General features: G+C 71.2%; 191 protein-coding genes, 2 tRNA genes and 2 pseudogenes (2 of these 195 running past the window's edge). 78 read left to right on the top strand and 117 right to left on the bottom strand.

Annotated features, from left to right (window positions below):
- Positions 1–271, bottom strand: the beginning of a protein-coding gene (locus NDW01_RS03895) for an NADP-dependent oxidoreductase (protein ID WP_252816623.1). Its footprint begins 653 nt before the window's first position; the window shows 271 of its 924 coding nt (coding positions 1–271); the start codon lies at positions 269–271; its stop codon lies beyond the left edge, outside the window.
- Between the two features lie 157 nt (positions 272–428).
- Here NDW01_RS03895 and NDW01_RS03890 point away from each other — a divergent pair, with 157 nt between their 5' ends.
- Positions 429–1,292 (top strand): helix-turn-helix transcriptional regulator, encoded by an 864-nt coding sequence (locus tag NDW01_RS03890; protein WP_252816621.1) that lies wholly within the window; start codon positions 429–431, stop codon positions 1,290–1,292.
- A 65-nt stretch (positions 1,293–1,357) separates the two neighbouring features.
- Here the strand turns inward: NDW01_RS03890 and NDW01_RS03885 are convergent, their stop codons facing one another.
- A complete protein-coding gene (locus NDW01_RS03885; protein ID WP_252816619.1) occupies positions 1,358–1,993 on the bottom strand; it encodes a GNAT family N-acetyltransferase in 636 nt (211 codons plus the stop codon).
- A 229-nt stretch (positions 1,994–2,222) separates the two neighbouring features.
- On the opposite strand from NDW01_RS03885, the gene NDW01_RS03880 reads away from it, so the two are divergent.
- Positions 2,223–3,455 (top strand): cytochrome P450, encoded by a 1,233-nt coding sequence (locus tag NDW01_RS03880; protein WP_252816617.1) that lies wholly within the window; start codon positions 2,223–2,225, stop codon positions 3,453–3,455.
- Between the two features lie 22 nt (positions 3,456–3,477).
- Here NDW01_RS03880 and NDW01_RS03875 read toward each other — a convergent pair whose 3' ends face one another.
- Positions 3,478–4,323, bottom strand: coding sequence for an SAM-dependent methyltransferase (locus NDW01_RS03875; protein ID WP_252816616.1), 846 nt, complete (start codon positions 4,321–4,323; stop codon positions 3,478–3,480).
- 121 nt (positions 4,324–4,444) lie between these two features.
- Between NDW01_RS03875 and NDW01_RS03870 the strand changes: the two genes are divergently transcribed.
- From NDW01_RS03870 to NDW01_RS03860, 3 genes are all read left to right on the top strand, one after another.
- Positions 4,445–5,626: a cytochrome P450 gene (locus NDW01_RS03870; RefSeq protein WP_252816615.1), complete on the top strand. Its 1,182-nt coding sequence runs from the start codon at positions 4,445–4,447 to the stop codon at positions 5,624–5,626.
- Positions 5,623–6,555 (top strand): carbohydrate kinase family protein, encoded by a 933-nt coding sequence (locus NDW01_RS03865; RefSeq protein ID WP_252816613.1) that lies wholly within the window; start codon positions 5,623–5,625, stop codon positions 6,553–6,555. The genes NDW01_RS03870 and NDW01_RS03865 overlap by 4 nt, the downstream gene beginning before the upstream one ends.
- Positions 6,556–6,694: 139 nt before the next feature.
- Positions 6,695–9,070 (top strand): hypothetical protein, encoded by a 2,376-nt coding sequence (locus NDW01_RS03860; RefSeq protein WP_252816611.1) that lies wholly within the window; start codon positions 6,695–6,697, stop codon positions 9,068–9,070.
- Positions 9,071–9,239: 169 nt separating this feature from the next.
- Here the strand turns inward: NDW01_RS03860 and NDW01_RS03855 are convergent, their stop codons facing one another.
- The 4 genes from NDW01_RS03855 to NDW01_RS03840 all read right to left on the bottom strand — a co-directional run bounded on the left by NDW01_RS03855 (position 9,240) and on the right by NDW01_RS03840 (position 13,179).
- Entirely contained in the window at positions 9,240–10,649 is a 1,410-nt protein-coding gene (locus NDW01_RS03855; protein WP_252816610.1) for a hypothetical protein, read from the bottom strand.
- 341 nt (positions 10,650–10,990) lie between these two features.
- On the bottom strand, positions 10,991–11,695 hold the full coding sequence (locus tag NDW01_RS03850; protein ID WP_252816608.1) for a DUF998 domain-containing protein: 705 nt from the start codon (positions 11,693–11,695) through the stop codon (positions 10,991–10,993).
- Positions 11,696–11,706: 11 nt separating this feature from the next.
- Positions 11,707–12,249: a MarR family transcriptional regulator gene (locus NDW01_RS03845; RefSeq protein ID WP_252816606.1), complete on the bottom strand. Its 543-nt coding sequence runs from the start codon at positions 12,247–12,249 to the stop codon at positions 11,707–11,709.
- A gap of 111 nt (positions 12,250–12,360) precedes the next feature.
- On the bottom strand, positions 12,361–13,179 hold the full coding sequence (locus NDW01_RS03840) for a GON domain-containing protein (RefSeq protein WP_252816604.1): 819 nt from the start codon (positions 13,177–13,179) through the stop codon (positions 12,361–12,363).
- Positions 13,180–13,434: 255 nt separating this feature from the next.
- Here NDW01_RS03840 and NDW01_RS03835 point away from each other — a divergent pair, with 255 nt between their 5' ends.
- Positions 13,435–13,866, top strand: coding sequence for a TIGR03667 family PPOX class F420-dependent oxidoreductase (locus tag NDW01_RS03835; RefSeq protein WP_252816602.1), 432 nt, complete (start codon positions 13,435–13,437; stop codon positions 13,864–13,866).
- A gap of 115 nt (positions 13,867–13,981) precedes the next feature.
- Here the strand turns inward: NDW01_RS03835 and NDW01_RS03830 are convergent, their stop codons facing one another.
- Entirely contained in the window at positions 13,982–14,539 is a 558-nt protein-coding gene (locus NDW01_RS03830) for a dihydrofolate reductase family protein (RefSeq protein ID WP_252816601.1), read from the bottom strand.
- Positions 14,540–14,733: 194 nt separating this feature from the next.
- Between NDW01_RS03830 and NDW01_RS03825 the strand changes: the two genes are divergently transcribed.
- On the top strand, positions 14,734–15,081 hold the full coding sequence (locus tag NDW01_RS03825; RefSeq protein WP_252816599.1) for a hypothetical protein: 348 nt from the start codon (positions 14,734–14,736) through the stop codon (positions 15,079–15,081).
- A 139-nt stretch (positions 15,082–15,220) separates the two neighbouring features.
- On the opposite strand, the gene NDW01_RS03820 is transcribed toward NDW01_RS03825, so the two are convergent.
- Together NDW01_RS03820 and NDW01_RS03815 are read right to left on the bottom strand one after the other, a co-directional pair.
- Complete coding sequence (locus NDW01_RS03820; protein ID WP_252816598.1) at positions 15,221–15,622, bottom strand: hypothetical protein; 402 nt, start codon at positions 15,620–15,622, stop codon at positions 15,221–15,223.
- Between the two features lie 2 nt (positions 15,623–15,624).
- Positions 15,625–15,861 (bottom strand): hypothetical protein, encoded by a 237-nt coding sequence (locus NDW01_RS03815; protein WP_252816597.1) that lies wholly within the window; start codon positions 15,859–15,861, stop codon positions 15,625–15,627.
- A 217-nt stretch (positions 15,862–16,078) separates the two neighbouring features.
- On the opposite strand from NDW01_RS03815, the gene NDW01_RS03810 reads away from it, so the two are divergent.
- The 3 genes from NDW01_RS03810 to NDW01_RS03805 are packed head-to-tail and all read left to right on the top strand — an operon-like array spanning position 16,079 to position 17,645.
- Positions 16,079–16,900, top strand: coding sequence for a helix-turn-helix domain-containing protein (locus NDW01_RS03810; protein WP_252816595.1), 822 nt, complete (start codon positions 16,079–16,081; stop codon positions 16,898–16,900).
- Positions 16,897–17,037, top strand: coding sequence for a DUF397 domain-containing protein (locus tag NDW01_RS44215; RefSeq protein ID WP_406567679.1), 141 nt, complete (start codon positions 16,897–16,899; stop codon positions 17,035–17,037). Before NDW01_RS03810 ends, NDW01_RS44215 begins: the two co-directional genes overlap by 4 nt.
- A gap of 23 nt (positions 17,038–17,060) precedes the next feature.
- On the top strand, positions 17,061–17,645 hold the full coding sequence (locus tag NDW01_RS03805; RefSeq protein ID WP_252816593.1) for a DUF6879 family protein: 585 nt from the start codon (positions 17,061–17,063) through the stop codon (positions 17,643–17,645).
- 202 nt (positions 17,646–17,847) lie between these two features.
- Here NDW01_RS03805 and NDW01_RS03800 read toward each other — a convergent pair whose 3' ends face one another.
- From NDW01_RS03800 to NDW01_RS03790, 3 genes are read right to left on the bottom strand one after another with little or no spacing between them, the layout of a single operon-like run.
- Positions 17,848–18,630: a DUF6082 family protein gene (locus NDW01_RS03800; protein WP_252816591.1), complete on the bottom strand. Its 783-nt coding sequence runs from the start codon at positions 18,628–18,630 to the stop codon at positions 17,848–17,850.
- A gap of 18 nt (positions 18,631–18,648) precedes the next feature.
- The gene (locus tag NDW01_RS03795; RefSeq protein ID WP_252816589.1) at positions 18,649–19,248 is read right to left on the bottom strand and encodes a DUF6879 family protein; all 600 of its coding nucleotides are present in this window, start codon (positions 19,246–19,248) and stop codon (positions 18,649–18,651) included.
- Positions 19,241–19,543: a hypothetical protein gene (locus NDW01_RS03790; RefSeq protein WP_308211625.1), complete on the bottom strand. Its 303-nt coding sequence runs from the start codon at positions 19,541–19,543 to the stop codon at positions 19,241–19,243. Before NDW01_RS03790 ends, NDW01_RS03795 begins: the two co-directional genes overlap by 8 nt.
- A 602-nt stretch (positions 19,544–20,145) precedes the next feature.
- Here NDW01_RS03790 and NDW01_RS03785 point away from each other — a divergent pair.
- The 3 genes from NDW01_RS03785 to NDW01_RS03775 all read left to right on the top strand — a co-directional run bounded on the left by NDW01_RS03785 (position 20,146) and on the right by NDW01_RS03775 (position 22,490).
- Complete coding sequence (locus NDW01_RS03785; RefSeq protein WP_252816587.1) at positions 20,146–21,240, top strand: DUF3293 domain-containing protein; 1,095 nt, start codon at positions 20,146–20,148, stop codon at positions 21,238–21,240.
- Between the two features lie 66 nt (positions 21,241–21,306).
- On the top strand, positions 21,307–21,996 hold the full coding sequence (locus NDW01_RS03780) for a hypothetical protein (protein WP_252816585.1): 690 nt from the start codon (positions 21,307–21,309) through the stop codon (positions 21,994–21,996).
- 50 nt (positions 21,997–22,046) lie between these two features.
- Positions 22,047–22,490, top strand: coding sequence for a hypothetical protein (locus tag NDW01_RS03775; RefSeq protein WP_252816584.1), 444 nt, complete (start codon positions 22,047–22,049; stop codon positions 22,488–22,490).
- Positions 22,491–22,504: 14 nt separating this feature from the next.
- Here NDW01_RS03775 and NDW01_RS03770 read toward each other — a convergent pair whose 3' ends face one another.
- From NDW01_RS03770 to NDW01_RS03750, 5 genes are all read right to left on the bottom strand, one after another.
- Positions 22,505–24,067 carry a serine/threonine-protein kinase gene (locus tag NDW01_RS03770; RefSeq protein ID WP_252816582.1) on the bottom strand — a complete coding sequence of 521 codons (1,563 nt, stop codon included), beginning with the start codon at positions 24,065–24,067 and terminating at the stop codon, positions 22,505–22,507.
- Positions 24,068–24,188: 121 nt separating this feature from the next.
- On the bottom strand, positions 24,189–27,305 hold the full coding sequence (locus tag NDW01_RS03765; protein WP_252817368.1) for a type I restriction endonuclease subunit R: 3,117 nt from the start codon (positions 27,303–27,305) through the stop codon (positions 24,189–24,191).
- 47 nt (positions 27,306–27,352) lie between these two features.
- Positions 27,353–28,615 carry a restriction endonuclease subunit S gene (locus NDW01_RS03760; protein WP_252817365.1) on the bottom strand — a complete coding sequence of 421 codons (1,263 nt, stop codon included), beginning with the start codon at positions 28,613–28,615 and terminating at the stop codon, positions 27,353–27,355.
- 5 nt (positions 28,616–28,620) lie between these two features.
- Positions 28,621–30,612 (bottom strand): type I restriction-modification system subunit M, encoded by a 1,992-nt coding sequence (locus NDW01_RS03755; protein WP_252816580.1) that lies wholly within the window; start codon positions 30,610–30,612, stop codon positions 28,621–28,623.
- Positions 30,613–30,691: 79 nt separating this feature from the next.
- The gene (locus NDW01_RS03750) at positions 30,692–32,797 is read right to left on the bottom strand and encodes an N-6 DNA methylase (RefSeq protein ID WP_252816578.1); all 2,106 of its coding nucleotides are present in this window, start codon (positions 32,795–32,797) and stop codon (positions 30,692–30,694) included.
- A 243-nt stretch (positions 32,798–33,040) separates the two neighbouring features.
- Here NDW01_RS03750 and NDW01_RS03745 point away from each other — a divergent pair, with 243 nt between their 5' ends.
- The 4 genes from NDW01_RS03745 to NDW01_RS03730 all read left to right on the top strand — a co-directional run bounded on the left by NDW01_RS03745 (position 33,041) and on the right by NDW01_RS03730 (position 38,016).
- Positions 33,041–33,883 (top strand): RNase H family protein, encoded by an 843-nt coding sequence (locus NDW01_RS03745; RefSeq protein ID WP_252816576.1) that lies wholly within the window; start codon positions 33,041–33,043, stop codon positions 33,881–33,883.
- Between the two features lie 106 nt (positions 33,884–33,989).
- The gene (locus tag NDW01_RS03740) at positions 33,990–34,559 is read left to right on the top strand and encodes a hypothetical protein (protein ID WP_252816574.1); all 570 of its coding nucleotides are present in this window, start codon (positions 33,990–33,992) and stop codon (positions 34,557–34,559) included.
- Between the two features lie 426 nt (positions 34,560–34,985).
- Positions 34,986–37,193 carry a competence protein CoiA family protein gene (locus tag NDW01_RS03735; RefSeq protein ID WP_252816573.1) on the top strand — a complete coding sequence of 736 codons (2,208 nt, stop codon included), beginning with the start codon at positions 34,986–34,988 and terminating at the stop codon, positions 37,191–37,193.
- A 340-nt stretch (positions 37,194–37,533) separates the two neighbouring features.
- Entirely contained in the window at positions 37,534–38,016 is a 483-nt protein-coding gene (locus tag NDW01_RS03730) for a hypothetical protein (RefSeq protein WP_252816571.1), read from the top strand.
- A gap of 185 nt (positions 38,017–38,201) precedes the next feature.
- Here the strand turns inward: NDW01_RS03730 and NDW01_RS03725 are convergent, their stop codons facing one another.
- The 17 genes from NDW01_RS03725 to NDW01_RS03645 form a co-directional block, all read right to left on the bottom strand.
- Entirely contained in the window at positions 38,202–40,865 is a 2,664-nt protein-coding gene (locus tag NDW01_RS03725) for a family 78 glycoside hydrolase catalytic domain (protein ID WP_252816569.1), read from the bottom strand.
- A gap of 99 nt (positions 40,866–40,964) precedes the next feature.
- A complete protein-coding gene (locus NDW01_RS03720) occupies positions 40,965–44,129 on the bottom strand; it encodes a family 78 glycoside hydrolase catalytic domain (RefSeq protein ID WP_252816567.1) in 3,165 nt (1,054 codons plus the stop codon).
- A complete protein-coding gene (locus NDW01_RS03715) occupies positions 44,126–46,660 on the bottom strand; it encodes a glycoside hydrolase family 127 protein (RefSeq protein WP_252816565.1) in 2,535 nt (844 codons plus the stop codon). The genes NDW01_RS03720 and NDW01_RS03715 overlap by 4 nt, the downstream gene beginning before the upstream one ends.
- On the bottom strand, positions 46,657–48,711 hold the full coding sequence (locus tag NDW01_RS03710) for an alpha-L-rhamnosidase-related protein (RefSeq protein WP_252816563.1): 2,055 nt from the start codon (positions 48,709–48,711) through the stop codon (positions 46,657–46,659). Before NDW01_RS03710 ends, NDW01_RS03715 begins: the two co-directional genes overlap by 4 nt.
- Positions 48,712–48,820: 109 nt before the next feature.
- Positions 48,821–51,823, bottom strand: a complete 3,003-nt coding sequence (locus NDW01_RS03705) for a glycosyl hydrolase (protein ID WP_252816561.1) — start codon at positions 51,821–51,823, stop codon at positions 48,821–48,823.
- Positions 51,824–51,866: 43 nt separating this feature from the next.
- On the bottom strand, positions 51,867–55,832 hold the full coding sequence (locus NDW01_RS03700; protein WP_252816559.1) for a family 78 glycoside hydrolase catalytic domain: 3,966 nt from the start codon (positions 55,830–55,832) through the stop codon (positions 51,867–51,869).
- 49 nt (positions 55,833–55,881) lie between these two features.
- Complete coding sequence (locus NDW01_RS03695) at positions 55,882–57,288, bottom strand: L-fucose/L-arabinose isomerase family protein (protein ID WP_252816557.1); 1,407 nt, start codon at positions 57,286–57,288, stop codon at positions 55,882–55,884.
- A gap of 68 nt (positions 57,289–57,356) precedes the next feature.
- Complete coding sequence (locus tag NDW01_RS03690; RefSeq protein ID WP_252816555.1) at positions 57,357–60,542, bottom strand: family 78 glycoside hydrolase catalytic domain; 3,186 nt, start codon at positions 60,540–60,542, stop codon at positions 57,357–57,359.
- 107 nt (positions 60,543–60,649) lie between these two features.
- Entirely contained in the window at positions 60,650–63,241 is a 2,592-nt protein-coding gene (locus NDW01_RS03685) for an alpha-L-rhamnosidase-related protein (RefSeq protein ID WP_252816553.1), read from the bottom strand.
- Positions 63,242–63,423: 182 nt separating this feature from the next.
- Positions 63,424–66,252, bottom strand: coding sequence for an alpha-L-rhamnosidase (locus NDW01_RS03680; protein WP_252816551.1), 2,829 nt, complete (start codon positions 66,250–66,252; stop codon positions 63,424–63,426).
- Positions 66,253–66,686: 434 nt separating this feature from the next.
- Entirely contained in the window at positions 66,687–68,726 is a 2,040-nt protein-coding gene (locus NDW01_RS03675) for a bifunctional aldolase/short-chain dehydrogenase (protein WP_252816549.1), read from the bottom strand.
- 1 nt (position 68,727) lies between these two features.
- Positions 68,728–69,891, bottom strand: a complete 1,164-nt coding sequence (rhaI, locus tag NDW01_RS03670; RefSeq protein WP_252816547.1) for an L-rhamnose isomerase — start codon at positions 69,889–69,891, stop codon at positions 68,728–68,730.
- Positions 69,892–69,910: 19 nt separating this feature from the next.
- Positions 69,911–70,228, bottom strand: a complete 318-nt coding sequence (locus NDW01_RS03665) for an L-rhamnose mutarotase (protein ID WP_252816545.1) — start codon at positions 70,226–70,228, stop codon at positions 69,911–69,913.
- A 57-nt stretch (positions 70,229–70,285) separates the two neighbouring features.
- The gene (rhaS, locus tag NDW01_RS03660) at positions 70,286–71,359 is read right to left on the bottom strand and encodes a rhamnose ABC transporter substrate-binding protein (RefSeq protein ID WP_252816543.1); all 1,074 of its coding nucleotides are present in this window, start codon (positions 71,357–71,359) and stop codon (positions 70,286–70,288) included.
- Positions 71,360–71,423: 64 nt separating this feature from the next.
- A complete protein-coding gene (locus NDW01_RS03655) occupies positions 71,424–72,467 on the bottom strand; it encodes an ABC transporter permease (RefSeq protein ID WP_252783725.1) in 1,044 nt (347 codons plus the stop codon).
- Positions 72,457–73,476 carry an ABC transporter permease gene (locus NDW01_RS03650; RefSeq protein ID WP_252816540.1) on the bottom strand — a complete coding sequence of 340 codons (1,020 nt, stop codon included), beginning with the start codon at positions 73,474–73,476 and terminating at the stop codon, positions 72,457–72,459. Before NDW01_RS03650 ends, NDW01_RS03655 begins: the two co-directional genes overlap by 11 nt.
- Positions 73,476–75,110: a sugar ABC transporter ATP-binding protein gene (locus NDW01_RS03645; RefSeq protein ID WP_252816538.1), complete on the bottom strand. Its 1,635-nt coding sequence runs from the start codon at positions 75,108–75,110 to the stop codon at positions 73,476–73,478. Before NDW01_RS03645 ends, NDW01_RS03650 begins: the two co-directional genes overlap by 1 nt.
- A 348-nt stretch (positions 75,111–75,458) precedes the next feature.
- Between NDW01_RS03645 and NDW01_RS03640 the strand changes: the two genes are divergently transcribed.
- From NDW01_RS03640 to NDW01_RS03610, 7 genes are all read left to right on the top strand, one after another.
- A complete protein-coding gene (locus NDW01_RS03640; protein ID WP_252816537.1) occupies positions 75,459–76,457 on the top strand; it encodes a LacI family DNA-binding transcriptional regulator in 999 nt (332 codons plus the stop codon).
- A gap of 1 nt (position 76,458) precedes the next feature.
- A complete protein-coding gene (locus NDW01_RS03635) occupies positions 76,459–77,187 on the top strand; it encodes a (Fe-S)-binding protein (RefSeq protein WP_252816535.1) in 729 nt (242 codons plus the stop codon).
- A gap of 23 nt (positions 77,188–77,210) precedes the next feature.
- Positions 77,211–78,641: a lactate utilization protein B gene (locus NDW01_RS03630; RefSeq protein ID WP_252816533.1), complete on the top strand. Its 1,431-nt coding sequence runs from the start codon at positions 77,211–77,213 to the stop codon at positions 78,639–78,641.
- On the top strand, positions 78,638–79,231 hold the full coding sequence (locus NDW01_RS03625) for a LutC/YkgG family protein (protein WP_252816532.1): 594 nt from the start codon (positions 78,638–78,640) through the stop codon (positions 79,229–79,231). The genes NDW01_RS03630 and NDW01_RS03625 overlap by 4 nt, the downstream gene beginning before the upstream one ends.
- Before the next feature lie 79 nt (positions 79,232–79,310).
- Complete coding sequence (locus NDW01_RS03620) at positions 79,311–80,735, top strand: rhamnulokinase (protein WP_252816530.1); 1,425 nt, start codon at positions 79,311–79,313, stop codon at positions 80,733–80,735.
- Positions 80,736–80,932: 197 nt separating this feature from the next.
- The gene (locus NDW01_RS03615) at positions 80,933–81,697 is read left to right on the top strand and encodes a S1 family peptidase (protein ID WP_252816528.1); all 765 of its coding nucleotides are present in this window, start codon (positions 80,933–80,935) and stop codon (positions 81,695–81,697) included.
- Positions 81,698–81,818: 121 nt separating this feature from the next.
- A complete protein-coding gene (locus NDW01_RS03610; RefSeq protein ID WP_252816526.1) occupies positions 81,819–82,322 on the top strand; it encodes a hypothetical protein in 504 nt (167 codons plus the stop codon).
- A gap of 6 nt (positions 82,323–82,328) precedes the next feature.
- Here NDW01_RS03610 and NDW01_RS03605 read toward each other — a convergent pair whose 3' ends face one another.
- The 9 genes from NDW01_RS03605 to NDW01_RS03565 form a co-directional block, all read right to left on the bottom strand.
- On the bottom strand, positions 82,329–83,618 hold the full coding sequence (locus NDW01_RS03605; RefSeq protein WP_252816524.1) for a cytochrome P450: 1,290 nt from the start codon (positions 83,616–83,618) through the stop codon (positions 82,329–82,331).
- Positions 83,619–83,820: 202 nt separating this feature from the next.
- A complete protein-coding gene (locus NDW01_RS03600; RefSeq protein ID WP_252816522.1) occupies positions 83,821–84,171 on the bottom strand; it encodes a cupin domain-containing protein in 351 nt (116 codons plus the stop codon).
- 105 nt (positions 84,172–84,276) lie between these two features.
- A complete protein-coding gene (locus NDW01_RS03595; protein WP_252816520.1) occupies positions 84,277–84,888 on the bottom strand; it encodes a TetR/AcrR family transcriptional regulator in 612 nt (203 codons plus the stop codon).
- Entirely contained in the window at positions 84,888–86,105 is a 1,218-nt protein-coding gene (locus NDW01_RS03590) for an acyl-CoA dehydrogenase family protein (protein ID WP_252816518.1), read from the bottom strand. Before NDW01_RS03590 ends, NDW01_RS03595 begins: the two co-directional genes overlap by 1 nt.
- Positions 86,106–86,442: 337 nt before the next feature.
- Complete coding sequence (locus NDW01_RS03585) at positions 86,443–86,823, bottom strand: hypothetical protein (RefSeq protein WP_252816516.1); 381 nt, start codon at positions 86,821–86,823, stop codon at positions 86,443–86,445.
- Between the two features lie 415 nt (positions 86,824–87,238).
- Positions 87,239–87,841 (bottom strand): GTP-binding protein, encoded by a 603-nt coding sequence (locus NDW01_RS03580; protein WP_252816514.1) that lies wholly within the window; start codon positions 87,839–87,841, stop codon positions 87,239–87,241.
- Positions 87,822–88,196, bottom strand: a complete 375-nt coding sequence (locus NDW01_RS03575; protein WP_252816512.1) for a DUF742 domain-containing protein — start codon at positions 88,194–88,196, stop codon at positions 87,822–87,824. The genes NDW01_RS03580 and NDW01_RS03575 overlap by 20 nt, the downstream gene beginning before the upstream one ends.
- Before the next feature lie 6 nt (positions 88,197–88,202).
- Positions 88,203–88,628 carry a roadblock/LC7 domain-containing protein gene (locus tag NDW01_RS03570; RefSeq protein WP_252816510.1) on the bottom strand — a complete coding sequence of 142 codons (426 nt, stop codon included), beginning with the start codon at positions 88,626–88,628 and terminating at the stop codon, positions 88,203–88,205.
- A gap of 19 nt (positions 88,629–88,647) precedes the next feature.
- Entirely contained in the window at positions 88,648–91,050 is a 2,403-nt protein-coding gene (locus NDW01_RS03565) for a sensor histidine kinase (protein WP_252816508.1), read from the bottom strand.
- Between the two features lie 346 nt (positions 91,051–91,396).
- Between NDW01_RS03565 and NDW01_RS03560 the strand changes: the two genes are divergently transcribed.
- Both NDW01_RS03560 and NDW01_RS03555 read left to right on the top strand, forming a co-directional pair.
- Positions 91,397–92,983: a class F sortase gene (locus tag NDW01_RS03560; protein WP_252816506.1), complete on the top strand. Its 1,587-nt coding sequence runs from the start codon at positions 91,397–91,399 to the stop codon at positions 92,981–92,983.
- Positions 92,984–93,080: 97 nt separating this feature from the next.
- Positions 93,081–94,982, top strand: coding sequence for a WD40 repeat domain-containing serine/threonine protein kinase (locus NDW01_RS03555; protein WP_252816504.1), 1,902 nt, complete (start codon positions 93,081–93,083; stop codon positions 94,980–94,982).
- A gap of 110 nt (positions 94,983–95,092) precedes the next feature.
- On the opposite strand, the gene NDW01_RS03550 is transcribed toward NDW01_RS03555, so the two are convergent.
- The 6 genes and pseudogenes from NDW01_RS03550 to NDW01_RS03525 all read right to left on the bottom strand — a co-directional run bounded on the left by NDW01_RS03550 (position 95,093) and on the right by NDW01_RS03525 (position 100,039).
- On the bottom strand, positions 95,093–96,250 hold the full coding sequence (locus tag NDW01_RS03550) for an aldose epimerase family protein (RefSeq protein ID WP_252816502.1): 1,158 nt from the start codon (positions 96,248–96,250) through the stop codon (positions 95,093–95,095).
- Between the two features lie 209 nt (positions 96,251–96,459).
- Positions 96,460–97,005, bottom strand: a complete 546-nt coding sequence (locus NDW01_RS03545) for a PP2C family protein-serine/threonine phosphatase (protein WP_252816500.1) — start codon at positions 97,003–97,005, stop codon at positions 96,460–96,462.
- A 151-nt stretch (positions 97,006–97,156) separates the two neighbouring features.
- A pseudogene (locus NDW01_RS03540) lies at positions 97,157–97,339 on the bottom strand (PAS domain-containing protein); the annotation flags it as partial.
- 346 nt (positions 97,340–97,685) lie between these two features.
- The gene (locus NDW01_RS03535; protein WP_252816498.1) at positions 97,686–98,834 is read right to left on the bottom strand and encodes an oxygenase MpaB family protein; all 1,149 of its coding nucleotides are present in this window, start codon (positions 98,832–98,834) and stop codon (positions 97,686–97,688) included.
- Positions 98,827–99,816, bottom strand: coding sequence for a polyprenyl synthetase family protein (locus NDW01_RS03530; protein WP_252816496.1), 990 nt, complete (start codon positions 99,814–99,816; stop codon positions 98,827–98,829). Before NDW01_RS03530 ends, NDW01_RS03535 begins: the two co-directional genes overlap by 8 nt.
- Positions 99,809–100,039, bottom strand: a complete 231-nt coding sequence (locus tag NDW01_RS03525; RefSeq protein WP_252816494.1) for a hypothetical protein — start codon at positions 100,037–100,039, stop codon at positions 99,809–99,811. The genes NDW01_RS03530 and NDW01_RS03525 overlap by 8 nt, the downstream gene beginning before the upstream one ends.
- A gap of 211 nt (positions 100,040–100,250) precedes the next feature.
- Between NDW01_RS03525 and NDW01_RS03520 the strand changes: the two genes are divergently transcribed.
- Positions 100,251–101,045 carry an IclR family transcriptional regulator gene (locus NDW01_RS03520; RefSeq protein WP_252816492.1) on the top strand — a complete coding sequence of 265 codons (795 nt, stop codon included), beginning with the start codon at positions 100,251–100,253 and terminating at the stop codon, positions 101,043–101,045.
- An 11-nt stretch (positions 101,046–101,056) separates the two neighbouring features.
- Here the strand turns inward: NDW01_RS03520 and NDW01_RS03515 are convergent, their stop codons facing one another.
- The gene (locus tag NDW01_RS03515; RefSeq protein ID WP_252816490.1) at positions 101,057–101,917 is read right to left on the bottom strand and encodes an NAD(P)H-binding protein; all 861 of its coding nucleotides are present in this window, start codon (positions 101,915–101,917) and stop codon (positions 101,057–101,059) included.
- Positions 101,918–102,046: 129 nt separating this feature from the next.
- On the opposite strand from NDW01_RS03515, the gene NDW01_RS03510 reads away from it, so the two are divergent.
- Complete coding sequence (locus tag NDW01_RS03510; RefSeq protein ID WP_252816488.1) at positions 102,047–102,502, top strand: MarR family winged helix-turn-helix transcriptional regulator; 456 nt, start codon at positions 102,047–102,049, stop codon at positions 102,500–102,502.
- Positions 102,503–102,547: 45 nt separating this feature from the next.
- Here the strand turns inward: NDW01_RS03510 and NDW01_RS03505 are convergent, their stop codons facing one another.
- The gene (locus NDW01_RS03505) at positions 102,548–103,624 is read right to left on the bottom strand and encodes a transcriptional regulator (protein WP_252816486.1); all 1,077 of its coding nucleotides are present in this window, start codon (positions 103,622–103,624) and stop codon (positions 102,548–102,550) included.
- Positions 103,625–103,919: 295 nt separating this feature from the next.
- Between NDW01_RS03505 and NDW01_RS03500 the strand changes: the two genes are divergently transcribed.
- Both NDW01_RS03500 and NDW01_RS03495 read left to right on the top strand, forming a co-directional pair.
- Positions 103,920–104,216, top strand: a complete 297-nt coding sequence (locus NDW01_RS03500) for a hypothetical protein (protein WP_252816484.1) — start codon at positions 103,920–103,922, stop codon at positions 104,214–104,216.
- 431 nt (positions 104,217–104,647) lie between these two features.
- Positions 104,648–105,325 (top strand): hypothetical protein, encoded by a 678-nt coding sequence (locus NDW01_RS03495; RefSeq protein WP_252816482.1) that lies wholly within the window; start codon positions 104,648–104,650, stop codon positions 105,323–105,325.
- On the opposite strand, the gene NDW01_RS03490 is transcribed toward NDW01_RS03495, so the two are convergent.
- Genes NDW01_RS03490 through NDW01_RS03460 form a run of 7 tightly spaced genes read right to left on the bottom strand, consistent with a single transcriptional unit; the run spans position 105,311 to position 115,629 of the window.
- Positions 105,311–107,311 (bottom strand): beta-galactosidase, encoded by a 2,001-nt coding sequence (locus tag NDW01_RS03490; protein WP_252816480.1) that lies wholly within the window; start codon positions 107,309–107,311, stop codon positions 105,311–105,313. The genes NDW01_RS03495 and NDW01_RS03490 overlap by 15 nt on opposite strands.
- Entirely contained in the window at positions 107,308–109,125 is a 1,818-nt protein-coding gene (locus NDW01_RS03485; protein WP_252816478.1) for an exo-alpha-sialidase, read from the bottom strand. Before NDW01_RS03485 ends, NDW01_RS03490 begins: the two co-directional genes overlap by 4 nt.
- 17 nt (positions 109,126–109,142) lie before the next feature.
- Complete coding sequence (locus NDW01_RS03480; protein ID WP_252816476.1) at positions 109,143–110,072, bottom strand: dihydrodipicolinate synthase family protein; 930 nt, start codon at positions 110,070–110,072, stop codon at positions 109,143–109,145.
- Complete coding sequence (locus tag NDW01_RS03475) at positions 110,069–111,082, bottom strand: oligopeptide/dipeptide ABC transporter ATP-binding protein (RefSeq protein WP_252816474.1); 1,014 nt, start codon at positions 111,080–111,082, stop codon at positions 110,069–110,071. The genes NDW01_RS03480 and NDW01_RS03475 overlap by 4 nt, the downstream gene beginning before the upstream one ends.
- Complete coding sequence (locus NDW01_RS03470) at positions 111,079–113,055, bottom strand: dipeptide/oligopeptide/nickel ABC transporter permease/ATP-binding protein (protein ID WP_252816473.1); 1,977 nt, start codon at positions 113,053–113,055, stop codon at positions 111,079–111,081. Before NDW01_RS03470 ends, NDW01_RS03475 begins: the two co-directional genes overlap by 4 nt.
- On the bottom strand, positions 113,055–113,978 hold the full coding sequence (locus NDW01_RS03465; RefSeq protein ID WP_252816471.1) for an ABC transporter permease: 924 nt from the start codon (positions 113,976–113,978) through the stop codon (positions 113,055–113,057). Before NDW01_RS03465 ends, NDW01_RS03470 begins: the two co-directional genes overlap by 1 nt.
- Positions 113,979–114,021: 43 nt before the next feature.
- Complete coding sequence (locus tag NDW01_RS03460; protein ID WP_252816468.1) at positions 114,022–115,629, bottom strand: ABC transporter substrate-binding protein; 1,608 nt, start codon at positions 115,627–115,629, stop codon at positions 114,022–114,024.
- 137 nt (positions 115,630–115,766) lie between these two features.
- On the opposite strand from NDW01_RS03460, the gene NDW01_RS03455 reads away from it, so the two are divergent.
- The gene (locus NDW01_RS03455) at positions 115,767–116,531 is read left to right on the top strand and encodes a FadR/GntR family transcriptional regulator (protein WP_252816466.1); all 765 of its coding nucleotides are present in this window, start codon (positions 115,767–115,769) and stop codon (positions 116,529–116,531) included.
- A gap of 30 nt (positions 116,532–116,561) precedes the next feature.
- Here NDW01_RS03455 and NDW01_RS03450 read toward each other — a convergent pair whose 3' ends face one another.
- Both NDW01_RS03450 and NDW01_RS03445 read right to left on the bottom strand, forming a co-directional pair.
- Positions 116,562–117,383, bottom strand: a complete 822-nt coding sequence (locus NDW01_RS03450; RefSeq protein ID WP_252816464.1) for an ABC transporter permease — start codon at positions 117,381–117,383, stop codon at positions 116,562–116,564.
- The gene (locus NDW01_RS03445; protein WP_252816463.1) at positions 117,380–118,324 is read right to left on the bottom strand and encodes an ATP-binding cassette domain-containing protein; all 945 of its coding nucleotides are present in this window, start codon (positions 118,322–118,324) and stop codon (positions 117,380–117,382) included. The genes NDW01_RS03450 and NDW01_RS03445 overlap by 4 nt, the downstream gene beginning before the upstream one ends.
- A gap of 83 nt (positions 118,325–118,407) precedes the next feature.
- On the opposite strand from NDW01_RS03445, the gene NDW01_RS03440 reads away from it, so the two are divergent.
- Positions 118,408–119,160 (top strand): TetR/AcrR family transcriptional regulator, encoded by a 753-nt coding sequence (locus tag NDW01_RS03440; RefSeq protein WP_252816461.1) that lies wholly within the window; start codon positions 118,408–118,410, stop codon positions 119,158–119,160.
- Between the two features lie 245 nt (positions 119,161–119,405).
- On the opposite strand, the gene NDW01_RS03435 is transcribed toward NDW01_RS03440, so the two are convergent.
- Both NDW01_RS03435 and NDW01_RS03430 read right to left on the bottom strand, forming a co-directional pair.
- Positions 119,406–119,479 (bottom strand) — tRNA-Pro (locus NDW01_RS03435).
- A gap of 110 nt (positions 119,480–119,589) precedes the next feature.
- Positions 119,590–120,462, bottom strand: a complete 873-nt coding sequence (locus NDW01_RS03430) for a polysaccharide deacetylase family protein (RefSeq protein WP_252816459.1) — start codon at positions 120,460–120,462, stop codon at positions 119,590–119,592.
- A 159-nt stretch (positions 120,463–120,621) separates the two neighbouring features.
- Between NDW01_RS03430 and NDW01_RS03425 the strand changes: the two genes are divergently transcribed.
- Together NDW01_RS03425 and NDW01_RS03420 are read left to right on the top strand one after the other, a co-directional pair.
- Complete coding sequence (locus NDW01_RS03425) at positions 120,622–122,331, top strand: PHP domain-containing protein (RefSeq protein ID WP_252816457.1); 1,710 nt, start codon at positions 120,622–120,624, stop codon at positions 122,329–122,331.
- Complete coding sequence (locus NDW01_RS03420; protein ID WP_252816455.1) at positions 122,328–122,882, top strand: hypothetical protein; 555 nt, start codon at positions 122,328–122,330, stop codon at positions 122,880–122,882. The genes NDW01_RS03425 and NDW01_RS03420 overlap by 4 nt, the downstream gene beginning before the upstream one ends.
- An 18-nt stretch (positions 122,883–122,900) precedes the next feature.
- Here the strand turns inward: NDW01_RS03420 and NDW01_RS03415 are convergent, their stop codons facing one another.
- From NDW01_RS03415 to iolC, 8 genes are read right to left on the bottom strand one after another with little or no spacing between them, the layout of a single operon-like run.
- Positions 122,901–124,061, bottom strand: coding sequence for a Gfo/Idh/MocA family protein (locus NDW01_RS03415; protein ID WP_252816453.1), 1,161 nt, complete (start codon positions 124,059–124,061; stop codon positions 122,901–122,903).
- 15 nt (positions 124,062–124,076) lie between these two features.
- Positions 124,077–124,967: an ATP-binding cassette domain-containing protein gene (locus NDW01_RS03410; RefSeq protein WP_252816451.1), complete on the bottom strand. Its 891-nt coding sequence runs from the start codon at positions 124,965–124,967 to the stop codon at positions 124,077–124,079.
- Positions 124,964–126,019 carry an ABC transporter permease gene (locus tag NDW01_RS03405; protein ID WP_252816450.1) on the bottom strand — a complete coding sequence of 352 codons (1,056 nt, stop codon included), beginning with the start codon at positions 126,017–126,019 and terminating at the stop codon, positions 124,964–124,966. The genes NDW01_RS03410 and NDW01_RS03405 overlap by 4 nt, the downstream gene beginning before the upstream one ends.
- A gap of 20 nt (positions 126,020–126,039) precedes the next feature.
- Positions 126,040–127,032, bottom strand: a complete 993-nt coding sequence (locus NDW01_RS03400; protein WP_252783771.1) for a sugar ABC transporter substrate-binding protein — start codon at positions 127,030–127,032, stop codon at positions 126,040–126,042.
- A gap of 15 nt (positions 127,033–127,047) precedes the next feature.
- Entirely contained in the window at positions 127,048–128,928 is a 1,881-nt protein-coding gene (gene iolD, locus NDW01_RS03395; RefSeq protein WP_252816447.1) for a 3D-(3,5/4)-trihydroxycyclohexane-1,2-dione acylhydrolase (decyclizing), read from the bottom strand.
- The gene (locus NDW01_RS03390) at positions 128,925–129,887 is read right to left on the bottom strand and encodes a 5-deoxy-glucuronate isomerase (protein WP_252816445.1); all 963 of its coding nucleotides are present in this window, start codon (positions 129,885–129,887) and stop codon (positions 128,925–128,927) included. Before NDW01_RS03390 ends, iolD begins: the two co-directional genes overlap by 4 nt.
- Positions 129,884–130,774: a Cgl0159 family (beta/alpha)8-fold protein gene (locus NDW01_RS03385; RefSeq protein WP_252816443.1), complete on the bottom strand. Its 891-nt coding sequence runs from the start codon at positions 130,772–130,774 to the stop codon at positions 129,884–129,886. The genes NDW01_RS03390 and NDW01_RS03385 overlap by 4 nt, the downstream gene beginning before the upstream one ends.
- Positions 130,771–131,742, bottom strand: coding sequence for a 5-dehydro-2-deoxygluconokinase (iolC, locus tag NDW01_RS03380; RefSeq protein ID WP_308211624.1), 972 nt, complete (start codon positions 131,740–131,742; stop codon positions 130,771–130,773). The genes NDW01_RS03385 and iolC overlap by 4 nt, the downstream gene beginning before the upstream one ends.
- Before the next feature lie 191 nt (positions 131,743–131,933).
- On the opposite strand from iolC, the gene NDW01_RS03375 reads away from it, so the two are divergent.
- On the top strand, positions 131,934–132,686 hold the full coding sequence (locus NDW01_RS03375; protein ID WP_252816441.1) for a GntR family transcriptional regulator: 753 nt from the start codon (positions 131,934–131,936) through the stop codon (positions 132,684–132,686).
- Positions 132,687–132,731: 45 nt separating this feature from the next.
- Here NDW01_RS03375 and NDW01_RS03370 read toward each other — a convergent pair whose 3' ends face one another.
- A complete protein-coding gene (locus NDW01_RS03370) occupies positions 132,732–132,965 on the bottom strand; it encodes a hypothetical protein (protein WP_252816439.1) in 234 nt (77 codons plus the stop codon).
- Between the two features lie 33 nt (positions 132,966–132,998).
- On the opposite strand from NDW01_RS03370, the pseudogene NDW01_RS03365 reads away from it, so the two are divergent.
- Together NDW01_RS03365 and NDW01_RS03360 are read left to right on the top strand one after the other, a co-directional pair.
- Positions 132,999–133,682: pseudogene (locus tag NDW01_RS03365) on the top strand (SDR family oxidoreductase).
- Between the two features lie 131 nt (positions 133,683–133,813).
- Positions 133,814–134,299, top strand: coding sequence for a hypothetical protein (locus NDW01_RS03360; protein ID WP_252816437.1), 486 nt, complete (start codon positions 133,814–133,816; stop codon positions 134,297–134,299).
- Positions 134,300–134,379: 80 nt separating this feature from the next.
- Here NDW01_RS03360 and NDW01_RS03355 read toward each other — a convergent pair whose 3' ends face one another.
- Positions 134,380–136,779 (bottom strand): choice-of-anchor Q domain-containing protein, encoded by a 2,400-nt coding sequence (locus NDW01_RS03355; RefSeq protein ID WP_252816435.1) that lies wholly within the window; start codon positions 136,777–136,779, stop codon positions 134,380–134,382.
- A gap of 383 nt (positions 136,780–137,162) precedes the next feature.
- Between NDW01_RS03355 and NDW01_RS03350 the strand changes: the two genes are divergently transcribed.
- Positions 137,163–139,022 (top strand): serine/threonine-protein kinase, encoded by a 1,860-nt coding sequence (locus tag NDW01_RS03350; RefSeq protein ID WP_252816433.1) that lies wholly within the window; start codon positions 137,163–137,165, stop codon positions 139,020–139,022.
- Positions 139,023–139,100: 78 nt separating this feature from the next.
- Here NDW01_RS03350 and NDW01_RS03345 read toward each other — a convergent pair whose 3' ends face one another.
- On the bottom strand, positions 139,101–139,682 hold the full coding sequence (locus NDW01_RS03345) for a dihydrofolate reductase family protein (RefSeq protein WP_252816432.1): 582 nt from the start codon (positions 139,680–139,682) through the stop codon (positions 139,101–139,103).
- Positions 139,683–139,810: 128 nt separating this feature from the next.
- Between NDW01_RS03345 and NDW01_RS03340 the strand changes: the two genes are divergently transcribed.
- Both NDW01_RS03340 and NDW01_RS03335 read left to right on the top strand, forming a co-directional pair.
- A complete protein-coding gene (locus tag NDW01_RS03340; protein WP_252816430.1) occupies positions 139,811–140,476 on the top strand; it encodes a GntR family transcriptional regulator in 666 nt (221 codons plus the stop codon).
- A 91-nt stretch (positions 140,477–140,567) separates the two neighbouring features.
- Positions 140,568–141,893, top strand: a complete 1,326-nt coding sequence (locus tag NDW01_RS03335) for an MFS transporter (protein WP_252816428.1) — start codon at positions 140,568–140,570, stop codon at positions 141,891–141,893.
- A 175-nt stretch (positions 141,894–142,068) separates the two neighbouring features.
- Here the strand turns inward: NDW01_RS03335 and NDW01_RS03330 are convergent, their stop codons facing one another.
- Positions 142,069–143,973, bottom strand: a complete 1,905-nt coding sequence (locus NDW01_RS03330; RefSeq protein WP_252816425.1) for a translocation/assembly module TamB domain-containing protein — start codon at positions 143,971–143,973, stop codon at positions 142,069–142,071.
- A gap of 450 nt (positions 143,974–144,423) precedes the next feature.
- On the opposite strand from NDW01_RS03330, the gene NDW01_RS03325 reads away from it, so the two are divergent.
- The 3 genes from NDW01_RS03325 (at position 144,424) to NDW01_RS03315 (ending at position 147,213) form a co-directional block, all read left to right on the top strand.
- On the top strand, positions 144,424–144,570 hold the full coding sequence (locus tag NDW01_RS03325) for a hypothetical protein (RefSeq protein WP_252816424.1): 147 nt from the start codon (positions 144,424–144,426) through the stop codon (positions 144,568–144,570).
- A 101-nt stretch (positions 144,571–144,671) separates the two neighbouring features.
- Positions 144,672–146,333, top strand: coding sequence for a DUF4241 domain-containing protein (locus tag NDW01_RS03320; RefSeq protein ID WP_252816421.1), 1,662 nt, complete (start codon positions 144,672–144,674; stop codon positions 146,331–146,333).
- 151 nt (positions 146,334–146,484) lie between these two features.
- Positions 146,485–147,213, top strand: a complete 729-nt coding sequence (locus NDW01_RS03315) for a dienelactone hydrolase family protein (protein ID WP_252816420.1) — start codon at positions 146,485–146,487, stop codon at positions 147,211–147,213.
- 123 nt (positions 147,214–147,336) lie between these two features.
- Here the strand turns inward: NDW01_RS03315 and NDW01_RS03310 are convergent, their stop codons facing one another.
- Both NDW01_RS03310 and NDW01_RS03305 read right to left on the bottom strand, forming a co-directional pair.
- Positions 147,337–147,789 (bottom strand): carboxymuconolactone decarboxylase family protein, encoded by a 453-nt coding sequence (locus tag NDW01_RS03310; RefSeq protein ID WP_252816418.1) that lies wholly within the window; start codon positions 147,787–147,789, stop codon positions 147,337–147,339.
- A gap of 96 nt (positions 147,790–147,885) precedes the next feature.
- Positions 147,886–148,494, bottom strand: a complete 609-nt coding sequence (locus NDW01_RS03305; protein ID WP_252816417.1) for a TetR/AcrR family transcriptional regulator — start codon at positions 148,492–148,494, stop codon at positions 147,886–147,888.
- An 88-nt stretch (positions 148,495–148,582) separates the two neighbouring features.
- Between NDW01_RS03305 and NDW01_RS03300 the strand changes: the two genes are divergently transcribed.
- Both NDW01_RS03300 and NDW01_RS03295 read left to right on the top strand, forming a co-directional pair.
- Positions 148,583–150,280: an FAD-dependent monooxygenase gene (locus NDW01_RS03300; RefSeq protein ID WP_252816415.1), complete on the top strand. Its 1,698-nt coding sequence runs from the start codon at positions 148,583–148,585 to the stop codon at positions 150,278–150,280.
- 145 nt (positions 150,281–150,425) lie between these two features.
- Positions 150,426–151,178: a TetR/AcrR family transcriptional regulator gene (locus NDW01_RS03295; RefSeq protein WP_252816413.1), complete on the top strand. Its 753-nt coding sequence runs from the start codon at positions 150,426–150,428 to the stop codon at positions 151,176–151,178.
- A 112-nt stretch (positions 151,179–151,290) separates the two neighbouring features.
- Here the strand turns inward: NDW01_RS03295 and NDW01_RS03290 are convergent, their stop codons facing one another.
- The gene (locus NDW01_RS03290) at positions 151,291–151,923 is read right to left on the bottom strand and encodes an MBL fold metallo-hydrolase (RefSeq protein ID WP_252816411.1); all 633 of its coding nucleotides are present in this window, start codon (positions 151,921–151,923) and stop codon (positions 151,291–151,293) included.
- Positions 151,920–153,005, bottom strand: a complete 1,086-nt coding sequence (locus NDW01_RS03285) for an S-(hydroxymethyl)mycothiol dehydrogenase (protein ID WP_252816409.1) — start codon at positions 153,003–153,005, stop codon at positions 151,920–151,922. Before NDW01_RS03285 ends, NDW01_RS03290 begins: the two co-directional genes overlap by 4 nt.
- Positions 153,006–153,166: 161 nt before the next feature.
- Here NDW01_RS03285 and NDW01_RS03280 point away from each other — a divergent pair, with 161 nt between their 5' ends.
- The gene (locus NDW01_RS03280; protein WP_252816408.1) at positions 153,167–153,400 is read left to right on the top strand and encodes a hypothetical protein; all 234 of its coding nucleotides are present in this window, start codon (positions 153,167–153,169) and stop codon (positions 153,398–153,400) included.
- Positions 153,401–153,410: 10 nt separating this feature from the next.
- Here NDW01_RS03280 and NDW01_RS03275 read toward each other — a convergent pair whose 3' ends face one another.
- On the bottom strand, positions 153,411–153,992 hold the full coding sequence (locus NDW01_RS03275) for a hypothetical protein (RefSeq protein ID WP_252816406.1): 582 nt from the start codon (positions 153,990–153,992) through the stop codon (positions 153,411–153,413).
- Positions 153,993–154,086: 94 nt separating this feature from the next.
- Between NDW01_RS03275 and NDW01_RS03270 the strand changes: the two genes are divergently transcribed.
- Positions 154,087–154,662 carry a hemerythrin domain-containing protein gene (locus NDW01_RS03270; RefSeq protein ID WP_252816404.1) on the top strand — a complete coding sequence of 192 codons (576 nt, stop codon included), beginning with the start codon at positions 154,087–154,089 and terminating at the stop codon, positions 154,660–154,662.
- A gap of 124 nt (positions 154,663–154,786) precedes the next feature.
- Here NDW01_RS03270 and NDW01_RS03265 read toward each other — a convergent pair whose 3' ends face one another.
- Positions 154,787–156,511 (bottom strand): sialidase family protein, encoded by a 1,725-nt coding sequence (locus NDW01_RS03265; protein ID WP_252816402.1) that lies wholly within the window; start codon positions 156,509–156,511, stop codon positions 154,787–154,789.
- A 79-nt stretch (positions 156,512–156,590) separates the two neighbouring features.
- A complete protein-coding gene (locus tag NDW01_RS03260; RefSeq protein ID WP_252816400.1) occupies positions 156,591–157,337 on the bottom strand; it encodes a FadR/GntR family transcriptional regulator in 747 nt (248 codons plus the stop codon).
- 169 nt (positions 157,338–157,506) lie between these two features.
- Here NDW01_RS03260 and NDW01_RS03255 point away from each other — a divergent pair, with 169 nt between their 5' ends.
- The 7 genes from NDW01_RS03255 to NDW01_RS03225 are packed head-to-tail and all read left to right on the top strand — an operon-like array spanning position 157,507 to position 165,860.
- Positions 157,507–159,111, top strand: a complete 1,605-nt coding sequence (locus tag NDW01_RS03255) for an ABC transporter substrate-binding protein (RefSeq protein WP_252816398.1) — start codon at positions 157,507–157,509, stop codon at positions 159,109–159,111.
- Between the two features lie 34 nt (positions 159,112–159,145).
- Entirely contained in the window at positions 159,146–160,105 is a 960-nt protein-coding gene (locus tag NDW01_RS03250) for an ABC transporter permease (protein ID WP_252816396.1), read from the top strand.
- Positions 160,102–162,141 carry a dipeptide/oligopeptide/nickel ABC transporter permease/ATP-binding protein gene (locus tag NDW01_RS03245; RefSeq protein ID WP_252816394.1) on the top strand — a complete coding sequence of 680 codons (2,040 nt, stop codon included), beginning with the start codon at positions 160,102–160,104 and terminating at the stop codon, positions 162,139–162,141. The genes NDW01_RS03250 and NDW01_RS03245 overlap by 4 nt, the downstream gene beginning before the upstream one ends.
- A complete protein-coding gene (locus tag NDW01_RS03240; protein ID WP_252816392.1) occupies positions 162,138–163,154 on the top strand; it encodes an oligopeptide/dipeptide ABC transporter ATP-binding protein in 1,017 nt (338 codons plus the stop codon). Before NDW01_RS03245 ends, NDW01_RS03240 begins: the two co-directional genes overlap by 4 nt.
- A complete protein-coding gene (locus tag NDW01_RS03235) occupies positions 163,151–164,107 on the top strand; it encodes a dihydrodipicolinate synthase family protein (RefSeq protein WP_252816389.1) in 957 nt (318 codons plus the stop codon). The genes NDW01_RS03240 and NDW01_RS03235 overlap by 4 nt, the downstream gene beginning before the upstream one ends.
- A gap of 8 nt (positions 164,108–164,115) precedes the next feature.
- Positions 164,116–165,171: an ROK family protein gene (locus tag NDW01_RS03230; protein ID WP_252816387.1), complete on the top strand. Its 1,056-nt coding sequence runs from the start codon at positions 164,116–164,118 to the stop codon at positions 165,169–165,171.
- Positions 165,168–165,860: a putative N-acetylmannosamine-6-phosphate 2-epimerase gene (locus tag NDW01_RS03225; RefSeq protein WP_252816386.1), complete on the top strand. Its 693-nt coding sequence runs from the start codon at positions 165,168–165,170 to the stop codon at positions 165,858–165,860. Before NDW01_RS03230 ends, NDW01_RS03225 begins: the two co-directional genes overlap by 4 nt.
- A gap of 156 nt (positions 165,861–166,016) precedes the next feature.
- Here NDW01_RS03225 and NDW01_RS03220 read toward each other — a convergent pair whose 3' ends face one another.
- Entirely contained in the window at positions 166,017–166,982 is a 966-nt protein-coding gene (locus NDW01_RS03220; protein WP_252816385.1) for an alpha/beta hydrolase, read from the bottom strand.
- Positions 166,983–167,206: 224 nt separating this feature from the next.
- Here NDW01_RS03220 and NDW01_RS03215 point away from each other — a divergent pair, with 224 nt between their 5' ends.
- Positions 167,207–167,617, top strand: a complete 411-nt coding sequence (locus NDW01_RS03215) for an STAS domain-containing protein (protein ID WP_252816383.1) — start codon at positions 167,207–167,209, stop codon at positions 167,615–167,617.
- 235 nt (positions 167,618–167,852) lie between these two features.
- Here the strand turns inward: NDW01_RS03215 and der are convergent, their stop codons facing one another.
- Together der and cmk are read right to left on the bottom strand one after the other, a co-directional pair.
- Positions 167,853–169,229, bottom strand: a complete 1,377-nt coding sequence (der, locus tag NDW01_RS03210; protein WP_406567678.1) for a ribosome biogenesis GTPase Der — start codon at positions 169,227–169,229, stop codon at positions 167,853–167,855.
- Complete coding sequence (cmk, locus tag NDW01_RS03205; protein ID WP_252816381.1) at positions 169,226–169,954, bottom strand: (d)CMP kinase; 729 nt, start codon at positions 169,952–169,954, stop codon at positions 169,226–169,228. The genes der and cmk overlap by 4 nt, the downstream gene beginning before the upstream one ends.
- A 120-nt stretch (positions 169,955–170,074) precedes the next feature.
- Here cmk and NDW01_RS03200 point away from each other — a divergent pair, with 120 nt between their 5' ends.
- Together NDW01_RS03200 and NDW01_RS03195 are read left to right on the top strand one after the other, a co-directional pair.
- The gene (locus NDW01_RS03200; RefSeq protein WP_252816379.1) at positions 170,075–170,698 is read left to right on the top strand and encodes a GntR family transcriptional regulator; all 624 of its coding nucleotides are present in this window, start codon (positions 170,075–170,077) and stop codon (positions 170,696–170,698) included.
- Between the two features lie 42 nt (positions 170,699–170,740).
- Positions 170,741–172,048, top strand: coding sequence for an MFS transporter (locus NDW01_RS03195; protein WP_252816377.1), 1,308 nt, complete (start codon positions 170,741–170,743; stop codon positions 172,046–172,048).
- 9 nt (positions 172,049–172,057) lie between these two features.
- On the opposite strand, the gene NDW01_RS03190 is transcribed toward NDW01_RS03195, so the two are convergent.
- The 10 genes from NDW01_RS03190 to NDW01_RS03145 form a co-directional block, all read right to left on the bottom strand.
- Positions 172,058–173,140, bottom strand: a complete 1,083-nt coding sequence (locus NDW01_RS03190; RefSeq protein WP_252816375.1) for a prephenate dehydrogenase — start codon at positions 173,138–173,140, stop codon at positions 172,058–172,060.
- 141 nt (positions 173,141–173,281) lie between these two features.
- Positions 173,282–173,650: a chorismate mutase gene (gene aroH / locus NDW01_RS03185; protein ID WP_252783811.1), complete on the bottom strand. Its 369-nt coding sequence runs from the start codon at positions 173,648–173,650 to the stop codon at positions 173,282–173,284.
- Positions 173,651–173,688: 38 nt separating this feature from the next.
- Entirely contained in the window at positions 173,689–174,426 is a 738-nt protein-coding gene (locus tag NDW01_RS03180) for a pseudouridine synthase (protein WP_252816373.1), read from the bottom strand.
- Positions 174,423–175,151, bottom strand: a complete 729-nt coding sequence (gene scpB, locus NDW01_RS03175) for an SMC-Scp complex subunit ScpB (RefSeq protein ID WP_308211623.1) — start codon at positions 175,149–175,151, stop codon at positions 174,423–174,425. The genes NDW01_RS03180 and scpB overlap by 4 nt, the downstream gene beginning before the upstream one ends.
- A complete protein-coding gene (locus NDW01_RS03170) occupies positions 175,144–175,980 on the bottom strand; it encodes a segregation and condensation protein A (protein WP_252816371.1) in 837 nt (278 codons plus the stop codon). The genes scpB and NDW01_RS03170 overlap by 8 nt, the downstream gene beginning before the upstream one ends.
- Positions 175,981–176,074: 94 nt before the next feature.
- Positions 176,075–176,965 carry a ParA family protein gene (locus NDW01_RS03165; protein ID WP_252817357.1) on the bottom strand — a complete coding sequence of 297 codons (891 nt, stop codon included), beginning with the start codon at positions 176,963–176,965 and terminating at the stop codon, positions 176,075–176,077.
- A 191-nt stretch (positions 176,966–177,156) separates the two neighbouring features.
- Positions 177,157–178,068, bottom strand: coding sequence for a site-specific tyrosine recombinase XerD (gene xerD / locus NDW01_RS03160; protein WP_252783814.1), 912 nt, complete (start codon positions 178,066–178,068; stop codon positions 177,157–177,159).
- A 74-nt stretch (positions 178,069–178,142) separates the two neighbouring features.
- Positions 178,143–178,805 carry an NUDIX domain-containing protein gene (locus NDW01_RS03155; protein WP_252816369.1) on the bottom strand — a complete coding sequence of 221 codons (663 nt, stop codon included), beginning with the start codon at positions 178,803–178,805 and terminating at the stop codon, positions 178,143–178,145.
- Positions 178,802–180,460: a CTP synthase gene (locus NDW01_RS03150; RefSeq protein ID WP_252783816.1), complete on the bottom strand. Its 1,659-nt coding sequence runs from the start codon at positions 180,458–180,460 to the stop codon at positions 178,802–178,804. The genes NDW01_RS03155 and NDW01_RS03150 overlap by 4 nt, the downstream gene beginning before the upstream one ends.
- 174 nt (positions 180,461–180,634) lie before the next feature.
- Positions 180,635–182,881, bottom strand: a complete 2,247-nt coding sequence (locus NDW01_RS03145; protein WP_252816368.1) for a hypothetical protein — start codon at positions 182,879–182,881, stop codon at positions 180,635–180,637.
- A 186-nt stretch (positions 182,882–183,067) separates the two neighbouring features.
- Between NDW01_RS03145 and pip the strand changes: the two genes are divergently transcribed.
- Positions 183,068–184,024 carry a prolyl aminopeptidase gene (gene pip, locus NDW01_RS03140; protein ID WP_252816363.1) on the top strand — a complete coding sequence of 319 codons (957 nt, stop codon included), beginning with the start codon at positions 183,068–183,070 and terminating at the stop codon, positions 184,022–184,024.
- Positions 184,025–184,067: 43 nt separating this feature from the next.
- Here pip and NDW01_RS03135 read toward each other — a convergent pair whose 3' ends face one another.
- Positions 184,068–184,271, bottom strand: coding sequence for a hypothetical protein (locus tag NDW01_RS03135; RefSeq protein ID WP_252816362.1), 204 nt, complete (start codon positions 184,269–184,271; stop codon positions 184,068–184,070).
- On the opposite strand from NDW01_RS03135, the gene NDW01_RS03130 reads away from it, so the two are divergent.
- The 5 genes from NDW01_RS03130 (at position 184,259) to NDW01_RS03110 (ending at position 190,962) form a co-directional block, all read left to right on the top strand.
- Positions 184,259–185,095 (top strand): arginase family protein, encoded by an 837-nt coding sequence (locus NDW01_RS03130; protein ID WP_252816360.1) that lies wholly within the window; start codon positions 184,259–184,261, stop codon positions 185,093–185,095. The genes NDW01_RS03135 and NDW01_RS03130 overlap by 13 nt on opposite strands.
- Positions 185,096–185,172: 77 nt before the next feature.
- On the top strand, positions 185,173–186,336 hold the full coding sequence (locus NDW01_RS03125; protein WP_252816359.1) for a thiolase C-terminal domain-containing protein: 1,164 nt from the start codon (positions 185,173–185,175) through the stop codon (positions 186,334–186,336).
- Between the two features lie 5 nt (positions 186,337–186,341).
- A complete protein-coding gene (locus NDW01_RS03120) occupies positions 186,342–186,737 on the top strand; it encodes a Zn-ribbon domain-containing OB-fold protein (RefSeq protein ID WP_252816358.1) in 396 nt (131 codons plus the stop codon).
- Positions 186,718–187,848 carry an NAD(P)H-dependent flavin oxidoreductase gene (locus tag NDW01_RS03115; RefSeq protein ID WP_252816356.1) on the top strand — a complete coding sequence of 377 codons (1,131 nt, stop codon included), beginning with the start codon at positions 186,718–186,720 and terminating at the stop codon, positions 187,846–187,848. The genes NDW01_RS03120 and NDW01_RS03115 overlap by 20 nt, the downstream gene beginning before the upstream one ends.
- 180 nt (positions 187,849–188,028) lie before the next feature.
- The gene (locus tag NDW01_RS03110) at positions 188,029–190,962 is read left to right on the top strand and encodes a type 1 periplasmic-binding domain-containing protein (protein WP_252816354.1); all 2,934 of its coding nucleotides are present in this window, start codon (positions 188,029–188,031) and stop codon (positions 190,960–190,962) included.
- 67 nt (positions 190,963–191,029) lie between these two features.
- Here NDW01_RS03110 and NDW01_RS03105 read toward each other — a convergent pair whose 3' ends face one another.
- Both NDW01_RS03105 and NDW01_RS03100 read right to left on the bottom strand, forming a co-directional pair.
- A complete protein-coding gene (locus tag NDW01_RS03105; RefSeq protein WP_252816353.1) occupies positions 191,030–191,740 on the bottom strand; it encodes an SGNH/GDSL hydrolase family protein in 711 nt (236 codons plus the stop codon).
- Positions 191,737–192,072 carry a hypothetical protein gene (locus NDW01_RS03100; protein WP_252816351.1) on the bottom strand — a complete coding sequence of 112 codons (336 nt, stop codon included), beginning with the start codon at positions 192,070–192,072 and terminating at the stop codon, positions 191,737–191,739. Before NDW01_RS03100 ends, NDW01_RS03105 begins: the two co-directional genes overlap by 4 nt.
- Positions 192,073–192,600: 528 nt before the next feature.
- Between NDW01_RS03100 and NDW01_RS03095 the strand changes: the two genes are divergently transcribed.
- On the top strand, positions 192,601–192,804 hold the full coding sequence (locus NDW01_RS03095; RefSeq protein WP_252783825.1) for a cold-shock protein: 204 nt from the start codon (positions 192,601–192,603) through the stop codon (positions 192,802–192,804).
- A 742-nt stretch (positions 192,805–193,546) separates the two neighbouring features.
- Here the strand turns inward: NDW01_RS03095 and uvrB are convergent.
- On the bottom strand, positions 193,547–195,661 hold the full coding sequence (gene uvrB / locus NDW01_RS03090) for an excinuclease ABC subunit UvrB (RefSeq protein WP_252816349.1): 2,115 nt from the start codon (positions 195,659–195,661) through the stop codon (positions 193,547–193,549).
- A 373-nt stretch (positions 195,662–196,034) separates the two neighbouring features.
- On the opposite strand from uvrB, the gene NDW01_RS43690 reads away from it, so the two are divergent.
- Both NDW01_RS43690 and NDW01_RS03080 read left to right on the top strand, forming a co-directional pair.
- Positions 196,035–196,703, top strand: a complete 669-nt coding sequence (locus NDW01_RS43690) for a response regulator transcription factor (RefSeq protein ID WP_252783828.1) — start codon at positions 196,035–196,037, stop codon at positions 196,701–196,703.
- A gap of 64 nt (positions 196,704–196,767) precedes the next feature.
- Positions 196,768–197,685: a DMT family transporter gene (locus NDW01_RS03080; protein ID WP_252816347.1), complete on the top strand. Its 918-nt coding sequence runs from the start codon at positions 196,768–196,770 to the stop codon at positions 197,683–197,685.
- Positions 197,686–197,814: 129 nt separating this feature from the next.
- Here the strand turns inward: NDW01_RS03080 and NDW01_RS03075 are convergent, their stop codons facing one another.
- Complete coding sequence (locus tag NDW01_RS03075; RefSeq protein ID WP_252816345.1) at positions 197,815–199,230, bottom strand: amino acid adenylation domain-containing protein; 1,416 nt, start codon at positions 199,228–199,230, stop codon at positions 197,815–197,817.
- Positions 199,227–200,342, bottom strand: coding sequence for an acyl-CoA dehydrogenase family protein (locus tag NDW01_RS03070; protein ID WP_252816343.1), 1,116 nt, complete (start codon positions 200,340–200,342; stop codon positions 199,227–199,229). Before NDW01_RS03070 ends, NDW01_RS03075 begins: the two co-directional genes overlap by 4 nt.
- Positions 200,343–200,537: 195 nt before the next feature.
- On the opposite strand from NDW01_RS03070, the gene NDW01_RS03065 reads away from it, so the two are divergent.
- The 6 genes from NDW01_RS03065 to NDW01_RS03040 are packed head-to-tail and all read left to right on the top strand — an operon-like array spanning position 200,538 to position 205,251.
- On the top strand, positions 200,538–200,798 hold the full coding sequence (locus NDW01_RS03065) for an acyl carrier protein (protein ID WP_252783832.1): 261 nt from the start codon (positions 200,538–200,540) through the stop codon (positions 200,796–200,798).
- Positions 200,785–202,125: an NAD(P)/FAD-dependent oxidoreductase gene (locus tag NDW01_RS03060; protein ID WP_252816341.1), complete on the top strand. Its 1,341-nt coding sequence runs from the start codon at positions 200,785–200,787 to the stop codon at positions 202,123–202,125. Before NDW01_RS03065 ends, NDW01_RS03060 begins: the two co-directional genes overlap by 14 nt.
- An 18-nt stretch (positions 202,126–202,143) precedes the next feature.
- A complete protein-coding gene (locus tag NDW01_RS03055) occupies positions 202,144–203,502 on the top strand; it encodes a TrpB-like pyridoxal phosphate-dependent enzyme (protein WP_252816339.1) in 1,359 nt (452 codons plus the stop codon).
- On the top strand, positions 203,499–204,368 hold the full coding sequence (locus NDW01_RS03050; RefSeq protein WP_252816338.1) for an amidohydrolase family protein: 870 nt from the start codon (positions 203,499–203,501) through the stop codon (positions 204,366–204,368). Before NDW01_RS03055 ends, NDW01_RS03050 begins: the two co-directional genes overlap by 4 nt.
- Positions 204,368–204,790: a hotdog family protein gene (locus tag NDW01_RS03045; protein WP_252816336.1), complete on the top strand. Its 423-nt coding sequence runs from the start codon at positions 204,368–204,370 to the stop codon at positions 204,788–204,790. The genes NDW01_RS03050 and NDW01_RS03045 overlap by 1 nt, the downstream gene beginning before the upstream one ends.
- Entirely contained in the window at positions 204,787–205,251 is a 465-nt protein-coding gene (locus NDW01_RS03040; RefSeq protein ID WP_252816334.1) for a YbaK/EbsC family protein, read from the top strand. The genes NDW01_RS03045 and NDW01_RS03040 overlap by 4 nt, the downstream gene beginning before the upstream one ends.
- A 22-nt stretch (positions 205,252–205,273) precedes the next feature.
- On the opposite strand, the gene NDW01_RS03035 is transcribed toward NDW01_RS03040, so the two are convergent.
- The 3 genes from NDW01_RS03035 to NDW01_RS03025 form a co-directional block, all read right to left on the bottom strand.
- A complete protein-coding gene (locus tag NDW01_RS03035; protein ID WP_252816332.1) occupies positions 205,274–206,758 on the bottom strand; it encodes an aminotransferase-like domain-containing protein in 1,485 nt (494 codons plus the stop codon).
- A gap of 206 nt (positions 206,759–206,964) precedes the next feature.
- Entirely contained in the window at positions 206,965–207,654 is a 690-nt protein-coding gene (locus NDW01_RS03030) for a response regulator (RefSeq protein ID WP_252817355.1), read from the bottom strand.
- 70 nt (positions 207,655–207,724) lie between these two features.
- A complete protein-coding gene (locus tag NDW01_RS03025) occupies positions 207,725–209,029 on the bottom strand; it encodes a sensor histidine kinase (RefSeq protein WP_252816330.1) in 1,305 nt (434 codons plus the stop codon).
- A gap of 204 nt (positions 209,030–209,233) precedes the next feature.
- On the opposite strand from NDW01_RS03025, the gene NDW01_RS43685 reads away from it, so the two are divergent.
- The 3 genes from NDW01_RS43685 (at position 209,234) to NDW01_RS03010 (ending at position 213,341) form a co-directional block, all read left to right on the top strand.
- A complete protein-coding gene (locus tag NDW01_RS43685; protein WP_252816327.1) occupies positions 209,234–209,923 on the top strand; it encodes an ABC transporter ATP-binding protein in 690 nt (229 codons plus the stop codon).
- Positions 209,920–212,319, top strand: a complete 2,400-nt coding sequence (locus tag NDW01_RS03015; RefSeq protein WP_252816325.1) for an ABC transporter permease — start codon at positions 209,920–209,922, stop codon at positions 212,317–212,319. Before NDW01_RS43685 ends, NDW01_RS03015 begins: the two co-directional genes overlap by 4 nt.
- A gap of 185 nt (positions 212,320–212,504) precedes the next feature.
- Positions 212,505–213,341 carry a glycerophosphodiester phosphodiesterase gene (locus tag NDW01_RS03010; RefSeq protein WP_252816323.1) on the top strand — a complete coding sequence of 279 codons (837 nt, stop codon included), beginning with the start codon at positions 212,505–212,507 and terminating at the stop codon, positions 213,339–213,341.
- A 52-nt stretch (positions 213,342–213,393) separates the two neighbouring features.
- On the opposite strand, the gene NDW01_RS03005 is transcribed toward NDW01_RS03010, so the two are convergent.
- From NDW01_RS03005 to polA, 7 genes are all read right to left on the bottom strand, one after another.
- On the bottom strand, positions 213,394–214,095 hold the full coding sequence (locus NDW01_RS03005; RefSeq protein ID WP_252816321.1) for a protein phosphatase 2C domain-containing protein: 702 nt from the start codon (positions 214,093–214,095) through the stop codon (positions 213,394–213,396).
- Positions 214,096–214,252: 157 nt separating this feature from the next.
- The gene (coaE, locus tag NDW01_RS03000) at positions 214,253–214,867 is read right to left on the bottom strand and encodes a dephospho-CoA kinase (protein WP_252816319.1); all 615 of its coding nucleotides are present in this window, start codon (positions 214,865–214,867) and stop codon (positions 214,253–214,255) included.
- Between the two features lie 14 nt (positions 214,868–214,881).
- Positions 214,882–215,367 carry a GNAT family N-acetyltransferase gene (locus NDW01_RS02995; RefSeq protein ID WP_252816317.1) on the bottom strand — a complete coding sequence of 162 codons (486 nt, stop codon included), beginning with the start codon at positions 215,365–215,367 and terminating at the stop codon, positions 214,882–214,884.
- 6 nt (positions 215,368–215,373) lie between these two features.
- Complete coding sequence (locus NDW01_RS02990; RefSeq protein ID WP_252816315.1) at positions 215,374–217,272, bottom strand: endonuclease/exonuclease/phosphatase family protein; 1,899 nt, start codon at positions 217,270–217,272, stop codon at positions 215,374–215,376.
- 152 nt (positions 217,273–217,424) lie between these two features.
- Positions 217,425–218,888: a 30S ribosomal protein S1 gene (rpsA, locus tag NDW01_RS02985; protein ID WP_252783843.1), complete on the bottom strand. Its 1,464-nt coding sequence runs from the start codon at positions 218,886–218,888 to the stop codon at positions 217,425–217,427.
- Positions 218,889–219,095: 207 nt separating this feature from the next.
- A complete protein-coding gene (locus tag NDW01_RS02980) occupies positions 219,096–220,262 on the bottom strand; it encodes a polysaccharide deacetylase family protein (RefSeq protein WP_252816313.1) in 1,167 nt (388 codons plus the stop codon).
- Between the two features lie 364 nt (positions 220,263–220,626).
- Positions 220,627–223,320, bottom strand: coding sequence for a DNA polymerase I (gene polA / locus NDW01_RS02975; RefSeq protein WP_252816310.1), 2,694 nt, complete (start codon positions 223,318–223,320; stop codon positions 220,627–220,629).
- Between the two features lie 53 nt (positions 223,321–223,373).
- On the opposite strand from polA, the gene NDW01_RS02970 reads away from it, so the two are divergent.
- The gene (locus NDW01_RS02970; protein WP_406567147.1) at positions 223,374–223,793 is read left to right on the top strand and encodes a PaaI family thioesterase; all 420 of its coding nucleotides are present in this window, start codon (positions 223,374–223,376) and stop codon (positions 223,791–223,793) included.
- A gap of 278 nt (positions 223,794–224,071) precedes the next feature.
- Positions 224,072–224,671 carry a DUF4352 domain-containing protein gene (locus NDW01_RS02965; protein ID WP_252816308.1) on the top strand — a complete coding sequence of 200 codons (600 nt, stop codon included), beginning with the start codon at positions 224,072–224,074 and terminating at the stop codon, positions 224,669–224,671.
- A 70-nt stretch (positions 224,672–224,741) separates the two neighbouring features.
- Here NDW01_RS02965 and NDW01_RS02960 read toward each other — a convergent pair whose 3' ends face one another.
- From NDW01_RS02960 to NDW01_RS02935, 6 genes are all read right to left on the bottom strand, one after another.
- On the bottom strand, positions 224,742–225,473 hold the full coding sequence (locus NDW01_RS02960) for an ABC transporter ATP-binding protein (protein WP_252816307.1): 732 nt from the start codon (positions 225,471–225,473) through the stop codon (positions 224,742–224,744).
- The gene (locus NDW01_RS02955; RefSeq protein WP_252787126.1) at positions 225,463–226,275 is read right to left on the bottom strand and encodes an ABC transporter ATP-binding protein; all 813 of its coding nucleotides are present in this window, start codon (positions 226,273–226,275) and stop codon (positions 225,463–225,465) included. The genes NDW01_RS02960 and NDW01_RS02955 overlap by 11 nt, the downstream gene beginning before the upstream one ends.
- Positions 226,272–227,459 carry a branched-chain amino acid ABC transporter permease gene (locus NDW01_RS02950; protein ID WP_252816305.1) on the bottom strand — a complete coding sequence of 396 codons (1,188 nt, stop codon included), beginning with the start codon at positions 227,457–227,459 and terminating at the stop codon, positions 226,272–226,274. The genes NDW01_RS02955 and NDW01_RS02950 overlap by 4 nt, the downstream gene beginning before the upstream one ends.
- The gene (locus NDW01_RS02945; RefSeq protein ID WP_252816303.1) at positions 227,456–228,421 is read right to left on the bottom strand and encodes a branched-chain amino acid ABC transporter permease; all 966 of its coding nucleotides are present in this window, start codon (positions 228,419–228,421) and stop codon (positions 227,456–227,458) included. The genes NDW01_RS02950 and NDW01_RS02945 overlap by 4 nt, the downstream gene beginning before the upstream one ends.
- A gap of 85 nt (positions 228,422–228,506) precedes the next feature.
- On the bottom strand, positions 228,507–229,673 hold the full coding sequence (locus tag NDW01_RS02940; protein WP_252816301.1) for a branched-chain amino acid ABC transporter substrate-binding protein: 1,167 nt from the start codon (positions 229,671–229,673) through the stop codon (positions 228,507–228,509).
- A gap of 270 nt (positions 229,674–229,943) precedes the next feature.
- A complete protein-coding gene (locus NDW01_RS02935; protein ID WP_252816299.1) occupies positions 229,944–230,555 on the bottom strand; it encodes an ANTAR domain-containing response regulator in 612 nt (203 codons plus the stop codon).
- A gap of 97 nt (positions 230,556–230,652) precedes the next feature.
- On the opposite strand from NDW01_RS02935, the gene NDW01_RS02930 reads away from it, so the two are divergent.
- Positions 230,653–230,686, top strand: a tRNA-Leu gene (locus NDW01_RS02930) (it continues 49 nt past the right edge of the window).

Raw genomic sequence — 230,686 nt, 5'->3', positions numbered from 1 at the left:
ACCCGAGGACCTCGTCCCCGGCCGCGTACCCCGTGACGCCGGCGCCGGTCTCCTCGACGATCCCGGCGAGGTCGCTGCCCTCGCCGGAGGGGAACGTCGCGGGCCACCGCTCGTGCAGCACGCCCGTGCGGATCGACACCTCCCCCGGGTTGATCGCCGCACGCTTCACCCGGACGAGGACCTGACCGGGTCCGGGGACCGGCCGGTCGACCTCCTCGACCCGCAGCACCTCGATGGGGCCGTACTCGTCGAACCGCACTGCCTTCGGCATCGCGCACTCCCTGCCCTGAGACGCCGGCCGTCTCTCGGCCGGACACCGACCAGGCTGCCAACGGAACCCGGCGGGGAGTAGTGGACCGCTTTCCCTAGGATCGACGATCCTTGGCTGAGCGTCCGGCGCCGGGCGGAACCTCGGCGATGATGACTCCATGCAGATGGACCGCAACCAGCTCGCCGACTTCCTGCGCCGTTCCCGGGAACGACTGCGCCCGCAGGAGGTCGGCCTGCCGGCCGGGCCGCGCCGCCGTACGCCCGGGCTGCGGCGCGAGGAGGTCTCCCAGCTCGCGGGGATGTCCGCCGACTACTACATGCGCCTCGAACAGGCCCGGAGTCCGCAGCCGTCACCGCAGATCCTCGCCTCGCTGGCGCACGCGCTGCGCCTGACCGAGGACGAGCGCGACCACCTCTACCTGCTGGCGGGACACCGGCCGCCCGCGGGGCGACTGGCCGGCGACCACGTCCGGCCCGGCCTGCTCTACCTGCTGGACCAGCTCCACGGGACCCCGGCCCACATCACCAACGACCTCGGGGACCTGCTCGCCCACAACACCATGGCCGAGGCGCTCCTCGGGTGCATCTGCTCGGTCCGCGAGGAGGACCGGAACTTCATCTGGCGCTGGTTCACCGATCCGACGATACGGTCGATCTATCCGCCGGAGGAGCTCGATGAGCTGGGCCGCGCCTACGTCGCCGACCTGCGGGCCTCCATGGTCCGGCGGGGCAACGACGCCGTCTCGACCCGGCTGGTCGCCCGGCTGCGCGAGGCCAGTCCGGAGTTCGCCGCGCTGTGGGAGCTGCACGAGGTCGCGGTGAACCGCAGGAGCCGTGTGCGCGTCGACCACCCCGCCATCGGCCCCATCGAGCTGGAGTGCGAGACGCTGCTGAGCCCGGCGGAGGACCAGCGGCTCACGATCTTCACACCGCCGCCGGGCACCTCCAACATCGACCATCTCAGCCTGCTGCGCGTCCTCGGCCACGACGACTTCACCCCGGCCGCCCCCGAACGCCGCTGACGGCGTGCCGCGCCCAGATCACCGGCGGTCGCCTCCTCACGTGCGGCGGCGGCCGCCAGTGATCATCACTCCAGGCCGAACAGCGGCAGGCACGGAGCGAGGCCCTCGATCGTCACGGGCACCGTCGGCCGGCCGGCGCGGTCGAGGCGCATCCGGCGCACCACCATGGGACGGCCGCGGACGACGCGGCGTTCGATCCCGTCCTCGCGGTAGCCGAGCTTGCGGGAGACCGCGAAGGAGGCCGCGTTGTCGGCGAAGGCGGCGGACACCGCGTACTCCGCGCCCAGCCCATCGAACGCCAGGCCGAGCACGGCGGCGCGCATCTCGGTGCCGATCCCCTGCCCCTGGTAGCGGCGGCCCAGCCAGGATCCCGTCGAGACCTCACGGAGGATCGGGAAGTCCGTCCCCATGAGCCCCTGGGTCCCGACGATCGTGCCGTCGAGATCGACCACCAGGTTCAGCGTCCAGGCCGACGGCCGCCAGGCCGCCCACTCCGACCAGTGGTACTGCAGGAGCCCGCGCGCCCGTTCGGCGGGCGGCGCGTCGGTCCAGGGGACGGCGAACGGCTGCGTATCCGGGTCGTGGACGCCTTCGGCCGCCAGGTCGGCCAGCGCGTCCAGGTCCGCCGGAGTCGGGAGGCGCAGTCGCAGCCGGGGAGTGCGGAGCCGCAGACCGAACAGGGGCCAGTGCGGAGATGTCATGCCGACGATTCTGCAGAGGGCCTCCGCCGGCCGCACCCGTTTTTCCTCGTTGTCACTGAACGCCGTTCGGATAAGCATCCGTTCGGACATTCCGTAAAAACGCCGGTCAAGCTGGGCAGATATGGCCAATGCGGCTGTTTCAGGGCTAGGATCGCCGTCCTACGTGCGGCCGGTCACTCTCGGGTCGATCGGTGTCACAGGTGGAGAAGATGGTCGAAGGGAGCGCATCGTGACCGCGCCGGAGCCGGAGTTCACAGGCACGCATTCCGGGGCGGTGCCACTGTACGGGCGGCGCTTCGTCGAGGACACCGACGAGCTGTACCGGGAGATGCGGCGCGACCACGGGCCGGTCGTGCCGGTCCTTTTCGAGGGCGGCGAGCCGGCGTGGCTGGTCATCGGCTACCGCGAGGCCCACCGGGTGCTGACCGACTCCCAGCTGTTCGCCCGCGACCCGTACCGCTGCCACGGCCCGGAGTACGTGCCGCCGCAGAACCTGGGGTACCTGCCCGGCATCCTGATGTTCCTCGACGGACCCGTTCACGCGCGCCGGGCCGGCGCGGTCAGCGCCGCGCTCGCCGAGGTGGACCAGTTCGAGCTGCGCGCCGACTGCGAGCGGTACTCCGATCGGCTGATCGACGCGTTCGCCGCCGCGGGCGAGGCCGATCTGATCGAGCAGTACGCCTACCACCTGCCGGTGCTCGTCATGGGCAGCCTGCTCGGGCTGCCCGACTCCGAGCTCATCGCCTTCGCCGAGGACATGAAGAAGATGAACGACGGCCGGGAGGAGGCCATCGAGGCGTTCGGCCGGTACGTCGTGAGGATGACGAGCCTTCTCGCGAGCAAGCGCGAGTGGCCCGGAGCGGACGTGACGTCCCACATGATCGCGAACGCGACCGACGTCACCGACGAGGAGCTGATCCAGGACCTCCTGGTCGTGCTCTCCGGCGGCCAGGAGAACACCGCCCACTGGATCGGCAACACGCTCCGCCTCATGCTGACCGACGACCGTTTCTCGCTGACCCTCTCGGGCGGCCGCCGCAGCGTCGGCCAGGCGCTGAACGAGGTGATGTGGGAGGCCTCTCCGGTGAAGACCGCCCCGGCCCGCTGGGCGGTCCGGGAGACCCAGCTCGGCGGCCGGACGATCCGCGCCGGCGACGTGGTCGTCGTCGGGCCGGCGGGCGCCAACACCGACCCGCGGATCCGGCCCGACGCGCACGGCGACGCGGCCGGGAACCACGCCCACCTGGGTTTCGGCACCGGCGAGCACGGCTGTCCGCACCCGGCGCCGGAGCTCGCCCAGGTGATGGCGCAGACCGCCGTCGAAGTGCTCCTCGACCGGCTTCCGGACGTGCGGCTCGCGGTTCCGGAGCACGAGCTGGAGTGGCGGCCCGCCTTCCACATCCGCGGCCTGTCGGCGCTGCCGGTGAGCTTCAGGCCCACGCACGTCGTCGGCGGCGGCTGACCGGAGGACCGGTCCGGTCCGGTCAGGGCACCCGCGCGAGGGCGCACAGCATGGAGACGTCCTCCACGGCCGGACGCCGCCCGGCCGGCTCGTCGGGCCGCCAGTCGACGACGGAGGTGATGCCGGGGTCCAGGACGTCCAGGCCGGTGAAGAACCGGGCGAACTCCTCGGAGGACCGGAGCCGGAAGGGCACCCCACTGCGCCGGTTCGCCTCCTCGGTCTCGGCGAGCTCCTCCGGCGTGAGATGGTCGCTGGTCCCGTGCGTGATCACGACGTGGCTCCCGGACGGCAGCGCCCCGACGAGCGTGCGCACCACACCGTACGGGTCCTCGTCGTCGGTGATGAAGTGCAGGACGGCGACCATCATCAGCGCGACCGGTCGCGACAGGTCCAGCGTGCGGTGCAGGTCCGGGTGCGTGAGGATCTTCTCCGGATCGCGCAGATCGGCGTCGAGGTAGGCGGTGGCACCCTCCGGCGAGCTCGCCAGCAGGGCGCGGGCGTGCGTCAGCACGATCGGATCGTTGTCGACGTACACGATCCGGGCCCGGGGATCGGCGCTCTGCGCGACCTCGTGGACGTTGCCCGCCGACGGCAGCCCGGTGCCGATGTCCAAGAACTGGTCGACACCGACGTCACGCACCAGGTGACTCACGACCCGGCGCAGGAACTTACGGTTCTCCACGGCGGCCAGCCGGACGGTCGGGAATCCCGCGGCCACCGTCTCGGCCGACTCACGGTCGATCGCGAAGTTGTCCTTGCCGCCGAGCCAGTAGTCATACCTTCGCGAGGGGTGCGCCTTGCTCGTGTCGACCCCGCGGGGCGCCCGCTCGGCGTCCCGGAACCCTCGATCCACGTCGTCCGTGTTCACGGCGAGCATCGTATCGAGGTGTGATCACCGTGTCCGTGGCCTTACCGGAGAAACGGTGGCAGCGCGCCGCTTTCCACGGAATGATCATCTCGACGGATTTCCGGCGATGGAGCGGCTGGCGATGGACCTGAGGTACAGCCCGTACGATTTCAACGTTCACGAGGACCCTTATCCGGTCTATGCCAGGCTCCGGGACGAGGCGCCGGTCTTCCGCGACGAGGCGGACGACATCTGGGTGCTGTCCCGGCACGCCGACGTGCTGGCCGCGCTGCGCGACTCGACGGCGTACTCCAGCGTCAACGGCCTGCGCATCGAGCCGGCGTTCTGGGGGCCGGACGCCGAGCGGTTCTTCTCCTTCGTCGCCATGGACCCGCCCAGGCACACGCGCATGCGCGGCCTGGTGTCGCGGGCGTTCACACAACGCCGCGTCCAGGAGCTTGAGCCGCGGCTCCGGGAGATCGCCCGGTCGTACGTCGAGCGGCTCGCGTCCGGGGGGACGTTCGACCTCATGACCGACTTCGCGGGCCCGTTCCCCACCGACGTGATCTCCGAGCTGGTCGGTGTTCCCGAGGCCGACCGCGATGAGGTGCGCCGGCTGGGCGCGGCCATCATGTACCGCGACGACGAGTCGTCCGACCTGCCGCCCGAAGCGCTGCAGGCGATCGGCGCGCTGGTCGGCTACTACACGGAGCTGACGAAGGAGCGAGCCGGGGAGCGCCGCGACGACCTGCTGTCCGGCCTCCTGAACGCCGCCGAGGGGGACGACCGGCTCACCCCCGAGGAGATCGTGGGGGTGCTGATCCTGCTGGTCGGCGCCGGCATCGAGACCTCCATGCTGACGCTCGGCAACGCCTGGTACGCCGCCTGGCGGCACCCGGATGAGCGGGCCCGCGCCTTCGGCGGCCGCGTGGCGGACTGGGTCGAGGAGACCCTGCGTTACGACCCGCCGTCCCAGGCCCTCGCCCGTACGACGACGACCGAGGTACGGCTGCACGGGACGACCGTTCCGGAGGGGGCGCGGGTCCTGCTGCTCGTCGGCTCGGCCAACCGCGACCCGGAGGTCTTCCCCGACCCGGACCGCTTCGACCTGGACCGCGACACCGGCGCGTCACTGGCGTTCGGCAACGGCCGGCACCACTGCCTGGGCGCCAACCTGGGCCGGCTCGAGACCCGCATCGCCCTGGAGGAGATGGTCGAGGTCGTCGCCGACTACGACATCGACGCCGGCGGCCTGCGGCGGATCCACGCCAGCAACAACCGCGGCTTCGCCGCCCTCCCGACCGCGGTCACCGCCCGTCGGTGAGGCAGCACATCGACGAGGAGGAGCGGATGGTCCCGCAGCAGGAGTCGTACGACATCGTCGTGGTCGGCGGCAGCGGGGTGGACACGATCGTGCGCATCCCGACGCTGCTGGCACCGCCCACCGACTCCATCGGTGTCCCCCCGATCGAGGAGTGGCCCGGCCAGACCGGCGGGAACGTCGCCCTCGGCGCCCGCGCGCTCGGCCTGTCGGCCGCGCTGCTCGACTACATCGGGGACGACTGGATCGGCGCGCAGGTACGCGAGCGGCTGGCCGAGGGGGACGTGGAGTTCGCGCCGCTGATCTCCCCCGCCGGCACCCGCCGCGCCGTGAACCTGGTGGACAGGTCCGGCCGCCGGATGTCCTTCTACGACGGCCGCGACCCGGCGGACCTGCGGATGCCCCGTGAGCACTACCTGCCCTGGGTGGGCCGGGCCCGGCACGTCCACCTGTCCATCATGAACTTCGCCCGCTTTCTCTACGACGATCTCGCCGAACTCGGCGTCCCGGTCTCCACGGACCTGCACGACTGGGACGGGCTGAACGACCACCAGCGGGAGTTCGCGCTACGCTCCGACCTGGTCTTCTTCAGCGCCGCGGGCACGGGCCAGGGCTTTCCCGGCGTGATGCGCGAGATCCTGCGCGAGGGCCGCGCGGAGATCGTGGTGGCCACGGCCGGCGCGGACGGCGCGTACCTCCTGACGCGGGACGGCGGCGACACCCCGCGGCACATTCCGGCGACCGTGCCGCCCGCGCCGGTCGTGGACTCCAACGGCGCGGGCGACGCGTTCGTCTGCGGCTTCCTGTACGGGCGGCTCGCCGGCCGGGACGTGGAGGAGTGCGCCCGCCTCGGCGCGGTCGCGGGCGCCTACGCCTGTACGGCCCCGGGCTCGACCGCTCTGATCTCCGCCGAGGCGCTCCAGAGGGCGTGACGGGCCTCCGATCCCCGCAGTAAGAGGCGTCGCACGAGTAACAGGACGGTAATTCCGTCGCAACCGACGGCGCGAAGATCGTTGCCACCCTTGCTCGTCGATGGGGCTTTTGCCCCGTCTCGTACGAGAAAGGGCCTTGATGAGACTTTCGGCGAGATCCTTCGCCTTGGGGGCGGCGTGCGCGCTCGGCGTCGCCCTCGCGCCCACCGCCGCGACCGCGGCGCCCGGCCCCTCCCCCGGCGGATCCTGGTCCGTCACCCCGGTGCACGGCGGCTACCGGGTCACCCTCCACCTGGACCGGCCGCTGGAGGCCAGGGACGCCTTCCCTGAGCTCGCGGTCAACGGCAGGTCGGTCGGGTACGCCCAGCAGTCTCCGGACGGCCGCACGCTGACCGTGACCACCACCGACCGTACGGCCGCCGGGGCGTCCTCGGTGCAGGTCGCCTGGAACGGCGCCGTGCCCGGCTCCACGACCGCCACGGCGTCCCCGACGGCGACGCCGAAGACCTACGCCTCTCGCACGGTGCCGTCGGCGGACCCGGCGTCAGCGGGCCCGTACGGGTTCGACCGCGCCGACTACGACTTCGGCGACACCGCGCTCACGCTGTCCGGCCTCGGTGGCCGCTCGGTCGAGGAGCGCGCCGCCGTCTGGGTGCCGAAGGACGCGCCCGGCCGGCGGCCGGTCGTGGTCTTCCTGCACGGGCGTCACTCCGCCTGTTACGACCCGGTGGCCAAGAAGACGGACAACACCCGCTGGCCGTGCCCAGACGGGTATCAGCCGATCCCGAGCTTCCACGGATATGACAAGTCCGCCGAGGTCCTGGCGAGCCACGGCTATGTCGTCGTCTCCATCAGCGCGAACGGCATCAACGCCCAGGACAACCCGTACAGCGACGACGCCGGCACGCTCGCCCGCGGTCAGCTGGTGCTGGACCACCTCGACCTCCTCGCGAGGGCGGACGACGGCAGGGCGCCGGGCATGAGCCCGCTGCTCAAGGGCCGGCTCGACCTGAAGGACGTCGGGCTCATGGGCCACTCGCGCGGCGGCGAGGGCGTCGTCAAGGCCGCGCTGCTCAACGCGGCGCTCCCGCACCCGTACGGCATCGACGCGGTGCTGCCGCTGGCGCCCATCGACTTCGGCCGCGAGACGCTGCCAGACGTTCCGATGGCGGTGATCCTGCCGTACTGCGACGGCGACGTGTCCAACCTCCAGGGACAGCACTTCTACGACGACACGCGGTACGCGAGCCCCTCGGACACGGTGCTGCGCTCCGCGCTGCTGGTGATGGGCGCCGACCACAACTTCTTCAACACCGAGTGGACGCCGGGCGTCGCCGCGGCCCCCGCCAGTGACGACTGGTCCAACCAGGGCGACGCCACCTGCGGGACGGGCTCACCGACCTCCATCCGCCTCACCGCGGCACAGCAGTACCAGGTGGGCGTCGACTACATCACGGGCTTCTTCCGCATGGTGATGGGCCGCGAGAAGGACCTGGCGCCGATGTTCGACGGCAGCGCGGGCACGCGGATGTCGGTCGGCGCGGCCACCGTTTACGAGGAGAGTCAGGCCCGGACCCGCGACCGGCTCGACCTCGCGCCGCTGGAGGGCCCGGCGCCGAACGTTCGGATCACCCCCGCCGAGTCCGGGCGGTTCTGCGCGAGCATGGGCGGCCGGTCGCCGCAGAGCGGGCTGCCGTCCTGCACGACGTCCACCCTGACGGGCCGGTTCCCGTCGTTCACCCCGGCGAACTACGGCGGCAACGTCACGGCGACGCCGCTGCTGCACCTGAGCTGGACCTCGCCCACGTCGATCAGTGCGGACCTGCCCGAGGGCGCTGACAACATCAAGCGGTACGACGCCCTCACCCTGCGGGCGGCGCTCGACGACGCGAACGCCGCCGCGGACCTGAGACTCACCGTCGTGGACGGCGGCGGCCGGACGCGGTCCACGACGGTGTCCGCCCTCGGCGACGCCCTCACCCCGTTCCCCGGCTCGGGCAGCCTGCTGCCCAAGACCTGGCTGCGCACGGTCCGGTGGCCGCTGGCGGAGATGACCGGCGTCGCGGTGAACGACATCCGGCGCGTGGAGATCTCCAGCGCCTCGGCCACGGGCGGCGTGTTCCTGTCCGACCTGGCGTTCCAGGACTCCGCGGTCGGCAAGGGCGGCCCGACCACGCTCCCGCAGGTCTCCATCGAGGGGACGACGGTGAACGAGGGCGACGGCCCCGGTACGGCGACGGTCACGCTGAAGCTGTCGGAGGCGAGCAGGGTCCCGGTGACCGCGAGCGTGCAGACGCTGGCCGGAACCGGCACCCAGATCGCCAACGCGGCCCGGCAGGTCGTCATCGAGCCGGGCCGTACCGAGGCCGCGGTGGGGGTCCCGGTTCAGGGCGACACCGTTTCCGAGGCGACGACCGACACGGTCTACAAGGTGTTCGTGGTCGCTCCCGTGAACGCGGTGGTCGGCCAGGATTTCGCGCACATCACCGTGCACGACGACGACCCGGCCTTCTGACCGTACGCTTCCCGTCTCCGGCCGCAGGCGCCGACCCACGCCGCGATCCCCGGCCGGGCGCCGGTCGGGCCCGCCGGCCGCACTCGGCCTGCGGGCCCGTCCGCGTACTGCTCCGGCGGGGGCTGCACGATGAGACCGGCCTGGACCTCTTCGGCCGGCTGCTCGACGATCAGTGGTCGAGTGCGTATCCCAACAGGCCCTCTTGAGCGACGTCCGCGTTCCCGGGCGCCTCACAGTCCGGCCGCTCGGAGACGAAGTGATCTCCGAGCCCGGCGATATGGCACCGGTAGAGAGGTACGGACGGACTGGCGGGACGCTTCGCGTAGATCCAGCCTTCGGTCTGGAGAATCGCATACTGCGAGCCACCGCAGTCGGCGCTCTTGTACAGGAACTGATCGTCTCGGCCGTTGCGGCAGCCGTACAGCGGAACGGTGCCTGGTTCCTGCGCAGAACGCAGGTACCAGCGTCCTTCCTCGTGGAAGCCGGCCGGGGCCGGTCCGGTCGTGACCTGATGCCGTGCCCCATTGCTGTAGCGGACCAGGGCGACGTCGGTCGCCTGCGTGCCCTGAGTGCACCGTACGGTGCGCCGCATCAGCCGGGCCGTCGACCAGTCCGGTTCGGCGCTCTGCCACTGGGTGTAGTAGACGAAGAAGGTCTTGCCGGGCGCGTTCGGTGTGCTGCCGCCCGCAACGATGGTCGGGTAGGCGTCGAAGAAGTCGGGGTCACGCCACAGCGGATGCCGCGTGGACCATCCGTTCACACCGTTCGCGGAGGTGGACAGGACCATGTCATGCGGCGACTCACCGGTCACCATGATCGTCCGCCCGGCGCCGCGGACCACATCCGGTGCCCAGGCCATCGGTCGGCCCGCATTGATGTCGGCAGACGCTCCGCCCAGCGCCGGCTGTGCCCACCGGCCGCCTTGATACTTACTCCACGCGCTCACCTTTCCTCGCTTCGCCGCGGCCAGTACGGCGGTGATCGGCGCGCGTGCGACCGAGAGTCCGGTGAAGGCGATGCGCCCTGCTCCGTCGGCCGTGGCATCCGAGAAATAGACGTACAGGTAGGAGATCTTGCCGACTCTCGTCACACTGAACGAGGGCGCACCCAGGTCGATCGTCGTCTGCGTCTTCTGCGCCGTGGTGAAATCGACGTGCGGGCGCACGATCTCGCCGAGCCGCACCACCTTTCCCGTCTTCGGATCGACACGTCCGAGGTGGAGTTCGGTGTAGAACTTCGACGCATCATTCCCGTACGGACGCTCGAGGTGCAGCATCTCCAGCACCTGTCCGCTTCGGGCATCGCGGAAGACCGGGCCACCGCCCGCGTAGTCATAGCCGCTGGGCACGTTGGCCACAGGCTGAGCGCTGCGGACGCCGTCGGCGACCGGGTCACTGAGCGTCCCACTGGTGACGGTGACCTTTTGCGGGGGCCGCAGGCCGGGTGTGCCGGTCGCGAAGAAGCGGTACTTGCCGCCTCCGTCGTTGACGACGCCCAGCGCCGTGTCGGGCCAGGCATCCAGTCCCAGCCGCCGACGGTCGGCGACCGACACGACCTCCTGCGCGGGACCGACGGCCACCCCGTCACACCCCGGTGCGGCGGCCGATCGGGCAGATGCGGCGGGCAGGTCCGCCGCCGTTCGCGTCGGCCGGTCGGACGCGCCGCAGGCCGACGCGCATATCAGGGCCGCCCCGGAGACTGCTACGGGTATCAATGCTCGCATCTACGATATCCATCATTTGTCGTCCACCGGCGATCGCGGTGGGGGTATGGACTTCACGCCGATCTGGGGACTACGCCGCCTGCACCATCACCACGGCCGGGATTCGTCCTTTTAGGCGAGTCGAATCGGCGGGTGCGCTTTCGTTGTCCATAGCGGCTGAGCCAGCGTAATGAGTGATCGTCGACCCGCGGCAGTACCTAAAGGTGGAAATTCGCTCGTCCCAGTCGGGCGACGTGGGTGGCCACGGCGATGCCCCAGACCGCGCCGCCGAGTGCGATCGCTCGCTGGGTCAGACCCTGATACGCGGCTGTGGATGGGGCCAGTATGACGATCAGGCCGGCGACGAAGACGACGCCCAGCAGGACGGTGGGCGCGGCGAAGCGGCGCCACTGTGGCAGACGCCTGAAGCGGCGGGCGAGCACGAACGGCGTGACGATCAGCAGGAGGACGCATGCGAACCCGATCGCGCTGTGCACCTGCGCATGCCAAGAAGTACTCGCCTGGGCCTGGCTGCAGCCGTCGGCGGCACGGCAGTCGAGCCGGAACACCGCGTCGGTCAGGTCCTGGATCCCGGAGAGTGCGGCCAGCCACGGGCCTGATCGGCCGGCTCGCCCGGCGTGGATCAGTGCGGGGCGCAACCCGAACAGTGCGAATGCGATGCTTCCGGCGCCGGCGAGCGCCTGCGGGATGAGGAAAGCCCAGACGTGCGGAGCCGTGAGGGCCCCCATGTCGCTGATGTCGTCGTGAACCGGGCTGTAGGCGGGCCCCTGCCACGCACCGGCCACCAGCCAGGTGCACACGGCGACGATCTCTGAGATCAGGCCGATCAGTCCCCATCGGGCGAGGGACCGGGAAGAGGGCCGTGCGGTCACGGCCCGGGCCGCAGATCGGATGCCGGTCATGTGCTTTCCCTTCACAGGCTGGGAGGGGCCGTCTCGGGCGAGGAGTCCGGGCCGGCGGCCTCTCGGCGAGCCCCCGATCGCCGGGCCGCCGGTGGGATGGAGGCGTAGCGGATGCGCCGGGCGTGGCGGGCTCGGCGCTCGGACCCGTCGGCGAAGAACCGGACCAGGGTCTCCAGCTCGGTTACGGAATAGCGGTCGAGATCGGCGGTGGCTTCGGCCGCGAACGGTTCGAAGATCTCGGCGATGCGGGCGAGAAAAGCGTCCGTGAGCTGCACCTGGATGCGGCGCCGATCGTTCGCATCACGGGCCCTGCAGGCGTATCCGGCAGTCTCCAGGCGGTCGAGTGCGGTCGTCATCGCCGACTGGCTGAGACCGGCGTGCTCGGCCAGCTCGGTCACGCTCATGGGCCGGTCAAGGAGCAGGTCGAGGCACCGCAGATCGGTTCGGTTGACGCCCAGCCGCTCCGCCACGGCCTGGTCAAGGGCGTCGATCTCGCTCTGGTAGCGCCGGATCGCGGCGGTCAACGTCGCGGCCACGATCTCTCGGTCTGACATAGGTCAGACTTTAGGATATTTCGAAAATCGAATCAATCCAATCCGCACAGGGCGATGCCGGGCCGGCATCGACCGGCCCGGCATCGGGAGGGTTCACGCTACGAGCGCAGGTCAGGCCACGGCGTGGATCCGGCCGGTGATGTCCGACGCCGCCACCGGGCGGCCGTTGTGCCGGACGATGACGAGGGCCTGCCCGCGCTCCCGCCGCACCTGCGTGGTCAGCCCGGACGTGCCGCCCAGGTGGAGGCAGAGCTGACGGCGACCGGGAAGCACGCCGTTCTGCGCGCAGCTCAACTTCAGGTGGTAGAGGCCCGGGCTCGGGTTGAAGGGGTTGTACAGCGGCGGGGACGACATCTCCCAGCCGCAGTAGCCGCCGCCGCGCAGGTCGACCACCTGGCCGTTCCCGCTCGGACTCGCCGACCCGGAGGCGTTGAACCCACCGGTGGCGAACGCGTTGTCGACCCGGAACGGCGTGTCCTGCAGGTCGATGTTCCCCGTTCCGTCCGCCTGCGAGGTACACGACATCGCGACCCCGTACGGCATGCTGGTCACGGCCGTCCCGCCGTGCCGCAGCGATCCGGTGGACGCCGCGAAGGTCAGGTCGCCGATGTCGACGGTCAGCGACTTCGGGTCGACGCGGACCCTGGTGAACGCCGTCCGGACGTTCGTACCCGGCGAGGCGCCGCCGGCGGTGTACTGCGAGAAGTTGACGCCCTGCCCGGTCCTGGCGAGGTCGATGTACTCGGTCGGCGTCGTGGACATGTGGTAGCAGTACGCGGTAAAGATGTTGCCGTTGTTGTACAGCAGGTAGGTTCCGTCCCGCGCGATCGGAATCGCCTGGTGAATGTCCTGGCAGCTGTTGAACAGCTGTACGGGAGCCGCGGCGGCGTGAGCCGGTGCCCCGCCCGTCGCCGGGAGAGCGGCGCACACCGCCGCCAGAAGAGTCGATATCCGAATTGACGATCCAGCCATTGAATGTCCCTTGTTCGCGAGCGAGTGGACGACTGCGATCAGGACGTTAACGTCCGCTTAAGAGCCGGCCGTTCAACGCGCGAAGTGTGCGGCTTTCGGAGTGTCGGGCGAGATGCGGGGTCACGTCAGGTTCCCGGCGACGACGAATTCGCGCCATTCCAGGGCGCTTTCGAGCAGCGGGGGACCTGTTCGAACCCCTGGTAGAATCGGCCCGTGGCGAGCTTAACGATCCCTGATCAGACGACCCCCTACGGCGAGCGCGTCCGCCGCAGGCTCACCCACGAGGCGATGATCTGGCTGACGACCGTCGGGCGTGACGGCGCGCCGCAGCCGAACCCGGTCGGGTTCCTCTGGGAGGGCGGCGACAGCTTGCTGATCTACAGCCAGAAGGACGCCAAGCGCCTGGCGAACATCCGGCGACAGCCGCTCGTCTCGCTCAATTTCGACGGCAACGGCGGCGAGGACATCGTCGTGCTCACCGGCACCGCCGAGATCCTGGACAACCACCCGGCGGTGCCTGACAACCCCGCGTGGCTGGAGAAGTACGGCGAGGCCATCGACGCGCGCTTCGGCGGCGCCGCGAAGTTCGCCGAAAGGTTCTCGGTCCCGGTCCGCATCCACCTCACCCGCGTCCGCGGCCTCTGACCCGACCCCGGCCGGCCCACCGCCTATGAGCCGGCCGAGGGGCCGAAGGCACTCGCCGAACTGGAAGCGCGCGCCACCATGGGCAGGCCGGCCCTACTGCCCTGAGACCGGCCGATCAGGAGGTCGCCGCCGGGGCGTAGGTCAGGTGCATGACGCCGTTCTCGAACCTCTCCTGGCCGGTGAGGGCCAATGAGGTGCGCCGGGTCCCGTCGGGGAAGAGCCTGGCCCCCGACCCGAGTACGACCGGGTAGACCAGCAGGTTCAGCTCGTCGACCAGGCCGTCGGCCAGCAGCGCGCGCACCAGGGTGCCGCTGCCGCTGATGTAGATGCCGTCCGCGACCTCCTCCTTCAGCTTGCGGATGGCCTGCGGGTCGTAGGCACCGAGCACGGTGGAGTTCTGCCACTCCTCGGCGGAGGTCAGGGTGGACGACACGACGTACTTGGGGGTGTCGTTGAAGAACGGCGCGCCCGGGTCCTCCGCGGCCGTACGGGTCGACCAGGCCGGGGCGAACATCTGGTAGGTGGTGCGGCCGAGCAAGATGGCGGAACTGGACTCGGTCATACGGGCGATCGCCCGCCCCATCCCCTCGGTGAAGCCGTAGTCCGCCGTCCAGCTCGGATTCTCGAACACGCCGTCGAGGCTGACGAACTCGTGAACGCTGATCGTGCCCATGGTGGTCCCCTCTCCCGATGATGACGCGCGACGTGAGCCGGAACGGAGCAGAGACCTCCCGCCGTCCCGGGAACAATGATCGGTCCCGGTGACCTGGCCCGACCGCGGTCGTCGACTGCACAGATGACACCACGGCCGTCCGACAATTTCGTGAGCCACGCTGTTCGGGGCCGGCCGGCCGTAGGCTCCCGACCATGCACGTCACCCTCACGGAGCACGCTCGCTGCCTGTACGGCGATGAGTACCGGCCCACACCCACGTGCGGCCTCGAGCACCACGAGCACTACTTCGTCGAGGAGCTGACGTTCGCCGACGCCGACGCGATACTGGCCATGCTCCGCGAACTGTCCCCGCATCTGGTCGACGGTCACCTTCCCGTGTGGATCCGCAACCTGGCCTACCGGCTCGTACTGCTGCAACGGCCCGACGAACCGGCCCTGATGCGCGAGGCGGCGGACAGCCTGTACCTGCACGGCCCCGACTGGGACCACATCGCCGCGGACCTCCGGCACCGAGCCGACGCCCTCGAAGCAGGGGCCTGAACCTCCGGACTTCCTGCTCGAATCGCTGACCTTTTGATCCCTCACCAGGCGACGATTCGCTCGTACGCCTCGTCGAAGGCGCCTTAGTAGGGGGCCAGGCACAATTCGATCCTCGGCAAGGCGGCGACCCCGTCGAGCATCATGCATCGCCCCTCCGGACACGGCGCCGGGCCGGGTCCGGTGCGCCGTGAAGGTAGGCGTGGAGCTCTTCGGCGGTCATCTCGTCGAACCGCGCCAGCGCCACCTCCAGGAAGCGGAGCTGGTCCGGGTCCGTGGTCGCGACACAGACCGGCCCGCCCGCCCACCTCCAGAGTGGGAGGCCGCCGGTGTCCGACACCGACGACCACCCCGGCGGCGCCGGCAGCTCGGGGTGCGTCCGCTGCCGACGCTGCAGGCTCATCCGGGCTGCGGCCGGATACTTCCGGACCAGGAAGTCGAGGTGCAGGAGCTCCCGCGCCTCCGACGGCGAACGCGTCGCCAATGAGTCGACGAGGGCGCGCAGCGCGGGAAGCGAGCGCATGAGCCGCTGTTCCGGGGTCATCGTCACATCCCGCTGCGGCGGAGCGGGACGCAGACGACCTTGCTGATCGACCGGACCAACTCCTGGACGTCGTCGACGTCAAGGAGCCGGTCCGAGTCGTCGATGCGGCCGATCGGCACGCCCCACGACCAGTGCCACCTGAGGTCGCCCTGCGTGTCCGGCCGGCAGGCGATCCGCTCGCTGAGGTGATTGCTTGCACCGTGGATGAGGATTTCTGCCCCGTATTGCTCGGCCCTCAACCCGGCCGCCTGGCATTCCTGGGTAAGCCACTTCGCATATGCGCGAATGTCCTCTGATGTGTACCGATTCATCCTTGGCTCTCCGTTGATTCGTCGCCCGGATTTTCGATGACCAGGCTCACACGGTGGGTTACGGTGAGCTACGAACCCTCATCCCCCCGTACGTCACCCGTGACAGGCGTCGCGAACAACGGGTGTCGAGATCAGGAGGCATTCGATGCCTGCTCAGCGCAGCCAAGATCCTCTAGTCGAGACGTTCGCCGACGAACTGCGGTTTCGGCGCGAAGAGCGTGGTCTCTCCCGCAACAAGCTCGCCGACGCGCTCGGCTGCACTCCCCAGTGGATCTACAAGGTCGAAACCTGCGAGAAGCCGCCTTCCGAAGCCTTCGCCCAGGATCTCGATACGTTCTTCAACACGATCGGCATGTTCCACCGCCAGTGGGAGAAGATCCGGAAGTACCGCCGTACTCGGGTCCTCCTACCAGGATTCCCCCAGTACGTAGAACTCGAAGCACAAGCCGCAATCATCCGAGCGTTCACCCCGCTAGTCGTATCCGGCCTGCTTCAGACTGAGGACTACATGCGAGCACTCATGGCCACGAGTCAGACCCCTCACACACTCGAGGAGAGGGTGGCCGGCCGTTTGGAACGGCAAGCCGCAGCGTTCGATCGACCGGACCCGGCAAAGGGGTGGTTCGTCCTTGATGAGTCGGCTTTACAGCGCGTCATCGGTGGACCCGACGTGATGCGAGCGCAGCTGATCAAACTATGTGAGCTCGCAGACTCACCGAACATTCACGTACGGATACTCCCGTTCGAATCTGTGACCTACGCCGGGCTCGATGGAATGTTCGTAACCCTGGCCCTTACTGACGGAACGGAGATCGCCTACCATGAGGGGCCGGGCATAAATCAGCTCACTCAAGAGCCCGCTGCAGTCAACGAGTATCGCGCCCGCTTCGATCTTGTCATGGGCGAGGCGTATCCTCGGAGCGATTCTTTGAAGATCATCACGAAGACACTGGAGAACCTGGGATGACGGTCCCCGATGCGCAGGCCAACGCCCAGTGGCGTAAAAGTACCTACACCGCACAGGGCGGCGCCGACTGCGTAGAGGTAGCCGCCCTGGCGAACGTGATCACCCAGTCGGACAACAGCCTGTCCGGTGTGGCATAGCTATCCACCTACACACCAGGAATGTGAACGTGCCACCAGCCTGGGCGCTTGCGGGGAGCATGCGCCTTAATGTTGACGGCTTCGGGGCTGCGTTCACGGACGCCTGGTCACGCATCGAGTCGCGGTTTCTGAAGCTCGAATGCTGGCAGGCCTACCGAGAACGGGAAGCGAGCGAGTCGCAAGCGGCGTACGAGCGGGGCGACCTCCAGACCGCCCGCGAACTGCTTCGCCGTGAAGCGCAGGCCGACCGCCCCTTGTACGAGGATGTCCAGAAGCGGGAGATCGAATACGCACGCATACGCCTCGTACAGGAACCGCTAACCGTCTACCTCGAGTATGAGCTGCTGAGCTACCGAATCCGCGCTGAGATGGGCGAGAACATCGAGATCGTCGTCTGTGCCCCCTCACTGCGCCTGCCGGATGAGCGGTATTTCGACTACCTACTCTTCGACCGGCACACCGCCCTCATTCACGACTACGGCTCTGGCGAGGCTGGCCTGCAGGTCGGCGGCTGGGTCACGCACGAGCCAGCAGTGATCGCCGCGCTAGAAGCTACTGTTGAAGCCCTCCACTGGAACGCCATCTCGCTCAGCGACTATCTGGGATAGGCGCCGCGCCGAGTCGCCCGCATCCCCCGCTACTGCCGTGACCATGAAGGTTCGCCGGGTTGGGTGACGCGCGCCGGGGTGGGTTCATTCTCGAGGTTGTCACCTGAGCAGGGATTTGTTCCTGCTCAGGTGACAGCCTCGGATCGCAAGGGGCAGGTCCGAAGGGGCAGGCCGACGTGTCACACCCGGCGAACGTATGTGGTCACCGCACTACCCGACTGTGTGGCTGACTACGTCGTGTGCGGCTCGAGCGGAAGTCTTGATCACGCCACACCAGTCGAATCAGCACACCCAAGCCCGTGACAACCAAGCCGACGGCCAAAGCTTTCCACCAGTGGCGCTCATCGTCACCGGATGGCACCCCAGGGTCAGGAGGCGGTATCGCCGGCGTGTCGCGCAGGCGTTGGTACTCCTCATCGATGATCTCATGGAAACGTCGGTGCAGCTTGCTCTCCGAAGTGTCCAGACGAGCGCGACGTGCCAGAGCCCAAAAGTCCCTTCCGATAGTCCCGGAAAGGAATTCCGCGGCGAGCAATCTGAGGTGGTCGTCCGTCAGCGTGCGCGTCGCGTAAGACATCTCCCACTGCGACAGGATCATATTCGCGTACATGTTCTGGCGTTGCAGGACGAAGGGGTCAGCGAGTCCAGACGGCCCCCAGACCTTGTTCAGCTCGGGGTCGTTCATCGCCATTTCGAGCAGGCGGGTATGTGATTCGCGGATGGCCTGCAGCCGGATGGCTCTGGACTCTCGCGCCTGCAGGACGAGCGTCACGGCGACACCGATGACCGCCAGCACTGACAGCACTGCGGACGCGGCGCCGTACGTCTGGCCGATCGAACTCAAACGGTCCCAGTGACTCGTAGAACCTCGGAAGGCATCGAGCGCCAGCGGCGAGACTCCGATAAGGCTGACGCTGAGCACCACAACGAGGATCAGCGTAACAATCAGCGAGATCCTGGTGGACCTCGGCGCGCCGCGCGGCATACCGACAGCTGTCCCTCGTCAGGGGGTCGGCGGAGGGAGCGTTGCGATCTCCCGTGCGAAGTAGTCGAGCAACGGTTCGGCAGCGGCGTACAGGTCGGCGACCTCGCGGGCGGACTCCGTGATCACGTCCGCGTCGTCTATACGGCGAGCCCCGTAAGCGGTCCCCTGAGAGTCGTACAGCACCTCGAATAGGACACGCTCTCCGAGGATGACGATCTCCGGCAACAGGTGATCGGCCTCCAGATGCCGCACCTTCTCAGCATCCAGAACGCGGATATCCTCCTCCGCCTCAGCAAGGAGCCGGAAGTACTGCATCTCCCACTGAAGGTAAGGCGTGACCGGGTGCTCCACCACTCGCAGCCGTCGAGATTCGACGCCGAGGCGGGCATCTTCCGCGACCTTCGCCCTCACCGCGTCGCGTTCCCGTTCGTTCAGCTCGAGCGCACGTTCCCAGTCCCCGGCCGCGAACGCCTCCCAGCTTGGAACCCCTGGCTCGCGGAACGTCTGCCGCCGCTCAAGCTTACGAAAGATGATCTGCTCGTACGCTTCGTCGTAGGCGTCTGAGTATGAAGCCAGGTCCAACTCGAGACCGGGCTGGTCGGCGATCCGATCAAGCATCAGGCAGTTCCGGTTTGGCCGCAACCGCCATATTGCGTGGGATTACGACGAGGCGTTCATGCATTCCGATGGAGACATCATCAGGCAGGCGACCAGCGAAGACCTCGGTCATATCCGTCCCGACGACAGCGATGTCGCCGTTACTCAGCTCCCAGATGTCCGGGCAGGTCTTACCCTGACTTGTGTTACCGAGCTCCGCCGCAGATCGCCCGATTCTGCGCGTGAACGTCGCGTTAGGATCTGCTATCCACCGTTTAGTCATCGCCGACCCCCTGGCCTCCGCTACCGGCAGCATGCCACTCGACGCTAGGGCCTGCAAGGCAAGCGTTGACCCTAAAACGTCATTACGTCAGGGTGTTTTCCGAGTGATTCTTTCTCGAATCTCAGCGGTTGGAGCAAGACAGTCAGCGAAGGCGGAGCCTGACAAGCATTCCGGCGACCCCCGACTGTCTTCGTGATCGGATCCGTAGAACAGGCCCAAGTCCTCGTTACGCGGGTCCCCACCTACGCCGGGATCCACGTCGGGTTACCGCAACGGCTGGTGAATCCTGCCGCGCGCCAACGGCGGACGCGACCTGGCTGACCTCCCGTGCCTCGGTCGGCGAACCGGAACCGGCCGCCTCGGCCCGCACGGTGGACAGTCGGCGGGGAGCCGCGCCGTAGACGACGCGCGAGGCCCCCACCACGCCCACGCGGACGTCCGCCTGGACAAGCCTCGAAAGTGTCGTTCGTGCCCGTTACGATCCCCTCATCCTGAACTCACACACGCCGACGAGCCCCTCCATGGCCGACTGGTGTTGATGGACGGAGAACATCATCGACGAGGTCGAGGGGCCGGCATCCCGCTGGGACGCCTATGCACAGACGGTCGTCCGGATTGATATCGATGGGACCGAGATGGAGATCTCGCCGGCCGCCTTGGGGCGATGCGTCGGGCGTTTCCCCGATGAGGATGGCCGCACCGTGCACATCATCACCGCAGTCGCCCCGGGGCGCGAAGCACGCCAGGCCGTCGAGAATGAGCATGCGCGACGAGCTCTCGAGTCGGAGCTACGCGCTTTGGACCTGCACTGCTGGCCTGCGATGACCGGGGATTCCGCCCGTACGCCGACGAAGCCGAGTGTCGCGGTCGTTGGGCTGGACGACGACACCGCACGCGAGATCGGCCGCCGTTTCGGGCAGGAGGCCGTCTTCGCGTGGTCACCGTCGTACTGGCGGATTCTCGCCTGCTCCGGAGCGCGAGAACGCGCGACCGGTTGGACCATCGCCGACCGGACCTCGGTCGCGGCATCGGTCCCCGAGGATTCGGACTCGGCTGCGACATCGACCTCCGTGGAACAGCGACCGCGGTGCACCGCGGAGGAGGCCAAGGCGAGCCTGGGCGGTGATCTGACGATCATCACCAGCGACATCACCGGACGGAACCTGACCGCGATCCCCCGGGCGTGGGCTCACGCCGGCGCGGCGGCACGCATCGCGTTGACCCGAGCCCGTACCTACGGCCAGGTCCGCGCGACCAGGTGGGCGGGTTGGATCGACGAGCCCAGCCATACGCTCTTCGACTACTACAGCAGCCTCTACTCCGCCCGTCATCCCGAGACGGACCTTGACGAATTCAGCGAAGAAGAGGCGTGGGGGCTGATCACACCGTCCGACGAAGAACCGTTCGACCTCGACCACCCGGCCTTCAACCCCGAGGTCGAGGGATTGAACACCTCTTGGGAGGCCAGACCCCACCTGGACACCGACGAATGGATGCCCGCGGAGATCGCCCAGAAGTACGGCATCCCCGACAGCCCCGGATGGTGCCTCAACGGTGAGTACGAACCCGCCAAGTATCTCTACCCCACCGCACGCCGCGACGAGATCGAACAAACGCTGCGTGACCTCGGCTTCACGGTTGTTCACGATGACGCATTGATCGATGCCTACTGGAACGGCACCGAATATCCCGACCCCGAGGTGATTCCCTCGATCGACCAGTCCGGTTGATCCAGCCGATCACGAGATGACCGTCGCGAGCAGGGAACAGTTAAAGATTCATCCGGGGGCATAGTTATGGGCATCGAATCATCCGACTGGCCGAGCGTCGACGTGGACGAGGCCAGGCGGTTGTTCACGCTGGCCGACTCTGACGAGACCTTCGAATCGTGGCTCGCCAGTCAAACAAAGATGGCTTTCTATCGGAGCCCGCAGGACGAACTTCTCGTCCGATCGTTCCAAGCTAGGAACCCCTGGTCCAAGCTCTTTTCGTCCACGGGACGACTAGTGGGCACACTGGTCGCGACCTATTGGGATGTGGACTGGTCGGAGGAACACCTCGGCCTCGTCGAAGACGAGGCCAACGACGAAGACGACCCTGAGTGGCGTCCCGCGAAGATAAAAATCTCCGGCATCGATGGTACGTTCGACGGCGAGATCGGCTTGGTCTACGACTTCGCAGGCCGAGGCACGTACGAAGCCGTACGCTTCACCACCGAAGTAGCGGAAGCGATCGCCTCCGCTTTCGAATCGCTGAGTGATACCCAGTTGAACAGCGTGGGCGAAGAAGACGTGATCTCGGACCGCTGGAACTCAGAGAAGTATGGCAACTTTATTCCTCGTGCGCATTTCTCGCCAGGGAGGTTCCACGTCGTCACGGGAGACGACGAGTGGGAAAGCATCACTCCAGACGAAGACGGGATGTACCGGCTGGACTTCGACGGCTTTTACTGGGGAGAGGTAGACCCGCCGAAGCCACGAGGCTGATGTCTGATCAGGATTGCCGATCTTCTGGCTGACCAACGGAAGGTATGACCATGCCCGAGATGACTGGATCGCCGCGCCGTACCGCAGCGGAAATCCTCACCCTCTGGCCATCTGCCACGATGATCACCGACACCAATGAAAACCCAGATCTCTACGTCGTACTCAAGGAGTGGCGCGACAGCTTGCCCGACCATATACCGTATCCGAGTGAGGACGACCTAGACGGTATCGATGTGGATAGCTGGTTCGAGTACCAGATGTGCGAACGCCGGATCCCGTTGTACCTGGCCACCGACGAGTGGATGCCCGTTGAAGTCGCCGAACGCTTCGGTATCCGCGATACGAATTGGGGGATCGACTACACCCCCGCAGAGTATTTGTATCCATCAGAGAAGCGGCAGGAGATCGAGCAGGCACTCTGTGACCTCGGTTTCGCTCTGATCCGAGAAAACCTCTGGGCCGATGGCCCTTCCCTCGGCAGATGGCGGCCCTGACTCGGCCTTGGCCGTCAACCGAGGTCGAGGCGGGCGAGCATTTCGCGGACCTCCTGGCTGTCTTCGTGCTCCGGGCCGTACAGCAGGCACAGGTCCTCGTACAGCGGCCGGAGGACCTCGGCGGCCGCGACGAGGTCCTCTTCGCCCAGCAGGAGCATGCCGATGTTGCGGCGGAGCTCAAGGGCCGTCTCTGAAGCGTCGCCGTCCCGCGCGCGTACCTGATCGAGCAGTACGCGGAACTGGCTGAGTGCCGCCGTCGTCTGGCCGAGTTCGGCACGGCAGTAGGCGGCCTGCCTGCGGCAGTTCAGCGCCTGCTCGCCGGCCGCTCCTTCGGTCCGCGCGTACGCCTTGGCCAGCGCGTCGAACTCGGGCAGGACCTCGCGGTAGGCGCCGCCGATGAACAGGATCGCGGCACGACGCAACCGCAGCATCAGCACGCGAGGGCTCTCCGCGCCGAGCGCGTCGGCGGCCGGGACAATCACCTCCTGGAGGACGTCGGCGGCCTGGGCGAAGCGCTCGCTGCCCAGGAGCGCGTCGCTCTCCTCGACCGCGGCCTTGATGGCGTCGCGCAGGCGCGTGTCGGCGGCGACGGGCGGAGGGGCGGCGGGTCCGCCGGCCGTCGGGGCCGGGACCGCCGGGGCGGCCTCGGGGCGAGAGCGCGGCGCGTTCGGGCGGCGGTACATCAGCGTGGGGTCGGGCAGGTCGACCGGGCTGTCGCCCGCCGCCGGAAGGGGTGAGCCCGAAACCGGCAGGAACGGCAGGAGCCGCTCGTACACCTCGTACGCGTCGGCCGGTCGCTGCTCGGGGTTCTTCCTCAGCAGGTCGAGGACCAGGTGTTCCAGTTCGGAGGGGACGTCGGCGCGCAGCTCGTGCAGCGGACGCGGCGGCGCGGACGTGTGCTGCTGCCACAGCTCGAAGTCGGTTCTCCCGGTGAACACCGGCCGCCCGGAGAGCAGCTCGTGGAGGATGCAGCCCAAGGCGTACAGGTCGCTGCGCGGGGTGATCTGCGCTCCCCTGATCTGCTCCGGCGCCATGTACTGGCTGGTGCCGATCGCCTGGCCGGTCGCCGTGAGCTTGGTGACGTCCCTCCGCAGGATGGCCGCGATCCCGAAGTCGAGCACCTTCACCGTGCCGTCCTCGGCGACGAGGACGTTGTCCGGCTTGAGATCCCGATGGACGACGGGCACGGCATGGGCGTGGGACAGGACCGTGCTGATCTGCGCGGCCATCGCTGCGGCCCACGCGGTGGGGAGCGGCTCGTCCGGGTCGACGAAGGCGCGCAGGGAGATGCCGTGCACCAGCTCCATCACCAGATACACCCGGTCGGACGACTGGTCGAGCACCGCGTCGTACACCTGCGGGACGCCGTGGTGCCGGATGCGGGCGGTGACCCGCGCCTCGCGGCGGAACCGCTTGGCGAACTCCTCCGCCTGCTCAGCGGAGGCCGCCGTGTCGTGCCGGATGAGCTTGACGGCCACCTCGCGGTCGAGCACGGCATCGTAGCCGTGCCAGACCGTCCCCATTCCGCCGGCGCTGATCTGCTCCGTCAGTTCGTAGCGTCCGGCGATCGGCTCCATTAACACTCTTTCCCCGTGTCCGTTCGTGTTCGCCATGTAATGGAGCAAGTGTCGCGATACAGAGATCATTCGTCCAGGGGGCCCATACGGCACCAGCCGTACGAACCCCCGGACGGATGGATCAGGCCACGTCGTCGATGACGCCTTCCTGCTGGCGGATCAGCCGCCACGCGGCGTTGCGGGCGCTCTTGTTGAGCGAGCTCTTGAAGCTCTTGTCCGGGCCGAAGTACTGACGGCCGAGGTCCGCGATGGTGTCGATGTGGTCCATCATCTTGTCCTCGAAGGCCTTGTCGAACACGAGGCCGAAGTTCTTCGGGTCGTTGTTCGCGACGGCGGCCTGCCGCACCTTCGGGTCCTTGACCGTCTCCTCGAACGGCTTCACGACGTCCTGCTCGGTGAACTCCGTGCCGAACTTCTCATTGAACCGCTCGATCAGCTCCGACAGCAGGGACTTCTCCTGCTCCTTGCCGCCGCCGGCGCCGTCGGAGAACCCGGGCAGCATCGTGGGCCCTTCCGGGACGAGGCCGACGTCGTGCTCGCCGGTCAGCTCCACTCGCATGTGGCTCAGGTCGATCTCGCCGATGTCGACGCCGCCGTCCGCGCGGCGGGGCAGCCGGTTCAGCAGGTGGCGGCCGTAAAGGTAGAGGCGTTCCAGCTCGGCGTCGCGGTACGGGACGATCTGCGCGAGGAAGCCGTACTTGCGGACGTAGTCGTTCAGGTCGGCCCGGAAGTTCTCCGCGACATCCTGGTCGTCCTCGTCCTCGCCGTTCGTCAGCTCGGTGAAGCGGTCGACGGCGGGGTTGAGATGACGGTACAGCTCGGCGTGCAGCTTCTCCCACTTCGCCGCCGAGCCGGCCGCCTTCTCCTCGGCCGCGAGGTACGCCTCGGCGAACGCCTGCATCTCCCGCTCGACGAGGATCGGCGGGGACATGACCCGGCTTTGCGCGGTGTAGAGCAGGTTCGGGTCCGAGGGCAGCGTCTCCGCCTCCTCGAAGTATGGGCGGAACGCCTCCTGGATGTCCTCGGCCTCGTTGACGAAGTCCAGGACGGCCAGGTCGCCTTGGGTCTTGCGCTCGGCGGTCCGGTTGAGCCGCGACAGGGTCTGCACGGCCGAGACGCCGGTCAGCTTCTTGTTGACGTACATCGTCGTCAGCGACGGCTGGTCGAACCCGGTCTGGTACTTCTCGGCGACGACCAGGATCCGGTACTCCGGCTTAACCCTGCCGCCGGAGCTGAGTGTCTTGTCGTCGGCCCGCGTGTACGCGAACTCCTTGGGAAGCTGGCTATCCGACAGGCCGCCGTTCTCCTTCGACTCGGTCGTCTCCTCGCCCTCGTACGTGAGCGAGCCGGAGAACGCGACGAGTACGCCGATGCCGTAGCCCATGTCGTCGATGTGCTGCTTGATGGCCCGCGACATCTGCACGGCGCTCAGCCGCGAGGCGGTCACCACCATGGCCTTGGCCCGACCGCCGAGCCGGCCGAGCGTATGCGCGCGGAAGTGCTCGACGATGACCTTGGCCTGCTGGGCGACGGTTGACTCGTGCGTCAGCGCGAAGCGGGCGAGCCACGGGTTCGCCTTGGACGGGTCGACCTCGCGCTCGTCCGGGTTCTCGTTGACGAGCTTCCAGTACGTCTTGTAGGTGACGTAGTTGCGCAGCGGGTCGAGGATGAAGCCCTCCTCGATCGCCTGCCGCATCGAGTACGTGTGGAACGGCACGTACGTCGGCTCCCCATCGACGGTCTCCAGGGTGCCGAAGAGCTCGAGGGTTCTGGCCTTGGGCGTGGCGGTGAACGCGAAGTACGACAGGTTCGTGGCCCGGCGGCGCTGCTCGGCCTTCTTCTCCAGCTTCGCCTCGACGGTCGTGGCGCCCGCGTCATCGGAGTCGGAGTCCAGGCCGAGGTCGCGCAACGCGGCCCGTACGGCGGTCGCAGCGTCACCGGACTGCGATGAGTGCGCCTCATCCACGATGATCGCGAACTTGCTGCCATGAATTTCCGTCGGGTTGCGCTTCAAGAACTCGATGAGCGCCGGGAACGTGTGCAGTGTGACCGTAACGATCTTCCCGGTCTCGCGGGACAGTGCCTGCGCGAGCTGCTCGGACTTCGCGCCGTGCTTCTCGTCGATCTTCACGACCAGGCCGGCGGTCTTCTCAAAGCTGCCGACCGTCTCCCGGAGCTGCGCGTCGAGGTTCCGGCGGTCGGTGATGATGATGACCTTGTCGAACACCGGCTCGGCGGGTTTGAGACCGCGCCGTACGGCCTCGGGATCCAGCTCGCCGACGTCGGCGGGGGTGTGCAGGTCGCTGAGCCGATGCGCGAGCCAGCCGATCGTGTTCGACTTGCCCGACCCCGCGGAGGCCATGACGAGGTAGTTGTGCCCGGCACCGTGACGAGCGGCGTGCGCGGTGAGCTTCTTGACGACGTCCCACTGGTGGTAGCGCGGGAAGATGACCGTTTTGGTGGCCTGCCCGCCGGGCGTCTTGGACCTCTGCAGGTGCACGAAGCGTTCGAGCAGATCGAGCCAGTTGTCCGGCTGCCAGATCTGCTCCCACAGGTACGAGGTGGCGTACGTGCCGAACGCGGTCGGAGCCGGGTTGCCCGCTCCCCCGGGCCGCCCGGGACCGTTGGAGCCGGTGTTGAACGGCAGGAACTGCGTCTTGGCCCCGCGCAGCTGTGTGGTGACGAACACCAGGTCCGGGTCGACCGCAAAGTGCACGATGGCGCGGTTCCGAAAGATCGGCTCCGCCGGGTCTCGGTCGGAGCGGTACTGCTCCTTGGCATGCTCGACGCTCTGGCCGGTGAGCGGATTCTTCAGTTCAGCCGTGGCGATCGGGATGCCGTTGAGGAACAGCACCATATCCAGCCGGTGTCCCGAGTCAGCCTGTTTGGTCGCATACTCAAGCTCACGGACGACGGTGAGGCGGTTCGCCCGATATCTCTCAAGTACGGAATCGGACTGGACAAGGTTCGGCTTGTAATAGGCTACCCGGATACGGACACCCCGGTCCTTAACTCCATTCCGGAGCACGTCAACCAGCCCATCGTTAGTGATAGCCTGGTCAAGCCGCTTTGCGAATCCAGTCTGTGCGACATCCGGGTCGTGGCCGTAAAGGGCGAGAAGTTCGTTCCATTCCTCAGGCTGTGTCGCACCGATGAACGTGTACAGCTCGTCGGTGTCCAGCCCTCGGTCAGCCCTATAGTCTTGCGGTCGCCCTTCCCGCCAGCCCCGCTCCACCATCGCGGCGATGATTGCTTCCCCGAATTCGGACTCGTGATGGATAGGACTCATGATAGGGATCCTTCGGTGACCGCCCCGATGGCAGTAGTTACGTCGAGTTGCCCAGTCACCGCGGCATGTATGAGCGCTTGACGACGTTCAGCAGCAGCGCTCTCGAAGCGTTCGACCTTCTGAGCGAGAGGCCGCAGACGGGAAATTGAGTTACCAATTTCCCGCTGCTCATCGTTAGATACCACCGGTATCGGTATCCTTCCAAACAAATCCCAATTCCGGAAATCAACGGCGCGCTCGCGCGTACTGGTAGCGAAATTCCCCAAATAGCCTTGGAGTGCGAGCAATCGCAGCATCCTCCCCAGGAATCGAGAGTCGCCGGCACCTACTGGAGTGCATACATGATAAACAGGAGTGCAATTTCCGCTCGCCTCAGCAGTTCCGATAGATCCAGCGAAGCCGTCGAGTCCATGAATGACTACATCGCCTACCTTGACATACTGACCTTGCGGCTCAGCGGAGGCCGAAAGCGTGTAGCCCTCTGCGCGCCGCAGGCTACGCTCCGTCACTTGACCATCCCGATAAGCGGTAATGATGCCCGCATTCGGGAGAGGGGCCCGATAGGCCTTTCTCAAGAGCCGACGAATCGGTAGTACAGGTGTACCGGTTCTCGACTTCACGATTTTACTCGCACCGACATATTGTAGTATCTGACTATCGATACGCTCATTCATGAGAGCGACCAAGCGTCGCTTCCTGGCTATCAACTTAGAGATTTTGCCAGCTTGCATGTTGACGAAGGCGGCGATACGCCGTTGCTCCTCTAGAGGAGGAAGCGGAATCCTTATCGATTCGAGATCGGGCATATAGATTGTCAAATGAGTTGACCCGTACGCAAGCTTTTCCCACTCTTGCTTCATGGCATGGAGCACTAGCAATAGATAGCCCGAGTCGAGCCTCGCTCCTGGGCTCCAAGTGACGAAAGCCTGCGTCGTCGCCATAGGGCGGCCAATACGTACGCTGTGGCCTATGCTAGCCGTCCGCGAGAGCATTACGGTGTCTCTTGGGTGAAGAACAGCCGCACTATTGGCCATCCCCAATTCGCTGATTCGCTGCTCGGTATCCATAAGAGGAGACAGGGAGTCGAATCGACTAGTCAAATCAGGGATTGTAACCCAGGGAATGGTGCAATGCTCCCAGTATTCCTCTTTATTGCGATCCGGCGTATGCCCAGTCCCCATTTTTGCTACGAATTTGAGAGGGACGACATCCCAGTGCGCCGGTATCTCCGAAGTCCACCCAAGAGAAACAGGTTTCATTCTGATCACTCCGCCACCTCCCCGAGCAGTTCGTGAATCTCCGCCTCGAGAGCCTTAAGTTCCGCGTCGATCTCCACCAAGGGGCGCGGAGGTTTGTAGATATAGAAGTAGCGGGTTATCGGAATCTCGTAGCCGATCTTTGTCTTGCCATGATCGAGCCATGCGTCAGGTGCATATGAGAGAACCTCGCGTTTGATGTAATCATCGACGTTCTCGCCCAGCGGAACGTTTTCGTAGTCGCGTAGTTCCGTGTCCGGTTCTGGCGTACCTTTCATCAGCTGCACTTCGCCTTTGGCGTCCCGCACACCGATGGCATCCCTCAAGGCCTTGACGAAGGGGATGCCACCGGGCCACAGAAGGCCGGCTTCGACGACGGCTGCACGCAGGGCGTCGATCGCCTCTGCCTTGGTTGGCCAAGTGGAGCCGAGGAGAGGGCGGAGGGCGGCGATGAACTCGTCGGCGTCCGGCAGCTTCTGGACCGGCTTAGACTCGGCCAAGGCGGCGAGGGTTTCCTCGCTCAGTTCGAAGCGGAGCTTCAGGGGACGCTCGACCGTGATGCGGCGGTAGCCGAAGTCCTCGTTGCGGAAGACCTTGACCTTGCCGTGCAGCGGATGGTCGGGGTCGGCGGCGACCTGGAGCGCCTCGCCGTACAGGCGGGTGATCTCGGCGATCTGGTCCTTCGTGAGGTACTTGCGCTTGTCCCCCAGGGACTTGCGCATCTTCTGCCAGTAGTCCCGCGCGTCGAGCAGGACGACCTTGCCCTTGTGATCGGGGCCCTTGCGGTTGGTGAGGATCCAGAAGTACGTCGAGATGCCGGTGTTGTAGAAGAGCTGGTCCGGCAGGGCGACGATGGCCTCCAGCCAGTCGTTCTCCAGGATCCACTGGCGGATCTTCGACTCGCCCGACTCGGCCGCGCCGGTGAACAGCGGTGAGCCGTTGAAGACGATGGCGACGCGGCTGCCGCCTCCGCCGTTGCCGTCGACCGGCTTCATCTTCGACAGCATGTGCTGGAGGAAGAGGAACGACCCGTCGTTGATGCGCGGCAGGCCGGCGCCGAAGCGGCCGGACTCGCCGAGGGTCTTGTACTCGTACTCGACGGCGTCCTTGACCTTCTTCCATTCCACGCCGAACGGCGGGTTGGCCAGCAGGTAGTCGAACGTCGCGCGCTGGTGGCCGTCGTCGGAGAAGGAGTTGCCGAAGGCGATGTTGTCCGGGTTCTGGCCCTTGATCATGAGGTCGGAGCGGCAGATGGCCCAGGACTCGGGATTCAGCTCCTGCCCGTACACCTCGACCGTGGCGTCCGGGTTGAGGGCGGTGATGTGCTCGGCGGCCGCGCTCAGCATGCCGCCCGTGCCGCACGCCGGGTCAAGGACCGTACGGACGACGCCGGGGACGCTGAGGACGTCCGCGTCGGGGGCCACGAGCAGGTTGACCATCAGCTCGATGACCTCGCGCGGGGTGAAGTGCTCACCGGCCGTCTCGTTCGACTGCTCCGCGAAGCGGCGGATGAGCTCCTCGAAGATGTAGCCCATGTTGTGGTTCGAGACGACCTCGGGCCGCAGGTCCAGGTCCGCGAACCGGCCGACGACCAGGTACAGCAGGTTCGCGCTGTCGAGCCGCCGGATCTGCTGGGCGAACTCGTACTTCTCCAGCACCTCGCGGGCGTTGTCGGAGAACGCGGCGACGTACTGGTCCAGGTAGGTGGCCGCGTGCGTCGGGTCGTTCGCGATCTTCTTGAGCGTGTAGCCGCTCGTGTTGTAGAAGGACTGCTTCGACGCCCGGCGCAGGAAGCGGTCCAGGTCGTACCCCTGGTCCTTGAGCTGGTCAAACGTCTCCAGGACGGCGTCCCGCGTCGGCTCCAGGACGCATTCGAGACGCCGCAGCACCGTGAACGGGAGGATCACCTTGCCGTAGTCGGACTGCTTGTAGTCGCCGCGCAGCAGGTCGGCGACGGACCAGGCGTGGTTCGCCAACTCCGTGTGCTTGTTGCTGTCCAAAGGGGTCCTTTCACTCTCCCGGCGGGTCAGGCCAGGCGGGGCTAATCAGTGTGGTCGGTCGGCGCGATGCTGTCAGGGATCAGGGTGATTCGTGACCAGGTGGCAACAGTGCGCCACCCGTGAGTCCCGCGCCGAGAACGCGGGCGGTCTCCTCCGCCGCCTCGGCGGCGCGCCGCGCCGTCGTGCGCATCACGTGCAGGTGGCGGAACGCGTCGCCGTAGCGGCGCTGTTCGACGAGCGGGAGCAGCGGCACGCGCAGGCGCCGGGGATGGATCCGTACGAGGGACGACCCGGTGGTGGCGGCGCTGACGTTCTCCTCCGCCGAGAGGAACCCGGCCAGGAACCACGGGTCGAGCCGCTGCGGGTCGGGGCGGAACAACCACAGATGCGGTCCGAGGACGCAGCCGGCGTCGTCGTCCTCCGCGACGCGGGTCACGCTCGGATGCTCGCCGCGGAATATCTCCGGAAGCAGCACGTCGCCCGGTCGTACCAGGTGGACGTCGCCGTCGGCCGTGCGGTCCGCGGACGTCCCGGAGGCCGGCCGGCCGGTGACGACGTCCTTCGCGGTGAGCACGGGCCGCGCGTCGTCACCGGGGGCGAGAGGCTCCGGCTCGGCGCGGCGGGAACCGCGCGGGGTCGCGTGCAGCAGGTCGAGCGCGCCGCCGCGCAGCAGGTCGGCGACGGTCGCCGTACGCCATTCGCGGGGCCGGTCACCGGTCGGCGGCCAGTCGCCGGTCCGGCTCAGGTCGCTCACCTGCGTCGCCGCCTGGTGCAGCCGGTCGCGCAGGTCCGTGCCCTGCCGGGCCAGCCGGCCGGGATGCTGGACCGTACGGCCGCCGCGTACGTGGCGTACGGGGGTCAGGTCCGCGGCCTCATCGAGTAGATCGATCAGCGGTACGGCGCGGGCCGCCGGAACGGCCGTGATGTCCGCACCGACGCGGTACGCCCGCCAAGCCGCCAGCACGGTCTCGCGGAGCTCCGCCCAGTCGTGGTCCTGCTTCTTCGTGCTGGTCGCGTCGAGGAACAGAACGGCGGGCGGGACGTCGGCGTCCGGGCCGGGCCGACGCAGCACCCACAGGTGCAGGCCGATGTGCAGGGGCATGGCGATGCCCTGCGGGAGCGCGATGACGGCGCGGAGGACGCCGCCGCGTACGAGCTCGGACCGGATGCGGCGGCCGGACGCCCGCTCGGCGACGGCCGGCGGCATCAAGAGCACGGCGTGGGCACCGGGCGCCAGGTGCGCCAGGCAGTGCTGAATCCAGGCCAGCTCGGACTCGCCCCGAGGCGGCACGCCGTACGCCCAGCGCTCGTCGTAGGCCAGCTCGTCGTGCCCCCACGCGCGGTCCCCGTACGGCGGGTTGCACAGCACGGCGTCGACGGCCAGATCGGGGAAGGCGTCGGAGCGCAGGCTGTCGCCTGCCCGTACGGTGACGGCGGCGGCAGGCGCGCCGAGGCGGAGGCGTACGGCGGCCCGGGCGGCGTGCCCGGTAAGGACGTCCTGGCCGTACACCTCGGTCGCGCCGGTACGGGCGGCGGCGGCCAGCAGCGACCCGCTGCCGCAGGCCGGATCCAGGACGCGCTTCGGGAACGCGCCGGAATCCTCCGCCAGCAGGGCGGTCATCAGCTCGGCCAGCGGGCCGGGCGTCAGGTACGTGCCGGTCACGCTGCTGTCCTCGAGCAGCCGTTCGAAGAGGATGCCGGCGGTCGCCTCCGCGCCCTCGGCGATCACCGCCCGTACGAGGGCTCTCAGCAGTGACGCGTCGACGCCGCCGGAAGCCGCCTCGGCCACGCCGGGGATCTCGTCGGCCAGCGCATTCACCGCGGAACGTGTCCAGGACGCCAGCTCGTCGTCCGACCGCTCGGGCAGGGACACGAGGTCGGCGCGGCTGAGCCCTGCGGCGGCGAGCACCACGGGGAACAAGCGGGCGACGGCCCGGCCGGTCTCCGGCTGCGCCCGCAGCAGGAGGCGCAGCTCATCGGCGGGTGAGTTCTCCGGCAGTTGGCCGCGGGCGGACAGCCACGCGCGCACGGCGGCGAGGTCGTAGGCGGGACTGGTGTCCGTGCCTCCCACCGGGGCGGGGAAGTCGGCGTGCCGGCGCCGCCAGTTGCTCACCGTGGCGCGGGTGACACCGGCCAGGCGGGAGATGTCCGCCGCGGTCACGAGGGCGGTCGCGTACTCGCTCATCGGCTCCCTGCCAGACGTGTCGGAACTACCGGACAGCGCTCACCTTACACCGTCGTCGATCTACTGAAAACTGTTTGACAGTGCTTTCGCCGTCATGTCTACTGGGTCTCGCTTTCAGCTGCTCGTCCACGGGGCGGCCGTGCGTCGCGGCGTACGGCCCGTCCTGTTTTCACCCCGTCCCCTGAGCACAGCTCCGATCCGGCCGGCCTGCACCGACGTGGAAATCTCACGCAAGGAAGTGACATGCAGAACGACGAGTTCTCCCGCGCCCTTCGTTTGCTCTCCCCGGACCTGCACGCACGGGCACGCAGGATTCGCTCCCGCGTGCTCAAGGCTGGGAGCTGCCCGTACTGCCGGATCGCCGCGCGATCACTGGAGCTCGCCCTGCACGCCGCGACCTTCGACGAGCACCACTGGGCAGGCGTGCTCGTGGCCGAAGCCGAGTACTACATCGGCGTCGGACATCACCCGCAGGGCTGCCCTGGTGGCGGCAGAGCACCGTCGGACAGCCGATGGCCCGGCGTCCACGGCGACATCAGGCGATGGGCCGGGACCGATCCGGTCATCGCGGCCACCGACGCGAGCTGGAAGAAGGGCCACGGCGGGCTCGGTTACGTGACGAGCACCGGCCGGTGGGGCTTCCGGAGCCGGCCCGAGGACCGAACCGATCCCACCGGCCGGTCGAAGGTCCTGGTCAATGAGCTGCGGGCGGTCGAACTCCTGCTCTCGGTGCTGGGAGAGGACGCCTCCGACCTCGTGCTCCTCGTGGACAGCCTCTCGGCCCTGACCTACCTGCGGTCCTGGCAGAACGGCCGGACCGAGTTGATGCCGGACGGGTACGACCTGCGGCCGCGCAGGAGGGGCGCTCCGACCCTCGTCCGGCTGGCCGAACGCGTGGCCGTGCTCCCCGGGCTGTGCCTGGAGCACGTCAAGGCCCACTCGGGCCACCCGCTCAACGAGGCCGCCGACTCCATGGCCTCGATCGCGCGACGCAGCCTGAGCGAGTCCTTCGACGCCGCCGCGCGGGCCGAAGACCTCGCGAAGTCGTTCCTGCTCACCTGGCACCAGACCGCTCTCGCGGCCTGACACCTCATCGCGAGCAGGCCTCACCCGCCCTCGATCTCCGTCCCTGCCGCGCGGACGTACGCGTGGCAGGCGCCTTCCGACCTCCCCCGCCTCCAGGAGATGCACCATGTCCATGCCTTCCCACCCCACGCCGCAGCCGCCGTACGGAGGCCCGGGGTTCGTGCCTCCTCCGCCGCAGAAGAAGCCGAACCCGGTCCTCATCGGCTGCCTCGGCTGCGGCGGCCTGCTGGTCGTCCTGATCGTGCTCGGCGCCATCGTGTCCGCGGTCTCCGGCGACAAGGGCCAGACGACGGCGACACCGCCGGTCGCCGCGCCGCGCGGTCCGGCGAATGGCTCCGCCGGCCCGGCGAAGAAGACCTCACCTCAGTCCTCCGCGCCGTCCAAGCCCTCTTCGCCGCCCAAGCCGCACACAGTGCTCACCGAGAGCGGGAACGGCATGAAGACGACCAGGACGTTCCATGTCCACGGCGACTGGGACCTGCACTACTCCTTCAACTGCGCGAACTTCGGCGGCCAGGGCAACTTCGCGGTCAGCGACGACAACACCGGCCAGGTCTTCGTCAACTCGCTCGCCGCCACCGGCAAGGACGTGACCCACCAACACGACGGCGGCTCAATCGCGCTCAGCGTCTTGAGCGAATGCAACTGGCGCATCAAGGTCGTCCAGCTCCCGTAGCCGACGGCTCCTCAAGCACCTGGCAGGATCCGAAGGGCTTTTGTCCGCAGGCGCCCCCAGGGATGTCCTGCCTCAAAGCGCCCCGACCACGACAGAATTCGCTCTATTCACGACAGAGTCCTAGGGCGTAACATGTCCACCTCATGGTTCGACTTCATCGGAAACGCCTAGTGCACGCTCAAAGCAGACGTTATTAGCGACAGGACGACTGCGGCGCACTCGAGGGCGTACCGGTCCGGCGATCCCGGCGGCAGATCTGATACATGAGTGGCGCACCCACCCCCTCTGTCGAGATCAAGCCAGGTGCCATCACCCAAGAACCGGTCAATGGCTTACGCCGCAGCATGTCACCGCTCAGATGCCCGCGATGGCGTCTGATTCATACTCCGGCGCGCCCCCTCCGATGCTGATAGATAGGCATTCAGGATGCATGACACTCGAAAGGTCCAGACCGCAGTCTACGGCGGACCGAATTCTCTCGACCCCATTTTCATGCCATTTGATCGAGCTGACGCAAAACTCCTTCGAGAAGGATATGACCCGGATAGCTTTTACTGCGGGCAATGGATCGGCGGTTGCGGACGCCGTCTCTATACCCGCATCGGATCCATTCGCGTTCCGCACTTCGCCCATACTCCCGACAATGATGACACTATCGTTCGCTGCCGGCGGACAAATACAGACGAGGCGAGCGCCGATCATCTCTACATTCGCCGCGAAATAACGCAATGGATCGAACGCCAGGGGCGCTTCGTCAAGGACGTATCGATCAATGGGAAGCTCCCAGGTGAGGGCGGTGTATGCACTGGCCTCACCTTCTCCGTCGATAAGGAGTTCGCATTCGAAGTATCTCTTCGCGACGACTTTTCGCGTCAATCCATGAGCGAGTGGAAGACCCGCAACAGAGCACTGCAAAAAGTGGCCGATAAGGTGAACTGGGTCTTCGCCGACAAGCTTCCCGTCGATCACGTATTCAAAGAACAGGGTTTCGTCCTCCGAGTGCGCTGCGATTCAGTTGGCACGGAACGCTCTGTCAGAGTCGGCGTCCAGCGCCGCGGTCATGTCGTTCACTGGTCAGACCTTTCCGAGTGCACGCTTACAGAGCACGGAATATGGACGCCCTACATCGACGATGCACGCCGATACGGCCAGAGTCGACTCAATAAAGCCACTCAGCCCGCCCCCAAGCAGATCAAGCCAGATAAGTCGAAACAGGAAGAACCGGCCGCGGAACCTAAGGATTACCCCGGATTCCCAATCGCTGTAGACAATCTCATCATCGCACCACTCGCGCAGAGCACGATCCCTACGCGGATCACGCACCAGAAACGGCAACTGCATTCCGTGATGGCGACCGTAAAGGGCGGCATCAGCGGCTACCGCGAGCTAAGCATCCAGGTGTTCCTTCCGCGCCAGGTGAGCGACCTCCGTGCCGGCCACCGCTACCGCTTGACCTCACCGAGCACGGTCGACGCGCTCGTTGGCAGTAAGGGAAAAATCGCATGGAAGTTTTACACGCAAGCACTCGAGCCAATTGATGAGGCTCCCGAACAATCCGCCGTTAAACCTCCGTTGGGCGTAGCAATCAAGAGTCCATCGGAAGCCCTAGTAGATCATCCAGCGCATGCCGACATCACTCCGGACACTCCTTCATCGCCGACTACGGTAGAGCCGAGAAGCGTTACTCACTCGGAAGAACGCGAGCAGGTGACTCCCGAGCGTGAGGACGTAGATCTCGAGGAGGCGCGGGAGGCTCCCGCGCTCAGCGATGAGGAGATGATTGAAGAGATCGAAGAGTGGATCAACCTGGCGATAGCCGCCTCGATGGAAGATAACCCTAAGGACGCACATCAGTTCCACGCAGCAGCGCTTGAGCTGTTCCCAAAGGTCCCCATCACACAAGTTGACGCTATCAAACGACAGATCGATCACTCTCGGAATCTGATCTCTCTAGCCGAGGTCCGGACTAAGAGAAGCAGCAACCCTGTTGAAATCATCAATCATCTTCGTCGGGCAATGAAACTCGAAGATGAAGAGTCAGTGTCCGCACTACGAGTTGACCTCATCGCAGCCTTGGACAAGCGCCCGGGCAAGCCTCGCGTTTGGGCTTATGACAAGTGGGTTTGGAGGGCCGATCGATGGCTTGCGGTCCGAAGGTTGAGAAATCGGCGGGTGATCAAGAAAAGTTCCCCGAAGGAGGCGGAAGAATCCGCGAAGACCAAGGCCGCACCTCCCGAGGTATCGAATCCCGCACCCGAAGCGCAGGAGACACCGAGCAAAGAAGAACGACAGCCGGGAGAAGATGAACTTGCAGCACGTATACGCGAAGCACTTGAGACTACTGCAAGGAATCAATCAACAACCACCTGGCGACAACTGACGAAAGCCATCAAGCACGAACTACCGACCGACTCACAAGGCCGTATTGAACTCTTGGCGAAGGTCGAGGAGCAAACGAACCCTGGCGACCCACTACTCTCTGCCCTCATAATTGCCGGCGATCGATACATGCACCGTCTCTACCCAGAGCTTTGCGTCGCCCTATCGCGTCCCTTCCCGGAAGCGAAAGACGAGCGTGACGCTCAATGGGCGCTGGAGGTACTGCACGTGCATCAGAGATGGCGACACCTCTGACGCCTAGCCTCAGATCCCGGACGTGCTCTCCGATTCGAGCCGCTTGGGGGCTGACGCGGAGGCGAGTGGTGGTGCGAAGTGTCCGCGGGACGTTGGTACCACCACCGCTACTTGCAGGATCGCTACGCTGCTTCTCTCCGTCGAGGTCTTGACTCTACGTCGCTCGGCGCGGCCGGTTCCGGTCTCAGAGGCGTACGCGCATTGCCCCCCGCCGCATCCGGCACGCATACTCCTTACCGTCCGAAGCTACGCATAAGCGAAGCGTAGAGACGCGATTGAGGGGGCCATGGTGAGGATCGCCCGAGGAACCGCCGCAGCGACCGCGGCATGTCTGGCCGTCGTGGCACCCGTGTTAGTGGGAGCCGCTCCGGCCGCGCACGCGATCGGGCTGGACCAGGTCTGCGCGCTCAGCGAGGTCGTCACCTACAGCCCGCCGCTGACCACCACTCCGCAGACGGTGACGTTCACCGTGAGCGGGCAGCTCTTCGACTGCACCAGCAGCTCGGCTCCCACCGGCTACTACGCCGAGTCCGGCACCGCGCCGAACGCCACGTGCACGAGCGTCCTGTCTGCGGGGAGCGGCACCCGCGTGTTCCACTGGAACAACAGTGCCATTGCGCCCAGCACGTTCTCCTACAACCGGGTCGTCAGCCGGGTCAACGGCAACATCGTCGTCGTGGCTTTGGGCGCGATCACGTCGGGGACGTTCACGTCTGACCCTGCGAAGTCGACGGGCACCGGGCTGGAACCGGACCTGACCGCCTGTGGCAGCACCGGCGTCTCCCAGCTCACGGACGTCGGGACCGTGACCATCGGCATCTGACACCCTCCCGGCCGAGGGTGCGGGCGAGCCTGGAAGATCACTGGCGGTTGCTGCGGCCTAAGAACAGCAACCGCCAGTGGATCTCAACGGCGGCGCCCTTGGTGCTTCCCGAAAGGTGATCCGAGTGCTCTCCGACGAGACCGCCCGCCTCTTCTCGAAGGAGAGGCGGGCGGTCTGGTGTCGGGTCAGCCTTGGGCGGTGAAGGTGTGGGGGCCGGAGCCGGTCTTGTAGACCGTGCGGCCGTTCTGCCGGCCGACGTAGTCGGCCTCGCCCTTGACCTTGACGGTGCCGGTGGTGGGCAGGTCGATCTCGGCCGTGACGTTGACCGGGACGTCGACGTACACGGTGATCTTGTCACCCGAGCGGTGCCAGGACACGTGGACGTCGCCGCGCTGGGTCGGGACGGTGCCGGAGGCCGAGGTCAGGCCGGACGCCGGCGGGCGTACGCGGATCGCCGCCGCGCCGGGCGCGGTGACCGCGACGCCGAGCAGGTCCTGCTGGACGTCGATCACCGGGGACGCGCCCCAGCCGTGCGACAGGCTGTCGCCGGTCTGCGGGGCCTCCCACGACTCCCACGTGAACGTGCCGCCGGACGCCAGGATCCTGCCGTAGCCGATGCCGTTCGGGTCGGTGAGGCGGGTGACGAAGTCCTCCGGGCGGTCGGCCAGGGCGGCCATCAGCCAGTGGACGGTCATCGGGCTCATCTGCAGGCCGAGGCTCGCGACGTAGTCGGTCACCTTCGCGTTGGAGGTGAGGCCGAACGCGACCGCGTAGGCGTTGGCGATCTGGGAGGCGTGCGTGCTCTGCGAGCCGTCCGACTCCAGGCCGTCGATGTAGACGCCGTCCGCGCGGCGCAGCTTGCCGTTGATCGCGGTGGTCAGCGTCGCGGCGTCGCGCTCGTACGACGACGAGTCCTTGCCGAGGGCCTTGGCCGCGCGGGCGGTGGCGTTGAGCACGTCGACGGCGAGTTCGTTCACGGTCGTGCGGGCCACCGCGTCGGTGTCGTAGCCGTACCGGTTCGGCCAGTCGATGATGCCGTTCAGGTACGCGCCGGAGCCGCCGGCCAGCTTCGTGACCAGGCCCGTCGACGGGTCGATGTAACGGCGGACGTAGTCGGCCACCGCCGCCATCACCGGGTACGCCTGGCTCAGGGTGCCCGCGTCGCCGGACTGCAGGTAGTACTCCCACACCCAGCCGGGGAACATCTCGGTGTAGTCCGGGATGTCGCGCTTGCCGTCGCCGTTCGGGTAGACGGCGTTCAGCCGGCCGTCCGGCCAGTAGCGGGTCTGCGACGCGATGAACTCGCGGATCGCCTTGCGGGTGAGGCGGCGTTCGCCCCAGCCGGACATGGTGGCGAGGGAGACGTCGACCGAGTCGCCGAGGAACTGCCCCTTCTCCCGGGTCGGCGTGTCGAGGAACTGCTCCTGCGAGTCGTACAGCGCCGACCGCTGCATCAGGTCGTACGCCGCGTCCACGCCGCTGTTCGAGGTCTTCAGCCGGGTCCGGGACGGCACGTCGGTGTGCTGGACGATGGCGCTGATGTCGTCGGCCGGCACGTCGGCGTCGATCTGCAGGTAGCGGAAGCCCTCGTAGGTGTAGTAGCGGACCGTCTGGTCGCCGTCCCGCTCGGTGTAGCCGTACGTCAGGTCGGTGGACTGGTTGTCGTGCTTGGAGTTGGAGACCGTGCCGTCGCCGGCCAGGAGGTAGCCGGCGGTCATCGTCACCGCCGTGCCCTTCACGCCGTTCTCGAAGCGGACGACGGGCACCGCCGGGATGATCTTGCCGAAGTCGGCGACGACCGCGCCGGAGGCCAGCCTGGTCACCGTCACCGGGTGGACCGTCTCGTACGCGAGCGCGGACTCCTGGCCCTGCAGGTGGGTGAAGACGCCCGCCGGGTGGGCGCCGACGACCTGCGGCGCCGTCCAGGAGGAGTCGTCGAAGCCGGCCTTGTCCCAGCCGAGCGGCTCGGTGGTGCCGTCGATGTCCTCGATGTAGTCGCGGCCGTCGCCGTTGCGGTACTTCGTGGTCTTCCAGTTGGCGCGGGCGACCTTCCAGGAGCCGTCGGTGACGACGACCTCGCGCGAGCCGTCGGCGTGGTCGACGACGACGCGCATCAGCAGGCCGGGCTCGCCGGACGGGCGGCCCTGGCCGGGGCCGTACCAGTGGTAGAGCGCGCCGACGGCGGCCGTCTTGCCCGGCTTGAGCAGCCGGGTGATGTCGACGGCCTTGTAGTAGCCCTCGCCGGGGTAGGAGAACGCCGCGCCGCGGTCGACCAGCCTGCCGTTGACGTGCAGGTCGTACTGCTGGCTCGCGGCGACGTACGCGCGGGCGCGGACGATCGGGCTCGCGCCGACCGCGAACTCCTTGCGGGCGTAGGTGTAGTCGTCCTTCTCCCCCGTCGTGCGGCGGATCCAGCTCGCCTGCCAGTCGGCGTCGGCGATCCCGGTGTCGAACTCGGCGGGCTTCGCCCAGGGCGACGCCTCGCCGCCGCGGTCCCAGGTGCGGACGGTCCAGGTGAAGCCGCTCCCGTGCGGCAGGTCGCCCGGCCCGGGGACGTACGACTCCTGGGACGAGGCGACCTTGCCGCTGTCCCACACCGTCCTGTCCCCGGCGGAGATCTTGATCTCGTACGCGCTCTGGACCTCGCCGGGGTCGACGTCGCGGGGCAGCCAGCCGAACTCGGGGCTGCCCTCGACGTCGAGCGGCCGGGTCTGGTCGCCCACGGTCAGGCCGGTCGGGGCCTGGGGCGCGTGGTTCTCCCCGGCCCAGGCCGGTGCGGGCAGCAGCGCGGCCACCGCGGTGGTCGCGGCTCCGGCGGCCGTCAGGGCCGCGAGGAAACGCCTTCTCAACGTGACATCCTCCCTTGCGAACACGCGGCCCGGTCGGCCGCGGTCATGTCGGTGATGTGCCGCTCCCCGCACGGACGCGGGCGGGGAGCGGCGCAGGGGTCACTTGGAGTGGAAGACCCAGACGCCGGAACCGACCTGCCGGACCTCGCCGGAGCCGGGGACGTGCACCTCGGCGGAGCTGCCCGGCGGGACGGTGACCTTCAGCCGGATGCCGCCGTCGTCCGTCTTCGTCCACTCCGACCGGGCCTCGCCGAACGGGGTCCGGTAGCGGCCCTCGGCGTGGGTCAGGTCGCCGACGGCGGACGGGGCGATGAGCAGCCTGCGGAAGCCGGTCGAGCCGGGCGCCTGCCGGATGCCGGCGAGGTCGCTCGTGAACCACGCGTCGATCGAGCCGAGCATGAAGTGGTCCTGCGACTGGCCGCTGCCGCCGTCCCAGCTCTCGCCGAGCGTGGTGTTGCCGTGCACGACCTGGTAGCCGAGGCTCGGGCTGGTCGTCTGCGTCGCGATCTTGTAGATCACGTCGTCGGGCAGCACGCGGAACACGCTGGGCAGCGAGATCTCGCCGAGCAGCAGGTGGTACCCGGCCGCCTGGATGCCGGCGACCAGGTGGTCGAGCAGCCGCTGCCGCTGGTCCGACGGGACGGCGCCCATGTCGAGGGCGAGCGCCTCGGCGCCCTGGCCGCCGCCGGCGAACGTGCCGGTGTCCGGGTCGTAGTACTTGTCGGCGAGGGCCTTGGCGCCGGCGTCCGCCTTGGCCCGGTAGGCCGCCGCGTCATCGGTCTTGCCGAGCGCGCCGGCGATCTTGGACATGGTGTCCAGGACCCGCCAGTAGCCGTACGTCCCGGACACGTACTTCGGGAAGGTCCGGTCCGGGGTGTACCAGTCGCCGAGGCTGTAGTCGGTCAGCCCGTTCACCGCGCGGGCCTCCAGGTAGGAGGCGTACTTCTGCATCGCCGAGTAGTACGTGGCCATCGTGTCGGCGTCGCCGTAGGTCTGGTACAGGTTCCACGGCCCGACGACGAACGCGCCGCCCCAGTTCGGGTCGTCGCGGTACGCGCCGGCGAGCACCGTGTAGTCCGGCACCGTGGACGGGATCAGGCCGGTGTCGGTCTGGGCCTCGGCCATGTCCCGTACGACCTTGCGGAGCTGGGCCGCCAGGTCGTAGTTGTCGACGAGGGAGCCGTAGACGAGCTGGTCCTGCTCCAGCCAGCCGAGCTTCTCCCGGCTCGGACAGTCGGTGAGGATGCTCTGCATGTTGTTCTCGATCGCCCGCCGGATCAGCGTGTGGATCCCGTTGATCACGTCGTTGGACGAGGAGAACGACCCGGCCGAGGCGTTGTCGGCGTGCAGCGCCAGACCCCGGACGGAGACGGTCGCGCCGTCGGGCACGCCGCGCAGCTCGACGTAGCGGAGCGCGTGGTAGGAGAAGTGCGGGTGCCAGGTCTCCGTGCCGTCGCTCCTGGTCGTGTACTCGTCCCAGATCGGGGCGCCGACGTTGCTGGTCGACTGGTTGGCGCGGCCGTTGGTGAGGCTCTCGGACGGGTACATCCGCACGGTCGTCCCGGCCGGTGCCTGGATGGTCAGCTCCGGCCAGCCGGCGATGTTCCGGCCGAGGTCGAAGACCTGGTAGCCATTGCCGGACCCGACCTTGGCGCCCTGGAGGGTCTCCTGGACGCGCACCGGCTCCTGGAGGCGGCCCGTGAGGAGGGGGTGGGCCCCCGTAGGGGGGTCGGAGTCAGCACGCGCCCCGCCCGGACCCGGCACCGCGATGGCCTGGCCCCAGCCGTCGCGCTTGGCGCCGGGGCGCTCCCAGCCGGTCGGCTCGCGGCGGGCGTCGAAGTCCTCGCCGCCGTACCAGTTGGAGAAGGTCGTGCCGCCGAGCGTGGTCTGCCAGTCGGTGCCGCTGACGATGCGGCGCACGCTGCCGTCGGCCAGGGTGACCTCGAGCTGGGCGATCAGCTCGGGGTCGCTCTGGGTGAGGGCGAACTTGCGGTACCGGTCGACGGTGGAGATGACGTTGGCGGTGCCGTTGCCGAGCTTCATGCTGATGGCGTTGTCGCCCTCGCGCAGCAGCTTCGTGACGTCGTACGTCGCGTACGGCACCTGGTCGGTGACGTCGGTGTTGCCCGGTTCGAGGACGGCGTCGCCGACCTGGCGGCCGTTCAGCGCGGCCTCGTAGACGCCCTCACCGGCGACGTACAGGCGGGCCGAGCGGATGCCGGACGGCAGCGAGAAGTCCTTGGCGAAGATCGGCATCGCCTCGGGGACCGGCGACCGCGGCGGCTCCTGGCCGGTCACCGTCTTCTGGGTCGTGAACGTCCCGCCCACGTCGTCGGCGGTCGAGACCGAGTAGTCGACGGGCGCGAACGGGACCTTGTCCCCGGCCGCCGGGACGTCGGTGCGCGGGAACAGCAGCACCTGGTCGAACGTCTTGACCGACTTCAGGTCGACGGTCAGCGTGATCGGCTTGGCGGAGACGTCGGCGGAGGTGTACGCCGAGCTGGACCAGCCCGCGAGCTCCTGGTCGGTCGTCTCGGTGCCGTCGGTCAGGTATTTCGGCAGGTACTTGTGGTTGACCTGGTTGCCGGTGTCGCTGCTCGTGACCGTCGTACCGGCGGCCAGGTTGGTGCCGGAGGAGTCGCGGACCTCCAGCTCGGCGAGCTGCAGCCGGTAGGTCTTGTCCGGCAGGTTCTCCACCAGCGGCAGGCCCAGCCTGGTCACGTTCAGCCGGACGTAGCGCGCGGTCGTCTCGGGCAGCTTCACCACGATCGGGTCGGGCCGCTTCTCCTTGAACCGCCAGTCCGGGTGCGTGATCCACTGGCCCGACCAGTCCTTGGCCGAGGTCAGGCCGGTCTCGAACCACACCGGCTCGCTCCAGTCCGACACGCCGCCGCGCGTGGTCCACACACGGACCCGCCAGTACACGCGGGTGCGGCTGCCGAGCGCCTTGCCCGCGTAGTCGACGCGCTGGTCGGCGGAGGCGACCCGGCCGGTGTCCCACAGGTCGGGGTCGTCGAAGCCGTCCGCGCTGGTCGCGGCCTGGATCTGGTAGGCGTCCTGGGTGATGTCCGTGCCGGAGTTCGTCAGCTGCCAGGTCAGCGGCGGGGTGGTGTCCTCGATGCCGAGCCGGTCGGACAGGTCACCGGCCCGCAGCCCGGTGACGGCGGGGCTGGCGGCCGCGAGGGCGGGCACGGCCGTGGCCGTGCCGCACGCGGCCACGATCGCGGCGACCGCGGAGATCCGCCGCAGAGGGGTGGTGCTCACGAGTTCCTTCCCTGGGCGTGCAGCGCAGCGACGTCGGCGGCGCTCAGCGCGTGGTTGTAGACGCGGAAGTCGTCCACCTGGCCGTGCAGGTACGGGTGGCTCTTGTTCTGCGAACGGCCGAGGTAGTTCAGCTGGGTCGCGCCGAGCAGCAGCGGGCTCATCACGAGAGCGTCGTTGCGGCCGGTCTCCGCGCCGTCGAAGTACAGGACCGCGCTGCCGTCGGCGATGGTGACGGCGACGTGGGTCCAGGCGCCGGCCGGGATGGGGCCGGCGGCGTCGACGTAGTCCTCGGCGGACATCCCGGCGATCTTCATGGCGAAGCGGGCCCTGCCCAGGCCGGTGCGCACGGTGAGGAACAGGTAGGTGTCCTTGTGGTAGCCCAGGTCGAAGACGCGGGCCGAGTTGGCGAGCTCCGCCGGGTTCACCCAGGCGGTGATGGTCAGGGCCGCCATGCCGCTGATCAGGCCGGGCGGCAGGAGGACGTGCCCGTCCTTGCCGTCCAGGGCGACCGCGCCGTCGCCCGACCAGGTCGCGCCGCCGACGAGGGTGGCGTCCGGCCAGGTCTCGGTCGCGTCCTTGGACGTCGTGCCGCTCCCCTCGTCGAAGGGGTACCGCGCGGTCAGGCGCGGCTTGGCCGGACCGGGCGGCACCGCCCAGTACACGGTGTAGCGCTGGTGCTGGATCTCGGAGAACGGGATGAGGGTCACGTCGGAGCCGCCCGCCTTCGCGGTGAACGTCAGGTCGTCGCCGCCGGGCCGTACGGACTCCGGGTCGATCGCCGGGATCGTCGTGAGCCGCGTGCCGCCGTACCCGCCCGCGAGGACGACGGGGCCGTAGCTGAGCGCCTGGACCTGCGGGTTGTCCGGGGCCTTGCGCCAGTCCAGGCCCATCGGCAGCGTGACCTCGACGGTGTCGCCGTCGCGCCAGCGCCGCTCGATCCTGAGGTACTTCCCGGAGGGGGCCGCGCCGGCGTTCTGGCCGTTGATCCGGACCCGGGCGTGGCGCGCCCAGCCCGGGATGCGGATCTTCATCCTGAATCTGCCCTCCCCGCTGACGGTGAGCCGGGTGGTCTCCTCGTCCGGGAAGCGGGTCTCCTGGCGGATGCGCACGCCGCGCTCGGCCCACTCCAGCTCGGACGGGATGAACAGGTTGACGAACAGCGTGTGGCCGGTCCGGAAGTAGATGGAGTCGGCGAACTTCGTGTGCGTCTCCATGCCGGTGCCGTGGTCGCAGGAGAAGTTCGTGTAGTCGCTGCTGTAGCTGCCGGGGTCGGCGCCGAGCCCGCCCTTCACCTGCCGCTGCGTGCCGGGCCACAGGCCGGTGTAGTAGGTGCAGAACCCGTGCGCGGACTCGGGGTCCTGCTCGCCGAGCATCTGGTTGTACAGGGTCCACTCGTAGTAGTCCATGTACTCCGGGCGCTGGTCGTGGAAGAACAGCAGCCGCGTCAGCTTCAGCATGTTGTAGCTGTTGCAGTTCTCGCAGGTGTTCTCGCCGAGCTGGGAGACGATCTGGTCCGGCGGGCAGAACATCTCCGCGTTGGCGTTGCCGCCGATGGCGTAGCTGTGGTGCTCGGCGACCGTCTTCCAGAAGAACCGCGCGATGTCGAGGTAGCGGGTGTCGCCCGTGGCCTCGTACTCGCGGACCGCACCGATGATCTTGGGGATCTGGGTGTTGGCGTGCAGCCCGGCCAGCCGGTCCTCCTGCGCGGCGAGCGGGCCGAAGACCGCGTCGTGGTCGAACCGCTGCGCGGTGCTCAGGTGCGCCGGGTCGCGGGTCAGCAGGTAGAGGTTGGCCAGGACCTCGTTCATGCCGCCGAACTCCACGCGCAGCACGCTCTGCATCTGGTCGTGGGTCAGCGTGGACGTGCGGGCGTCGGCCCAGGCGGCCATGCCCTTCAGCACGTCGAGGGCCTGCCTGTTGCCGCTGAGCTGGTACTGGTCGAGCAGTCCCGCCATGATCTTGTGCAGGGTGTAGTACGGCGCCCAGGGGCTCCCGCCCGCCTCGAGCTGGTCGAAAACCTTTTCCTCGAAGGCGGACAGATACCCGGTGGTGTAGCCCGCGGCCGGCGCCGCCGCCTGGCACTTCGCCAGCTCGCCGACGATGTAGCGGGCCTTGGCGGCGTACGCGTCGTCGCCGGTGTTCGCGTGCGCCTGCGCGAGCGCGGACAGCAGGTGCCCGGTCGAGTGGCCGCGCAGCTGGACGTTCGGCGCCTCCCAGCCGCCGCACGGCTGCGCCGTGGACGGCAGGCCGACGTTGACCCGGAACATGTGCAGCAGCCGGTCGGCGTCGACGAACTTCAGGTACGCGCAGGTCCGGGTCATGTTGTCGGAGAACCGGCTCGGCAGCAGCGCGACCCCGCTCAGCGGGAACGGCGCGGCGGACGGGGCCGCCGACGCCACGGCGGCGCTCCCGTCCGCGGCCGGCGCCGTACGGGCCGGTGAGGCCAGCCCGACGGCCGCGACCGCGCCGCCCGCCACGCCGAGGAACCCGCGCCGCGAGAACGGCGTGCTCATCCCCTTCCGCGTGGTCACTTGCCCCCCAGCGCCGTGGTCTTGATCGTGTAGTGACCGGCGGTCAGGCCCTCGAGGTAGACGTACTCGCCGTCGGTGTGCGCGCCGTAGGCCGTGGCCTTGGTGCCGTTCCAGGCGAGGTGCCCGTTGACGAAGACCTGGATCCTCGTGCCGAGCGTCGGTACGCCGGCCCGGCCGGTCGTGCCCTTCGGCGCGGCGAGGTGCGCGCTGAACTCGCCCTTGTGGATCCGCCAGGAGGCGTCCACGGGGCCGTGCTCGGTGGTCACCCGGCCCTGGGCGAACGTCAGGTCGGCCACGTGCGGGATGAAGTGGAACGTGGTCCCGCCGGGCGTGTCGGGGGCGACGCCGAGGACGTAGGAGCTGAGCGCCGGCGTCGGGCCGGTCGCCCAGCCGTGCGCGAGGCTGACGTAGTTGCTGCAGAACAGGCAGGTGTCGCCCGCCCGGTAGGACTCCCAGAAGGTGCTCTGGGTGCCCTCCGGGTTGTTCAGCATGTAGCCCCACTCGCGGCGGATCAGGTCCACGCCGGCCTGGTCGGCGGCCTGGCCGCCCGCCGCGAAGTGCGCGTTGACCTCGAGCGAGCCGGAGAAGACGCCGGGGTTGCCCTTGTTCTCCGGGGCGGTGGAGCCGACGTCGTTCCAGTTCGTGGCGAGCTGCGCGCTGATCCGCCGGGCCTGGTCCGCGTCGGCGAGGCCGTACCAGACCGCGATGGAGTTGCCGTCCTGCGGATGGATCGTCTGGGTCGGGTAGTACTTGAACGCCCCGGCGGCGTCGTCCCAGAAGTACTTGTTGATCGCGGTCTTCAGCGCCGCCGCCTTGCTCGCGTACGACGCGGCGAGCGCCGCGTCGCCGCGCGCGGCGGCCAGTTCCGACCCGGTGTTCAGCACCCGCCACAGCAGGGCGTTGGCGGTGAAGTTCTCGCCCTTGGTGAGGATGCGGACCGAGTCGCCGGTGCCGGTGATGGACAGCAGGCCGTTCGCGTCGACCTTGGCGAGGCTGTAGTCGACGCCGAGCTTGTAGGCGTCCCAGACGCTCGTCAGCCACGCCGAGTCGCCGGTGTAGCGGTAGTAGTCGTAGCTCGCCGACAGCGTCCACAGGTGGTAGGTGTCGGAGCCGTACTTGTTCATCATCGGCCCGGAGTACGGCAGCTCACCGGTGCTCTTCTGGTGCTGGAAGATCGTGGTGAGCGCGTTGCGCGCCGAGACGGTGTCGTTGAAGGCGGCGTACGCCGTCGGGATCTCGATGCCGAGGTCGCCCGGCCAGACGGTGCGGTCGCGCTTGGCCCCGTCGACGAGGATGGTGTCGCCCACGCCGACGTCGCCGGTGTTGTCCCACAGCGCGGCCGGCGGCTCCCAGGTGCGGCCGGTCTTCGGGTCGATCGTGTTGAGCTGGACGGTGTAGGCGCCCGCGTACCAGATGCGGTTCAGCAGCGGGTCGCTGGAGTAGAAGTAGTTCGCGTACTGCGCCGGGTGCTTCATCGCCGGCGCCGCGGTGAAGTGCACGGACACGCCGTCCAGGTCGACGGCACCGTCGGACGCGACGAACAGCGTCAGGTAGCGGAAGCCGCCGCGCTGGTACTGGGCGGGCGTGGTGTAGGTGGTCGGGCCGTTCACGTCGGCGTAGAGGTTGCCGTCGGTCTTGCGCGGCCCGCCGGTGGAGGCGTCGGTGTCGGTGCCAGCGTAGTCGGAGGACTCGCTGAACGCCAGGCCGACCCGCTGCGCGCCGTCGGAGCCGGCGAAGTGCAGCGTGACCAGGCCGCCGACGTCCTTGCCGAAGTCGAGGGTGATGTACGAGCCGTTGCCGCTGATCCGGGTCGTCTCACCGCTCAGGACGGCGGACGGGTCGGTCACGGTCCCGTTGGTCTTGTAGATCGCCGTGGGCCGTACGGTCCGGGTCTTCGGCGAGAGGTTGTAGGCGTCCCACGGGTGGGCCCCGACCGCCTTCGCGGCGGCGGTCCCGGCGAGGGCCGGCGGGACGGTCAGGGCCGGCGCGGCCAGGGCGGCCAGTCCGGCGACGGTGAGGACGAGACGGTGACGTCGCTTCCAGGGGCTCACTGCGACCTCGGATTTCTGGTGGTGCGGAAGGGTGAATCTGAGCGGGGATGGCCGGGCCGGGCGCGGGGAGACGGAGGATCCCCGCGACCGGCCCGGGGTCGGGAACCGGCTAGGCGATCACGGCCTGCGCGTACGGGACCAGGCTGACCGGGCCGATGAGCCCGTACGCCTGGCGCGCCGCCACGCCGTAGACCGTCGGGTCGGAGACCCGCAGCCGGTTGTTCAGGGTCGTCGCGACCTCCACCGTGATGGTGTTGGTCCCGGCCCGCAGGTACGGGCCGACGTCGACGACCGGGTTGATCTGGTCGACGGGCGGCAACCGCCTGCCGTTGACCGTGACCCGGCAGGTGTCGAAGACCTGGCCGAGCTGGAGGTACGCGCCGTACGCGCTGGTCCAGGGCCGGGGCAGCTCGACGGTCGTGGTGTAGCGGCCGATGCCCGAGACGTCCGCCAGTTCGGGGATGATCGGCCACGGCTGCAGCGAGTCCAGGGTCAGCCGGTGCATGACCGTCTTGGTCTCGGTCGCGGACGCGCCGGGCTGCAGGTCCTCGACCTCCAGCTGCCAGCTCGCGGGCGTGATCGGCGCGGGGACGTCCGGGATCTCCGTCCGTACCGTCGTGCCGGTGGACAGGGTGGTGGCGTAGGTGCCGCCCTTCGTCGCGCGGGCCATGAGCCTGCCGTCGGCGAGCACGACCTCGGCGGCCTCGGTGGCGGTGGCGTGCGTCCGTCCGGGCGCGTCGCCGAGGCTTCCGGGGCTCGCCAGCGCGACGATCATGACCTCGCCGGGCTGGAGGGCGACCCGCAGCGTGACCTTGTCGCCGTCCTCGGTGTAGAGGGCGACCCGCCGTACCTCTCCGGTCCAGGGGTCGAGGAGGTAGGGCACCGCGTTCTTGTGATTGCGGGTGAAGGACACCTGGTGGTCGATCGGCGCGACCGCCGGCTTGACGGTCTCGGCGTGCTTGCCGTTGCACAGGTAGTAGTAGTCGACGTTGTCGTCATCGTCGTACCGGTGGAAGTTCAGCAGCGTCGAGCTCTGCGCGTAGGACACGTCCGGCGTGACGCCGAGGGCGGCGAGCGCGGCCGGGACGTCGGTGAGGGTGGCGACGACCTTGACCTTCGGCTGCTTGAGCAGGTCCGCCACGACCGACCGCAGCGTGGCGTTCTCGGCGTCGGACCCCACGCCCGGCACGACCGGCGCGGACCAGTCGCCGAGCAGCAGGATCGGCAGGCCCGCCTTGGTGAACTTCAGCAGCTTCCGGGCCACGCCGAGCTGCAGCGTGGAGTCCATGGTGTAGAAGTGGTCGCCCTCGATGAACACGACCTTGTACTGCGGGCCGTCGGGGGCGAGCCGGCCGCTGTGGACGTCGGCGTTCGGCAGGTCCAGCAGCGGCGCGCTGATGAACTGGTGGTTCCAGCCCAGCGTGATGCCGGTCGCGGTGAACCAGGACACGCCGATGCCGGTCTTGGAGTACCCGGTCTGCCGGAAGACCGCCACGTCGACGCGCGGAGTGCCGGTCTGCAGCACCTGGTGGACACGGCGCAGGTAACCGGAGATGTCCTTGATGTGCCGCCAGGTGGGCTGGCGCGGCCCCCACGACTCGGCGTACCCGATCGCCCCGCTGTACGGGGTGAAGGCGGCGTAGCCGGGCCACTTCACGTTCGGCGCGGTGGCGTAGGAGAAGCCGTGGATGACGCTGCGGTTCAGCCCGGCCGCGTACGCGCCGCCGACGGTGAGCAGGAACTTCTTCCACGTCGTGTTGTACGCGCCGCCGGTGTAGGCGCCCATCTCGCCGGACAGGACCTTCCGGCCCGCCATGTCGCGGCCGCCCGCCAGGCTCCGCCAGTCGTCGAGGTTGTGGAACCCGATCGACTCGCCCTCGGGCACGTCGAGGATCCCGGCCGAGGCGATCGCGTCGGTGTTCAGCCCGTACGGCTGGCAGCGGAACCGCAGGCCGACCGAGTGCGCCCAGTCCTGCAGCGCCGTGATGTGGTTCTCGTTGAACAGCTGGGAGATGACGTCCCAGTAGTCGTAGCGGGCGCGCCGGGTCAGCGCGGCCTCGTACGCGTAGAGCTGGTTGCCGTTGTCCTGCGTGATCGCGGGCAGGTACGGCAGCACCGAGTAGCCCTTGCGCTCGGCGAACTCCGCGGGCAGGTCCGGCGTCCACATCAGCGCCTTGGTCTCGATCTCGATCGAGTCCTCGAACAGCGTGGCGCCCGCCCGCTTGATCAGGTCGCGCACCGACGGGGTGAGGATGTGGCTCTCCCAGAAGTCGGTCACGGCCTTGGTGCCGGCGGCGCTGAAGTGGTCGACGGCGTAGGCCGCCGGAACGGTGTGCGGCCCGGACTCCGGCGTCTGCGCCGAGCCCCGCTCCCAGTGGCTGATGATCACCCAGGAGCCGTCGGACGGCGCGGTCCAGGACAGCCGCCCGTCCACGACCTGTCCGGTCAGGTCCTGCACGGAGGCCAGGTCCAGGCCGGTCTCCTTGCGCGTGGAGTTGGCCGTGTTCACCCGCGCGGCCTGCACGAGGACGAGCCTGCTCACCTTCGCCGCGGAGGAGGGCGCCCGGCTCGGCGCCGGGACCGGGCCGTTGTAGGTCGCGCCGGCCGCGACGTTGACCGCGCCGTACGCCAGTTCCTTGACCGCCGCGGTGTCGTCCGGGGTGATCGTGGGCACGGCGGCGGGCCAGGACGGGCCGATCGTGAGGTCGATCGTCACGCCGCGCCGCTGCGCCTGGTCCAGGGCCGCCTCGACGGCGTCGACCCACGCCGGAGTGCCCCAGCCGTGCCCGGCCGGGTCCAGCACCGACTTGTCGGAGATGCTGTGGTGGACGGCGGCGATCTCCGCGCCGGCGAAGCCGGCGTCGGCGATCTGGTCGACCTCGCGGCGGATCTCGTCGAGGTCGACGTTGCCGTCCGGCCACCACCAGCGGAACTTCGGCCCCACGGCCACGTCCGGCTTCGCGAACCGGCCGGCCGTGCCGGTGCCCGCGGCGCGGGCCACCGCCTCACCGAGCGGCGAGCCCCAGGCCAGGGCCGCGCCGGCGGTGACGGTGCCGGCCGTCAGGAGGAAGCCGCGGCGGCTGAACCCGCGGGCCGGCGTGTCTTTCTTCATGGGTGATTCCTTTGGTGCTGCAGGGGTTGTGCTGAGATGCCGGTCACGAGGCGTAGCCCTCGAGTTCGATCACCCGGCTGTACTTGTGGTCGTTGGAGTCGTGGACGACGACGCGCAGCGCCGACGCCTGAACGGGGTCGAAGGTCCGCTCGACGGTGCCCGCGGTGTTGCCGCTGACCGTCGCGACCGTGCGCCAGGTGTCTCCCGTGCGCACCTCGAGATCGAAGTCCCGGATGCCGGACTTGGCCGCCGAGGATTTGGCGCTGTCCAGGGTGAGGACGCGCACCCGGCCGAGGGTGACCGGTGCGTTCCACGTCGCCGTCAGCGTGTCGGGGAACGCGCTCGCGGTGTCATCGTTCCAGCCGCCGACGCCGTTGAGCCAGACCTCCGAGTCGGTTCCTCCGTCGTTCGCCCAGGCGGGGGCGGAGCCGCTGTGGGTGCTGGAGGCCGACATGGTCGCGGCCCGGACGAGGTTCGAAGTCAGGGCGACGGGCGCGGACGCGCCGTCGTCACCGGCCTTGAGGGTGACGGTCCCCGACGAGACACCCGTGTCGTCCTGCTTCAGCGTGACCGGGATCTGGACGGAGCCGTGCGCCGGGACGCGCACCGGGCCGCCGGACACCGAGGCCGTGAAGCCGGCCGAGGCCGAGACGCCCGGGCGGACGGTGACCGCGCGGTTCTCCAGGTTCGTGACCCGGAACTTCGCGGACGTCGCCTGTCCGGGCAGGACGGGCACGTTCACGCCGAACGGCGGCTCGACCGCGAGCTGCCGCCGGTCCTGGGTGACGGAGGAGGCGGTCACGGCGGTGAAGGACCAGTGCCCGGAGCCGACCTCGTAGACGCCGTGGCCGTTCTGCACGCCGACCCACTTCGCGCCCGGGGTGGCGGTCACGTGGTCCCCGCCGAGCAGCGGGACCTCCACGCGCGCCGGGGCGCCCGGCGGCACGGTCACGTCGAGGTGCAGCGTGCGGCCCGCGCGGCGCCAGGAGCTCGCGACCTGGCCGCGCGGCGTCTCGTACGTCCCGCTCGCGCTCGTGAGGTCGCCGACGACCGCCGGGCGGATGACCAGGTCGGTGAAGCCGGCGCCGCCGTCGGCCTGCCGGATGCCGGCCAGGCCCGCATTGAACCACTCGTCGATCGCGCCGAGCATGAAGTGGTCCTGGGAGCCGTAGCCGGTCGGGCCGTCCCAGTACTCCGTCAGCGTGGTCGCGCCGTGCACCACCTGGTAGCCATAGCTCGGCGCGGTGACCTGCTGGGCGATCCTCAGCAGCACGTCGTCCCGGCCGGCGGCGGACAGCACCCGGAACACCGCGGGCAGCGCGATCTCCCCGACGGTCAGGTGGTAGCCCTTGTCCTCGATGGACGTGACCAGGTGGTCGGTGACGGCCTGCCGCTGGTCGGCGGGCACGACGCCCATGTCCAGGGCGAACGCGTCACCGGCCTGGCTGCCCGAGCCGTACGTCCCGTCCTTGAGGTACTTGGTGTTGAACGCCGCGGCGGTCTTGACGGCCGCGCTGTCGTACTTGGACGGGTCCTCGCCGAGAAGCCGGGCGATCTTTCCGAGCGCGACGGCGTCCCGGTAGTAGCCGTAGCTCGCGGCGATGCCGACCGGCGTGGAGGAGTCGGTGCCGGCCCAGTCGCCGTAGCCATAGTTCAGCAGGCTCCCGCTCGCCTTCGACGTCAGGTAGTCGAAGTACCGGCCCATGGCCGGGAAGTAGGTGCGCAGCGTGCCGGCGTCGCCGTAGGACTGGTAGTGCTGCCAGGCGGCCATGATGATCGCGCTGCCCCAGTTCGGGTCGTCGCGGGCCGAGCCGCTGAAGACGACGTACTCGGGGGCGATGTCGGGCACGTGCCCGTCGGGCAGCTGGGCCTCGGCGACGTTCTGCAGGAAGTCGCGATAGTAGGCCTCGACGTCGAAGTCGCGCGCGACGGACCCCTGCACCAGGTGGGTCTGCTCCAGCCAGCCGAGCTTCTCCCGGTCCGGGCAGTCGGTGAGGATGCTGAACATGTTGCCGGCGATCGACGCCTGCGTGATCTTGTGGATGTCGTTCAACAGCAGGTCCGAGCTGCTGAACGTGCCCGCCGCCGCGTTGTCGGCGCGCAGCACGATCGCCTCGGCGTCACCCGTGGTAGGCGCCGACGGCAGGCCGGTCACCTGGAGGTAGCGGAAGCCGTGGTAGACGAAGCGCGGGTGCCAGGTCTCCGTGCCGCCGCCGGCGAGGGTGTAGTGGTCCTCGACGGGCGGCTGCCGGTCGCCGCCGGCGATCATCGTGCCCTGGTCGACGAGGCCGTCATCGCCGAGCCGCTCCCCCGGCTTGATCGTGAGGGTCGTGCCGCGCGGCCCGCTGACGTGCAGCACCGGCCAGCCCGAGACGTTGGCGCCCATGTCGAAGACGTACGTCCCGGACTCGGGGTGGCTGATCGCCGCGGTGTGCTCCCGGCCGACCGGGACGATCGGCGGGGACGTCCGCGCGGCGACGGCGATGCCCAGATCGGCGGTCTCGACGGCGGGCCGCCAGCCGGACAGGTCCGCGCCGGGGGCGTCCCAGCCGGGCTGGTCGCGGCGGGCGTCCTCGTCCTCGCCGCCGTACCACTGCGAGAACGTCGTCGGTCCCAGGTCGCTGCGCCAGGACGCGTCGGTGGCGATCCTCTGGGTCGTGCCGTCCTTCAGCGTCACCTCGAGCTGGGCGAGCAGGCGCGGCGCGCCCTGCGCGCCGACGTACTTGGTGTACCGGTCGGCGGTGGGGGCGACGTTGTAGGTGCCGTTGCCGAGGCGGACGCCGATCGCGTTGCCGCCCGTGCGCAGCAGCCGGGTCACGTCGTAGGTGGAGTAGACGACGCGCTTGCGGTAGTCGGTGTTCGGCGGCTCCAGCACCGCGTCGCTGACCGGCCTGCCGTTGATGGTGGCGTCGTAGAGGCCGAGCGCGGTGATGTAGAGCCGCGCGTCGCGGACGTCCTTGCCCAGGTCGAACTGCTTGGCGAGGATCGGCAGCGGCGGGAAGTCGGTGTGGTACGCCGGCGGCGGCTCCTGCCCGGTGACCGTGGTGACGGTGCGCAGGTTCGCGGTGTCGTCCCCGGTCTGCACGGTGAAATCGACGGGGAAGTTCGGGGTCTTCCCGTCGTCGGTCATCGTGTCGGTGCGCGGGTAGAGCACGACCTGGTCGAAGTGCCGGGTCTGCCCGAGGTCGAGCTGCACCCAGATGTCGTGGCCCGGGTCCTGGGACTTGTAGGCGTTGCTGGTGTAGCCGAACGGCGCCTGCTCGGTACTGAGCGACCCGTCGGTCAGGTACTCCGGCTCCCACTTGCCGGGGTAGCTGCGCACGTCAGAGGCGGTGGCGATGGCGCCCTCGGCCAGGTCGGCGTCCGGGTGCGCCGAGTCGGCGACGACGATCTCGGCGAGCTGCAGCCGGGACAGCAGCGAGCCGCCCTCGACGATCGGCAGCCCCAGCTTCGTGACGTCCACCCGGACGTACCGGGCGTCCTGCGCGGGCACCTTGACGGTGACGGGCGTGGGCTTGCGATTCACCCACCGGTCGTCGCCGATCCACTTGGCCGACCAGTCGTCCTTGGCGGTCAGGCCCATCTCCCACCAGGCCGGATCGCTCCAGTCCGAGACCCGGCCGGCCGCGTCCCAGACACGGACGCGCCACCACACGCGCTCCCGCGATTTCGGCGCCGAGCCCCGGTAGACGGCGCTCGCGCTCGTGGCCGCGACCCGGCCCGAGTCCCACAGGTCGGGGTGGGCCAGCCCGTCACGGGTGGAGGCGGCCTGGATCTGGTAGGCGGCCTGCGCCTCGTCGTGGCCGGGCGCGGTGAGCCGCCAGCTCAGCGTCGGCGTGGCGCCGTCGATGCCGAGCGCGGTGGTCAGCGCGTCGGTGCGCAGGCCGGTCGCGCCGAGCCGCGCGGCGTCCGCGCGGGCCGGCGCTCCCGGCGCCAGGACCGCGGCGAGCGCGAGCGCGACCGGCACCAGCAGCCGTGGCATCCCGCGCATGTGTGCGGTGATCGTCACACCTTCTCCTCGAAAAGAACGTCCCCCGACGTGTGCGTGGTGGCAAATCTCAGGGGCGTACGTGGATCAGTTCGACTTCCATCAGGTCCGCGAGGGCGCGCAGGTCGGCGAGCCGGTGGCCGGTGCCGAGGGCCCAGTGGTGCGAGATGCCGGTGGCGCTCCAGGCGTCGGTCCACTCCCCCGGGTCGCAGCCGAAGTCGACGCGCGAGGTCGTGTTGCCGATCTGCAGGAGCGGCCCGTCGACGACCTCGCCCTCGGACACGATGAACGCGAACCGGCCGTCGCGGCCCTGCCGGAGGCCGAACGCCGTCACCGGCCCGTGCTTGACGTCGAACTCCACGGACACGCCCCACCCGCGCTTGCCGTGGTAGACGCCGAGGCCGCGCAGCAGCGGCCGGGAGTCGCTGATGGCCAGGTGCGCCGGGCCGTCGTGGCCCATCTCGACGTGGCCCCGTTGGAAGTCCAGCGCCTGCAGCTCGGTGAAGGAGCCGCCCGCGCCGAGCCGGTCCATGATCAGCATCGCCAGCGAGGTGCGCAGCTCGTACTCGCCGACGGCCGGGACGCCGCGCGCGGTCAGCAGCGACGCGCCGAGGATCATGCCCGCGCCGAGACGCTCGTGGACCTCGCCATCCAGGCCGCGGTGGTAGTAGGCGAGGCTGCCGAGCTCGAAGTCCTCGACCAGCCGGTCGAGGCCGACCGCGACGCGCGCCGCCCAGGAGAAGTCCTCGTCGTTGACCGAGTCGGCCAGTTCGAAGACCTCCTCGGCCTCCTTCTTCTTGGCCTCCGCCTCGGCGTCGGTGACCTTCTCGACGCGGACCCGCAGGTCGTCGAACTCCAGGACCTCCATGTGACCGCCGAAGTTCGCCGGCACGAGGGTCAGGTCGGTGGAGACGTCGAGCATGCCCGGGTACAGGTGGCCCATGAGCCCGTGCCGGCCCCGGCGCAGGGCCGCCCGTACGCCCGCCGCCCGCACCCAGCGGCCGATCTTCGCCCAGGCCCGCTCGTCCTCGACGTACCCCGACACCGAGCGGAACGGGATGCCGCAGCGCAGGAACGCGTTGGCCATCTCCGGCAGCGGGCAGGCGCCGCAGTAGGCCAGCCACTGGCCGGTGTCGAAGGTCGCGTGGTCCATCGACTCGGTCGGCTGCAGGTTGATCAGCAGGACGGGGGCGCCGCTGCGCTGGGCGATCGGGACCAGCATCGTCGCGGTCATGTACGTCGTCAGGAAGCCGACGATGAGGTCGCAGTCCGCGACCCGCAGCCTCTCCGCGGCGGCGGCGCCCTCCTGCGCGTCGGAGATGAAGCCGACGTCCACGACGTCCGCCCCGAGCGCGCGCATCCGCGTCGAGACGCGCTCGGCGGACCGCTTCAACTGCGGCAGCAGGTCGGGGAACTGCGGCCAGTACGCGCCGAGCCCGCCCGCGACCAGTCCTACGCGGACCTTCGTGTCGGTCATCTTCCTTCTCCTTCTTTCTGAGGCGGCGGGCCCGCGGTGGCCGGTTCCGCGAGCCCGCCGCCGGTCTGTCAGCCGCGGCTGTCGAAGTGCCAGCGGCCCGAGCCGACGTCGAACACGGCGTAGCCGTCCTGGGACCGGACGGGCTTCGCGCCGTCCCCGGCGACCTTGCTCGCGTCCTTGGCCGGCACCCACACCTCGGCGGTGGTGTTCACCGGCACGGTGACGTCGAGGCTGAAGCGGTTCCCCGACCGCCGCCACCGGGTGGCGATGTCGCCGTAGGCGGACCGGTAGCTCGCCGACGCCGACGTCAGCGACCCGCCGGGACGCGGACGGATGATCGTCCGCTGGTAGCCGGGCGCGGCCGGGGCGATGCCGCCGATGTTCTGGTACATCCAGTCGCCGACCGCGCCGAGCCCGTAGTGGTTGAAGGAGTTCATCCCCGGGTCGTTGAAGGTGCCGTCGGGCTTGATGCCGTCCCAGCGCTCCCAGATCGTGGTCGCGCCGTTGCCGATCTCATAGCCCCATGACGGGAAGGTCCTCTGGCCGAGGATGCGGTACGCCACGTCCGTGTGGCCGGTCGCGGTCAGCACCGGCAGCAGCGCGCCGGTGCCGAGGAACCCGGTGGTCAGGTGACCGCCGTGCGCGTCGATGTTCGCGACCAGCCTGTCCGCCGCCGGGCCGGTCTGCGCGTCCGGCAGCAGGCCGAACGAGAGCGCCAGCACGTACGAGGTCTGGCTGCCGTTGCCCACGGTGCCGTCCGGCGTGACGAACCTCGCGTCGAACGCGTCCTTGATCCGGCCCAGCAGGCTCCGGTAGGACGCCGCGCCGGCGGAGTCGCCGACGGCCTCCGCCATCTGCGCCATCAGGTCGGTGGAGTGCGCGAAGTAGGCGGTGCCGATGAGGTCTCTCGGGGTGTCGTCGTTCACGTTGAGCCAGTCGCCGTACCCCTCGTTGGGCCGGATCAGGCCGCTGCTGTGGCTCTCCAGGTAGGAGATCCACTTCTTCATCGCGTCGTAGTGGTCCCGGACGACCCGCAGGTCGCCGTACCGCTGCCACAGCGTGTACGGGACGACGACGCCCGCGTCGCCCCAGGCCGCCGTGCCGGAGCCGGTGTTGCCGACGTCGGGCGCGACGTTGGTGAACGACCCGTCGGAGTGCTGCGCGTCGGTCAGGTCCGTGGCGAACTTGGCCAGGAACGTGTCCGCGTCCATGTTGAACGTGGACGTGGGCGCGAACGCGGTGATGTCGCCGGTCCAGCCCAGGCGTTCGTCGCGCTGCGGGCAGTCGGTGGGGACGCTGAAGAAGTTGCCTCGCTGGCCCCACACGATGTTGTGCTGGATCTGGTTCACCAGCGGGTCGGAGGTGGTCAGCGTGCCGGCCTGTGGCGCGTCGGCGTTCGCGACGACCCCCGCGATGGCGTTCAGATCCGGCTTGCCCGGGTAGCCGGTGATCTCGACGTACCGGTAGCCGCGGTAGGTGAAGCGCGGCTCGTACGTCTCGGTGCCGCCGCCCTTGAGGGTGTACCGGTCGGTGTCGGCCGCGTTCCGCAGGTTGGTCGTGTAGAGCGTGCCGTCGGGGTTCAGCACCTCACCGTTGCGGATCGTCACCGTGGTGCCGGCCGGGCCGGAGACGGTGAGCCGGTTCCAGCCGACCATGTTCTGGCCCAGGTCGAAGATGTACGTGCCGGGCTTCGGCTCGGTCATCTTCTTCGGGTGCAGCACCGTCTGGACGCGCACCGGCGGGGCGGACTGCGCGACCAGGTTCGCCTTCACTCCGGTGCCCGTCTCGGCCGCCTGCCAGGAGGAGTCGTCGAAGCCGGGGCGGTCCCAGCCGGCCTGCTCGTTCCGGGCGTCGTAGGTCTCGCCCATGTAGATGTCGGACGCCGCGATCGGGCTGGGCGCGGTCTTCCACGACCCGTCCGTGCCGACGGTCTGGGAGGTGCCGTCGGCGTAGTCGATCCGCAGCTGCCCGAGGAACCAGGGCCGCGTGCCGTACACGTGCGTGCCGGCGAAACCGATGTTGCCGGAGTACCAGCCGTCGCCGAGCAGCGCGCCGATCGCGTTGTCCCCGCGCCGCAGCAGCGAGGTGACGTCGTACGTCTGGTACTGCACGCGCTTGGTGTAGTCGGTCCAGCCCGGGTCGAAGTGGTCGTCGCCGACGCGCCGGCCGTTGATGCGGGCCTCGTACAGGCCGAGCGCGCTGACGTACAGGCGGGCGGCGGCGACGCGCTTGGTCACCGTGAAGCCGCGCCGAAGGTACGGGACGGGCTGCGACGGCTCGATGACCTGGGTGCCCCAGGGTCCCTGCCCGTACGCGGCGGTGTCCTTGGCGGCGGGCCAGGAGGAGTCGTCGAAGCCGGGCTGCTCCCAGCCGTCCGCGGCGTCCTTGGCGGCCTTGAACGACCCGTCGGTGATGACGTCGACCGGGTCGGCTCCGGAGCGTTCGACGTGCAGCCGGCCGATCAGCCCGGCCGGGCTCTCGGTGGTGTTGACCGCCGCGATCGCGATCGTGTTGGTCCCGGGGTGCAGCGCCTTGGTGACGTCGGCGAGCTGCCCCTGCTTCCAGGAGTCCGTGACCTGGGGCGAGGCGGCGATCCGCGTCCCGTTGACGTAGAGCGTGAAGCCGTCGTCGGCGGTGAGGGTGAACAGGGCACGGGTGATCGCCCCGCTGCCGAGGTCGACGGTCCGGCGGAAGTACCGGGTCGACACGGGTTCGCTCGAGGCCGGGTCCCCTTCCGGGTACCAGATCCAGTGCGCGCCCGACAGGCTCGGCGTGGTGGCCGAGCCGCCGATCCACGACGCCGTCCAGTCCTCGGCGGACAGGCCCGTCTCGAAGAAGGAGACCTTGCTCCAGGCCGTGGTCTTGCCCTGCGCGTCCCAGACGCGGACGCGCCAGTAGTACCGGTGGGCCGGCGCGAGCGCGGGCCCGCCGTAGGCGACGTCCACGGACTGCGGGCTCTGCACGCGCCCGCTGTCCCAGACGTCGGCCGCGCGCGGCTTCGAGCCGACGGCGACCTCGTACGCGGTCTGCGACTGGCCGCGGGCGGCCGAGTCCAGCCGCCAGCCGAGGCGCGGCCGGGCGGCGTCGATCCCGATGGGGTCGGTCGCACGCTCGGTCGTCGTCGCGGCCACCCGTACGGGCGTGGACGCGGCGAACGCGGGGGCGGTGCCGGCCACGGTCGTGGTCGTGAGCGTGGTGGACGCGATGGCGAGGACGGACAGTGGTAGGCGGGTGGACCTTGGTACGAGTCGCATTCTCGGGTTCCCCTTCTGGGTTCCGGCGGATGGACACTCCCCGATGCGGCGGGCGGGCGGCCGGGGCCGCCGCCCGCCGTGGTCTCCTCAGGTGCGGGCGGCCCGGGTCACCGGTCGGTCACCTGGATCGTGTGGTGGCCGGCACCGAAGCCGTGCAGGGTGACGTGGGCGCCGTCGGTCGTCGCCCGGTGGGCGAGCGCGGCGGTGCCGTCCCAGGCGACCGCGCCGTCGACGCGGACGACGACCTGCCTCCCGCCGGTCGGCACCGTGATGTCGCCGGAGGTGCCGGTGGGCGAGTCGACGGCGAGGGTGAGGATCGCCCCGTGGCCCTGGGTCCAGGTCACCCGCAGGTCACCGTGCGGGGTGGGCAGGACGCCGCGGGCCCACTGCACGGAACCGGGGTTCGGCGCGACCGTCCAGGTGGCGAAGCCCGGCCCGGTCGGCACGGCGCCGAGCAGGTCGTTGCTCAGCGCGGGCACCACGCCCGTCGACCAGCCGTGCGCCATGGAGGTGTAGGCGCCCTCGTACAGCGAGCCGTTCTCGCCGATCCCCTCCCAGTCGGTGATGCCGGGATCGTGGGTCGTCATCCAGCCGTACAACCGCTTGATCTCCTCGATCGCGGAGTCGGCCTGGCCCGACTGGAAGCGCGCCTGGATCTCCGGGTAGGAGGTGAAGGCGTACACCCGCTTGCTGCCGTCCGATACCAGCGTGTCGTTGTCCATGAACGCGTTGCCGTACGGCTGGGCGGTGGTCTTGGCGAGGTGACCGAGCGCGGCGGCCGCCTGGTCCGGGGAGGCGACGCCCGCGACGATCGCGAGGCCGTTGCCGTCCTGTCCGTGGCGGACCGCGCCGGTGCCCGAGTCGAGGTACGCGCCGGTCCTGGCGTCCCACAGGTACGTGTTGATCGCCTTCGCGACGTCCTGGGCGCGCTGCTGCCAGCGGTCGGCGTCGGCGGTGTGGCCGAGCGAGCGGGCCAGGCCGGCCGCGTCCTTCAGCGCCTGCACGTAGAGCGCGTTGTAGTAGGTGACCTCGCCGGTGCGGGGCAGGAAGGCGTAGTCGCCGTAACCGCCGGTGCCGTTCAGGCCCTTCGACAGCAGGCCGCGCGCGTCGGTGACCGAGGGGTACCAGGTGTCGAGGGTCTTGACGAGGTTCGGGTAGTACTTCGCGGCGTACGCGGTGTCGCCGGAGTAGAGCACGTAGTCCGAGCTGGAGGTCACCCACCACAGCGGGTAGTCGAACAGCGGGAGCGTGTAGTCGTTGATCGACGCGGGCGGGATCCAGCCGTCGGCGCGCTGGTGGTCGGCCAGGTCGGCGAGGACGTTGCGGGCCGCCTCGGGCACCGCGTGGGTGAGGTAGTCGGTGCGGCCCGACACGGCGACGTCGCCGACGTACGGGTCGCGGTCGCGCTTGGCGCCGTCCTGCAGGACCAGCTTGCCGTCCAGGCTCGGGCTGTCGGCGTTCCGCGGCTCGACGTCGGCCGGGCGGAACGTGTCCGTGATCAGCTCGTTCGTGTAGGAGGCGTTGTACCAGTACCGGTTCAGGGCGTCGTCGGAGGACTCGAACCAGCCCCGGTACGCGCCGGGGCCGCCCGGGAGCGCCGTCGACTGGAGGGTCACGTCCTTGAGCTTGACGGTGCCGTACGGCTCGGCGACGGGGGCGTCGCTCTGCAGCGCGTCCAGGCTGATCCTCATGTACCGGAAGCCGTGCAGGCCGTCCGCGCAGACCTTCGTGCCGCTCTGGCAGCCCTTGGTGTCGGTCCAGGTCGTGGACTTCTCGGGCGGCGCGTACTGGTCGGTGCCCGGCCCGCCGGAGAAGTCCGAACGGGTGAAGTCGGACCGGTCGGTGAGGTACTGCAGGGTCTCGGAGAACGCCAGCCGTACGCCGGGGTGGTCGTCGGAGGCGCCCTTGAAGCGGAGCGTGGGATAGCCGACGACCACCTTGCCGAAGTCCAGGGTGACGCTCGCCTGCGCCGGATCGGAGACGACGCCGGGCCAGATCTCGTTGATGCGGGTGAAGTCGCCCCGGGAGCTGGGCTGGTCCTTGGTGACCGTGATCCGCACCTGATCGGTCGTGACCTCCTGCGGGAACGCCACGGCGCGCTGGACGTCGGTGTTCCCGGTCACCGTCGCCTGGGTCACCCAGGCCGAGCCGTTCCAGGTGGCGACGGTGAAGTCCATCGGGACGCCGTCGCCGTTGGACAGGACCGTGATGCCCGGCAGCTTCACGGGCGTCGGGCTGGTGATCTGCAGCCAGGCCGGATAGGTGTCGGGGTTCGCGTCGTTCCAGAACGTCTTGGCGTCACCGTCGACGGCGTGGCCGGGCTCGTACGAGGTGGGCGTGCCGTCGTTGCCGCCGTTGGGCGCGTGGTCGGAGGAGGCCGTGGCCGAGGTGCCGGAGGGCCAGGCCGGCTTGGGCTTCGGCGCCTCGCGGTGCAGGGTGGTCGTGCCCTCGCCGAGCAGGCCCTTCGGGTTCGTCACGTCCCCGGTGGTCGAGACGATGCGCACCGGCGACACCTCGGCGTGCGACGTGCCCTGCACGTACTTGCGCCAGTCGGGTGCGGGCAGGCCCGCGAGGGCCGTCGCCGCGTCCGCCGCGGCCGCCTCCCGCCCGTCGGCCCGCGCGGGCGAGAGGGCCACGACCGTGCTCGTCGCGCCGAGCGCGAGGCAGGCGAGGACGTGCAGGGGGCGTGGTCGAAGCATCGAGCGCATTCGCATCCGTTCGGGCTCCCTTTCTGGATGCAGCGGAATGAACAACCCCGATGTGGCCGGCGAGCGGCGCGTGGCGGCACGGTCACAGGACGGCGCCGGATGCGGGTAGGGGGCGGGGCTTCGCGGATGAGCGGCAGCCCGCCCCGTACCCCTGGTACGTCAGAAGCCGGGGCTCAGCCGTTCACCTGGAAGGTGTAGCTGCCGGCGCCGATCTCATAGGTCGCGGCGGTCGTGGTGCGGCTCTTGAGCGCCGGGCCGGCGCCGCCGTGGCCGATCGCCTGGACGCGGTCCTTGGTGGTCGCGGGGACATGGACGGAGGCCGTCGTACCACTGGGGACGGTGACCTCCAGTACCAGGCGGCCGTCGCCCTGCTTCTTCCAGGCACTGGTGACGGTGCCCTGCGGTGTGGTGTAGCCGCCTTCGGCGTGGGTCAGGTCGCCGACGATGGCCGGAGCGATGTCGACCCGGGTGTAGCCGACGGATCCGGGCGCCTGGCGGATGCCCGCGAGGCCGCTGACGAACCAGGCGTCGACCTGCCCGAGGAAGTGGTGGTTCTGCGAGCCGCTGCCGTCCAGAGCCTCGGACAGGGTGGTGTGGCCGCTGGCGGCGAGGTAGCCGTAGCCCGGCGAGGTGGGGTTGACGACCATGTCGTAGATGACGTCGTCCCGGCCGCCTGCCTGGAGTGCGCGGAAGAGCGGGCCGAGGCCGACCGATCCCGTGGTGATGTGATCGCCCGCCCGGTGCACGGCGGCGACGAGGCGGTCGACGACCTTCGACTGGTCGGCTGCGGGAACCAGGCCGGCGTCGAGTGCCATCGCGTCGGATGCCTCGCTGTCGCTGCCATAGTAGACACCATCGGCGTCCTCGTGGCGGAACCGGGTGTTGAACTCGGCCGCTGTCTGCAGGGCCAACGCGTGGTACTTGGCCTGGTCGGCGGGTTTGTGCAGAACGCCGGCGATCTTCGACATGTCGTCGAGCGCGGTGTGGTAACCCGCGAGGATCGCCAACTGCATCGGCGTGGTGTTGTCCTTGGCGGACCAGTCTCCCAGGCCGGGGAAGTCCCCGTTGTTGGCGGCCTTGTTCGCGGCCTCATAGTCCAGCCACTTGACCATGGTGTCGTAGTACTGCGCCATGGTCCGGGTGTCGCCGTAGGTCTCGTACAGCCTCCACGGGATGCGAATGACCGCGCCGCCCCAGTTGACCTCGTCCAGGAACTCGATGGTGCCCTGCGGCCACTGGAGTTTCACCGGGCGGACGCGGTGGTACTCGGGGGCGATGTTGGCGATGAGCCCGGGGTACTCGTCACCGGGCTGACGCTGTGCCGTCGCCATGTTGCGCACGAGCTGCGGCTCGTAGGCGGACAGGTCGTAGTCGGTGAGCAGCGCGTCGAGGTTCTGGAGGTTGTCGCCGGTGTAGGGGCCCTTCTCGCGATCGGGGCAGTCGGTCAGCACCGACATCATGTTGCTCTGGATCGACCGCAGCACCATGGTGTGGATCTGGTTGATCACCTGGTTCGACGAGCCGAAGGTGCTCGCCTGCGGGTTGTCGGCGTGGACGACCTTCAGAGTGACCGTGTCGGGGGTGGGCGCGGCGGGCAGACCGTCGACTTGGAGGTAGCGGAAGCCGCTGTAGGTGAACTGCGGGTGCCAGGTCTCGACGCCCTTGCCGGCGAGGGTGTACCGATAGGCGATCTGGTCCGTGGCGGTCGCGCCGGTCGACGCGATGTTCAGTGTGCCGTCCGCGTTGAGCTGCTCGGCCGGGATCATCGTGATGGTGGTACCGGCGGTCCCGGAGACCCGCAGGGACGGCCAGCCCGAGCGGTTGGCACCGAAGTCCAGTATGTACGAGCCCTTGCCGCGCGGGGTGATCGACTTCGGGCGGATCGTATCGGTCACGGTCACCGGCGGGCGTGGGTCGGCGCGCAGCGGTGTGGTGTCGCGCGGGGTGGTGGTGGAGTCCAGCTTGGCGAGGGCGGCGCTCTGCCAGCCGGAACCGCTGAGGCCGGCCGCCGTCGTGGGGGCGGTGGCCGAGCGGCGGGCGTCGTACTCCTCGCCGCTCCACCAGGACGAGAAGGTGGTGGGCCCGAGGGCCGTGCGCCAGGAGGAGTCGGAGGACAGCGTCTCCCGGCGGCCGTCCGTGTAGGTGATCTCCAACTGCGCGATGGCCTTCGGCGTGCCGAAGACCGTGTACTGCTCCAGGGTGCCGCCGAAGAAGTAGTGCCCCGGGGTCTTGACGCGCTGGTAAGGGCCGCTGCCGGTCTCAATGCCGAGGACGTTGGTCCCCTGCTTCAGGTGACCGGTCAGATCGTAGGTGCGGTAGTCGACCTCGGCCGCGTAGCCGGTCTCCCCTGGTTCCAGGACGGCGTCACTGACCGGGCGGCCGTTGACCGTGGTGGCGTACATGCCCAGACCGGTCATGTACAGGCGTGCCTTGGCCACCCGGCCGTGCACGGTGAAGGCCTTGCCGAAGACCGGGAGCGGGGTGACCGATCCGTCGGGCCGGGTGTACTGGTAGGAGGGGTTCTCGATCCAGCGGGCCGACCAGTCCGCCTGCTTGAGCAGGCCCATCTCCCAGGCGGCGGGCGCGCTCCACTCGGAGGGCCGGCCCTGCTCGTCCCACACGCGAACCTGCCAGACCAGCGACTCCCGTGAGGTGAGCGGCCGTCCGGTGTAGGCGATGTCGCTCGACGTGGTGGAGCGGACCCGGCCGGAGTCCCAGACGTCGGCGTGGCCGTGGCGCAGCGCGTCGGCGCTGTGGGCCACGCGGATCTCGTACGCCTGCTGCTGCGCGGGCTCCGCTCCACGGGTGTCGAGCTTCCAGCCGAGCAGGGGTGCGGTGTCGTCGACGCCGAGCGGGTCGACCCGGTGGTCGGTGCTGAGGCCGACGACCCTGACGGAGCCGTGCGCGCCGGCCGCGGCGGCCGTGGCGGCAGTGGCCAGACCGGACACGGAGAGTCCCAGCGCGGCAACGGCTGCCGCGACGAGCGTGGAGGATCTCCTCATCGAGCTTCCCTTCGGGGAACGGGGCTGGAGCGGACATGAATCCGCACGGGGCGTAGGCGGAGGCGGGTGCGGGTCGGCGGCTCGTTGGACGACGAAGGCGGCACGCGAGGAGAGAGGGCGGCGTGCGGCGGCGGGCAGCGGTAGGAGTCGGTGCGGGACGGAGGGGGGCGAAGGTCAGGTGAGCGGAGGATCGCGGCGAGGCTCGGGCGGCGGGCGGAGAGGCGGGCGAGGCTCAGGAAGCGGCGGGGCGGAACGGCGGAGGAGCGGGCGGGGAGGCGGGCGAGGCTCAGGGAGCGGCGGGGCGGAACGGCGGAGGAGCGGGCGGGGAGGCGGGCGAGGCTCAGGGAGCGGCGGGGCGGAACGGCGGAGGAGCGGGCGGGAGGACGGATGCCGTGCGGGGCGGCCGGTGGCGGGGCCGCCCCGCACTGGGCGGGTCAGCGGAGGAAGGCCGCGGCCACCCCCGCGTCCACCGGCACGTGCAGCCCGGTGGTGTGGGTCAGGTCCCCGCCGGTGAGGGCGAAGACCGCGTTCGCGACGTGCTCCGGCAGCACCTCGCGCTTGAGCAGGGTCCGCTGGGCGTAGTACTCGCCGAGCTTCTCCTCCGGCACCCCGTAGACGGCGGCGCGCTTGGCGCCCCAGCCGCCGGCGAAGATGCCCGAGCCGCGCACCACGCCATCCGGGTTGATCCCGTTGACGCGGATGCCGTGCTCGCCTAGCTCGGCGGCCAGCAGGCGCACCTGGTGCGCCTGGTCGGCCTTTGCCGCGCTGTAGGCGATGTTGTTCGGCCCGGCGAAGATGGCGTTCTTCGAGGCGACGTAGACGACGTCGCCGCCCATGGCCTGCTCGATCATGATGCGGGCGGCCTCGCGCGAGACGAGGAACGAGCCGCGCGCCATGACGTCGTGCTGCAGGTCCCAGTCCGCGACCGTCGTCTCCAGCAGCGGCTTGGACAGCGACAGCCCGGCGTTGTTGACGACCAGGTCGACGCCGCCGAAGGCCAGCACGGCCTCGCGCAGCGCGGCGGCGATCGCCGCCTCGTCGGTGACGTCCGCGGCCACGGCGATCGCGACGTCTGTCGCGCGCAGCGCCGACGCGCCCAGCTCCGCGGCGACCTTCTCGGCGGCGGCGGCGTCGCGGTCGGCGACGACGACGCACGCGCCCTCGGCGGCCAGCCGGCGCGCGGTGGCCGCGCCGATGCCGGAGCCGCCGCCGGTCACGAACGCGACGCGGGTGGCGAGGGGCTTCGGCTTCGGCATGCGCCGCAGCTTGGCCTCCTCCAGCTCCCAGTACTCGATGCGGAACTTCTCCGACTCGGCGATCGGCGCGTAGGTCGACAGCGCCTCGGCGCCGCGCATCACGTTGATCGCGTTGACGTAGAACTCGCCGGCGACGCGGGCGGTCTGCTTGTCCTTGCCGAAGCTGAACATGCCGACGCCGGGGACCAGCACGATCGCCGGGTCCGCGCCGCGCATCGCCGGGGAGTCCTCGGTGGCGTACCGCTCGTAGTAGGCGCGGTACTCCTCCCGGTACGCCTCGTGCAGCTCGCGCAGGCGGGCCTTGACGTCATCGAGGGAGGCGGTCGGCGGCAGGTCGAGGACGAGCGGCCGGACCTTCGTGCGCAGGAAGTGGTCCGGGCAGGAGGTGCCGAGCGCGGCGAGCCGCGGGTGCTCGGCCCGCGCCACGAAGTCCAGGACCTCCGGCGAGTCGGTGTAGTGCCCGACCTGCGGCCGGTCCGTCGAGGCCAGCCCGCGGATCAGCGGGAACAGCGCGGCGGCGCGCTCGCGCCGCTCGGCCTCCGGCAGCGTCTCGTGGACGACCGCGCCGAACGGGTCGGGACGGCCGTGCTCGGCGATGTACGCCTCGGCGGTGCGGATGATGTCGAGGGAGTTGGCCTGGCACTCCTCGCTGGTGTCGCCCCACGCGGTGACGCCGTGGCCGCCCAGGACGCAGCCGATGGCCTGCGGGTTGTCCTTCTTGATCGCCGCGATGTCGAGGCCGAGCTGGAAGCCGGGCCGCCGCCACGGCACCCACACGACGCGGTCGCCGAAGATGCGGCGGGTCAGCTCCTCGCCGTCGGCGGAGGTCGCGATCGCGATGCCGGAGTCCGGGTGCAGGTGGTCGACGTGCGCGGCGTCGACCAAGCCGTGCATGGCCGTGTCGATCGACGGTGCCGCGCCGCCCTTGCCGTGCAGGCAGAAGTCGAACGCGGCGACCATCTCGTCCTCGCGTTCGACGCCCGGGTAGACGTTCACGAGGGCGCGCAGCCGGTCCAGGCGCAGCACCGCCAGGCCCGACTCCTTCAGCGTGCCCAGGTCGCCGCCCGAACCCTTCACCCACATCAGCTCGACGTCACCGCCGGTCACCGGGTCCGGCTGTACGCCCTTCGCCGAGGCGTTGCCGCCCGCGTAGTTCGTGTTGCGCGGGTCGGAACCCAGCTCGTGGCAGCGTTTCAGCAGGTCGTCGACGATGCTCAACTCAAGCCCCCCAACCGGCCGCCTGGCCGTCCTTGCGTTCGTCGCGGATCTTCTCGAAGTAGCCGGACCGGGCGTAGGCCGCCATCGGGTCCGGGTCCAGGCCCATCTCCTCGCGCAGTTCCGCGAGCAGCGGGCGGACGTCTGTGTTGTACGCGTCCATGAACACGGCGTTCGCGCCGAGCACGTCGCGGTTCTGCTGCGCCTCGCGGAGCGCCTCGACGTCGACCAGCAGCGCCTTGGCCGTGGCCTCCTGCACGTTCATCACCGAGCGGATCTGACCGGGGATCTTCGGCTCGATGTTGTGGCACTGGTCGAGCATGAACGCGACGTCGTCGGTGTACCCGCCGCCCTGGATCACCTCGTGCATGATCCGGAACAGCTGGAACGGGTCGGCGGCGCCCACCATCAGGTCGTCGTCGGCGTAGAAGCGGGAGTTGAAGTCGAAGCCGCCGAGCTTCCCCTCGCGCAGCAGGAACGCCACGATGAACTCGATGTTCGTGCCCGGCGCGTGGTGCCCGGTGTCGACGACGACCTGGGCCTTCGGGCCGAGCTTGAGGCAGTGCGCGTACGACGTGCCCCAGTCCGGCAGGTCGGTCGTGTAGAACGCCGGCTCGAACAGCTTGTACTCCAGCAGGAACCGCTGGTTCTCGCCGAGCCGCTCGTACACCGCGGCCAGGGCCTCGGCGAGGCGGTCCTGCCGGGCGCGGATGTCGTCCTGGCCGGGGTAGTTCGTGCCGTCGGAGAACCACAGCTTCAGGTCCCGCGAGCCGGTCGCGTCCATGATGTCGACGCACTCGAGCAGGTGCTTCAGCGCCTTCGCCCGTACCTTCGGGTCCGGGTTGGTGACGCTGCCGAGCATGTAGTCGTCGTCCTGGAAGACGTTCGAGTTGACCGCGCCGATCGTGACGCCGCGCTCGCGGGCGTGCTCGGCCAGCGCCGCGTAGTCGTCCACCTTGTCCCAGGGGATGTGCACCGCGACGGTCGGCGCGACGCCCGTGTAGCGGTGCACCTGCGCGGCGTCGTCGATCTTCTCCTGCGGCGTGCGCGGCACGCCCTGCTGGGCGAAGACCTTGAAGCGCGTGCCCGAGTTGCCGTACGCCCACGACGGCGTCTCGATGCGCTGCCTGCGCAGTGCCGCCTTGACCTGGGCCCTGTCGGTTGTCATTGTTCGTGATCCCCGATCGTCAGTCGAGATGGAAGACTTCGGCGAGCGGCACCATGCCCTCGTCGGGGCGCCCGTCGAGGCCTTCGAAGAACGGCGCCATCTCCGCCTGCCAGCGGGCGTTCACCTCGGTGTTCTCCATGGCCGCGCGCGCCGCGTCGAAGTCGTCGGTCTCCAGGTAACCGACGAGCAGGCCGTCGTCGCGCGAGAAGATGCTGTAGTTGCGCCAGCCGGCCGCGCGCAGGGCGGTCAGCATGTCCGGCCACACCGCCTGGTGCCGTTCGCGGTACTCCTCCAGCCGGTCCTGCCGCACCTTCAGCAGGAAGCAGACGCGCTGCACGAGGGGCTCCTCCCGCGAGGGGGCGGGGCCGCGGTCGGCGGCCCCGCCACCGATCGCCTAGAAGTTGTAGTTGTCGATGTTGGACTTGTCGAAGACGGTCGGCGGGCCGAGGATGACCTCGCCGTCCTTGCCGATCGTGCGCTCGCCGAGCTTGCCGGCCTTGAAGGTCTCCCCCTGCGCGCCGGTGATCTGGCCGGAGGCCAGGGCGGCGGCGGCGTACGAGGCGAGGTAGCCGAGGTTCTTCGGGTCCCACAGCTCGAACTTGGCGACCGTGCCGTCCTTGACGAACTTGCGCATCTGGTTCGGCGTGCCGAGGCCGGAGACCGCGACCTTGCCCTTGTACTTCGAGCCGTCGATGTAGCGGGCGGCGGCGGCGATGCCGACCGTGGTCGGGGCGATGATGCCCTTCAGGTCCGGGTACGCCTGCAGCAGACCCTGCGTCTGCTGGAAGGACTTCTGGTCGTCGTCGTCACCGTAGGCGACCTTGACGAGCTGGATGCCGGAGTACTCCGGCTTCTTCAGCTCGTCCTTCATGAAGTCGATCCAGGTGTTCTGGTTCGTGGCGTTCGCGGTCGCCGACAGGATCGCGATCTTGCCCTTACCGCCGATCAGGTCGGACATGACCTTGATCTCGCTGCGGCCGATCTCCTCGGAGCTGGCCTGGTTGATGAAGACGTCGCGGCAGTCCTTGGAAGCGTCCGAGTCGTACGCGACGACCTTGATCTTGCGGGACATGGCCTGCTTGAGCGGGCCGCAGACGGCGTTCGGGTCGTTGGCCGCGACGAGGATCGCGTCCATCCGCTGCTGGATCAGCGTGTTGATGTAGGAGATCTGCGAGGACGCGGACGCGTCGGACGGGCCCACCTCCTTGGCGGTGCCGCCGAACTCCTTGGCCCCGTCGATGCCCGCGTTGTCGACGATCGTCTCGTACGGGTTGTTGACCTGCTTGGGCAGGAAGGCCAGCTTGAGGCCCTTCTTGAGGGGCGCGTTCGGGTTCGCCTTGGCGCCGCTGGTCGCGGCGCCCTTCGCGTCGTCGCCGGACGTGGAGTTCTTCGTCGTCCCGCCGCACGCGGCGGCGCCGACGGCGAGGGCGGCGGCGAGGGCCACGGCCGCCAGGGGGCGCTTGGTCATGGGGGTGTTTCCTTTTCGTCGTTCGCTGGGGGTGAGAGAGGAGTACGGGGGTGCCGCGGGGGCTTCAGGACGAGGCGGACGGGGTGGCGCCGCGGGGATGTCGTCGCGCCTGCCGCACCAGGGCCGCGATCCGCGGCGTGAGCACGGAGACGATGAGGAGGAGGCCGGTGACGATCGACTGGATCTCGGTCGCGACGTCACGGAGCATGAGCAGGTTGCGGAGCAGGCCGATGAGCAGCACGCCGGCGATCACGCCGCCGAGCGTGCCCTTGCCGCCGTCGAAGTCGACGCCGCCGAGCAGCACCGACGCGATGACGGCGAGCTCCAGGCCGAGGCCGTTGTCGGCACGGGCGCTGCCGTACCGGAGCGTGTAGACCGCGCCGGCGAAGGCGGACACGAGCCCGGAGACCACGAACAGCAGCAGCTTGATGCGCTTGACCCGGATCCCGGCGAAGAACGCGGCCTCCTCCTGGGCGCCGATCGCGAACAGCGAACGGCCCAGCCCGGTGGCGTGCAGGACGATCGCGGTCACGATGGCGAGCAGGATGAACAGCGCGAAGGGGTACGGGATCGGGGTGCCGGGCACCGTCTTGGTGGCCAGGTCGGCGTAGTTCTGCGGGAACTCCGCGACCGCCTTGGTGCCCAGCACGACGTAGGCCAGCCCTCGGTAGAGGGTCATGGTGCCGATCGTGACGGCCAGCGAGGGCAGGCCGAGCCGGGTGACGAGCAGCCCGTTGATCAGCCCGGCGACGACGCCGACGACCAGGATGAACGGGATGATCATCTGGATCGCCCAGCCGGCGTCCCAGAGCGCGCCGAACAGCGCGCTGCACAGGCCGAGGATCGACGCGACGGACAGGTCCACCTCGGCGGCCACGACCAGCAGGGTCATCGGCAGCGCGATCAGCGCGATCTCGCTCAGGTCGTCCAGCGCGAAGGACAGGTTGTCGCTCGTGGCGAAGTCCGAGGTGCCGAACGCGCCGCCGAGGAACACGACGATGAGCAGGGCGGTGACGATGACGTCCCAGCGGACGAACCGGGTCAGCGGGCGGGGAGCCTCGACGCGCGGTCGCACGGCGGAGGCCTTCGCGGGGGCTTCAGGCGCCATGGCGGGCATTCCTCTTTCGCAGGGCGCGGGTGACGCGCAGGGCGAGCAGGCGGTCCACGCTGATCGCGAGGAGCAGCAGGGCACCGGCGATGGCGTCCTGCCAGAAGGAGTTCACCTTCAGCACCACCAGGACGCTGCCGATGGTGGTCAGCAGCAGCGCGCCGAGCGCGGCGCCGTACACGCTGCCGAGACCACCGACGATCGCCACGCCGCCGACGACGACGGCGGAGACGACCTTCAGCTCCCAGCCGTGCGCGGCGTCGGCCACGACGGTGCCGAAGCGGGCCAGCCACAGCACGCCGGCCAGCCCGGCGAGGACGCCGCTGACGACGTAGGCCGTGAGGATGCGCTTGCGGATCGCGATGCCGGCGAGCCGGGCGGCGTCCGGGTTCGAGCCGATGGCGTAGAACTCCCGGCCCGACGGATAGGCCCGCAGGTAGTACCCGACCGCGACCATCACGACCACGGTGATGAGCGGCAGGTACGGGATGCCGAGCACGCTGCCGTTGCCGAGGTCGAGCAGTGACGCGGGCACGTCGGCGGCGTTGATCTGCTGGCCGTGCGCCCAGTAGTAGTCCAGCCCCTGGATGACGTACAGCGTGCCGAGCGTCACGACCAGCGCCGGGACCTTGAAGAAGCTGACGAGGACGCCGTTGACCAGGCCGCAGACCGCGCCGATCAGCATCCCGACGACGAGCACGAGCAGGACGTTGCGGTCGTGCCCGGCGACGAACTTGCCGGAGGCGAAGGCCACCAGCCCGACCACCGACCCGACCGACAGGTCGATGTTGCGGGTGACCACGACCATCGTCTGGCCGACGGCCAGCAGCGCCAGGATCGACGCGTTGAGGAAGATGTCCTTGACGCCCTGAGTGGACAGGAACGAGGAGTTCACCGCCGTCGTCACGGCCACGAGGACGATCAGCGCCGCGAGGATGCTCAGCTCCCGCGCGCGTAGGACGGTGTCGACGAACCGGCGCCCGCCGGTATCGGCAGTGATCGCTGCCATTACGCCCTACCTCCTTGCGCTCGCTGGCGCGAGCGCGGTTCGCGGGCGCCCAACGCGCCGTCTTCCTTCGTCACTTCGGTCGCTTCGCTCCCTGCGCTCCTCTGTCCAGACGACGCGCGCCCGCTCACGTCCTCCTGTCGGGTCTGGCCGGTCGCGGCGGCCATGACCGTCTCCTCGGTCGCCTCGTCGCGCGGGATCTCGGCGGTGAGCCGGCCCTCGTGCATGACCAGCACGCGGTCGGCCATGCCGAGCACCTCGGGCAGGTCCGAGGAGATCATCAGGACCGCGAGGCCCTGGCCGGCCAGCTCGGACAGCAGCCGGTGCACCTCGGACTTGGTGCCGACGTCGATGCCGCGCGTCGGCTCATCGATGATCAGCACCGACGGCTCGGTGGACAGCCACTTGGCGAGGACGACCTTCTGCTGGTTGCCGCCGGACAGCACGCCGACGACGTCGCTGAGGCGGCCGTACTTCAACTGCAGCCGGATGGCCCAGTCCGCCGCGCGGTCGCGCTCGACCTTGCGGGAGATGACCGGGCCGCGGCGCAGGGAGCGCAACTGGGTCAGGCCGATGTTGCGCTCGATCGAGCCCTCCATCACCAGGCCCTGCTGACGCCGGTCCTCGGGCACCAGGGCGAGTCCGGCCGACATCGCGGTGGTCGGGCTGCCGCCCGACAGTTCGACCGTGCCGACCTCGACCGACCCGGCGTCGTAGCGGTCGATGCCGAAGATCGCGCGGGCCACCTCGCTGCGTCCCGCGCCGACCAGACCGGCCAGCGCGACGATCTCCCCGGAGCGCACCTCGAAGGACACGTCCGTGAAGACGCCCTCGCGGGTCAGCCGGGAGACCTTCAGCACCGGCGCGCCGATCGTGGTCTCCTGCTTCGGGTACAGCGTGTCGAGCTCCCGGCCGACCATCCGCTGGACGAGGTCGTCGGCGGTGAGACCGTCGAGGAGCTCGGTGGAGATGTAGCGGCCGTCGCGCAGCGTCGTCACCCGCTGGCACAGGTCGAAGATCTCCTCCAGCCGGTGCGAGATGAACAGCAGCGCGCACCCCTGGTCCTGCAGCGTGCGGGCGACGGTGAACAGGCGCGCGACCTCGTTGCCGGACAGCGCCGCCGTCGGCTCGTCCATGATGAGGACCCGCGCGTCCCGCGAGATCGCCTTGGCGATCTCCACGATCTGCTGGTCCGCGATGGACAGGCCGCGCGCGGGCCGGTCGGGGTCGAGGGCCACGCCCAGCCGTTCGAACAGCTTCGCCGTCTCGGCCCGCAGGGCGCCGCGGTCGATACGGCCGAACTTCGAGCGCGGCTGGCGGCCCATGAAGATGTTCTCCGCGACCGACAGGTCGGGGAACAGGGTGGGCTCCTGATAGATCACCGCGACGCCGGCCTGCTGGGCGTCACCGGGACCGTGGAACTCGACGGGGCGGCCGTCCAGCAGCACCTGGCCCTCATCCGGGCGGTGCACGCCCGCCAGGGTCTTCACGAGGGTGGACTTGCCCGCCCCGTTCTCGCCGGCGAGCGCGTGGATCTCTCCGCCCCATAGCTCCAGGGAGACGTCCTGCAGAGCCCGCACCGCGCCGAACGCCTTGCAGACGTCCTTCAGGGCGAGGATCGGAGGCGACTCGCTCATGTTTCCTCCGTGTGAACGGAATAAAAACGTTTTAACGTGATTGACCGAGGACGCTAGGTCTGTGCGCCCGGACACGTCAAGAGTCGATTTTCGACCGGACCTGGCCAGCAGCGGCTTGCACGCAGTCTGACCTGCACATATATCACCGAGATAACGACCAGGTCACCGCCGGATCGCGACAAAGATCATCACCGAACCTGTTGACACGTTTTAATACTGCCGTCACAGTGAACGCCATCACAGGCTGAAAGAGGTATGCGTGAGCACCGAGCGAACCCGCCGAGCGAGCGGAGCGACCGGCCGAGGCACGAGGCCGTCCGCGGAGCGAGTGAGAAGGGTGAGCGAGGCGTGAGCACCGTGGGCATCAAGGACGTCGCGCAGCGCGCGGGCGTGTCGCCGGGCACGGTCTCGAACGTTCTGAACCGGCCGGAACGCGTCGCGGCCACGACGCGGGCCCGGGTCCAGCAGGCGATCCGCGAGCTGGGCTTCGTCCGCAACGGTTCGGCCGCGACGCTGCGGGCCGGGCAGAGCCGGGCCATCGGCCTGGTGGTGCTCGACGTGGGCAACCCGTTCTTCGTCGAGGTCGCGCGCGGCGTCGAGGACGTCGTCAGCGACCGGGACCACGCGGTGATCCTCTGCAACTCCGGCGAGTCCCCGGGCCGCGAGGCGCGCAACCTGCGCGTCCTGGCCGAGCAGCGGGTCCGCGGCGTCCTGATCACGCCGGCCGACGAGGACCTGTCCCACCTGGAGGACCTGCGCGAACGCGGCATCGCCGTCGTCCTGGTCGATCACTCCGCGGCCGGGGACGTGTGCTCGGTGTCGGTCGACGACGTCGCCGGCGGGGACCTCGCCGTGACCCATCTCCTCGACCGGGGCGCCGAGCGCCTCGCGTACGTCACCGGTCCGCTCGGGATCCGGCAGTGCGCGGAGCGGCGCAAGGGCGCACGCCGGGCCCTGCGCACGGCGGGGCTGCCCGCCCGTGTCCTGGAGGACGTCGTGGTCCCGGAGATGAACGCCGGCGGCGGCGCGCTCGCCGCCGAGAAGCTCCTGGCCGGCGGCCTTCCCGACGCCATCTTCTGCGCGAACGATCTGCTGGCGCTCGGCGTGCTGCGCGCGCTGGCCCAGGCGGGGGTCCGGGTGCCGGACGACGTCGCCCTCATCGGCTACGACGACATCGAGTTCTCCTCCGCGGCGGCGGTGCCGCTGAGCTCGATCCGCCAGCCGACCTACCAGCTCGGCAAGATCGCCACCGAGCTCCTCCTCGAAGAGTGCGACGACCCGAGCGGCCACGCCCACCAGCAGATCATGTTCCACCCCGAGCTGGTCATCCGCGAATCGAGCCGCTGACATGCGTATCGCCCTGTTCGTCACCTGTTTCAACGACACGCTCTACCCGGGCACCGGCAAGGCGGTCGTGACTCTTCTGGAGCGCCTCGGGCACGAGGTCGTCTTTCCGACCGCGCAGACCTGCTGCGGCCAGATGCACTACAACACCGGGTACGACCGGGAGTGCGGACCGCTCGTCAGAGATTTCGTTAAAACGTTCCAATCGTTCGACGCGATCGTCGTCCCGTCGGCGTCCTGCGCGGGCATGATCAGGGAGAACCACCCGCGGGTGGCCCGCACGATCGGCGACGAGGCCCTGGTCAAGAAGGCCGGGTCGACCGGGTCGCGGGTCTACGAGCTGACCGAGCTCCTCATCGACGTACTCGGCGTGGAGGACGTCGGCGCGTACTTCCCCCACCGCGTCACCTACCACCCGACCTGCCACTCCCTGCGCGCCCTCGGCGTGGGCGACCGGCCGTTGCGGCTGCTGCGCGCCGTGCGCGGCATCGACCTCGTGGAGCTGCCCGACGCGGCGGAGTGCTGCGGCTTCGGCGGCACGTTCGCGCTGAAGAATCCGGACGTGTCGACCGCGATGGGCGCCGACAAGGTCGCCCGCGTCCGCCAGACCGGCGCCGAGGTCGTCTGCGCGGCCGACAACTCCTGCCTCGCCCACATCGGCGGCCTGCTGTCCCGGCTGCGCACGGGCGTACGGACCCTGCACCTGGCCGAGATCCTCGCGGCCACCGATTGAACGAGCGGATCGGCGAACACCCTATGTCCACTGACCAGCGGGCGGCCGGGGCCGCGCGCATGCCGACGTACGTCGGGATGCCCGCCTTCCCGGAGGCCGCGCGCGACGCCGTGCGCGACACGCGGCTGCGCCGGAACCTGACGCACGCCACCACCACGATCCGCGCCAAGCGGGCCGCCGCCGTGAGCGAGCTGGCCGACTGGGCGGAGCTGCGCGAGACGGCGAAGCGGATCAAGGACCACACGATCGAGCACCTCGGCCACTACCTGCGCCTCCTGGAGGAGCAGGTGACGGCGCGAGGCGGCATCGTGCACTGGGCGCGGGACGCCGCCGAGGCGAACCGCGTCGTCGCCGACCTCATCAAGGCCACCGGTGAGACCGACGTCGTGAAGGTCAAGTCGATGGCCACCCAGGAGATCGGCCTGAACGAGGCGCTCGCCGCCGAGGGCATCCGCGCGCACGAGACGGACCTGGCCGAGCTCATCGTCCAGCTCGGCCACGACCGTCCCTCGCACATCCTGGTCCCGGCGATCCACCGGGGCCGCGCGGAGATCCGGGACATCTTCCGCCGGGAGATGCCCGGCGCGCCCGACGACCTGACCGACGAGCCGGCCCGGCTGGCCGAGGCCGCCCGCGAGCACCTGCGCGAGCGCTTCCTGAAGGCGAAGGTCGCCGTGTCCGGGGTGAACTTCGCGGTCGCCGAGACCGGATCCCTCGTCGTGGTCGAGTCCGAGGGCAACGGCCGGATGTGCCTGACGCTCCCCGAGACGCTGATCTCGGTGATGGGCATCGAGAAGGTCGTGCCCTCCTGGCAGGACCTGGAGGTGTTCCTCCAGCTGCTGCCGCGCTCGTCGACCGCCGAGCGGATGAACCCCTACACCTCGGTCTGGTCGGGCGCCACCGAGGGCCAGACGTTCCACCTGGTCCTGGTCGACAATGGGCGCACGGCGACGCGCGACGACGAGGTCGGCCGGCAGGCGCTGCGCTGCATCCGCTGCTCGGCCTGCCTCAACGTCTGTCCCGTCTACCAGCGCGCGGGCGGGCACGCGTACGGGTCGCCGTACCCGGGGCCGATCGGCGCGATCCTGTCCCCGCAGCTGCGCGGCGCCGGCTCGCCGGTCGACGACTCGCTGCCGTACGCCTCGACGCTCTGCGGCGCCTGCTACGAGGTCTGCCCGGTCGCGATCGACATCCCCGAGGTGCTCGTGCACCTGAGGTCCCGAGCCGTACACGGCCGCGCCGAGAAGGCGGCGATGCGGTTCGCCGCCTGGACGCTGCGCTCCCCCACCCGGCTCGCCTTCGGGCAGCGCCTGGCGGGCACGGCCGGCCGCATGCTCGGCCGGCGGGGCGGCATCCGCCGGCTGCCGGGTCCGCTCACGCGCTGGACCGACACCCGGGACGCGCCCGTCCCGGCGACCGAGACCTTCCGCGAGTGGTGGGAGAAGCGCTCTTGAACGCACGTGAGGAGATCCTTCGGCGGCTCGGTGACACGGAGGCGGACCCCGCCGCGTACGCCGCGATCCCCCGGCCGTACCTGCGCCGTCATCACGACGGCGACGTCGTCGAGCTGTTCGCGGAGCGGGCCGCCGACTACCGCGCGGAGGTCCGCCGGGTGGCCGGCGCGGACCTGCCCGGCGTCCTCGGCGAGCTGCGCGGCCGCTACGTCGCCCCGGACGGCCTGCCCGAGGCGTGGACGGCCGGGGTCGACGTCGTACGGGACGACCCGCCGGTCTCGATCGCCGACCTGGACGCGCTCGACGGTGTGATCACGGGCTGCGCGGTCGCCATCGCCGAGACCGGCACCGTCGTCCTCGACCACGGCCCGGGCCAGGGTCGCCGGGCGCTCACGCTCGTCCCGGACCATCACGTCGTCGTGGTCGAGTCCGCGCGGATCGCCGCGGACGTCCCCGAGGCCGTCGAGCGGCTCTCCCCCGACCGGCCGCTGACGTTCATCTCCGGGCCGTCGGCCACCAGCGACATCGAGCTGTCCCGTGTCGAGGGCGTGCACGGGCCGCGCCGGCTCACCATCGTGATCACGGACTGAGGAGCAGCAGCATGGCCGAACGAAGTGAGGGCATCGGCGAGCACAGCCCCCTGGTCATCAGACCGACGAAGGAGGTCTCATGACCGGTTCATTCGCCGCCGTCGACCTGGGCGCCTCCAGCGGGCGTGTGATGGTCGCCCGGGTGGGTGAGGACGAACTGACCCTCCGCGAGGCGCGCCGCTTCCCGAACCGCCCCGTACGGGCCGCGGGCACCCTCTACTGGGACGTGCTCGGCCTGTACGGGAACGTCCTGGACGGGCTGCGGGCCACCGAGGGGGTCACGTCGATCGGCGTGGACTCCTGGGCCGTCGACTACGGGCTGCTCGACTCCGCCGGAACCCTCCTGGGCAACCCCGTCCACTATCGGGACGCCCGCGCCGACGGGGTCATGGACAAGGTGGTCGCCGAGCTGGGCGCGCAGACGCTCTACGACGTCGGCGGGCTGCAGTTCCTGCCGTTCAACACGGTGTACCAGCTGCTGTCGGAGCCGTTGCCGGACGCCGCCCGCACGCTGCTGATGATCCCGGACCTGCTCGCGTACTGGCTGACGGGCGAGGCGGGCGCGGAGCTGACGAACGCCTCGACGACCGGGCTGTACGACGTGCGCGCGGGCGACTGGGCGCACGCCCTCATCGAACGCCTCGGGCTGCCGAGGGAGATCTTCCCGCCGCTGCGCCGGCCGGGCGACGTCATCGGGACGCTGCGGCCGGAGGTCGCGGCCGAGACCGGGCTGGCGGAGTCGCTCACCGTCACGGCGGTCGGCTCGCACGACACCGCCTCCGCCGTCCTGGCCGTCCCCGCCGAGCACGACCGCTTCGGCTACGTGTCCTGCGGCACCTGGTCGCTGGCCGGGGTCGAGCTCGACGCGCCGGTGCTGTCGGAAGAGAGCCGGATCGCCGGGTTCACCAACGAGGTCGGGGTCGGCGGCACGATCCGCTACCTGCGCAACGTCATGGGGCTGTGGCTGCTGCAGGAGTCACTGCGGACCTGGCGGGCCGAGGCGTCGCTGCCCGACCTGCTGGCCGCGGCGGCGGACGCGCCGGCGTTCGCCGCGCTCGTCGACCCGGGCGACCAGGCGTTCCTCCCTCCGGGAGACATGCCCGCGCGGATCGCGGAGTACTGCGCGCGAACCGGTCAGCGGGCGCCGGAGGGACGCGCAGCGATCGTCCGCTGCATCCTGGAGAGCCTCGCCCTCGGGCACCGCGCCGCGTTCCGGGACGCCGCCCGCCTCTCCGGCAAGCAGGTGGAGGTCGTGCACATCGTCGGCGGCGGGGCGCGCAACACGCTGCTGTGCCAGCTCACCGCGGACGCCTGCGGGCTGCCGGTCGTCGCCGGGCCCGTGGAGGCGACGGCGATCGGCAACGCGCTGGCGCAGGCCCGCGCGCACGGGCTCGCCACCGACCCGCGCGCGCTGGTGCGACGGACGCAGGACCTGACCGTCTACCGGCCGCGCGGCGACGAGGCCGCCTGGGACCGGGCCGCGCGGCGAATCGGCCTTTCCTGAGCACGGCGCCCACGAGCCCGGAAGGGCTCCGGCATTCTCCGGAACGGAGGGCTTGATCGCCTTTCCCGGATCGCTTCCGTCAGACCATTACGATCATTTGGCGGCGGCATACTCGCAGGTCGCAGAGGTGGGGCGGTGGGTAGATCTTTCCCTGATCCTTTGGACTAGAGGCGGCATGTGCCTTTAAGGTCTGCCTCATGCGTTTTGCCGCCCCCGTTGCTCTTTCTGCGTTTTTGATCGTCGGTCTGGCCGCCCCCGCCTCCGCGATCACCAATGGATCTCCGGACGGAAACGATCATCCGTCGGTCGGCGCCCTGATCGCCGACAAGCCGTACCCCGACGGCACCTGGTCCTACTGCACCGGGACGCTCATCGCGCCGACGGTGTTCCTCACCGCCGCCCACTGCCGCCACGGCAAGAAGGGCACCGCGCGGGTGACCTTCGCGAGCCACTACGCGCAGGGGGACGCCGCCTACACCGGCCGGTACCTGCCGGACGAGCGCTATGACGCCGACGCCGACCGGTACGACATGGCCGTCGTGGTCTTCGACTCGCCGATCCCCGGCATCCAGCCCGCTCACCTGCCGCCCGCGGGCCTGCTGTCCCAGATGCGCGCCGACGGCTCGCTGAAGGACGCCAAGTTCACGCCGGTCGGGTACGGGTCGCTGAACCCGTCCACGGCGAAGCGCAAGATGAAGTTCACCTACACCGACACCCGCAGCCGGACGTCGATCTCCTACCAGGAGCTGACCTACAGGTGGCTGAAGCTCCGCCCGGGTTCCGGCGACGGCGGCACCTGCTACGGCGACTCCGGCGGCCCGAACTTCCTCGGCAACACCGACCTCCTGGTGGCCACGACCATCAGCGGGGACGACGACGCCTGCAAGACGACGAACTACGACTACCGCCTGGACTCCTCCCCGGCCCGTGAGTTCCTCGCCAGGTTCGTCGCGCTGCCCTGAGCCGGCGGGCGCCGCGGCCGACATGGCAACGCGGCCGACATGGCGCGGCGGCCAGCATGGCGCGGCGGCCGGCATGGTGCTGCGGCGCCGTCGGGGACGAAGGCCCGTCATACTGCCCCCTATGACCTCTCCGTACCCGATGTGGGATGAATGGCTGGCCGACCTGTCCCCCGGCGAACGTACGCGCGCTCTCGAGCTGTCGGAGCGATTCGCCGGACTCGGCGCGGAGGACGCGGAGGACTGGGCGCGTTCGGAGCTCGCCGAGGACCTTCCGCAGCTGGCCCGGTTCCTGCTTCTGCGACAGGTCTGGGAGCAGGCGATCAACGGCTTCGATCGGCCCGGCGCGATCGACGCCGTCCCGGCCGCCGCCCGCCTGCTCGACTCGGGCGCCGACCGCGCCGACCTCATCACGCTGGCACGGCGCGCGGCCCTGGACGCGGCCTTCGCCGTCCTCTACGCCCTCGATGTCCCGAACCTGGATGTGGACGACGACTCGCTCCCCGGCTGGTCCGTACACGAGACGAGCGGTGACGGGGGTCGTCCCGGCCGGCACATGGACGGGCTCCACGAGGACCTGCTGATCATGGACCCGTCCGGACGGCAGGCAGAGGACCTGCTCTTCTGATCACGGTCAGCGGGCGGTGAAGGTGCAGGGCAACCGCTTGTAGCCGTTGATGAAGCCGGACAGCAGGCGGTCCGGCTCGCCGGCGGCTCGGATGTCCGGGAGGCGGGTGAACAGCTCCCGGAGCATCACGGTGATCTCCCGCCGGGCCAGGTTCGCGCCGAGGCAGAAGTGCGGGCCCGGGCCGCCGAAGCCGACGTGCGGATTCGGGTCGCGGGTGATGTCGAAGACGTCCGGGCGCTCGAAGACCGTCTCGTCGCGGTTGGCGGAGTTGTAGAACAGCAGCACCTTGTCGCCGGCCCGGTAGGTGTGGCCGTTCATCTCGTGGTCGCGGGTGAGGTTGCGCCGCATGAAGATCACGGGCGTGGAGTAGCGCACGATCTCCTCGACCGCTCCGCCGATCCGGCCCTCGAAGTCCTCCAGCAGCAGCGCCCGCTGGCCGGGGAAGTCGGTGAACAGCTTGAGCGCGTGGCTCAGGGCGGTCCGCGTCGTCTCGTTGCCCGCGACGGCGAGCAGCAGGAAGAACGACCCGAGCTCGCGAGCGGTCAGGCGCTCCCCATCGACGTTCGCGCTGACCAGCGCCGACGTCAGGTCGCCGGTCGGGTTCTGGGCGCGTTGCCGGCCGAGCCCGGCGGCGAGGCGGTGCAGGTCGCGGGCCGCCCAAATGATCTTGAACAAAGCGCGGGCCGCGGAGGCGCGGCCGAGCCGCCCGGGAGTGATCCCGGTGTACTCCGGGTCGGTGTTGCCCAGGATGACGTTCGTGCGCTCGACGACCCGGGGGTACTCCCGCTCGGGGATGCCGAGCATGGCGCAGATGACCTCGGCCGGCAGGCGTACGGCGACCTTCGCCACGAAGTCGCCCGGACCGGTCTCGATCAGCTCGTCGACGATCCGCGCGGCGCGCCGCCGGACGTCCTCCTCGGTCCTGGCGAGCATCTTCGGCGTGAACGCGCGGGACACGACCCGGCGGATCTTGGAGTGCCGGGGGTCGTCCATGTTGATCAGTGAGCCGAAGAACCGCTCCATGTACGCGGGGAAGTCCGGGATGCTGGTCGCGCTCGGCTCGCTGCTGAAGATGTCCGGATGCCGGCTGGCCTCGCTGACGTCCGCGTGCCGGACCAGCGCGTAGAAGCCCTTCCCGGGCCGGACGAACGGGACGGGCACCTCGGGGAAGAACGCCGGACGCCCTCGCGCGCGAAGCTCGGCGAAGGCCGCCTCGCGCTCCTCGACGGGCAACGCCCAGAACTCGAGCGAGGAGAGGCCGATCTCCGATGGGGCCGGGCCGGACCGGGTCGTCATGACGCCACCGCCTTCCGGATCGACCTCCATGCTCAGGTAAGTGAACGGTTACGGTCAAGAGGCCGGGTACGTCCGGCTGAGCCGGCGCAGCCGGGTCCAGGTGAGCCGGTTCGGGTGCGTCCGGATGACCCGTACGTCCGGAGGTGCCGGCGCGCGTGTGTCGGGTGAACCGATGCGGGTCCACCGGCTCACCCGGATCCGCTCAGGGGTTCTCCGGCGCCGTCGGCAGCTTGACGGCGGTGAGCAGGATCGTCGAGTTCTCGATCGCCTCGACGCGGTGCCGGGCCTTCGGCACGAAGATCAGATCGCCGGTCCGGCCCTCCCAGACGTCGTCCCCCGCGACGAGCCGGACCCGGCCCTGCAGCACCTGGACGGTGCCCTCCTCCGGGCCAACGTGCTCGTCCATCGTCGTGTCGGCCTTGAGCGCGATGAGCGTCTGCCGGAGCACGTGCTCGTGCCCTCCGTACACCGTGGTGGCGCTGCGGCCGGCCGAGTCGCTCAGGGCCCGGTCCAACTGCTCGCGGGCGCGGGCTTCCAATGACAGTTTCTCCATGTCCTCCATCTACCGCAGCGGCGGCGAAAGATTCATCGGCCCGGCGAGCCGTCACCGTCCCCGCCGACCCGTCGCGACGCCGCGGTCCCCCGCCGACCCGTCGCCTCACCCCGAGCCTTCGCCGAGGCCGCCGTCCTTTCGCAGCCCGTCGAGGAAGAGGCCGACGTAGTACTCGCCCACCGCCCCGGCGTCCAGCGGCCCGTCGGGATGCCACCACGTGCTGAGCTGGTGGACCGCGCCGAAGAAGAAGTTGACCGCCAGGTCCGCCGGGACGCCGGCCCGGAAGGTCCCCTCGCGCTGCCCCTCCTCCACCAGCGCGCGGAAGCACTCGTGGTAGCGGCGCCGCTCCGCCCGTACCGCCTTCTGCTTCTCGGCCGGCAGCAGGTGCATCGAGCGGAAGAAGACCGTGAGCTCGTCCAGGTGGGCAACGCTCGTCTCGATCACGTCGACGGCGGCGGCGCGCAGGCGCTCCTCCGCCGGGCCGGCGCCGCCCGCCAACCGGCGCAGCCGTTCGGTCTGCAGGGCCAGCAGCCGGTGGTAGATCTCGTACAGGAGGTCGTCCTTGGCCGCGAAGTAGTGGTACATCGCGCCCTTGGTGACACCGGCGGCCCGGACGATCTCCTGGACGGAGGTGCCCTCGTAGCCGTTCTCGGCGAACAGCCGGGTGGCGACCGCCAGCAGCCGCTCCGGCAGCGGGCGCTCGCCCGCCGCGGTCATCACCTGCTCCGGTAGGCGGCGAGCTCGCGGCGGGCGATCGACCGCTTGTGCACCTCGTCGGGGCCGTCCGCCAGGTGCAGCGTCCGCACGCCCGCCCACAGCTCGGCGAGGGGGAAGTCCTGCGAGACGCCCGCACCGCCGTGCGCCTGGATCGCCCGGTCGATGACCCAGTTCGCCATCTCCGGCACCAGCGCCTTGATCGCCGAGATCTCCACGCGGGCGCCCTTGTTGCCGACGGTGTCCATCAGCCACGCGGTCTTCAGGACCAGCAGCCGGGCCTGCTCGATCCGGATCCGCGCCTCGGCGATCCAGTCCTGGACCACGCCCTGGTCGGCGATCGGGCCGCCGAACGCGACCCGCGACACGGCGCGCTCGCACATCAGCCGCAGGGCGCGCTCGGCCATGCCGATGGCGCGCATGCAGTGGTGGATCCGCCCGGGCCCGAGGCGTTCCTGCGCGATGCGGAAGCCCTCGCCCTCCCCGAGGAGGATGTTGCCCACCGGCACCCGTACGTCCTCGAAGGACACCTCGGCGTGGCCTCCGTGCGTGCCGTCGTCGTACCCGAAGACGTGCAGGCCGCGCTCGACGGTGACGCCGGGCGTGTCCTTGGGCACCAGCACCATGCTCTGCCGGCGGTACGGCGGGGCGTCCGGGTCGGTCACGCCCATCACGATGAAGATCTGGCAGTCCGGGCTGAGCGCGCCGGACGTCCACCACTTGCGACCGTTCAGGACGTACGAGTCGCCGTCGCGCTCGATGCGCAGCGCGATGTTGGTGGCGTCGGAGGAGGCCACGGCGGGCTCGGTCATGCAGAAGGCCGAGCGGATCGCGCCGTCCAGCAGCGGCTCCAGCCACCGCTCCTTCTGCTCGGGCGTGCCGAACAGGGCGAGGATCTCCATGTTGCCGGTGTCGGGCGCGGCGCAGTTGAGGGCGACCGGGGCGATCTTCGGCGAGCGGCCCATGATCTCGGCGAGCGGAGCGTACTGCACGTTGCTCAGGCCGGCGCCGTACGGCTCGTGCGGGAGGAAGAGGTTCCACAGCCCGCGCTTGCGTGCCTCGGCTTTCAGGTCCTCGATGATCGGCGGAGTGGCCCACGTGCCGGCGAGCTCGGCGGCCTGCGCGGCGTACACGGGCTCGGCGGGGTGGACGTGGGAGTCCATGAAGTCGAGCAGCCGGTCGCGGTACTCGATGGTGGTCTGGTCGAATGCGAAGTCCATCGCCGTCCCCTCGCGAACACGGCCCTGCGGCCGTCCGTGTGCCCCGCCCAGCATACCGACTGGTCGGTATGAGGACCGTAAGCAGAGGCGGCCCGGCGCGTCAACGCCCAGCGACGCGAACCCGCCCGGCCACCGGCGCGGACGACGTCCGGCTCCACACCCCGAGGGCGCCGGGTCACCCGCGCGGACCCGGTCACCGCCGCCGGAGGAGCGTCCGGCCACCGGCACGGAAGGGCGGCGCCAGGCAACCGCACGGAAGGCGCTCCGGTCACCGGTGTGAGCTGCCGGGTCACCCGATCACCGAGGGCGGCCGGTCACCGCCGCCGGGGGCGCCGGGTCACTGGTGCAGGCCGTGCCCGGTCTCCTCGTCGCCACGGTCGACGTCGAGCCCGACGATCGACGCGCACCGGCGGCAGACCCACTCGGCGACGACGGACTCGGTGTCCATGTCCCGGGTACGGTAGGGCTTGGAGATCTTCCGCCGGCGCATTCCGTGACCACACGTCGAATGCACCAAAAGGCCACAATTCGGACACGGCCAGACGTCATCCCCGGCACGCTCACAGCCCGGGCATACGGGCCCGTCATGATCGACGGTGATCGGCTCCAGTTCGGCGCGCCAGAGGCGTTCCAGATCAAGATAATCGTCGTTCGGCCAGGAATGATCCGCCAGCCAGGCGAGATATTCCTCGTCGCCGGGGGGAAGCACCGCGGTCATCGACTCGGGATGGCCGTTCAGCTCGGGCTCGGGCTCAGGCTCGGGCGCCGCGGACGGGCGGCGTCCCCGAACCGCCAGCGTCAGGGACAGGAGGACGAGGAGGGGGCTCCAGACAAAGATGTTCACATTCCCACATCCGTGGAGGCGCTCATGGCGACGATCATGAGACGGAGCGGCAGTACACGGGGAAGCACCGCTGTACCCACAGTGGCGTCCTTTCATGAGTCGCTGTCGGGGGGCGCAAGCGATCATGCATGCGGGGGCGTAAAACGGTAGAACAGTACCGAATCCAGCTCGGCCATGGAAATCGATCAAACAATTTCCCGCTTTACCAGCATGTTGGTCGAATTATGCACTGGAACGTTCCATGACCGCTACGGATCTTGTATCGATGGCCACTCCTGGACGCGCCCGCTCAGCCTGCGGGGATACGCCGCCCGGCGAGCCGCAGCGCGTGCTCGACGACGGACACGAGGACCAGCTTGGCCGACTCCCGGCGCCGTACGTCGCACAGGATGATCGGCACGTCGGGGTCGACGTCGAGGGCCGCGCGCACCCGGTGCACGTCATACCGCGGAGCGCCGTCGAAGCAGTTGACGGCCACGACGAACGGCGTGCCACGCTGCTCGAAGTAGTCGATCGCCGCAAAGCTGTCGCCCAGCCGCCGGGTGTCGGCGATGATCACCGCGCCGGCCGCTCCCCGCGCGAGCTCGTCCCACATGAACCAGAACCGGTGCTGCCCCGGAGTCCCGAAGAGGTACAGCGCCACGTTGTTACGGAAGGTGATGCGACCGAAGTCCATCGCCACCGTCGTGGTCTCCTTGGCCTCGACGCCGGACGTGTCGTCGACGCCGACCCCCGCGCCGGTGAGGGCCTCCTCGGTGCGCAGCGGCCGGATCTCGCTGACGGTGCCGACCAGCGTGGTCTTGCCCGCCCCGAACCCGCCGGCGATGAGGATCTTGATCGCCGTCGGCGAGTCCTGCACCGCGGCGCCGGTGTCAAAGTGTGTATAGCTCATTGAGCACAGTCCTGAGTATCCGTTCGTCGTGCGCGTACGAACGCGTCTCGGGAGGCCGCACGTTGATCAGGCCCCAGTATCGAAGATCTCCCAGCAGAACGCGGACGACGCCGAGCGGCAGCCCCACGTCGGCGGCGAGGTCGGCGACCGTCATCGGCCGCCGGCAGAGGCCGAGGAGCCGCAGGTGCTCCGGGTCCAGCCACCGCCGGTCCGCCCACGCCGGCGGCCTGCCGACGACGATCGCCAGCAGGTCCAGCGTCTCCCCGTACGACCGGGTCCGGCCACGGCTCACCGCGTACGGCCGGACCACCGGGCCGGCCGCGTCGTCGAACCATCGGCGCTTGGACGCGGTCACGGAGGATCACGCTCCCCCCGGCGGTCCGTCCGGACTCGTGGCCGCCGAGCGGGCGGACGTGGCCAGATGGCGGCGGACCCGCTTGACGAGCCGCGCCATCTCGTAGGCGATCAGGCCGATGTTCGCGTCGCCCTCGCTCACGACCGCCAGGCAGGTGCCGTCGCCCGCCGCGACGACGAACAGGAACGCCTTCTCCATCTCGATCACCGTCTGGCGAATGCCCCCGCCCTTGACGCGCTCGCTGACGGTCCGGGCCAGGCTGTACAGGCCGGCCGCCAGCGCGGCGAACCGCTCGGCCTCCTCGGGGTCCATGCCCCGCGACGTCCCCATCGGCAGTCCGTCGCCGGTCAGGATCATCGCGTGCCGCACGCGGGCGACACGTCCGACGAGATCGTCGAGCAACCAGTTCAGCTCACCGGTCGTATCCAGCATCGGCCCCTCACCTTCGCGGCTACTCATCGAGGTCCGGGGCCTGGCGGCCGCGCTGCCATCCCCGTTGAAGCGATGCCATGAGCGACCGGGTCTCCTCCGGCGGACGGGTCGTCGTCGCGTCGCCGGCCATCGGTTCCGGCCCGGCCGGCTCTCTGCGCAACTGCGGGGCGAGGTTCGCCTGGCGCACTCGCCTCGGCAGTTCGGGGGCGTCGGGGTCGGTCCAGCCCTCGTACGGCGTCTGGACGTCGTCACCGGCCCATCCGGAACCGGCCCAGTCCGGCGCGCGCCACGCGATTCGGTCGTCCGGCCATTCGGTCTCGTCCGGCCACTGCACCTGATCCGGCCACTGTGCCTGATTCGACCACTCGCCCGCGCTCGCCGGGGCGGCGATCTCGAGCGGCGCGGCCTGGGGCGCCGGAGACGGGGCGGCGGGCGCCTCGACCTCGGCGACGGCACGCCAGGCCGGGTCGAAGGCGGGCTGCTCCGACCACGCGTCGTCGTACTCGAACCCCTGATCCCCCGCGACCAGGTCCGGCGGGACGAGCACGACCGCCCGTACACCGCCGTACGGCGACGAGCCCAGCGTGACCCGTATCCCATGCCGGTCGGCGAGCCTGGCGACGATGAACAGGCCGAGCCGGTCGCTGTCCAGCAGGTCGAACTCCGGGGGGTTCGCCAGCCGCTCGTTTGCCTCGGCGAGCTCCTCGTCGTCCAGTCCGATGCCGCGGTCCTCGACCTCGATCGCGTAGCCGTGGGCCACGAGCTCACCGCGGACCTGTACCTGCGTGGTGGGCGGGGAGAACGCCGTGGCGTTCTCGATCAGCTCGGCGAGCAGGTGCGTCGTGTCCGCGACGATGGCGCCGTCGAGCGCCGCCGGAGTGGCGGCCTCGACCACGACGCGGGTGTAGTCCTCCACCTCGGCGATCGCCGCCCGCAGGACGTCCTTGATGCCGACCGGGTTGTGCCAGCCGCGGGCGGGCGCCGCGCCCGACAGGATCGCCACGCCCTCGGCGTGCCGGCGCATGCGCGTGGTGAGGTGGTCGAGCGCGAACAGGTCGTCGAGGACGTCCGGGTCGCGGGCCTTCTTCTCCATCGTCTCGAGCATGGCGAGCTGGCGGTGGAGCAGCGACTGGTGGCGCCAGGCGAGGTTGATGAAGACCTTGTTGATGCCCTTCCGCAGCTCGGTCTCGCCCACCGCGGCCTCGACGGCGGTGCGCTGCAGAGCGCCGAGGGCGTCCGCGACGCGGGCGACCTCCTTGCTGCCACCGCCCCCGACCGGCGGGCTCTCGGCGTCGACGTCGACCTCCTCCCCCGCGCGCAGCCGCTTGATCAGCTGCGGCAGGCGGACCTGGGCGAGGTCGAGGGCGGCCTGCTGGAGCGCGGCCATCTCCCGCGCGAGCGTACGGCCGAACAGGATGGAGACGATGATCGACAGGGCCAGCGCGACGAGCCCGACGCCCGCCGTGAGGGCGAGGAAGAAGATCGACCTCTGCTTGATCGGTTTCGTCTCGTCGGTCAGCGCCCGGCCGGCGTCGATGGTCGCCTGCGACCAGGCGCTCATCAGGGGCTCGATCGTCGCCTGCCAGGAGACGGTCTGCGCCGGCAGCCGGGCGCCGGGACGCGCCCCGATGATCGCGTCCTCCATCGTGCGGAAGGCGGTGAAGTCCGGCGACCCGGCGACCTTCTCCCACGGAGCACGCAGGGAGATCTTCGCCCTCGAGCGCGCCGAGTCGAACAGGTAGCGCTCGTTGTAGGCGCTCTGGGCGAACATGTCGTAGGCCGGAGCGGTGAGGCGGTGCCCCTTGGTCGCCAGCGTCGAGCTCACCAGGGCGTCCTCGCGCATCACGAACTCGCGCGCCGTGGCGGACTCGACCAGCGCCGTGCCCTGCTGGTAGATCTCCGCGTCGTCGATGACGATCATCGTGCCGAACACACGGATCACCGACTCGATCAGGGTGCCGTAGTCCCCGATCACGCGGAGGGCGTCCACGGACCCGCCGTCGACCTGCCCGCGCAGGGCGGCGAGCCCGTCGAGCTGCTGCCACAGGTCGTCGAGCCGCTGGCGCGTCGTCGGGTTGACGGAGCGCTGGGCGTCACCCGACAGCGCGGACCTGCGGAACTCCGCCTGCGCGGCGTCCACCGCGGCCCGGCCGTCGGTGACCTCCTGCCGGTCCCGCCGGCCCTTGGAACCCAGCAGGACGGCCGACACCAGGCGCTCCCGCTGCAGCGCGGCCTCGAGCTTCGCGCCCGGGATGGTGACCTTCTTGTAGGCGGTCGACGCCTCGTACTTGCCGATCGCGTCGCGGGAGGCGAGGAACGCGGCGAACGCCCAGACCCCGGCCAGGCAGATGATCGGGACGAGGCTCAGCACCAGCAGCCTGGTCCGCAGCGACCACCTGCCGGAACGCTTGGGAGAACGCATTGATGGCCTCGCCGTCTCCATGAACATTTTCGAAACATCAAGATCCCGGGGGCTCAAATGGCACCACACGTGCCGCGCGGGTGGCAATAGTCCCCCTGGGCCATACGCGTTTCCCGCGGAACATCGGCGCCGCGAAGAAGGCGGGGATTGAAAACGCCGGTCCGGTCCGGGCATCGGCCGGATCACCGGACATGACGGCACTCCGTGAGGAAGACTTCACGCAGCGGCAGATCGGCCGGGTGCTCCCGATCGGCACCGTTTCCGGCACCGCCACCGGCCCGCGAGGCGCGGGCGCGAACGGATCAGCCCGCGTGACGCGCGGGCGTGAGCAGGTCAGGAGGCCGTCATGACGACCCGCCCCGTACGGTCCACAGCCCGGACCCGCAGGGCCCGCGGACCCGTCCTCGTCACCGTCACCGCCTTAGGCGTCGTACTGCCGGGGTCCTCACCCGCCCTGGCCACACCGGACGACGGCCTCCTCCGGACCGCGCCAGGCGACGGCCGTCTCCGCGCCACGCCACGTCTCGGTCATCTCCCGGCCGCACCGGACGACGGCCTTCTCCGGACCGCGCCGGGCGACGGTCACCTCCAGGCCGCGCCGGGCGACGGCTATCTCCGGTTGGCGCACCTGTCCCCCGACGCCCCCGCCGTCGACGTCTACCTGTACGCCGCGGGGCACGGCACGCCGCGCCTGGTGCTCAAACACGTCGGCTACGGCGCGCTCTCGCCGTACCAGCGGCTCGGCGGCGGCGCCTACACCGTCGCGATGCGCCCCGCCGACGCGGCGGCGACGAGCCCGCCGGTGCTGTCCGCCCATGTCCGCGTGCGCGCGGGGACCGCCTACACCGTCGCGGGCCTCGGCCCGTACAAGGGGCTCACGCTCAGGGTCCTGGAGGACACGCGCACCGCGCCGGCGGGCCGGGTGGCGCTCCGCGTCGTCCAGGCGTCGCTCCGGCGGCCGGCGGTGACCGTCACCGCGGGCGCCCGCACCGTCGCGGGAGACCTGCGGTTCCCGGACGTCACCGCCTACCGGCCGGTGCGGGCGGGGGTGACGACCGTCCGCGTCACCGGCGGGTCCGGCGCGCAGGTGAGGTCGCGGGTGACCCTGCGCGCGGGTTCCGTGCACACGCTCGTCGTGCTCGACGGCGCATCCGGGCTCCGGCTGCTCGACCTTCGCGACGCCGCGGGGCCCCGCCGAACGCCGCGCGGGCCCGTCGAGACGGGACTCGGCGGGCTCGCCGGCCGGGTCGCCCCGCCGCCGTGGACGGCGTCCGCCCGGCTGCTCCCGCCGCCCGGTGCGCCGGCCGAGACCCACCCTGCCGACCGGCCCGGTGAACCGGCCGAAACCCGGCGCGTACACCGGGCAGGCGAACCCGTCGAGGCCGGACTCGCGGACCCGCCCGGTGAACCGACCGAGACCCGGCCCGTACACCGGGCGGGCGAGTCGGTCGAGGGGGGACCTGTAAGCCGGGCCGGCGCGTACGCCGATCCGGCGGTGCTGCGGATCCCCGCGATCGGGGTGCGGACCGGGCTGGAGCGCCTCTCGACGGACCGGAACGGGCGGCTTCTCCCGCCAGGCGACCCCGCCCGCGCCGGATGGTTCGGCGACGGCATCCGGCCCGGTGACACGGGGCCGGCCGTGATCGCGGGACACGTCGACTCCCGTACGGGCCCGGCCGTGTTCACCCGGCTCACGACGCTGCGGCCGGGCGACCGGATCCTGGTCACGGACGCGACCGGCCGGGTCGCGGCCTTCACCGTCGATCGCGTGCGGTCCTTCCCCAAGACGGCGTTCCCGACCGAGGAGGTCTACGGGGCGACCCCCGATCCGCAGCTGCGCCTCATCACCTGCGGCGGCGCGTTCGACCCGGTGTCCGGGCACTACCGGCGCGACGTGGTCGTGTACGCGAGCCTCGCCCATGAGCCCGGATGACCGCAGGTCGTCCCCGCAGCGGCGGCGGGCGGCCATGCGGGGACGGCGGACCGAAGGTCCCTATCTCACGGGACCGGCCGACGGTTATCGTCCTGCCATGCCGGAGGGCCGAGGGCGGCTGATCGCCGGGCAGTACCGTCTCGTCGAGGAGATCGGCCGAGGCGGTTTCGCGGTCGTGTGGCGTGCCCGCGACGAACGCCTGCACCGCGACGTCGCCGCCAAACGCCTGTTCCTTCCCGCGTACTCCACCGTCGAGCAGCGCACCGAACAGCGCCGCCGGACCCTCCAGGAGGCGCGCTCCGCGGCGCGCCTCGACCACCCCGGCGTCGTCACCGTCCACGACGTCGTCGAGGACGGCGACGATCCGTGGATCATCATGGAGTACGTCGACGGACGGTCCCTGGGCGAACTGGTGCGCGCGTACGGGCCGCTCCCTCCGGAGCGCGTCGCCGACATCGGCCTGCAGTTACTCGACGCCCTGCGCGCCGCGCACCGGGCGGGGGTGCTGCACCGCGACGTCAAGCCCGGCAACGTCCTGCTGGCGGGCCGTCGCGTCGTTCTCGGGGACTTCGGGCTCGCGACCGTCGAGGGCGACCCGGCCCTCACCCAGTCCGACGTCGTCATGGGCGCTCCCGCCTACCTCGCGCCCGAGCGCGCCCGGGGCGAGCCCGCCGTCGCGGCCTCCGACCTGTGGTCGCTCGGCGCGACGATGTTCTACGCCGTCGAAGGGCGGCGGCCCTTCAACGGCGTCAACCCGAACGCCGTGCTGCACTCGATCATCACCGACGACCCGGCTCCCGCGCCCCACGCCGGCCCGCTGGGTCCGGTCCTGGACGGGCTGCTCCGCAAGGAGGCCGCCGACCGTCTCGACGCGGACGCGGCCACCGCCCTCCTCACGGCGGTCGCCGACCGGGCCGGGCCGCGAGGCGACCGCGCGCGGCCGGCGGACGCGCCCGCCGGACCGCTCCGGCCAGGGCGCGCCGGGCCCGGCGCGCGGCCGTGGCACGGGCGGCACCGCCTGATGCTCATCGCCGCTCCGGTCGCCGCCCTCGCGCTCGCCCTCCTGACCGTCCCGGACCGTGCCCACGACGGCACGGGGCGGACGCGGCGCACCCCGGCGACCACCGCACCGCGGCTCCTGGCCACTCTTCCGGCGGGCCCGAGTGAGATCTACACCGTGGCCTTCAGCCCGGACGGGCGCACCCTCGCCTCCGGGGGCGCGGACCACACCGTACGGCTCTGGAACCTCGCCGACCGGCGGCTCACGACGACTCTCACCGGGCACGCGTACGACGTGTTCGCCGCGGCGTTCAGCCCGGACGGCCGGACGCTGGCGACCGCGGGGTACGACGGCAAGGTGCTGCTGTGGAGCGGTGACGGGCGTGCGCGGATCGCGACCCTGGACACGCACGGCAACGGCGTCAGCGCCCTGGCCTTCAGCCCGGACGGCGCGGTCCTCGCGAGCGCGGGCGACGCGGTGCGCCTGTGGAGCGTCCGGGACCACCACGCCGTCGCCACGCTGCCGGTCCACGGCGAGAGCATGTTCACCGCCGCCTTCGCGCCGCGCGGGACCACCCTGGCCACCGCGGGGACCTGGGCGATCCGGCTGTGGGACACCGCCCGGCCCGCCCGCCCCGTCACCGTGACCCGGCTGACGTCCCTGGTCGTGGGCATGGCGTTCAGCCCGGACGGCCGGACCCTGGCGGCCGGCGGCTACGACGGTCGCGTGCGGCTGTGGGACGTCGGCACGCACCGGCTCCTGGTGTCCCTGCCCGACCTGCCCGGCCGCGTCAACGGCGTGACGTTCAGCCCGGACGGCCGGATCCTGGCCTGCGCCGGAGGCGACACCGTACTGCTGTGGGACGCCCTGGCCCGGCGCCCGGTCACCACCCTCCCGACGCGGACGGGCGTCGTCGACGCCGTCGCCTTCGCTCCCGACGGCAGGACCCTCGCGACGGCCGGCGACGACGCGATCATCCGCCTCTGGAGCGTCCGCTGAGAGGGTGGCCGGCGGTGCCGGAGTCGCGGCCCGGGAACCCCGGCTGAGAAGCGGCGTCGCCCAGAGGCCCGCGTACGGGCGGCTCTGGGCGACGTGAGGTCGGGCCGGGGTCAGTGCGCGGAGAAGGACCAGACGGTCGAGGTCTTGTAGGTCTGCCCAGGGCGCAGCACGGTGGACGGGAAGTTCGGGTGGTTCGGCGAGTCGGGGAAGTGCTGGGTCTCCAGCGCGAACCCGTCGCCCTGGCGGTACTGCCGGCCGCTCGTGCCGTACAGCGTGCCGTCGAGGAAGTTGCCCGAGTAGAACTGGATGCCGGGCTGGTCGGTGTAGATCTTCAGCACCCGGCCGCTGGTCGGCTCGCCGACCTCGGCGGCGAGCCGGAAGCCCGAGCCGTTCAGCACCCAGTTGTGGTCGTAGCCCTGCCCGTAGGCGAGCTGCTGGAAGCCGTCCCGGATGCGCGCGCCGATCGGCGTGGCCTTGGTGAAGTCCATCGGCGTGCCGGCGACCGGCGCGAGCTGCCCGGTCGGGATGAGGGTGGAGTCGACCGGGGTGTAGCGACTGGCGTTGAGGCGCAGCCGGTGGTCGTAGATGCCCCCGGACCCCTCGCCCGCGAGGTTGAAGTAGGAGTGGTTGGTCAGGTTGACGATCGTGGCCTTGTCCGTGGTGGCCCGGTAGTCGAGGCGCAGGGACCTACCGCTGAGCGTGTAGGTCACGGCGGTCTTGAGGGTGCCGGGGTAGTTCATGTCCCCGTCCGGGCTCGTGTACTCCAGCCGCACTCCGACCGCGTTCTTGCTCTTGACCTCCGTGGCGGTCCAGACCTTGGTGTCGAAGCCCTTCGGCCCGCCGTGCAGGGAGTTGCCGTTGTTGTTGAGCGGCAGGTGGTAGGTCGTGCCGTCGAGCGTGAAGGTGCCCTTGGCGATGCGGTTGCCGTACCGGCCGATCAGCGCGCCGAAGTACGGGCCCGGGTTGTTCTTGGCGACGTAGTCGTCCAGCGTGGGGAAGCCGAGCACGACGTCGGCACGGTGGCCGTGCCGGTCCGGGGCGTCGAGCTGCTGGACGATGCCGCCGTAAGTGATGATCTTGACGCGGATGGCGCTGTCGCTGAGGGTGTAGCGCCACACCTTGGTGCCGTCCGACAGCGTGCCGAACAGTTCCTTGGAGATGGTCGGGCTCGACGTCGCGGAGGCGTTGACCGCCGGGAGCGCGCCGGCCACCAGCGCCGCCAGGGCGACGGCACCGAGAACGCGGGTCTTCTTGAGGCGGAGGGGCACAAATGCTCCTTCCCTGTTCGATATTTCGAACGTCGTCCGAGGCCTGCGGGCAGACGCTAAATTTCCCCGCGACGACTGTCAAGAGATGTCCTCGGCGACCCTTATGAAAGCTTTTTCGCAGCCAAGGGCCGACGTTCCGTGAATTAGCCCACCGAAAGCGCCCGCTGTCCCAAAACGGGCATTCTCGCGATGATTGTCGGAAGTCGCGCTCAGTCCGCGCGTGATCGCCGTGGGACGCCGACCGCGAGCAGAGCGGTGTCGTCATCGGGCCCCTCGCCGAAACCGTCGAGCAGACCGGTGACGGCGTCGACGACCTCACCGGGCGTGGCCGGGGCGAGCCCTCCGGCGAACTCCAGCAGGCGCTCCTCGCCGTACCGCACGCCCTTCCCGATGGGGGCCTCGGTCAGGCCGTCGGTGTAGAGCAGGAACGTGTCGCCGGGGCCCAGGGTGGTGGTCGTGGCGACGAACTCCGGATCGGGCAGCACCCCGACGAGGGGGCCGCCCCGTGTGGACAGGTACCCGGCACCGCCGTCGGCGCCGAGCCGCAGCGGGTACGGGTGACCGCCGCCGGCGAGGCGGACGTCGTAGGAGGCATCCCCGGTCCGGGTGAGCAGGCCGGTGACGGCCGTGCAGAACCGCGGTTCTCCGCCGGCGTAGCGTTCGAGCAGGGCGGTGTTGAGGGTGGCCAGGGCCGTCACCGGGTCGGGGTCGCCCAGCGCGGCGGCGCGCAGCGTGTAGCGGGTCAGGGACGTCACGGCGGCCGCCTCGGGACCCTTGCCGCACACGTCGCCGAGGAAGAAGCCCCATCGGTCGTCGCCGGCGGGGAACAGGCGGCCGGCCCTCGGAGTCCGTCTTGACCACCGAGGTCACCAGGACCGGCAACCGCTCGCCGCCGGCCGTCTTCAGCTCCAGTGCGATGCCGTCGAGCTTGCCCTGCATCCGCAGCAACGGGGCGAAGTGGGTCTCGTGGTAGAGCCTCCCGCCCACGGTGAGCACGTCGGAGAACCGCATCCGGCCGACCATCTGCTCACGCGTGTGGCCGAGCCACCGGAGCAGCGTGCCGTTGACCTTGGTGATCTCCCCGTCCATCAGCGTGGACAGGTAGCCGCACGGGGCGTTCTCGTACAGGTCCTCGGCGCTGTCCTCCAGCAGCGAGTTGAATGAGGCGAGTCGCGCGTCGTCGGTCTCCGCCGGTTTCGGCCCCCGGCGCGATCCGGGCGTCACAGGGTGCCGGGCAGGAAGGTCGTACGGGCGAAGACGGCGGCGATGTCCGGGTCGGTGGCGCAGAAGGCGTTCGCGAGCTCCTCGCCGAGCTCCGGGCGCTCCGGATTCCCCATGATGACGGGGGCCATCGTTGCGGACCAGCCCAGGTAGTTGGCGTCCCCGCCATCGGGCGAACGCCGCTCAGGCGGCGGGTAGGCCCGAAGACGGCAGGTCAGGGGAGGTCGGCCGGGGGCGGCGGGGTCCAGCGGGCCGCCGGTGCGGGCACGCCGTACGCGGCCTTCAGCTCCTGCGGGATGGCGTAGTGCATGACGCGTCCCCGTGTCAGGGAGGACAGCTCGAGCACCGTCACCAGGCGGCCGAGCCGGTCGGACAGTTGCGCGGCCCAGGGCCCGCGGTCCTCGAAGCGTTCGAGCGCGCCGAGGAGCGCCGGGGCGACCCCGATGACGGAGTCCCAGCGGGATCGGGGCACCTCCAGCCAGTCGGCCGCCGTGTCACCGATCAGGTAGCGGATCAGGGCGGGCACCACCGGGTCCAGCAGCCTGCCGGGGACGACCTCCTCGTACATCGCGATCAGCTGCCGGGTCAGGAGCGACCCCTCCGGGGACGGGCCCATGTGGCGGAGCATGTACCGGTCGGAGAAGCGGCGGGCCGCGTCGAGGTCGGGCGGGATGGTCGCGGGATCGCAGCCGAGGACGGCGCCCACGACCCGCCACGCGTAGTAGTACGCCTCCGCGCCGTCGGGAGTGATGTGCACGCCCATCCGGTGCAGGGCGTCCAGCACCTGGATGCTGAACATCATCAGCCCGCCGAGCATGTCCTCCTGGCAGATCGGAACCGGCTCCGGCCACCGGCCCGCCTGTTTCAGGTGGCGGCGGATCGAGGCGTGCAGCAGCCGTACCTTCTGCGCCGCCGGGAGGAACCGTCCGCCGGCCTCGAAGGCGTCCGGCCGCATGAGGTACACGGTGAACTGGCCGGTCTCGGCCATGCGCCGTGACGGATAGGCCAGCGAGTGCGTAGCGGACAGCAGCCTGGCGATATGCGGGACGACGTAGCACGCCGGCATCGCCGCGAAGGACAGCGCGGTCGCGATGTGCACGTCGTTGTCGACGAAGAACTCCCGGGCCCGCTCCATGACCGCCCAGTCGACCCACTCCGGCGGAGTGGCGGTCGCGTCGAGGTAGTCACGGGCGGCGTCCGGGACGTTGTCGGGCAGCGCCTGGCCGGAGACGTCGAACCAGCGCATGAGCGTGTTGTACCGGGCCACCTCCGCCCCGGCGAACAGCGCCTCGACGGTCGCGTCGGCGAGGTCATCTCCCTTGAGGCGCAGGCCGTCCAGGTACGCGTCGGTGTACTCAGTCATCAGCGGTCGCCTCACTTATCAGCCGGGTCAGGGCGGCGGCGGCCTCGGGGGCCAGCCGGGACTCGTGCAGCGCCGCGCGCGCCGTCGCGGCGCGGTCGTCGATCATTCGCCGGACCTCGGCGGGCGCGCCGGAGCGCCGCATGATGTCCCGGATCTCCGCGGCGTCGGCCGGGGTGACCGGGCCGTCGAGGAGGTCGCCCAGTCTCCGGCAGTCGGATGCCGCCGCCCGGGACAGCGTGAGGGCCAGCAACGCCGTCGGCTTGCGGCCCGTCAGGTCGTCCAGGGCCGACTTGCCGGTCCGCCCGGGGTCGCCGAACACGCCCCACAGGTCGTCACGGAGCTGGAACGCCTCGCCGAGCGGGCGCGCGTACGCCGCCAGCGCGCGCAGCGTCACGGGGTCGGCTCCCCCGAGCACCGCGCCGATCTGCAGCGGCCGCTCGACGGTGTACGAGCCGGTCTTCAACCGCACGATCGCCAGGGAACGGGCCAGGTCGTGCGCGCCGCCGGTGCGGAGGATCTCCAGGCACTCGCCGGCCACCAGCTCACGGCCCATCGTGGCCCAGACGGGCAGGGCCCTGGCCAGGAACGTCCGCGGCAGGCCCGAGGCGTGGAAGAGCTGCCCCGCCCACGCCATCAGCAGGTCCCCGATGACGATGGCCAGGCCGTCGCCGAGACTCTCGTGTGCCGTCGTACGCCCGCGCCGGAGCCGGCTCCGGTCGATGATGTCGTCGTGGACGATCGCCGCGGCGTGCACCAGCTCCAGGGCCGCCGCCGCCCGCACCATCGCGTCGGTGTCGGGCTGCCCCGACGCGCGCCACCCCCAGTAGCAGAACGCCGGGCGGACCCGTTTGCCGCCCGCGATCGAGACGCGCGTCTGCTCGGCGACGGGCGCGAGCTCCTCATCGAGCGCGAGCAGCTCGCCGATCTCCGTCTCGACGAACTCCGTCAGGGCGCGGTCGACCCGGACGCGCAGGTCAGCCATCCTGGCTCCGCCGGACGACGTGCCGGGCCAGCACCTCCAGGTGGGCCTCCGACCCCGGTCCGGAGCGCCGGACCGCCAGCTCGCCGCGCGCCCGCAGCTCCTGCCGCACCTCCGAGAGGCCCGGGAGGCGGCGGGTGGCTCCCCGGAGCCCTTCCGTCACCAGGTCGGCGAGCCCGGCCGCCAGATAGAGGATCTCGTCCCGCGAACCGTCACCGCTCGCCATTGCGATCACCATCCGTATCCATATCAATACAATGAGTGGTATCACGGGAATCACCGGCATCGAGGCTTGTTGGCCGCATCGGGCCACTTTCCGCGGCCCGTGCGACCGCCCCCCGATCCGCCGGCGACGACATGGGCGGATCGTTGACACCGGGAGACAGACCTTTCTAAGCTGTCCGGGATTTCGTACGGCGTTCGGGAAGGCGGCCGTGATGGGGCGTGCGGTGCCGGCGGTGACTCGTGCCCTCGACATCCTCGAGCTCTTCCTGGACCGGCCGACCCTGTCCGCTCCGGAGATCACCGAGCGTCTCGGGCTCCCCCGGACGACGGTCCACGAGCTGGTCACCACGCTGACCGAGCGCGCGTACCTCATCCCGATGCCCGGACAGCCGACGCGCTACCGCCTGGGCATGCGGCTGTTCCAGCTCGGCAGCGTCTTCGCCGACCAGCTCGACCTCGCCCACGAGGCGCGCGAGGCCGCCCAGCGCGTCGCCACCGAGTGCGACGAGACGGTCCACGTCGCGATCCTCGACGGAACCGACGTCGTGTACATCGCCAAGGCCGACAGCACCCATCCCGTCCGCATGGTCTCCGCCGTGGGCCGCCGCCTCCCGGCGCACTGCACGGGCGTCGGCAAGATGCTGCTGGCCGGCCTGACCGCCGAGGCCCTGGACGCCGCCTATCCGCTCGGCCGCGACCTGGCCGCCATGACCGACCACAGCGTCACCTCGCCCGTACGACTGCGCGAGCACCTGGACGACATCCGGCGGCAGGGCCTGTCGTACGACGAGTGCGAGTCGAACGAGGCGGTGTTCTGCGTCGCCGCCCCCGTCTACGACCACACGGACGCCATGGTCGCCGGGATGAGCATCTCGGTGCCGAGCATCCGCTGGGACGACCGGCGGCGCGGGGAGTGGAGCACCCTGGTCCGCAAGGGCGCGGCCGTCCTCTCCCAGCGTCTCGGCCACCGCCCCCGCATGGCCTCCGAGCCCGCCGCCGCCCGCTGACCTCGCCGCGGTCAGGTCGCGGCCTGCCGGAAGGCGTCGGCGTTGCGGGCGCACCAGTCGGCGAAGGTGCGCGGCCTACGGCCGAGCAGGCGTTCCACGGTGTCGGTACGGAAGCCGGCGGTGTCGGCGCGCATCAGGGCGAACCCCTCGATGATGGCCTCGGCCAGCGCCGGGGGCGCTCCGTGGGGGAAGCGCGAGGCGACGGCCTCCTGCGGAGTCGCCACCGCCCGCACCTCGATGTCCCGGCCGGCCGTCGCGGCGAGGATCTCGACCTGTTCGGCGACGGTGAACGGCTCGTCCCCGGTGATGACGTACTCCCGGTCCCGGTGACCGTCCCGGGTCAGCGCCAGAGCGGCGACGGCGGCGATGTCGGCCGGGTCGATCGGCGCGTACCGGCCGGGGCCGACCGGGTCGAGGACGTAGCCGCCATCCCTGATGGTGGGCAGCCAGTCGAAGGCGTTCGTCATGAAGCCGCCGGGTCGCAGGAACGTCGCGGGGATGCCGGAGGTGCGGATCGCCTGCTCGCGCTCGTGGTGCCAGCGGCCCATGGCGGGCATCGGGTCGCCGAGGACGTTGAAGGAGGACAGGTGCACGATGTGGCCGACCCCGGCGGTCCGGGCGGCGGCGACGGCGTGCGCGGTCTGGTCGAGGCCGATGCCGGGGGTGAGCAGGAACAGCCGGTCGACGCCGGCGAAGGCGGGCGGCAGCGTCGCCGGGTCGTCCAGGTCCGCGACCACGCGCTCGGCGCGCTCGGGCAGGCCGGCGGCGCGGGCCGGGTCGCGGACCAGGATGCGGAAGCGGGCGCCGGCGGCGTCCAGCTCCCGGACGAGCTCACGGCCGACGTGCCCGGTCGCACCGGTGACCAGTATCATGAGGACCCCTCAGGTCGTTTACCGGTTAATGATCGAGGAAGACGTTAACCGGTTAATGATCTGCCGTCAACCGACCCCTGCCGCACCGGCGGACGCCGGGTTCCCCGAGACATCCCTGGAGGCCGCGCGATGCCCGAGTTCCTGGACCTGCACGGCAGGACCTCCAAGGCGGTCCGGGCGGTCGCCGAGGCGGCCGTACGGCGTCATGGCCTGCATCTCGGCCAGGATCACCTGCTCGCAGTGCTGTGGCAGGAGGACGGCCGCACGCCCGGCGAGGTCGCCGCCGCGCTGAACGTCACCACCGCCAACGTCGTCAAGGCGGCCACCCGGATGACCGCCGCCGGCCTGCTCACCCGCCGACGCGACGACCGGGACAACCGCCTCGTCCGGCTCTGGCTCACCGACGCCGGACGCGCGCTTCAGGAACCCGTCGAGAGGGAACGGCGCCTCATCGAGGAGAGCATCACCGCCGACCTCAGCCCGGCCGAGCGCGAACAGCTCATGAGCGCGCTGACCAAGATCCACCGCTCCGCGACCGCGATGCTGACCACGCCCGCCGACCAGAGCACCCCGGCCACCCCCTGACACCGTTTCCTCGACCGGGGCCGCCGGCCGCTGCCCCAGGTGGGCTCACGCGCGAACCTTCGCGTCCGCGAGTGCCTCCTCATACTCATGCAGCCACTCCGCGGCCCGCTGGTCGACCGGTATCCCGTCCAAGCCGCTGGTGATGATGTCGACCGCGTCGCGATACTCACCGATACCGGCGAGCGCCACGCCGATGTTGAGGCGGAAGAACCCTTCGGTGTACCAATACACCGAACGGGGTGGTTCGCCCGCGCCCTCAGCCAAGTCGACCGCCCGATCGAGCAGACGCCGTACGTCCTCACGATCCCCTAGCATCGCGTGCCCCTGCGCCGCCTGCAGCGTGTCGAACGCCCGCTGAGACGGATGGACACCGCGGGTGGCCAGTGCGGCCGACGCCGCGCGCACCACCGCGCGGGGACGCCCTTGCTTCCGAGCCACGTACCCGCGAAACGATGTGGCCAGCGCGGCGCCTGTGCCGTAATCGACATCATCGGCGAGTTCCTCGCCACGATCGAACAGCGCCAGAGCAGGGGCGTCCTGCCGAACTGCGGCGCGCAACCATCCCGCGAAGGTGGTCCAGTCGGCCGCGATGACGGCCAGTTCGTCGCGGTACGGCCCGGACGTTTCACGAAGCATGGCCGTGACGCTGCGCACCTGCGCCGTGACCGGGGCCAGGAGTGGCACCGGCCCTATCGCGTCCTCCAGCCGTCGCTGACCGGAGAGGACCATCGAGAGCGCTTCGATGACGCCCGCGTCCACCCGCGCCGGCCGGCGCATGGCGAGTCCGAGACGTTCCTCGTCGTCAGGCGTTAAGCCGCTGTCGACGTCGGCCTTGAAGGTCCACGGTAGAAACTCCTGAACGTCCCTGCCATCGCCGAAGAGCTCTTCCTCGGACATGCCGAAGACGGCGGCGTAGAACATCCGGTAGCGGGGCCCCGGAGGGTGTTCGCCTGCTTCGTGGCCGCGGATGGTGCGACACAGATCCCGAAGCTTGGGAAGGCGTTTCCGGTCACGCTCGGTCGCGTTATCACGGAAGGCTTCCGCGAGCGCCTGGACGGTCATCCGGCGCGCTTTGCGCTCAGCGCGCAGCCGGGCGCCGATGCGGGGATCGGCCGCTGCCATATCGCGTCACCTCGGCTAAGACGAGTCAGGAAGCAAAATCGCGGCGGTGTGTATCCGCGCGTGCCTTCCAGTATCACGGTGACTTCACAGGGTCCGCAGGAATTCACTATCAGTGACAGATCTCAATCCGGTGGAGGCCTTGGACAGGTCACCGCCGGGGTGAGCTGCGGGGCCGGTGACGTCGAACCGATCGGGTCGCTGGTGGCCATTTCTCTTCGCGCCCCCGGCGGAGAGGAAGACACCCAGTCCATGGGTCCGTCACCGGCCCCGCTTCCAACCACGAGGAAGCAGGGTCATGAGGGAAGTCGGTCACGAGCAGCAGCTCGCAGCGCTGGTCCAGCTCTGCCAGGAACTGATACGGCTCGGCGTCACCAACGTCGGCATGAGCGACGCACGCCCGGCGGTCTCGATGCGGACCGCCTTGGCCGACCGCAGAATTCGGATCGAGGTCGACACCTCACAGCGCACGTATGTATGGCTTCGCGAGCACCACGAACGCCACACCATGGATGATCCGGTCGGAGCCGCAGCGCGACTGGCCGACTACTTGAAACTCCGTGATGCGGACGCCGGCGACGGTCGTGACGCCTGATGCGGTCCCCATATTGCGCCGACGGTTCCCCGGCCTGATCTTCTGGTACGGCGCACATACACGGGCGTGGTGGGCGTTGATCCCGCCACCGAGCGGCTGGCGGCTCGTCGAAGCCGCCGATCCCGACGACCTCACACGAGCGGTCATCGAATCTCAGGCCTGGCCATGGCCGGTTCCCTGGGGCGGGACCCGTCATGGGCGATGACCTCGCCTTTGGCGGTGGCACAAAGCATCGCCGCCGTTGTTGACCGACGAACCCGGCAATCCGGGTGCCGGACCGGTCACAGCGGCGGTCACGAGCCAATGGCGGCGGCGAGGTCGCCGCCGGTGGGTCCTGCCGGGGCCATGGCGGGGATCGGCGTCCGCAGCGGAAGGGGCTCGCCGGACCTCCGGTTCGTCGCGCTCGTGTTTCCGCTGGATAGCATGCCGCGGTGGGCAGGAGGGGCGCCGGGAGAAGCCATCACATCGCGCGGTCGCGCCGTGGTGGCCCAGGCGGTTCCGGCGGCGAGTTGCGGCCCCGCGAGCCGGCGCGCGACCTGCTCGACCGGACGCCCGTGCGGCTCCGGATCGAAGGCGACCTGCTCGTCGGCTACGGCTTCGGCCGGCAGCGGGTGGCCATCCCGCGGTCTTCGGTGAAAGCGCTGGGCCACTACTACCGGCGGCGGTACAGGAGCGGGCCGAGCCAAGGCTTGGTCATCCTCGATGTCGAGGACCGGATGCTCCTGCGCGCCAAAGGGGCGTGGAGCGCGGACCTGGCCGCCTTCTGCGGCAGGGCTGGACTGCCTCTGCCGCAGCACCGGGACGGCGGGCGCCTGTGGCGCCGGGCACCGGGCTACCGGCGGTTGCGGACCTCGCCTCGCGGCGCGGGCCTGGCCGCCGCCCTCATCGTCGTCTTCGTGCTCGCGGCGTCGATGCTCTGCGGGATGGCCGGCCTGTCCCTGATCCGGCTGCTGCCGGCGTCGTTCGGCCCGCTGCGTCTTCTCATCGGCGTCGTCGCCCTCCTCGGCGGAGTCGTCGTCGGCGCGGTCCTGGGCGGCCGGGCGGTGACCCGTGCCGCCCAGGCGCTGAAGTGGGCCGCGCGCTCGGTGACGCGGTCAGGCAGGACGTAGCACGGCGACTCCGCGTGAATCCAGGCGTACTGCGGCGGTCGGCTCCGCTCCGGTCAGAACGTCGCGCATCGCCGTGGGAAGCGGCACGTCGGCGGGCTCGGTGCCGTGGTTGAGGACGACGTACCAGCGGCCGTCCTCGGTGTCCCGGGCGCGGGCCTGGACGCCGTCGGGCAGACCGGGCAGGACGGGGGCGACGCCGGCCTCCTCGCGGACGCGGTCGAAGAGGCGGCGCATGGTCGCCGGATCGGGCCGGGTGGCGAGGTACCACGCGTCGCCGCGGCCGAAGCGGTGCCGGGTGACGGCCGGCTCGCCGGCGAGCGCGCCGGTCGTGAAGCGCTCGACGGCCTCGGCGCCCTCCAGGCGGAGCTCCTCGGACCACAGGGTCCCCGACCCGCCGGGCAGCCCGACGGAGGCGTCCTCGGCGAGCGGGTGGAACTCCTCGACGGTCAGGCCGAGCATCCGCCGGAACGGCGCGGGATAGCCGCCCAGGTGGACCCGGTCGCAGAGGTCCACGATGCCCGAGAAGAACGCCATGACGAGCGTGCCGCCCTCCTCGACGTACCGCTCCAGGGTGCGTGCGGCGGCCTCGGAGGTCAGGTACAGGTTGGGCACGACGACGAGCCGGTAACCGGACAGGTCCGCGTCCGGGCGTACGACGTCGCAGGCGACACCGGCGTCGTACAGCGGGCGGTGGCACGCCCAGGCGGCATCGAGGAACCGCACGTCGGCGCTGGGGTGGGCCGGGCCTTCGAGGGCCCACCAGCTCGGCCAGTCCAGCACCATCGCGGCGTCGGCCCGCGGCGCCCGCGCGCCGGCGAGGGCGCGGGCGGCGGCGAGCTCCCGGCCCAGGTCCCGCACCTCACCGAAGATCCGGGTCGCCGGGCCGCCGTGCGGGACCATCGCCGAGTGGAACCTCTCCGCGCCGCCCCGTGCCTGCCGCCACTGGAAGAACATGACCGCGTCGGCGCCGTGCGCGACGGCCTGCCAGCTCCACAGCCGCATCGCGCCGCGCGGCTTCGGGGCATTGCGGGGCCGCCAGTTGACCGCACCGGGGGCCTGTTCCATCAGCAGCCACGGCTGCCCGTCGCGCAGTGACCGCATGACGTCGTAGGAGAGGGCGATCTTGGCCGTCGCGTCGGGGTCGAGGGGGTCGGGATAGGCGTCGTACGCGATGACGTCGAGGTGCGGGGCCCAGGTCCACTGGTCGACCGGCCGCAACGACGGCGGGAAGTTGGTGGTCACCGGCACGTCCGGCGTGATCCGGTCCAGCACCTCCTTCTCGGCCAGGTAGCAGGCGAGCAGTTCGTCCGAGGTGAACCGGGCGTAGTCCAGCTCCTGCGCGGGGTTGGTGAACGGCGCGGGCGAGCGCGGCGGCAGCACCTCGTCGAACGAGCCGTACCCCTGGGCCCAGAACCGCGTCGACCAGGCGTCGTTGAGCTCGTCGACGGATCCGTACCGGTCGGCGAGCCAGCGCCGGAAGGCCGCCGCCGACACGTCGCAGTGACACGGGATGACGTTTCCGTACTCGTTGTTGACGTGCCAGACGGCCAGCGCGGGGTGGCCGGCGTAGCGGGTGGCCACCTGCTCGGCCAGGCGTACGGCGTGCTCCCGGTAGACCGGGCTGGACGGGCAGTAGTGCTGCCGCCCGCCCGGCGAGATCGTCGATCCGTCGGCCCGTACGGTGAGCATCTCGGGGTGAAGGGTGGTGAGCCAGGGCGGCGGCGAGGCCGTCATGGTGGCCAGGCACGCCGCGACGCCGCCCTCGGCCAGCCGGTCCAGCACCCGGTCGAGCCAGCCGAAGTCGTACTCCCCCGGGCGCGGCTCGACCGACGCCCAGGAGAAGATACCGACGCTGACGAGGGAGACGCCGGCCTCCCTCATCAGCCGTACGTCCTCGTCCCAGACCTCTTCGGGCCACTGCTCGGGGTTGTAGTCGCCGCCGTAGGCGATGCCCACGCGGTCCCGCAGACCGGCGATCCGGTTCATCGGTTCTTCGTACCCTCCGGGTCGATCCGGTCGAGCGGCAGCCAGAGCCGCAGGTCGCGGCGGGCGGTCGCGATCTCCTCGTCGGGGACCGCGCGGGCGAAGACCCGTACGTCCGCGATGGAGCCGTGGAAGCGGTCGACGCCGTCGAGGCGCTGGCCGACGTCGATGCCGTCGATGGTGAACTGCCTGCCCTCGGTCACCGATCCCGCCGGGGCCGCCACCGAGGCCGCCTGGCCGTCGACGGTGAGCGACAACCGTCCTCCGGAGCGCCGCAGGACGACGTCGTGCCACCGGCCGTCGTTGTACGCCTGCGTCGTGGCGACGGCGACGCTGCCCTGGTCGGTCTGGATGAACCCGCGGATGCGCTTGCTCCCCGGCTCGGCCCGCAGCCAGATCTCCGGTGCGCCGCTGCCGACCCGGTACGCCCACAGGATCGTGCGATTACCGCTGGTGTCGGCGTAGCGGATCCGCGCCGACCAGGTGAAGTCGCCGGCGCCGAGGTCCAGAGAGCGGTTCCACGGCACCTGGACGAAGTCGTCCACGCCGTCGAAGTCACCGGCCGCGGTCATGCCGCCGCGGACGTAGCCACTGTTGTGGTGACCGGAGCCGTCCGGGGTGGTCGGGCCGGGCTGCGGCGGCTTCGGCAGACCCGGCGGGGTGCCGTTGGGCGTCGCGAGATAAGCGGTGTTGAACCGTGCGAACCGGATCTGCTCGTACGGGCCGGCCTGCCCCGCCTCGTACAGCAGGCCGAGCCGGTCGCCGCCGAGGCTCACGAGGTCGGAGTAGGCGGACGGACCCCAGGAGATGACCTTGCCTACCTTCTGGAAGTCGCGCCCGTCGTCGGCCGAGGCGCGGACCGCCATGATCTCCCGGGTCACCGGGTGGTCGGGCACGGACAGGTAGACGCGCTTGCCGACGCTCAGGACCGAGCCCTGCACCTTGGGCGCGGTGAGCTTCGGCAGGGTACGGAACGGGCGGTCGAAGGTCAGCCCGCCGTCGCTGCTCGTGGCGGTGTTCCGGTTGCCGGGGTCGGTTCCGGTGTTGTCGCGCGCGTTGACGTAGATCCTGCCGTCGGGGAGCTCGGTCGCGCTGAGCTCCCCGGGACTGACGTCGTTGGTGCGGCGGGTGTCGTCGGCGCCGATCCTCCAGGTGAGGCCGCCGTCGTCGCTGTAGTTGAGGTGACCGCCCTGCGGGCCGCCCTTCAGCGCGCCGCCGTCGCCCTCGTGGTTGGCCGCGACGATGAGGCGTCCCTTGTGCGGCCCGTGCTGGAGCTGGAGGGCGTGGCCGGGCCCGGTGGCGTACCAGGAGTTCCACTCCGGCTTCACGAGCTCGTTCGTGAGGTCGCGCGCCGCGGACCAGGTGGTGCCGTCGTCGTCGCTGTACTGCACGAACGGATGCCGGATGGTGTCGTCGTTCCCGGGGTTCCAGGTCGTCATGAGGACGATCCGGCCGGTGCGCCGGTCCACGACCGGGGCCGGGTTGCCACGGGTGTCCCCGTTGCCGGGCAGGACGACCTGCAGCGGCCCCCAGGTGCGGCCGCCGTCCGTGGAGCGTTTGAGCACCAGGTCGATGTCGCCGGAGTCGCCGCAGCTGTTGACCCGGCCCTCGGCGAAGGCGAGCAGGGTGCCGTCCAGCGCCTGGACGATCGCGGGGATGCGGAAGCAGTAGTAACCGTCGGTGTGCTGGGCGAACAGCACCTGTTCGTCGAACTCCGGCGCCGGCTTGGCGGACGCGGCGCCGGCGGACGCGAGGGGGATCGCCGTGGCGAGGAGCGCCACGGCCGCGGTACGGCGGGGGAACCTGAGGTGAGCCACGCTGGCCTCCGTACGGGTCAGATGAGGGCGGCTTCGGACAGGAAGGTCTTGACCTGGTCGATCTCGGCGGCGTCGAGCGGCACCTGCGGCAGCGCGGTCGTCGGGGAGGCGATGACGCCGCGCAGGTGCAGCGCCGCCTTGAACGCCCCCAGAGCGGAGGAGCTGCGGCCCATGTGCGGGCCGCCGACGTGCACCAGCCCGAAGAGACGGAACAGCCGCTCCTGCTCCTCGCGCGCGGCGGTCCAGTCGCCCCGCTTCGCGGCCTCGTACAGGCGGACGTAGGCGTGCGGGTCGACGTTGCCCAGGCCGGGGACGACGCCGTCGGCGCCCATCCACAGCGCGGAGTCGACGGTCAGCTCCGAGCCGGTGAACACGGCGAACGACTCCAGGCCGCGGTCGCGGCGGCCCAGGATGACCTCCCGCAGCCCGGCCTCGTCGCCGCTGGAGTCCTTGAGCCCGGCGAGCACGCCCTCGGCGGCAAGCTCCAGCAGCACGTTCGCGGTGAGCTTGCTGTGCACGGACGCCGGAAGGTCGTAGGCGTACACCGGGATGTCCGCCACGGCCGCGATCGTCCGGAAGTGCGTGGCGATCTCCGCCGGATGGGTGCGCGCGTAGAAGGGCGCCGTCGCGACCAGGGCGGAGGCGCCGGCCTCGACCGCGACCCGCGCGTGGTCGGCGACCCGGGGCGCGGTCATGTCGATCACGCCCGCCAGCACCGGTACCTGCCCCGCGACGTGGCCGATCACGGTGTCCAGCACGGTCCGGCGGTGCCCGTCGGGCAGGAACGCCGCCTCCGACGACGAACCGAGGACGAACAGCCCGTGCACGCCGCCCTCCAGCAGGTGGTCCACCAGCCGGGTCAGCGAGGCGGTGTCCACCTCGCGCTCCGGGGTCAGCGGGGTGCAGACGGGAGGAATGACCCCGGACAGTGGTGCGGCGTTGATCATGGACGCTCCTGTGCTTGGGTGATGAGTTCGCGGTCGGTGGCGCCGGCGAGGACCGGGTGATGGCAGCGGAAGAAGCCACCGGCGTTCTCCGCCGGCGCGGGCATCTCGGCGGCGCAGGTCTCGTCGGCCTTCCAGCACCGCGTGCGGAAGGGACAGCCGGAGGGCGGCCGGGTCGCCGACGGCACCGGGCCGATGAGCGGAATCGGGTCGATCGGGGACAGCAACCCGGGCGTGGCGGAGAACAGGGCGCGGGTGTACGGGTGCCGGGCCGCGCCCGGCATCGCCCCGGCGGGCGCCTGCTCGACGATCCGCCCCAGGTACATCGTCACGACGCGGTCGCTCATCCGCCGCACGGTCTGGATGTCGTGGGAGACGAAGACCATGGCCAGGCCCAACCGCTCCTTCAGGTCCTGCAGCAGGTTGAGGATCTGCGCGCGGACCGAGACGTCGAGCGCGCTGGTCGGCTCGTCGGCGACCAGCAGCCGTGGCTGCAGCGCGAGCGCGCGGGCGATCGCGACCCGCTGCCGCTGTCCGCCGGACAGCTGGACGGGCAGCCGGTCCGCGGCGCTCGCGGGCAGGCCGACCAGGTCGATGAGCTCGCGGACGCGTTCCTCGCGATCGTCCGGGGTGCCGGAGCGCTGCACGTCGAGGGGGTCGCGCAGGATCCGGCGCACCGGCAGGCGGCGGTTCAGGGCCGTGGACGGGTCCTGGAAGACCAGGCCGATGTTCGACCCGATGGCCTCGCGGCGGGCGGCGCCGGACAGGGACCAGACGTCGCGTCCGTCGAAGGCGACGGTGCCCGCGGTCGGCCGCTGCAGGCCGACCAGCACCCGGGCGAGGGTCGACTTCCCGCACCCGGACTCGCCGACGACGCCGATCGTCTCGCCGGGGTGGACGGTCAGGTCCGCGCCGGTCAGCGCGTACACGCGGTCGCGGCTGAGCAGGCCGCCGGAGCGCGCCTTGTGAACGACGTGGACGTCGGTCAGCTCGACGATTGACGCAGAAGTCATGACCCCTCCGGCGGGTCGGCAGGCGCGGTGGCCGCGCCGGCGGCGGACAGGGAGGCGGAGACGTCGCCCGCCGGGTGGTGACAGGCCACCGCGTGCAGGCGGCCCCGTCCCTCCAGGCGTGGAGTCTCCACGTGGCAGACCTCGGTGGCGGCGGGGCACCGGTCGGCGAACCGGCAGCCGGCCGGGAAGTCGGCGGGCGAGGGCACCACGCCCGGGATCTGGGTGAGGCGTTCCGCGCCGGACTCCAGCGACAGCACCGAGCCCAGCAGGCCGCGCGCGTAGTGGTGGGCGGGGTTGCCGACGACGGCCGGTGTCGCGCCCTTCTCGACGATCTGCCCGCCGTACATCACGACCACGCGGTCGGTGACGTCGGCGACCAGCGCGAGGTCGTGGGAGACGAGGATGAGCGCGAAGTCCAGCTCCTCGCGCAGCCGCAGCAGCAGCTCGATCACCTGGGCCTGGACGGTCACGTCCAGCGCCGTCGTCGGCTCGTCCGCGATGATCAGCTTGGGATCCCGGGAGAGGGCCATCGCGATGAGCACCCGCTGGCGCTGCCCGCCGGACAGCTCGTGCGGATACGAGGACAGCGTGCGTGCGGGGTCGAGGCCGACGAGCTCCAGCAACCCCTCCGGCGTGCGCCGGCCGCCGCGCCGGACGACCTGCTTGAGCTGGGCCCGTACGGTCATCGCCGGGTTCAGCGACGACAGCGCGTCCTGGTAGATCATCGCCATGTCGTGGCCGAGCAGCCGCCGCCGGTCCCGCGCGGACATCGACAGCAGGTCGCGGCCGTCGAAGACGATCTCGCCGCCCACCCGCGCGCCGCGCGGCTGCAGGCCCATGACCGTCAGTGCGGTCAGGGACTTGCCGCAGCCGGACTCGCCGACCAGGCCGAGCACCTCCCCCGCCCGTACGTCGAAGGAGATGCCGTCCACGATGTCGACGCCGTCGTGGCGGCCTTCGAAACCGATCCTCAGGTCCTTCACCCGCACGATGGGGTCGCCGTCCGGCAGTGGCCGGGCGCGTTCGGCCAGGCGACGGCCGGCCTCCGCGAGGCCCTTCAGCTCGATCACCGGGCCGGGCGCCGCCCGCCGCGTGGTGCCGGTCCGCGTCGTCTCCGCCCGGCGCGCGGCCGGCGCGGCCCAGGCGTCGGAGACGCCCTCGGCGAGGACGTTCAGGGCGAGGACCGTGATCAGGATGAGCAGGCCGGGGAAGACGGTCGCCCACCATCCGCCGGTGAGCACCATGTTCCGGCCGTCGGCGATGACGCTGCCCCACGAGGGGTCCGGCGGGCGCACGCCCGCGCCGACGAACGACAGGGACGCCTCGAACACGATCGCGTCGGCCACCATCACCGTGCAGAACACCAGGACCGGCGCGGCGCAGTTGATGGCCACGTGCCGGAGCAGGATGTGCGGGGCGCGGGCGCCGATGACCCGCTCGGCCGCGACGTAGTCCTCGCCGTACTGGGCCAGGACGTTCGCCCGGACGACGCGGGCCACCGACGGCATGTAGAGGAAGGCGATGGCCAGGACCAGGACGGGGATGCTCCCGCCGAAGACGGCCACCAGCACGGCGGCGAGCGCGATGCCGGGGAAGGCCATGATGACGTCGAGCGTGCGCATGATCGCCTCGTCGACGGACCTTCGCGAGGTCGCGGCGACGGCGCCGATGACGCCCCCGCAGACGAGGGCGATCGCGGTCGCGCCGAGCCCGATCACCAGCGACCAGCGCGCGCCGTACAGCAGGCGCGAGAAGATGTCGCGGTTGGCGCTGTCCAGACCCATCCAGTGGGACGCACTCGGGCCGCCGCCGGCGGCCTCCTGGACGTACGGCGAGTGCGGCGCGAGCACCGGGGCGAGCACCGCGGCGAGGATGATGACGACCACGACGCCCAGGGAGATCCAGGACGCCGGGCCGAGGCGCCGGAAGCCGATGCCCGCACGCGACAGTCGCGTCGCCAGTCCACTGCGCATCAGGCGGCGCTCCTCAGTCGGGGGTTGACCAGCATGTACAGGACGTCGATGAGGAGGTTGACGACCACGAAGCCGACCGCGATGGTGATCACGACGCCCTGCACGACCGCCGGGTCGCCGTTGCGCACCGCGGTGATCATGAGCTGGCCCATGCCGGGCAGCGCGAAGATCGTCTCGATGACGACCGCGCCGCCGAGCAGGTAGCCGACCCGCAGGCCGAGCACGGTCAGCGGGTTGATCAGCGCGTTGCGCAGCACGTTGCGACCGACCACGACGACCGGCGGCAGGCCGCTGCCGATGGCGGTCCGCACGTAGTCCTTGTCGAGCTCCTCGACCATCGACGTGCGGATGATCCGGGTGAGGTAGGCCGCGATGGGCAGCGACAGGGCGAGCGCCGGCAGCGTCAGCGACCGCAGCCAGCCGCTGACCGAGTCGGCCGGGTTGATGTACCCGCCGGTCGGGAACCAGCCGCGGTCGACCGCCAGGTACTGGATCATCAGCAGCGCCAGCCAGAAGGCCGGTGAGGCGACCCCGACCAGCGACACCAGCCGGATGACCTGATCCGGCCAGCGGTCCCGGAAGATCGCGGCGATGACGCCGAACAGGGTCAGCTGGAGGGTCAGCGGCAGGGCGGTGGCGATGGAGCTGCGCACCGGCGCCTTGGTGAGCGCGCTCGTGCCCATGTCGCCGTGCAGCAGCCGGCCGACGAACCGCACGTACCGCACGGGCAGGGGGTCGAGCAGGCCGTTCTCCACCTGGAACCGGTGGATCTGCTCCGCGGTCGGGTTGGCGCCCTGGAAGTAGGCGTACTCCGGCTTGTTGTCGGAGAACCGCATGACGATGAAGACGAACAGGACCACGCCCAGCAACAGGGGGATCAGGATGAGGACGCGGCGCACCAGCATTCTGGCGATCGCTGCCACGGGTGCCTCCTGAGGATTCGGATCGGGGGACGGAGGCGGGCGGTCAGACGCGCTTGGCCTGCAGCAGGTTGACGCCGGGGTACGCCTGGGCCCGGACGCCGGTGAGCTTCTTGGGGTTCCACGCGGTCATCAGCTCGGTGTGCAGGACCGGGTAGAGCACGGCCTGCTCGGCGATGACGTCGAGGTACTGGTGCAGCAGCTCGAGCTTCTTGGTCTTGTCCGGCTCCCGGGTCGCCCGGTCCATCAGCGCGAACAGGGACTTGGCGTCCGAGCTCTTGTCCCACTTGGTGTACTTCATCCAGGTGCCGCCGGACGTGTAGTTGTAGCGGAGGATCAGGTCGGCGTCGAGGCCGAACTGGTTGGGGTTCGAGGCGGCCGCGACGACCTGGTAGTTCTGCGACTGGTCCATCTTGGTGAACAGCGCGCTGGTGTCCTGTGGCTCGAGCGAGGTCTTGACCCCGATGGCGTTCCAGGAGTTGGCGATGGTCGGCAGGCAGTCGGCGATCCAGCTGACGTTGACCGCCATCAGGTTGATCGACAGGTTCTTCACGCCGGCGGCGGCGAGCAGCGACTTGGCCTTGTCCGGGTTGTAGTCGTAGACCGTCTTGGCCGGGGCGTACGCCGGGTTCTCCTTGTTGAGGAAGCTGCTGGCCGGCGTGCCGTGGCCCTTGAGCGCCACGTCGATCATCTTCTTGGTGTCGATGGCGTAGAGCAGCGCCTGGCGCACCCGCATGTCGTCGAACGGCTTCTGGGCGGTGTTGAACATCAGGAACATGTGGTTCATGCCCTTGCCGCCCTCGACGGTCAGCCCCTGCTTGCGGAGCTGGTCGATGTTGGCGTACGGCACGTTGTCGGCGATCTGCGCCTCGGCGCCGCCGCCGGAGATCTTCGCGACCCGGGCCGAGGCGTCCACGATCGACAGCCAGTTCATCTTCCTGATCGCCGGCTTGCGGGGGCCGTTGTAGTCGGCGAACGCCTCGAAGGTGGTGTTGGACTTCGGGTGGTGCGCGGTCATCTTGTACGGGCCGGAGCCGACGGCCTTGCCGTTCTTGGCCGCGTCCCAGCCGCCCGGCTGTCCGAAGACGTGCTTGGGCATGATCTTGGCGATGGTCAGCCGCTGCAGCGCGTCGGGGAAGGAGAACGTGAAGACGAGCTCGACCGAGGTCTCGTCGACCTTGCGGACCTCCTTCAGCCAGGTGGTGAAGAAGGAGGACACCAGCGTGGAACCGTCCTGCACGCGGTCGAAGGTGAACAGCACGTCGTCGACGGTGACCGGCTGCCCGTCGTGCCACTTGGCGCCAGGCCGCAGCGTGAACTTCCAGGTGGTCGCGGAGGGGTCCGCCGGGAGGGCCGTGGCCAGTGCCGGGTACGGCGCGCGGGTGATCGGGTCGGTGTCGACCAGCCCCTCGTAGATGTGGTTGTTGCCGGCCATGGCGAACGCCGACGCGGTCATCGTCGGGTCCCAGGTCTGGTCGTTGCCGTAGCCGATGACCACGGTGACGAGGTCCTTGTCGCCACCGGAGCCGGCCGAGCCGGTCGAGGCGGGGCCCCCGCACGCGGAGACCGTGGTGGAGAGGGCGGCCGCGGCGCTCATTATCCCGCTGTAGCGCAGGAATTCGCGGCGGCTGAAGGCGGATCGAGGAGCGCTCACGGTGTCTCCCGGTGGGGGGCTGTCAGGCAGGCACGAGATTCGACGGAGGACGTGGGACGTCCCACGTCCATCTGATAGCGTCGGAGACTAGAAGTCGGTTACGTTTGGCGTCAAGAGCAGATGACCAGGAGATGTCCGTGACGTTGCGCGACGATCGCCCCCTCGCCGAGCCCGGTAGGCCGGCCCCCGCCCGAGGCCGTCGGCTGAGCCGGGCGCTCGAAGTGCAGGAAGCGGTCAAGGAACTGATCGTCCGACGCGGGCTGACCGCCGGGGATCCGATGCCGACAGAGACCGAGCTTATGCAGGAACTGGACATCGGGCGCAACTCGGTACGAGAGGCGCTAAAGGCCCTCCAAGCCGTCGGCATCGTCGACATCCGCCACGGCTTCGGCATGTTCGTCGGCCAGATGTCACTGAACGGCCTGGTCGACGAACTGGCCTTTCACAGCCGGATCACGCCGCAGGACGAGCAGAGCCACCTGGCCCACCTGATCGAGATTCGCGAGCTCCTGGAGAACGGCCTGGCCGCGCGCCTGATCGACCGGCACGGCGGCGCGGACCTCACCGACCTGCTCTCCCCCGCCCGTGAGGCGCTCGAGCGGATGGAGGCCGAGGCGCTCGTCGGCGCCGTCTCGCCGGAGGCCGACCGGCTCTTCCACGACGCGCTCTACCGGCCGCTGGGCAACCCGCTGGTCGGCCGGCTCCTCGGCGCGTTCTGGCAGGTCTTCCACCAGCTCAGGGACGAGCTGGGCACCCCGGACGAGACCCCGGAGTACGTCGCCCGCAAGCATCGCGACATCTACGCCGCGGTGATCGCGGAAGATCGGGACGCCGTCGAGACGGCGATGGTCGCCCACTTCGCGGGCATCCGCACCCGCCTCGCCCGCCTCCGCGACGACTGACCGAGGCCCAGCCGCCTCCGCCTGCCCCGCCTACCGTCCCTTGCGCCTATAGGTGCGGACCGACAGGGGGACGAAGATCAGCAGCAGCGCGGCCGACCAGAGCAGGACGGTGGCCACCGGATGCGCGAGCGGCCAGGCCAGGTCCCCGGACGGAGCGCCGGGGTTGCCGAACAGCCTCCGGGAGGCCGCCGTGAGCGCGCTCACCGGGTTCCAGTCGGACAGGAACCGCAGCCACCCCGGCATGCCGCCGGTCGGGACGAACGCGTTGGACAGCATGGTGAACGGCAGGAACAGCGGTACGAACTGGTCGGCGGCCTGTTCGTCCCGCACCACCAGGCCCACGAAGGCGCCCACCCAGCTCAGCGCGTACCGCAGCAGCATCATCAGCAGGAACGCCTCGACCGTGGGGATCAGGCCGCGATGCGGCCGCCAGCCCACCAGCAGGCCCGCCCCGACCATGATGGCCAGCGACAGCAGGCCGGTCAGGGAGTCGGCGCCGGTCTGCCCGAACGGTACCGCCGACCGGGCCATCGGCATGGACCGGAACCGGTCCATCACACCGCGGGCGGCGTCGGTGGCCATCCGTGTCATGACCCCCATCACCGCCAGGAAGGTCACCATCGCGAACAGCCCGGGCATGAGGTACTCGCGGTAGTTCCCCCCGCCCGGCACTTGGATCGCGCTGCCGAAGACGTACCCGAACAGCACGACCATGACGGCTGGAAAGATCAGTGCGGCGACGAGCTCCCCGGGGTTCTGCCGCAGGCGCCCCAGCTCGCGGCCGACCAGGGTCAGCCCGTCGGTGAAGGTCCAGAGCAGTCGGCGACTCGTCGGCGAGGTGAGGGCGGTCATCGGACGGGCTCCTTCCGGTCGGTGAGGCGCAGGAAGACCTCGTCGAGGGTGGGGCGGCGCAGCCTCACGTCGGCCGCGGCGACCCCGGCGCGGTCGAGCTCGCGCACGACGTCGGCGAGGCGGAGGCCGCCGCCGGGCAGGGCGACGCTCAGCCGGTCGGCGTCCATCGTCGTGGGGCCGGTCCCGGCCAGGGTGGTCAGCACGGTGGCGGCCGACCGCAGCGCGGCGGGATCCTCGACGACGACGTCGAGGCGGTCCCCGATCGTGGCCTTGAGCTCGTCGGGAGTGCCCGTGGCGATCACCCGCCCCTGGTCGACGACGGCGATGTCGTCGGCGAGCCGGTCGGCCTCGTCCAGGTACTGCGTGGTGAGCAGCACGGTGGTGCCGTCCGCCACCAGCTCGCGGACGCTGTCCCAGATCTCGCCGCGGCTGCGCGGGTCCAGGCCGGTGGTCGGCTCGTCCAGGAAGAGCACCTCGGGGCGCAGAATGAGGCTGGTGATCAGGTCGAGGCGGCGCCGCATCCCGCCGGAGTAGCCGGCGACCTGGCGATCGGCGGCGTCCGTCAGGCCGAAGCGTTCGAGCAGCTCGTCGGCCCGCCGGTGCGCCTCGCGCCGGGGCAGGTGGGAGAGGCGCCCGAACATGCGCAGGTTGCCACGGCCGGTGAGCTTCTCGTCCACGGCGGCGTGCTGGCCGGCGAGCCCGATCCTGGCCCGCACCTCCCCGGCCTGGCGGACCACGTCGTACCCGGCGATGCGGGCGTGTCCGGCGTCGGGGTCGGACAGGGTCGCCAGGATGCGCACCGCGGTCGTCTTCCCCGCGCCGTTCGGCCCGAGCACGCCGCAGACCCTTCCCCTCGGGACGCTCAGGTCCAGGCCGCGCAGCGCCTGAACGTCGCCGAAGGACTTGCGCAGCCCCTCGGCGAACACGATCGGATCCGCCATGAACCCTCCACTGGGTACGTCGTACGCGATTATGCGGCCGAGGTTAGGTCACTGGGTACGATGTACGCAAGTGAGGGAGGATCGTGAGCGACGCCGAGTACGTGAACATCTGGATGCGGCCCGAGCGCCCGGCCCGCGGACCGAAGCCGACCTACAGCCGCGCGCAGATCACCGAGGCCGCGGTTCGGATCGCCGACGCCGAGGGGCTGGAGGCCGCCACCATGCGGCGCATCGCCGCCGAGATCGGCGCCGGCGCGATGTCCCTCTACCGGTACGTCCCGAGCCGCGACGACCTCATCGCACTCGTGGCCGACCGGCTGATGGGCGAGATCGACGTCGAGGGCATGCCCTCCGGCGACTGGCGCGCGGACCTGACTCGCTACGCCACCGAGGTCCGGGCCATGTGGCTGCGGCACCCGTGGATCGCCACCGTGCACCGGTCGCTCCCCGGCTTCGGCCCCAACCAGCTGCGCCTGATCGAGCGGGTGATGGGAGCCCTCGACGCCCACGTCCCCATCGATGAGAATCTGGGCCTCATGGCCATCCTCACCGGCTACGTCGAGGGGACCGTCCGGGAGGAGGTCAGCTCGGCCGAGGAGCTGCGCCGCAGCGGCCTGAGCGAGTCGGAGTGGATGGCGCGGAGCCACCCGCGCATCCAGCAGCTGGTGGAGAGCGGGGAGTACCCGATCTTCACCAAGATCGTGATGGAGGCGGGCCGGCTGCACCTGAGCCGCGACGAGCAGTTCCGCCACGGGCTGGAGCGCGTCCTGGACTGCATCGCCGCCGCTCTCCCCTCAGCGACCGGGCCGGAAAGCGAAAATCCACCGAACCCGTAGGTCCGGAGGGCCGGCGAGGTCCTCTCAAGGGGTCCCGCCTGGCCGGTGACGCCCTCGACCTGCGGCAGTCCTGCAATCGCGACCAAGAACGGGATGCCTGACAGGCTGCTCGCGATGGTCGAATCGGGCGAGATCGCCCATGCGCACACCCGTGCGCGGTCCGACCGGCCCCGGGAAGCAGTCAGGGCCCCGTCTCACCGAAGTGATCCAGGGCCCTGACCTGCGGCCGAACTAGCCGCACTGTGTCGGGACGGCGGGATTTGAACCCACGATCTTCTGACCCCCAGTCAGACGCCTTACCAAGCTAGGCCACGTCCCGGTGCCCGCCGCGAGCGAGCGGAACAACTCTAGCGCAGACGGCGACCTCTTCGCGCATCGTGGGGAGCGGCGGGCGATCTCGCCGGTGGCCGCGTCGGGGTCTTCCGGTGGTCAGTGCAACTGGTCGGAGAGACGGACGAAGCGGTGCCCCGAGGCCAGGAGGCGCGGTACGGCGGCGATGATCCCCTGGGCCGTGCCGTGTTCGGGGTGGTTCATGTGGCAGATGACGATGGAGCCGGCGCGGGCCGCGGTGACGGTACGGCGGACCTCTTCGGGGCTGAAGGTCGCGCCGCCGTCCCCGTTGACGGTGAAGCCCACGACGCGTTCTCCCAGGTCGGTGACGATACGGACCGCGACGTCGTCGCAGTAGGCCGTTCCCGGCCGGAAGAAGCGCGGCGGCGCGCCCAGGGACCGCGCGAGCTTGGCGTGGTTGCCGGCGACCTCGTCGTACACCTCGCCGGCGTTGCGCGTACCGGCGATGCCGTAGGCGGAGCGCCCGGTGACCGAGAGCGGACGGTGGCGGGTGCCGTGGTTGGCGATCTCGAACAGCGGCTCGCGGGCCAGCTCGCGGAAGACCGCCCGGTTGGCGTCGATCCAGCGCGAGTTCAAAAAGAGCGTCGCCGGCACCTCCCGCTTGCGGAGGAAGTCGATGAGGCGCCGGTCGTAGCCGGCGCCGCCCGGCCCGCCGCAGGCGTCGAAGGTCAGCGCGAGCACGCGGTCGGTGGTGGGCAACGCGCGGATGATCCCGGGCGTCTCCAGGCTCCAGACGTGCGGCTTGCGGTGGCCGTACCGGGCCACGATCTCCGCGCGGGTCACCGCGGGCGGCGTCGCCGCGGTGGTGCGCGGCAGCGCGTGCGGCGTGCCGTCCTCGGACGCGCGGCGGGGCGTGCCGGGGGTCGCGGGGCCACCGGCCGGTGAACGTGTGCATCCGGCGAGCGCGGCGGCGACCGCGCCTGCCAGAACGGCACGGCGACTGACGGACATCGGCTCCTCGTCAGGTCGTGAGAAAGGGAGATCAGGATCACCGTTCAGTGGTAAGAGGATGGCAAAGCGGATGCTCCGCGTTCCGTGGCCGTTCATCGGCCCACGTCAGGGTGCGTCGCGTAGCCGATCACCGCGGTCGGCGGGACGCGAGGGACTGACATGGGCCACGGGCACCACCACCATCACGATCACCACGATGGCGAGCCGGGCGAGCTTCCGCCGCTGCTGGACGCCTCGATCCCGGACAAGGAGCTCTCGCCGTCGGAGGTCTCCCGGCGCAACCTCCTGCGCGGCGCGGGCGTCCTCGGCGCCGGCGCGGCCGCCACGACCGTCCTGGGCTCCTCGGCCGCCGCCGCGGCCACGCCCGCGAGCGCGGCCCAGGTCGCGTCGTCGTCGCACCAGCCGCGCGGCGGCTACCTCTGGCTGGCCGGCGACCACCACATCCACACCCGGTACAGCTCCGACGGCATGTACCGGGTGATCGACCACGTCCGGCACGCGAACGCCTTCGGGCTGGACTGGATGGTCATCACCGACCACGGCAGCGTCCAGCACGCGAAGATCGGGGTGGAGAAGGTCAACCCCGACATCGTCGCGGCCCGGTCGCAGATCAAGGACACCCTGGTCTTCCAGGGGCTGGAGTGGAACATCCCGGCCGCCGAGCACGGCACGGTGTTCGTCCACCCGGGCGAGAACGAGGTCGCCGTGCTCAAGGAGTTCGAGAACTCCTTCGACGGCGTCGTCAAGAACGCGACCGCCGGCACCTCCGCCAACGAGGCGCTCGCGATCGCCGGGGTGAACTTCCTGGCCGACGCCGTACGCCGCCGCAAGATCGGGGACGCGCTGTTCCTGGCCAACCACCCGGCCCGCAAGGGCATCGACTCTCCGCACGAGATCCGCGGCTGGCGGGACGCACAGCCGCAGATCGCCGTGGGCATGGAGGGCGCCCCCGGTCACCAGGCCGGCGGCATCCCCAAGCCGAACGGCCCCGGCTCGGCGCGCGGCCTGTACGACAACAGCCCGAGCGCCGACTCCTTCGCCGGCTACCCGCTGGAGAGTTACCGGACCTACGGCGGCTTCGACTGGATGACCGCGACCGTCGGCGGGCTGTGGGACAGCCTGCTCGCCGAGGGCAAGCCATGGTGGATCACGGCGAACTCCGACTCCCACACCGTCTACGCCGACACCGCCACGCGCGGGCCGAACAGCGACTTCAACACGAACGGCCACTACGAGGACCCGGTGTACGGCGGCGGCCTCAACCTCGGCCAGACCGACTTCTGGCCGGGCTTCTACAGCCGCACCCACGTGGGCGCCACGTCCTTCTCGTACGCGGCGGTCATGCAGGCGCTGCGGGAGGGCCGCGTCTGGGTCGACCACGGCGGGCTGGTCAGCGGCCTGGACGTACGGGTGCGTGTCGCGGGGAGCGGGCAGCGAGGCGTCCCGCTCGGCGGGGTGCTGCACATCCGGAACGGCAGCCGGGTCGAGCTGACGGTGACCGTCGACCTGGCCGGGCACCCGAACTGGGCGCAGTTCACGCCGGCCCTCGCGCGGGTCGACGTCATCCAGGGCGACGTGACCGGCCCGGCGTCGGACAGGGACGCCTTCGTCGCGCCGAACACGAAGGTCGTCAAGTCCTACGAGGTCGGCAAGAACGCCGGCTCGGTGACGTTCACGTACGCGCTGGGCGCCGTGGACAAGCCGGTCTACCTGCGGCTGCGCGGCACCGACGGGAACCGGAGCGCGGTCGGCCTGCGCGGCGCCGCGGTCGACCCGCACGGCCCGGCGATCGACGCGCTCGGCGACGCCGACCCGTGGAAGGACCTGTGGTTCTACACGAACCCGATCTGGGTGCTCCCCCGGCGATGACCGCTCCGTTCATCGTGGGCGCCAGCGACGGCTCGCCCACCCTCGCGGCGGCCGAACACCTCCTTCATCGGCTGTTCGAGGAGTTCGGCCGCCCGGCGGGCGCCATCGGCTGCACCCATCTGGTCCGGCTGGGCCGGTCGCACGTCGCGGTCTCCCTCACCGTGGCTGCCGTCCCCGAAGAAGTCCCGGCCGGACTCGGAGCCGCGTGCGAGGAGCGCCGCTGGGGCCCGTCGGACCTGGCCGAGGCCGCTGCTCAGGCCGTCCGTGAGCACGCCGGGCGTTCCGCCGGGCGCGCGGTGTTCTTCCCCGGCGCCGACCGCGTCACCGGGGCGCTCAGCGTCGGAGAGGTGCTGACGGCGTCGGCGATCGACGAGGTGGTCGTGCTCGGCGGCGGCCCGCCCGGCCCGGCGGACCGGTTCGACGCGCGCGGGCACGTACGGCCCGAGTGGCGGTCCGGCCGCCTGACCCTGGCGGCCATGCCCGGCGGCGGGGACGTGCTGGTCCCCTTCGAGGTCGCCGACCCCACCCCGTGCTGCGCCGACCACGCCTGACGTCGCCGAGGCGGATCGTCACAGGTCGATCCAGGCCCCGGTGGCGGCGGAGCGGGCCATGGCCTCCAGTGCCTCGGCGCCGCGTACGGCGTCCTCCGGGGTCGGTCCGTGCGGCACGCCCTCCTCGACGCCTCTGAGGAAGGCGGCGGCCTCGACGACCTTGGTGTCGTCGTAGCCCATCGCGATGCCGGCGCCGGGCTGGAACCGCGCGTACTCGCCGTCCCCGGGGCCGGGGAACACGGTCTGCGCGGGCTGGTTCAGGTAGTCCCCGCCCGCGGAGACCGTCAGCTCCCCGGCGCGCCGGAAGTCCCAGGCGACCAGTCCCCCGCTCCCCTGCACGGCGAAGCCGTAGGCGTTCTGCGACCCGACCTCGGTGCGCCCCGCCTCGAAGGTGACGCGGACCCCGCCGCGCGTCCGCAGCAGGGCGCAGACGTAGTCCTCGTTCTCGACCGCGCCCGTCGGACCGTCCGGCGTGTCCACGACCGCGTAGTGGCTGCCACCGGGCGCCGCGAGGGGCCGCCGGGGCACGAAGACGGCCGTGTCGGCGACGACCCGTTCGAGGTCGCCGAGGAGGAAGCGTACGAGGTCGACCCCGTGCGAGCCCAGGTCGCCGAGCACGCCGGAGCCGCCCTGCGCCCGCAGGAACCGCCAGCTGAGCGCGCCGGCGGGATGCGCGGCGTAGTCGGTGAGGAAGTGGACACGGGCGTGGGTCGGCGTGCCGATGGCGCCGTCGGCGATCAGGCGCCGGGCGCGGGCGACGGCGGGGAGGTTGCGGTAGTTGAACCCCACGGTCGCCTGGACGCCCGCCCCGGCGACGGCCTCGGCCACCGCGCGGGCGTCGTCGGCGGTCAGGCCCACCGGCTTCTCGATCCACAGGTGCCTGCCCGCGCGGGCCGCGGTCACCGCGACGTCCCGGTGCAGGGTGTTCGGCACGGTGATGCTGACCGCCTCGACCTCGGGGTCCGCGAGCAGGGCCGCCCAGTCGGCGTACACGCGGTCCGGGGTGTAACGGGCGGCGAAGTCCTCCGCCTGCGCCGGGACGGAGTCCGCCACCGCCACCAGGCGCGTCCGGATCCGCAGCTCCGGATAGTGGTGGGGCAGCCGGGCGTACGCGCGGGCGTGGACGTGCCCCATCCACCCGGCGCCGATGACCCCGACGCCGAGCACGCGTTCCTCCAACGTTCCTCCCCGCTCTCAGGAGCCCTGCTCGGGCGGTGCGGCGGCCTCGCCGGACAGCCCGGCGACGTCCTGTTCGAGCTCTTCCGCGACGCGGCCGAGACCGGCGTCGGCGGCGGCCGTCCCTTCGAGCTCATGGCTGAGCTGTTCGAGCTCCTCGCCGCCGGCCATCAGGGTCGTGAGCCGCTCGCGGGTGATCTCGCCCTTGGCGTAGGTGCCGAGTGGTCGCCCCCGGTTGAGCAGCAGGAACCGGTCGCCGACCGGGTAGGCGTGGTGCGGGTTGTGGGTGATGAACACGACGCCGAGTCCCCGCTCCCTGGCCCGCATGATGTAGCGGAGGACGACGCCGGCCTGTTTGACGCCGAGCGCGGCGGTGGGCTCGTCGAGGATGAGCACCTTCGCGCCGAAGTAGACGGCGCGGGCGATGGCGACGCACTGGCGTTCGCCGCCGGACAGGGTGCCGATCGGCTGGTCGACGTCGCGCAGGTCGATGCCCATGTTGCGCAGTTCGGTGCGCGTCGTGTCGCGCATGAACCGGATGTCGAGGCGGCGGAGCGGTCCGGCGCCCCTGCGGACCTCCGAGCCGAGGAAGAAGTTGCGCCAGACCGGCATGAGCGGGACGACGGCGAGGTCCTGGTACACCGTCGCGATGCCGCGTTCGAGTGCCTCGCGCGGGGACCCGAAGCGTACGGGCTCGCCCTCGACCTCGTACGTGCCCGCGTCGGCCTGGTGCATCCCGGAGATGATCTTGATGAGGGTGGACTTGCCCGCGCCGTTGTCGCCGAGCACGCAGGTCACCTCGCCCGCGCCCACCTCCAGCGACACGCCGGTCAGCGCGACGATCGTCCCGTACCGCTTCTCGCAGCCGGTGAGGCGTACGAGCGGCGCCCGCGTGGTCGTTCCACTCATCGGGCGGCCTCCGTTCGCCGGCGGACCCAGAGGTTGAGGAGGGTGGCGAGGAGCAGCATCGCGCCGAGGAAGAACTTGAACCAGTCGGCGTTCCAGCCCGCGTACACGATGCCCTGGGTGGTCATCCCGAAGATGAACGCCCCGGTCGCGGCGCCGATGGCCGAGCCGTACCCGCCGGTGAGCAGGCAGCCGCCGATGACCGCCGCGATGATGTACAGGAACTCGTTGCCGACGCCCTCGCCGGACTGGACGGTGGTGAAGGAGAACAGCAGGTTCATGCCGGTGAACCACGCGAGGAACCCGACGGTCATGAACAGGCCGATCTTCACGCGCCGGACCGGCACGCCGACCGCCCGCGCGCTCGCCTGCGCTCCCCCGACCGCGAAGATCCAGTTGCCGACGCGCGTCCGCAGCAGCACCCACGTGGCGACCGCGGTGAACAGCAGCCACCACACCACGCTGATCCGCAGGGACAGGCCCCCGAGGTCCCACTCGGCGGCGAAGACCTTCCGCGCCGTCCCGAAGCCGTCCATGTCGGAGATGTCGGGGCTGGCGACGTTGCCGGTGATCACCTTGGTGATGGCCAGGTTCAGGCCCTGCAGCATGAGGAACGTCGCCAGCGTCACCAGGAAGCTCGGGATCCCGGTCCGCATGACGAGGTAGCCGTTCAGCGCGCCGACGCCCAGCGCCAGCAGCAGGCCGACCGCGATCCCGACCCACAGGTTCAGCGTGAGCTGGAAGCTCAGCATGGACGCGACCAGCGCCGAACTCGTCACGGCCACGCCCGCCGACAGGTCGAACTCACCGCCGATCATCAGCAGCGCCACCGCCACCGCCGGGATGCCGATGGTCGAGCTGGCGTACAGGATCGTCGCGAGGGCGTCGAGCCCGCGGAACGGCGGGGCGACGGCGAAGAAGAACACGTAGATGACCACCGCGCCGGCCAGCGAGCCGGCCTCGGGCCGCGCCAGCAGCCGGGCGAGCGCGGACCGCCGGGCGGACCGCTCGTCCGCCGTGGCGGGCGCGGCGCCCGCGTCCACCGCCTGACTCATCGAGACCTCCGGGGCCATCGTCAGCGGGTGCCGCGCGAGGCGTACTTCGCGACCGCGGCCACGTTCGTCTTGTCGACGAAGTACGGGCCGGTCGGCGTCGCCCTGCCGCCGCCGAGGACGTTGCCGTTGGTCTTGTAGAGCCAGAGCGAGTCGACCGCGAGGTAGCCCTGCAGGTACGGCTGCTGGTCGACGGCCCACTCGACCGTGCCGTCCTGGACCGCCTTGACCATGGCCGGGTTCATGTCGAACGCCGCGACCTTGGCCGGGCTGCCCGCGTCCTTGACCGACTGCAGCGCGGTCAGCGCGAACGGCGCCCCGAGCGCGACGACCCGGTCGATGCTCTTGTCCTGCTTGAGCTTGGCCGCGATGGTGGACCGCACGGACGGCATGTTCGTCCCCTGGACGTACACCTTGTCGGTCTTTCCGGAGAACGTCTTGGCCAGGCCGCCGCAGCGCGCCTCCAGCGAGACCGAGCCCTGTTCGTGCAGGACGCACAGCACGTGCTTGGCCCCTTCGGCGCTCAGCCGCTTGCCGGCGCTCTCCCCCGCGAGGCTCTCGTCGGAGCCGAAGAACTCCAGCGCGCCGACCTTCTGCCAGTCGTCCACACCGGCGTTCAGGACGACGACCGGGATCCCGCCGCCGGAGGCCTTCTTGACGGTGCCCGCCATCGCGTCCGGGTGCGAGAGGGTGACCGCGATGCCGTCGACCTTGCTGTCGATGGCGTTCTGCACCAGGGTGGCCTGCTTGTCGCCGTCCGGGTCGTTGGAGTAGACGAGCTGCACGTTGTCCTTGGCGGCGGCGGCCTCGGCCCCCTTGCGGACGATGTCCCAGAACGTGTCGCCGGGCGCCTGGTGCGTGACCATGGCGATCTTCATCCGGGGGGTGTTCGCCTTGCCGGCGCCCGTGTCGGCGGCCGACTCCTGGGCCTTCTTGCCGCCGTGACTGCTGCACGCGGTCACGGCGAGGGCCAGGGCGGCCAGGAGGATGCCGGCACGCCTACCTGTTCGAAGCATCGTGTCTTTCCGTCCTCACTGTGTCGGGCCGAGGTGGGGGCGTTGCGCGGCCTTGGCGGCCTCGTACTCGGCACGGGCCTTGCGGGTGCTGTCGAGCGCGGAGACCTCGGCCACCGGAACGTCCCACCAGGCGTCCGAGGACGGCGCGGGCGCCAGCGGGTCGGTCTCGACGTGGACGACGGTCGTGACCTTCGCCTCCCGCGCGCGTTCGAGCGCGGCGCGGAACTCCGCGACGGTCGTCGCGCGCAGCACGTCCGCGCCGAGGCTCGCGGCGTTCGCCGCGAGGTCGACGGGGAGGAGGTCGCCGTCGAGCAGGCCGGTCTCGGGGTTCCGGTAGCGGTAGCTCGTGCCGAACCGCTGGGACCCCAGGGACTCCGACAGTCCGCCGATCGAGGCGAAGCCGTGGTTCTGGACGAGCACGATCGTGAGCTTGATCCCCTCGGCGACCGCCGTGACGATCTCCTGGGCCATCATCAGGTAGGACCCGTCCCCGACGAGGACGTGGACCTCCCGGTCGGGGGCGGCCATCTTGATCCCCAGCCCGCCGGCGATCTCATAACCCATGCAGGAGTAGCCGTACTCGACGTGGTACTGCCGCGGGTCCCGGGCCCGCCACAGTTTGTGCAGGTCGCCGGGCATGCTGCCGGCGGCGTTCACGACGACGTCGCGCGGGCCGGCGACCTCGTTGACGACGCCGAGGATCTCGGTCTGCGCGGGCAGCGGCCCGTGCCCGAGGTGGTAGGCCCGGTCGACGACCCGCCCCCAGTCCTCGGCGAGCCGCCGCACGCGGCCGGCGTACGCGGCGTCGACGCGGTGACCCGCCAGGGCTTCGGTGAGCGCCCGCAGCCCCTCCCGCGCGTCGGCGACCAGGGGAACGGCGGAGTGCTTCGCGGCGTCGAACGACGCGACGTTCAGGTTGACGAAGCGAACGTCCGGGTGGGCGAAGACGGTACGGGACGCGGTGGTGAAGTCGCTGTAGCGGGTGCCGACGCCGAGGACCACGTCGGCCTCGCGGGCCAGGGCGTTCGCGGCGGCCGTGCCGGTGGCGCCGACGCCGCCGACCGCGCAGGGATGGTCCCACGGCAGCGAGCCCTTGCCCGCGTGGGTCTCGGCGACCGGGACGCCGGTCGCGTCGGCGAAGGCGAGCAGGTCGCCGGCGGCGTCGGAGTAGGTCACGCCGCCGCCCGCGACGACCAGCGGCCGCTCCGCCCCGCGCAGCGCCTCGACCGCACGCGCCAGCTGCGCGGGCTCGGGAACCGGCCGGGGCACGTGCCACACCCGCCGCGCGAACAGCTCCTCCGGCCAGTCGTACGCCTCGGCCTGCACGTCCTGCGGCAGCGCGAGGGTGACCGCGCCGGTCTCGGCCGGGTCGGTGAGCACGCGCATCGCGGCGAGCAGCGCGGACGGGAGCTGCTCGGGGCGATCGATCCGGTCCCAGTACCGCGACACCGGCCGGAACGCGTCGTTGACCGACACGTCGGCGGACCGGGGGTCCTCCAGCTGCTGCAGCACCGGGTCGGCGACCCGGGTGGCGAAGACGTCACCGGGCAGCAGCAGCACCGGGATCCGGTTGATCGTGGCGAGCGCCGCGCCGGTCACCATGTTGGTCGCGCCGGGCCCGATCGAGGACGTGCACGCGAACGTGGCGAGCCGGTCGCGCATGCGGGCGTAGCCGACGGCGGCGTGCACCATCGCCTGCTCGTTGCGGGCCATGTGGTACGGCAGGTCGGCGTCGCCCGTACGGTGCGCCTCCAGGAGGGCCTGGCCGAGACCCGCGACGTTGCCGTGCCCGAAGATCCCGAAGCAGCCCGCGAAGAACCGCTGCTCGTGGCCGTCCCGCTCCGACCACTGGGCCGCCAGGAACCGGACGACCGCCTGTCCGACGGTGAGCCTCATCTCTCCTCCTCGGTGGTCGAGGTGAGGGGAAGCCGGGGGTCGATCTCCTGGCCCTCCCACGTGCCGCGCACCCAGGCGTGCGCGGGGTCGTCGCAGATCCGCCACGCGCGCTCCGGCGAGGGACCGGCCATCACGTTGAGGTAGTACAGGTCGTAGCCGGGCACCGCCATCGACGGGCCGTGCCAGCCGTGCGGGATCAGCACCGTGTCGCCGGTCCGCACCTCTTCCAGCACGTCGATCGGCCGGTCGGCGGTCCCGTACACGCGCTGGTACGCCATCGGGGCGGGGCGGGTCTCCCCCGGCCGGCCGGCCCCGGCCGACTGCGTCTCTCCCGGCCGGCCGACCCCGGCCGGACGCGTCTCTCCCGACCAACCCGCCCCGGCCGACCTCCCGGCGTCGCGCACCTCGAAGTAGTAGATCTCCTCCAGCACGCTCTCGCCGGGGCGGTCCTCGTCGTGCTTGTGCGGCGGGTAGGACGACCAGTTGCCGCCGGGCGTGATCACCTCGCAGGCGATCAGCCGGTCGGCCTCGAACGCCTCAGGCGTGCAGAAGTTGTTCACCTGCCGTGACATCTGCCCCGCCCCGCGCAGTTCGACTGGAACGTCCTCGGCCGGGCCGTACCGCGCGGTGAGGCGGTTCTCGCACCGGGCGGCGGGCAGCGCGAACCGGCCGCGCCCGGTCACCGTCACCGCGGCGTCGCGGGGCACGTAGGCGAAGTCGGTGACCCGGGTGAAGACGCTCCGCCGCCCGCGCAGCTCGAACGTCTCGCCGTCGCAGGAGACGCGGCAGGACCCGGACAGCGGCAGCACGAGCGTCTCGTACGGGCCGGTCTCGAAGGTGTGCGCGCCGTCGAGTTCGAGGACGCGCAGCGCGGAGTAGGTCCACCCGGCGGTCTCCGGAGTGATCTCCAGGGCGTACGGCCCGGCTCCCGTACCGCCCGCGGGCAGGTAGTGCGTCATCCCAGAACCTCCACCGCGGCGTCGACGGCGCCGGCGACGTCGTCGCCGGCCGGATACAGCAGGCTGCGGCCGGCGACCAGGCCCTTCACGGTCGGCAGCCGCAGGGCGCGCTCCCAGCGGGCCAGCGCGGCGCCGGGGTCGTCGGGCACCTCACCGCCGAGCAGCAGCGCGGGCAGCGTCGAGGCGGCCAGCACGCGCTCCATGTCCTCGACGACCGGGACCTTGAGCCACGTGTACGCGGAGGTCGTCCCCAGCCCCGCGGCGATCGCGATCGCCCGGGTCATGGCCTCGGGCGTGAGGACGTTGCGCACCCGGCCGTCGACGCGGCGCGAGATGAACGGCTCGACCAGCGCCATCAGCCCGCCGCCGGCCAGCTCCGACACGGCCCGCGCGCAGGACTCCAGCGTGCGGGCGGTCGCGGGGTCGGTCTCGTCGATGCGCAGCAGCATCTTGCCGCCGTCGAGGCGACGGGCGGCGATGGCGCGCGCGTCGTACGCGGTGAACCGGTCGTCGATCTCGAACGCCGACCCGGCCAGGCCGCCGCGGTTCATCGAGCCGAGCACGACCTTCTCGTCGAGCGCGCCGAGCAGCAGCAGGTCCTCGATGACGTCGGGGGCGGCGAGCACGCCGTCGACGCCGGGGCGGCTGAGCGCGAGGCAGACGCGTTCGAGCAGGTCCGGGCGGTCCGCCATGGCCAGCGGCCGGTCGCCCGCGCCGAGGGACCCGCGCGCCGGGTGGTCGGCGGCCACGATCATCAGGCGGCCGTTCGGGCCGAGCAGCGTCCCGCGCCGTACGCGCCGCGCCGCCGCCTCGGCGACCGCCAGGGGCCGCGAGGCCCGGACCTCGGTCAGCGCCGCGACCCGTTCGGCGAACGCCTCAGTGATCACTCGCCGCCTCCCCGCGCCGCCGCCATGAGCTCCTCGACCTCGGCGGTGGCCGGCATCGCGGGCGAGCAGGCGAGGCGGGAGGCGACGATCGCGCCCGCGGCGTTCGCGAACCGCACGGTCCGCTCGACGTCCCAGCCGGCGAGCAGGCCGTGGCACAGCGCCCCGCCGAACGCGTCCCCGGCGCCGAGTCCGTTGACGACCTCGACCTCCACCGGCGGCACCTCGACCGCGTCCACGCCCCCGGACGCCGAACGGGTCGCCGCCAGCACGCCCTTCGGCCCGCGTTTGACGATCGCCAGGCGCACGCCGCGGGCCAGCAGCGCCTCGGCCGCCGCGTACGGCTCCCGCTCCCCCACGGCGACCGCGCACTCCTCGACGTTGCCGACCGCCACGGTGACGTGCTCCAGGGCCGCGCGGATCCGGCCGCCCGCCTCCTCCGGCGACGGCCAGAACATCGGCCGGTAGTCCAGGTCGAGCACGGTGTCCCGCCGCCGGGACCGGGCGGCCAGCGCGGCGAGGGTCGCCGTACGGCTCGGCTCGTCGCACAGGCCCGTGACGGTGGCCCAGAACATCCGGGCTGCGCGGATCGACGGCAGGTCCAGCTCGTCGGCCTCGATCTGCAGGTCCGGGGCCTTGGGATACCGGTAGAAGTACAGCGGGAAGTCGTCCGGCGGGAAGATCTCACAGAAGGCCAGCGGGGTGGGCAGCCCGGGAACGGCCGTGACGAACCGGTCGTCCACGCCGTACTCCCGCAGCGCCGTGTGGACGTACCGGCCGAACGGGTCGGCGCCGGTCCGGGTGATCACCGCGGTCCGGTGACCGTGCCGCGCGGCCGCGACCGCCACGTTGGTGGGGCTGCCGCCGAGGTACTTGCCGAACGTCTCGACGTCCTCCAGCCGGACGCCGACCTGCAGGGGGTAGACGTCGACACTAACCCGCCCCATCGTGATCAGATCGTGCGGACTCACGGAACGGACCACCTCCGGCACGCCGGCGTGTCGCCGGTTCACGGTTCGTTCACCGGCGCTCCCAGCCTCCGCAGGGGATGACCGCATGTCAAGAGTTTGTCCTGACATAAGAACGTATTACCGTGGAGGCAGCGACCGCTCGACGATGCCGCCGGCGAGCGGGCTTCGGAGCGGATGCCCGGAGGTGCGGCATGGGCAGAGCGGCCGTGCACCGCCCGGTGGTGCGGGTGGATCGCGCCAGCCCGGTTCCGCTCTATTACCAGGTGGCGCGGCAGCTCGAGGAGGCCGTCCACGACGGCAGGCTGCCCCCCGGAAGCCGCCTGGAGAACGAACTCCAGCTCGCCGACCGCTACGGCCTGTCCCGGCCGACGATCCGGCGGGCGATCCAGCACCTGGTCGACAAGGGCCTGCTGGTGCGCAAGCGCGGCGTCGGCACCCAGGTCGTCCAGGCCCAGGTGCGCCGTTCGATCGAGCTGACCAGTCTGTACGACGACCTGCTCGCCGCCGGCCGCAGCCCCGCCACCCGCGTGCTGGAGCTCGGTACGCTGCCCGCCGACGAGGCGGTGGCCCGCGAGCTCGACGTGGCGCCCGGCACGGAGGTGGTACGGCTGCGGCGGCTCCGGCTGACCGGCGAGGAGCCGCTGGCCCTGCTCACCAACTACCTCCCGGCCGGCCTCGTCGCCCTGACCGACGACGACCTGGCGGCCCGCGGCCTTTACGAGGTGCTGCGCGCGGCAGGGGTCAACCTGCGGATCGCCCACCAGACGATCGGGGCCCGGGGCGCCACCGCCGCCGAGGCCCGGCTGCTCGACGAGCGCCGTGGCGTCCCGCTGCTGACCATGACCCGGCTCGCGTACGACGACAAGGGCCGCCCGGTGGAGTACGGCAGCCACGTCTACCGCGCCGGCCGCTACTTCTTCACCCTCACCCTCGTCGAGCGCTGAGCCGGAAGGACCTCGCCGGGCCTGCCGGGCCGAGGACCGCCTCGATCAGGCCGGCTCGCGGTCGCCGGCCGGGAGGAGCGCGCCGAAGACGAGGGCGAAGAAGGACGCGAACGCCTCGGCCGAGCGGTCGGCGCGGGCCCTGATGAGGCTGCCCTCCCAGGCGCGACTCGAAGTGCGCCCGCAGCCGGGCCAGGGGCTCGCCGTCCCCGGTGGCCAGCTCCCGTGCGGGATGCCGGGCGCCGTACCGCTGGAGGGCGACGACGGCGAGCGCCCGGTCATATTCACCCCATCGAGATCGGGCGGAAGGAGAAGATGATGAAGATCGAAGGTTCGGTGGCGGTGGTGACCGGCGGAAACCGGGGGTTCGGGCGGCACCTGGTCACCCGGCTCGTCGAGCGCGGGGCCAAGGTGTACGCCGCCGCCCGGCGCCCCGAGGCGGTGGACGTCCCCGGCGCCGTGCCGCTGCGGCTGGACATCACCGACCCGGCCTCGGTGCGGGAGGCGGCCGCCGTGGCGACGGACGCCACCCTGCTGATCAACAACGCCGGCATCTTCACCAGCACGTCCCTGATCGACGGCGACGTCGGGGACATCCGCCGCGAGATGGAGACGCACTACTTCGGCACGCTGGACGTGACACGGGCGTTCGCGCCGATCATCGAGGCCAACGGCGGCGGCGCGATCCTGAACGTCCTGTCCGTGCTCTCCTGATGGCACGCCCCGTCCATCGGTGCGTACGCCGCGGCCAAGGCCGCCGGCTGGGCGATGACCAACGCGCTGCGCCAGGAGCTGGCCCCGAAGGGGATCCACGTCGCCGGCCTGCACGTCGGGTACATGGACACCGACATGGCCTCGGGGGTCACCGCCCCCAAGTCCGACCCGGCCGTGATCGCCGAGGTCGCGCTGGACGGGCTCGCCGCGGACACCGCGGAGATCCTCGCCGACGAGGTGAGCCGGAACGTCAAGCGGAACCTGTCCGCGCCCGTCGTGGCCTGAGGCGGCCGCGGGGGCGCCCCGCCGCTGTCGGCGGGGACGACGCCGGAGGTGGTCCCCGCCGGTTGACCCGCCGGGCGCTCCGCCGCGATCATGCCGACCTCGAAAGATCGCCGGGATGCGCTGGAGGAGCCATGGCAGTACGGGTGTGCTCGCTGAAGTTCGACGCCGACCGTGACGGTGGCCCGCAGTCCGTCCCGTCCGGCGACTCGTACCACGTCGTCCGCTTCCCGTACGGGGCGGCCGAGTCCTACGACGCGGAGAACATGCACGCCCAGACGCGGAACGGCGTCGACCATCCCTTCCCCTCCGACCCGGAGAGCGGGCTGATCTGGCCGGCGCACGAGGCGTGGGGCCGGCTGTACGCGATGGTCCAGTGGGAGTCCGCGTCGGGCGACGCGGCGACGGAGCTCCGCGACCAGTTCGTCCGCGATCCCTTCGGGGTGGCGGACACGACCTGCACGGAGCACCGCCCGCCCTCTCCCGGGATGCAGTGCTTCGCCAAGGCATGGGCCATCTTCGTGTCCCCGGACGTGCCGCTCGCCCTCCGGGTCGCTCACAACGCCGACCGGCCACTGGACCTCGTGATCGCCGAGTTCAAACTCGAGTACGACGCCTGACGGGACCGCGGATCCGGACCCCGGCGCAGGCGGCCGCGCCGCCGGTCGATGGACCGGCGGCGCGGTGGTCCGCGCGTCGGTCAGCGGGTGAACTCGTACGGTCCGATGTCGACGCCGCGGCCGGCGGGGCGTTCGACGCCGTCGAGATCGTCGGACGGGGCGCCGGTGGTGGTTCCGGCGTCGACGCACGGGCTGTCCGCGGTCAGGTGGTAGTCACCCGTGCCGTCCGTCGCGTAGCGCACGAGCCGGGGGTCGGCGTCGAGCGTTCCCGAGGTGTTCGGCGGCGTGAACTCCTCGCTGTTGTCCAGCCCGTACCCGCCCTTGTGGTTGTCGAAGAAGAGGTTGTTCCGGTACTGGTTGTGCGGGCCGTTCGCGTCACTGCGCACGTTGATGCCGTACATCGCGTTGTCGCGCACGATGTTGTTCGTGATCACGAAGTGGTCCGCCGTCGAGTCGCCGCCCGTGATGTAGATCCCGTGGTTCGCGTTGGCGAACGACAGGTTGTTCGCGATCGTGGCGCCCTTCGCGTTGTGGTTGAAGCGGATGCCGCTGCCCGACGTCTGCGACACGATGTTGTTCTGGATGAGGTCCGCGCCGCCGGACGGGTAGATGCCGTGGACGTACTCGCAGGCGGTCGGGTAGGGGCCGATGTGGTCGACGCGGTTGCCGAGGAAGGCGTTGTCGGAGGCCGACGCGTCGTCGCCGATGGCCTGCCCGCCCGGGCTGCCGTCGCAGTCCTTCGGCGCGAGGTGCGTCAGCACGTCGTGCACGTGGTTCCCCTGGACGACGTTGTGATGTCCCCAGAGAAGGATGCCGCTCCACGCGCCTCCCGCGCCGCTGATGTCGAACCCGGTGATGCGCACGTAGTCCCCCTTGCTCTCGAAGGGGAACTTCGAGGTCTTCGGAGCGATGACCGCCTTGCCCGGGTGCTCGGCCTCGAACGTCAGGTATCCGCCCGCGTGCCCGCTCTTCGTGGTGCTGACGGACTCGGCGTAGGTGCCGTCGGCGACGTGCACGGTGGCACCGGCGTTCCCTACCGTGAGCGTGTCCGCGGCGTGCTGGATCGTGGCCCACGGGTGGGCGCTCGTCCCGTCTCCCTTCGCGTCGTCACCGCCGGGAGTGACGTAGTACCGGTTCCCGGTGGCCCCGGGCCCGCCGGGAGTGGCGGAGGACGACTCCGAGTCGGGTGACGGGGTCCCGGTCGGCGGTGACGCCGGGGGCGAAGCGTCGCCGGAGGAAGAGTCGTGGCCGGATGACGAGTCCGCCCCGGAGGACGGATCCGTGCCGGGGGACGAGTCCGCCCCGGAGGACGAATCCGAACTTGAGGGCGAATCCGTGCCGGGGGACGAGTCCGTGCCGGGCGTCGTGCCGGATGCGGGCCCGGTGGCGGGGATCGGTGATGCGGGCTGCGACGGTGAGTCGGTCTTCGGCTGCGTCACCGTGGCCGAGCCCGTCATCGCCGCCTGGAACGCCCGGCCCTGGGCGGTGACCTGGTCGGCGCCGGTGACCAGGCCGAATCCCCGGTGGTCGGTGGCGGTGTAGATCATCGCTCCGGACGGGGCGGGGCGGAGCGCGCGCAGCCGCTCGATCGCCGTGGTCGTCCACGACGCGAGGTAGCCGGCGTTCGCCTCCGTGTAGACGGAGCCCTTGGCGTCGGAGTCGGCGTTCCACTCGGAGATGAAGTACGGCAGTTGCCTGCCGATCTCGCCCTGGACGGTCATCTCGACGTCGGTGACGTGCGTCTGCCAGTTGGCCAGATGGCTCTCGCAGGTCTGCTTCCAGTCGGAGCCGCCGGTGGTGCCGCAGACGTATTCGTGCCAGGACAGGAAGTCCGGCTCGGGCGTCGCTCCGGCGACGAAGGCGCCGAGGTACTTGACGTAGTCGTGGTCGACCCGCCAGGAGGCAGGCCCGACATAGCGGTACTTCGCCTTCGGATAACGGCTCTTCAGCGCGGGCACCACCGTGTTCCAGGCCACCGTGTAGTCGGCGGCGGGCACGTCGACGCCCGGCAGATCGGGCTCGCTGCCGAACTCCAGGTAGGCGGTGCCGTCCCCGAAGACCTGGTGGATCAGGTCGAGCAGGTGCAGGTCGGTCTGCTTCAGGTCGTCGACGGTCCGGCGATGGCCTGGTCCGCGGATGATCAGCATCGGTGTCGCGCCGATGTCCCGTACGGCGCGCATGGCCGACAACCACTGGTCGTCGCCGACCGGGGTGCCGTCCTCGAAGCGATCGCGCAGCGGCACCCGTACGATCGGCACGCCCCAGGAGCGGAACAGTTCACGTGTCTGCGGCCGGGTGACGAACGCGTCGTCGGGGCCGTAGAACGACATGTTGACGCCGAAGAGCGGATCGGCGGTGGCCGGTGCCGTGGTGCCGCGGGCGCTGGACATCACCGCCGCGGCGACGGCGACCAGGAGCGCGAGAACGAGCGTGAGGCGGGCGCCGAGCCGGCGCGACGCGCCAGGGGACGGTCCGTACATGAGCGTGGTCCTCCATATCGGGGATCTACCGCCGGGCCCTGGGATCTCGTCTCCGGGAGAGGGACCCCGTTCCGCCCGGGGCCGGACACCCACAGGTTCGACCGGCGCAGACGGCCGGAACAGAGTTCCGCGTTGATCTTTCGTTCGCGGCTTTGATGGTTTGTTCGGCGCCCTTTCTCCGCAGGTCGGCGGCGTATCGCCGTCATCGGGCCGCGACCCGTGCCGCGTGTGTCCCGCGGTGCCCGGCGTCTCGCGGCGGTCACCGGCGCGGCCTTCCGGGATCGGCCATGACAGGCCGTTGACCCGCCTCGTCAGTGATCAATACCGTGGGTCCGCCGCCTCACCCGCCGGGAGGCGACCCGGACGCTGTGATCGGAGTACGGATGGGCAGGCGAGAGGCGCCGGTTCCGGACGGGCCGCTCAAGGAGTTCGCCGTCGCGCTTCGCGAACTACGGACGAACGCGCCCGGAGCACCCACCTACCGGGAGCTCGCCCGCAGAGCGCACTACTCGGCGTCCGTCCTGTCGGTCGCCGCCGCCGGACGCCGGCTGCCGACGCTGAACGTCACCCTCGCGTTCGTCACGGCCTGCGGCGGCGACGCCGACGAGTGGCGGGAGCGGTGGAGCGGGTTGCACGCCGCGCTCCAGGCCGAGCACCCGGAGCTCATCACCGCGGACGACGCCGCGCCGCAGGCCGGGCCGCCGGAGGTCGCGGACGACGCCGCGCGGGATCCCGGCGGGCCCGAGACGGTGCCGTGGCGGGACCCGTCCGCCGTGGACGACATGTCGCCGGCGATCGCGCCGCTGACCCGCACGGACCCCGCGAGCGCCGGGCCGTTCCGGCTGCTCGGGCGCCTGGGCGGGGGCGCGATGGGCCAGGTGTACCTGGGCACGTCGAAGACCGGGCGGCCCGTCGCGGTCAAAGTCGTCCGGAGCCATCTGGCGGAGAGCCCGCACTTCCGGCGGCGGTTCGCGGCGGAGGTGGCCGCCGTGCGCCGCGTGCGCAGCCCCTACACCCCGGAGGTCGTCGACGCCGCGCCCGACGCCGAGCAGCCGTGGATGGCCACGACCTACATCCCCGGGCCGTCCCTCGGCGAGGTGATCGACGAAGAGGGCCCGCTGCCGCCGGACACGGTGTTCCGGCTGGCCGGCGGGATCGCCGAGGCCCTCGCGAGCATCCACGCGGCCGGCGTGCTGCACCGCGACCTGAAGCCGGTCAACGTGCTGCTCGACGCCACCGGTCCCAAGGTCATCGACTTCGGCGTCGCGCAGGCGGAGGACGCCACGCGTCTGACCGAGACCGGGGTACGCGTCGGGACGGTCCCCTTCATGGCCCCCGAACAGGCCGACGGCCGCCCGGTCACCGCGGCCGCCGACGTCTTCTCCCTGGGGTCCGTGCTCGCCTACGCCGCCACCGGCGTCCCGCCCTTCGGCGACGGGACGACCGGCGAAGTGCTCTACCGCATCATCCACACGGACCCGGATCCGGCCGCCCTCGACTGCGGCGACGACCGGCTGCGCGCGCTCATCACCGCCTGCCTGGACAAGGACCCCGAACGCCGGCCGACCCCGGCTCAGATCATCGACGCCTGCGGCGACCACGCGCCGACCACGGACTGGCTGCCCGCCGCCGCCCGGACCCGGGTCGGGCGGAGCGTCGAGGAGTTCTTCGCCCTGCTCGGCACGGCGGCCGCCCGCCGCACGCGCCGCGGGCGCAGAGCGGCCGTCGCCGCGATGATCACGGCGGTCGCCGCCGCCGCGGTCCTGACCGCGGTGCTGCTGTATCCCTCCGGCTCCGACGACCGCGCCCGCGCCAACGCCCGTACGAGCGTGACCCCATCGGTCCCCGCGACACCGTCCGCGTACGTCGCGGTCTACCAGAACCGGCGCCTGGACCTGCCGAACTACAACTACTACTTCGACCTTCAGACCGGCACGGTGGCCGAGGGGGACGGCCCCTTCTCGATGAGCACGAACAGCGGCGGCGACGGGCACGGCGCCTTCGAGCTCCCCGACGGGGCCGACGCGTACGTCTCCCCCAGCGGCTCGTTGACGCCGGACCAGTGCGCCGCGCGGATCGCCGGCGCTCCCGCCTCCATCGTGCGCTTCCGTCAGGCTCCGCCCGGACGCGTGTTCTGCCTCCGCTCCCGGAAGACCGGCGAGACCGCCGTGATCAAGGTCATCGACACCGACGACGGCAATTACGCCGCGAAGATCGCCGTCGACTACTACCGGCACCGGTGAGTACGGACGCGTCCTTTCGACGCCGGCGGCTCCTCGCGTAGGCCGCCGCATCCACCGTTCGGGCAGGCGGCAGGCGACTCAGCGGCGTACGCGGTAGCGCAGGTGGGTCGCACCCCTGCCCTGGATCACCACCGGGTCGTCGAAGCGGTGCGGCGCGCCGGTGAGGCCGGCGAAGTAGGGGATTCCCGCGCCGAGCAGGACCGGCACGAGGCTGACGACGACCTCGTCCACCAGCCCCAGGTCCAGGGCCTGCCGCGCGATGTCCGCGCTCGCGATGCTGACGTCCTTCTCCCCCGCGATCTCCTTGGCGCGGGCGATGCCCTCCGCGACGCCGTCGGCGAACGTCGTACGCCGCCACTTCGCCGTGTCGGCGGGCGGATTGTGGGTCACGACGACGACCGGCGCGCCGATCGGGTGGTTCTCGCCCCAGCCGTCGGTCATATCGAACAACCGGCGGCCGCAGACCAGCGCACCGGCGCCCGCGAGGACGCCGCGCAGCATCTCCGCGCTGCCGGCGTCGACCTGGAACGAGATCTGCTCGTTCGCGCTGGGCACGGTGACGTCACCGGCGCCGTACCAGCCGAACAGCTCACCGATCCCGTCCTGCGGATCGGCGATGTATCCGTCCAGCGACATCGTCATGTGCGAGTACACGGCCATGCGGACCTCCCGTGGTGCTGCTGTCGAACGAACGGTCCTGTAACGGCCCGGGAGACCGGAACTCATCGGTGAATCAGTGACGATTCTCATAGATACAAGCTTGCATCTATGACGCTACGCTCCTCGGCATGGCCGATCCCGCGAAGCGTCCGTCCGCCGCTCACACCGCGTACACGGTGACCAAGGAGCTCATCCTGTCCGGGGAGCTCCCCGGCGGGAGCCTCATCAGCGAGGGAGAGATCGCCGAGCGGGTGTGCGTGAGCAGGACGCCGGTGCGGGAGGCGTTCCTGCGCCTGGAGTCGGAGGAACTGCTGGCGCTCCATCCCAAGCGCGGCGCGGTGGTCGTACCGGTGTCCCCCGGAGAGGCGGCGGACGTGCTGGAGCTGCGCCTGGCGCTCGAGCGATCCGCCGCGGAGCGCATCGCGCGGACCGGCCTGCCGGACGAACACCACGCGAGGATGCGGGCCCTGCTGGCGCGCCAGCGCGCTCTCGCCGAGGTCGCGGACGTCGCCGGCTTCGCCGACGCGGACGAGGCGTTCCACCGGTGCATCGTCGAGGCGTCGGCGAACCGGCTGGCCGTCCGGTTCTACACCACGCTCGGTGACCGTCAGCGGCGGATGAGCATCTCCGCGCTGCGCCCGCGGCCGGAGCGGCTGCCTCTGCTCGCCGACGAGCATGAGGCCCTGCTGGACCTCCTCCGTCGCGGCGACGACGCCGGCTTCGCCTCGGCCCTGCTCGGTCATCTCACCGCGACGCACGGCTCGCCGAACCCTGCCGTCCGCGACGGCGGCTGAAGCCGCTCCGGCCCGATCTCGACGGTCCCGCGCCCTCACCGGCGGCGTCGACCGTGCCCAGCACCCAGTACGCGAAGGTCTGTCCCTCTTCATGCTTGGAACCCGGAAAGCCGCCCACCCCCCTGCCACCGCGTCCCGGCCGGACGCCTGGCGGATCGTCGCCGCGGCGATGTTCGTCTGCGGCTGGGGCGGCAACCAGTTCACCCCGCTTCTGCTCATGTATCGCCGGCTCGGCGGCTATTCCACGCTCAGCGTCGACGCCTTCCTCGGCGCGTACGTCGTCGGGCTCGTCCCGGGGTTGCTGCTGGCCGGACCGGTCTCGGACCGGCGCGGGCGGCGTCCCGTGCTCGTGGCCGGCGCCGTCGCCTCGGCCGTCGCGAGCCTGGTCCTCTGCTTCGGCGGCCAGAGCCCCTGGCCTCTCTACGCGGGCCGGCTGATCACCGGTGTCGCGGTCGGCGTCGCCATGGCGGTGGGCAGCAGCTGGGTGAAGGAGCTCTCGTCCGGCGCGGACGGCGGACTGGCCGCGCGACGGGCCTCCCTGTGCCAGACGGCGGGATTCGGGCTCGGCGCGGGTGTCGCGGGCGCGCTCGCCCAGTGGGGACCGTGGCCCATGGTGACCCCGTACGCCGTCCATGTCCTGCTGACCGTGGCGATACCCGTGCTGCTCCTGCGGGTGCCGGAGACCCGGCCGCCGCTTCCGTACGAGGGCGGTTCCCTTCGAGGGCTCCTCACGGGACCGGCGGCCGACCTGCGCGTCCCCGCGCCCGCCCGCAGGCGGTTCCGGCTGGTCGTGCTGCCGATGGCGCCGTGGGTGTTCGGCGCGGCCGGACTGGCGTACGCGGTCATGCCGCAGCTGGTCGGCTCCCGTGCGGGGCACTGGGGGCTCGCGTACGCGACCGGGCTCACCGTGCTGACCCTGGGCATGGGCGCGGCCGTGCAGCCGGTGGCCAAGAGGCTGCAGCGGGGAGCGGGAGCCCGCGCGGGGCGGGCTCCCGTGGCGGCGATGGCGGTGATGCTCCTCGGCGCGGCGCTGTGCGCGGCGAACGCGGTGCTGCTGTCGCCCTGGCTCGCGGCCGCCACCGCGGCGATCCTGGGCGCCGGCTACGGCATCGCGGTGGTCTCCGGGCTGCTGGAGATCCAGCGCATGGCCGGCGCCGACGACCTGGCCGGCCTGACGGGCGTCTACTACACGCTCGCGTACGCGGGCTTCCTGCTCCCCACCGTCCTCGCCACCCTGTCGGCCTGGCTGTCGTACCCGGTCATGCTGACCGCGGTCGCCGCCGCGGCCCTGCTCTGCCTCGCACTCGTCGCGACCGGCACCCGTGTCACGGCGGCGACAACGGCCACCGAGGAGGAGCGGTCACAGCGGGGGCCGGCGCCCGCGCCGTGGGAGCACCGCCGGGCCGGGCGCGGGTGACGCCGGGCTCATCGAGGAAGGAGGGCGGACGGGACGATGACTCTGCCGGTCGAGCGGCCCGTCGCGTCCAGCGCCCAGCCCATGCGTGCGCCTGATCACGCTCGTGGTGGTCGGAGACGGCTTGAAGGCGCTGCTCCGTGCATCGGGTCTCGGGTGCCGCGCGATCCGGGGATGGCTAGTCGCGTTTCAGAATGCCGGTCAGTCCGGCGACGACCGCGGTGGTGAGGATCCATCCGGCCGCGGTGAACCCCCACGACCAGTACATGGCGGCGCCGTGGGCCTGCCAGCCCTTCTGCTGGCCGAGGTCCACGATCGGCAACAACGTGTCGAGGGTGTAGCCGAAGGCGTTGAAGCCCGAGGCGTGCGCATCGACGCGGGTCAGGTCGTGGGGGTAGGCGTCGGTGAAGACCCCGGTGCCGAAGGCGAGCAGGCCGGCCAGCCAGATGGCGGCCAGCCAGGTGCGGTAGCCGTAGCCGACGGTGAGATACAGCAGCCAGTTCGCCAGCCTGCCCGCCGGGTTGAGCACCGCGCGGCGCCGCCGCTGCTTGGCGACCGCGACCTTGCGCGCCGCCTGTTCGTCTCCGGCGCGCCGGTAGGCGGCGGCGAGCTGGTCGTAGATCTGGGGGACGTAACCGCCGGGGTGCCGGGTCAGCCAGCGGAGCCGATCCCGTACGTCGATCTCGTGGTTCGCGAGGGCGTTGTAGGCGAATCCGTGCAAGCGCACGGTGGTGGGCCATGATCCCGGCTCGTCGTAGAGGATGTCGACCTGGGCGTTGGTGAGGTTGATGATGCCGTCGGGTCGCCGGCGCGGCAGCAGCAACAGCCCCGTGGCCCTGACGCCTTCCAGGTCCAGCGCCTGCCCACCCGGGTTGGACAGGCTGGATTCGGCCAGGTGGAGCAGGCCGCCGATGCGGGCGCCGGACAGTTGGATCTCGCCTTCCGCGCTGAACCCACGTCGGCAGTACAGGTCGTTGCCCACGGTCAGCCGGAAGGCGTAGAAGGCCCGGCCGCCCGGGTTGGAGATGGTGGCGCCTTCGAGGGAGAACACCTCGCCGATGCGGGCGCTGAGCATGCGGACCTCTCCCTGGGCCGTGAATCCGTTCGCGCAGGACATGCCCCCCTCAACGGTGAGGGAGTCGGCGAACAACGCGGTCGCGCCGGGGTTGGCCAGACGGGCACCGGCCAGGACCAGATCCCCGCCGATGCGGGCGCCGGGAAGGCGTACCCGGCCCTCGGCCGTGAGCCCTTCGCTCAGCACGCCGTCGTCGACGCTGAGCCGATCGGCGGTCAGTGCGGTGGCGCCGGAGTTGGTCAGGCGCGCCCGGCTCAGGTCGAGTCGGCCGCCGATGCGGGCACCGGGGAGACGGACCTCTCCGTCCGCGGTGAGCTCTTCGCAGAACATGTCGTGACCGACGGTGAGCCTGGCGGCGGTCAGTGCTTCGGTGCCGGAAGCGCTGAGATGCGCCCCCGTCAGGTAGAGAGTGCCGCCGATCGCGGCACCGCGCAGGTTGACCTTCCCGTCGGCGCTGAACCCGCCCTTGCAGTCCAGATCGTGGTCGACGGTGAGTCCGTCGGCGGTCAGCGCGTATCCGCCGGGGTTGGACAACCGGGCACCGGCCAAAGAGAGCCGGCCGCCGATGCGGGCGCCGTTCAGGGTGACGGCGCCTTCGGCGATGATGCCGTCGAGATCGAGATCACCGGTGGTGCGCACCTGGTCGGCGGTGAGTCCGGGAAGGTGGCAGCCGGGCAGGCGGATCGCCGGTGCGCCGGCCTCACGCAGGCTGACCGGCTGCTCGAAATGGCAGTCGGCCAGCGCCAGCTGGCAGGGCGACTCCACCGCCGAGAGATCGAGGCTGCCGGTGATGCGGGCACCGCGCAGCTTCACCGCCCGCAGCCGGCCGCCTGGGGGCGTCCGTTGTCCCGTGAGCAGGTCGATCAGCACATCGGCGTGCACGGACCGCTCGGCCCCCCAGATCGTTCCGCGAGCGGGATCGTCCTGCCGGGCATCGCCGGTTCGCAGGTCGAGGAGTGTTCCGGCGGCGGCGGTCTGCTGCAGTCGGCTCCGAAGGTGGACGGCCATGGCGACATCATCACTGATCCGCACCATCGTCCGCCCACCTGTTGCGGGCGGCCCTGAGTGATGCGCTCATGACTCAGCCGCAGTGCACGTTGGTCTCCAACGCGTAGCCGTTGTCGGTCTGGGTCGTGTCGTCGATCTGGGCTTCGAGATCGATGCACTGGCACACCCGCACCCCGGGTCGCCGCGCCTGCGGGCCCCGGAGGCGCGTGACCGACGCGGGCTGAGCCGACGCGACCCGCTTGCTGCCGCGTGGAGGGCGCGTCCGAAGACCCCGTACGCGCCCTCCACGCGGCGGCCTCCGCGTACCTGAGGTTCGCGGTGAGGGAGCCGGCGCTGCTCGACCGGAGGACTCCTCGGAAACGGTTCACAGCGCTGCGGAGCGCCTGTTCGGCACCATGACCGACCTGATGAACGCGGGGCGTCGAAGCCGGCGCGTACGACGCACGCGACGTGGGCCGGCTGACGCTGCCGCTCTCCGCGACCGTCCAGGGCATCGCATCCCTCGTCGCGTCCCGGCGGGTCTCGCCGTCTCAGGGCGAGGCGCTCATCGACGACGCGATCCGGCTTCTCGTCGCGAGGACACCGGCCGCCGGTTAGCCGGATCCCGGCGCCTGTCGGAGTCCGGCGCTAGGGTCCCGAGCCGATGGCGGCCCCCGCCATGCGTCACCGGTACCGGTTCCGTCCCCGAAGGAGCGCTCATGCCGTTGCCCGCCCCCGACTTCGAACGGCTCTTCGCCCCCGGCACACGTCACACGCTGCCCGGCGGCGACGTCGCCACCGTCCGGCTGCGGCGGGACGCATCGCTGTGGCTGCCGTCCGGCCGGGTCGTCGCCGGCGAGCCGTTCATGTTCGATGCGATGGACGGCGGGTTCGTCCAGCGGGTGCCGCCGGGCCGCTACCCGCTGGAGCTGGTGCTCGCCGTGTTCGGCGAGCCGGATGACCCGGCCGCGTACGACATGATCGCGGCGGCGCGGCTGGTCATCCGGGACGAGCCCGTCGTCTCCTGGGAGATGGCGGTGTACGAGGGCCAGGACGTCTCCACCCTGGGCGACGACGAGTTCTTCGGCTACCCCGTCGATGGGGGCACCGGCGGATTCGTCGACGCGGCGAGTATCGCGGCGCTGTGCGAGGACGGCGAGGACTACCTCGACCGGGTGATGGCGAGTCTCCACGCCCGGGACACCGACCCCACCGCGCCCGGCACGCTGACCGATGAGGAGGGCAGGCCGCGCCTGGTGGTGTTCTCCTCCGGTGACGGAGACGGGCACTACCCGACCTGGGTCGGGCGTACCGCCGACGGGGAGGTCGCCTGTTTCATCACCGACTTCTTCATCCTGACCGACGACGAGGACGATGAGGCCGGCGAGGACGACAAGACGCCCCCGGGCGATAGGGCGGGTCACGCGCTGAGCGACTTCGCGCAGGGCCACGAGATGCGGGCCGGGCAGACGCTGCGCCGTCAGTCGCTCACCTCCCCGGCCGGGCGCTACACGCTCGTCCACCAGGACGACGGCAACATCGTGCTCTACGACAACGTGCGGCTGCACCCGTGGTGGGCGTCGGGCACCGACGGCGCGTACGGGTCGTACTGCGTGCTGCGCGCGAGCGATGGGCTGGCCCTGCTCGGCTCCGACGGCCGGCGGATCTGGTGCACCGGTGCCAGGGGGCCCGCCGCCCGGCTGGTGGTACGCGACGACGGCGACATCGCCATCGAGGACGCCGCCGGCGCGGAGGTCTGGTCGTCCGGCACCGCCGAGGTCACGGTGCCGGCGGGGCCGGCGGCGATCGGCGACCGGATGCTGCCCGGGCAGACCCTGGGCCGCCAGTCGCTCACCTCCCCGTCCGGGCGCCACACGCTCGTCCACCAGGACGACGGCAACATCGTGCTCTACGACAACGAGGGCCGGGGCGCCGTATGGGCCTCCGGCACCGATGGGCGCGAGACCGCCTGCTGCGTGCTGCAGGCGGACGGCGACCTCATCCTCTATGACAGGCGGGGCCGTGTGGTGTGGTCCACCGGCACGGCGGGTCATCCGGGGAGCGTGCTCACCGTGAGCGACGACGGCGTCGAGCTGCGTGCCCCGGACGGCACCGTGCCCTGGAGGGTGCGGACCACACCGGGGACGCCGGCCACGCCGCTGCGCCGGGCGGACACGACCGTCGCCCTGTCGCCGGTGAAGACGTCCCCGGCGCGACCCCTGTCTGAGGGACGGCCCCTGTCTCGGATGCAGCAGTCCCTGTCCTCCGCCGCGATCCCCGCCCGCCCGGCCGTCAAGGCATCTCCCAAGAGCGCGGCGGCCCCGGCCGACGAGTCCGGGCACGTAGACCCATCGGACGACGTTCATCCGGGCAAGGTGTGAAGGCTGATCTTTGTGGTACCTTCGGCGTCGCCGTGCACCACTGCGCATTCGAGGAGGTGAGACCGATCAACGCTGTGACAGGTCGGGGCTCCCTCCTTCGCATGGCCTAGGGAGCGCCCGCGCAAGGCATCCCGAAAGGCGTGGAACGCTGATGCGCTTCACCTCCCAGGCGTCGTCGGACGGCGTCACCGAACGGTTCTTCATCCTCGACGAGATTCCCGGCGTGCTGTGGACGCCGGAAGACTCCCGCGGTGCTCGCGCCCTGATTCTGATCGGCCACGGCGGCGGCCGGCACAAGACGGCCCCCGGCGTCGTGACCCGCGCGCGTCGCTACGCCGCCGAGGGTTTCGCGGTCGTCGCGATCGACGCGCCCGACCACGGCGAGCGGCCCAGGACCGAGGAGTTCGGCCGGATCGCAGCCGCGCTGCGATCCGGGATGGCCGCCGGTGAGGATCTGGGCGCGCTGGTCGCCGGCATGCACGCCCATCTGGCCGGTCGGGCCGTCGCGGACTGGCAGGCGGTCCTGACCGCCGTCCAGCGCCTCGACCAGGTCGGCGCCGGCCCGGTGGGCTACTGCGGCATGTCGATGGGCTGCGGGCTCGGCATCCCGCTCGTCGCCGCAGAGCCTCGGATCCGCGCCGCGCTGCTGGGCCTGCTCGGTGTTCACGGGCTGGCCGAAGACGCCGCGCGGATCACTGTGCCGGTGCGGTTCCTGGTCCAGTGGGACGACCGGATGGTGCCCCGGGATCAGAGCCTGGCCCTGTTCGACGCTTTGGCCTCGGCGGAGAAGACACTGCACGCCAACCCCGGTGGGCACGGGGAGGTGCCGTCGTTCGAATTGGAGGACTCGCTGAGGTTCTTCACGCGGCATCTGTGCTGACGATCGCCACCGGCTCCGGGGTCGGCGCCGAGGATCCTCGTCATCGACACGACGGAGAGCCTCGGCGCACGCCTGCGAACGCGGCCGGGCACCTCGACGGGGCCCGGTCGCGCCCGGCGGGGCTCAGCCCCAGGCCCCCGGCACCTGTTTCGTGGTGACGTTGAGCCGGTTGTAGAAGTTGGTCAGGGCGATCATCAGCACCAGGGACGCGAGACCCCGCTCGTCGAAGTGCTCGGCGGCCGTCTCCCACACCTGGTCCGGGACGGCGTCGGGGGTGTCGGCGAGGCGGGTGGCGGATTCGGCGAGCGCCAGCGCGGCCCGCTCGGCGTCCGTGAACAGCGGCGAGTCCCGCCAGACGGAGACGGCGAAGAGCCGCTCCTCGCTCTCGCCGGCCCTTCTGGCGCCCTTGGTGCCCGAGTCGACGCAGGCGGCGCAGCCGTTGATCTGGCTGGCGCGCAGGTGGACGAGCTCCAGGATCGTCGGCGGAACCCCGCCGGAGTAGATGGCCTTGTTCATCTCCTGGATGGAGGGGACGGCGTCGAGGACCATCGCCGGGTTCTTCATGCGAGCTTCCATGATGTTCTCCTTGGTCGCGCTCGCGCAGGTGTGCGGTCATTGGGAATGACTGATCCCGGCGGGGGAATGTGACGGCGCCCCTGGGGCCGCCCGGGTCTAGCTCCGCGGGGCCGCCGCGCCGTCGAGGACGAGAGCGATGATCTGCCGGCCGGTCCGCTCGGGGTCGAGCCGGTCGGTGCTGCCCGAGGCCATGCGGGCGAGGAGAGGTGAGACGAGGAGTTCGGAGATCAGGTCCGGGTCGACGTCCGCGCGGATCTCTCCTCGCTCCACGCCGCGCCGCAGGACCTGGTTCATGGCCTCCCGGCGGGGAGCGACGATCTCCTCGAAGTAGCGGCTGTGCAGCCGGGGGAAGGCCGCGGCCTCGGCGTTGAGGGCGCGCAGCATGCTGCTGGCCCGCTCGTCGACGACGCGTTCGGCCAGTGCCCGCAGAAGGACGGCCAGGTCTTCACGGAGGTCGGAGCCGGTCGGCGCGGGCCGTCGCTCGTTGATCGTCTCCAGCACGTCGAGGTAGAGCTCGTCCTTGGTCTTCCAGCGCCGGTAGACGCTGTTGCGTGAGACTCCGGCCTGCTTGGCGATGGCCACAAGGGACAGACCGGTGAGGGTGGCGCCCGCGGCGACCATGTCGAGGACCGCGTCGATGATGGCCGAGTCGGTGGCAGGGTCGCGCCGCCGTCCGCCGCGACGGCCCGGAGTCTCCGCGTTCACCCCGGTAACGATACAGAGCTGTTGCGTTCGGTTCCGGGTATGCGGCAATAATGGAACAGACCTGTTCTGATTCGTTTTAGGAGTTCTCATGTCCGAACCCGGCAGCGCGGCGGCCAGGGCGGGGAGCGGGACCGCTCCGGTCACCGCCGATCCGCCGTCGCCCGCCCGTGTTCCCGTTCTGATCGTGGGCGGCAGCATCGTGGGGGCTTCGGCCGCGCTGTTCCTCGCGGCCCGCGGCATCAGCCCCGTCCTGGTCGAGAAGCACACCGCGGTCTCGACCCGGCCGCGCGCCAAGCTGTTCTATCCGCGCACGATGGAGGCGTACCGCTCCGTCGGGGCCGACCAGGACGTCTATGCCGTCCAACGCCGCCTCCCGCCGGCCGACCACGCCGCGGTGGTCGCCTCGCTCGCCGGTCCGGAGTTGCGGCGCTGGCGGCTGCCGGCCGCGGAGGACTTCAGCGGCGTCTCCCCCTGCCCCAGCGCCTTCGTCAAGCAGGCCGACCTGGAGGAGGTGGTTCGCGCGCACGCCCTCGCCGCAGGGGCCGACCTGCGGTTCGGCCACCGCCTCCTCCGACTGCGCCGGCACGAGGACCACGTCGAGGCGTCGATACGCCACGCCGACGGCAGCACGTACACCGTGACGGCCGACTACCTGCTGGCCGCGGACGGGAACGGCAGCGCCGTACGCGAGAGCCTGGGCATCGGGCGCAGCGGCACCGAGGTGATCGCGCACATCATGGAGATCGGCTTCGAGGCCGACCTGCGCCGGCTGCTCGAGGGCCGTCGGCTCGCCCTGGCCTTCACCGGCCCGCCCGAGCAGGCGTTCCTGTCCTGGAACACCGCGCAGGACCGCGGGACCGTGTCGGTGACCTACGATCCCGCACTCACCGATCCGGCGGCGTTCGACGCCCGGCGATGCGGTGGGATCGTCTCCCGCGCCCTCGGGCTGCCGCCGTCGCGTTTCACGCTCACCGGGAGCCGCCCCTGGCAGATGGGCGCCTGGGTGGCCGACTCCTACCGCGCCGGCCGGGTCTTCCTGCTCGGCGACGCGGTCCACGTCACCCCGCCGACCGGCGGCTTCGGCGCCAACACGGGGATCCAGGACGCCTGGAACCTCACCGCCAAACTGGTCTCGGTCCTGCGCGGCCACGCCGACCCGCGGCTGCTGGAGGACTACGAGCCCGAGCGCCGAGCGATTGGCCGGATCACGGTGGACCAGGCGCTCCTGCGCGCCCGCCACCGCGCCCGCGTTCCGGTCGAGGATCGTCCGCTGCTCAGTGAGGCGGCGGTGGCCATCGGCTACCGCTACCCCATGCCGGGCACGGACCCGGCCGACAGCGGCCCGGCGACGGCCGAAGGCGACCCCGCCACGACCGAAGGCGACCCGGCGATGGCCGACGAACCGGACCGCCGGCGCGGCGAGCCCGGCACCCGGCTGCCGCACCTGCCCCTCACGGGCCAGGACGAGCCCGCATCGACGCTCGACCTGGTCCGCGAGGGCCGGTACCTGCTCCTCGCCGGACCCGAAGGACACGCTTGGGTACGGGCCGCACGGCGACTGGATCCGCACGGCGCCTTCCTCGACGCGGCGCTCCTGCCCCACCGGATCGCCTCGGCGACGACACGGCCCGCCGACGCCTGCGGCATCGGCGATCACGGCGCCCTGCTGGTCCGCCCCGATCACGTGATCGCGTGGCGCGCGCCCCACGCCGCCCCCGACCCCCATACGGCCCTCGCCGCCGCCGCGCGACGGGCACGGGGAATCGACCGTCCCAGGCTGCGCTGAGGCGGGGTGACGCGTCGCCGGGCTCTCCCACCGCCTCAGGCCACCCGGCGTCCGCCGCCCTCGTGCGCCGGCCGATCGTCGGTGATCGCGGTCCCGGGGTGCCGATCGAACATCGATGGCAACATGCGGCCGATATCATTGATTCGTGGATGACGAAGCGAGAGGTGACGCGGGTGCCGGGGCCGAGACCGCGCCGGAGACGGCGGGCGACGCCCGTGAACTGACCCGGCAGCGGATCGTCGAGGCAGCGGCGGATCTGCTCGCGCGCCAGGGGCGCGACGCGGTGACCACCCGCGCGGTCGCGGCGGCCGCCGGAGTGCAGGCCCCGGTGATCTACCGGCTGTTCGGCGACAAGGACGGGCTGCTCGAAGCGGTCGCCGGGCACGGCTATGCGGTGTTCCTCGCGGCCAAGCACCAGGACGCCGCCCCCGACGACCCCGTCGAGGACCTGCGCACGGGCTGGAACATCGCCGTCGAGTTCGGGCTCGCCAATCCGGAGTTGTTCACGCTGATGTACGGCGACCCGGGACGCGGCACGACCTCGGCCGCCTTTCAGGCCGGCATGCGGATCCTGAGCGGACGCATCCGCCGTCTCGCCACCGCCGGCCGGCTCCGCGTCGACGAGGAACTCGCCGTCGCCCTCATCCACGCGACCACGCGTGGTGCGGTGCTCACCTGGCTGTCACTGCCCGAGCCGCGGCGCGACCCCGCTCTGCTCACGACCATGCGCGAGTCGATGGTCGCCGCCGTCACCTACGAAGAGCCCGCCGTACGGGAGCCGGGGCTCGCCGGTGCGGCCCGGGCCCTGCGTGCCCTGCTGCCCGGGCAGACGACACTGAGCGGCGCGGAGGAACACCTGCTCGGCGAATGGCTCGGCCGCCTGGCCGCGAACGACTAGACCCCGTCGGCCGTCAGTGGCCGAAGACCGCCGAACCCCGCTCGGCGGTCAGTGGCCGCAGACGGCCGGATCCGTTCGGCGGCGGCCGCGGACGGCCCGGCTCGCCCGGCGGTCAGTGGCCGCGGGCGATCCATTCCTCCAGGTGAGGGGTCTCGGCGCCGATCGTGGTGTCGTCGCCGTGGCCGGTGTGGACGACCGTGTCCTGCGGCAGGGTCAGCAGGCGGCCGCGGATCGAGTCGATGATGGTCGGGAAGTCGGAGAACGACCGGCCCGTCGCGCCGGGCCCGCCCTGGAACAGGGTGTCGCCGGAGAAGACCGCGCCCAGCGCCGGGGCGTACAGGCAGACCGCGCCGGGGCTGTGGCCCGGCGTGTGCAGGACGGTCAGCTCGACGCCGGCGACCCGCACCGTCTGCCCGTCGGCCAGGTCGGCGTCGGGTGTGCGATCCGGGTGCGTGAGGTCCCACAGCGGCCGGTCGGCGGGGTGCAGCAGGATCGGCGCTCCGGTGCGGGCGGCCAGGGCCGGGGCCGCGTCGACGTGGTCGTCGTGGGCGTGGGTGCAGACGATGGCGACGAGGCGGCGGTCGCCGACCGCCGCGGCGATCGCGTCGGCGTCGTGCGCCGCATCGATGACCAGCGCCTCTGCGTCGTCGCCGATGATCCAGACGTTGTTGTCGACGTCCCAGGTGCCGCCGTCGAGGGAGAACGTGCCGGAGGTGACGATGTGGTCGAGACGCGCGGTCGTCACAGCGTCACCACCGAACGCAGGACGTCGCCCCGCCCCATGCGCTCGAACGCGCCCTCGACGTCGTCCAGCGGGATCGTCTCGGAGACGAAGGCGTCCAGGTCGAGCCGGCCCTGGAGGTACAGGTCGATCAGCATCGGGAAGTCCCGGGACGGCAGGCAGTCGCCGTACCAGGAGGACTTGAGCGCGCCGCCGCGGCCGAAGACGTCCAGCAGCGGGAGTTCGAGGCGCATCTCCGGCGTCGGGACCCCGACGAGGACGACCGTGCCGGCCAGGTCCCGCGCGTAGAAGGCCTGCTGGTACGTCTCGGGGCGGCCGACGGCCTCGATGACGACGTCGGCGCCGAAGCCGCCGGTCAGGTCGCGGATGGCCTCGACGGGGTCGGTGCCGCCGGAGTTGACCGTGTGAGTGGCGCCGAGCTTCTTGGCCTGGTCCAGCTTCCGGTCGTCCAGGTCGACGGCGATGATCTTCGCGGCGCCGGCCAGCCGGGCGCCGGCGACGGCCGCGTTGCCCACGCCACCGCAGCCGATCACGGCGACCGAGTCGCCGCGTCCCACTCCCCCGGTGTTGATCGCGGCCCCGATTCCCGCCATCACGCCGCAGCCGAGCAGCCCGGCGGCGGCCGGTGAGGCCGCCGGGTCGACCTTCGTGCACTGGCCCGAGGCGACCAGGGTCTTCTCGGCGAACGCGCCGATGCCCAGGGCGGGCGAGAGCTCGGTGCCGTCGGTCAGGGTCATCTTCTGGGCGGCGTTGTGCGTGTTGAAGCAGTACCAGGGACGGCCGCGCAGGCAGGCCCGGCACTGACCGCAGACCGCGCGCCAGTTGAGGATGACGAAGTCGCCGGGGGCGACGTCGGTGACGCCCTCGCCGACCGACTCCACGATGCCCGCGGCCTCATGGCCGAGCAGGAACGGGAACTCGTCGTTGATCCCGCCCTCGCGGTAGTGCAGGTCCGTGTGGCAGACCCCGCAGGCCTGTATCTTCACGACGGCCTCACCGGGACCTGGGTCCGGCACGAGAATCGTCGTCGTCTCCACCGGCGCGCCTTTGGCCCGGGCGATGACTCCGCGTACTTCCTGCGCCATGCCTGCGTGTCCTTCCGATGGTGGGGCCTGGTGCGGCCCGGTCGGCCTCGGGGGCTGTGCGCCGATCGTACGCGCGCCCGCTCCCCTCTCTACCAGGCGGTTCCGGTGGCCGGAAGCCCGGTGCCCGGGATGTCGCCTGATTTCAGGGGTAATGGAGTGGCATGACCCGTCACCAGCAGCACAGCACCGACCAGGATCTCGTCGAGGATCAGGGCGTCAACGCGTCTCCGGACGCCGATGAGGAGACCTTCGTGGCGCGAGACGACGGCACCCCCGCCGAGGGCGCGCCGCCCGAGCCCGTCGACCTGCTCGCCACCGAACCGGGCCGGCGAGTCGGTCTCCCGGAGCAGCGTCCCGGCTATCCGGGGCAGCAGCGGTCGGTCGAGACGAGCTGACCGCCGGCCGTCACCCGCCGAAGACCGCCCCGGCGATCTCGGTCCGCAGCTCCTCCACGGTCTCGGCCTGACGGCGAGCGCGCGCGAGGAGCTCGTCGAGCTCCTCGCCGCTCAGCCGGTCGTCGTGGTCGGCGACCGCCCGGAGCGAACGCCATCCCGAGGCCTTGCCCTCGATGCCGAGCCGCATCGCCTCCAGCTCGACCAGGTCGCTGAGCGGCGACCGGCTCGTCAGGTGCCCGTTCGGCTTGAACCTGCCGATCTTCTCGGCGATCCAGCCCGCGTACACCTTGTACTGCTGCACCGGTACGCCGAGCGCCCGCATGATCCGTAGCAGCGCGTCGCGGTCTTCGGCGATCTCCGTGGCGAGATGCCGGAAGGTCTCCCCGCTCGTCTTTCCCTTGTGCGTCCCGGCGACCCGGCGGGCGAGTTCGACGCCGGCGGTGGCGCCGGCCAGATGGTCGTTGAGATAGATGCCCAGAAGGTTCATGCCGGGTCTGTGCCACCCGAACAGCGGTTTCATGCGTCCGCCGACCGGGCGGGCCGCCCGGATGAGACGCCCCTCGGCCGCCTCGGCGGGGACCACGATGCTCACCCCGTGACACCGCACCGCGACGAGGAGGATTGAGCGCCGCTCTTCGGGTAAGGACCGGGTCACTCACAGGCACGGACAGGAACAGGAAGAGCGCATGGCCGACGTCGTCGAACTCATCATGCAGGACCACCGCACGCTGGAGAAGCTGTTCGACGAGCTGCGGCAGGACGCCGGGCGGCGCCCTGAGCTGCTCGACAAGGTCGCGGCGCTGCTGACCGCGCACTCTCGCGCCGAGGAGGAGCGGGTCTACCCCGTGGTGGCGAAGGACGCCGGCGAGCGGGACGAGGCCCACCATGGGGCCGAGGAGCATCACGAGGCCGAGGAGATGCTCGAGAAGCTCCGCGGGATGTCACCGGAGGGCAAGGAGTTCGAGGAGAAGCTGAAGGAGTTCATCGACGCGGTCAAGCACCATGTCGAGGAGGAGGAGAGCGACATCCTCCCCGCGCTCCGCGACGCGGTCTCCGCCGAACGCCTCAAGGAGCTCGGCACGGCCTTCGCCGAGCGGCGCCGCCAGGAGCTCACCGACGGCAGCAGTGGCTCCGGCTCCGGTTCTGAGGAGCGGACCAAGGACGACCTGTACGAGGAGGCCAAGGAACTCGACGTCCACGGTCGTTCCACGATGAACAAGGACGAACTGGCCGAGGCGGTCGACCACCAGCACTCGTCCTGACGTCTCACAGGTAACGAAGGCCGAGGCGCCCGCCGTCATCGCCCGGCGGGCGCCGTGCGCTCTTCCGGCGGGCGCCGTGTTTTCAGCCGGTGCCGTGTTTCCCGGCGGGCGCCGCGTGGTGCGGTCAGGGGGCCAGCCAGGGGACGGTGAAGCGGGTGAAGACGATCCCGCCGGTGTCGCCGATCTCGTAGAGGTCCGCGACCGAGCCGTCGGGAAGGACCGCCATGGTGGAGTACCCCGCGGCTCCCGGCTTGAGGAGTGCCTCCTGTGGCCAGCTGGAGCCGTCGTCACGGCTCAGCCGGACGGTGAGGTCGGTCCGGCCTGTGGCGGCGTTGTTGCTGTGCAGGGCGACGTTCGTCAGAGCCGGCGCGCCGGAGATGGGCGTCAGATAGGAGATCTCGTCGCCGTTGCAGCCCGGGTCGATCAGGCCGCTGTTCCAGGCGGTGCCGTAGGGCGCCGTGACATCGGCCGCCGTGGCGTACCAGCGGTTGCCGCCGGCGTTGGAGCGCATGTTCTGCGCGACGCGGCCGGTGGAGCGTTGGATGATCTTGCTCTCATTGACGCCGGTGCCGGCGGTCGTGCCGTTGTGCCAGGTCGCGCCGTGGTCGTCGGAGTAGATGTTCGACGCGTGGTCGCCGTCGGCGTCGTGGTAGACGATCGGCTGGACGAGGCGCCCGGACGCGAGCTGGACGCCGTGGCCGGAGGAGGCGAACATGCCGGCCCAAGCCGTGTCGCGGACCTGCGGGTTGAGGTCGGTCGCGGCGCTCCAGGTCGCACCCCCGTCGGCCGAGGTGACGTAGCGGATGTGGGTGTTCGTCGTGGCGGTCGCCGAGGTGTCGCCCGCGGTGGAGCCGGCGTAGCCGACGCCCGGCTTGGGGGAATAGGTGAAGAAGCAGAAGATCTTCCCGGTGGTGCGGTCCACGAGAAGGCTCGGGTCACCGTAACCCTCGGACGTGGTCGGGGCATGCGCAATGATCTTCGGCGTTGAGAAGGTGGCACCGCCGTCGGTGCTGCGCACCATCGCCACCTGGATGTCGTTGGTTCCGCCGCCGAGGTCGGCGCTGCCGTCCACCCGCGCGTCCATGGCGGCGACGACCGTACCGTCATTCGCCACGGCCAGCGCGGGAATCCGGACGGACTTGGCCGCCGTGCCGAGCCCGTCGATGACCGTGGAGGTCGTCAGGACCGTCTGCGCGTTCATCCCGGGTCGTCCGGAGCCGAGACCGCAGCCGGACGTCCCCGACAGGGTGCGGTTCCAGGTTCCGGAGGAGGCCTGGAAGGTGTAGGGGGTGCCGTCCGGGACCGTCCAGTAGAGGGTGTCGTCGCCGGAACCGGCGGGGACGGTGACGGTCCAGGGCGAGCCGGATCGTCCCGGCCAGGCGACCGTGAAGGTGCGGGCGGCCGGCGACCGGTTGTCCAGGATGAGGCGGAGCCGGTGGGTGCTTCCGCAGTCCATGGCGGCACGGGCGGTGAGGGCGTTCGAGCAGTCCAGGGTGCCGGTGTCGGTCTGGTCGAGGCCCTGTGGAGTGGTCGTGTGGAGCGTGTACGGGGTGCCGGACGGCTTGGTGAAGAAGAAGTGGCCGCTGTCGCCGGCGGCGACGGAGGCCGTCCAGGTGCCCATGCCGGGCCAGGTCAGCGTGAAGGTGGTGGCCGAGGACGTCCGGTTGACCACGGTCTCCTGGAGGCGGCTGGACGTGCAGTCGGTGGTGACGATCGCGGTCTGCGCGGTGTCGGCGCGAGCGGCCGCGGGGACGGCGACCGCCGCGGCGGCCGCGCCGATCGTGGTCACGGCGCCGATCGTGGTCACGGCGGTGAGGGCGGCGGGCCGGGAACGCGAGGACGGGAGCATGACCCTCCTTCATCGGACATCGAACATCGGACGTAGGATGTCCTGTCGCGGACGAAGGTAGGCGCGAGGCCGGGGGCCGTCAAGCCCCCGCGCCACCGCGGGCCGTACCCAGGCGGGTGCGGATGCCGTGGAAGTGCGCGGCCATCGCCTCGGCGGCGGCCGCGCAGTCCCCGGCGACGAGCGCGTCGTAGATGTCGCGGTGCCGCTGCGCGACGTCGGCCGCCTCCTGCCGGACGGGCGCCAGGTCGTGCTGCAGGCTGCGGTAGACGTCCCAGAACGCCCCGAGCAGCTGGTTGACGATCGGATTGGCGAGCGGCCGGTAGAGCAGCTCGTGAAAGAGCCGGTCCGTCTCGGGGGTCACCTCGCCCGCCTCGGCCTCGGCCTCCATCCGGCGCATGACCTCGTCCAGCTCGGACGTGTCGGACGCCAGGCCGCGGTCGATGACCTGCTCGACCAGGCCGCGCTCCAGAACCTCGCGGACGTCGACCAGATGGGCGAGATCGTCGCGGCCCTGGCGCTTGGACATGCGGGCGTGAAAGGTCAGCTCATCGACCAGCGCGCTGAGCGACATGCTGCCGACGTACATCCCGAAGCCGTGCCGGATCTCCACGATGCCGACGGCCTCAAGCGCCTTGAGCGCCTCGCGTAGCGAGTTGCGGCTGATGTCCAGCTCATCGACGAGTTCGAACTCGGTCGGCATCGGGTCGCCGGCGGCGAGGCCGCGCTCCAGGATCAGCTGCTTGATCCGCTGCTGCACCTGCTCGGTACGGCTGCTGCGGCCGCTGCGGCCGCGCGTCGCGCGCCCCCGAGTCCGAGCTGCGGTCATTCGGTTCACACTCCCCATCACGTCGGTTGCCCGCGGCCCGCCACTTGACCCGGCCGCTGCCGGAGCCTACGGTACACCCCACGAAGGATGTTGGATGTCCTACATCCCCTCTGACCTGCGGTCGCCTATTCTGCGACCCGCCCCTCTCCCACTTCCTCCAGGAGACGACGTGACCGATCTCCAGCCGGGACGCGGTCTGCACCGCCGCGACTTCCTGCGCTATTCCGGCCTGCTCGGCGCGGCCGCCGCGATCACCGCCGGGGTGTCCGCGTGCGGCGGCCCCTCCTCCACCGGCTCCGGTGGTTCCGGCGGTTCGGGCGGTTCGAAGGACACGATCCAGGCGGCCCTCGCCTACGCGCTGTCGGGCGGCTTCGACCCGATGACGTCCTCCAGCGCGGTCGCCGTCGCCGCCAACTTCCACGTGCTGGAGTCGCTCGTCGATCTCGACCCGGTCACCCGGCGGCCTTACAACGCGCTGGCCAAGGCGGCGCCCGTCAAGGTCGACGACACGACCTACCGGGTCGCGATCCGCGACGGCGCCACGTTCCACGACGGGTCGAAGGTCACCGCGGACGACGTCGTCTTCAGCTTCGAGCGGGTCCTGGATCCGACGAACGCCTCCCTGTTCGTGCAGTTCCTGCCGTTCCTGGACGGCGTGAAGAAGGTCGACGACAGCACGGTCGAGTTCGCCCTCAAGTACGCGTTCGCGCTGTTCGCCGAGCGGCTCGCCGTCGTACGGATCGTGCCGAAGAAGATCGTCCAGGCGGACCAGAAGAAGTTCGACGCGCTGCCGGTCGGGTCCGGCCCGTACCGGCTGACCGCCGCGAGCGCCACCAACGGCCTGTCGTTCGCCAAGTACGACGCCTACAACGGGCCGCGCCCCGCGAAGGCCGCCAGGATGAACTGGCTCCTGCTGGCCGACCCGTCCGCACGGGTCACCGCGCTGCAGTCCGGACGCGTCCAGGCGATCGAAGCCGTCCCGTACCTCAACGCCGACGAGCTCAAGAGGTCCGCGACCGTCGAGGCCGTGCAGAGCTTCGGCCTGCTGTTCCTGATGTTCAACTGCAAGGCCAGGCCGTTCGACGACGTGCGGGTGCGCCAGGCGCTGCACTACGCCCTCGACACCGACAAGCTGATCAAGACCGCGCTGCTCGGCAACGCCGCCGCCGCGACCAGCTTCCTGCCCTCCGCTCACCCCGACTATGTCCAGGCCTCCACCGTCTACGGCTACGACCCGGCCAAGGCCAGGCAGCTGCTGTCCCAGGCCGGCGTCAGCGGCCTCAAGGTCGAGCTCGTCACCACCGACACCGACTTCGTGAAGGACTGCGCGCCGCTGATCAAGCAGAGCTGGGACGCGATCGGCGTCGCCACCAGCCTCAACATCGGCCAGTCCGGCGGGCAGTACTCCAACCTCGTCGACACCGGCAAGTACCAGGTCATGGCCGCGCCCGGCGACCCGTCGGTGTTCGGCAACGACGTGGACCTGCTGATGCGCTGGTTCTACGTCGGCACCTGGCCCGAGCACCGCAGCTACAACGCCTCGACCCCCGAGGCCAAGAAGGTCGTCGGCCTGCTCGACCAGGCCGCCCGCGAAGCGGACGACGCCGCGCGCAAGAAGCTGTGGGGGCAGGCCATCGACATCGTCGCCGAGCAGGCCGCGCTGTACCCGATCCTCCACCGCAAGCTCGACACCGGCTGGAAGGCCGACAGGCTGCCGGGCTTCCGGCCGATGGCGACCACGGGGCTGTCGTTCCTGAACGTCGGCCGCGCCTGACCGTCCCGGGCCGCGAAGAAGGGACTCCACCCGGATGGCAACGATCCTGCGCATGGCGCTGCGACGGCTGCTGACCCTCGTGCCGATGGTGCTGGGGATCACGCTGTTCGTGTTCGTCGTACTGCGCTTCTCCCCCAACGACCCCGCCTACAACGCGCTCGGCGAGGGCGCGACGCCCGAGGCGCGACACGCGTACGCGGTCGCGCACGGGCTCACCGACCCGCTGCCGGTGCGGTACGTCCGATTCCTGGGCGACCTGCTGCACGGGGACCTGGGGCTGACCGCGCCGCCGAGCCGGCCGGTCACCAGCGCGATCGGGACGGCGTTCCCGCTCACGCTGCAACTGACCCTGCTGGCGGTGCTCTTCGGTGTGGTGTTCGCCGTGGTCCTCGGCGTGACCGCGGCGCTGTTCCGGGACCGCTGGCCGGACCAGGTCATCCGGGTGTTGTCCATGGCGGGCGTCGCGATGCCGTCGTTCTGGCTCGGCATCCTGCTGATCCAGTGGTTCGCGCTGCGCCTCGGCTGGTTCCCCACCGGCGGGTACGTCAACCCCGGCGACTCGGTCGGCGGCTGGCTGCGCAGCCTCGCGCTGCCCGCGCTCGCCGTCGGCTTCCCGGTCGGTTCGCTGCTGGCCCGTGTGGTGCGCACCGCGATGGTCGAGGAACTGGACCGCGACTACGTACGGACCGCGATCGGCGGCGGGCTGCCGCGCTTCGTCGTAGTCGGCCGCAACGTCCTGCGCAACGCCCTGATCACTCCGCTGACCGTGCTCGGCCTGCAGATCGGCTACCTGCTCAGCGGCGCCGTCGTAGTCGAGGCGATCTTCGGGCTGCCCGGCCTCGGCACCCTGATCATGCAGGGCGTCACCGCCGGTGACCCGGCGCTGGTGCAGGGCGTCGTGCTGTGCATCGCGCTGACGTTCCTCGTCGTCAACCTGCTCGTGGACGTGCTGTACCTGTTCGCGAACCCCCGTCTGAAGGGAGCGACGCGATGACCGCGAAGCCGCATCCGGCGGCCGCCCTGCTGCGGGGATGGCGGCGGCTGCGCCCGGCGTCCCGCACCGCGCTGGCGGTACTGCTGCTGATCATCGTGACGGCGCTGGCCGCGCCGCTGATCGCCGGGCACGACCCGCTGACCACCGGGGTGGCCGGGCAGGGACCGTCCGCCGACCACTGGTTCGGCACCGACCGCGTCGGCCGCGACGTGTTCGCGCGGGTGCTGTACGGGGCGCGCTGGTCGCTGGCGATCGGTCTCGGCGCGGCGGCGCTGGCGCTGGTCGCCGGCGCGCTGCTCGGCTCGATCGCCGCGACCGCGCACCGCGTCGTCGACGAGGTCGTCATGCGCTGCCTGGACGTGATCATGGCGTTCCCTGCGGTCGCGCTCGCGGCCGTGCTCGTCACCGTGTTCGGCAAGAGCCTGCCGGTGCTGATCTGCACGATCGCATTCCTGTACGTCCCGCAGATCGCGCGGGTGGTGCGGGGCAACGTGCTGTCGCAGTACGGCGAGGACTACGTCGCGGCGGAACGCGTCATCGGCGCCGGGCGCGGCCACATCCTGTGGCGGCACGTCCTGATCAACTGCGCCGCGCCGATCCTGGTGTTCTGCACGATCGTCGTCGCCAACGCGATCGTGTTCGAGGCGAGCCTGTCGTTCGTGGGCGCGGGCGTCCAGGACCCCGACCCGTCGTGGGGCAGCGTCATCGCGTACGGCAAGGCCCTCGTGCTGGCGGGCGGCTGGTGGGCGACCTTCTTCCCCGGTCTGTTCATCCTCGCCACGGTGCTGGTGCTGAACGTCCTGTCCGAGGGCGTGTCGGACGCCTGGGCCGCCCCGGCCGCCCGGTCCGGCTCCGACGCGGACACCGCCGCGGGCCCGGCCACCGGAGCCGGGGCGGGCACCGCTGCGGAGTCCGAGGCCGCAGCCGACGCCGAGGAGGACGTCCGGCCGGCCGCGGCCGCCGCGGCGGCGTCGGCCGCGCGGATGGACGACGATCTCCGCGAGGCCGGGCGGCGGCTGGCCGGACGGGCCCGCCCCCTCCCCACGGGTGAGCCTCTGCTGCGCGTCGAGGACCTCACCATCGGCTTCCCAGGACGGTACGGCGGCGTCGACGTGGTCGACCGGGTGTCCCTGGAGGTACGGCCCGGCGAGGTCGTCGGGCTCGTCGGCGAGAGCGGCTGCGGCAAGAGCCTCACCAGCCTGGCCATCATGGGGCTGGAGCCGCCCGGCGCACGGATCGGCGGGCGGCTGCTGTTCGACGGCCGCGACCTGCGCGCCATGCCGGCCCGGGAGCGGCGCGGACTCCTCGGCCACGACATGGCGATGGTCTACCAGGACGCACTGTCCTCGCTGAACCCGGCGATGACGATCCGCGCCCAGCTCCGTCAGTTCACCCGGCGCGGCGGCACCCGTACCCCCGCCGAGCTGCTCGGACTCGTCGGTCTCGACCCGGACCGTACGCTGCGCAGCTACCCGCACGAGCTGTCGGGCGGGCAGCGGCAGCGGGTGCTGATCGCGATGGCGCTGTCCCGCGACCCCCGGCTGGTCGTCGCCGACGAGCCGACGACCGCGCTGGACGTCACCGTCCAGGCGGCGGTCATGCGGCTGCTGCTGCGGCTGCGCGCCGAACTCGGATTCGCGCTGATCCTCGTCTCGCACGACCTGGCGCTCGTCGCCGACGTCACCGACCGCGTCGTCGTGATGTACGGCGGGCAGGTCGCCGAGGCCGGCGTCACCGCCGAGCTGATCGCCTCCCCCCGGCACCACTACGCGCGCGGCCTGCTCGGCGCGGTCGTCTCGCTGGAGGCGGCGGGCGAGCGGCCCGTGCAGATCCCCGGTGTCGTCCCGTCACCGGCGCGCTTCCCGGCGGGCTGCCGGTTCGCCGACCGATGCGCCGCCGCCACCGACCTGTGCGCCACGACCCGTCCCGAGGCGTCCGGCGAGCCACACCGGCACGCCTTCGCCTGCCACCACCCGATCGGCGCACCCGCCGATCCGTCCGGCCAGGTCCCGGCCACGGCGGGAGGACCGCGATGAACGAGCCCCTCATGGAACTGCGCGGCGTGCACGTACGGCTGCCCGTACGCGGCGGGAACCCGCTGCGCCGTGACGTGGTGCACGCGCTGACCGGCGCCGACCTCGCCATCGGGCGCGGCGAGACGGTCGGGATCGTCGGTGAGTCCGGCTGCGGCAAGTCCACGCTGGCGAAGGTGCTGGTCGGGCTGGCCCGGCCCACCGAGGGAACGGTGCTGTTCGAGGGCACCGACCTCGGGCCGCTGCGGTCCCGTGAGCGCGCCGTGCGGCTCGGCGCGTCCGTCGGGATGGTGTTCCAGGATCCGGCCACGGCGCTGAACCGGCGGCTGACCGTACGGGCGATCCTGCGGGACCCGCTCGACGTGCACCGACGTGGCACGCCCGCCGAGCGCGACGCGCGGGTCCGCGAGCTGATGTCCCTGGTCGGCCTGCCCCCGCACCTCGCCTCCGCGCTCCCCGGCCAGCTCTCGGGCGGGCAGCGGCAGCGTGTCGCGATCGCCCGCGCCCTCGCGCTCGACCCCTCGCTCCTGGTCGCGGACGAGCCGACCTCCGCGCTCGACGTATCGGTTCGGGCCCAGATCCTCAACCTTCTGCTGGATCTGAAGGACCGGCTCGGGCTGTCGATGGTGTTCGTCTCGCACGACATCCAGACCGTACGGCGCATGTCCGACCGGGTCGTCACCATGTACCTCGGCCGGATCATCGAGGACGCCCCGGCCTCCGTCGTCGCCGGCGGCGAAGCCCGTCACCCGTACACCCGGGCGTTGCTGTCCGCCACACCCAGCCTGCTCGATCCGATGGAGCCGATCCGGCTCGAGGGGCCCGTCCCGTCCGCCGTCCATCCGCCCAGCGGATGCCCGTTCCGTACCCGCTGCTGGCGCGCCACCGACGAGTGCGGCGCCGCGATGCCCGGCTTCACCACGGCGGACGACGCCGCGCACCGGTACCGCTGCCTGCACCCGGTCACCGGACCGTCAGACCTCGCCCTTTCCAGCGTTTCCCAGGAGATCCCGTGACCGCCGCTCCCCCCGAACCCACCGGAACCGCACCGGCGCTGTGCGGTGTCGTACCGCCCGTCTGCACGCCGCTGACCCCCGAACTGGACGTGGACGTCCCGTCCCTCGAACGGCTCGTCGACCATCTCGTCGGCGCCGGCGTGGACGGACTGTTCGTGCTCGGCTCCACCAGCGAGGTCGCGTTCCTGCCCGACGCGCACCGCCGTACGGTCCTGGAGACGGTCGTCAAGCACGTCGCCGGGCAGGTCCCGGTGCTCGCCGGCGCGATCGACATGACCACCCTGCGGGTGATCGAGCACGCGCGGGCCGCCGCCTCGATCGGCTGTGACGGTGTCGTCGTCACCGCGCCGTTCTACACCCGCACCCATCCGGTGGAGATCGAGGCGCACCTGCGCCGGGTCGCCGCCGCCGTCCCGGTTCCCGTCTACGCCTACGACCTCCCGGTCTCGGTGCACTGCAAACTGGACGCCGCGATGCTGCTCCGGCTGGCGTCCGAGGGCGTCCTCGCCGGCGTGAAGGACTCCAGCGGCGACGACGCCGGGCTGCGCGGGCTGCTCGTCGCGCTCCGCGACGCGGACACCGGCGGGTTCAGCGTCCTGACCGGCTCCGAGCTGACCGTGGACGCGGCGCTGGCCATGGGCGCCAACGGCGTCGTCCCCGGCCTGGGCAACGTCGACCCGGAGGGTTACGTCCGCCTGTACCGGCTCTGCCGCGCCGGGCGCTGGGACGAGGCCCGCGCCGAGCAGGAGCGGCTGATGCGCCTGTTCGACATCGTCAACGCGGGCGCGACGGCCCGGATGGGACGCGGCTCCTCGGCGCTCGGCTCGTTCAAGGCCGCTCTGCACCTGCGCGGGGTCATCGACTGCCCGGTCACCGCGCCGCCGCAGATCCAGCTGGACGCCGCGGAGGCCGAGCACGTCCGCCGCGTCCTGGCCGCCGCCGGGCTGCTGTGAACGGCCCGGTGTTCGCCGCCCTGGACGTCGGTGGCACCAAAATCGCCGCCGCGCTGGTGGACGAGGATGGAACGGTCCTGCGGCGCGACCGGGTGCCGACGCCCCGCGAAGGCGCCGACGCCGTGCTCAGGGCGGCGGCCCGCCTGCTGAACGACCTCAGCGGCACCACCGACCACGACCGACGCGACGCGGCGGACCGCGGCCGGGACGGCGTCACCCCCTACGGGCGAGACGGCGCAGCCGACCGCGGCCGAGACGACGCGGCCGTCCGCCGGCCCGGCGGTGCCGCCGGCCGTGGGCTCGGTCGTACGGCCGTCCGCGGCCTCGGCGTCGGCGCGCCCGGAGTGGTCGACCCGGCCACCGGACGCGTCGTCTCGGCCACCGACGTGCTGCCGGGCTGGGCGGGGGCGGACGTCCGCGGAACACTCGCCGCCCTCACCGGCCTGCCCGTCACCGTGGTCAACGACGTCCGGGCCATGGCCTACGGCGAGGCACGGGCGGGTGCCGGCGCGGGGCACCACCGCGTCCTGCACGTCTCGGTCGGGACCGGTGTCGGCGGCGCCCTGACCGTGGGCGGGCGCCTCGAACACGGGGCGCACGGCACGGCGGGGGAACTCGCTCACCTGCTCGTTCCCGAAGAAGGGCCGATACCGTGCGGCTGCGGTCGCCGCGATCACCTGGAGGCGGTGGCGTCCGGCCCCGCCATCGCCGTCACCGGCGACACGCCCCGCGCCGGGGCGCTGCTGGGGCGTGCGCTGGCCGGACTGCTGGCCGTCCTGGACCCCGACGCCGTCGTGATCGGTGGCGGAGTCGCGCAGATCGGCGCGCCGTTCCTCGACGCCGTCACCACCGCGTTCCGTCACGAGGCGCTTCCGCCGCTGCGCGCGACACCGATCCTCCCCGCCCGGCTGGGCACGGACGCGCCGCTGGTCGGCGCCGCCCTGCTCGCCCACAACGCCCTGCTCGCTCACGACGCCCTGCTCGCTCACGACGCCCTGCTCGCTCACGACGCGCCGCCCACCCCCGCCGCCGAGACCGCCACGTCCCCAGGGAGCCTCCGATGAACGCCGAGACCTTCGCCGCCGCCGTGACGGGCCGGCTGGTCGTGTCCTGCCAGGCTCCGGACGGGCACCCGCTGCGCGACACGGGCACGCTGGTCCGGATGGCCGAGGCCGCGGTCGGCGGAGGCGCCGCCGCGATCCGCTGCGGCGGGGTCGGCGGAATCCCCGACGTGGCCGCGGTCGCCGCCGCCGTGGACGTCCCCGTCATCGGCCTGACCAAGGACGGCGCGGAGGGCGTCTACATCACCCCCACCGTCGAGGCGGCCCGCGCCGTCGTCAGGGCCGGCGCGCAGGTCGTGGCGGCCGACGCCACGTTCCGTCCGCGCCCGGACGGCCGGCCGCTCGCCGAGTCGATCGCGGCGGTCCACGCGGAGGGCGCGCTGTTCATGGCGGACGTGGCGACGGTGGAGGAGGGCGTGACCGCCGCCGAGGCGGGCGCCGACGCCATCGCCACCACTCTGTCCGGCTACACCGCGCCGGGCCCGCTGCCCGAAGGTCCCGACCTGGGACTCGTACGGGCGCTGCGCCGCAGGCTCCCCGACGCGCTGATCATCGCCGAGGGTCGATACCACTCGCCGGAGACCGCGGCGGCCGCGATCCAGGCGGGCGCGAGCTGTGTGGTGGTCGGTACGGCGATCACCGATCCACGCTGGATCACCACCCGGTTCGCCGCCGCCGTCACGGCGTCATGACCCGATCGGCGGCACGCGCCCGGTCAGCGGTGCCTCCGGCCGTTCTGAGTCGGCGAGGCGCATAGATCGGCGATGCCTGACGGCGTTCCGAGGCCGGTCGGCGGCGCTCGCCGGCCGGCGATGCCTCACGGCGTTCCGGCCCCGGTCCGCGGCGCCTCACGGCGTTCTGACCCCCGTGAGCAGCGCGCGCAGGTCGGTGGCGGCCTGCCGCGCCGCGCGGTCGGCCGACGCCGACACGCCGCCCAACCCGAAGAACCCGTGGTTGAGGGTGGCCCACTGACGGTGCACGACGGGCACCCCGGCGGCACGCAGCGCGACCGCGTAGGCGTCGCCCTCATCGCGCAGCGGGTCGAAACCCGCGGTGTGGATCACGGCGGGGGCCGCACCGGTGTGGTCGTCCGCGCGCAGCGGCGACACCCGCCAGTCGTCGCCGCGCCCGGGCGGGCGGTACAACTCGGCGAACCAGCGCATCCCCTCCATGGTCAGCCCGTACCCTTCGGCGCGCTCGGCCCGCGACGGGTAGCGCGCGTTCACGTCCGGATCGGCGTATCCCCCCGACACGTCGGTGACCGGGACGACCAGCAGCTGCCCGGCCAGTTCGACCCCCTCGTCGCGGCAGGCGAGGGCGACCGAAGCCGCGAGCTGGCCGCCGGCGCTGTCGCCGGCCACGGCGAGCGGCCCGCTCCGGCCTCCGGCGACGTGCAGCGTCGCGGCGAGGCAGTCGTCGAACGCCGCTGGGAACGGGTGCTCGGGCGCCAGCCGGTAGTCCACGCCGATCACCGTCGCGCCGGCCTCCACGGCGAGCCTGCGCATGTGCTGGAGATGGGTCCGCAGGTCGCCGGCGATCCAGCCGCCGCCGTGGAAGAACACGACCGTGGCGTCGCTCCGTACGGGCGGCTCGGTGACACGCGCGGGCAGTGGGCCGGTCGCCGTCTCCAGGACGGTGTCGTACTCCGCGGACGGGACCGGCGGATCGGCCAGCAGCGCGCGGGACCGTTCGTTCACGGCCCGCGAGTGGATCCGCGCTCCTCGCACCGAAGTGTCGGCGGCGGTGGGATCCGCGGCACGCCGCCGCAGCCATGCGGCGATGTCGGGGTCGAACGCGCTCTCATTCACCGGCATACCCTCACCTCGGACGTAGGATATCCAACGTCCTTCAACTTAGGCCACCCCGCTGAATGGACGGTCGCCCACAATACCGGCGTAACCGCAGGCCAGAGGGCATCGAGGGTTTCATCCACTCATTCCGGGTACATGGATAGTCCCGACACAGCGCTTCTGACTGACTGTCATCTCGTCAGTTGCGGTGTCGCCCCGTTCCCGGCCAGCCGTGAGGTGGAATCTCGATGCGACATCTGTCCACGGTCGATCTCGAGGTGGAGCAGGTCTCCGGAGTGACCGTCGTCCATTTCCCGGAAGAGGTCGACGTGGTCAACGCCGCGGCGATCCGGGAGCGCGTGCTCCGGCTCCTCAACAGCGGCGTGACGGAGATGCTCCTGGACCTGACCGGCACGAGGTTCCTCGACTCGGCGGGCATCCACATCATCGTGCGGGCCCACGGCCGCAGCACCGCCCTTCGGGTCCCCCTGTCCGTGGCGATCCCGGAACAGGGGAACGTACGCCGGGTCTTCGACCTCACGGGCCTGTCGCGGCTCGTCCCCACCACGGTCGGACTGCCCCGGCGGCTCGGCGCGGTCGCGCCACGGTCGTGCTCGACCGCCGGTGTACGCGGGCGCGGGCGCAAGCCACGACGGTGACGCCGACGGCGCGGCGGCCGAGCCCGGCCGGGTTCGGCCGCCGCGCCCGAGCTCCGGAAGAGCCGGGTGGGCGGCGGGTCGCCCGAGCGAATGAGGCCGGCGGCGCCTCCGCCGACGCGGCCGCCACACCTGCGGCGGCGGGACGGCGGATCACCCGAGCGGGTGGGCCGGCGACTCCGCCGACGCCGCCGCATCTGCGGCGGGACGGCGGGTCATCCGAGCGTGCAGGCCGGGCTCACTTGCGCGGGCGCTTCTCCCGGATCTTCATGCTGATCTCGATCGGGGTGCCCTCGAAGCCGAAGTCCTCGCGCAGCCGCCGCTCGACGAAGCGGCGGTAGCCGACCTCCAGGAACCCGCTCGTGAACAACACGAACCTCGGCGGCTGCACGCCCGCCTGCGTGGCGAACAGGACCTTGGGCTGCTTGCCGCCCCGTACGGGGTGCGGCCGGGCGGCGACCAGGTCCGTCATGAACGAGTTGAGCCGGGCCGTCGGCACCCGCTCGCCCCAGCCCGCCAGCGCCGTGTCGATGGCCGGAACCAGCTTCTCCACGTGCCGGCCCGTACGGGCCGAGATGTTGACGCGCGGCGCCCAGCGGGCGTGGTGCAGCTGCCGGTCGATCTCACGGTCCAGGAAGTGGCGGCGCTCCTCGTCGACGAGGTCCCACTTGTTGTATGCGAGGACGAGCGCGCGGCCGGACTCGATCACCATGGAGATGATCCGCAGGTCCTGCTCGGCGAGCGGCTCGCTGGCGTCCACGAGCACGACCGCGACCTCGGAACGCTCCAGCGCCGAACGCGTGCGCAGGGTGGCGTAGAAGTCGGCGCCCTGGGACTCGCGGACCCGGCGGCGGATGCCGGCCGTGTCGATGAACCGCCAGGTCTCGCCACCCAGCTCGATGAGCTCGTCGACCGGGTCGCGGGTGGTGCCGGCGACCGAGTCGACGACGACGCGGTTCTCCCCCGCGAGCTTGTTGAGCAGGCTCGACTTGCCGACGTTGGGCCGCCCGAGCAGCGCGACGCGCCGCGGACCGCCCGCCGCGCCGTACGTCTCCGGCGGCGCCTCCTCCGGCAGGGCCTCCAGGACGGCGTCGAGGAGGTCACCGCTCCCCCGCCCGTGCAGGGCGGAGACGGGGCGCGGCTCGCCGAGGCCGAGCGACCACAGGGCGGTCGCGTCCGCCTCGGCCCGGGCGTCGTCGACCTTGTTGGCGGCCAGGACGACCGGCTTCTTGGCGCGCCGCAGGACGTCGGCGACGGCCTCGTCGGTGTCGGTCGAGCCGACCGTGGCGTCGACGACGAACAGGACCGCGTCGGCGGCGTCCACGGCGAGCCGCGCCTGGTCGGCGACGGCGGCCGCCAGGCCCTCGGCGTTCGGCTCCCAGCCGCCCGTGTCGACGACGGTGAAGCGCCGCCCGCTCCAGGTGGCGTCGTACGCCACCCGGTCCCGTGTCACGCCGGGGACGTCCTCCACGACCGCCTCACGGCGGCCCAGGATGCGGTTGACCAGGGTGGACTTGCCGACGTTCGGCCGTCCGACGATGGCCACGACCGGCGGCGGCGCGACGTCGTGCTCGATGGCGACGTCGATCGCCTCCGCGTGCTGGAACTCACTCACTCGTCTCGCTCCTCGTGGGGCGGCTCACCCGTCAGGGAGCGCGCCGGTGATGCCGAATCGCCGTCGGCTGCGGCGAGGTGCTTGCGCGCGATGCGCAGGACCTCCTCGATGACCTCGTCGAGGCCGAGGCTGGTGGTGTCGACCTCGATCGCGTCGGCCGCCTGCGCGAGCGGGTCGACCTTGCGGGTGGAGTCGAGGTGGTCGCGGCGGGCCAGGTCGGCCTGCGTCGCGGTGACCGTGGCACCGGTGAGCTCGGCGTTGCGGCGCTGGGCTCGTGCCTCGGCGCTCGCGGTGAGGTAGATCTTGACCTGGGCGCCGGGGGCGACGGCGGTGCCGATGTCGCGGCCCTCGACGACGATGCCGCCCGCGCCGATGATCTCTCGCTGCAGGGCGACGAGCCGCTCACGGACGGCGGGCACGGCCGCGACGGCGCTGACCGCGCCGGTGACCTCCGAACCCCGGATCGGGCCGGACACGTCGACGCCGTCGACCGTGATCGTCGGCGCGGCCGGGTCGGTGCCGGAGGCCAGCTCGGGCTCGCCGGCCCGGGCCGCGACCGCCGCGGGGTCATCGACGGGGACGCCCGCGCGCAGCATCCACCAGGTCATGGCGCGGTACATCGCGCCCGTGTCGAGGTAGCGCAGCCCGAGGGCGCGCGCCACGCCCTTGGAGACGCTGGACTTACCCGACCCGGAGGGACCGTCCATGGCGATGACGAGCGTCACGTTCGCTTCCTTATCTGCCTGTTTCGATAACCGACCGGCCAACGAATGAGGCTACCGGTCCGCGGCCGCCGCCGTGGCCGTCGGCGGTCCCATACGACTTGTATGTAAGATAGATACAAGATGACCTCGGCAACCTCCCGGGCCTACGATCACGTCAAGCAGGCCATCCTCGACCGCACCTACCCGGGCGGCGCGCTGCTCAGCGAGGGTGAGATCGCCTCGGCGGTCGGCGTCTCCCGTACTCCCGTACGCGAGGCGCTGCTCCGGCTGGAGGCGGAGGGCCTGGTCCGGCTCTATCCCAAGCGGGGCGCGCTGGTGCTGCCGGTCTCGTCCCAGGAGATCTCCGACGTCTTCGAGGCGCGGGAGCTCGTGGAGACCTTCGCCGCCGACAAGGCGACGCTCCGCCCGGAGCAGGTCGACGAGCTGGCCCGGTGGCTCGAGGCGATGCGCGCCCACGCCGCCGCCGGCGACGCCCGGGAATTCGCGCGCGCGGACCGTTGTTTCCACCGAACAATGGTCGCCGCGGCGGGCAACGAGATCATTACGCAGCTCTACGACGCGTTGCGCGACCGTCAACTGCGCATGGCACGGCTGACGGCCGACGATCCGGAACGCACGGCGACCGCGATCCAGGACCACGCCGAGATCCTCGAGGCCGTACGAACCGGCGACCGCGAGCGGATCCGCGCCGCGGTCCACCGTCACCTGCGCGTCGCGGTGACGGCGCTGCGCGGGCACGCGTGACCGCCATACCGATCGAAGCACCACCCCCGAAAGGCTGCCCCCTTGAAACCCGCGGTACTGACCGTTCCCGCCGAAGCGTCCGCACCGCGGCCCCCCTCTCATCCGCTCGGCGGCCGCCGCGCCTGGACCGTGTGGGGCGTCGCGGCTCTGGCCTACCTGATCGCCTTCTTCCACCGGACCAGCCTCGGCGTCGCGTCGCTCGCCGCCCAGCAGCGCTTCGGAGTCGGCGCGACGGCGCTGTCGATGTTCGTGATCCTGCAGCTCGGCGTGTACCTGGCGATGCAGATCCCGGGCGGGCTGATGGCCGACCGGTTCGGGCCACGCCGGATGATCGGTGTGGCCCTCGTCATCATGGCGCTCGGCGAGACGGTGTTCGCGTTCGCGACCGCGATGCCGCTCGCCATCGCCGGCCGGGTGCTGGTCGGGCTGGGCGATGCGATGACGTTCCTCAACATCATTCGCCTGATCGCCGCGTGGTTCCCCCGCCGGCGGTTCGCGCTGCTCACCGCGATGACCGCGATGGTCGGGTCGCTCGGCCAGGTCGTCGGCACGGTGCCGCTGTCCGCCGGGCTGCACGCGTACGGGTGGACGAGGACGTTCGTCGGCATCAGTGTGATCAGCGGCGCGATGGCGGTGGTCGTGTGGCTCTTCGTGCGCAACCACCCGGGCGCTCCCATGGAACGCTCCATCTCCCTCTCCGGCACCTCCGATGAGAAGAAGGGCTCGGCGCTCGCCGACATCCGGGCGGTCTTCGCCGCGCGCGGCACCCGCACCGGCCTGTGGACGCACTTCACGCTGTCGTCGTTCACCGTGCTCGCCACCCTGTGGGGCTACCCCTACCTGGTCAAGGGGCTGGGCATGGCGCCCGGCCCGGCCCGGCTCATCCTCACGCTCGGCGCGGCGACGCCCATGGCGGCGGCCCCGCTGCTCGGCTGGTTCGCCGGCCGCCGTCCCGACCTGCGCGGCCGGCTGATCACCTCGGCGGTCATCACCCTCGCGGTCGCCTGGCTCGTCGCCATCACCTGGCCGGGTGGTCACCTGCCCGCTCCGCTCGCCCTGCTCCTCGTCCTGATCAACGCGGTCGGCAGCGCGGCCTCCATGCTCGCCTTCGACCTCGCGCGGGACTCGAACCCGCCGGAACGCGGCGGCATCGTCTCGGGCATCGTCAACCTCGGCGGGTTCTCGTCCACCATCGCCGGCCTGCTCACCGCCGGGGTCCTGCTCGACGCCACCGGCGGCGGCTACGGCCCGACCGCCTTCCAGGTGGCGTTCATCCCGATCACCGGCCTGGTCGTCATCGGCGCGGTGCGCGTGACGATGCTCATGCGCCGGTCGCGCCCCGGCCGCTAGGCGGCCCGCTCAGCGGGGAACGGACCAGCCCCGGGCCCGGAGCTCGTCGGCGAGCCGCTCCGCCGCGGCGGGATCGACGCTCAGCTCGACGACACCGACCGGGCGGCCCGGGGAGTGCTCGATCGTGACGTCCTCGATGTTGACCCCGGCGACCCCCGCCGCCTGGAACAGCAGCGCCAGCTCACCCGGCCGGTCGGGAATGACGACGGACACGACGGTGTACGCGCCCGGCCGCCCGCCGTGCTTGCCGGGCAGCCGGCGGCGGCCCGCGCCACCGCGCTCGAGGAGGTCGGTGACGTCCGGCCCCGCGCCCGCACGCAGCGCGGCGGCCACGGCGGTCAGATCCGAGGCGACCTCGTCGATCACCTCCGCCACCGGCAGGGCGTTCGACCCGAGAATCCCGATCCACAGATCCGGATCGCCGGCCGCGATCCGGGTCACGTCGCGTACGCCCTGGCCGGCGAGGCCGAGCGCGACCTTCGGCGCGTCCCGCAGGCGCGCGGCGACCGCGGCGGCGACGACGTGGGGCGCGTGCGAGACCAGCGCGACGGCCTGGTCGTGCTCCTCGGCGTCCACGACGACGGTCTGCGCCCCGCACTCCCGCGCCAGGGCGGTCACGGTCTCGACGGCGGCCACGTCGGTGTCGTCCGTCGGGCACAGCGCCCACGGCCGGCCGAGGAACAGGTCGGCGCGCGCGGCGGCGGGCCCGGACCGCTCCCGGCCGGCCAGCGGATGCCCGGCGACGAAGCAGGCCAGGTCGCAGCCCAGCTCGGCGGCCTCGCGCAGCGGCCGGGTCTTGACGCTCGCCACGTCGGTGTAGACGCGGGCCAGGCCGCGTTTCTGCGCGTCCAGGAGCGTGGCCGCGACCGCCGCCGGCGGAACCGCCAGCACCGCCACGTCGGCCGGTCCGTCATCGTCGCGCAGCGGCGTCCCGGCTCCCAGCTCGGCCGCCAGGCGTACGGAGGCGGGGTCGCGGTCGGCGAGCGCCACCTCGACGCCGCGCTCACGCAGCGCCAGGGCCACGGACGTGCCGATCAGTCCGGTGCCGATGACGACGATCCGCCGGAATCCGCCGATTGGTCTCACCTCCACGCGAGTTACCAGCGTATCGACTCCGCCGCTCGCGCGGAGCCCGGCGATCGAGCGGACGAGGGCGTACGGCCGGGTCTCCCGCCGCCTCCGCAGGTGCGGAGACGCCGGTCCCGGCCGTGGCCCGGCGCGGCCGGACGGGCGTTACTGGACGATGTCGAGGCGCAGGGCGACGGCTCCGCGCAGATAGACGTGCTGGATCTCCGAGCGCGGCCGGTCCGTCTCGACGTAGGCCATCAGGCGGATCACCCGGGGCAGCGCGTGCGGTACGTCGATCTCGGTCGCGCAGATCAGCGGGACCTCGTTGAAGCCCATCTTGCGCGCGGCCAGCGCCGGGAACTCCGCGGTCAGGTCCGGGGTCGCCGTGAAGATGACGCTGATGACGTCATCGGTCGTGAGAGAGTTGCGGCTCATCACCTCGGCGACCAGCTCGCCCGTCGCCTCCAGGATCTGGTCCCGGTCGTTGTCCTCGATCTGCGTGGCACCGCGTACCGCTCGTACTGCTCGTCCCATGGAACCTTCCTCGATATCCCGCCCGCGAACGGTGCGCTCTACAGCTCGACGGCGGCGTACAGCTCGCCGATCTCCTTGGTGCTCAGCGCCCGGATCGTGCCGGACTTGAGCCTGCCGAGCTTGACCGGGCCGAACTCCGTACGCGCGAGCTGCTGGACCGGGTAGCCGACCTCCGCCAGCAGGCGCCGGACGATGTGCTTGCGGCCCTCGTGCAGCGTCACCTCGACCAGGACGCGCTTGCCGACCTGGTCGAAGATCCGGAACGCGTCCGCCTTGGCGAACCCGTCCGCGAGCTCGACGCCCTTCTTCAGCCGGCGGCCCAGGTCCCGCTCGATCGGGCCGTGCACCTCCGCGAGGTAGGTCTTGCTGACGCCGTACCGCGGATGCATCAGCCGGTTGGCCAGCTCCCCGTCGTTGGTCAGCAGGATCAGGCCCTCGGTCTCGGTGTCGAGGCGTCCCACGTGGTACAGACGCTCGGGAACGTCCCCGACGTACTCGGCGAGGGTCTTGCGCCCGCGCGGGTCCGACATCGTGCTGACGACGCCCCTGGGCTTGTTCAGGGCGTAGTAGCGCAGCTCGGTGCGGGTCGGGATCCGCTTGCCGTCGACGTGGATGACGGCGGTCTCCGGATCGACGCGAGCGCCGAACCACGTCACCTTCTCGCCGTCCACGGTGACCCGGCCGGCGGCGATCAGGTCCTCACAGGCGCGCCGGCTCGCGATGCCCGCGTCGGCGAGCACCTTCTGCAGTCGGACGCCCTCATTGGTCTGGTTCACTGCTGGAGTTCCTCTATGCCTTCCACGTCGTCAGGTAGATACGGGGCGAGATCGGGCAGCTCCTCCAGGCTGTTGAGACCCAGCCGCTCGAGGAAGTAACCGGTCGTACGGTAGAGCACCGCCTGGTGCTCCGGGTCGTGGCCCGCCTCCTCGATGAGGCCCCGCAGGGTCAGCGTGCGGATCACGCCGTCGCTGTTGACCCCGCGGATGGCCGAGACCCGTGCCCGGCTCACCGGCTGGCGGTACGCCACCACGGCGAGCGTCTCCAGGGCGGCCTGGGTCAGGCGGGCCTGCTGGCCGTCCCGGACGAACCGCTCGACGAGCGGCGCGCAGACGTCACGCGTGTAGAAGCGCCACCCACCGGCGATCTCTCTCAGGTCGAACCCGCGCCCCTGGGCGGTGTATTCCGCGGCGAGCTCGCGCAGCGTCGCGGCGACCTCGTGGCGGGGCCGCTCGAGGATCTGCGCGAGCGTGACCTCCGGCACCGGCTCGTCGACCACGAGCAGGATCGCCTCCAGCCCCGCCCGCAGCGACGGCTCCGGGGCGCCGGAAACCTCGTCGTACGGCCCGCCGTGCGTCTCGGACCCGCCCGGCCGTGAGGTCGGCTCGCCGGGCCCGGGGGTCGGCTCGCCCGCCTCGAAGGGCGGCTCTCCCGGCCCGGAGGCCGGTGCGAAGGCGTCCGGCCGGGAGGCCGGCTCGGACTCGTGGGGCGGCGTGTCAGTCATCGTCGTCGGACTCCGTCGGTCGGCCGGTGTAGTCGTCGCCGACCTTGATCTCACCCTCGGCCGCACCGGTCCAGGTGACGTGCAGCTCACCGAGGGGCTCGTCCTGCTCGAAGGCGACGGCCTTCTCGCGGTAGAGCTCCAGGAGGGCCAGGAACCGGGCGACGACCTCGAAAGTGCCCGCACAGTCGGCGGTCAGCACCTGGAAGGTCGCGCGCTCCAGCTTACGCAACCGCTCCACGAGGATGCTCGCCTGCTCCCGCACGCTGGCCTGCGGGGAGTACATGTGCTCGATGGACACGGTCGGCGGGCGCTTGGGCGCCAGGGCGCGGGCGGCCAGGCCCGCGAACGCCTCCGGCCCCAGGCCGAGCAGCACCTCGGGCAGGAGGTCGGCGAACTGCGGCTCCATCGGGACCATCCGCGGGAAGCGGCGCGACTCGGCCGCGATCCGCCCGGCGAACAGCCCCGCGATCTCCTTGTAGGCGCGGTACTGCAGGAGCCGCGCGAACAGCAGGTCGCGGGCTTCGAGCAGCGCCAGGTCCTCCTCGTCCTCGACCTCACCGGACGGGAGGAGCCGGGCGGCCTTGAGGTCGAGGAGAGTGGCGGCGACGAGCAGGAAGTGGCTGGCCTGGTCCAGGTCCCATTCGCTGCCGTGGGACCGGATGTAGGCGATGAACTCGTCGGTGACCTTGTGCAGCGACACCTCGGTGATGTCGAGCTTGTGCTTGGAGATCAGCCCGAGCAGCAGGTCGAACGGGCCCTCGAAGTTGTCCAGGTGGACCCGGAATCCACCGCCCTGATCCTCTGTCTCCTCCGCCGCCGGTTCGCCCACCTCGTCAACGGTAGTCGAGGTCACGGACTCCCCTAGGACGCCGTCGCGGGGGTCGCCCGGCGGGCTGCGGAGGTCGCCCGGCGGGCTGCGGAGGTCACCCGGCGGGCTGCCACCTCTGCAGCACCTCCTTGGCCAGCTCCCGGTAGGCGTTCGCGCCCATGGACGACGGGTCGAACCGGGTGATGGGCTCACCGACGACCGTGGCGTCCGGGAAGCGGACCGTGCGGTTGATGACCGTGTGGAAGACCTGCTCGCCGAACGCCTCCACGATCCGGCCGAGCACCTCGCGGGTGTGCAGGGTGCGCGAGTCGTACATGGTGGCGAGGAACCCGTCGATGGTCAGCCCGGGGTTGAGCCGGGCCTTGACCTTCTCGATCGTCTCCATGAGCAGCGCGACCCCGCGCATGGCGAAGTACTCGCACTCCAGGGGCACGAGGACGCCCTGGCTGGCGGCGAGCGCGTTGACGGTCAGCAGGCCGAGCGACGGCTGACAGTCGATCATGATGTAGTCGTACTCGTCGGCGACCGGCTTGAGCAGCCCGCCGAGGATGTACTCCCGGCCGACCTCGTGGACGAGCTGGACCTCCGCGCCGGACAGGTCGATGTTGCTGGGCAGCAGGTCCATGCCCTCGACGCTCGTCGGCAGGATGACCTCTTCGGTCTCCACGCCCCGCTCCATGAGCAGGTTGTAGATCGTCAGGTCGAGCTGGCGCGGGTCGCCCTTGCCGAGACCGACCGACAGCGCCCCCTGCGGGTCGAAGTCGACGAGCAGCACCCGGCGGCCCTGCTCCGCGAGCGAGGCGCCGAGGTTGATCGTGGTGGTCGTCTTGCCGACGCCGCCCTTCTGGTTGCAGACCGAGACGATCCGGGCCGGTCCGTGCTCGTGCAACGGCGGCGGGTCCGGAAAGGACGGAATGGGACGCAGAGTAGGGCCGAGTGGCGCTGCGTCACGCGGATCGGTCGCGATGGCGGTCGAGAGCGCCATTTCGGAACGTGCTCTCTCCTGCTCGCTGGGTTCAGTCACCAGCTCCTCGAACCTCCCCGGCGGCTGCGGTTTGCCGTAGATGGGGACTCTAGGGCCTGTCAATCAGGGCGGGCAAGGCGGCGCACCGCGAACACCACCGTGTCACGGACCTGCGGGACGCCGTGAAACGCCGTCTCCCGCCCTCGGCCCGCTCACGCCAGTGCGCGCGGATGCGCCGATGCGTAGACCTCGCGCAGCCGGTCGACGGTGACCAGGGTGTACACCTGGGTCGTCGTCACCGACGCGTGGCCCAGCAACTCCTGTACCACCCTAACGTCGGCGCCGCCGTCGAGCAGGTGGGTCGCGAAAGAATGCCGCAGCGTGTGCGGGGAGACGCCCTTCAGTCCGGCGCGCGCGGCCGCCGACCGCAGCGTCGACCAGGCGCTCTGGCGCGACAGGCGCCCGCCACGGGCGTTCAGGAACAGGGCCGGTCCGCCCTGGCCCCGCGTGTTGAGCGCCGGCCGGGCCCGTACGAGGTAGGCCTCGAGGGCCTCCCGCGCGTACCGGCCGACCGGGACGACGCGGTCCTTGCCGCCCTTGCCGCGCAGCAGGACCACGGCGTCGTCCAGGTCGACGTCGTCGACGGCCAGGCCGACCGCCTCGGAGATGCGGGCGCCGGTGCCGTACAGCAGCTCCAGCAGCGCGCGGTCGCGCATCCCCCGCGGCGTGTCCGACGGCCCGGCGGCGGCCAGCAGCCGCTCGACCTCCTCGATGCCGATCGCCTTGGGCAGCCGGCGCGGCGGCGCGGGCGGCTTGACGTCCCGGGCCGGGTCGTCCGCCGACATGCCCTCCCGCACCGCGAACCGGTGCAGGCCGCGCACGGCGACGACCGCGCGCGCCGCGGAGCCGGCCGCGAGCGGCGGATGCGCCTCGTCGCCCTCCCGCAGTCCCGCCAGGAAGGACACGACGTCGTCCTCGCCGACCTGGCCGATCGCCGTACGGCCGCGTGCGGTCAGCGTGTCGACGTAGCGGCGCAGGTCACGCCGGTATGAACTCAACGTGTTGGCGGCCAGGCCGCGCTCGACCGCGAGATGGTCGAGGTAGGCCCGGACCTGCGCCTGCAACGATCGTCCGACCTCTTCACCGGCGGCGGATATCAGCGCGGCACCTCATCCCGACGAGTCGTGGCGGACGCGGGTCACCACTCGGGGGCGTCGGGTGCGCGCAGGTCGCGAAAGCCCGTGGCCCGGGCGGCGTAGACCGACAAGATACCCATGACGGCAAGGGAGTTGTGGACCCGTCCCCGCCGGATCGCGGCGACCGCCTCCTCCAGCGGGACCCACACGGTCGGCATGTCGGCCTCCTCGTGCACCCGCTCGAAGTCGTTCTCGCCCTCGGGGATCTCGCTGAGCCCGCGGGCGAGGAAGATCCGCGTCCGCTCGTTCGTCATGCCCGGTGACGTGCAGGCGTCCAGGAGGGTGTGCCACTCGCGGGCGCGGTAGCCCGCCTCCTCGGCCAGCTCCCGCTCCGCCGTGCGCCACAACGGCTCGCCCTCGACGTCGCGCAGCCCGGCCGGCGGCTCCCACAGGCGGTATCCGACCGCGTGGCGGTACTGCCGCAGCAGCAGGACGCGGTCCTCATCGTCCAGGCAGATCACTCCGACGGACCCCGGGTGCACGACGATGTCGCGCTCGACGACCTCGGAGTCGTCGCCGTTCGGCATCCGGACCCGGTCGGTGCGCACCTCGATGATCGCGCCGTTGAACCGCGACTCGCTGCCCAGGGTCTCCCAGCGGCAGGGCTCGTCGGCGACGCCGTCGTTCCCGCCGGTCGGGGCCGCACCGCTCACGTCGCCGGTCATCGGTCCCCCGCCTCGCGCAGGGCGGCGGCGATGAGGCCGGCGAACAGCGGGTGCGCGCGGGTCGGCCGGGACCGGAACTCCGGGTGCGCCTGGGTGGCGACGTAGAACGGGTGGCGATCGCGGGGCAGCTCGGCGTACTCGACGAGACGCCCGTCCGGGGACAGGCCGGAGAAGACGAGCCCGGCCGCGGTCAGCTCCTCGCGGTAGGCGTTGTTGACCTCGTAGCGGTGCCGGTGGCGCTCCTCGACCTTGGCCGCGCCGTACAGCTCGCGGACGAGGGAGTCCTCGGCGAGATCGGCCGGGTACAGACCGAGGCGCATCGTGCCGCCCATGTCCCGCTCGCCGGCGACCACGTCGACCTGGTCGGCCATCGTGGCGATCACCGGGTCGGCGGCCTTCTCGTCGAACTCCGCGCTGTTGGCGCCCTCGATGCCGGCCAGGGAGCGAGCCGCTTCGATCACCATGCACTGCAGGCCCAGGCAGATGCCCAGGGTGGGGATGCGGTTCTCCCGTGCCCAGCGGGCGGCGGCGACCTTGCCCTCGATGCCGCGCACGCCGAAGCCGCCGGGGATCAGGACGCCGTCGACGCCGCGGAGCTCGCGCTCCGCGCCCTGCGGCGTCTCGCAGTCGTCGCTCTTGACCCAGCGGATGTTGACGCGGGTGTCGTTGGCGAACCCGCCGTGCCGCAGCGCCTCGGTCACCGACAGGTACGCGTCGGGCAGGTCGATGTACTTGCCGACCAGCGCGATCGTGACCTCGTGGGCGGGGTGGTGCACGCGGTGCAGCAGGTCGTCCCACTGCTTCCAGTCCACGTCGCGGAACGGCAGGCCCAGCCGGCGCACGACGTAGGCGTCCAGGCCCTCGGTGTGCAGGACCTTCGGGATGTCGTAGATGCTGGGGGCGTCCACCGCCGAGACCACGGCGTCGGCGTCCACGTCGCACATCAGGCTGATCTTGTTCTTCAGCCCCTGGGTGATCGGCCGGTCCGAACGGCACACGATCGCGTCGGGCTGGATGCCGATGCTGCGCAGCGCGGCGACCGAGTGCTGCGTCGGCTTGGTCTTCAGCTCACCGGACGGGCCGATGTAGGGCAGCAGGGACACGTGCAGGAAGAAGCAGTTGTCCCGGCCGATCTCGTGGCGGATCTGCCGCACGGCCTCCAGGAACGGCAGCGACTCGATGTCGCCGACCGTGCCGCCGACCTCGGTGATGACCACATCCACGTCGGGACCGGCCATCCCGCGGATCCGGTCCTTGATCTCATTGGTGATGTGCGGGATGACCTGCACCGTGTCACCGAGGTACTCCCCGCGCCGCTCCTTGGCGATCACGTTGGAGTAGACCTGGCCGGTCGTGACGTTGGCGGAGCCGTGCAGCTCCGTGTCGAGGAACCGTTCGTAGTGGCCGACGTCGAGGTCGGTCTCGGCCCCGTCGTCGGTGACGAAGACCTCCCCGTGCTGGAACGGGTTCATCGTCCCGGGGTCGACGTTGAGGTAGGGGTCGAGCTTCTGCATGGTGACGCGCAGACCCCGAAGGGTCAGCAGCCGCCCGAGGCTGGAGGCCGTCAGGCCTTTGCCGAGGCTCGAGGCGACACCGCCGGTGACGAAGAGATGCTTGGTGGCCCGGAGGGGCCCACCAATGACTGCCGAAGGCAAGAAAGACGCTCCCGTGGTCGTTGTCGCGGCGTTCACCGGCGTGGCGAACAACCGAATGTCCACGGGCCACCAGGATAACAGGCGGCTCTCCTGCCAGCGCCCGCCGATCGGCGCCGAGCGGGCGCCCGCCCATCAGCGCGGAAGGATCAGCCGCCGATCGGCGCCGAAGAGACGTCAGCGGTAGCCGTTCGCGTAGCTTCCCGTCGTGTTCGGGATCCCGCCGCTCTGCAGCTGGCCGGAGAGCTCGTCGATGATCTTCCGTGCCTGGTCGGCGGCGGTACGCGCCTGGTCCCGCTCCGTGGAGAGGGCGGCCAGGGCGTCGCGCTGCTGGGTGACGGCCTCGGCGAGCTGGTCGACCCACTCCTCGCGCTCTTTCAGCTTCTGGGCGAGGGCGTCCCGGTCGGCGGTGGCCTGCCGGGCGGACGCGAGGGCCTGGTCGCGTTCGGTGGTCACCTGCCGGACGGAGGCGAGGGCCTGGTCCCGGTCGGTGCTCGCCTGCCGGGCCGACGCGAGGGCCTGGTCGCGTTCGCGGGCGGCGTCCTCGGCCCGGCGCTGGGCCTGCGCCAGCTCGGATTGGGCCCGTGCCTGTCCCCGCTCGGCCAGGTCCCGGTTGTTCTCGGCCTTGGTCGCCTGGTCCACCGCCCGCAGGCGCTCGACGTCGAGTTCCTGGGCGCGGCGGCGGGCGTCCTCGGCCTCCTTCGCCGACGCCGCCGCCGTCTGCTGCAGGGTCAGCGCCGCGGCCTCGAGCTCGGCGACCTTGGCCCGCAGGCCGGCGACCTCGGCCTGGGCGCCGTCGAGGGTCTGCGCCAGGTCGGCCGCGTGCTGGGAGATCCGGTCGCGCTCGCCCTCGACGGCCTTGCGCGCCGTCTGGGCCTCCCCGGCGGAGCGGTGCGCCTCGTCGCGGTCCTCGCGCATCTGGTCGCGTTCGGTGAACGCCTGCCGGGCGGTGGCCTCCGCCTGGTCGGCCATCGCCCTGGCCTGTTCGGCGACCGCCTGCGCCTGTTCGGCGGCGGCCCGTGCCTGGTCGCGCTCGGTGAACGCCTGCCGCATCGCGGCCTCGGCCTGCTCGGTCGAGACGCGCAGGCGCTCGACCTCCTGCCATGCCGATCCGGCCTCCCGCTGGGCGGCCTCCCGTTCGGACATGAGCTGGCGTACGGCGGCCTCGGCCTGCTCGGCGCGCTGCTCGGCCTGCCGCGCCTGGGCGAGGGCCTGGTCGGTCTCCTGGCGGGCGCCGACGGCCTCCCCGCGCGCCTGGTCACGCTCGGTCAGGGCCTGGCGCATCGCGGCCTCGGTCTGCTCGGCGCGCTGCTCGGCCTGCCGCGCCTGGGCGAGGGCCTGGTCGGTCTCCTGGCGGGCGCCGACGGCCTCCCCGCGCGCCTGGTCACGCTCGGTCAGGGCCTGACGCATCGCGGCCTCGGACTGCTCCGCCTGTGCGCGCGCCCGCAGCCCCTCCTGCCAGGCGGTCTGCGCCTCCTGCGTGGCCGAGTCGCGCTCGGACATCGCCTGCCGGGCGGTCGCCTCGGCCTGCTCGACGCGCTGCCCCATCTCCTCGACCTGGGCGCGCATCCGGTCGACCTCCTGCAGGGCGGCGGCGGCGTCCTGTTTGGCGGCCTCCCGCTCGGCCATGAGACCGCGGGCGGTGGCCTCGGCCTGCTCCTTGGCCTGCCGCTCCACCAGCGTCTCCTGCCGCGCGGCGGCGGTCTCCTGCTGGGCGGCCTCGCGCTCGGACATCATCTGCCGGACGGCGGCCTCGGCCTGCTCCTTCAGCTGCCGCTCGGCGAGCGTCTCCTGCTGAGCGGCCTCGCGTTCGACCATCAACTGCCGCGCCGCGGCCTCGGCCTGGTCCTTGGCCTGCCGTTCGGCCTGCGTCTCCTGCCGCGCCGCGACGGTCTCCTGCCGGGCGGTGGCGGTCTCCTGGCGCGCGGCCGCGGCCTCCTGCTGCGCGGACTCCCGCTCGGCCATCATCTGGCGCACGGCGGCCTCGGCCTGCTCGACGCGCTGCTCCATCTGGTCGTGCGCGGCGCGGATGCGCTCGACCTCCTGCAGCGCGGAGGCGGCGTCCTGCTTGGCGGACTCGCGCTCGGCCAGCATCTGCCGGGCGGTGGCCTGGGCCTGCTCCGCCTGGGTGCGCAGCCGCTCCACTTCCTGCCAGGCGGACGCGGCCTCCTGCTTGGCCGACTCGTGCTCGGCGCGTACGGCGGCGATCCGCGTCGCGGCCTCCTGTTTGGCCTCGGCGACCTTCTGCTCACCCTGCGCGAGCGCGCCGGCGAGCATGTCGGCCATCTGCCTCAGCCGGTCGACCACCTCGGCCGGTTGGTCGGTCTCGCCAGAGCGCGCCGGCGTGTTGACATTGCCCGGCGCCCACGACGACCCGGCGCCCTCCGCGGCATAGGAACCGCCCGAACCGTTGAGATCGCTCACATAGGGAACTCTACGGGCGTCTCACCTAGCTGTCTGCCATGTCACGCAAGGTGTGGCGCATAACTCGTGATGATTTCGATATCTGCGCGGTCTGTTGCGACCTCCGTGACCAGCGATTACGCACCGTGAGGGCGATCACCGTCACTCTGCGCGGTCATCGGCGTGTCGGATGCGAGAATCTCCGCCATGAGGACGCTCTACCCGCCGATCGAGCCGTACGACTCCGGCCTGCTCGACGTCGGCGACGACGATCAGATCTACTGGGAGGTCTGCGGCAACCCCGACGGCAAGCCCGCGGTGATGCTGCACGGCGGGCCCGGCGGCGGCTGCACACCCGGCCACCGGCGGCAGTTCGACCCGGAGGCGTACCGCATCGTGCTGTTCGACCAGCGCAACTGCGGGCGCAGCCGGCCGCACGCGAGCGACCCGGCCGTCTCGCTGGAGCACAACACGACCTGGAATCTCGTGGCGGACCTGGAGCGGCTGCGCGAGCACCTGGACATCGACCGGTGGCTGGTGTTCGGCGGCTCCTGGGGCAGCGCGCTGGCGCTCGCGTACGCCGAGACGCACCCCGACCGGGTCACCGAGCTGATCCTGCGGGGGATCTTCACGCTGCGGCCCTTCGAGCTGTACTGGTACTACCAGGAGGGCGCCTCCCTGCTCTTCCCCGACCTGTGGGAGCAGTACGTCGCCCCGATCCCCGAGGACGAGCGGGACGACCTGATCGCCGCGTTCGCCGCGCGGCTGAACGACCCCGACCCGGACGTACGGATCCCGGCGGCGCGGGCGTGGAGCGTGTGGGAGGGCTCGACGATCACGCTGCGGCCCGACCCGGAGGTCATCGTGGTGCAGGGCGATCCGGACTACGCGGTGGCGTTCTCCCGGATCGAGAATCACTACTTCGTCAACGACGGGTTCCTCGAGGACGGGCAGCTGATCCGGGACGTCGACAAGATCCGGCACATCCCGGCCGTGATCGTGCAGGGCCGCTACGACATCGCGACCCCGGCGGCGACCGCGTGGGACCTGCACAGGGCGTGGCCGGAGGCGGAGTTCCACCTCGTCGACGACGCGGGGCACGCCTACAGCGAGCCGGGCATCCTGCACCACCTCATCGAGGCCACCGACCGCTTCGCCCGTTGACGGCGGGGATCGAGCGCCGACAGGATGTGACCACCGTAATGACTTAGGTGGTGTCATGGCCCTCGTGCAGCGGTCGATCGCCGTACTGGACGCTCCGTCGAACCTCGGGCTCCGGCCGCCGCGCGAGGGCCACGAGCCCGGGGTCCGCGGCCTCGCCGCCGCGCTGCGCGGCCACGGCCTCGTCGGCCGGCTCGGCGCGGCCGACGCGGGCCGGGTCGAGCCGCCGCCGTGCCCATGGGTCGCTCACCCTCCTCACTCGCTCCGTGGGCGGCCTCGTTCCTCGGCCGCCCACTCCACTCGCTGCGTCGGGTTCCCTCCCACTCGTTCGACGGCGACCCCGCCACCGGCTACCGCAACGGGCCCGCGATCGCGGAGTTCTCCGTACGGCTCGCGGACCGCGTCGGGGACCTCCTCGACGCCGGGCGGTTCCCGCTCGTGCCGGGCGGCGACTGCGGCATCGCGCTGGGGCCGGCCCTGGCGCTGCGGCGGCGCGGATCGTACGGGTTCGTGTACCTCGACGGGAACGACGACCACTCCCCCCTGCTCGATCCGGCGAGCCGGCACGGCCGCTTCACCGCCGGGGGCACGGCGCTCGCCCTCATCACCGGGCACGGGCCGGCCGCGCTGACCGGCATCGAGGGCCTCGGCCCGTACGTCGCCGAGGAGCACGCCGCGCACATCGGCGCGCAGTACGAGCCGGAGGACCTGGAGCTGTTCGACGCCGAACGTTTCCGCACCTCGCCGATCCACCGGTACCCGATCGAGTACGTCCGTGAGCACGGCGCCACGGCGGCCGCGGCGGCCGCGCGCCGGGACCTGGCGGCGGCGCCCGTCGAGGGCCACTGGGTCCACATCGACGCCGACGTGCTGGACAAGAGCGTGATGCCGGCGGTCGACTCCCCCAACCCGGACGGCCTGTCCCTCCCGGAGTTCACCGAGACCCTGGCGATCCTGCTCGCCGACCCGCGTGCGGTCGGCATGGACGTGGGCATCTACGGCCCGGAGCTCGACCCGTCGGGTGAGGCGGGCCGCGCGCTGACCGACGCCCTCGTGACCGCTCTCACGCGCTGACGGCACTCCCCGAAACCGAACTCGGTTCGGTACGGTGGGAGGGAACGCGCGCGAAAGTGAGGCGGCGACGGTGGGCCATGGCTGAGACCGCGATCGCCGGGCTGGGCATGACCGAGCTCGGCAAGGTGTACGGCCGCAGTCCACGCCGCCTGGCGGCGCAGGCCGTACGGGCGGCGGCCGCCGACGCCGGGCTCGCCCTCACCGACCTCGACGGGCTGATCGTCGCCCCCGGCATGTCCGGCTCCCCCGGCGTCGAGCTGGCCCGCTTGCTCGGGCTGCGCGACCTCCGGCTCCTCACGACGATGAACACGTTCGGCGCGTCCGCCGGGGCGGCGGTCGCCTACGCCGCGTCGATGATCGCCGCCGGCTCGGCGAGCGCCGTCGCCTGCGTGTTCGCCGACGCGCCGCTGCGGCCCGAACGCCCGGCGGGCGCGGCGTACGGCCGTGACGCCCGCGAGTGGCACGGCCTGGACGGGCTCCGCGCGGCCCTCGGGTTCCGCAGCGTCAACGCCCACTACGCGCTGGCCGCCCGGCGGCACATGGCCCGCTACGGCACCACCAGCGAGCAGTTCGGCGCGATCGCGGTGAGCACACGGGCCTGGGCGGCCGGCAATCCCCTCGCCCAGATGCGCGACCCGATCTCACTGCGCGACCACCAGGAGTCCCGCTGGGTCGTCGAACCGCTGCACCTCCTCGACTGCTGCCTCGTGTCCAACGGCGGCATCGCGGTCATCGTCACCGGCGGTGAGCGCGCCCGCGACCTGGCGCGGCCGCCGGTCTACGTCTGGGGCTGGGGACAGGGCCACCCCGGGCATCGGCTCGAACGCGGCAGTGAGTTCGGGCTGACGACCGGCGCCGCGACCTCCGGCCCGGCGGCGATGAAGATGGCCGGCGTCACCCCCGGCGACATCACCCAGTGCCAGCTGTACGACTGCTACACCTACACGGTGCTGGTCTCCCTGGAGGACTACGGCTTCTGCGCCAAGGGCGAGGGCGGCCCGTTCGCCGCGAGCGGCGCGCTCGGCCCCGGCGGGGCGCTGCCGACCAACACCGGCGGCGGGCAGCTGTCGGCGTACTACATGTGGGGCATGACGCCGCTGTCGGAGGCCGTCATCCAGGCGCGCGGCGACGGCGGCGCACGCCAGGCGCCGCGCAACGATCTCATCCTGGTCAGCGGCAACGGCGGCGTCCTCGACCACCACTCGACCCTGATCCTCGGCCCGCACCCGAAGGGGGGATGAGGGAAATGAACTTTTACGGCGTCGTGCGGCGGGACGGCCGCTCCGGTCCGTTCTTCGACGGGGCGGCGCGGGACCGGCTGATGATCCGGCGCTGCGCGCCCTGCGACCGGTGGTACGGCCCGGACGCCGGCGGCTGCCCCGAGTGCGGCGCGGAGGACCTCGGCTGGGCGGAGGCGAGCGGCCGGGCGGTCCTGGTGTCGTGGGCGGTCGCGCACCTGCGCGGCGGCGAGACCGCGCCGCTGGCGCTGGTCGAGCTCGCCGAGGGACCGTGGATGTACGGGCGGCTGCACGCGGTGACCGCGCCGCGTGAAGGGCTGCCGCTGCGTGCGCGCTTCGTCCATCCGGACGAGGGCGAGAGCCATCCCCTTTTCGAGGAGGACCGTGAAGACCGAAGTCTGTGACAGGTTCGGGATCGAGTTCCCGCTGTTCGCCTTCAGCCACTGCCGCGACGTCGTGGCGGCGGTCACCAACGCGGGCGGCTTCGGCGTGCTCGGCGCGGTCGCCTACAGCCCCGACCGCCTCGAGGAGGAGCTGCGCTGGATCGACGAGCACGTCGGCGGGCGCCCGTACGGCGTCGACGTGCTCGTCCCCGGCAAGATAGCCAAGGAGGCGGCGGAGGGCCACGGCTCGCTGCTGTCCGCGGTGCCGCCGGAGCACTGGGAGTTCCTGAAAGGGCTCTTCGAGAAGTACGGCGTCCCGGCGCCGTCGCCGGAGGCCCTCGGCGACCCGCGGGTCGACGGCGTCGGACGGCAGGTGACGCAGCAGGGCGCCACCGAGCTGATCGACGTGGCGCTGGCCCATCCGATCCGCCTCATCGCGAGCGCGCTCGGCCCGCCCCCGCCGGTCATGGTCGAGCGGGCCCGCGCCGCCGGCGTGCCGGTGGCGGCGCTCGTGGGCACGGTCGAGCACGCCCGCCGCCAGGTCGAGGCCGGGGTCGACCTGATCGTGGCGCAGGGCGGCGAGGCCGGCGGCCACACCGGCGAGATCTCCACGATGGTGCTCGTCCCCGAGGTCGTCGACGCGGTCGCGCCGCTTCCCGTCCTGGCGGCGGGCGGCATCGCGACCGGACGTCAGATGGCCGCCGCGCTGGCGCTGGGCGCGTCGGGCGTCTGGTGCGGCTCGGTCTGGCTGACCACCGAGGAGGCCGAGACCCTGCCCGCGGTCAAGGCGAAGATGCTGGCCGCCACGTCCCGCGACACCGTGCGCTCGCGGTCGCGCACGGGCAAGCCGGCCCGGCAGCTCCGCTCCGCCTGGACCGACGAGTGGGACTCCGCCGGCGGTCCCGGCCCGCTGCCGATGCCGCTGCAGATGATCGTCGCCGAGGGCGCGATGGCGCCGATCGGCAAGGCCGCCGAGGCGGGGAACGAGGGCGCCCGGCAGCTCGCCAACTACTTCGTCGGCCAGGTCGTGGGGCTGATGAACACTGTCAAGCCCGCGCGTCAGGTCGTCTACGACATGATCGAAGAGTTCGCCGACGCCATCGAGCGGCTGAACCGCATCACGGAGGACTGAACCGCCGTTCCCCGGCGGTCCGAGCGAGGTCCGCCGGGCCCGCCGGTTTCGGCGCTCCCTCCATCCAGGTTGTGGTCGGGACTCATCCGGCAGTGTCGGGAGCGGTCCCGCATCCGCCTCGTACGCTGCATTCACGGCGGTCTGTCGCCGCCGTGTCATCCGATTCCACGGGGGTGCGGCGTGAGCGAGACGGTACCCGCCAAAGCGCGCGGGGAGGAGGTCCTCAGCACCGGGATCGGCCGTGAGCTCCTGGAGCGGCTGGACGACTGGACCAAGGCGCATCCGTGGCGGCTGGGCGGCCAGGCGTTCCCCCTGGTGGTGCTGGAGGCGACCGACGCGAGCGTGGACGCCGGCGCGTACATCGACGCCCTGGCGCAGGCGGCCGCCGCGGCGGACATCCCGCACATCGTCCTGTCTCCCCCGGACGCCCCGGAGACCTCCGCCGACGGCGGGGACCGGGACGGCGCGGCTCCCGGTGGGACGCCACCGGGGATCACCCTGCTCGACTCGCTGAGCAAGCCGGGCGCGTGGCCCGGGAACGGTCCCGCGGCAGGCCGCTACCGGTTCCCCCGGTCGGACCTCGTACGTTCCTGGGAGGAGGCGGTCCGCAGCGCCGCCGAGAAGAACAGGGCGCGGCCCGCCTCGACGACGCCCGCCGAGGAGTGGTACGACGCCGCCGTCCTGCTGCCGTGGACCCGGCGGCCCCTGACCGCGCCGGTGTGGTGGTCCACCGTCATCGTGCTGGTCGCCGCCATCTTCGGCGGCATCGCCCAGGGGGTCGCCGACAAGACGCGCATCGGCACCCTGCTGGCCGTCTGCGGCGTCCTGCTGGCCGCGGTCGCGCTCGCCGCCGGCCTGTCGAACCGCAGAATCTGGCTGCCCGTCCTGTCCCGCGTCGGGTTCGGCACGCGGTACCGCTGGCTGGCCACCTCGTCCTTCTTCGCCGCGGCCCAGGGAAGCCGGGGATTCGGCGGGCGGCTGAACGTCCAGCTCGACCAGGTCGCCGAAGCCCTCGTGGCCGGGCCGGCCGACGCGGACGAGGTGGCCAAGCCCTGGCTGCAGACCAAGACGTTCGCGTTCCTGGAGGACCTGCGCGCCCGGCACCGCAAGCTCTCCTTCACCCTCCGGGGGTTCAAGCGGCCGGTCCCGTCCGTGGCCTTCCTCAGGAACGTCACCGGCCGGAACGGCGGCGTCCAGTTCCTGGTGGCCATGAGCGACGTGCGCAGCCGCCGCAGCGAACTGCACCCCCTGCTCGTCGTGGCCTCCGCCGACCACGCCCACATCGGCGACCTGCTCGGTACCGCCCCCGCCCTCGCCGCCCTGCCCTCCGGCGAGCCCGCCCAGACCATCGAGAAGCGCTACGAGGACTGGATCAAGTCCCTGGCCGGCGCCCAGGGGCCCAGCACTCAGGTCACCTCGCCGTGGCTGCTGCGGCTGCCGATCCCCGCCCACAACCCTGCCGCCGCGACCCCTCCGCCGCTGAAGCCCCGCACCCGGCCGCGGTGGACGTGGCTGTGGTCGGGCCGGTCGCTGCTGGTGCTCCTCGCCGCGCTCGCCGTCGGCGGATCGTACCTGCACGCCCAGCTGACCTCGACGCACTGCAGCGTCCACGCCCTGTTCTTCGCCAACACCGATACCCAGCTCCGCCGCGACGCTGCGGGCAGCCGCGAGTGCGTCGGCATCGCCACCGGAGGGGTCCGCTTCGAACGCGCCCCCCTCAGCACCACGCTGGGCGGCGGGAGCGCCAGGCCCGACACCGCCCACACCGCGGACCAGATCACCCTTGCCGACCTGGAGGACCGGATCGCGGCGGAGAACGCCTGGGTGCTGGCCGGTCACCGCCCGTACGTGACGATCCTGTACGTCGGGATGCTGACGGCGGCCGAGGGCCAGGAGAGCAGCGCGGTGAGCGAGATCCGCCAGTTGGCGGGAGCGTACCTCGCGCAGCGCGGCAACAACCGGGCGCAGGCCGGCGGCGGCGACAATCCCCTGAAGATCCGCCTGCTCGCGGTGAACGCGGGCCAGGACATGGCCTTCTCCAAGATCACGGCGGACCGTATCCTCGCGATGGCGCGACGGGACCGGACGGTCGTCGGGGTGGTCGGCATCAGCCGGAACACCGCCGAATCCCAGAAGGCCATCCGCCGCCTCAATGCCGCCGGTCTGGCGGTGCTCGACCCGGTCAACTCCTCCGACACGCTCCGCGCGCTCCCGCAGTTCTACGGCCTGGCCGCCACCGACAACGACGAGGCGACGGTCGCCCGCAAGGTCCTGGGCGGCAAGCGCGCCGGCCGTACGCTGATCGTCTACCGGTCCCCCGGCGCGGAGGGCAGCGACTACGGCGCGGAGCTGGCCGAGGACGCCGGGCGAGCGCTGGCGGTCGCCCCGTCCTCCACGATGCTGCGCTACGACGGCACGGACGACATCGGCGCGAAGGTACGGGCGGCGTGCCGCGGCTCGGCGGGAGACCCCTACGCCCTGGTGTACTTCGCCGGGCGCACCGAGGACCTCGGTGGCCTGATCAACGCCCTGCGCGACGGCGGCTGCGCCGACCGCGAACTGACGGTGCTCGGCGGGGACGAGGTGTCGCGGTCGCGGTTCGGCACCGGCCGCACCGACGTGCTCCTGCCCCGCTCGATGACCGTCTACTACACGACCTTCACCTACCTGCCGAACCTGCTGGCGGACGGCGGGGACACCGACAACCCGTTCTTCGTCCTCGCCCGGAACGAGCTGGGGATCGGTCCCGAGGAACGTTCGGCTCTGCTGGCGGACGGTCAGATGATCATGGCGTACGACTCCGCGTCCGCGCTGGCACAGGCGGCGGAGCGCGCCTTCGGCACCCTCGACCTCGCCGCGCACGGCGCGGCCCGGGCACCGGGCAGCGCGTCGGTCACCTCCGGTTCGGTCCTGCTGACGCTGCCGAACCTCAGCTACCAGGGCGCCACCGGGCTGATCGACTTCACTCATGATCAGCACGTCAGCGGCGGCTCGGGCCGCCGGGCCCTCACGCTGGTCAAGGTGACCGGCCGCGACCTCGGAGCCGCGCCCACGGCCGTCTGCGGCCAGCTGGCCGGCGGCAGACGCGCCCCCGGCCTGTCGGCCTGCCAGTAGGCGGTGAGCCCGCGGAGGACCACCGGGCCTTCCGGTGAGGCGGCGGCCCGGATGGAGGAACGGCCGGTCAGCGGCGGTACTGGTACACCGGACGGGACGGCCCGGCCTGGATCTGCCGATCGATCAGCTGGGCGAAGGCGCGGTAGCCGAGCTCGTTCGGGTGGAAACTCCGTGGTTCGACCGACAGCGCCCCGAAATCGACCTTCAGCGCGTTCAGGTACGGCTGCGCCGTGCCCAGCTCGTGGCCGTCGAACGCGGTGTACCCGTCGGTGAACTCCACCGTGCCCGGCCGGCCCGCCGCCGCCAGCGCCCCGTCCGCGCGGCGGGCCGCGGCGGCGATGACGTCGTCGAGATCGCGGACGACGCCGTCGAGGTACACCTGGTCGGCGACGCCGATGTTGTCCACCGAGTGGCCGGGCCGCACGGGGAACGGCCGGGGATAGCCCAGCACGATGATCCGCGCCTTCGGCGCACGCCGCCCGATCTGGTCGAAGACCGACGCCAGCCCGGCGGGCAGGGCGGCCATCCGGGCCCGGATGTCGGGATCCTGGTCACGGCAGGCCGACGACCAGGGGAAGCGCACGACGCAGCGGGTGACGATCTCCGAGAAGCCGATGTCGTTGCCGCCGATGGTGAGGGTCACCAGGCTGGTGTCGGGTCGCAGGCGATCGACCTGGGCCGGCTCGCCGTGCTGGCCGCCGTAGAGGACGTCGCCGATCCGCGCACCGCTGCAGGCCCACAGAGTGCCGCCGAGCGCGAACCGGAAGCCCTGCGTCACCGACAGCCCTTGGACCGGTGGCAGTCTTCGGACCCGCCGCCGGCGTAGCCGCGGTCGGCGGCGAGGTCCCAAGTGCCCTCGCCCGAGGAGTACGAGTCGCCGAGGGCGATGTAGCCACCGCGCAGGGCGGCCTGCAGGGCGGTCAGCCGGGTCGGCGGAGGGACGAACCGGATGCGCGGGATCTCGCAGCCGGAGCCGAAGAGCCGGCACCGCCCGGTCATCGCCAGTGGAACGGCCAGCGCGGCGATCAGAACCGCGACGACCGCCGGGACCAGGATGAGCAGGCCACGGCGTGTGCGGATGCGTCTCCCCAGTGCCGCGAACGCGACCATGCACCACCTCCGCCCCGAGATCATGATCTCATTTCACCACGCCCGAGGCGAGCCTCGGGCCCGGCCGCATCGGGCCTCCGCCGTCGGCGGAAAGGGGCGTCCGCCGACGGCGAAAACGGACGTCCGCCACCCCGGCGGCGGCGGGACTTCGCCCTTGTGAGCACCGGTCCCCGCCCCGGCAGCGGCGGGTCTTCGCCCTGTGGGGGCGGGTCTTCGCCCCCGGGCGGCGTCCGGGCTCCACCCCTCGCGGGCTCGGCTCTCCGTCGCCGCGGGGGCGGGTCTCCCGGGAGACACCGCGGTGATCGGCACGCTTGCCGGGGTTCCGAGGAGGGGATAGCATCCCTGGTGTTGCAGTCGTAGTTTCCTCGTACGTGTTAAGTTTGATCTTGAACGCCCGCGGAAGTTTTGACGGCGGGCGTTTTCGCTTCTCCGGGATAGTTTTCGCGGACGTAAGCAAAAGTCCGTAACGCAGCCCCGAGCGTCGACCGGCGCCTCGGTGAGGCTCCCAAGAAGGAGAGAAGAAAGAAAGTGGCAGAAGGTACCGTCAAGTGGTTCAACGCCGACAAGGGCTTCGGATTCATCGCTCCTGACGGCGGCGGCCCCGACGTGTTCGTGCACTACTCGGCGATCACGACCTCGGGCTTCCGTAGCCTCGAGGAGAACCAGCGCGTGAGCTTCCAGACGACCCAGGGCCCGAAGGGCCCGCAGGCGGAGGACGTGACCCCGCTCTAAGGCTTAGATGTGCCTGACCGGGCCCGCACCGTTCGTCGGTGCGGGCCCGCGTCGTTCCGGCCTCCAACGTCGAGGCGGCCACCCACCGGATCGTCTCGGTGCTGCGCCTGGACGAGGTCCGTCCGGAGGCGACGGCATGAACGCGCGGCCCATGCTCGTCGGCTCCTGGCCACACGGGACTTACCCGGGGTATGCACCTGGAACGGTCCAACACATACCCTGAGTGAGCAGAGCGGCACAGCAGGTGGCCGTCGCCGCTGCGACGGTGCCGCCGATACGACCACGTCGCCGCCGGCAATGCCGGGGGGACGTCCGGATAGCGAGGTTCACCCGTCAACGGCGGCGGCGAGTTCTTGCGGCGGGCGGCCTAAGCGAGCTGATCGATCCTGGGCAGGCGGTGAACGCGGCATCTCCGGCGCCCGAAGGGGGTTGATTCGGCAGACGGGACATCGATTGTCGCGTTGTCCGAGACTTCTGCGCCTGCCGGCCTGGCCTCGCCGACAACGCCGAGGATCGTCGAGGCCCGCACCACCGAAACCCCCGGCGCAACCGGACACAGCGACGGTCGGGCGGCCTTCGCGGCGCGGGAGGTCCAGCGGGAGCGGCAGCCCTGCACCGTCTCAGCGCCCGAACCCTTCCAGCCCCTGGGCTGTTGCGGCGGACGTACCGGCCGCCGGAGCTCCTGAGGGTGGGGCTCCGGCTTGGCCGCCGGCCGGGGGCGGCTCCGCGTGCCGGGGCGTCGTCAGTGGACGCCGGCCTCCTTCATGTCGCGCAGCTCGCGCTTGAGCTCCTTGATCTCGTCGCGGAGCCGGGCCGCCATCTCGAACTGCAGCTCTTCCGCCGCGTGGTGCATCTGCTGCGTCATCTGGTCGATGAGGGCCTCCATCTCCTCGCGTGGCCGCTCACCGACGAGGTCGGCCGCGTGCCGGCCGGCCCGCTGCTTGGAGGACAGGCCCGGCACGGGGGCCTTGCCCCGGCTCTGCTGCCGCCCGCCACCGCCGATCAGCTCCTCGGTGTCGGCGTCCTCCCGGGCCAGCATGTCGAGGATGTCGGCGATCTTCTTGCGCAGGGCCGTCGGCTCGATGCCGTTCGCCTCGTTGTAGGCCATCTGCTTGGCGCGCCGCCGGTTGGTCTCGTCGATCGCCCGCTCCATCGACGGGGTGACCTTGTCGGCGTACATGTGGACCTGGCCGGAGACGTTTCGGGCGGCGCGGCCGATGGTCTGGATCAGCGAGGTCTCCGAGCGCAGGAACCCCTCCTTGTCGGCGTCGAGGATGCTGACCAGTGACACCTCCGGCAGGTCGAGGCCCTCACGGAGCAGGTTGATGCCGACCAGGACGTCGAACTCCCCCAGCCGCAGCTCGCGCAGCAGCTCGACCCGGCGGAGCGTGTCGACCTCGCTGTGGAGGTAGCGCACCCGGATGCCGAGCTCCAGGAGGTAGTCGGTGAGGTCCTCGGCCATCTTCTTGGTCAGCGTGGTGACCAGCACCCGCTCGTCCCGGTCGGCGCGCTCCCGGATCTCGTGGACCAGGTCGTCGATCTGCCCCTTGGTCGGCTTGATGATCACCTCGGGGTCGACCAGGCCGGTCGGGCGGATGACCTGCTCGACCACGTCGCCCTTGACCCGGCCCAGTTCGTACGGCCCGGGCGTCGCCGAGAGGTACACCGTCTGCCCGATGCGCTCCAAGAACTCCTCCCACTTCAGGGGGCGGTTGTCCATCGCGCTCGGGAGCCGGAACCCGTGGTCGACGAGCGTCCGCTTGCGCGACATGTCGCCTTCGTACATCGCGCCGATCTGCGGCGTGGTCTGGTGCGACTCGTCGATGACGAGGAGGAAGTCCTCCGGGAAGTAGTCGAGGAGGGTGTTGGGCGGGGTGCCGGGACCGCGTCCGTCGATGTGACGGGAGTAGTTCTCGATGCCGGAGCAGGTGCCGACCTGCCGCATCATCTCGATGTCGTACGTGGTGCGCATCCGCAGCCGCTGCGCCTCCAGCAGCTTGCCCTGCCGCTCCATCTCGGCGAGCCGCTGCTCCAGCTCCGTCTCGATGCCGTTGATCGCGCGCTCCATGCGCTCCGGGCCGGCGACGTAGTGGGAGGCGGGGAAGATGTACAGCTCCTCGTCCTCGGTGATCACCTCGCCGGTCAGCGGGTGCAGCGTGGCGAGCTTCTCGATCTCGTCGCCGAACATCTCGATGCGGACGGCGAGCTCCTCGTACTGCGGGATGATCTCGATCGTGTCGCCGCGCACCCGGAACGTGCCGCGGGTGAACGCCAGGTCGTTGCGGGCGTACTGCATCGCGACGAGGCGGCGCAGCAGCTCGTCCCGCTCGATCTCGTCTCCGACCCGCAGGCGGACCATGCGGTCGACGTACTCCTGCGGGGTGCCCAGGCCGTAGATGCAGGACACCGACGCGACCACGATCGTGTCGCGGCGGGTCAGCAGGGAATTGGTGGCCGAGTGCCGCAGCCGCTCCACCTCGTCGTTGATCGAGGAGTCCTTCTCGATGTAGGTGTCGGTCTGCGGGACGTACGCCTCGGGCTGGTAGTAGTCGTAGTAGGAGACGAAGTACTCGATGGCGTTGTGGGGCAGCATCTCGCGCAGCTCGTTGGCGAACTGCGCGGCGAGCGTCTTGTTCGGCTGCATGACCAGGGTCGGGCGCTGGACCTTCTCGATCAGCCAGGCGACCGTCGCGGTCTTGCCGGTGCCGGTCGCGCCCAGGAGGACGGTGTCCTTGTCGCCGCGCTTGACGCGTTGTTCCAGCTCGGCGATCGCCGCCGGCTGGTCGCCGGACGGGGTCATCTCGGTGACGACCTCGAAGGGCGCCACCTTCCGCTGAAGATCGGTGACAGGCCGCACGATGCTCCTTCGCTTGATGCGCTCGCTGGCCGCCTCGGCGGCTCCTGGATCGGGCGGGCCGACGGCCACGGTCCCCGCTACGTGGTTCAACCTACGCCCCGCCGCCGACATTCCGGCCCGCCCGAGCGCCCAAGGCGTCCGGGGCCCTGGCACCGCGCGCCCCGGCGTACCCGCCCGTCGCACGGCGACGTGACCACACCGCATGACCCCACGACCACGCAAGGCGACATAAATCCCACATATTGGGCTTTACTTGACTAATTTGACCACAGAGCGTCATATTGGTGCGAAGCGGTACGACCGCGCACGACGGGGGTTGGATTGTGGGTACTTCCGGGAACGCCTCTCACGGGAACGCCTCCTAGGTAGCAGCGTGTCACGTTCTCAGATCACCGTCCTGCTCGCCGAACGCCGTGGTCTGGTGCGTTTCGGCCTGAAGAAAATCATCCAGGAGTCGGCCGACCTCGCGCTGATCGGCGAGGCGTGTGACTACGCCGAGGCGGCGGCGGCCATCGACGATCTCAAACCGGACGTCACGGTCGTCGGCCAGCTCGCCGACCACCCCGACCCATTAAGGGCCATCGCGCGGATCGGCGCGATCCGCGGCCGGTCCTTAGTGCTCAGCGACCCGCCCGGCCCGGACCCACGTGAGCAGCCCGAGTCGGTCGGCCTGCTCCTGACCAGCGCCGACCCCGAGGAGTTCCGCGCCGCGATCCGCATGCTCTCCGCCGGGTACTCCTTCCTCGGCCCGGCCCGCAGAGGGCCGAACGCCGATCGCGCGGACGCGGAGGCCGAAAGAATGACGCGGCGCGAACTCGACGTCCTCCGATTCCTGGCCCGCGGCCGGTCGAATGCGGAGATATCGAAAGAACTCTCCGTGAGCGAGAGCACCGTCAAGTCTCATGTGCAGAGCCTGCTGAGCAAGCTGCGTCTCCGTAACCGTGTGGCCGCCGTGATCTACGCCTACGAGACGGGCCTCGTAGAGATCGGCAGCAATCCGGCAGAGCTCCCCTCTGGTCGCAAGTCGGCGCAAGCGCGATGAAGCAGTCCACTTCGCCGTCCAATGGATCTTTGCTCGACTCGGCCCTGCTGCGATCGTGATGGGCATGCGGGGCATCCGAGGAGGAGTGGGCGCGGCCACGGCCATGTTCTGCGTGGGGACGCTGACCGCAGTCTCGCCCGCGTTACACCACTATCCCGTCTACGGCGGCCAGGCGATCCGCTACGCCGTAGGGGCGCTGCTGCTCATGCTGGTCGCGCGGTTCCGCGGCATCAGGCATCTGCGGCTGAGCCTCCGCGAGGTCGGCCTGGTGATCCTGCTGGCGCTCACCGGGCTGGCCGCCTTCAACGTCTTCATCGTCGAATCCACGCGGTACGCGGATCCGGCGACGGTAGGGACGATCGTGGCCACCGTGCCGATCGTCCTGGCAGTGGTGGGGCCGTTCATGGAGGGGGAACGGCCGCGCCGGAACCTGGTGGCGGCGGCCGTCGTCGTGGCGAGCGGCGCGGCCATCGCCACCGGTTTCGGCGGCGGCGCCGCCCTCGGGCTGCTGCTGGCACTCGGCGCGCTCGGCGGCGAGGTCGGGTTCTCGCTCCTGGCGCTGCCGTTGCTGCCCCGGCTCGGCGCCATCCGCGTCTCCGCGTACTCCGCCGTGGCGGCCGTGCCGCTGTTGCTGATCGCCGGTCTCGTCACCGACGGCCGGCACGCCCTGCGGGTGCCGACGGCGTCGGAGGCGGGCGCACTCGGCTACCTCGCCGTCGTCGTGACCGCCTTCGCGTTCTTCTGCTGGTACGACGCGCTGCCCCGGCTGGGGCCCGAACGCGCCGGGCTGTTCTCCGGGTTCCTCCCCGTGGGCGCGATCATCTCCACGATGGTGCTGGGGACCGGGCATCCCTCGTGGGCCGACGTCGCCGGCGCCGCCCTGGTCATCGCCGGGCTGCTCCTCGGACTGCGGACGCGTCGTCCGGACGGCTCCGAGCCGGTCGGCCCGGTCGTCGAGGAGACGGCCGGCCGAACGGGCTGAGCAGCGGGCTCGCGGACTCGATCGACCCCACCGGGCGGCCGGCCCGGCCGAGTCGATCGACCGGGCCGCGCGGCGGGGTCGCCCGGCTCGTCCGTCACGGGCTCGCCGGGACGACCGGGGACCCGGCGGTCACGGCGCCGCCTCGACGGTGAGCCGGCGGCGGTCGGTCTTTCCGTTGCCCGTACGGGGCAGCGCGGCCACGTAGCGGACCGAATCCACGATCATGTACCGGGGCAGCCGGTCGGCGCAGTGCCGCTTGAGCTCGAGCAGATTCGGCCGCCGATCCTCGCCCGGCACCACGTACGCGACCAGCCGCGCGTCGAGCCCGGCGCCGGAGACCACGACCGCGACCTCGGACACCCCCGGGCAGGTGAGGAGCGCGGACTCCACGTCGCCGAGCTCGATCCGGTGACCGCGTACCTTCACCATCCCGTCACGCCGTCCGAGGTAGTGGTACACCCCGTCGCGGAGGACGACGCGGTCGCCGGTCGGGTACGGGCCGGTCTGCGGCGGGCGGCCCCAGTAGCCGAGCATCACCGTGGGCCCCTCGACGACCAGTTCGCCCTCCTCGCCGGGCGCCGCGGCCGAGCCGTCCTCGCGCACGGCATGGATCCGGTCCCCGGAACAGGCCGTGCCGATGGGCACCGGCTCGGCCGGCAGATCGGTCACCTCGTAGAAGGCGCAGACGTTGGTCTCGGTGGGGCCGTACAGGTTCAGGAACCGGATGCCGGGCAGGTGCTCGCGGAGCCGCCGCAGGTGGGTCACCGGATAGGGCTCGCCGGCGAACAGGAGCGCCCGCAGCGCGGGCGGCCGCACGTCGAGCAGCCCCCCGTCGCGCGCCATCAGGACGAGCGCGGACGGAACCGAGTACCAGACGGTGATCCCACGCTGGACCAGGAACTCGACGAGCAGCCGCGGCGCGTACGCCGCCTCGCGCGGGATCAGCTGGACCGAGGCCCCGGCGTGGAACGCCACGTACAGGTCGAGGACCGACAGGTCGAAGTGGAACGGCGCGTGGTTGGCGAACCGGTCGTCCGGGCGGGCTCCCAGCTCGCCGGCGGCCCACTCGACGAACGCCATCGCGTTGCGGTGGGAGATGCACACCCCCTTCGGCGCCCCGGTGGACCCCGACGTGTACAGGATGTAGGCGAGATCGTCCTCCGTGCCGTCGTGGGCGGGCAGCGGGCCGCCGGGCCGCCCGGCCGGGGTCGTGGCCGTGATCCCCTCCGCGCGCAGTTCGCCGGCGCGGTCGCTGACGACGACGCGCGGGGCGCAGTCGCGGATGACGGCTGCGGCCCGGCCGGCGGGCGCGACCGGGTCGACCGGCACGTACGCGGCTCCCAGCCGCAGCACCGCCTGCATGACCGCCACCGCGTACGGGCTCTTGTCGAGCCAGAACGCGACGCGGTCGCCCCGGCGTACGCCCAGCGCGGCCAGCTCCCGGGCCAGGGCGTCGGCCCGCGCGTCGAGCTCGGCGTACCCGACACCGTCGACCGCCGGAGCGGACGAGCGCGCGTGCGCGCGCAGGAGCTGCTCGAGCCTCACAGCCCCATCTCCTCGGCGATCTGTTCGAGCTGCATCTCCGAGGTGCCGGAGAAGGTGGTGCAGGGCAGCGCGTCCCGTACGTCCTTGGCGATCCCGGCGTCCTCACGGACACCGGCGCCGCCGAAGATGTGCTGGGCGTCCAGGGTCGTCGCCACGGCGTTCTCGCTGACCGCCAGCTTGGCCATCGCGACGTCGAGAACGGCCCGCTCCCCCTGGTCGAGGCGCGCGCACGCGCGTTCGAGCAGGAGGCGGGCGGCGTCGAGACGGACCCGCATCCGGCCGATCCGGTGGGAGACGGCCTGGTTCGCCGCGAGCGGCCGGCCGAACTGGCGGCGCTCACGGGCGTGCTCCACACAGCGGTCCAGCAGCCGCTCGGACTGCCCGAGGTAGGCCGCGAACAGGCAGGTCCGCTCCCAGCGCATGGCGGACTGGAAGATCGCCGCGCCCTGCCCGTCGGCGCCCAGGCGCGCGCCGACCGGGACCCGGCACCCGTCGAGACGCAGTTCGCCGGCCGGGCAGCGGACCAGGCCCGCCTTGCCGAACGGCTCGCCGACCGTGAGTCCCGGCGTCCCCCGCTCGATCACGAACGCCGAGACGCCCAGATGGCCGAACTCGGGCCGGGTGCTGGCGTACACGACGAAGACGTCCGCGATCGGGCCGTTGCTGACGAAGGACTTGGCGCCCGTGAGCACGTACTCGTCCCCGTCCCGTACGGCGCGGGTGGCCAGGGCGGTCGCGTCGGAGCCCGCGCCCTCCTCCGTGATGGCGTTCGCGCCGATCCACTCCCCCGAGCACAGGCGGGGGAGCACGCGCTCGCGCAGGGCCGGATCGCCGTGCTCGGCGATCGGCATCGCGCAGGCGAACAGGTGCGCCAGAACGGCGAACACCAGCCCCATGTCCGGGTGATGCCGCCCGAACGCCTCCGCGGCCTGGGCCGTGGCGGCGAATCCGTGCCCACCCCCGCCGTAAGTCTGCGAAACGCTCAGTCCGGCGAGTCCGGTCCCGGCCGCCCACTGCCATTCCTCCCGGGTCAGGTAACCGGGCGCCGGCACCGGATGCCCGTCAATTCTCTTGCTGAATCGGTGGTAGATGTCCCGCTCCTCCAAATGCATGTAAAGCAGTTTAGAAGCACCTTCGGCGGGTGTCCTCGACAAAAAAGCCGGAACCGACTCATCAGTTCGGCGGAGGCCACTGGCCGAACGGCGGAGCCGGCCGCCCGGAAATTCGCCACTCCTACGGAAGACAGCCGGTCAACGGGGACGGTAGCGTCACCCCGACGGACCGGACCGCAGGGGCGGGAGCTTCGGATGGGACAGCAGGACGAGCTCGAAATCCTCCAAAAATTCATCGAGGAGAAGATTCTTGACACTTCCGAAGTGGCGATAGAACCGGACACTCCGCTCCTCGAGCTCGGAATTCTCAACTCGCTCACCACCACCAGGCTCGTCGGTTTCATCCGCGATCAGTTCGGCGTGGAGATACCGATGAGCGAAATGGTCGGTGACAACTTCAAAGACCTGGCGAGCATCAGCCGTTTGGTGAGGGAGTGCGATCGTGGCGGACGTTGATTTCGACATCGGCATCATCGGCGGCGGGCCGGCCGGCTCCACCCTCGCCTCGTACCTGTCGCAGGCCGGCCTGTCGTGCGTCGTCTTCGAGAGCGCGCTGTTCCCCCGCCCCCATGTCGGAGAGTCGCTGATCCCGGCCACCACGCCGGTGCTGGCCGACATCGGCGCGCTGGAGAAGGTGGACACCGGCGGCTTCCCGCGGAAGTACGGTGCGGCGTGGACGTCGGCGGCCGACTCGCGGATCCCCACACTCGGCTTCGAGCTGTCGCACGGGTTCCAGGCGGCCGAGGTGGCGTTCAGCGAGCGCGACCAGCCGGGTGTGAAGCAGGACTACACCTACCACGTGGACCGCGGCAAGTTCGACCTGCTGCTCCTGCAGCACGCGGAGTCGCTGGGCGCCAAGGTCTACGAGGGCGTACGGGTCCGCCACGCCGACCTCGGCGACGACCCTCGCGTGGTCTTCGCCATGGGCCGCCGCGAGACGGACGTGCGGGTGCGGATGGTGGTGGACGCGAGCGGGCGTAACACCTTCCTCGGCCGGCAGCTCAAACTGAAGGTCCCCGACCCGGTCTTCAACCAGTACGCGATCCACACGTGGTTCGACGGTTTGGATCGTTCCGCGCTCTCGGCGGACAAGAAACAGGCCGACTTCATCTTCATCCACTTCCTGCCGGTGACCGACACGTGGGTCTGGCAGATCCCGATCACCGACACCGTCACGAGCGTCGGCGTGGTCACCCAGAAGCAGCAGTTCACCGCCGCGAAGCAGGACTGGAAGGGGTTCTTCTGGCAGTGCGTGGAGAGCCGCCCGGAGCTCGCCGACGCGCTGCGCGCCGCCGAGCGGGTGCGGCCGTTCCGCCCCGAGGGCGACTACAGCTACGCCATGCGGGAGATCTGCGGTGACCGGTGGATGCTCATCGGCGACGCCGCGCGCTTCGTCGACCCGATCTTCTCCAGCGGCGTCAGCGTGGCCATGAACAGCGCCCGCATCGCGTCGTACGACATCATCGCCGCCGCTGAGAAGGGCGACTTCGGCAAGCCGTCGTTCGACGCGTACGAGGGCCGGCTGCGCCGGGCCGTGCGCAACTGGTACGAGTTCATCTCCATCTACTACCGGCTGAACATCCTGTTCACCGCCTTCGTCGCCGACCCCCGGTACCGGATCGACGTGCTGAAGATGCTCCAGGGCGACGTCTACGACGGCGGCGAACCGGCCGCGCTCACCAAGATGCGGGAGATCACCCGCCAGGTCGAGGAGAACCCGGACCACCTGTGGCACCGGCATCTCGGCACGCTCCGCGCGCCGAGCCAGGCCCCGCTGTTCTGACGAGGAAGGACACGTGTGATGAAGAAGTTCGTGCTCACCGAGGACGGGTTGCCGGACCGCTGGTACAACATCCTCCCCGACCTGCCCGTGCCGCTGAAGCCGTACCTGCACCCGGTCACCCATGAGCCGCTGGCCCGGGAGGACCTGACGTCCCTGCTGCCGGACGCGGTGATCGACCAGGAGTTCACGCAGGAGCGCTGGGTGGACATCCCCGACGAGGTCCGTGACATCTACCGGATGTGGCGGCCCACGCCGCTGTACCGGGCGGACCGGCTCGAGCGCGCGCTGGACACCCCGGCGAAGATCTACTTCAAGTACGAGGGCGTGTCCCCGGCGGGCTCGCACAAGCCGAACACCGCGGTGCCGCAGGTCTACTACAACGCCCGGCAGGGCGTGCGCCGGGTCACCACCGAGACCGGGGCCGGGCAGTGGGGCTCGGCGCTGTCGTTCGCGGGGGCGCTGTTCGGCGTCGAGGTCGCCGTCTACATGGTGAAGTCCTCCTACCACCAGAAGCCGTACCGCCGGTCGCTGATGGAGACCTGGGGCGGTCAGGTGTTCGCGTCGCCGACCGACCTGACCCAGGCGGGCCGCGACGTCCTCGCCAAGGACCCCGACTCCCCGGGCAGCCTCGGCATGGCCATCGCCGAGGCGGTCGAGGACGCGCTCAGCCGGGACGACACCCGGTTCGCCCTCGGCTCGGCGATGAACCACGTCGTGCTGCACCAGACCGTGATCGGCATCGAGGCCAAGCGCCAGCTGGAGATGGCCGGCGACTACCCCGACGTCGTCGTCGGCTGCGTCGGCGGCGGCTCCAACTTCTCCGGCCTGGCGTTCCCGTTCATGGCCGACCGGCTGTCCGGGGACCGCCCGGCGACGCGTTTCGTGGCCGCCGAGCCGACGGCGTGCCCGACGCTCACCCAGGGCCGCTACGCCTACGACCACCCCGACACGGCCGGCCTGGGCCCGCTGCTGCCCATGCACACCGTCGGGCGCGGGTTCATCCCCCCGCCGATCCACGCGGGCGGTCTGCGCTTCCACGGCGACGCGCCGACGCTGTGCGCGCTGTACGACCAGGGACACGTCGAGGCCCGCGCCTACGACCAGACCGCGGTGTTCACCGAAGCGGTCCGCTTCGCCCGCAGCGAGGGGTTCCTGATGGCGCCGGAGTCCTCGCACGCGCTGCGCGGCGCGGTCGAGGAGGCCGTGGCCGCCCGCGAGGCCGGTGAGGCGCGCACGATCCTGTTCGGGTTCTCCGGTCACGGGCACTTCGACCTGGCGGCGTTCGACGCGTTCCTGGCCGGACGGCTGGAGGACTACGAGACGCCGCAGCACGAGCTGGAGGCGGCGCTGAACGAGCTGCCCCAGGTCGCCCGGTGATCGACGTCCACCACCACGCCTACCACGCCCGGCTGGCCGACGAGCTCGGCGTCGCCGAGATGGCCCCGGGCGTGCCGGTGCCCACGTGGACGCCGGAGGACTCGCTCCGGGTCCTGGACCGGAACGGCCTGGACGGGGCGGTGCTGTCGGTGCTGCTGCCGGACGCGGCCCGGCCGTCGGCCGGGCTGGTCCGGCGGGTGAACGAGTGGACCGCCGAACTCCTCGGCGACCGGTTCGCCGGGCTGGCCTCGCTGCCGATGGGCGATCCGGACGCGATGTTCGACGAGCTCGCCCATGCCCTGGACGTCCTGGAGATGGACGGCGTGGTGCTGAGCGCCAGCCTGCCCGACGGCCGGCTGCTGGGCGACCCGTCGCTGGCGCCGCTCTTCGACGAGCTGAACCGGCGGCGGGCGGTGGTCTTCGTGCATCCCAACCCGGCGTACGGATGCTCCTGCACCGGACCGGGCGTCCCGCCGCCTCTCGTCGACTTCGTCATGGACACCACCCGGGCGGTGGCGGGCCTGCTGTTCGGCGGCACGCTGCGCCGCTGCCCGGACGTCAGGTTCATCCTGGCGCACGGCGGCGGCGCGGTCCCGTACCTCGCCCAGCGGTTCGAGCTGGCCGGCGAGTGGGTCGTCCCCGGCGCCGACGCGCGACAGGTGCGCGACGACCTGCGCCGGCCGTACTACGAGATGGCGCAGTCCGCGTCGGCGGGCGCGCTGGCCTGCCTGCGGACGGTCACCGACGAGTCGCACATCCTGTTCGGCACCGACTATCCGTTCATGCCCGAGCCGGTGGTGGCCTCGACGCTGCGCGCGATGAGCGGTCCGGATCACGCACGGGCCCTGTTCGGGAGGTTCACCTGATGCGGCACCTGGAGGACGTCCGGATCGGCGAGGTCCACGAGCTCGGCCGCATGAGCCTGTCGGAGGCGGACATCACGCGGTTCGCCCGGTCGTACGATCCGCAGGTCCCGCACCTCGACGGCACGATCGCCAGCGGCTGGCAGGTGGCCGGCGTGTTCATGCGCCTGTACGTCGACGCCGTGCTGCGGGACACGGCCGTGGACCTCTCCCCGGGCATCGACGAGCTGGCCTGGCTGCGCCCCGTCCGGCCCGGCGACGTGCTCTCGGGCAGGGCGACGGTGCTCGACGTCGCACCGTCGCTGTCCCGGCCGGACTGCGGTGTCGTCCGGCAGCGCGGTGAGCTCTCCGATGACCGGGACCGGCCGGTGATGCGCATGACCTTTTACAGCCTCGTCAGGAGACGCGTAATGTCCTCCGCATGACGCTGCCCACTCCGGCGGAGATGCTGAGCGCGGCCGGCATCGCGTTCTCCTCGTTCACGCACCCGCCGATCCGCACCTATGAGGACATCGAACGGGAGCTGAAACTGCCGCCGGAGCTCCTCCTCAAGACGATGGCGTTCCGCTCCGAGACGGGATTCGTCCTCGCCTCGCTGCCGATCCTGTCCCGCGTCGCCTACGGCCCGCTCGCCAAGGCCGCCGGGCTGCCGAGGGCGGCCCTGCGCCAGGCCGGGCCCGGCGACCTGGCGGAGCTCGGCATGGAGCCCGGCGGTGTCAGCCCCCTGACCGGCCTGCCCGGCACCCAGATCGTCTTCGACGTCTCCGTGCGCGACATGGCGACGGTCCACTTCGGCAGCGGCCGGGCCGACGAGACCCTGACGGCACAGGCCGCCGACCTGATCGAGGTGGTGCGGCCGGTCTTCGCCGACCTGGTCAAACGGTGACCCGCAGGGACCCGCTCCCGTCCTACGCCACGATCGGCCCGCCGCGCTCGGTCCCGCCCCCGTCCCGAGCCGCCACCGGGCCGTCGCGCTCGATCTCGGCCCAGGCGCGGGCGAGCCGGTGCACGAGCACGTCGAGCCGTTCCCGGGGCAGCGTGAAGGGGACCCGGATGTGGGAGTCGTGCGCCCGGCCGGGGTCCATCACCGACCCGGGCACCACCTCGACCCCGTGCCTGAGCGCCACCTGCGCGAAAGTGTCGGCGTCCACGCCGGGCAGCTCGATCCACAGCGCGCCGCCGCCGTCCGGGCGGCGCCACCGCCAGCGGGGCAGCCGGTCGCGGAGCAGCGCCTCCACGTGGTCGAGGCGCCGGGCCAGCTCCGGGGCGCGAGCGCGCGTGATCTCCTCCAGCCGGGGAACGAGCCGGGCGGCCAGGGCCTGGTCGAGCACCGGGCCGGCGATGTCGGCCAGCACCTTCCGCCGCGCGAGGCGCTGCACGACCTCGGCGGGGGCGCGCACCCACCCGATCCGCAGCCCGGCCCACACCGTCTTGGCCAGCGAACCCACCGACAGCACCTCCGCGCCCGGCGGCGCATACCCGGCCAGCGGCCGCAGCGGCTCCGCCGACTCCTCGTACCGGACGTAGGCGTTGTCCTCCAGCACCGGAACGTCGTGGCGGGCGGCCAGTTCGGCGATGCGCCGCCGCCGGGCCGCCGACATCAGCACGCCGGTCGGGTTGTGGTAGGTCGGCATCACGTAGAGCAGCCGGGGCGATCCGGCCGCCAGGGCCGCCGCCACGGCGTCGGCGTCGGCGCCCTCGTCGTCCACCGGCACCATGCGCAGCCGCGCGCCGCGGGCACGGAAGACGTCGAGGCAACCGGGCCAGTTCGGCGTCTCCACGAGCACGGTGCCGCCCGAGCCGAGGTACAGGTCGGCGACGAGCGCGATGGCCTGGTGCGCCCCGGTCGTCACGAGGATCTCGTCGGCGACGGTGGGCAGGCCGTCGCGGGTCATCCGCTCCGCCAGCACGGTGCGCAGCTCGGGCAGACCGCACGGATGGTAGCCGGGGTCGGCCAGCAGGTCGGTCAGGTCCTCGGCGGCGAGGTCGCGCAGCACCTCCTCCAGCTCCGGAACGGCGCCCTCGACCGTAGTGGTCAGGGAGATCACCTGGTCCGGTCCGTCGATCAGCCGCTGGAACACGGCCGTCGCGGTCCCGCCCGGCACCCGGCGGTCCATGACGCGGCGGTGCGGGCGTGCGGTCGCCGCGATCCGCGTGCCGCTGCCCCGCCGGCTCACGAGCAGCCCGTCCGAGCGCAGCCGGTCGTAGGCCCCGACCACCGTGGTCCGGCTCACGCGGAGCGCGTCGGCGAGACGGCGCTCGGACGGCATGCGGTCTCCGGGATGCAGCAGGCCGTCCTCGACCGCGCGGCGCACCGCGTCGGCCAGGCGCTGGTAGAGCGGGCCACGGCCGGCCGGCCAGTTGCCCAGCAACGCGACGACGCCGCGTTCCATCGGTGCACGATCCGCTTCCAGTGAACGGTCCACTCGCCCCATCAAGATCTCCGGGGATATCGGCCTTGTCGTGAACTGCGTCGTCGGCCGCCGCCGCCCGGACCGCGCGAGCCTACACCGAAAGAGCATGCCCCGCCGACCGGGCACGCGCACAGGACGTCACCGATTCGGCAGTGCCGGATGTCACCATACGTACCGATCCGGAGTCACGTCACGCTCTCCACACCCCCGGCTCCTCCCGGGACGACGAGGCCCGTCTCGTAGGCGACGACGATCGCCTGGGCGCGGTCGCGGAGGCCGAGCTTGGACAGGATCCGTGTCACGTGGGTCTTCACGGTCGCGTCGCTGACCTGCAGCCTGCCGGCGAGCTCGGCGTTGCTGAGCCCGCGGGCCAGCAGCCGGAGTACGTCGAGCTCTCGTGGCGTGAGCGTCGACAGGTCGCGATGCAGGGTCGGGCGCTGGTCGTCGTGACGGGCGAACCGCTCGATGAGGCGACGGGTGATGCTCGGGGCGAGCAGCGCGTCACCGGACCGGACCAGCCGGACGGCGGCGACCAGGTGCTCGGGTGAGACGTCCTTGAGGAGGAACCCGCTGGCGCCTGCGGCGAGCGCCGCGTAGACGTACCGGTCGAGGTCGAACGTGGTCAGGATGATGACGCGCGGCGCGTGCGAGCCGGCGGACAGGATGCGCCGCGTGGCCTCCAGCCCGTCGACCTCGGGCATCCGGATGTCCATGAGGACGACGTCGGGCCGGGTTCTGCGAACCTCGTCGACAGCCTGCGCGCCGTCGGCGGCCTCACCGACGACATCGATCCCCTCGGCGGCCAGGATCATCGCGAACCCGGTGCGGACGAGCGCCTGATCGTCGGCGATGACCACCCGCAGGGCCTCGCCCATGGCTCGCTCGCTCACGCGCCGTCCTTCGCCGGAGGAGTGACCAGAGGCAGTGTGCTCGTCGGCCGCTCGCTCACTCTTCCCCCAGCGGGAGCACGGCGCGGACGTGGTACCCGCCGGTGGGGAGCCGCCCTGCCTCGAACCTGCCTCCGTAGACGGCGAGGCGTTCGCGCAGGCCGATCAGTCCCCGGCCGCTCCCGGAGCGCGCCGCCGCGGTCGGCGTGCCACCCGTGTCGATGACCTCCACGCGAAGCTCGTCCGGAGCGTACGCGACCGTGACCCGCACGCGGGCGCCGGCGGCGTGCTTGACGGTGTTGGTCAGCGCCTCCTGGATGACGCGGTACGCCGCCAGGTCGACGCCCGCGGGCAGCGGCACCGCGGAGCCGGTCACGGTGAGTTCGACGGGCACGCCGGACTCGCGGACCCGGACGGTGAGCGCCGCCACCCGGTCGAGGCCCGGCGGCGGGGCGAGGTCTTCGGGGGCCACCTGGTCCGGATCGTCGCCGTTCATGGTCAGCAGGCCCATGACGTGGCGCAGCTCGGTCATCGCGGCGCGCCCGCCGGATTCGACGGCCAGCAGCGCCTGTTCCGCCCGCTCGGGCGCCGTGCTCATCACCTTGCGGGCGGCCCCGGCCTGCACGACCATCATGCTGACATTGTGGGTGACCACGTCGTGCAGCTCCTGCGCGATCCGGGAACGCTCCAGCTCCACCGCGTGCCGCGTGGCGGCCTCCTGCTCGACCTCGAGGGTCTGTACGCGCTGTTTCCAGGTGTGGATCGCGTTGGCCGCGAGTCCGGCCGGGATCAGGATGAGGAACGTCACCAGGCCGGGCCTGATGGAGGGCACGACCGTCTTGTGGCCCCCGGTGATCAGACCGGCGCCCACCAGGGCGCTCGCCAGCGCCAGCGATCGGTACGGGCTGTACATCACCGCGCTGTAGGCGGCGATCAGACAGGCGGCGAAGATGAATGACGGGTCGTAGCCCGGATGGACGCGCAAGAGCTGCGTCGCTCCGAGCACCACCCAGAACGCCGCGAGTGGGTATCGGCGGCGTGCCACCAGCGGGATCCCGATCGCGACCGCCAGGACCAGATGCCAGAACGGGTGGGCCCCGTGAAGCTGTGCGGGACCGGGAGGCGGGGGCGGGGGAACCGGGGGACCGCCCCCGGAGGTCACCGGGACCGGTATGTCCTGCACCGGCACGGGACCTGGGCCGGACCCGCTCGGGTGCACGCTCAGCACACCGATGGCCAGGACCAGGGCGAGAAGCGCGTCGGCCGCCCACGCCCAGCCCGAGAGAGGCGGCGGCGGACTCGTGACCCGCCACAGCGTGGCGACGCGGGCTCGCAGGCGTCCGGTGATCTCAGCCCTGTTCACGGGCTCAGTCTCCCAAGCCGCCTGGACCGGCACATCCGTCCCGGTGATGACCGGCTCGCGGCGCGCGACGTACATCGCAGTGATGACGCGAATCCCTCATCGGCCGGGTGGAGGACGGGAGTTCGTCACGGCTGCCGACGCGCCGGCTCCTGGGCCGCTCCTAGCGTCGGGTCGCGTCGATACCGACCGATCCCTGGAGGGCCCGTGGACGCGCCGATCATCGAGATCCGCGACGTGAGCAAGAGATATGACGAAGGACGGCCGGCGCTGGCCGGGCTGAGCCTGGAGGTGCGTGCCGGTGAGGCGCTGGCCGTGCTCGGCCGGTCGGGCAGCGGGAAGTCGACGCTGCTCAACATGATCGCCGGTCTGGACAAGCCGAGCGAGGGCGGCGTCACCGTGGACGGGGTGCGCGTCGACTCGTTGAGCGAGACGGCCCTGGCGAAGTACCGCCGGGAACGCATCGGCATGATCTTCCAGTTCTTCAACCTCCTGGACGACCTCACCGTGGAGGACAACGTCCTGCTGCCGGCGCAGCTGGCCGGGGTTCCCCGGGGCAAGGCGCGTGCCCGCGCCGCCGAGCTGCTCGAGCAGCTCGGCATCGCCCGGCACGCCCGTGCCTTCCCCGGCCGGCTGTCCGGCGGGGAACGTCAGCGCGTCGCGGTCGCCCGGTCGCTCATGAACCGCCCTCCGCTGCTGCTGGCCGACGAGCCGACCGGCGCGCTGGACAGCGCCTCCGCGGCAGACGTGAGGGAACTGCTGGTCGACCTGAACCACACGGGGCAGACGATCCTGCTGGTCACTCACGACACCGCCCTCGCCGCATCGTGCGCGACCGGGACCATCGAGCTCGTCGACGGCAGGATCGCCCGTGACGTCCGGGCGGCGGCCCGATGAGCGCACTGGGCAAGGTGGTCCGCGCCGGTGTCGGACGGCGCCGGGTCCAGACCCTGGTGATGACACTGACCACGATGATGGCGGTCACCGCGTCGGTACTGGCCGCCGGTCTTCTCGTGGCGTCGCAGGCACCGTTCGACCACGCCTTCGCCCAGCAGAAGGGCGCGCACCTGACCGCGCAGTTCGACGGGACCCGGGTCACCGCCGCGCAGGCCGCGGCGACGGCGCACGTCTCCGGCGTGACGGCGGCCGCCGGGCCGTTCCCGGTTCTCTCCCTGCGTCCGCACGTCGGCACGAACGACTCCGGAATGCCGGTGGGCGACCGGTTGCCGCCGATGACGATCGTCGGCCGTGCCGATCCGGGCGGACCGGTCGACGACCTCGACCTCACCTCTGGCAGGTGGGCCACCGGTACAGGACAGATCGTGCTGCCCGACGGCGACGCGCCGTTCGGCATCGGCGACCGGATGGAGTTCCCCGACCTGCCGGGCCGTCCGTCGCTGACGGTGGTCGGGTTGGCCAGGTCGGTAGGCATGAGCGCCGAGGCATGGGTGTCACCGGCACAGCTCGTGGCCTTGACCCCTCCCGGCGCCGTACCGACCCGGCAGATGCTCTACCGCTTCGACCACGCCGCCACCGACGCCCAGATCGGCGCCGATCGTGCCGCGGTCGCCGCTGCCGTGCCGCCCGGGTCGATGACCGGAGCGGCGTCCTACCTGAAGCTCAAGCTGGCCGCGAGCCGCGCCTCGGCGACGTTCGTTCCGTTCGTGACCGCCTTCGGAGTCCTCGGCTTGTTCATGTCGATCCTGATCATCGGCGTCGTGGTCAGCGGTGCGGTCAGCGCCGCGACCCGGCGCATCGGCATCCTGAAGTCCCTGGGCTTCACCCCGGCACAGGTCGTCCGCGCCTACGTCGCGCAGGCACTGATCCCCGCGACCATCGGTACCGTCCTCGGCGTCGTCTTCGGCGACCTGCTGTCGATCCCGGTCCTGGGCGAGGCCGAGAGCGCCTACGGCACCGGGAGCCTGACGGTCGCCCCGTGGATCGACCTCGCAGTCCCCGCCGTCGCTCTCGCCGCGGTCGCCGGCACAGCGTTGGTGCCCGCGCTGCGTGCCGGGCGGCTGCGAACCGTCGAGGCGATCGCCGTCGGCCGCACCCCGCGGCCCGGACGTGGCCGCGCGGTCCGGTACCTGCTGGGCCGGCTTCCACTCCCGCGCCCGGTCAGCCTCGGTCTGGCCACCCCCTTCTCCCGGCCCACGCGGTCGGCCACGATGGCCACGGCTGTGGCCTTCGGCACGATCGGGATCACCTTCGGTGCGGGGCTCGCCATGTCCCTCAACGACATCCAGAACGGCCTGAGCCGCCGGACCCCCGGTGCCGTCGTCGTCCAGGCCTTCGGCGCGCCTGCTCCGCCCGCCCCCGGAACCGACCCGACCGGCCCGCCCGCGACACCGACGATCAAGCCGGCCGTGAGGCCCAAGGCGATCGCCGCGAAGATCAGCGCGCAACCGGGCACCGGGAGGTACTTCAGCACCGGCCAGGCCCGGGTCAGCGTGACCGGACGGGCCGGCACGACGACCGTGATCGCTTATCAGGGCGACTACTCGTGGGGTTCATACCAGATGGTCGCAGGATCATGGTTGAGCGGCCCGGGCCAGGCGGTGGTCCCCTCCGGATTCCTCAAGGCGACCGGGACCCATCTCGGGGACACCATCACCTTGACCGCGAACGGCCGCAGCGCCCCGGTGCGGATCGTCGGCGAGGCGCTGGACCTGCGCGAGGAGGGCATGGTCATCCTGACCGACGCTTCGTCTCTTGCCGGCCTCCGTGCCCCTGTCCTGCCGGAATCGGTCGAGTTCGATATCGACCTGAGACCAGGAACCGATCCGCAGAGGTATCTGACGTCGCTGAACGCGGCCCTGCAGCCGCTCGGCATCACCGCCCAGGCCAATTCCGGGCAGCTGAGCGGCACGGTCATCGCCATGGACGCGCTCGCCGCGATGCTCACTCTCCTGTTGCTCGCCGTGGCCGGTCTGGGCGTGCTCAACACGGTGGTGCTCGACACCCGGGAACGCGTCCACGACCTCGGAGTGCTCAAGGCACTGGGCATGTCACCGAGGCAGACGGTCACCATGGTCATCACGTCGGTCGCCGGAATCGGCCTGTCCGCCAGCGCGCTCGGGGTCCCGGTCGGTATGGCGCTGCACGACCAGGTGCTGCCGGTCATGGGCCACGCCGCGGGAACCCGGTTCCCGGCGGCGGACATCGCCGTGTACGGCCTGCCCGTGCTGATCCCGCTCGTCCTGGGCGGGATGGTCATCGCGACGGCGGGGGCGCTGCTCCCCGCCGGCTGGGCCGCCCGGGCCCGGACGGCGATCGCTCTGCGCACGGAATAGCCGGCCGGCCCTCGAAACCTTCGCCCGCTCCCCCCTCGGGGAGAGCGGGCGAAGGACTCCCAACCAATGTCACTAGATGTCAATATGAGCGTCATGTCCGGCTTACGCCGTGCTTCCCGCCCCGCAGTGCGCCCGGAGCACCGTCGTGACCGAGCCCCTCCCCCCGGCCGTGAAGGGACCCCCCATTGCCTGCACGCCTCGCCGCCCTCACGCTCGCCTCCGCCCTCCCCCTGCCTCTCGCCCTCGCCCTCGGTGGTACCGCCTCCGCCGCCACGACCGTGGCGGACGTCGGACACCGGGGTGCCTCCGCGTACGCGCCGGAGAACACTCTCGCGGCCTTCCGGCAGGCCAAGACCCGGCACGCGGACTACTTCGAACTGGACGTCCAGCAGACCAAGGACCACCAGCTGATCGTCATGCACGACACGACGCTCAGCCGCACCACGAACGTGGAGAAGGTCTACCCGCATGGTTCGCCCTGGCGGATCCGCGACTACACCCTCAAGCAGATCAAGCGGCTCGACGCCGGGTCGTGGTTCTCGTCCAAGTACAAGGGCGAGCGGGTGCCGACTCTGGACGAGACCCTGCGCACCATGCAGGGCCAGGGGCTGAAGCTCCTCCTGGAGATCAAGAACCCGTCCCTGTACCCCGGCATGACCGCCCGGATCGCGGCCGAGCTGCGCACCGAGCCGTACTGGCTGCGCCCCGGCCGGCTGATCGTGCAGAGCTTCGACTGGTCGTCGCTGAAGAGCTTCCACAAGCTGCTGCCGTCCGTGCCGCTCGGCGTGCTCGGCAAGCCCACGACCAGCGAGCTGCCCGCCGTCGCGAAGTACGCCCGGTACGTCAACCCGAAGTACACGACGGTCGGCAAGAGCTACGTCGCAAGCGTGAAGAAGCGCCACCTCAAAGTCTTCGTGTACGTCGTCAACGACCGCTCGACGATGCGCCGGATGATCGGCTACGGGGTGAACGGGATCATCACCAACCGTCCCGACACGCTCCGCTCGGTCCTCAAGGGGTAGCGCAGGCGGGCGACCGGCGGCACCCGCCAAGGCGCACCGTTCCGCTCGGACCTCAAGGGGTGGCGAACTCGCAGTAGGCGACGGTGGCGTCGTCATGGCGCTTGTGGCGGGGCCAGCGCCGCCCGTCCGGGTCGGATCGCTCGGCCTCGCGGACCTGTTCGATCAGCGCCGCCGGCCCCTGCCCGGCCAGGGTGGCCAGTGTCTGCGGCCAGTCGGTCAGGCCGAAGGAGTCGGCGAGACGGGTGGCGCCGTCGGTGAGCAGGGCCGCCCGGCGCAGCTCCGGCAGCGGCACCCTGCCGGTGAGCGCCCGCCCGGCCACGCGCGGGTCGGCGGCGGCGAACCCGCTGCCGACGGCGGTGAGCGCGGTGACCCGCCCGTCCTGGTCGAGTAGCAGCGTGGAGTCCGCCAGCACCAGGTAGTCGGCTGCCTGGTCGCGGACGCGCAGGGCGACGACCGTCGTCGCCGGGGTCCAGGGATGGGACAGGTCGCAGCGTCCGCCGTGCGCGGCGGCCGTCCCGGTGATCGCCTGAGCGAGAGCGGCGTCGGGGCTCAGGGCGTGGTCGAGGAGGCCGACCAGCAACCGGGTCGCGAGCTGCCCGACGTACCAGGGACGGCCGTGCCCGCAGCCGGTCTCCAGGTCCATGTCGATGCTCATGCCGTCCAGCACGACGACGGCGCCGAGCGCGGTCGCGACGAAGTCCTCGTTCGGCCGGGCGGGGCTGCCCTGCTCGCACGCCCAGCTCACCCGCATCATCGTGAGCTCCTCACCTCGGTACGGCCGGTGGCGCGGGCGACCCGCGTCATCGCTGCCGGACCCCCACCGCCGGTACGGCCTGCCGGCGCGCCGGCCGCCCGGACGGCTCTCGTCTTCGCGTATCGCCCGGTTCGGCGCGGCGGGCGGGCGGCTCGCGTCATCGCCGCGAGTCTTCCGCGTCGTCGCGGCGCTTGAGGTCCGCCCACAGGTCGTCGACCTGCTCGGCGAGCCGCTCGAGCGTGCCGGAGTTGTCGATGACCCGGTCGGCGATCTCCAGCCGCCGCTCCCGGGTGGCCTGGGCCGCGATGCGGGCCCGCGCGTCCGCCTCGGTCATGCCGCGCCGCCCGGTCAGCCGCCGCACCTGCTCCTCGACGGGCGTGTCGACGACGACCACGAGGTCGTACATGCCGGCCAGGCCGTTCTCGGCGATCAACGGCACGTCGTAGACCACGATCGCGTCTCCCGGCGCCCGCTCGACGAGCTCGCGCATCCGCTCGCCGACGCGCGGGTGGACGATCGCGTTCAGGCGCGCCCGCCGCTCCTCGTCGGCGAACACGATGGACCCGAGCCGCTCGCGGTCGAGGGACCCGTCCGGGCGCAGCACCTCGTCGCCGAACTCGGCGACGACCTCGGCCAGACCGGGCGTGCCCGGCTCGACGACCTCGCGGGCGACGGCGTCGGCGTCGACGATCACCGCGCCGTGCTCCGCGAGCCGCCGGGACACCTCGCTCTTGCCGGACCCGATCCCTCCGGTCAACCCCACACTCAGCACGCCCGCGAGCGTACTCACTCCGGCGCGGTCGCGGGCGTGAGGGGCTTGCGCATGTGGACGAGCGTCAGGTGGTCGGCGATCCGCTCCCGGTGGGTCTCGGCGTACCCGAGACGGCGGTACAGCCGCAGGTCGGTCTCGCTGAGGTGCCCGGTGAACAGCACGCAGGCGTCGGCCCGGCCCGCCGCCTCCGCCTCCAGCGCCCGCATCAGCGCCTCGCCGATCCCCCGCCCCTGCAGGTCGGGCGCGACGACGAGCCGGCCGACCAGGCAGGTGCGCTCGTTGAACCGGCCGCGTACCGAACCGACGATCCGGGATCCCACGCTGGCCTTCAGGACCACCGACTCGGCGATCATCTTCCCGATCTGGTCGAGGGACTCGACCAGCGGCGGCAGGAACGGATCACCGTGCAGCTGCGCCTCGGTGACGTACGCGGCGCGCTGCACGGTGAGGATCTCCCCGGCGTCGGCGACGCCGGCGCGCTCGATCCGGGCCTCCTCCACGGGCGGTCAGCCCACCACGCGGACGGTCGCGGCCACCGGGTAGTGGTCCGAGGCCCGCCGGGTCGAGTCGACCGCGCTGTTGGCGAAGCCGAGGTCGTCGCTGCCGAGGATCCAGTCGACGCGTGCGCCGCCCGTCGTCGTCGGCGGAGGCGAGTCGGTCGGGCTGCGCAGCCCGCTCTGGCCCGTGAGGCGGCTCAGCTCCGGGCCGCCCGGACCCGCACCGATGTTCCCGGCGATGACCGTGCGCGGCGCGCCGCTCCACACCTGCAGCAGCTTCACGATCTCGGCCAGCCGGCTCTGGGTGCGGTCCGCGCCCTGCTGGAGCCGGACGGACCACACGTCGGCCGTGTTCCCGCCGCCGACGTCGACCCGCGCCCAGACGTACCCCGGCGCCTGCGGGCCGGCGCCCACCGGCAGCCGCCCGGTACCGGTGGCCTTGACGCGCAGCCGGGTCAGCACCGCGTTGCCGTCCTGGTGGTCCCCCGCCGGGCCCCACACGAGGCGCATCTTCAGCCGCCGGGCGAGCCAGGACGCCACGTCGGTCGTGCCCGACATCGGGCGGCCACGCCCGGCCTCCTGCAGCGCCACCACGTCGGCGCGCTGCGCCTCGATCGCGCGGGCGATCGCCTCCGGGTCCAGCCGGCCGCCGTTTCCGGCGGCGTCGTGGATGTCGTACGAGACGACGCGGAACGTGCCCGGCAGCGTCGCGGCGCGGGTCACCGACGGCGCGGTCACCGCGTAGACCACCGGGACGGCCACGAGGACGAGCGCGCCCACGCCCGCGCCGAGCGCGCGGACCGCCGAGCGGGCCGGCAGCGGGCCGCCGCGCGCCGCGGCGATGGCCGACAGCAGGCCCAGCGCGATGCCCGCCAGGCCCGGCAGGACCTTGTTCGGCAACGGCAGCGGGTGGGTGTAGTGCAGCTGGTACGGCAGGATCACGAGCAGGACCCCCAGCGCGCCGAAGGCCGCGCCGAGGTCGACGCGCCACGCCCGGCCCCCGGTATCGGGGACGCTGACGTTCGGCGGCGGCCCGCCCCGCTCGGCGGGCCGGCCGCGGTAGCCGCCGCGCCGCAGCGGCACCCGCGAGGCGACCGCCAGCAGCCACGCCGACAGCACCTGCCCGACGACCACGACCGCGATCGCCACCGCGCCGGTCAGGCCGTACCGGCCGGTGACCGCGCCCGCGCCGACACCGAGAAGCGTGCCGCCGAAGACGCACACCCCGCCGGGCACGGCCGCGACGGCCAGGCCCGAGGACAGGAACGCCAGGGCCAGCGCCTGCCCGGCCAGGACGACCGCGCCGGCGACGGCCAGGGGCAGCCCGCCACTGGAGGACGTGAAGGCCGGGCTGGACAGCACGAGGACCTGCAGGGCCAGGAAGGGGCCCAGGGCCGCCGCGCCGAGCGCGTCACGCCAGCCGATCACCGGAGCCTCGACCGGCGGCGTGCGCAGCCAGCGCATCAGCACCGCCGCTCCGCCCGCGACGATGACAACGGTGACGGCCCAGGCGGCGACGCCCGTACGGGCGGGCGGGTCCCAGGTGCCGAAGGCGAGCCGCAGCGCGGTGTCGCCGGTGAGCCCGGCCGTCGCCGCCACCGCGAAGCCCGTGCCGGACAGGCCGCGCGCCACCTCGTACAGCGCCGTGACGGCGAGCATCCCGAACACGGCACCCGCGAACGCGAGCCACAGCGCCGGTGAGACGGCCTGCATGGCGAGCCGGACGGCCAGCAGCCCGCCGATCGCGACGGCCGCCAGGCCGCGCGACCCGGCGACCGCGCGGACGCCGGGCGCCAGGAAGCCGGACAGGCACGCCACCAGGATCACCAGCGTGGCGGTGACCGCCCCGCCGGTCTCGGTGTAGTGCCCGAACGCGGGGAACGCCGCCCGCAGCACCTCGGCGAGCACCGCGAGGGTGATCGCGATCAGCGAGATCCGCGAACGTTCCTGGGGAACGACCGGGGGTCCCGCCGTAGCGACGGGACCCCCAGATCGGACGCGTGAGTCAGAATCGACCATAACGGTGGTCTGTCTACTCCTCGCCGGTTTTCGGTTGTGTGTTACTCCTGGCCGCCGGACAGCTTCTCGCGGAGGGCCGCGAGCGCCTCGTCGGAGGCGAGGGCGCCGCCCGTGTCGCCGCCCTGCGACTCCTCCGTCGCGTACGACTGCGGGCCGGCCGCCTCGGCCTCGGCGCGCCGGGCCTCCTCGACCTGCCGCTTGTGGGCGTCGAAGCGAGCGCGGGCCTCGGCGTACTGCCGCTCCCAGGTCTCACGCTGCTCGTCGTAGCCCTCGAGCCAGTCGCCGGTCTCCGAGTCGAAGCCCTCGGGGTACTTGTAGTTCCCCTGCTCGTCGTACTCGGCGGGCATGCCGTAGAGCGTCGGGTCGAACTCCTCGTCGGTGAACGTCCCGCCGGTCTCGTTGGCCTGCTTCAGCGAGAGGCTGATGCGGCGCCGGTCGAGGTCGATGTCGATGATCTTGACGAAGATCTCGTCGCCGACCTGGACGACCTGCTCCGGGATCTCCACGTGGCGCTCGGCCAGCTCGGAGATGTGGACCAGGCCCTCGATGCCCTCCTCGACCCGCACGAACGCGCCGAACGGCACCAGCTTGGTGACCCGGCCCGGAACGACCTGGCCGATCTGGTGGGTGCGGGCGAACTGCTGCCAGGGGTCCTCCTGCGTCGCCTTGAGCGACAGCGAGACCCGCTCGCGCTCCATGTCGACGTCGAGGACCTCGACCGTGACCTCCTGGCCGACCTCGACGACCTCGGAGGGGTGGTCGATGTGCTTCCAGGACAGCTCGGACACGTGCACCAGACCGTCGACGCCGCCGAGGTCGACGAACGCGCCGAAGTTGACGATGCTGGAGACGACGCCCTTGCGGACCTGGCCCTTCTGGAGGGTGTTGAGGAAGGTCTGGCGGACCTCGCTCTGGGTCTGCTCGAGCCAGGCACGGCGGGACAGGACCACGTTGTTGCGGTTCTTGTCCAGCTCGATGATCTTGGCTTCGAGCTCACGGCCGACGTACGGCTGGAGGTCGCGGACCCGGCGCATCTCCACCAGCGATGCCGGCAGGAAGCCGCGCAGGCCGATGTCGAGGATGAGGCCGCCCTTGACGACCTCGATGACGGTACCGGTGACGATGCCGTCCTCGTCCTTGATCTTCTCGATCGTGCCCCAGGCGCGCTCGTATTGGGCGCGCTTCTTGGACAGGATCAGGCGACCTTCCTTGTCCTCCTTCTGAAGGACGAGGGCCTCGACGTGGTCTCCGACCTTGACGACCTCGTTCGGGTCGACATCGTGCTTGATCGAAAGCTCACGCGAGGGGATGACACCCTCGGTCTTGTAGCCGATGTCGAGCAAGACCTCGTCTCGATCGACCTTGACGACAGTGCCCTCGACAATGTCGCCGTCGTTGAAGTACTTGATGGTCTCGTCGATCGCCGCGAGGAAGGCTTCCTCGGACCCGATGTCATTGACCGCTACCTGCGGGGTACTCGAGGTGGCCTCGGTGCTGCTCGTCATGTGTGGGATGGCTCCGGATACGGACATGCGTAGTTGCCTGTGCTGCGCGGAGGGCCAGTTATCCGTCCCTGCCGATGAACCGGCGGCGTGACCATACCGATGTCGACGTGACCGAGCGCGAGCCTGCTCTGTCCGAGGCGCGCGCAGGCCCACAGCGCAGCGATCAGAATATGGGACGTACCCCGGTACGGTCAATCTCTCGGATGATCAGTACGGGCACGCGCGTGCCGCGAGTCCCTTGGCGAGGTAGATCATCTTAGCCTGCGGGAAGGCCACCGTGGCCGGATCCCCGTCGGACGTGAAGCGCTTGTCCGGGTGCCGGGCCAGCCAGTCGAGCCACGCGATCGAGCAGAACCGCCGGCAGTCGTCCTGGGGAACCCTGCCGTCGTCGCGGATCCGCGGGATCTGCCGAGGATCATAGTCCTTCTCGAAGGGTGAGTCGGCCGGACGCCACCCCGCGAGGAACATCCCCTGGAAGTTCCACCGGGCTCCGCCGGCCGCTCCGTGGCCGGCCCAGGACAGGCGCGCCGGGGCACCGAAGGGAAACGCGAACGTCACCGGCGGGATACCCGTCGCGGCCGTGATCATCTTCTGGTCGGTGCCGATCTCCTGGGCCACGGCACCGTGATCCATTCCCGCCAGGTCCCGGTGGTGGGTCGTGTGGTTGGCGACCTCGAAGCCGTGCTGGGCCAGCCAGCGCATCGCGGCCGCCGCCCGGTCCCCCAGCGCGAACGGGTCGGCGTTCACGAAGAACGTCGCGACCGGGCGGAACCCCGGATGCTCCCGGGCCACCCGCTCGATCACCCCGACGGCGGTGTCCGGCTCCGGAGCGCCCGCCGCGTCGAAGGCCAGATGCGTCGGCGACCCGTCGTCGAAGGTCAGCACGACCGGGTGCCGTCCCGCCGGGACGTTCATCGTCCCCGTGACGAACTCCGCGGCCGTCACCGGCACGTAGCCCTCCTGCGCCAGCCGGGTGAACTCCGCGTACAGCTGGGCGGGCGTACGGTCCAGCGACGACTTCGGCTTCGCCAGCACCCGGTGGACCATCAGGATCGGGACCTGGCCGAGCTCGTTCGCGCCGGCGGCGCGGGCCGCCGCCGCCGCACGCGCCCGGTCGAAGGCCGGCGGGGCCGACGACGCCGGCGGACTCGACGGGGCCGCCTGCGCCGGGACCGCCGGCGCGACCGCCCGCCGGCCGCGCCCCGCCCCGCGCCCCGGCGTCGCCGCGCCGTCCCCGGCGGCGGAGACGGCCGCCGCGGCGCCCGCGCGGCGCACGGCCGTCACGTGGCCGCCGCGGCCGGCCGGCGGCAGCAGCAGGCCGACGGCCACCGCCGCGACGAGCAGGGCGGCGGCGAGTCGGTGAAGGTGCGGCACAGGCCCCCCATAAGCTCGCGCCCACGGCGAGCCGTACGGCCGTGGGCACCGTCAGAGTCCGCGCGGAACGGCCGCCCGACCAGGGCGGCCCGTCCGCGCGGACTCTTACTTCCCGCTCAGCGGATCTTGCAATCCGTCACCGGGGTGAGCCCTCCGTGACCGTCCCTTTCACCCGGGATGAGCCCTCGACGACCGGCCCTTTTCGCCCGGATGAGCCCCCGGCGACCGGCCCGCCGGCCGGACAGCGCTCAGCTGCCCGGCCTCCGGCCGGGCAGCCTCAGTGCCCGGCCTCCTGCCAGGCGGCCCTCAGTGCCCGGCCTCCTGCCAGGCGGCCCTCAGTGCCCGGCCTCCTGCCAGGCGGCTTTCAGTGCCCGGCCTCCTGCCAGGTGCGCCCGGTGCCCATCGAGACCTCCAGCGGCACCCGCAGGTCGTACGCGCCGCCCATCTGCTCCCGCACCAGTGCCTGCAGCTCCTCCAACTCGCCCGGCGCCACCTCGAAGATCAGCTCGTCGTGGACCTGCAGCAGCATCCGCGACGCCAGCCCGGCCGTGCGCATCGCGCGGTCGACGTTCAGCATCGCGACCTTGATGATGTCGGCCGCCGAGCCCTGGATCGGCGCGTTCAGCGCCATCCGCTCGGCCATCTCCCGCCGCTGCCGGTTGTCCGAGGTCAGGTCGGGCAGGTAGCGGCGGCGACCCATGATCGTCTCGGTGTAGCCGTCGTGCCGGGCCTTGGCCACGATGTCGCGCAGGTAGTCGCGCACCCCGCCGAACTGCTCGAAGTACTCGGCCATCAGCGCCCGCGCCTCGTCCGGCGTGATCTTCAGCTGCTGTGAGAGCCCGAACGCCGACAGGCCGTACGCCAGGCCGTAGTTCATCGCCTTGATCCGCGACCGCAGCTCACCGTCGATCTGCTCGGGCGGCAGGTCGAACACCCGGGAGGCGGTGATCGTGTGGAAGTCCGCACCGGACCCGAACGCCTCGGTCAGCGCGGCGTCCTCCGACAGGTGCGTCATGATCCGCAGCTCGATCTGGCTGTAGTCGGCGGTGAGCAGGCACTCGTAGCCCTCCCCCACCATGAAGCCCTCGCGGATCTGCCGGCCCTCGGCCGTGCGGATCGGGATGTTCTGCAGGTTCGGGTCGGCCGAGGACAGCCGGCCGGTCGCCGCGACCATCTGCCCGAACGTCGTGTGGATGCGCCGGTCCTCGTCCGCCATCGGGATCAGCGAGTCGACCATGCTCTTGAGCTTGGCGACCTCACGGTGCCGCAGCAGGTGCTCCAGCACCGGGTGACCGGTCTGGGCGAACAGGCTCGTCAGCGCGTCGGAGTCGGTGGTGTAGCCGGTCTTGGTGCGCCGCGTCTTCGGCAGCTCCAGCTCGTCGAACAGCACCTGCTGGATCTGCTTGGGCGACCCGAGGTTGAACTCGTGCCCGATCGCCTCCCAGGCGCCCTCCTCCATCGCCTTGACCTCCGCGCCGAAGGTCGCCGACAGCTTCGCCAGGTAGTCGATGTCCAGGGCGACACCGACCCGCTCCATGCCGGCGAGGACCTCGACCAGCGGCAGCTCGACCTGCTGCAGCAGCCGCGTCGCACCCCGCCGCTCCAGGTCCGCGTCCAGCGCCTCGGCGAGGTCGACGACCGCACGCGCCCGTACGACGAGGTCGTGGGCGGCCTCCTGCTCACCGGAGCCGTCGATCGTCAGCTGGCCGCTGTCGTCGGCCTCCTTGCGCAGCTCCCGGTGCAGGTAGCGCAGGACCAGGTCGCCCAGGTCGAAGGAGCGCTGGCCGGGCAGCGCGAGATAGGCGGCCAGCGCCGTGTCGCTCGTCACGCCGTCGAGCCGCATGCCGCGCGCGGCCAGCGCCAGCATCGGGCCCTTGGCGTCGTGGATCGCCTTCGGCCGCTTCGGGTCGGCCAGCCACGCGGCCAGTGCCCGCTCGTCCTCCTCGATCAGCTCCACCGGGTCCACGAAGGCCCCCGCGCCGTCCTGGTTGGCCAGCGCGACGCCCGTGAGGTCGCCCGTGCCGCGCCCCCACGTGCCGGTCACCGCGACGCCGACCCGGCCCTCCCCGGTGGCGTGCTCCTCCAGCCACGCGGCGAGCTCGCCCGGCCCCGGCCGGGCCACCTCGACCTCGAAGCCCTCCTCCGCCTCCGGCTCGACCGCCGACAGCGTGGCGTACAGCCGCTCGCGCAGCACCCGGAACTGCAGGGTGTCGAACAGCGTGTGGATCTCGTCGCGGTCCCACTGGCCGATCGTCAGGTCCGCGGGGCCCTGGTCGAGCTCCACGTCACAGATCAGCTGGTTGACCTGGTAGTTGCGCATGACCTCGCCGAGATGCTCGCGCAGGCTCGCCCCGGCCTTGCCGGTGATCTCGTCGACGTGCGCGATGACCCCGTCGAGCCCGTCGTACTTGGCGATCCACTTCGCGGCGGTCTTCGGGCCCACGCCCGGCACGCCCGGCAGATTGTCGCTGGTCTCCCCCACCAGGGCGGTGAGCATCCGGTGCCGCTCCGGCGGCACGCCGTACTTCTCCTCGACCGCCGCCGGGGTCATGCGGGCCAGGTCGGACACGCCCTTGCGCGGGTACAGCACCGTGCAGTGCGGGCCGACGAGCTGGAACGCGTCCCGGTCGCCGGTGACGATCGCCACGTCCATGCCCTGATCCACGGCCCGCGTGGCGAGCGTGGCGATCAGGTCGTCCGCCTCGTAGCCCGCGACGGAGAGCCGCGGGATGCGCAGCGCGTCGAGCACCTCGAAGATCAGGCTGATCTGGCTGCGGAAGTCGTCCGGCGTCTCCCGCCGGTTCGCCTTGTACTCGACGTAGGCCTCGTGCCGGAACGTCGGCTCCGACCGGTCGAAGCACACCCCGACGTGCGTGGGCTCCTCGTCGCGCAGCACGTTGATCAGCATCGACGTGAAGCCGTACACCGCGTTCGTCGGCTGCCCCGTCGTCGTCGAGAAGTTCTCGATGGGCAGCGCGAAGAACGCCCGGTAGGCCAGGGAGTGCCCGTCCAGGAGCAGCAGGCGCGCGTTTTCAGAGGTCGCTTCCGTCGTCACCACGCAAGCAGCCTAGTCTTCACTGCCGACAGTTCTACGCAGGTGATGGAGGATTCATGAGCGAGGCCGGCGGCGGCCCCACCAACGATCTCGGCGGCATCGACCCGCGCGGGGATCTCGCCACGGCGATGGGCGTCGAGCTCCTGGAGGCGAGCCCCGAGCGCGTCGTGGCGCGCATGCCCGTGAAGGGCAACACCCAGCCGTACGGCGTCCTGCACGGCGGCGCCTCCTGCGTCCTGGCCGAGTCCGCCGGCTCCGTCGGCGCCGCCCTGCACGCCGGCCCCGGCCGCATCGCCCTCGGCATCGAGATCAACGCCACCCACCACCGGGCCGCGACCAGCGGACACGTCACCGCGGTCGCCACCCGCCTGCACGGCGGACGCACCCTGGCCAGCTACGAGATCGTCATCACCGACGAGCAGGACCGCCGCGTCTGCACCGCCAGACTCACCTGCGCCATCCGCGACAAGGCATAGATTTCTCGCATCTTTTGCACCAGTCACTCCAGTCTCGCTACCGTTGGAGGGCAAGAGCCCGGAGCGCTGAGTAGAAAACGTACGATCCGGTTCCCGCGCAGGGCCGGGGAAGGCCTGCACGGGCCACCAGACCGTACGGCACCAAAGGCGCTCCGGGCTCATTCACGCTCCGGCCCCGCCACGTCCCGTCGCCGCACCGGTCTCGATTCGGCCACAGCAGCTCTACGCGTCGGCCACAGGGGCTTTGCATGATCACAGCCGTCGCCTACCGTCGCGCTGTGCGCCCCTTCGCGATCACACCCGGCGTCCGCGCCGGGCGCCGGCCCGGCACCCTCCGGGCCGTGACGCCGCTCGTCGCCGTCGTCCTCGCCGCGGCGGGCTGCGGCCACCCGGCCCGCGACTACACCATCCCCCCGCAGCCCCTCCCCGAGCACGAGACGCCGCTCAAGGGCCGGACCGCCACCATCGGCGAGGTCGGCTACGCCGTGATCGGGCTCCGCACCAAGATCCCCGAGGTGATCGGCTCGCACGCCAGCTGGATGCCGCACGGGCAGTACGTCCGCGTCCGCCTCCTGATGGTCGACCACGGCCGCGAACGCCACGACTTCGACCCCTACCGGCAGCGGCTCGTCACCGCCGACGGCGCCACATATCTCCCCAACACCGACGCCATGCAGATCTCCCGCGCGCCCGCCGGCGTGCAGACCATCGCCTCCCAGGAGATGCGCGCCTTCGACCTGTGGTACGACGTGCCCGCCAACGCCAAGGTGAAGGCCCTGCGGGTGCTCGGCGACCCCTCCTCGTCCCGGCTCGGCGACCAGCTCAAGGGCGCCGCCGTCGGCAACACCAAGAACCCGGTCGACATCTCCCTGACCTGACCCGGCGCGACGACGAAGGGGCGGCGGCCCGCCTGCGCGAGCCGCCGCCCCTTTCGACGCCGTACGGAGGTCAGGCGGTCGGGCCCGCCGCCGCCTCCGCGCCGCCACCGAGGTACGCCGCGCGCACCTGCGGGTCGTTCAGCAGCGCGCCGGCCTCCGCCGACTTCACCACGGTGCCCGTCTCCAGGACGTACGCACGGTGCGCCACCTGCAGCGCCTGCTGGGCGTTCTGCTCGACCAGCAGCACCGTCGTGCCCCGCCGGTTGATCTCCGTGATGATCTCGAAGATCTGCTTGATCAGCATCGGCGCCAGACCCATCGACGGCTCGTCCAGCAGCAGCACCTTCGGCTTGGTCATCAGCGCCCGGCCGATCGCCAGCATCTGCTGCTCACCGCCGGACATCGTGCCGCCCGCCTGGTCCTTGCGCTCGGCCAGCCGCGGGAACAGGTCGTAGACCTCCTCCAGGTCCTTCTCGACCTCGTCCCGGCGCGCGTACGCGCCCATCAGGAGGTTCTCCACGACCGTCATGCCGGGGAAGATGCCACGGCCCTCCGGGGACTGCCCGATGCCCATCAGCACGCGCTTGTGCCCCGGCACCTTGCTGATGTCCTTGCCGTCGAACACGATCGAACCGCGCGTCAGCGGACGCAGCCCCGAGATCGTCTTGAGCGTCGTCGTCTTGCCGGCGCCGTTCGCGCCGATCAGCGTGACGATCTCACCCTCGTCGACCTCCACGGACACGCCCTTGAGCGCCGCGATCTTGCCGTAGTGGACGTGAATGTCCTTGATCTCAAGAAGCATCGGCGGGAACCCCCAGGTACGCATCGATGACCCGCTGGTTGTTCTGGATCTCCGCCGGGAGGCCCTCCGCGATCTTCTGGCCGAAGTCCAGCACGGCGATCCGGTCGCTGATGCCCATGATCAGGCTCATGTCGTGCTCGATCAGCAGCACCGTCCGCCCGGTGTCCCGGATCCTGCGGATCAGCCCCTGCAGCTCCTCCTTCTCCGTCGGGTTCATCCCGGCGGCCGGCTCGTCGAGCAGCAGCAGCTTCGGGTCCGTCGCCAGCGCACGAGCGATCTCCAGCCGCCGCTGGTCGCCGTACGGCAGGTTCTTCGCCGTCTCCTCCATCCGGTGCGCGATGCCGACGAACTCCATCAGCTCCCGGGCCTTGACCCGGCCGTCGCGCTCCTCACGGCGATGCCACGGCAGTCCCAGCGCCGCACCGGCCAGACCCGTCCGATGGTGCGCGTCCGCGCCCACCATGACGTTCTCCAGCGCCGACATGTTGTGGAACAGCCGGACGTTCTGGAACGTGCGCGCCACGCCCCGCTTCGTCACCTGGAACCGCTTCTTGCCGTCGATCCGGGAACCACCGAAGACCACCTGGCCCTCGGTCGGCCGATACACCCCGGTGACGACGTTGAAGACCGTCGTCTTGCCCGCGCCGTTCGGTCCGATCAACGCGAAGATCTCACCCTCGTTGATCGTCAGGTTCAGGCCGTTGATCGCGACGACGCCGCCGAAGCGCATCGTGATCTCACGCAGCTCCAGCACCGGCGTACCGGTCCGCTCCTCCACCGGAACGGCTGCCGTCTCGCTCATTCGCCCACCTCACCAGCGGCGACGGTCACCGGACCGCCCACCTCGGCACCGAGGCCGCCCATGCCGCCCTCACCCTCGGCGAGCTCCGCCTTACGGCGCCGCGACGGCAGCAGGCCCTCCGGCCGGAAGACCATCAACAGGACCAGCACCCCGCCGAACACCAGCACGCGGTACTCCTGGAGGCCACGGATCCGCTCCGGGATCCACGCCACCAGGAAGGCGCCCAGCATGACGCCCGGGAGGTTCCCCGAGCCGCCGAGGACCACCGCCGCCAGGATCGTCGCCGACAGGATGAACGGGAAGTTGTTCGGGATGATCGACACCGCCTGCGACGCGTACACCACGCCGCCCGCGCCACCGATCGCCGCGCCGATCGCGAACGCCGCCAGCTTGAACTTGAACGTCGGAACGCCCATCAGCTCGGCCGCGTCCTCATCCTCCCGGATCGAGGCCCACGCACGGCCCACCCGGCTGTTCTCCAGCCGCTTCGAGAAGATGATCGCCAGGACGATCACCAGCAGCATCAGGTAGTAGTACGGCTTGCCGTCCAGCGCGCCGTACTTGAACGGCTGCACGCCGCCGAGCCCGATCGCGTCGAAGAACCCGTTGTCCGGGACCGTCCACTCCGTCAGCGTCGGCGGGTGCGGAATGCCACCGATGCCGTTCGGGCCACCGATGTAGTCGGTGTTCTGCGCCACGATCCGGACGATCTCCCCGAAGCCCAGGGTCACGATCGCCAGGTAGTCACCGCGCAGCCGCAGCGTCGGAGCGCCCAGGATGATGCCCGACACCGCCGACAGCAGCACACCGACGACCAGGATCTCCCAGAAGTCCATGTGCATCTTCGTCCCGAAGATGGCCATCGCGTAGCCGCCGATCGCGAAGAACGCGACGTAGCCCAGGTCGAGTAGACCGGCCTGCCCCACGACCACGTTCAGGCCGATCGCCAGCAGGATGTACCCGCCGATCGGGAAGAACAGCAGCGTCGGCCAGTCGGTGTACGGCGACATGAAACTGCCGATGCCGTCCGCCGGCAGGATGATCGCGACCACGATCAGCACCAGGTAGACGACCCACCGCGCCCAGCGCGGAGCGGTCGCCCAGCGGTCATGAAGCGAGTCGGAGAAAGACGAGTACCCGTCCCGTAGGCGGGTGAGCGGGTTTCGGTTGGTCGTATCGTTCATGCGCGCGCCTGCTGAAGGGACTCACCGAGGATGCCGGTGGGACGGAACATGAGGACAAGCACCAGAACGCTGAATGCGACGACGTTCTGCCATTCGGAACCGAAGACCGCCGAGCCGTACATCTCGATCAGGCCCAGGACGATACCGCCGATCAGCGAACCGCGGAGATTGCCGATACCGCCCAGCACCGCGGCGGTGAACGCCTTGATGCCCAGCAGGAACCCGACGTCGAACTTCGTCTCCTCGAACCGCAGCATGTACAGCGCCGCCGCGACACCCGCCATCGCGCCGCCGAGCGCGAACGTCGCCGTCACGATCCGGTCGATGTTGACGCCCATCAGCACGGCCGTCTCCGGATCCTGCGCCGTCGCGCGGATGCCGCGGCCCAGCTTCGTCCGGTTCACGAACAGGTCCAGCAGGACCATCATGAGGACCGCGCCGACGATCACGATGAGCCGGTCGTTCGACAGCTCGAACCCACCGATGTGGATCACATCGGTACGGCGCACGAAGTGCCCCTGGACCGGCAGCGCGCCCTTCTCCTTCGGCAGGCCGAAGGCCTGCGGGATCACGAGCCGCGCGAACAGCTGCTGAAGGAACAGCGACGCGCCGATCGCCGAGATCAGCGCCGCGAGCCGTGACGCGTTGTTCCGCCGCAAGGGCCGGTACGCCACGTATTCCAAGATGACGGCGCTGCCGCCCGAGGCGACCCCGCCCACCACCGCGAGCGCGAGGACCAGGCCCACCAGCGCGAAACCGCCGACGTTCGACGGCATCCCGAACAGGTGCAGGGCTCCGAGCACCCCGAACGTCCCGATCATGAAGATCTCGGAGTGCGCGAAGTTGATGAGTCGCAGGACGCCGTAGACCATCGTGTAGCCCAGCGCCACCAGCGCGTAGATCGCGCCCAGCGACAGGCCGTCAATGGTGTACGGCCAGAATTGACTGAAGAGAGTGTTCAATGTGGTCGCCTTTGCCGCAGGGGCGGGAGCGCGTCTTTCGCTCCCGCCCCTGCGCGTGTCTCAAGGCCGCCGTCTGGCAGGCGGACTACTTGACCGTCGCGTTCTTGGCGCTGCCCAGCAGCGGAAGCTGGGTGCCCTTGACCTCGTAGACGTAGACGTCCGTCGCGGTCGGCTCACCGTTGCTCTGGAACTTGATCTCCTTCGAGACGCCCGGCTTGTCGACCTTGGTCAGGAAGTCGTTGATCTTCTCCGGCGTCGTGTTGCCGGCCTTGACCGCCTCGATGAACGCGGTGGCCGCGTCGTAGCCCTCGGCCGAGTAGATCGCCGGGTCGGCGTGGAACTTGGCCTTGTAGTCCTCGGCGAACTTCTTGCTCGCCGCGCTCGCCGTACCGCTCGGGTCGATCAGGCACGGGCAGCCGATGATCGAGCCGTCGGCGTTCGTGCCGCCGGCGCCCTTGGCCAGACCCTGGTCCAGCGAGCCGTCACCCGACAGGAAGCGCGCCTTCACGCCGCCCTCGCGCAGCTGCTTGATCAGCTTGCCGCCCGCGGAGTAGTAGCCGCCGAAGAAGATCGCGTCCGGTGCGAACGCCTTGACCTTGTTCACGGTCGCGGAGAAGTCCGAGCCGTTCGGGTCGATCGCGTCCTCGGAGGTCTGGGCGCCGGCCTTCTCGACCGTCGCCTTGACCGTCTCACCGAGCGGCTTACCGTACTCGGAGTTGTCGTGGATGATGAAGACCTTCTTGGCCTTCAGCCCGTTGCTGATGAACTCGCCGATCCCCGCGCCCTGCACGTTGTCGTTGGCGATGAGGCGGTGCCAGTACTTCCAGCCGTGCGTCGCCAGGGCCGCGTTGGTCGCCGAGGAGGAGATGTTCGGCAGCTTGCCCTCCTCCAGGACCGGGTCGGCCTGCGCCGACTCGCTGGAGAAGGTCGGGCCGATCAGGCCGGCGATCTTGTCCTTCGTGATGGCCTGCTTGGCCAGCGGCACGGCCTGCTCACCCTTGCCCTGGCTGTCGTAGGTCTTGAGGGTGATCTTGACCTTCGGGTTGGTCGCGTTGTACTGGTCGATGGCCAGCTGAGCGCCCTGCTTGGGCGGGATGACGATGCCGGAGTTCTCGCCGGTCAGGTCACCCATGAACCCGATGGTGACATTGTCGCCACCGCCCTTGGAGTTGCCACCGCACGCGGACGCGCCGAGCGCCAGTGTCGCGCTCGCCGCCACCACGCCGACGACGGTAATCAATCTGCTCCGCAAGGTAGCTCTTCCTTCCGTCCGAATCCCCGGGATCAGGGACTTAATCTGCACCCAGGTCGTGGACTCGGTGCGGGCGAAATGACACGTTTCCTGGGGCTCAGGTGGGTAGTACACCGAGCACCGGCTACGAGGAGTAGGGATTCAGCGATGGTGTTGCTGATTCGTTACTGGTCCGTGCCCCAAAAGTCCGGATACGAATACGGATGACTACTCTGCGTAGTAGCGCAGCTCACTCCGTTACAGGGGTGTTAACGGACACCACCAGGCCCACTATTCGGTCTTCGCCCCGGAGGTGTCACCCACACCGCCCACGATGACCGCCTCCGCCACCGCCCGCATCGTCAGCCGACGGTCCATCGAGGTCTTCTGGATCCAGCGGAACGCCTCCGGCTCCGACCACCCGTGCGCGCTCTGCAGCAGCCCCTTGGCCCGGTCGACCAGCTTCCGCGTCTCGAGCCGCTCCTCGAGCGACGTCACCTCGGCCTCAAGGCTCTTGATCTCCTGGAACCGGCTCACCGCCATCTCAATGGCGGGCACCAGGTCCGCCTTCGTGAACGGCTTCACGAGGTAGGCCATGGCTCCGGCCTCCCGGGCCCTCTCGACCAGCTCCCGCTGAGAGAACGCCGTCAGGATGACCACGGGCGCGATCCGCTCGCCGGCGATCCGCTCGGCCGCCGAGATCCCGTCCAGGACCGGCATCTTCACGTCGAGGATCGTCAGGTCCGGCACCAATTCCGTGGTCAGGCGGACCGCCGTCTCCCCGTCCCCGGCCTCGCCGACGACCTCGTACCCCTCTTCTTCCAGCATCTCCTTGAGGTCAAGCCTGATCAGAGCCTCATCCTCAGCGATCACAACACGACGCGCGCTCTCGGTCACGCGCACGAGCGTACCCGGACCCGCTACCCTGGTACCCGACCCGGGGTGTCACTTGGCACCCCAGGCAGTTTTTCCGGACATCTCTTACAATGTCGGGGAAAATGCCGGGATGTTGGAATGGTAGACAAGGACGCCTC

Origin of the sequence: Actinoallomurus soli, assembly GCF_024055715.1 — a bacterium.
Classification (GTDB): domain Bacteria; phylum Actinomycetota; class Actinomycetes; order Streptosporangiales; family Streptosporangiaceae; genus Actinoallomurus; species Actinoallomurus soli.
This window is presented reverse-complemented; position numbering and strand designations above follow the sequence as displayed.

Bases quoted from the DNA above. Each gene is read 5' to 3' on its own strand.
- NDW01_RS03045 (WP_252816336.1), top strand. From the start codon at position 204,368: ATGCGGCACCTGGAGGACGTCCGGATCGGCGAGGTCCACGAGCTCGGC.
- NDW01_RS03350 (WP_252816433.1), top strand. From the start codon at position 137,163: ATGGGCAGGCGAGAGGCGCCGGTTCCGGACGGGCCGCTCAAGGAGTTC.
- NDW01_RS03310 (WP_252816418.1), bottom strand. From the start codon at position 147,789: ATGGAAGCTCGCATGAAGAACCCGGCGATGGTCCTCGACGCCGTCCCC.
- NDW01_RS03810 (WP_252816595.1), top strand. From the start codon at position 16,079: ATGCCTGCTCAGCGCAGCCAAGATCCTCTAGTCGAGACGTTCGCCGAC.
- NDW01_RS03560 (WP_252816506.1), top strand. From the start codon at position 91,397: ATGACGACCCGCCCCGTACGGTCCACAGCCCGGACCCGCAGGGCCCGC.
- NDW01_RS03030 (WP_252817355.1), bottom strand. From the start codon at position 207,654: ATGGGCGAGGCCCTGCGGGTGGTCATCGCCGACGATCAGGCGCTCGTC.
- NDW01_RS03490 (WP_252816480.1), bottom strand. From the start codon at position 107,311: ATGAACCGGATCGCCGGTCTGCGGGACCGCGTGGGCATCGCCTACGGC.
- NDW01_RS03690 (WP_252816555.1), bottom strand. From the start codon at position 60,542: ATGCGACTCGTACCAAGGTCCACCCGCCTACCACTGTCCGTCCTCGCC.
- NDW01_RS03345 (WP_252816432.1), bottom strand. From the start codon at position 139,682: ATGGCCGTGTACTCGCACATGACGATGTCGCTGGACGGATACATCGCC.
- NDW01_RS03390 (WP_252816445.1), bottom strand. From the start codon at position 129,887: ATGACGCACTACCTGCCCGCGGGCGGTACGGGAGCCGGGCCGTACGCC.
- NDW01_RS03100 (WP_252816351.1), bottom strand. From the start codon at position 192,072: ATGGTCGCGTTCGCGGCACTGGGGAGACGCATCCGCACACGCCGTGGC.
- NDW01_RS03850 (WP_252816608.1), bottom strand. From the start codon at position 11,695: ATGACCGGCATCCGATCTGCGGCCCGGGCCGTGACCGCACGGCCCTCT.
- aroH (WP_252783811.1), bottom strand. From the start codon at position 173,650: ATGGGACGAGCAGTACGAGCGGTACGCGGTGCCACGCAGATCGAGGAC.
- NDW01_RS03510 (WP_252816488.1), top strand. From the start codon at position 102,047: ATGCCCGAGTTCCTGGACCTGCACGGCAGGACCTCCAAGGCGGTCCGG.
- NDW01_RS03215 (WP_252816383.1), top strand. From the start codon at position 167,207: ATGCGACATCTGTCCACGGTCGATCTCGAGGTGGAGCAGGTCTCCGGA.
- NDW01_RS03800 (WP_252816591.1), bottom strand. From the start codon at position 18,630: ATGCCGCGCGGCGCGCCGAGGTCCACCAGGATCTCGCTGATTGTTACG.
- NDW01_RS03650 (WP_252816540.1), bottom strand. From the start codon at position 73,476: ATGGCAGCGATCACTGCCGATACCGGCGGGCGCCGGTTCGTCGACACC.
- NDW01_RS03520 (WP_252816492.1), top strand. From the start codon at position 100,251: ATGGGGCGTGCGGTGCCGGCGGTGACTCGTGCCCTCGACATCCTCGAG.
- NDW01_RS03785 (WP_252816587.1), top strand. From the start codon at position 20,146: ATGGAGATCTCGCCGGCCGCCTTGGGGCGATGCGTCGGGCGTTTCCCC.
- NDW01_RS03645 (WP_252816538.1), bottom strand. From the start codon at position 75,110: ATGAGCGAGTCGCCTCCGATCCTCGCCCTGAAGGACGTCTGCAAGGCG.
- NDW01_RS03420 (WP_252816455.1), top strand. From the start codon at position 122,328: ATGACCGCTCCGTTCATCGTGGGCGCCAGCGACGGCTCGCCCACCCTC.
- NDW01_RS03605 (WP_252816524.1), bottom strand. From the start codon at position 83,618: ATGACGACCCGGTCCGGCCCGGCCCCATCGGAGATCGGCCTCTCCTCG.
- NDW01_RS03565 (WP_252816508.1), bottom strand. From the start codon at position 91,050: ATGCGTTCTCCCAAGCGTTCCGGCAGGTGGTCGCTGCGGACCAGGCTG.
- rhaS (WP_252816543.1), bottom strand. From the start codon at position 71,359: ATGACCAAGCGCCCCCTGGCGGCCGTGGCCCTCGCCGCCGCCCTCGCC.
- NDW01_RS03760 (WP_252817365.1), bottom strand. From the start codon at position 28,615: ATGAAACCTGTTTCTCTTGGGTGGACTTCGGAGATACCGGCGCACTGG.
- NDW01_RS03480 (WP_252816476.1), bottom strand. From the start codon at position 110,072: ATGATCAACGCCGCACCACTGTCCGGGGTCATTCCTCCCGTCTGCACC.
- NDW01_RS03860 (WP_252816611.1), top strand. From the start codon at position 6,695: ATGAGACTTTCGGCGAGATCCTTCGCCTTGGGGGCGGCGTGCGCGCTC.
- pip (WP_252816363.1), top strand. From the start codon at position 183,068: ATGAGGACGCTCTACCCGCCGATCGAGCCGTACGACTCCGGCCTGCTC.
- NDW01_RS03775 (WP_252816584.1), top strand. From the start codon at position 22,047: ATGCCCGAGATGACTGGATCGCCGCGCCGTACCGCAGCGGAAATCCTC.
- NDW01_RS03765 (WP_252817368.1), bottom strand. From the start codon at position 27,305: ATGGTGGAGCGGGGCTGGCGGGAAGGGCGACCGCAAGACTATAGGGCT.
- NDW01_RS03590 (WP_252816518.1), bottom strand. From the start codon at position 86,105: ATGGACTTCGCATTCGACCAGACCACCATCGAGTACCGCGACCGGCTG.
- NDW01_RS03165 (WP_252817357.1), bottom strand. From the start codon at position 176,965: ATGGCGCTCTCGACCGCCATCGCGACCGATCCGCGTGACGCAGCGCCA.
- NDW01_RS03615 (WP_252816528.1), top strand. From the start codon at position 80,933: ATGCGTTTTGCCGCCCCCGTTGCTCTTTCTGCGTTTTTGATCGTCGGT.
- NDW01_RS03885 (WP_252816619.1), bottom strand. From the start codon at position 1,993: ATGACATCTCCGCACTGGCCCCTGTTCGGTCTGCGGCTCCGCACTCCC.
- NDW01_RS03245 (WP_252816394.1), top strand. From the start codon at position 160,102: ATGACCGCGAAGCCGCATCCGGCGGCCGCCCTGCTGCGGGGATGGCGG.
- NDW01_RS03620 (WP_252816530.1), top strand. From the start codon at position 79,311: ATGACCGGTTCATTCGCCGCCGTCGACCTGGGCGCCTCCAGCGGGCGT.
- NDW01_RS03445 (WP_252816463.1), bottom strand. From the start codon at position 118,324: ATGGCGGATCCGATCGTGTTCGCCGAGGGGCTGCGCAAGTCCTTCGGC.
- NDW01_RS03335 (WP_252816428.1), top strand. From the start codon at position 140,568: ATGCTTGGAACCCGGAAAGCCGCCCACCCCCCTGCCACCGCGTCCCGG.
- NDW01_RS03270 (WP_252816404.1), top strand. From the start codon at position 154,087: ATGGCCGACGTCGTCGAACTCATCATGCAGGACCACCGCACGCTGGAG.
- NDW01_RS02960 (WP_252816307.1), bottom strand. From the start codon at position 225,473: ATGCTTCTTGAGATCAAGGACATTCACGTCCACTACGGCAAGATCGCG.
- NDW01_RS03780 (WP_252816585.1), top strand. From the start codon at position 21,307: ATGGGCATCGAATCATCCGACTGGCCGAGCGTCGACGTGGACGAGGCC.
- NDW01_RS03155 (WP_252816369.1), bottom strand. From the start codon at position 178,805: ATGACCGGCGACGTGAGCGGTGCGGCCCCGACCGGCGGGAACGACGGC.
- NDW01_RS03300 (WP_252816415.1), top strand. From the start codon at position 148,583: ATGTCCGAACCCGGCAGCGCGGCGGCCAGGGCGGGGAGCGGGACCGCT.
- NDW01_RS03065 (WP_252783832.1), top strand. From the start codon at position 200,538: ATGGGACAGCAGGACGAGCTCGAAATCCTCCAAAAATTCATCGAGGAG.
- NDW01_RS03795 (WP_252816589.1), bottom strand. From the start codon at position 19,248: ATGCTTGATCGGATCGCCGACCAGCCCGGTCTCGAGTTGGACCTGGCT.
- NDW01_RS03320 (WP_252816421.1), top strand. From the start codon at position 144,672: ATGCCGTTGCCCGCCCCCGACTTCGAACGGCTCTTCGCCCCCGGCACA.
- NDW01_RS03600 (WP_252816522.1), bottom strand. From the start codon at position 84,171: ATGGAGAAACTGTCATTGGAAGCCCGCGCCCGCGAGCAGTTGGACCGG.
- NDW01_RS03360 (WP_252816437.1), top strand. From the start codon at position 133,814: ATGGCAGTACGGGTGTGCTCGCTGAAGTTCGACGCCGACCGTGACGGT.
- NDW01_RS03505 (WP_252816486.1), bottom strand. From the start codon at position 103,624: ATGGCAGCGGCCGATCCCCGCATCGGCGCCCGGCTGCGCGCTGAGCGC.
- NDW01_RS03515 (WP_252816490.1), bottom strand. From the start codon at position 101,917: ATGATACTGGTCACCGGTGCGACCGGGCACGTCGGCCGTGAGCTCGTC.
- NDW01_RS03425 (WP_252816457.1), top strand. From the start codon at position 120,622: ATGGGCCACGGGCACCACCACCATCACGATCACCACGATGGCGAGCCG.
- NDW01_RS03635 (WP_252816535.1), top strand. From the start codon at position 76,459: ATGCGTATCGCCCTGTTCGTCACCTGTTTCAACGACACGCTCTACCCG.
- NDW01_RS03005 (WP_252816321.1), bottom strand. From the start codon at position 214,095: ATGATGCGGGTGAGCTGGGCGTGCGAGCAGGGCAGCCCCGCCCGGCCG.
- NDW01_RS03530 (WP_252816496.1), bottom strand. From the start codon at position 99,816: ATGGCTGACCTGCGCGTCCGGGTCGACCGCGCCCTGACGGAGTTCGTC.
- NDW01_RS03845 (WP_252816606.1), bottom strand. From the start codon at position 12,249: ATGTCAGACCGAGAGATCGTGGCCGCGACGTTGACCGCCGCGATCCGG.
- NDW01_RS03500 (WP_252816484.1), top strand. From the start codon at position 103,920: ATGAGGGAAGTCGGTCACGAGCAGCAGCTCGCAGCGCTGGTCCAGCTC.
- NDW01_RS03535 (WP_252816498.1), bottom strand. From the start codon at position 98,834: ATGACTGAGTACACCGACGCGTACCTGGACGGCCTGCGCCTCAAGGGA.
- NDW01_RS03330 (WP_252816425.1), bottom strand. From the start codon at position 143,973: ATGGCCGTCCACCTTCGGAGCCGACTGCAGCAGACCGCCGCCGCCGGA.
- NDW01_RS03120 (WP_252816358.1), top strand. From the start codon at position 186,342: ATGAACTTTTACGGCGTCGTGCGGCGGGACGGCCGCTCCGGTCCGTTC.
- NDW01_RS03265 (WP_252816402.1), bottom strand. From the start codon at position 156,511: ATGCTCCCGTCCTCGCGTTCCCGGCCCGCCGCCCTCACCGCCGTGACC.
- rpsA (WP_252783843.1), bottom strand. From the start codon at position 218,888: ATGACGAGCAGCACCGAGGCCACCTCGAGTACCCCGCAGGTAGCGGTC.
- NDW01_RS03035 (WP_252816332.1), bottom strand. From the start codon at position 206,758: ATGGAACGCGGCGTCGTCGCGTTGCTGGGCAACTGGCCGGCCGGCCGT.
- NDW01_RS03405 (WP_252816450.1), bottom strand. From the start codon at position 126,019: ATGAGTCAGGCGGTGGACGCGGGCGCCGCGCCCGCCACGGCGGACGAG.
- NDW01_RS03830 (WP_252816601.1), bottom strand. From the start codon at position 14,539: ATGGGCACGATCAGCGTTCACGAGTTCGTCAGCCTCGACGGCGTGTTC.
- NDW01_RS03820 (WP_252816598.1), bottom strand. From the start codon at position 15,622: ATGACCCCGGAACAGCGGCTCATGCGCTCGCTTCCCGCGCTGCGCGCC.
- NDW01_RS03080 (WP_252816347.1), top strand. From the start codon at position 196,768: ATGCGGGGCATCCGAGGAGGAGTGGGCGCGGCCACGGCCATGTTCTGC.
- NDW01_RS03250 (WP_252816396.1), top strand. From the start codon at position 159,146: ATGGCAACGATCCTGCGCATGGCGCTGCGACGGCTGCTGACCCTCGTG.
- NDW01_RS03470 (WP_252816473.1), bottom strand. From the start codon at position 113,055: ATGCGCAGTGGACTGGCGACGCGACTGTCGCGTGCGGGCATCGGCTTC.
- NDW01_RS03525 (WP_252816494.1), bottom strand. From the start codon at position 100,039: ATGGCGAGCGGTGACGGTTCGCGGGACGAGATCCTCTATCTGGCGGCC.
- NDW01_RS03790 (WP_308211625.1), bottom strand. From the start codon at position 19,543: ATGCTGCCGGTAGCGGAGGCCAGGGGGTCGGCGATGACTAAACGGTGG.
- NDW01_RS03890 (WP_252816621.1), top strand. From the start codon at position 429: ATGCAGATGGACCGCAACCAGCTCGCCGACTTCCTGCGCCGTTCCCGG.
- NDW01_RS03695 (WP_252816557.1), bottom strand. From the start codon at position 57,288: ATGACCGACACGAAGGTCCGCGTAGGACTGGTCGCGGGCGGGCTCGGC.
- NDW01_RS03705 (WP_252816561.1), bottom strand. From the start codon at position 51,823: ATGAAGAAAGACACGCCGGCCCGCGGGTTCAGCCGCCGCGGCTTCCTC.
- NDW01_RS03475 (WP_252816474.1), bottom strand. From the start codon at position 111,082: ATGACTTCTGCGTCAATCGTCGAGCTGACCGACGTCCACGTCGTTCAC.
- NDW01_RS03260 (WP_252816400.1), bottom strand. From the start codon at position 157,337: ATGACCGCAGCTCGGACTCGGGGGCGCGCGACGCGCGGCCGCAGCGGC.
- NDW01_RS03745 (WP_252816576.1), top strand. From the start codon at position 33,041: ATGCAGAACGACGAGTTCTCCCGCGCCCTTCGTTTGCTCTCCCCGGAC.
- NDW01_RS03040 (WP_252816334.1), top strand. From the start codon at position 204,787: ATGACGCTGCCCACTCCGGCGGAGATGCTGAGCGCGGCCGGCATCGCG.
- NDW01_RS03655 (WP_252783725.1), bottom strand. From the start codon at position 72,467: ATGGCGCCTGAAGCCCCCGCGAAGGCCTCCGCCGTGCGACCGCGCGTC.
- NDW01_RS03410 (WP_252816451.1), bottom strand. From the start codon at position 124,967: ATGAGTGGAACGACCACGCGGGCGCCGCTCGTACGCCTCACCGGCTGC.
- NDW01_RS03375 (WP_252816441.1), top strand. From the start codon at position 131,934: ATGGGCAGAGCGGCCGTGCACCGCCCGGTGGTGCGGGTGGATCGCGCC.
- NDW01_RS44215 (WP_406567679.1), top strand. From the start codon at position 16,897: ATGACGGTCCCCGATGCGCAGGCCAACGCCCAGTGGCGTAAAAGTACC.
- NDW01_RS02950 (WP_252816305.1), bottom strand. From the start codon at position 227,459: ATGAACGATACGACCAACCGAAACCCGCTCACCCGCCTACGGGACGGG.
- NDW01_RS03285 (WP_252816409.1), bottom strand. From the start codon at position 153,005: ATGGCGCAGGAAGTACGCGGAGTCATCGCCCGGGCCAAAGGCGCGCCG.
- NDW01_RS03280 (WP_252816408.1), top strand. From the start codon at position 153,167: ATGACCCGTCACCAGCAGCACAGCACCGACCAGGATCTCGTCGAGGAT.
- NDW01_RS03580 (WP_252816514.1), bottom strand. From the start codon at position 87,841: ATGAGCTATACACACTTTGACACCGGCGCCGCGGTGCAGGACTCGCCG.
- scpB (WP_308211623.1), bottom strand. From the start codon at position 175,151: ATGACTGACACGCCGCCCCACGAGTCCGAGCCGGCCTCCCGGCCGGAC.
- rhaI (WP_252816547.1), bottom strand. From the start codon at position 69,891: ATGACAACCGACAGGGCCCAGGTCAAGGCGGCACTGCGCAGGCAGCGC.
- NDW01_RS03450 (WP_252816464.1), bottom strand. From the start codon at position 117,383: ATGACCGCCCTCACCTCGCCGACGAGTCGCCGACTGCTCTGGACCTTC.
- NDW01_RS03585 (WP_252816516.1), bottom strand. From the start codon at position 86,823: ATGACCGCGGTGCTTCCCCCCGGCGACGAGGAATATCTCGCCTGGCTG.
- NDW01_RS03430 (WP_252816459.1), bottom strand. From the start codon at position 120,462: ATGTCCGTCAGTCGCCGTGCCGTTCTGGCAGGCGCGGTCGCCGCCGCG.
- NDW01_RS03825 (WP_252816599.1), top strand. From the start codon at position 14,734: ATGCACGTCACCCTCACGGAGCACGCTCGCTGCCTGTACGGCGATGAG.
- NDW01_RS03370 (WP_252816439.1), bottom strand. From the start codon at position 132,965: ATGACCGGGCGCTCGCCGTCGTCGCCCTCCAGCGGTACGGCGCCCGGC.
- NDW01_RS03070 (WP_252816343.1), bottom strand. From the start codon at position 200,342: ATGCATTTGGAGGAGCGGGACATCTACCACCGATTCAGCAAGAGAATT.
- NDW01_RS03225 (WP_252816386.1), top strand. From the start codon at position 165,168: ATGAACGCCGAGACCTTCGCCGCCGCCGTGACGGGCCGGCTGGTCGTG.
- NDW01_RS03570 (WP_252816510.1), bottom strand. From the start codon at position 88,628: ATGCTGGATACGACCGGTGAGCTGAACTGGTTGCTCGACGATCTCGTC.
- NDW01_RS03125 (WP_252816359.1), top strand. From the start codon at position 185,173: ATGGCTGAGACCGCGATCGCCGGGCTGGGCATGACCGAGCTCGGCAAG.
- NDW01_RS03130 (WP_252816360.1), top strand. From the start codon at position 184,259: ATGGGTCGCTCACCCTCCTCACTCGCTCCGTGGGCGGCCTCGTTCCTC.
- NDW01_RS03685 (WP_252816553.1), bottom strand. From the start codon at position 63,241: ATGCTTCGACCACGCCCCCTGCACGTCCTCGCCTGCCTCGCGCTCGGC.
- iolD (WP_252816447.1), bottom strand. From the start codon at position 128,928: ATGAGGCTCACCGTCGGACAGGCGGTCGTCCGGTTCCTGGCGGCCCAG.
- NDW01_RS03315 (WP_252816420.1), top strand. From the start codon at position 146,485: ATGCGCTTCACCTCCCAGGCGTCGTCGGACGGCGTCACCGAACGGTTC.
- NDW01_RS03340 (WP_252816430.1), top strand. From the start codon at position 139,811: ATGGCCGATCCCGCGAAGCGTCCGTCCGCCGCTCACACCGCGTACACG.
- NDW01_RS03055 (WP_252816339.1), top strand. From the start codon at position 202,144: ATGAAGAAGTTCGTGCTCACCGAGGACGGGTTGCCGGACCGCTGGTAC.
- NDW01_RS03735 (WP_252816573.1), top strand. From the start codon at position 34,986: ATGCATGACACTCGAAAGGTCCAGACCGCAGTCTACGGCGGACCGAAT.
- NDW01_RS03630 (WP_252816533.1), top strand. From the start codon at position 77,211: ATGTCCACTGACCAGCGGGCGGCCGGGGCCGCGCGCATGCCGACGTAC.
- NDW01_RS03870 (WP_252816615.1), top strand. From the start codon at position 4,445: ATGGACCTGAGGTACAGCCCGTACGATTTCAACGTTCACGAGGACCCT.
- NDW01_RS03595 (WP_252816520.1), bottom strand. From the start codon at position 84,888: ATGACCGCGGCGGGCGAGCGCCCGCTGCCGGAGCGGCTGCTGGCGGTC.
- NDW01_RS03355 (WP_252816435.1), bottom strand. From the start codon at position 136,779: ATGTACGGACCGTCCCCTGGCGCGTCGCGCCGGCTCGGCGCCCGCCTC.
- NDW01_RS03400 (WP_252783771.1), bottom strand. From the start codon at position 127,032: ATGCTTCGAACAGGTAGGCGTGCCGGCATCCTCCTGGCCGCCCTGGCC.
- NDW01_RS03610 (WP_252816526.1), top strand. From the start codon at position 81,819: ATGACCTCTCCGTACCCGATGTGGGATGAATGGCTGGCCGACCTGTCC.
- NDW01_RS03015 (WP_252816325.1), top strand. From the start codon at position 209,920: ATGAGCGCACTGGGCAAGGTGGTCCGCGCCGGTGTCGGACGGCGCCGG.
- NDW01_RS03240 (WP_252816392.1), top strand. From the start codon at position 162,138: ATGAACGAGCCCCTCATGGAACTGCGCGGCGTGCACGTACGGCTGCCC.
- NDW01_RS02970 (WP_406567147.1), top strand. From the start codon at position 223,374: ATGAGCGAGGCCGGCGGCGGCCCCACCAACGATCTCGGCGGCATCGAC.
- NDW01_RS03680 (WP_252816551.1), bottom strand. From the start codon at position 66,252: ATGAGGAGATCCTCCACGCTCGTCGCGGCAGCCGTTGCCGCGCTGGGA.
- NDW01_RS03770 (WP_252816582.1), bottom strand. From the start codon at position 24,067: ATGGAGCCGATCGCCGGACGCTACGAACTGACGGAGCAGATCAGCGCC.
- NDW01_RS03200 (WP_252816379.1), top strand. From the start codon at position 170,075: ATGACCTCGGCAACCTCCCGGGCCTACGATCACGTCAAGCAGGCCATC.
- NDW01_RS03555 (WP_252816504.1), top strand. From the start codon at position 93,081: ATGCCGGAGGGCCGAGGGCGGCTGATCGCCGGGCAGTACCGTCTCGTC.
- NDW01_RS03220 (WP_252816385.1), bottom strand. From the start codon at position 166,982: ATGCCGGTGAATGAGAGCGCGTTCGACCCCGACATCGCCGCATGGCTG.
- NDW01_RS03740 (WP_252816574.1), top strand. From the start codon at position 33,990: ATGTCCATGCCTTCCCACCCCACGCCGCAGCCGCCGTACGGAGGCCCG.
- NDW01_RS03750 (WP_252816578.1), bottom strand. From the start codon at position 32,797: ATGAGCGAGTACGCGACCGCCCTCGTGACCGCGGCGGACATCTCCCGC.
- NDW01_RS02955 (WP_252787126.1), bottom strand. From the start codon at position 226,275: ATGAGCGAGACGGCAGCCGTTCCGGTGGAGGAGCGGACCGGTACGCCG.